Source organism: Serratia sp. FDAARGOS_506 (assembly GCF_003812745.1).
In the GTDB taxonomy this organism is placed as follows: Bacteria; Pseudomonadota; Gammaproteobacteria; order Enterobacterales; family Enterobacteriaceae; genus Serratia.
Genome location: NZ_CP033831.1, coordinates 57,672 through 285,603, shown reverse-complemented (window position 1 = coordinate 285,603; position 227,932 = coordinate 57,672). Strand labels below are relative to the sequence as shown.

Annotated in this window: 210 protein-coding genes, 7 tRNA genes, 2 other RNA genes, 3 pseudogenes and 1 riboswitch (2 of these 223 only partly in view); of the genes and pseudogenes, 107 read left to right on the top strand and 115 right to left on the bottom strand. The window is 59.8% G+C overall.

The features are described 5' to 3' along the window. The 5 genes and pseudogenes from guaB to EGY12_RS23440 form a co-directional block, all read left to right on the top strand. Positions 1-917 carry the 3' portion of an IMP dehydrogenase gene (gene guaB / locus EGY12_RS01670; RefSeq protein ID WP_123892375.1) on the top strand. 547 nt of this gene lie to the left of the window's left edge, so only the last 917 of its 1,464 coding nucleotides appear in the window; the start codon falls outside the window, past its left edge; the stop codon is at positions 915-917. Between the two features lie 102 nt (positions 918-1,019). Next, the gene (guaA, locus tag EGY12_RS01665; protein WP_123892374.1) at positions 1,020-2,597 is read left to right on the top strand and encodes a glutamine-hydrolyzing GMP synthase; all 1,578 of its coding nucleotides are present in this window, start codon (positions 1,020-1,022) and stop codon (positions 2,595-2,597) included. Positions 2,598-3,083: 486 nt separating this feature from the next. Continuing rightward, the gene (locus tag EGY12_RS01660) at positions 3,084-4,253 is read left to right on the top strand and encodes an HNH endonuclease (RefSeq protein WP_172962889.1); all 1,170 of its coding nucleotides are present in this window, start codon (positions 3,084-3,086) and stop codon (positions 4,251-4,253) included. Positions 4,254-4,394: 141 nt separating this feature from the next. Then, positions 4,395-4,529: pseudogene (locus EGY12_RS01655) on the top strand (type II toxin-antitoxin system Phd/YefM family antitoxin); the annotation flags it as partial. A 31-nt stretch (positions 4,530-4,560) separates the two neighbouring features. Continuing rightward, a pseudogene (locus EGY12_RS23440) lies at positions 4,561-4,837 on the top strand (type II toxin-antitoxin system RelE/ParE family toxin). Between the two features lie 58 nt (positions 4,838-4,895). On the opposite strand, the gene EGY12_RS01650 reads toward EGY12_RS23440, so the two are convergent. Both EGY12_RS01650 and EGY12_RS01645 read right to left on the bottom strand, forming a co-directional pair. Then, entirely contained in the window at positions 4,896-6,677 is a 1,782-nt protein-coding gene (locus tag EGY12_RS01650) for a hybrid sensor histidine kinase/response regulator (protein ID WP_123892372.1), read from the bottom strand. Continuing rightward, entirely contained in the window at positions 6,674-7,306 is a 633-nt protein-coding gene (locus tag EGY12_RS01645; protein ID WP_123892371.1) for a response regulator transcription factor, read from the bottom strand. Before EGY12_RS01645 ends, EGY12_RS01650 begins: the two co-directional genes overlap by 4 nt. Positions 7,307-7,481: 175 nt before the next feature. Between EGY12_RS01645 and EGY12_RS01640 the strand changes: the two genes are divergently transcribed. Together EGY12_RS01640 and EGY12_RS01635 are read left to right on the top strand one after the other, a co-directional pair. Further along, positions 7,482-7,796 carry a hypothetical protein gene (locus EGY12_RS01640; RefSeq protein WP_025303891.1) on the top strand — a complete coding sequence of 105 codons (315 nt, stop codon included), beginning with the start codon at positions 7,482-7,484 and terminating at the stop codon, positions 7,794-7,796. Positions 7,797-7,990: 194 nt separating this feature from the next. Continuing rightward, a complete protein-coding gene (locus EGY12_RS01635) occupies positions 7,991-11,053 on the top strand; it encodes an autotransporter domain-containing protein (RefSeq protein ID WP_123892370.1) in 3,063 nt (1,020 codons plus the stop codon). A gap of 65 nt (positions 11,054-11,118) precedes the next feature. Here EGY12_RS01635 and EGY12_RS01630 read toward each other — a convergent pair whose 3' ends face one another. Then, positions 11,119-12,102 carry an AraC family transcriptional regulator gene (locus tag EGY12_RS01630; RefSeq protein ID WP_123892369.1) on the bottom strand — a complete coding sequence of 328 codons (984 nt, stop codon included), beginning with the start codon at positions 12,100-12,102 and terminating at the stop codon, positions 11,119-11,121. Positions 12,103-12,240: 138 nt separating this feature from the next. On the opposite strand from EGY12_RS01630, the gene EGY12_RS01625 reads away from it, so the two are divergent. Continuing rightward, entirely contained in the window at positions 12,241-13,071 is an 831-nt protein-coding gene (locus tag EGY12_RS01625) for an alpha/beta hydrolase (protein WP_123892368.1), read from the top strand. Positions 13,072-13,127: 56 nt separating this feature from the next. Here EGY12_RS01625 and rluF read toward each other — a convergent pair whose 3' ends face one another. Both rluF and EGY12_RS01615 read right to left on the bottom strand, forming a co-directional pair. After that, positions 13,128-13,997 carry a 23S rRNA pseudouridine(2604) synthase RluF gene (rluF, locus tag EGY12_RS01620; RefSeq protein WP_021504493.1) on the bottom strand — a complete coding sequence of 290 codons (870 nt, stop codon included), beginning with the start codon at positions 13,995-13,997 and terminating at the stop codon, positions 13,128-13,130. 105 nt (positions 13,998-14,102) lie between these two features. Continuing rightward, entirely contained in the window at positions 14,103-14,543 is a 441-nt protein-coding gene (locus EGY12_RS01615; protein ID WP_123892367.1) for a helix-turn-helix domain-containing protein, read from the bottom strand. A 95-nt stretch (positions 14,544-14,638) separates the two neighbouring features. Here EGY12_RS01615 and EGY12_RS01610 point away from each other — a divergent pair, with 95 nt between their 5' ends. Then, positions 14,639-15,865: an MFS transporter gene (locus tag EGY12_RS01610; protein WP_123892366.1), complete on the top strand. Its 1,227-nt coding sequence runs from the start codon at positions 14,639-14,641 to the stop codon at positions 15,863-15,865. Here the strand turns inward: EGY12_RS01610 and EGY12_RS01605 are convergent. The 4 genes from EGY12_RS01605 to EGY12_RS01590 all read right to left on the bottom strand — a co-directional run bounded on the left by EGY12_RS01605 (position 15,862) and on the right by EGY12_RS01590 (position 19,638). Further along, positions 15,862-16,287: a GNAT family N-acetyltransferase gene (locus tag EGY12_RS01605; RefSeq protein ID WP_123892365.1), complete on the bottom strand. Its 426-nt coding sequence runs from the start codon at positions 16,285-16,287 to the stop codon at positions 15,862-15,864. The genes EGY12_RS01610 and EGY12_RS01605 overlap by 4 nt on opposite strands. Before the next feature lie 70 nt (positions 16,288-16,357). Continuing rightward, the gene (locus EGY12_RS01600; RefSeq protein WP_123892364.1) at positions 16,358-18,322 is read right to left on the bottom strand and encodes an FUSC family protein; all 1,965 of its coding nucleotides are present in this window, start codon (positions 18,320-18,322) and stop codon (positions 16,358-16,360) included. A 4-nt stretch (positions 18,323-18,326) separates the two neighbouring features. Then, entirely contained in the window at positions 18,327-19,364 is a 1,038-nt protein-coding gene (gene mdtN, locus EGY12_RS01595) for a multidrug transporter subunit MdtN (RefSeq protein ID WP_123892363.1), read from the bottom strand. 10 nt (positions 19,365-19,374) lie between these two features. Then, on the bottom strand, positions 19,375-19,638 hold the full coding sequence (locus EGY12_RS01590; protein WP_123892362.1) for a YtcA family lipoprotein: 264 nt from the start codon (positions 19,636-19,638) through the stop codon (positions 19,375-19,377). A gap of 217 nt (positions 19,639-19,855) precedes the next feature. Here EGY12_RS01590 and EGY12_RS01585 point away from each other — a divergent pair, with 217 nt between their 5' ends. The 4 genes from EGY12_RS01585 to EGY12_RS01570 all read left to right on the top strand — a co-directional run bounded on the left by EGY12_RS01585 (position 19,856) and on the right by EGY12_RS01570 (position 22,828). Further along, positions 19,856-20,470, top strand: a complete 615-nt coding sequence (locus EGY12_RS01585) for a TetR/AcrR family transcriptional regulator (protein WP_099782413.1) — start codon at positions 19,856-19,858, stop codon at positions 20,468-20,470. A gap of 91 nt (positions 20,471-20,561) precedes the next feature. Beyond that, a riboswitch (TPP riboswitch) is annotated at positions 20,562-20,658 on the top strand. Positions 20,659-20,693: 35 nt separating this feature from the next. Beyond that, complete coding sequence (thiM, locus tag EGY12_RS01580) at positions 20,694-21,485, top strand: hydroxyethylthiazole kinase (protein WP_123892361.1); 792 nt, start codon at positions 20,694-20,696, stop codon at positions 21,483-21,485. Further along, positions 21,485-22,285, top strand: a complete 801-nt coding sequence (gene thiD / locus EGY12_RS01575) for a bifunctional hydroxymethylpyrimidine kinase/phosphomethylpyrimidine kinase (RefSeq protein WP_033648851.1) — start codon at positions 21,485-21,487, stop codon at positions 22,283-22,285. Before thiM ends, thiD begins: the two co-directional genes overlap by 1 nt. A gap of 84 nt (positions 22,286-22,369) precedes the next feature. Further along, complete coding sequence (locus EGY12_RS01570; RefSeq protein WP_123892360.1) at positions 22,370-22,828, top strand: inhibitor of vertebrate lysozyme family protein; 459 nt, start codon at positions 22,370-22,372, stop codon at positions 22,826-22,828. A 39-nt stretch (positions 22,829-22,867) separates the two neighbouring features. On the opposite strand, the gene gutQ is transcribed toward EGY12_RS01570, so the two are convergent. The 17 genes from gutQ to EGY12_RS01485 form a co-directional block, all read right to left on the bottom strand. Further along, entirely contained in the window at positions 22,868-23,839 is a 972-nt protein-coding gene (gene gutQ, locus EGY12_RS01565; protein WP_049270680.1) for an arabinose-5-phosphate isomerase GutQ, read from the bottom strand. Next, on the bottom strand, positions 23,832-24,605 hold the full coding sequence (locus EGY12_RS01560; RefSeq protein ID WP_089195069.1) for a DNA-binding transcriptional repressor: 774 nt from the start codon (positions 24,603-24,605) through the stop codon (positions 23,832-23,834). Before EGY12_RS01560 ends, gutQ begins: the two co-directional genes overlap by 8 nt. A gap of 83 nt (positions 24,606-24,688) precedes the next feature. Then, positions 24,689-25,045, bottom strand: a complete 357-nt coding sequence (gutM, locus tag EGY12_RS01555; RefSeq protein ID WP_123892359.1) for a transcriptional regulator GutM — start codon at positions 25,043-25,045, stop codon at positions 24,689-24,691. A 46-nt stretch (positions 25,046-25,091) separates the two neighbouring features. Then, entirely contained in the window at positions 25,092-25,871 is a 780-nt protein-coding gene (gene srlD, locus EGY12_RS01550) for a sorbitol-6-phosphate dehydrogenase (protein ID WP_123892358.1), read from the bottom strand. A gap of 10 nt (positions 25,872-25,881) precedes the next feature. Further along, positions 25,882-26,244, bottom strand: a complete 363-nt coding sequence (gene srlB / locus EGY12_RS01545) for a PTS glucitol/sorbitol transporter subunit IIA (protein ID WP_021504438.1) — start codon at positions 26,242-26,244, stop codon at positions 25,882-25,884. Between the two features lie 22 nt (positions 26,245-26,266). Continuing rightward, positions 26,267-27,247, bottom strand: a complete 981-nt coding sequence (locus EGY12_RS01540) for a PTS glucitol/sorbitol transporter subunit IIB (RefSeq protein WP_033635556.1) — start codon at positions 27,245-27,247, stop codon at positions 26,267-26,269. A 15-nt stretch (positions 27,248-27,262) separates the two neighbouring features. Beyond that, complete coding sequence (locus tag EGY12_RS01535) at positions 27,263-27,811, bottom strand: PTS glucitol/sorbitol transporter subunit IIC (protein WP_004941528.1); 549 nt, start codon at positions 27,809-27,811, stop codon at positions 27,263-27,265. A gap of 235 nt (positions 27,812-28,046) precedes the next feature. Next, positions 28,047-29,096, bottom strand: a complete 1,050-nt coding sequence (fbaB, locus tag EGY12_RS01530; protein WP_033644067.1) for a class I fructose-bisphosphate aldolase — start codon at positions 29,094-29,096, stop codon at positions 28,047-28,049. 206 nt (positions 29,097-29,302) lie between these two features. Then, positions 29,303-29,989 carry a GntR family transcriptional regulator gene (locus EGY12_RS01525; protein WP_123892357.1) on the bottom strand — a complete coding sequence of 229 codons (687 nt, stop codon included), beginning with the start codon at positions 29,987-29,989 and terminating at the stop codon, positions 29,303-29,305. Between the two features lie 98 nt (positions 29,990-30,087). After that, the gene (locus EGY12_RS01520; protein ID WP_123892356.1) at positions 30,088-31,419 is read right to left on the bottom strand and encodes an MFS transporter; all 1,332 of its coding nucleotides are present in this window, start codon (positions 31,417-31,419) and stop codon (positions 30,088-30,090) included. Next, positions 31,400-32,905 carry a mannitol dehydrogenase family protein gene (locus EGY12_RS01515; protein ID WP_123892355.1) on the bottom strand — a complete coding sequence of 502 codons (1,506 nt, stop codon included), beginning with the start codon at positions 32,903-32,905 and terminating at the stop codon, positions 31,400-31,402. The genes EGY12_RS01520 and EGY12_RS01515 overlap by 20 nt, the downstream gene beginning before the upstream one ends. 52 nt (positions 32,906-32,957) lie before the next feature. Next, positions 32,958-34,247, bottom strand: a complete 1,290-nt coding sequence (locus EGY12_RS01510; protein WP_123892354.1) for an MFS transporter — start codon at positions 34,245-34,247, stop codon at positions 32,958-32,960. Between the two features lie 91 nt (positions 34,248-34,338). Then, positions 34,339-35,355, bottom strand: a complete 1,017-nt coding sequence (locus EGY12_RS01505) for a Zn-dependent oxidoreductase (protein WP_172962951.1) — start codon at positions 35,353-35,355, stop codon at positions 34,339-34,341. 5 nt (positions 35,356-35,360) lie between these two features. Further along, positions 35,361-36,575, bottom strand: a complete 1,215-nt coding sequence (gene manD / locus EGY12_RS01500; RefSeq protein ID WP_123892352.1) for a D-mannonate dehydratase ManD — start codon at positions 36,573-36,575, stop codon at positions 35,361-35,363. Between the two features lie 167 nt (positions 36,576-36,742). Beyond that, positions 36,743-37,648: a lipid kinase YegS gene (gene yegS, locus EGY12_RS01495; protein WP_049202693.1), complete on the bottom strand. Its 906-nt coding sequence runs from the start codon at positions 37,646-37,648 to the stop codon at positions 36,743-36,745. A gap of 467 nt (positions 37,649-38,115) precedes the next feature. Next, complete coding sequence (gene yegQ / locus EGY12_RS01490) at positions 38,116-39,468, bottom strand: tRNA 5-hydroxyuridine modification protein YegQ (RefSeq protein WP_123892351.1); 1,353 nt, start codon at positions 39,466-39,468, stop codon at positions 38,116-38,118. A gap of 301 nt (positions 39,469-39,769) precedes the next feature. Beyond that, positions 39,770-40,108, bottom strand: a complete 339-nt coding sequence (locus EGY12_RS01485; RefSeq protein ID WP_123892350.1) for a YegP family protein — start codon at positions 40,106-40,108, stop codon at positions 39,770-39,772. A 337-nt stretch (positions 40,109-40,445) separates the two neighbouring features. On the opposite strand from EGY12_RS01485, the gene EGY12_RS01480 reads away from it, so the two are divergent. Together EGY12_RS01480 and EGY12_RS01475 are read left to right on the top strand one after the other, a co-directional pair. Then, positions 40,446-40,709: an antitoxin gene (locus tag EGY12_RS01480; RefSeq protein ID WP_049204860.1), complete on the top strand. Its 264-nt coding sequence runs from the start codon at positions 40,446-40,448 to the stop codon at positions 40,707-40,709. Between the two features lie 3 nt (positions 40,710-40,712). Beyond that, a complete protein-coding gene (locus EGY12_RS01475) occupies positions 40,713-41,102 on the top strand; it encodes a type II toxin-antitoxin system VapC family toxin (protein WP_123892349.1) in 390 nt (129 codons plus the stop codon). A gap of 7 nt (positions 41,103-41,109) precedes the next feature. On the opposite strand, the gene baeR is transcribed toward EGY12_RS01475, so the two are convergent. Genes baeR through EGY12_RS01445 form a run of 6 tightly spaced genes read right to left on the bottom strand, consistent with a single transcriptional unit; the run spans position 41,110 to position 52,083 of the window. After that, positions 41,110-41,826: a two-component system response regulator BaeR gene (baeR, locus tag EGY12_RS01470; RefSeq protein WP_123892348.1), complete on the bottom strand. Its 717-nt coding sequence runs from the start codon at positions 41,824-41,826 to the stop codon at positions 41,110-41,112. After that, positions 41,826-43,208, bottom strand: a complete 1,383-nt coding sequence (baeS, locus tag EGY12_RS01465) for a two-component system sensor histidine kinase BaeS (protein ID WP_049202687.1) — start codon at positions 43,206-43,208, stop codon at positions 41,826-41,828. The genes baeR and baeS overlap by 1 nt, the downstream gene beginning before the upstream one ends. Further along, positions 43,205-44,635, bottom strand: a complete 1,431-nt coding sequence (gene mdtD / locus EGY12_RS01460) for a multidrug transporter subunit MdtD (protein WP_172962888.1) — start codon at positions 44,633-44,635, stop codon at positions 43,205-43,207. Before mdtD ends, baeS begins: the two co-directional genes overlap by 4 nt. A gap of 10 nt (positions 44,636-44,645) precedes the next feature. Continuing rightward, positions 44,646-47,726 carry a multidrug efflux RND transporter permease subunit MdtC gene (gene mdtC, locus EGY12_RS01455; RefSeq protein ID WP_123892347.1) on the bottom strand — a complete coding sequence of 1,027 codons (3,081 nt, stop codon included), beginning with the start codon at positions 47,724-47,726 and terminating at the stop codon, positions 44,646-44,648. Further along, positions 47,723-50,842 (bottom strand): MdtB/MuxB family multidrug efflux RND transporter permease subunit, encoded by a 3,120-nt coding sequence (locus EGY12_RS01450; protein ID WP_123892346.1) that lies wholly within the window; start codon positions 50,840-50,842, stop codon positions 47,723-47,725. Before EGY12_RS01450 ends, mdtC begins: the two co-directional genes overlap by 4 nt. Then, positions 50,842-52,083, bottom strand: a complete 1,242-nt coding sequence (locus tag EGY12_RS01445) for an MdtA/MuxA family multidrug efflux RND transporter periplasmic adaptor subunit (protein WP_123892345.1) — start codon at positions 52,081-52,083, stop codon at positions 50,842-50,844. Before EGY12_RS01445 ends, EGY12_RS01450 begins: the two co-directional genes overlap by 1 nt. Positions 52,084-52,356: 273 nt before the next feature. On the opposite strand from EGY12_RS01445, the gene EGY12_RS01440 reads away from it, so the two are divergent. Then, entirely contained in the window at positions 52,357-53,310 is a 954-nt protein-coding gene (locus tag EGY12_RS01440) for an aldo/keto reductase (protein WP_123892344.1), read from the top strand. Positions 53,311-53,378: 68 nt separating this feature from the next. Then, entirely contained in the window at positions 53,379-53,996 is a 618-nt protein-coding gene (locus EGY12_RS01435; RefSeq protein ID WP_123892343.1) for a pyridoxamine 5'-phosphate oxidase family protein, read from the top strand. Here the strand turns inward: EGY12_RS01435 and EGY12_RS01430 are convergent. Beyond that, positions 53,993-54,559 carry a GNAT family N-acetyltransferase gene (locus EGY12_RS01430; protein ID WP_123892342.1) on the bottom strand — a complete coding sequence of 189 codons (567 nt, stop codon included), beginning with the start codon at positions 54,557-54,559 and terminating at the stop codon, positions 53,993-53,995. The genes EGY12_RS01435 and EGY12_RS01430 overlap by 4 nt on opposite strands. 51 nt (positions 54,560-54,610) lie before the next feature. Beyond that, positions 54,611-55,963 (bottom strand): molecular chaperone, encoded by a 1,353-nt coding sequence (yegD, locus tag EGY12_RS01425; RefSeq protein ID WP_123892341.1) that lies wholly within the window; start codon positions 55,961-55,963, stop codon positions 54,611-54,613. Between the two features lie 164 nt (positions 55,964-56,127). Between yegD and alkA the strand changes: the two genes are divergently transcribed. Next, a complete protein-coding gene (alkA, locus tag EGY12_RS01420) occupies positions 56,128-57,618 on the top strand; it encodes a DNA-3-methyladenine glycosylase 2 (RefSeq protein ID WP_123892340.1) in 1,491 nt (496 codons plus the stop codon). 9 nt (positions 57,619-57,627) lie between these two features. Here alkA and EGY12_RS01415 read toward each other — a convergent pair whose 3' ends face one another. From EGY12_RS01415 to ppk1, 5 genes are all read right to left on the bottom strand, one after another. Beyond that, positions 57,628-57,981 carry a DNA-binding protein gene (locus EGY12_RS01415; RefSeq protein ID WP_123892339.1) on the bottom strand — a complete coding sequence of 118 codons (354 nt, stop codon included), beginning with the start codon at positions 57,979-57,981 and terminating at the stop codon, positions 57,628-57,630. Between the two features lie 412 nt (positions 57,982-58,393). Next, positions 58,394-59,827 (bottom strand): magnesium transporter, encoded by a 1,434-nt coding sequence (gene mgtE / locus EGY12_RS01410; protein ID WP_123892338.1) that lies wholly within the window; start codon positions 59,825-59,827, stop codon positions 58,394-58,396. Between the two features lie 103 nt (positions 59,828-59,930). Continuing rightward, on the bottom strand, positions 59,931-60,113 hold the full coding sequence (locus EGY12_RS01405; RefSeq protein ID WP_004941600.1) for a YfgG family protein: 183 nt from the start codon (positions 60,111-60,113) through the stop codon (positions 59,931-59,933). 181 nt (positions 60,114-60,294) lie between these two features. Continuing rightward, positions 60,295-61,845 (bottom strand): exopolyphosphatase, encoded by a 1,551-nt coding sequence (gene ppx, locus EGY12_RS01400; protein WP_019452418.1) that lies wholly within the window; start codon positions 61,843-61,845, stop codon positions 60,295-60,297. A gap of 10 nt (positions 61,846-61,855) precedes the next feature. Next, complete coding sequence (ppk1, locus tag EGY12_RS01395; protein WP_033648827.1) at positions 61,856-63,919, bottom strand: polyphosphate kinase 1; 2,064 nt, start codon at positions 63,917-63,919, stop codon at positions 61,856-61,858. Positions 63,920-64,315: 396 nt separating this feature from the next. Here ppk1 and EGY12_RS01390 point away from each other — a divergent pair, with 396 nt between their 5' ends. Genes EGY12_RS01390 through pstB form a run of 3 tightly spaced genes read left to right on the top strand, consistent with a single transcriptional unit; the run spans position 64,316 to position 68,974 of the window. Continuing rightward, positions 64,316-66,487 carry an ABC transporter permease subunit gene (locus EGY12_RS01390; RefSeq protein WP_123892337.1) on the top strand — a complete coding sequence of 724 codons (2,172 nt, stop codon included), beginning with the start codon at positions 64,316-64,318 and terminating at the stop codon, positions 66,485-66,487. Then, a complete protein-coding gene (gene pstA / locus EGY12_RS01385; RefSeq protein WP_123892336.1) occupies positions 66,484-68,133 on the top strand; it encodes a phosphate ABC transporter permease PstA in 1,650 nt (549 codons plus the stop codon). The genes EGY12_RS01390 and pstA overlap by 4 nt, the downstream gene beginning before the upstream one ends. A 28-nt stretch (positions 68,134-68,161) precedes the next feature. Beyond that, entirely contained in the window at positions 68,162-68,974 is an 813-nt protein-coding gene (gene pstB, locus EGY12_RS01380) for a phosphate ABC transporter ATP-binding protein PstB (protein ID WP_019452422.1), read from the top strand. Between the two features lie 72 nt (positions 68,975-69,046). Here pstB and EGY12_RS01375 read toward each other — a convergent pair whose 3' ends face one another. Both EGY12_RS01375 and EGY12_RS01370 read right to left on the bottom strand, forming a co-directional pair. Further along, positions 69,047-69,538, bottom strand: coding sequence for a TIR domain-containing protein (locus EGY12_RS01375; RefSeq protein WP_123892335.1), 492 nt, complete (start codon positions 69,536-69,538; stop codon positions 69,047-69,049). Next, positions 69,535-70,989, bottom strand: coding sequence for an SIR2 family protein (locus tag EGY12_RS01370; RefSeq protein WP_123892334.1), 1,455 nt, complete (start codon positions 70,987-70,989; stop codon positions 69,535-69,537). The genes EGY12_RS01375 and EGY12_RS01370 overlap by 4 nt, the downstream gene beginning before the upstream one ends. A gap of 365 nt (positions 70,990-71,354) precedes the next feature. Between EGY12_RS01370 and EGY12_RS01365 the strand changes: the two genes are divergently transcribed. Genes EGY12_RS01365 through EGY12_RS01355 form a run of 3 tightly spaced genes read left to right on the top strand, consistent with a single transcriptional unit; the run spans position 71,355 to position 79,375 of the window. After that, positions 71,355-73,022 (top strand): ShlB/FhaC/HecB family hemolysin secretion/activation protein, encoded by a 1,668-nt coding sequence (locus EGY12_RS01365; RefSeq protein WP_123892333.1) that lies wholly within the window; start codon positions 71,355-71,357, stop codon positions 73,020-73,022. Positions 73,023-73,082: 60 nt separating this feature from the next. Continuing rightward, positions 73,083-79,007, top strand: coding sequence for a DUF637 domain-containing protein (locus EGY12_RS01360; protein WP_123892332.1), 5,925 nt, complete (start codon positions 73,083-73,085; stop codon positions 79,005-79,007). 5 nt (positions 79,008-79,012) lie between these two features. After that, the gene (locus tag EGY12_RS01355; RefSeq protein ID WP_047730111.1) at positions 79,013-79,375 is read left to right on the top strand and encodes a DUF596 domain-containing protein; all 363 of its coding nucleotides are present in this window, start codon (positions 79,013-79,015) and stop codon (positions 79,373-79,375) included. Between the two features lie 41 nt (positions 79,376-79,416). Here EGY12_RS01355 and EGY12_RS01350 read toward each other — a convergent pair whose 3' ends face one another. From EGY12_RS01350 to purM, 4 genes are all read right to left on the bottom strand, one after another. Next, on the bottom strand, positions 79,417-79,632 hold the full coding sequence (locus EGY12_RS01350) for a hypothetical protein (protein WP_123892331.1): 216 nt from the start codon (positions 79,630-79,632) through the stop codon (positions 79,417-79,419). A gap of 200 nt (positions 79,633-79,832) precedes the next feature. Beyond that, the gene (gene speG / locus EGY12_RS01345; RefSeq protein WP_004941631.1) at positions 79,833-80,384 is read right to left on the bottom strand and encodes a spermidine N1-acetyltransferase; all 552 of its coding nucleotides are present in this window, start codon (positions 80,382-80,384) and stop codon (positions 79,833-79,835) included. 113 nt (positions 80,385-80,497) lie between these two features. Continuing rightward, a complete protein-coding gene (gene purN, locus EGY12_RS01340) occupies positions 80,498-81,136 on the bottom strand; it encodes a phosphoribosylglycinamide formyltransferase (RefSeq protein ID WP_123892330.1) in 639 nt (212 codons plus the stop codon). Then, a complete protein-coding gene (gene purM / locus EGY12_RS01335; protein WP_025303843.1) occupies positions 81,136-82,173 on the bottom strand; it encodes a phosphoribosylformylglycinamidine cyclo-ligase in 1,038 nt (345 codons plus the stop codon). The genes purN and purM overlap by 1 nt, the downstream gene beginning before the upstream one ends. A gap of 255 nt (positions 82,174-82,428) precedes the next feature. Here purM and upp point away from each other — a divergent pair, with 255 nt between their 5' ends. Together upp and uraA are read left to right on the top strand one after the other, a co-directional pair. Next, complete coding sequence (gene upp, locus EGY12_RS01330) at positions 82,429-83,055, top strand: uracil phosphoribosyltransferase (protein WP_004941642.1); 627 nt, start codon at positions 82,429-82,431, stop codon at positions 83,053-83,055. Between the two features lie 207 nt (positions 83,056-83,262). Continuing rightward, positions 83,263-84,552: a uracil permease gene (gene uraA / locus EGY12_RS01325; protein WP_021504398.1), complete on the top strand. Its 1,290-nt coding sequence runs from the start codon at positions 83,263-83,265 to the stop codon at positions 84,550-84,552. 47 nt (positions 84,553-84,599) lie between these two features. On the opposite strand, the gene EGY12_RS01320 is transcribed toward uraA, so the two are convergent. Both EGY12_RS01320 and EGY12_RS01315 read right to left on the bottom strand, forming a co-directional pair. Beyond that, positions 84,600-84,848 (bottom strand): GlsB/YeaQ/YmgE family stress response membrane protein, encoded by a 249-nt coding sequence (locus tag EGY12_RS01320; protein WP_004941647.1) that lies wholly within the window; start codon positions 84,846-84,848, stop codon positions 84,600-84,602. 32 nt (positions 84,849-84,880) lie between these two features. Continuing rightward, positions 84,881-85,396: a hypothetical protein gene (locus EGY12_RS01315; RefSeq protein WP_019452428.1), complete on the bottom strand. Its 516-nt coding sequence runs from the start codon at positions 85,394-85,396 to the stop codon at positions 84,881-84,883. Positions 85,397-85,668: 272 nt separating this feature from the next. Between EGY12_RS01315 and hda the strand changes: the two genes are divergently transcribed. Further along, positions 85,669-86,370, top strand: a complete 702-nt coding sequence (gene hda / locus EGY12_RS01310; RefSeq protein ID WP_025159568.1) for a DnaA inactivator Hda — start codon at positions 85,669-85,671, stop codon at positions 86,368-86,370. A 7-nt stretch (positions 86,371-86,377) separates the two neighbouring features. Here the strand turns inward: hda and EGY12_RS01305 are convergent, their stop codons facing one another. The 4 genes from EGY12_RS01305 to EGY12_RS01290 all read right to left on the bottom strand — a co-directional run bounded on the left by EGY12_RS01305 (position 86,378) and on the right by EGY12_RS01290 (position 89,211). Further along, positions 86,378-86,923, bottom strand: a complete 546-nt coding sequence (locus EGY12_RS01305; protein ID WP_123892329.1) for an AlpA family transcriptional regulator — start codon at positions 86,921-86,923, stop codon at positions 86,378-86,380. Positions 86,924-86,936: 13 nt separating this feature from the next. Further along, the gene (locus EGY12_RS01300; protein WP_033644019.1) at positions 86,937-87,167 is read right to left on the bottom strand and encodes a hypothetical protein; all 231 of its coding nucleotides are present in this window, start codon (positions 87,165-87,167) and stop codon (positions 86,937-86,939) included. A 200-nt stretch (positions 87,168-87,367) separates the two neighbouring features. After that, entirely contained in the window at positions 87,368-87,721 is a 354-nt protein-coding gene (gene arsC / locus EGY12_RS01295) for an arsenate reductase (glutaredoxin) (protein ID WP_033648817.1), read from the bottom strand. A 20-nt stretch (positions 87,722-87,741) separates the two neighbouring features. Continuing rightward, positions 87,742-89,211: a M48 family metallopeptidase gene (locus EGY12_RS01290; RefSeq protein ID WP_110147259.1), complete on the bottom strand. Its 1,470-nt coding sequence runs from the start codon at positions 89,209-89,211 to the stop codon at positions 87,742-87,744. A gap of 340 nt (positions 89,212-89,551) precedes the next feature. Here EGY12_RS01290 and EGY12_RS01285 point away from each other — a divergent pair, with 340 nt between their 5' ends. Both EGY12_RS01285 and EGY12_RS01280 read left to right on the top strand, forming a co-directional pair. Beyond that, entirely contained in the window at positions 89,552-90,091 is a 540-nt protein-coding gene (locus EGY12_RS01285) for an Rrf2 family transcriptional regulator (RefSeq protein ID WP_123892328.1), read from the top strand. 160 nt (positions 90,092-90,251) lie between these two features. Continuing rightward, a complete protein-coding gene (locus EGY12_RS01280; protein ID WP_123892327.1) occupies positions 90,252-91,460 on the top strand; it encodes an NAD(P)/FAD-dependent oxidoreductase in 1,209 nt (402 codons plus the stop codon). Between the two features lie 34 nt (positions 91,461-91,494). Here EGY12_RS01280 and EGY12_RS01275 read toward each other — a convergent pair. Beyond that, positions 91,495-91,761: pseudogene (locus EGY12_RS01275) on the bottom strand (Lrp/AsnC ligand binding domain-containing protein); the annotation flags it as partial. 105 nt (positions 91,762-91,866) lie between these two features. Between EGY12_RS01275 and EGY12_RS01270 the strand changes: the two are divergent. Then, the gene (locus tag EGY12_RS01270) at positions 91,867-92,871 is read left to right on the top strand and encodes an acyltransferase (protein WP_123892326.1); all 1,005 of its coding nucleotides are present in this window, start codon (positions 91,867-91,869) and stop codon (positions 92,869-92,871) included. Positions 92,872-93,080: 209 nt separating this feature from the next. Here the strand turns inward: EGY12_RS01270 and EGY12_RS01265 are convergent, their stop codons facing one another. Then, positions 93,081-93,542 (bottom strand): Lrp/AsnC family transcriptional regulator, encoded by a 462-nt coding sequence (locus EGY12_RS01265; protein WP_060441168.1) that lies wholly within the window; start codon positions 93,540-93,542, stop codon positions 93,081-93,083. Positions 93,543-93,736: 194 nt separating this feature from the next. Between EGY12_RS01265 and EGY12_RS01260 the strand changes: the two genes are divergently transcribed. After that, positions 93,737-94,354, top strand: a complete 618-nt coding sequence (locus EGY12_RS01260) for a LysE family translocator (RefSeq protein ID WP_123892325.1) — start codon at positions 93,737-93,739, stop codon at positions 94,352-94,354. A 21-nt stretch (positions 94,355-94,375) separates the two neighbouring features. Here EGY12_RS01260 and EGY12_RS01255 read toward each other — a convergent pair whose 3' ends face one another. After that, complete coding sequence (locus EGY12_RS01255) at positions 94,376-94,828, bottom strand: GNAT family N-acetyltransferase (RefSeq protein WP_123892324.1); 453 nt, start codon at positions 94,826-94,828, stop codon at positions 94,376-94,378. A gap of 43 nt (positions 94,829-94,871) precedes the next feature. Continuing rightward, a complete protein-coding gene (locus EGY12_RS01250; protein WP_123892323.1) occupies positions 94,872-95,474 on the bottom strand; it encodes a helix-turn-helix transcriptional regulator in 603 nt (200 codons plus the stop codon). A 43-nt stretch (positions 95,475-95,517) separates the two neighbouring features. Between EGY12_RS01250 and EGY12_RS01245 the strand changes: the two genes are divergently transcribed. Beyond that, entirely contained in the window at positions 95,518-96,210 is a 693-nt protein-coding gene (locus EGY12_RS01245) for a B3/4 domain-containing protein (protein ID WP_123892322.1), read from the top strand. Between the two features lie 6 nt (positions 96,211-96,216). Here the strand turns inward: EGY12_RS01245 and EGY12_RS01240 are convergent, their stop codons facing one another. Further along, entirely contained in the window at positions 96,217-96,432 is a 216-nt protein-coding gene (locus tag EGY12_RS01240) for a hypothetical protein (protein ID WP_123892321.1), read from the bottom strand. 854 nt (positions 96,433-97,286) lie between these two features. On the opposite strand from EGY12_RS01240, the gene EGY12_RS01235 reads away from it, so the two are divergent. Then, a complete protein-coding gene (locus EGY12_RS01235) occupies positions 97,287-98,363 on the top strand; it encodes an AI-2E family transporter (RefSeq protein WP_004941690.1) in 1,077 nt (358 codons plus the stop codon). A 44-nt stretch (positions 98,364-98,407) separates the two neighbouring features. Here EGY12_RS01235 and bcp read toward each other — a convergent pair whose 3' ends face one another. Beyond that, a complete protein-coding gene (gene bcp, locus EGY12_RS01230; RefSeq protein ID WP_064291279.1) occupies positions 98,408-98,872 on the bottom strand; it encodes a thioredoxin-dependent thiol peroxidase in 465 nt (154 codons plus the stop codon). Between the two features lie 2 nt (positions 98,873-98,874). After that, on the bottom strand, positions 98,875-99,480 hold the full coding sequence (locus EGY12_RS01225; protein ID WP_369783268.1) for a glycine cleavage system transcriptional repressor: 606 nt from the start codon (positions 99,478-99,480) through the stop codon (positions 98,875-98,877). Between the two features lie 110 nt (positions 99,481-99,590). Between EGY12_RS01225 and dapA the strand changes: the two genes are divergently transcribed. From dapA to ypfH, 6 genes are all read left to right on the top strand, one after another. After that, on the top strand, positions 99,591-100,472 hold the full coding sequence (gene dapA, locus EGY12_RS01220; RefSeq protein WP_004941701.1) for a 4-hydroxy-tetrahydrodipicolinate synthase: 882 nt from the start codon (positions 99,591-99,593) through the stop codon (positions 100,470-100,472). A gap of 16 nt (positions 100,473-100,488) precedes the next feature. Then, positions 100,489-101,541, top strand: a complete 1,053-nt coding sequence (gene bamC / locus EGY12_RS01215; RefSeq protein ID WP_019453890.1) for an outer membrane protein assembly factor BamC — start codon at positions 100,489-100,491, stop codon at positions 101,539-101,541. A gap of 170 nt (positions 101,542-101,711) precedes the next feature. Next, positions 101,712-102,425, top strand: coding sequence for a phosphoribosylaminoimidazolesuccinocarboxamide synthase (gene purC, locus EGY12_RS01210; protein ID WP_049200504.1), 714 nt, complete (start codon positions 101,712-101,714; stop codon positions 102,423-102,425). A 209-nt stretch (positions 102,426-102,634) separates the two neighbouring features. Then, complete coding sequence (locus EGY12_RS01205) at positions 102,635-103,504, top strand: neutral zinc metallopeptidase (RefSeq protein WP_033632407.1); 870 nt, start codon at positions 102,635-102,637, stop codon at positions 103,502-103,504. A 56-nt stretch (positions 103,505-103,560) separates the two neighbouring features. Continuing rightward, positions 103,561-105,573 (top strand): tRNA(Met) cytidine acetyltransferase TmcA, encoded by a 2,013-nt coding sequence (locus EGY12_RS01200; protein ID WP_123892320.1) that lies wholly within the window; start codon positions 103,561-103,563, stop codon positions 105,571-105,573. 136 nt (positions 105,574-105,709) lie between these two features. Then, a complete protein-coding gene (ypfH, locus tag EGY12_RS01195; protein ID WP_123892319.1) occupies positions 105,710-106,399 on the top strand; it encodes an esterase in 690 nt (229 codons plus the stop codon). Between the two features lie 30 nt (positions 106,400-106,429). Here ypfH and EGY12_RS01190 read toward each other — a convergent pair whose 3' ends face one another. The 5 genes from EGY12_RS01190 to EGY12_RS01170 form a co-directional block, all read right to left on the bottom strand. Next, positions 106,430-106,615: a YpfN family protein gene (locus EGY12_RS01190; protein WP_004941720.1), complete on the bottom strand. Its 186-nt coding sequence runs from the start codon at positions 106,613-106,615 to the stop codon at positions 106,430-106,432. Between the two features lie 2 nt (positions 106,616-106,617). Continuing rightward, positions 106,618-107,292, bottom strand: a complete 675-nt coding sequence (locus EGY12_RS01185; protein ID WP_123892318.1) for a M15 family metallopeptidase — start codon at positions 107,290-107,292, stop codon at positions 106,618-106,620. Next, on the bottom strand, positions 107,289-108,416 hold the full coding sequence (gene dapE / locus EGY12_RS01180; RefSeq protein WP_123892317.1) for a succinyl-diaminopimelate desuccinylase: 1,128 nt from the start codon (positions 108,414-108,416) through the stop codon (positions 107,289-107,291). The genes EGY12_RS01185 and dapE overlap by 4 nt, the downstream gene beginning before the upstream one ends. After that, positions 108,413-108,799 (bottom strand): ArsC family reductase, encoded by a 387-nt coding sequence (locus EGY12_RS01175; RefSeq protein ID WP_038873652.1) that lies wholly within the window; start codon positions 108,797-108,799, stop codon positions 108,413-108,415. The genes dapE and EGY12_RS01175 overlap by 4 nt, the downstream gene beginning before the upstream one ends. A 255-nt stretch (positions 108,800-109,054) precedes the next feature. Next, positions 109,055-109,606: a LuxR C-terminal-related transcriptional regulator gene (locus EGY12_RS01170; protein WP_123892316.1), complete on the bottom strand. Its 552-nt coding sequence runs from the start codon at positions 109,604-109,606 to the stop codon at positions 109,055-109,057. 528 nt (positions 109,607-110,134) lie between these two features. On the opposite strand from EGY12_RS01170, the gene EGY12_RS01165 reads away from it, so the two are divergent. Continuing rightward, positions 110,135-110,560 (top strand): GNAT family N-acetyltransferase, encoded by a 426-nt coding sequence (locus tag EGY12_RS01165; protein ID WP_123892315.1) that lies wholly within the window; start codon positions 110,135-110,137, stop codon positions 110,558-110,560. Positions 110,561-110,567: 7 nt separating this feature from the next. Here the strand turns inward: EGY12_RS01165 and EGY12_RS01160 are convergent, their stop codons facing one another. Next, positions 110,568-110,999: a GNAT family N-acetyltransferase gene (locus tag EGY12_RS01160; RefSeq protein WP_123892314.1), complete on the bottom strand. Its 432-nt coding sequence runs from the start codon at positions 110,997-110,999 to the stop codon at positions 110,568-110,570. A gap of 284 nt (positions 111,000-111,283) precedes the next feature. Here EGY12_RS01160 and ypfM point away from each other — a divergent pair, with 284 nt between their 5' ends. Then, positions 111,284-111,343 (top strand): protein YpfM, encoded by a 60-nt coding sequence (gene ypfM, locus EGY12_RS23550; RefSeq protein ID WP_100396732.1) that lies wholly within the window; start codon positions 111,284-111,286, stop codon positions 111,341-111,343. A 126-nt stretch (positions 111,344-111,469) separates the two neighbouring features. Here the strand turns inward: ypfM and acrD are convergent, their stop codons facing one another. Next, positions 111,470-114,607 (bottom strand): multidrug efflux RND transporter permease AcrD, encoded by a 3,138-nt coding sequence (gene acrD / locus EGY12_RS01150; RefSeq protein ID WP_123892313.1) that lies wholly within the window; start codon positions 114,605-114,607, stop codon positions 111,470-111,472. A gap of 291 nt (positions 114,608-114,898) precedes the next feature. Between acrD and EGY12_RS01145 the strand changes: the two genes are divergently transcribed. Then, on the top strand, positions 114,899-115,177 hold the full coding sequence (locus EGY12_RS01145) for a helix-turn-helix domain-containing protein (protein ID WP_004941750.1): 279 nt from the start codon (positions 114,899-114,901) through the stop codon (positions 115,175-115,177). Positions 115,178-115,208: 31 nt separating this feature from the next. Here EGY12_RS01145 and EGY12_RS01140 read toward each other — a convergent pair whose 3' ends face one another. Then, positions 115,209-115,841: a response regulator gene (locus tag EGY12_RS01140; RefSeq protein WP_123892312.1), complete on the bottom strand. Its 633-nt coding sequence runs from the start codon at positions 115,839-115,841 to the stop codon at positions 115,209-115,211. A 161-nt stretch (positions 115,842-116,002) separates the two neighbouring features. After that, entirely contained in the window at positions 116,003-117,679 is a 1,677-nt protein-coding gene (gene narQ / locus EGY12_RS01135) for a nitrate/nitrite two-component system sensor histidine kinase NarQ (RefSeq protein ID WP_123892311.1), read from the bottom strand. Positions 117,680-117,998: 319 nt separating this feature from the next. Between narQ and nudK the strand changes: the two genes are divergently transcribed. Further along, complete coding sequence (gene nudK / locus EGY12_RS01130) at positions 117,999-118,574, top strand: GDP-mannose pyrophosphatase NudK (protein WP_019453874.1); 576 nt, start codon at positions 117,999-118,001, stop codon at positions 118,572-118,574. A gap of 50 nt (positions 118,575-118,624) precedes the next feature. On the opposite strand, the gene tkt is transcribed toward nudK, so the two are convergent. From tkt to EGY12_RS01115, 3 genes are all read right to left on the bottom strand, one after another. After that, the gene (tkt, locus tag EGY12_RS01125; RefSeq protein WP_123892310.1) at positions 118,625-120,619 is read right to left on the bottom strand and encodes a transketolase; all 1,995 of its coding nucleotides are present in this window, start codon (positions 120,617-120,619) and stop codon (positions 118,625-118,627) included. 18 nt (positions 120,620-120,637) lie between these two features. Continuing rightward, positions 120,638-121,588 (bottom strand): transaldolase, encoded by a 951-nt coding sequence (gene tal, locus EGY12_RS01120; protein WP_063988882.1) that lies wholly within the window; start codon positions 121,586-121,588, stop codon positions 120,638-120,640. A 258-nt stretch (positions 121,589-121,846) separates the two neighbouring features. Continuing rightward, positions 121,847-122,440, bottom strand: a complete 594-nt coding sequence (locus EGY12_RS01115; RefSeq protein WP_123892309.1) for a lytic polysaccharide monooxygenase — start codon at positions 122,438-122,440, stop codon at positions 121,847-121,849. Between the two features lie 404 nt (positions 122,441-122,844). Between EGY12_RS01115 and EGY12_RS01110 the strand changes: the two genes are divergently transcribed. Next, positions 122,845-123,786: a LysR family transcriptional regulator gene (locus tag EGY12_RS01110; RefSeq protein WP_123892308.1), complete on the top strand. Its 942-nt coding sequence runs from the start codon at positions 122,845-122,847 to the stop codon at positions 123,784-123,786. An 85-nt stretch (positions 123,787-123,871) separates the two neighbouring features. Here the strand turns inward: EGY12_RS01110 and EGY12_RS01105 are convergent, their stop codons facing one another. Then, positions 123,872-125,371: a glycosyl hydrolase family 18 protein gene (locus EGY12_RS01105; RefSeq protein ID WP_123892307.1), complete on the bottom strand. Its 1,500-nt coding sequence runs from the start codon at positions 125,369-125,371 to the stop codon at positions 123,872-123,874. Between the two features lie 294 nt (positions 125,372-125,665). On the opposite strand from EGY12_RS01105, the gene EGY12_RS01100 reads away from it, so the two are divergent. The 5 genes from EGY12_RS01100 to maeB all read left to right on the top strand — a co-directional run bounded on the left by EGY12_RS01100 (position 125,666) and on the right by maeB (position 129,406). Further along, positions 125,666-125,992 carry a phage holin, lambda family gene (locus EGY12_RS01100; RefSeq protein WP_033643982.1) on the top strand — a complete coding sequence of 109 codons (327 nt, stop codon included), beginning with the start codon at positions 125,666-125,668 and terminating at the stop codon, positions 125,990-125,992. Continuing rightward, complete coding sequence (locus EGY12_RS01095) at positions 125,982-126,383, top strand: M15 family metallopeptidase (protein WP_038881240.1); 402 nt, start codon at positions 125,982-125,984, stop codon at positions 126,381-126,383. The genes EGY12_RS01100 and EGY12_RS01095 overlap by 11 nt, the downstream gene beginning before the upstream one ends. Further along, complete coding sequence (locus EGY12_RS01090) at positions 126,380-126,760, top strand: DUF2570 domain-containing protein (protein WP_123892306.1); 381 nt, start codon at positions 126,380-126,382, stop codon at positions 126,758-126,760. Before EGY12_RS01095 ends, EGY12_RS01090 begins: the two co-directional genes overlap by 4 nt. Next, entirely contained in the window at positions 126,741-126,914 is a 174-nt protein-coding gene (locus tag EGY12_RS23330; RefSeq protein WP_033635476.1) for a hypothetical protein, read from the top strand. Before EGY12_RS01090 ends, EGY12_RS23330 begins: the two co-directional genes overlap by 20 nt. 212 nt (positions 126,915-127,126) lie before the next feature. Then, the gene (gene maeB / locus EGY12_RS01085) at positions 127,127-129,406 is read left to right on the top strand and encodes an NADP-dependent oxaloacetate-decarboxylating malate dehydrogenase (protein WP_033635475.1); all 2,280 of its coding nucleotides are present in this window, start codon (positions 127,127-127,129) and stop codon (positions 129,404-129,406) included. Positions 129,407-129,455: 49 nt separating this feature from the next. Here the strand turns inward: maeB and mmuM are convergent, their stop codons facing one another. Both mmuM and mmuP read right to left on the bottom strand, forming a co-directional pair. Further along, positions 129,456-130,394 carry a homocysteine S-methyltransferase gene (mmuM, locus tag EGY12_RS01080; protein WP_123892305.1) on the bottom strand — a complete coding sequence of 313 codons (939 nt, stop codon included), beginning with the start codon at positions 130,392-130,394 and terminating at the stop codon, positions 129,456-129,458. Then, a complete protein-coding gene (gene mmuP / locus EGY12_RS01075; protein ID WP_123892304.1) occupies positions 130,384-131,793 on the bottom strand; it encodes an S-methylmethionine permease in 1,410 nt (469 codons plus the stop codon). The genes mmuM and mmuP overlap by 11 nt, the downstream gene beginning before the upstream one ends. 177 nt (positions 131,794-131,970) lie before the next feature. On the opposite strand from mmuP, the gene EGY12_RS01070 reads away from it, so the two are divergent. From EGY12_RS01070 to EGY12_RS01055, 4 genes are all read left to right on the top strand, one after another. Further along, positions 131,971-132,810, top strand: coding sequence for a ChaN family lipoprotein (locus tag EGY12_RS01070; protein ID WP_123895534.1), 840 nt, complete (start codon positions 131,971-131,973; stop codon positions 132,808-132,810). A 102-nt stretch (positions 132,811-132,912) separates the two neighbouring features. After that, positions 132,913-133,710 carry an energy transducer TonB gene (locus EGY12_RS01065; protein ID WP_123892303.1) on the top strand — a complete coding sequence of 266 codons (798 nt, stop codon included), beginning with the start codon at positions 132,913-132,915 and terminating at the stop codon, positions 133,708-133,710. A gap of 54 nt (positions 133,711-133,764) precedes the next feature. Then, entirely contained in the window at positions 133,765-135,891 is a 2,127-nt protein-coding gene (locus EGY12_RS01060; RefSeq protein WP_123892302.1) for a S9 family peptidase, read from the top strand. A gap of 122 nt (positions 135,892-136,013) precedes the next feature. After that, a complete protein-coding gene (locus tag EGY12_RS01055) occupies positions 136,014-138,254 on the top strand; it encodes a TonB-dependent receptor domain-containing protein (RefSeq protein ID WP_123892301.1) in 2,241 nt (746 codons plus the stop codon). Positions 138,255-138,276: 22 nt separating this feature from the next. Here the strand turns inward: EGY12_RS01055 and EGY12_RS01050 are convergent, their stop codons facing one another. From EGY12_RS01050 to amiA, 3 genes are all read right to left on the bottom strand, one after another. After that, positions 138,277-138,735 (bottom strand): YaiI/YqxD family protein, encoded by a 459-nt coding sequence (locus EGY12_RS01050; RefSeq protein ID WP_123892300.1) that lies wholly within the window; start codon positions 138,733-138,735, stop codon positions 138,277-138,279. Continuing rightward, entirely contained in the window at positions 138,732-139,652 is a 921-nt protein-coding gene (hemF, locus tag EGY12_RS01045; RefSeq protein ID WP_123892299.1) for an oxygen-dependent coproporphyrinogen oxidase, read from the bottom strand. Before hemF ends, EGY12_RS01050 begins: the two co-directional genes overlap by 4 nt. A 65-nt stretch (positions 139,653-139,717) precedes the next feature. Next, positions 139,718-140,599: an N-acetylmuramoyl-L-alanine amidase AmiA gene (amiA, locus tag EGY12_RS01040; RefSeq protein ID WP_123892298.1), complete on the bottom strand. Its 882-nt coding sequence runs from the start codon at positions 140,597-140,599 to the stop codon at positions 139,718-139,720. A 204-nt stretch (positions 140,600-140,803) separates the two neighbouring features. Here amiA and EGY12_RS01035 point away from each other — a divergent pair, with 204 nt between their 5' ends. Beyond that, positions 140,804-141,229 (top strand): GNAT family acetyltransferase, encoded by a 426-nt coding sequence (locus EGY12_RS01035; protein ID WP_004936504.1) that lies wholly within the window; start codon positions 140,804-140,806, stop codon positions 141,227-141,229. 42 nt (positions 141,230-141,271) lie between these two features. Here the strand turns inward: EGY12_RS01035 and EGY12_RS01030 are convergent, their stop codons facing one another. Then, the gene (locus tag EGY12_RS01030) at positions 141,272-141,670 is read right to left on the bottom strand and encodes a YgiW/YdeI family stress tolerance OB fold protein (protein WP_123892297.1); all 399 of its coding nucleotides are present in this window, start codon (positions 141,668-141,670) and stop codon (positions 141,272-141,274) included. Positions 141,671-141,845: 175 nt separating this feature from the next. On the opposite strand from EGY12_RS01030, the gene EGY12_RS01025 reads away from it, so the two are divergent. From EGY12_RS01025 to EGY12_RS00980, 10 genes are all read left to right on the top strand, one after another. Continuing rightward, positions 141,846-142,304 (top strand): DUF2919 domain-containing protein, encoded by a 459-nt coding sequence (locus tag EGY12_RS01025; RefSeq protein WP_123892296.1) that lies wholly within the window; start codon positions 141,846-141,848, stop codon positions 142,302-142,304. Between the two features lie 157 nt (positions 142,305-142,461). Further along, the gene (locus EGY12_RS01020) at positions 142,462-143,049 is read left to right on the top strand and encodes an RpoE-regulated lipoprotein (protein ID WP_038881279.1); all 588 of its coding nucleotides are present in this window, start codon (positions 142,462-142,464) and stop codon (positions 143,047-143,049) included. A 182-nt stretch (positions 143,050-143,231) separates the two neighbouring features. Beyond that, entirely contained in the window at positions 143,232-144,131 is a 900-nt protein-coding gene (locus EGY12_RS01015; RefSeq protein ID WP_123892295.1) for a Dyp-type peroxidase, read from the top strand. Between the two features lie 201 nt (positions 144,132-144,332). Beyond that, a complete protein-coding gene (locus tag EGY12_RS01010) occupies positions 144,333-145,355 on the top strand; it encodes a sulfate ABC transporter substrate-binding protein (protein ID WP_123892294.1) in 1,023 nt (340 codons plus the stop codon). Continuing rightward, positions 145,356-146,195: a sulfate/thiosulfate ABC transporter permease CysT gene (gene cysT / locus EGY12_RS01005; RefSeq protein ID WP_123892293.1), complete on the top strand. Its 840-nt coding sequence runs from the start codon at positions 145,356-145,358 to the stop codon at positions 146,193-146,195. Further along, entirely contained in the window at positions 146,195-147,070 is an 876-nt protein-coding gene (cysW, locus tag EGY12_RS01000; protein WP_123892292.1) for a sulfate/thiosulfate ABC transporter permease CysW, read from the top strand. Before cysT ends, cysW begins: the two co-directional genes overlap by 1 nt. Continuing rightward, complete coding sequence (gene cysA, locus EGY12_RS00995; RefSeq protein ID WP_123892291.1) at positions 147,060-148,148, top strand: sulfate/thiosulfate ABC transporter ATP-binding protein CysA; 1,089 nt, start codon at positions 147,060-147,062, stop codon at positions 148,146-148,148. Before cysW ends, cysA begins: the two co-directional genes overlap by 11 nt. Before the next feature lie 81 nt (positions 148,149-148,229). Then, complete coding sequence (gene cysM / locus EGY12_RS00990) at positions 148,230-149,111, top strand: cysteine synthase CysM (RefSeq protein WP_123892290.1); 882 nt, start codon at positions 148,230-148,232, stop codon at positions 149,109-149,111. A gap of 238 nt (positions 149,112-149,349) precedes the next feature. After that, positions 149,350-150,030 carry a response regulator transcription factor gene (locus EGY12_RS00985; protein ID WP_038881296.1) on the top strand — a complete coding sequence of 227 codons (681 nt, stop codon included), beginning with the start codon at positions 149,350-149,352 and terminating at the stop codon, positions 150,028-150,030. Between the two features lie 6 nt (positions 150,031-150,036). Next, positions 150,037-151,359, top strand: a complete 1,323-nt coding sequence (locus EGY12_RS00980; protein WP_123892289.1) for an ATP-binding protein — start codon at positions 150,037-150,039, stop codon at positions 151,357-151,359. Positions 151,360-151,657: 298 nt separating this feature from the next. On the opposite strand, the gene crr is transcribed toward EGY12_RS00980, so the two are convergent. The 5 genes from crr to cysZ all read right to left on the bottom strand — a co-directional run bounded on the left by crr (position 151,658) and on the right by cysZ (position 156,560). Further along, positions 151,658-152,167, bottom strand: coding sequence for a PTS glucose transporter subunit IIA (gene crr, locus EGY12_RS00975; RefSeq protein ID WP_004936467.1), 510 nt, complete (start codon positions 152,165-152,167; stop codon positions 151,658-151,660). Positions 152,168-152,216: 49 nt separating this feature from the next. Further along, positions 152,217-153,944 carry a phosphoenolpyruvate-protein phosphotransferase PtsI gene (gene ptsI / locus EGY12_RS00970; protein WP_015378671.1) on the bottom strand — a complete coding sequence of 576 codons (1,728 nt, stop codon included), beginning with the start codon at positions 153,942-153,944 and terminating at the stop codon, positions 152,217-152,219. A 46-nt stretch (positions 153,945-153,990) separates the two neighbouring features. Beyond that, positions 153,991-154,248, bottom strand: coding sequence for a phosphocarrier protein Hpr (ptsH, locus tag EGY12_RS00965; protein WP_004936458.1), 258 nt, complete (start codon positions 154,246-154,248; stop codon positions 153,991-153,993). Between the two features lie 399 nt (positions 154,249-154,647). Further along, positions 154,648-155,616 carry a cysteine synthase A gene (gene cysK / locus EGY12_RS00960; protein ID WP_123892288.1) on the bottom strand — a complete coding sequence of 323 codons (969 nt, stop codon included), beginning with the start codon at positions 155,614-155,616 and terminating at the stop codon, positions 154,648-154,650. A gap of 185 nt (positions 155,617-155,801) precedes the next feature. Next, positions 155,802-156,560 carry a sulfate transporter CysZ gene (gene cysZ / locus EGY12_RS00955; RefSeq protein ID WP_123061872.1) on the bottom strand — a complete coding sequence of 253 codons (759 nt, stop codon included), beginning with the start codon at positions 156,558-156,560 and terminating at the stop codon, positions 155,802-155,804. A gap of 221 nt (positions 156,561-156,781) precedes the next feature. On the opposite strand from cysZ, the gene zipA reads away from it, so the two are divergent. The 3 genes from zipA (at position 156,782) to EGY12_RS00940 (ending at position 160,123) form a co-directional block, all read left to right on the top strand. Further along, positions 156,782-157,807: a cell division protein ZipA gene (zipA, locus tag EGY12_RS00950; protein ID WP_123892287.1), complete on the top strand. Its 1,026-nt coding sequence runs from the start codon at positions 156,782-156,784 to the stop codon at positions 157,805-157,807. A gap of 79 nt (positions 157,808-157,886) precedes the next feature. Continuing rightward, positions 157,887-159,908 (top strand): NAD-dependent DNA ligase LigA, encoded by a 2,022-nt coding sequence (ligA, locus tag EGY12_RS00945; protein ID WP_123892286.1) that lies wholly within the window; start codon positions 157,887-157,889, stop codon positions 159,906-159,908. Beyond that, positions 159,908-160,123 carry a DUF3820 family protein gene (locus tag EGY12_RS00940; protein WP_004936441.1) on the top strand — a complete coding sequence of 72 codons (216 nt, stop codon included), beginning with the start codon at positions 159,908-159,910 and terminating at the stop codon, positions 160,121-160,123. Before ligA ends, EGY12_RS00940 begins: the two co-directional genes overlap by 1 nt. A 26-nt stretch (positions 160,124-160,149) precedes the next feature. On the opposite strand, the gene EGY12_RS00935 is transcribed toward EGY12_RS00940, so the two are convergent. After that, positions 160,150-161,148 (bottom strand): bile acid:sodium symporter family protein, encoded by a 999-nt coding sequence (locus EGY12_RS00935; RefSeq protein ID WP_123892285.1) that lies wholly within the window; start codon positions 161,146-161,148, stop codon positions 160,150-160,152. Between the two features lie 96 nt (positions 161,149-161,244). Here EGY12_RS00935 and EGY12_RS00930 point away from each other — a divergent pair, with 96 nt between their 5' ends. Continuing rightward, the gene (locus EGY12_RS00930; protein WP_123892284.1) at positions 161,245-162,165 is read left to right on the top strand and encodes a LysR family transcriptional regulator; all 921 of its coding nucleotides are present in this window, start codon (positions 161,245-161,247) and stop codon (positions 162,163-162,165) included. A gap of 1 nt (position 162,166) precedes the next feature. Here the strand turns inward: EGY12_RS00930 and EGY12_RS00925 are convergent, their stop codons facing one another. Beyond that, positions 162,167-162,634, bottom strand: a complete 468-nt coding sequence (locus EGY12_RS00925; RefSeq protein ID WP_049198401.1) for a FlxA-like family protein — start codon at positions 162,632-162,634, stop codon at positions 162,167-162,169. A 52-nt stretch (positions 162,635-162,686) separates the two neighbouring features. After that, the gene (locus EGY12_RS00920) at positions 162,687-163,235 is read right to left on the bottom strand and encodes a nucleotidyltransferase family protein (protein ID WP_123892283.1); all 549 of its coding nucleotides are present in this window, start codon (positions 163,233-163,235) and stop codon (positions 162,687-162,689) included. Between the two features lie 161 nt (positions 163,236-163,396). On the opposite strand from EGY12_RS00920, the gene EGY12_RS00915 reads away from it, so the two are divergent. Both EGY12_RS00915 and eutC read left to right on the top strand, forming a co-directional pair. Continuing rightward, entirely contained in the window at positions 163,397-164,782 is a 1,386-nt protein-coding gene (locus EGY12_RS00915; RefSeq protein WP_123892282.1) for an ethanolamine ammonia-lyase subunit EutB, read from the top strand. After that, positions 164,779-165,570 (top strand): ethanolamine ammonia-lyase subunit EutC, encoded by a 792-nt coding sequence (gene eutC / locus EGY12_RS00910; protein ID WP_123892281.1) that lies wholly within the window; start codon positions 164,779-164,781, stop codon positions 165,568-165,570. Before EGY12_RS00915 ends, eutC begins: the two co-directional genes overlap by 4 nt. On the opposite strand, the gene EGY12_RS00905 is transcribed toward eutC, so the two are convergent. Then, positions 165,549-166,451: a LysR family transcriptional regulator gene (locus EGY12_RS00905; RefSeq protein ID WP_123892280.1), complete on the bottom strand. Its 903-nt coding sequence runs from the start codon at positions 166,449-166,451 to the stop codon at positions 165,549-165,551. The genes eutC and EGY12_RS00905 overlap by 22 nt on opposite strands. 450 nt (positions 166,452-166,901) lie before the next feature. On the opposite strand from EGY12_RS00905, the gene budA reads away from it, so the two are divergent. From budA to EGY12_RS00890, 3 genes are all read left to right on the top strand, one after another. After that, positions 166,902-167,681 carry an acetolactate decarboxylase gene (gene budA / locus EGY12_RS00900; protein WP_123892279.1) on the top strand — a complete coding sequence of 260 codons (780 nt, stop codon included), beginning with the start codon at positions 166,902-166,904 and terminating at the stop codon, positions 167,679-167,681. Between the two features lie 32 nt (positions 167,682-167,713). Next, positions 167,714-169,399 (top strand): acetolactate synthase AlsS, encoded by a 1,686-nt coding sequence (gene alsS / locus EGY12_RS00895; RefSeq protein ID WP_123892278.1) that lies wholly within the window; start codon positions 167,714-167,716, stop codon positions 169,397-169,399. A gap of 140 nt (positions 169,400-169,539) precedes the next feature. Next, positions 169,540-171,126, top strand: coding sequence for an ABC transporter substrate-binding protein (locus tag EGY12_RS00890; protein WP_123892277.1), 1,587 nt, complete (start codon positions 169,540-169,542; stop codon positions 171,124-171,126). A 273-nt stretch (positions 171,127-171,399) separates the two neighbouring features. Here the strand turns inward: EGY12_RS00890 and EGY12_RS00885 are convergent, their stop codons facing one another. The 10 genes from EGY12_RS00885 to EGY12_RS00840 form a co-directional block, all read right to left on the bottom strand. Further along, positions 171,400-172,206 (bottom strand): ABC transporter ATP-binding protein, encoded by an 807-nt coding sequence (locus EGY12_RS00885; RefSeq protein WP_123895533.1) that lies wholly within the window; start codon positions 172,204-172,206, stop codon positions 171,400-171,402. 17 nt (positions 172,207-172,223) lie between these two features. Continuing rightward, entirely contained in the window at positions 172,224-173,261 is a 1,038-nt protein-coding gene (gene fepG / locus EGY12_RS00880) for an iron-enterobactin ABC transporter permease (RefSeq protein WP_123892276.1), read from the bottom strand. Next, a complete protein-coding gene (fepD, locus tag EGY12_RS00875; RefSeq protein WP_123892275.1) occupies positions 173,261-174,316 on the bottom strand; it encodes a Fe(3+)-siderophore ABC transporter permease in 1,056 nt (351 codons plus the stop codon). Before fepD ends, fepG begins: the two co-directional genes overlap by 1 nt. A 214-nt stretch (positions 174,317-174,530) precedes the next feature. Next, a complete protein-coding gene (gene fepB, locus EGY12_RS00870; RefSeq protein ID WP_123892274.1) occupies positions 174,531-175,538 on the bottom strand; it encodes a Fe2+-enterobactin ABC transporter substrate-binding protein in 1,008 nt (335 codons plus the stop codon). Positions 175,539-175,742: 204 nt separating this feature from the next. Then, positions 175,743-175,866, bottom strand: a non-coding RNA gene (locus EGY12_RS00865) — RtT sRNA. A gap of 75 nt (positions 175,867-175,941) precedes the next feature. Continuing rightward, positions 175,942-176,065: non-coding RNA, RtT sRNA (locus EGY12_RS00860), on the bottom strand. A 75-nt stretch (positions 176,066-176,140) separates the two neighbouring features. Further along, positions 176,141-176,216, bottom strand: a tRNA-Lys gene (locus tag EGY12_RS00855). A 7-nt stretch (positions 176,217-176,223) separates the two neighbouring features. Then, positions 176,224-176,299: transfer RNA gene (locus EGY12_RS00850), tRNA-Val, on the bottom strand. A 38-nt stretch (positions 176,300-176,337) separates the two neighbouring features. Further along, positions 176,338-176,413: transfer RNA gene (locus EGY12_RS00845), tRNA-Val, on the bottom strand. Between the two features lie 29 nt (positions 176,414-176,442). Continuing rightward, positions 176,443-176,518, bottom strand: a tRNA-Val gene (locus EGY12_RS00840). Positions 176,519-176,812: 294 nt separating this feature from the next. On the opposite strand from EGY12_RS00840, the gene gltX reads away from it, so the two are divergent. After that, positions 176,813-178,228: a glutamate--tRNA ligase gene (gltX, locus tag EGY12_RS00835; protein WP_123892273.1), complete on the top strand. Its 1,416-nt coding sequence runs from the start codon at positions 176,813-176,815 to the stop codon at positions 178,226-178,228. A gap of 66 nt (positions 178,229-178,294) precedes the next feature. On the opposite strand, the gene EGY12_RS00830 is transcribed toward gltX, so the two are convergent. Then, positions 178,295-179,080: a formate/nitrite transporter family protein gene (locus tag EGY12_RS00830; RefSeq protein WP_047730144.1), complete on the bottom strand. Its 786-nt coding sequence runs from the start codon at positions 179,078-179,080 to the stop codon at positions 178,295-178,297. Positions 179,081-179,388: 308 nt separating this feature from the next. Between EGY12_RS00830 and EGY12_RS00825 the strand changes: the two genes are divergently transcribed. Next, positions 179,389-179,464, top strand: a tRNA-Ala gene (locus EGY12_RS00825). A 60-nt stretch (positions 179,465-179,524) separates the two neighbouring features. Next, positions 179,525-179,600 (top strand) — tRNA-Ala (locus tag EGY12_RS00820). Positions 179,601-179,718: 118 nt separating this feature from the next. Here the strand turns inward: EGY12_RS00820 and EGY12_RS00815 are convergent. Next, positions 179,719-180,906, bottom strand: coding sequence for a NupC/NupG family nucleoside CNT transporter (locus EGY12_RS00815; protein WP_004936373.1), 1,188 nt, complete (start codon positions 180,904-180,906; stop codon positions 179,719-179,721). A gap of 377 nt (positions 180,907-181,283) precedes the next feature. Between EGY12_RS00815 and EGY12_RS00810 the strand changes: the two genes are divergently transcribed. Beyond that, complete coding sequence (locus tag EGY12_RS00810; protein WP_123892272.1) at positions 181,284-182,519, top strand: Nramp family divalent metal transporter; 1,236 nt, start codon at positions 181,284-181,286, stop codon at positions 182,517-182,519. 40 nt (positions 182,520-182,559) lie between these two features. Here EGY12_RS00810 and EGY12_RS00805 read toward each other — a convergent pair whose 3' ends face one another. Next, positions 182,560-182,970, bottom strand: a complete 411-nt coding sequence (locus EGY12_RS00805) for a DUF2502 domain-containing protein (RefSeq protein ID WP_123892271.1) — start codon at positions 182,968-182,970, stop codon at positions 182,560-182,562. On the opposite strand from EGY12_RS00805, the gene EGY12_RS00800 reads away from it, so the two are divergent. Continuing rightward, on the top strand, positions 182,969-183,169 hold the full coding sequence (locus tag EGY12_RS00800; RefSeq protein WP_123892270.1) for a hypothetical protein: 201 nt from the start codon (positions 182,969-182,971) through the stop codon (positions 183,167-183,169). The two genes, EGY12_RS00805 and EGY12_RS00800, sit on opposite strands and share 2 nt — an antisense overlap. A 24-nt stretch (positions 183,170-183,193) precedes the next feature. Here EGY12_RS00800 and mgrA read toward each other — a convergent pair whose 3' ends face one another. Continuing rightward, a complete protein-coding gene (gene mgrA, locus EGY12_RS00795) occupies positions 183,194-184,183 on the bottom strand; it encodes an L-glyceraldehyde 3-phosphate reductase (RefSeq protein WP_123892269.1) in 990 nt (329 codons plus the stop codon). Positions 184,184-184,371: 188 nt separating this feature from the next. Between mgrA and EGY12_RS00790 the strand changes: the two genes are divergently transcribed. Next, positions 184,372-186,033, top strand: coding sequence for an alpha-keto acid decarboxylase family protein (locus EGY12_RS00790; RefSeq protein WP_123892268.1), 1,662 nt, complete (start codon positions 184,372-184,374; stop codon positions 186,031-186,033). Here EGY12_RS00790 and EGY12_RS00785 read toward each other — a convergent pair. Further along, positions 186,030-186,899 (bottom strand): LysR family transcriptional regulator, encoded by an 870-nt coding sequence (locus EGY12_RS00785; RefSeq protein WP_123892267.1) that lies wholly within the window; start codon positions 186,897-186,899, stop codon positions 186,030-186,032. The genes EGY12_RS00790 and EGY12_RS00785 overlap by 4 nt on opposite strands. A gap of 98 nt (positions 186,900-186,997) precedes the next feature. On the opposite strand from EGY12_RS00785, the gene EGY12_RS00780 reads away from it, so the two are divergent. Both EGY12_RS00780 and EGY12_RS00775 read left to right on the top strand, forming a co-directional pair. Then, positions 186,998-187,450 (top strand): multidrug/biocide efflux PACE transporter, encoded by a 453-nt coding sequence (locus tag EGY12_RS00780; protein ID WP_038876577.1) that lies wholly within the window; start codon positions 186,998-187,000, stop codon positions 187,448-187,450. A 66-nt stretch (positions 187,451-187,516) separates the two neighbouring features. Beyond that, entirely contained in the window at positions 187,517-188,209 is a 693-nt protein-coding gene (locus EGY12_RS00775) for an aspartate/glutamate racemase family protein (RefSeq protein WP_123895532.1), read from the top strand. Here EGY12_RS00775 and EGY12_RS00770 read toward each other — a convergent pair. After that, positions 188,206-189,453: an ion channel protein gene (locus tag EGY12_RS00770; RefSeq protein ID WP_123892266.1), complete on the bottom strand. Its 1,248-nt coding sequence runs from the start codon at positions 189,451-189,453 to the stop codon at positions 188,206-188,208. The two genes, EGY12_RS00775 and EGY12_RS00770, sit on opposite strands and share 4 nt — an antisense overlap. A gap of 310 nt (positions 189,454-189,763) precedes the next feature. On the opposite strand from EGY12_RS00770, the gene glk reads away from it, so the two are divergent. Then, positions 189,764-190,726 carry a glucokinase gene (gene glk, locus EGY12_RS00765; protein ID WP_123892265.1) on the top strand — a complete coding sequence of 321 codons (963 nt, stop codon included), beginning with the start codon at positions 189,764-189,766 and terminating at the stop codon, positions 190,724-190,726. A 69-nt stretch (positions 190,727-190,795) separates the two neighbouring features. Here glk and EGY12_RS00760 read toward each other — a convergent pair whose 3' ends face one another. Further along, the gene (locus tag EGY12_RS00760) at positions 190,796-192,025 is read right to left on the bottom strand and encodes an OFA family MFS transporter (protein WP_123892264.1); all 1,230 of its coding nucleotides are present in this window, start codon (positions 192,023-192,025) and stop codon (positions 190,796-190,798) included. 397 nt (positions 192,026-192,422) lie between these two features. Here EGY12_RS00760 and EGY12_RS00755 point away from each other — a divergent pair, with 397 nt between their 5' ends. Then, on the top strand, positions 192,423-192,755 hold the full coding sequence (locus EGY12_RS00755; RefSeq protein WP_019453817.1) for a DUF2502 domain-containing protein: 333 nt from the start codon (positions 192,423-192,425) through the stop codon (positions 192,753-192,755). Between the two features lie 4 nt (positions 192,756-192,759). Here EGY12_RS00755 and EGY12_RS00750 read toward each other — a convergent pair whose 3' ends face one another. The 3 genes from EGY12_RS00750 to EGY12_RS00740 form a co-directional block, all read right to left on the bottom strand. Beyond that, positions 192,760-193,494, bottom strand: coding sequence for a LytTR family DNA-binding domain-containing protein (locus EGY12_RS00750; protein ID WP_123892263.1), 735 nt, complete (start codon positions 193,492-193,494; stop codon positions 192,760-192,762). Next, the gene (locus EGY12_RS00745) at positions 193,491-195,182 is read right to left on the bottom strand and encodes a sensor histidine kinase (protein WP_025303750.1); all 1,692 of its coding nucleotides are present in this window, start codon (positions 195,180-195,182) and stop codon (positions 193,491-193,493) included. The genes EGY12_RS00750 and EGY12_RS00745 overlap by 4 nt, the downstream gene beginning before the upstream one ends. A 99-nt stretch (positions 195,183-195,281) precedes the next feature. Next, positions 195,282-196,526 (bottom strand): DUF1479 domain-containing protein, encoded by a 1,245-nt coding sequence (locus EGY12_RS00740; protein WP_123892262.1) that lies wholly within the window; start codon positions 196,524-196,526, stop codon positions 195,282-195,284. Between the two features lie 168 nt (positions 196,527-196,694). On the opposite strand from EGY12_RS00740, the gene EGY12_RS00735 reads away from it, so the two are divergent. The 3 genes from EGY12_RS00735 (at position 196,695) to EGY12_RS00725 (ending at position 199,219) form a co-directional block, all read left to right on the top strand. After that, positions 196,695-197,234: a GNAT family N-acetyltransferase gene (locus EGY12_RS00735; RefSeq protein ID WP_123892261.1), complete on the top strand. Its 540-nt coding sequence runs from the start codon at positions 196,695-196,697 to the stop codon at positions 197,232-197,234. A 119-nt stretch (positions 197,235-197,353) separates the two neighbouring features. Then, positions 197,354-198,583, top strand: a complete 1,230-nt coding sequence (gene alaC / locus EGY12_RS00730; RefSeq protein ID WP_016926818.1) for an alanine transaminase — start codon at positions 197,354-197,356, stop codon at positions 198,581-198,583. A gap of 111 nt (positions 198,584-198,694) precedes the next feature. Continuing rightward, positions 198,695-199,219 carry a cytochrome b gene (locus EGY12_RS00725; RefSeq protein WP_123892260.1) on the top strand — a complete coding sequence of 175 codons (525 nt, stop codon included), beginning with the start codon at positions 198,695-198,697 and terminating at the stop codon, positions 199,217-199,219. 66 nt (positions 199,220-199,285) lie between these two features. Here the strand turns inward: EGY12_RS00725 and ypdK are convergent, their stop codons facing one another. Next, on the bottom strand, positions 199,286-199,360 hold the full coding sequence (ypdK, locus tag EGY12_RS00720; protein ID WP_099782600.1) for a membrane protein YpdK: 75 nt from the start codon (positions 199,358-199,360) through the stop codon (positions 199,286-199,288). Positions 199,361-199,759: 399 nt separating this feature from the next. Here ypdK and EGY12_RS00715 point away from each other — a divergent pair, with 399 nt between their 5' ends. Continuing rightward, a complete protein-coding gene (locus EGY12_RS00715; RefSeq protein WP_123892259.1) occupies positions 199,760-200,287 on the top strand; it encodes a DUF2778 domain-containing protein in 528 nt (175 codons plus the stop codon). Between the two features lie 566 nt (positions 200,288-200,853). On the opposite strand, the gene EGY12_RS00705 is transcribed toward EGY12_RS00715, so the two are convergent. Further along, on the bottom strand, positions 200,854-201,291 hold the full coding sequence (locus EGY12_RS00705; RefSeq protein ID WP_123892257.1) for a hypothetical protein: 438 nt from the start codon (positions 201,289-201,291) through the stop codon (positions 200,854-200,856). A gap of 581 nt (positions 201,292-201,872) precedes the next feature. On the opposite strand from EGY12_RS00705, the gene pgaA reads away from it, so the two are divergent. Genes pgaA through pgaD form a run of 4 tightly spaced genes read left to right on the top strand, consistent with a single transcriptional unit; the run spans position 201,873 to position 208,114 of the window. After that, positions 201,873-204,329, top strand: a complete 2,457-nt coding sequence (gene pgaA, locus EGY12_RS00700; RefSeq protein ID WP_123892256.1) for a poly-beta-1,6 N-acetyl-D-glucosamine export porin PgaA — start codon at positions 201,873-201,875, stop codon at positions 204,327-204,329. Positions 204,330-204,339: 10 nt separating this feature from the next. Further along, complete coding sequence (gene pgaB, locus EGY12_RS00695; RefSeq protein WP_123892255.1) at positions 204,340-206,346, top strand: poly-beta-1,6-N-acetyl-D-glucosamine N-deacetylase PgaB; 2,007 nt, start codon at positions 204,340-204,342, stop codon at positions 206,344-206,346. Then, complete coding sequence (pgaC, locus tag EGY12_RS00690) at positions 206,343-207,677, top strand: poly-beta-1,6-N-acetyl-D-glucosamine synthase (protein WP_123892254.1); 1,335 nt, start codon at positions 206,343-206,345, stop codon at positions 207,675-207,677. The genes pgaB and pgaC overlap by 4 nt, the downstream gene beginning before the upstream one ends. Next, on the top strand, positions 207,674-208,114 hold the full coding sequence (pgaD, locus tag EGY12_RS00685) for a poly-beta-1,6-N-acetyl-D-glucosamine biosynthesis protein PgaD (protein WP_123892253.1): 441 nt from the start codon (positions 207,674-207,676) through the stop codon (positions 208,112-208,114). The genes pgaC and pgaD overlap by 4 nt, the downstream gene beginning before the upstream one ends. On the opposite strand, the gene EGY12_RS00680 is transcribed toward pgaD, so the two are convergent. Beyond that, positions 208,111-208,566, bottom strand: coding sequence for a DUF805 domain-containing protein (locus EGY12_RS00680; protein WP_123892252.1), 456 nt, complete (start codon positions 208,564-208,566; stop codon positions 208,111-208,113). The genes pgaD and EGY12_RS00680 overlap by 4 nt on opposite strands. A gap of 285 nt (positions 208,567-208,851) precedes the next feature. On the opposite strand from EGY12_RS00680, the gene mltB reads away from it, so the two are divergent. Next, on the top strand, positions 208,852-209,940 hold the full coding sequence (gene mltB, locus EGY12_RS00675) for a lytic murein transglycosylase B (protein ID WP_123892251.1): 1,089 nt from the start codon (positions 208,852-208,854) through the stop codon (positions 209,938-209,940). Between the two features lie 58 nt (positions 209,941-209,998). Here mltB and EGY12_RS00670 read toward each other — a convergent pair whose 3' ends face one another. Continuing rightward, positions 209,999-211,150 (bottom strand): porin, encoded by a 1,152-nt coding sequence (locus tag EGY12_RS00670; protein ID WP_123892250.1) that lies wholly within the window; start codon positions 211,148-211,150, stop codon positions 209,999-210,001. 396 nt (positions 211,151-211,546) lie between these two features. On the opposite strand from EGY12_RS00670, the gene EGY12_RS00665 reads away from it, so the two are divergent. The 3 genes from EGY12_RS00665 to EGY12_RS00655 are packed head-to-tail and all read left to right on the top strand — an operon-like array spanning position 211,547 to position 213,113. Next, positions 211,547-211,837 (top strand): hypothetical protein, encoded by a 291-nt coding sequence (locus EGY12_RS00665; protein WP_123892249.1) that lies wholly within the window; start codon positions 211,547-211,549, stop codon positions 211,835-211,837. A gap of 46 nt (positions 211,838-211,883) precedes the next feature. Then, positions 211,884-212,807, top strand: a complete 924-nt coding sequence (locus EGY12_RS00660) for a DMT family transporter (protein ID WP_123892248.1) — start codon at positions 211,884-211,886, stop codon at positions 212,805-212,807. Between the two features lie 3 nt (positions 212,808-212,810). Beyond that, a complete protein-coding gene (locus tag EGY12_RS00655; protein ID WP_123892247.1) occupies positions 212,811-213,113 on the top strand; it encodes a hypothetical protein in 303 nt (100 codons plus the stop codon). 11 nt (positions 213,114-213,124) lie between these two features. Here EGY12_RS00655 and dsdC read toward each other — a convergent pair whose 3' ends face one another. The 3 genes from dsdC to EGY12_RS00640 all read right to left on the bottom strand — a co-directional run bounded on the left by dsdC (position 213,125) and on the right by EGY12_RS00640 (position 216,408). Further along, a complete protein-coding gene (dsdC, locus tag EGY12_RS00650) occupies positions 213,125-214,054 on the bottom strand; it encodes a DNA-binding transcriptional regulator DsdC (RefSeq protein ID WP_123892246.1) in 930 nt (309 codons plus the stop codon). 471 nt (positions 214,055-214,525) lie between these two features. Next, a complete protein-coding gene (locus tag EGY12_RS00645) occupies positions 214,526-214,777 on the bottom strand; it encodes a CsbD family protein (RefSeq protein ID WP_123892245.1) in 252 nt (83 codons plus the stop codon). A gap of 134 nt (positions 214,778-214,911) precedes the next feature. Beyond that, complete coding sequence (locus tag EGY12_RS00640; protein ID WP_123892244.1) at positions 214,912-216,408, bottom strand: helix-turn-helix transcriptional regulator; 1,497 nt, start codon at positions 216,406-216,408, stop codon at positions 214,912-214,914. Positions 216,409-216,636: 228 nt separating this feature from the next. On the opposite strand from EGY12_RS00640, the gene EGY12_RS00635 reads away from it, so the two are divergent. The 4 genes from EGY12_RS00635 to EGY12_RS00620 all read left to right on the top strand — a co-directional run bounded on the left by EGY12_RS00635 (position 216,637) and on the right by EGY12_RS00620 (position 220,632). After that, positions 216,637-217,608, top strand: coding sequence for a hypothetical protein (locus EGY12_RS00635; protein ID WP_123892243.1), 972 nt, complete (start codon positions 216,637-216,639; stop codon positions 217,606-217,608). A gap of 64 nt (positions 217,609-217,672) precedes the next feature. Then, positions 217,673-217,831, top strand: coding sequence for a hypothetical protein (locus tag EGY12_RS00630; protein ID WP_230201404.1), 159 nt, complete (start codon positions 217,673-217,675; stop codon positions 217,829-217,831). Between the two features lie 705 nt (positions 217,832-218,536). After that, positions 218,537-219,337, top strand: coding sequence for a helix-turn-helix domain-containing protein (locus tag EGY12_RS00625; protein ID WP_123892242.1), 801 nt, complete (start codon positions 218,537-218,539; stop codon positions 219,335-219,337). A 20-nt stretch (positions 219,338-219,357) separates the two neighbouring features. Continuing rightward, positions 219,358-220,632 carry a lactonase family protein gene (locus EGY12_RS00620; protein WP_253722912.1) on the top strand — a complete coding sequence of 425 codons (1,275 nt, stop codon included), beginning with the start codon at positions 219,358-219,360 and terminating at the stop codon, positions 220,630-220,632. 99 nt (positions 220,633-220,731) lie between these two features. Here the strand turns inward: EGY12_RS00620 and EGY12_RS00615 are convergent. Continuing rightward, a tRNA-Arg gene (locus EGY12_RS00615) sits at positions 220,732-220,806 on the bottom strand. Between the two features lie 129 nt (positions 220,807-220,935). Further along, entirely contained in the window at positions 220,936-221,862 is a 927-nt protein-coding gene (locus EGY12_RS00610) for a formate/nitrite transporter family protein (protein ID WP_123892241.1), read from the bottom strand. A gap of 229 nt (positions 221,863-222,091) precedes the next feature. Here EGY12_RS00610 and ccmA point away from each other — a divergent pair, with 229 nt between their 5' ends. The 8 genes from ccmA to EGY12_RS00570 all read left to right on the top strand — a co-directional run. Then, positions 222,092-222,724 (top strand): cytochrome c biogenesis heme-transporting ATPase CcmA, encoded by a 633-nt coding sequence (ccmA, locus tag EGY12_RS00605; RefSeq protein WP_123895530.1) that lies wholly within the window; start codon positions 222,092-222,094, stop codon positions 222,722-222,724. Then, entirely contained in the window at positions 222,724-223,383 is a 660-nt protein-coding gene (gene ccmB, locus EGY12_RS00600; protein ID WP_025303731.1) for a heme exporter protein CcmB, read from the top strand. Before ccmA ends, ccmB begins: the two co-directional genes overlap by 1 nt. A gap of 120 nt (positions 223,384-223,503) precedes the next feature. Then, positions 223,504-224,241 (top strand): heme ABC transporter permease, encoded by a 738-nt coding sequence (locus tag EGY12_RS00595; protein WP_019453789.1) that lies wholly within the window; start codon positions 223,504-223,506, stop codon positions 224,239-224,241. Continuing rightward, complete coding sequence (gene ccmD / locus EGY12_RS00590; protein ID WP_123892240.1) at positions 224,238-224,474, top strand: heme exporter protein CcmD; 237 nt, start codon at positions 224,238-224,240, stop codon at positions 224,472-224,474. Before EGY12_RS00595 ends, ccmD begins: the two co-directional genes overlap by 4 nt. Continuing rightward, entirely contained in the window at positions 224,471-224,965 is a 495-nt protein-coding gene (ccmE, locus tag EGY12_RS00585) for a cytochrome c maturation protein CcmE (RefSeq protein ID WP_123892239.1), read from the top strand. The genes ccmD and ccmE overlap by 4 nt, the downstream gene beginning before the upstream one ends. After that, positions 224,962-226,932 (top strand): heme lyase CcmF/NrfE family subunit, encoded by a 1,971-nt coding sequence (locus EGY12_RS00580; protein ID WP_039564915.1) that lies wholly within the window; start codon positions 224,962-224,964, stop codon positions 226,930-226,932. The genes ccmE and EGY12_RS00580 overlap by 4 nt, the downstream gene beginning before the upstream one ends. Then, the gene (locus tag EGY12_RS00575; RefSeq protein ID WP_015378623.1) at positions 226,929-227,480 is read left to right on the top strand and encodes a DsbE family thiol:disulfide interchange protein; all 552 of its coding nucleotides are present in this window, start codon (positions 226,929-226,931) and stop codon (positions 227,478-227,480) included. Before EGY12_RS00580 ends, EGY12_RS00575 begins: the two co-directional genes overlap by 4 nt. Then, a protein-coding gene (locus tag EGY12_RS00570) for a cytochrome c-type biogenesis protein (protein WP_033632470.1) crosses the window boundary here: on the top strand, positions 227,477-227,932 show its 5' portion. It continues 12 nt past the right edge of the window; only the first 456 of its 468 coding nucleotides appear in the window; its start codon is at positions 227,477-227,479; its stop codon lies beyond the right edge, outside the window. Before EGY12_RS00575 ends, EGY12_RS00570 begins: the two co-directional genes overlap by 4 nt.

Genomic DNA, 227,932 nt, shown 5'->3' with positions numbered 1-227,932 from the left:
CGCTGGTGGTGGACGACAGCTTCCACCTGCTGGGCATGATCACCGTGAAAGACTTCCAGAAAGCGGAACGTAAGCCGAACGCCTGTAAAGACGAGCACGGCCGTCTGCGCGTGGGCGCGGCGGTCGGAGCCGGCGCCGGCAACGAAGAGCGCGTTGACGCGCTGGTGGCGGCAGGCGTTGACGTTCTGCTGATCGACTCCTCGCACGGCCACTCCGAAGGCGTGTTGCAGCGCATCCGCGAAACCCGCGCCAAATACCCGGATCTGCAGATTGTCGGCGGCAACGTCGCGACCGCAGCGGGCGCCAAAGCGCTGGCTGAAGCCGGCGTGAGCGCGGTGAAAGTGGGTATCGGCCCTGGCTCTATCTGCACCACCCGCATCGTGACCGGCGTGGGCGTACCGCAGATCACCGCCATCGCTGACGCTGTGGAAGCGCTGGAAGGCACCGGCATCCCGGTTATCGCCGACGGCGGCATCCGCTTCTCCGGCGACATTGCCAAAGCGATCGCCGCGGGCGCATCCTGCGTGATGGTCGGCTCCATGCTGGCGGGCACCGAAGAATCCCCGGGCGAAATCGAGCTGTATCAGGGCCGTTCGTTCAAGTCTTACCGCGGCATGGGCTCGCTGGGCGCGATGTCCAAAGGCTCCTCCGACCGTTACTTCCAGACCGATAACGCCGCCGACAAACTGGTGCCGGAAGGTATCGAAGGCCGCGTGGCCTATAAAGGCATGCTGAAAGCCATCGTGCACCAGCAGATGGGCGGCCTGCGCTCCTGCATGGGCCTGACCGGCTGCGCCACCATCGACGAACTGCGCACCAAGGCGGAGTTCGTGCGCATCAGCGGCGCCGGCATTCAGGAAAGCCACGTGCACGACGTGACCATCACCAAAGAGTCGCCGAACTACCGCATGGGCTAATGCCTTAACCTCTCCTGAGTGAGAGGCCGGGATGGGGCGCCAAGCCCCATCCCGAAAACACACATTTTCGCTCTTTTTCTCTTGTTGCTGGAATTCGCCTCAATGACACAAAATATCCATAAGCATCGCATCCTCATACTGGACTTCGGTTCGCAATACACCCAACTGGTCGCCCGCCGCGTGCGCGAAATCGGCGTTTACTGCGAACTGTGGGCCTGGGACGTTAGCGAAGAGCAGATCCGCGAATTCAACCCAAGCGGCATCATCCTGTCCGGCGGCCCGGAAAGCACCACCGAAGCCGGCAGCCCGCGCGCCCCTGACTATGTGTTCAACGCCGGCGTGCCGGTGCTGGGTGTGTGCTACGGCATGCAGACCATGGCGATGCAGCTGGGTGGCCATGTGCAGGGTTCCAACGAGCGCGAGTTCGGCTACGCGCAGGTAGAAATCGTCAAAGAGAGCGCGCTGCTGCGCGACATCGAAGACGCCATCAGCCCGGCCGGCAAACCGCTGCTGGACGTGTGGATGAGCCACGGCGACAAAGTGACCGCGATCCCGTCCGACTTCGTGACCATCGCCAGCACCGACACCTGTCCGTTCGCTATTATGGCCAACGAAGAAAAACGCTTCTACGGCGTGCAGTTCCACCCGGAAGTGACCCACACCCGTCAGGGCCAGCGCATGCTGGAGCGTTTCGTACTGGACATCTGCCAGTGTGAAGCCCTGTGGACCCCGGCAACCATCATCGAAGATGCGGTTGAGCGCATCCGCGAGCAGGTGGGTGAAGACCACGTGATCCTCGGCCTGTCCGGCGGCGTCGACTCCTCCGTCACCGCGATGCTGCTGCACCGCGCCATCGGCAAACGCCTGACCTGCGTATTCGTCGACAACGGCCTGCTGCGCCTAAACGAAGCCAAGCAGGTAATGGAAATGTTCGGCGACCACTTCGGCCTGAACATCGTGCACGTCGAGGCGGAAAACCGCTTCCTGACCGCGCTGGCGGGCGTGGACGAGCCGGAAGCCAAGCGTAAAATCATCGGCCGCGTGTTCGTTGAAGTGTTCGACGAAGAAGCCTGCAAGCAAGAGCAGGTGAAATGGCTGGCGCAGGGCACCATCTACCCGGACGTGATCGAATCCGCCGCTTCCGCCACCGGCAAAGCGCACGTGATCAAGTCGCACCACAACGTGGGCGGCCTGCCGAAAGAGATGAAGCTGGGCCTGGTCGAGCCGCTGAAAGAGCTGTTCAAAGACGAAGTGCGCAAGATCGGTCTGGAGCTGGGCCTGCCGTACGACATGCTGTATCGCCACCCGTTCCCGGGCCCAGGTCTGGGCGTGCGCGTGCTGGGCGAAGTGAAGAAAGAGTACTGCGATCTGCTGCGCCGCGCCGACGCCATCTTCATCGAAGAGCTGCACAAAGCCGACCTGTACAACAAAGTCAGCCAGGCGTTCACCGTGTTCCTGCCGGTGCGTTCGGTCGGCGTGATGGGCGACGGCCGCAAATACGACTGGGTGGTCTCCCTGCGTGCGGTAGAAACCATCGACTTCATGACCGCGCACTGGGCGCACCTGCCGTATGACTTCCTCGGCCGCGTCTCCAACCGCATCATCAACGAAGTAAACGGCATCTCCCGCGTAGTGTACGACATCAGCGGCAAGCCGCCAGCGACGATTGAGTGGGAGTAATCCTGCTTTGATGTAGTAACGATAAAACGAAGCCCGCTATTGCGGGCTTTTTCATACTTGCTTAGTTCTCATTTTAGCAATTTGTTGAATCGCCAAGTACTCCATTTTTAAGGTATGGTTGGTGGTATGATTTGAACCTATTTCTATGCTTGGGGTCTGGCACCATATCGCCATGAGCAAGCAGTTCATAGTACGAGTAGGTCAAGCCACTGAGGCATATTTTATATCTATGGTTAATTTGGAGATGAACCGAGTATTACGCTCCGGTGGTCGCTTGGGGCTACGAGAGGAATCTCCTAGTCAAATATAGCCTCTCACAAACAACAAATTTACAGTTCGGAGAATGGCAATTTAGGTTTCTAGCGCATTGATTCATATGCTGATGCACTCACCCACAATGAGCAATGCCATTTACCTCCGACCCGTGGAAGACAGATCAGTACGTCACCTCTATGTAGTATGCAAAACTCCGAGGAAAAATTATTTATGGCTAAGCCTGGCTTTGTCTGTTTGTATTGCGGGCTTAATAAGCCTAAGAGTGAAGAAAGCCTTGAGCATGCGATCCCACAATTCATGGGTGGCGAGTTTGCTCCGCAACAATATATGCTTCGTAATGTCTGCAAGCAGTGCAATAACCGGCTTGGGTTGTTCGTTGATGCTTCCTACGCAAAATCATGGTTTGTGACGAATGGCCTGAGCATTGCTGCACATCGGTTATACACGAGCTTGATCGATCAACCGATACCCTTGGTCTGCATTGGCCAGAGCAAGTTTGCCGGGCTAGTTCTTGACGAGGGGCAAGTTGCCGAGCATTGGGTTGGCCCATCGGGGGAGACGATCATCTGGCTTCGTACGGATGACAAGCGACTCCATGGTTATTCAGGGGGGAATCCTATCGACAAGAAAAAGAAGCCATCGACAGCATATCTATTCCTGACGAGTCAAGACCCTACCCGCTGGGAAATCGGTATTGCCAGTTTCTTGGAAATGTTCAGATCCACCAAAGTCCGGAAAATCCTTTGTGCGAGAGTAGTTGAATCCGGTGAGAGACTGCTTCCTGGTTTCGATGCTTGGTCGATAGATGATGAGTCAAATATTAGCGTTGTCATGGCTGCCCTTAAATCAGGAAGCGTTAGGGGGCAAATTGATGTACATGTACATTTTGATCAGCGCTTCCTTGCAAAGCTGGCAATGGGGGTGGGTTGCTCACTGTTTGGCGAGTTATATCTGGATACTGATATGGCGAAAGAGGCACGCAAGACCTGCTGGCCGAAGGATGGGGAGTCTGGACAGACACGCGGTAGCACGACTTTGAGAGCGCCAGAGAATCCATTGTTTTCTAAATTCATTGGTTACCGAGGGGCTGTCGTGTTTACCGTGGTGAACACGGGCACCTCTTATACGCTGAGTGGCACTATTGATCAGGCTATTCCGTTTGTTGTGGAACTGGCTCCATCGACTTTATCTAGCCCATTCATTAACTGCGAAGAGGGTTACGCATTGGTGTTGTTTCCGTCGCTTGGTAAAACCATAGAGATGACGTTGGTTGAACTGATAGCCCATTCTTCTGGTGTAAAAAAACACCCAGAGCTGGTGGCGATCGATTCACGTATTGAGAAATCCGTCGAGTTTTGGAGCCAACTTGCTTCTCTGTGACGTATTACTGCCTGTTTTTTAATGGGAGAAAGTAAGCCATGAGTAAAGCAGGGCATTGTTTGTGGTCTAAATATGGCCTATGTTCAGACCTTGGGATGATTGATAGCGCCTGGGGATACGATGAAAGTAGAGACCATCAACTACGTTATAGAATCCTATGAGCAGCAGCAGGAACGAGAGAACGCCATTGCTTTGCTGAAATTGCTGACGCTGTCAGAGAAAGATAAAGCGGAAGGGTGTGTGTTCTCGAAGGAACAGCTGTTGGATGGGTTTTAAGCATTACAGTGCGCAACATTAAGGGATTGCAATGGAACCGCCGGTGACATTTGAGTACACGCTTACGGTAAAGCACTGCATCGACACAATAGCGGGTTTCCTTTGAGCCACGCCCGGTTATCGCAGACATCCTCACTCAATTTGAGAGCATCGTTGGCCCGTTCCCGCAGGGATGCCAGATTTGCCCTGAGCTGCTCAAAATCGGCTGTGCAAAGTACCGGGAGTTTAATCACGCTGAAGGTTACCGGGTTTTGTATTCCGTAGACGGAAGGTTGGTAACAGCACATGCGATTTTGTCACACCGGTAGGATACCCAGCAGCTGCTGTTTAAGCGACTGATCATGGCCTGATAGCCCTCAATATGCGCTAGCCCGCCCCCCACTGCGTCAGCAGCGCGTGCAGCCTGGCCGGCTCCAGCGGTTTACGCAGCACCAGATAGCCTTCCTGCTCGGCCTCTTGCAATATCTGCGAGTTGAACTCGCCGCTGACCATCGCGCCGCTCACATCCGGCAGGCGTTCGAACAGCGCTTTCAGGATGTCGAAACCGCTCTCGCCGGAACGCAGGCGCTGGTCGCACAGCACGGCGAATGGCGTAAAACCGTCGTCGATAATGGCGAAGGCCTCCTCGGCAGAGGCCGCGCAGCGCACGGTGATGCCCCAGGTGCTCATCAGGCTCTCCCAGGCGGAGGTCACCAAGGGATCGTCATCCACCACCAGGCAGGCGCCGCGCAGCGGCGCATAGCGGATGGGCGTGGCGGTATTGTCGTAGGCGGCCGCGGTTTCGGGCGCTTTGTCTTCGCCGATGTATTGCGTGAAGCGCATCCAGAAGCGCGAGCCTTTGCCTTCGACGGAGTGCATGCCGTACTTCACCTTCATCAGCTTGGCGCAGCGCGCCACCACCGCCAGCCCCAGCCCGTGGCCGGCGCTGTCGATTTTCCACGCCAGTTCGGGGCGGTAGTAAGGGGAGAAGATTTTGCTTTTCTCTTCGTCGGCGATGCCCACGCCGGTGTCCCACACTTCCACCAGGCACTCGGCGCCGCGCGGGCGGATAGCGATCAACACGCCGCCCTGTTGCGTGTAGCGCAGGGCGTTTTGGATCAGGTTAATCAGCGATTGCCGCACCAGCAGCGGATCGCCCATCACGCTGATGCGCCGTTTGGGCCGCCAGGTGCGCAGCGCCAGGGCGCGGCTGTTGGCCTCTTCGCGGAAGAGGGTGATCACCGAGTCGAGTAGGGCGCCGATATCCACATGGGTGGCGGCGGTGCGCACGTTGCCGGATTCGATCTTGCTGAGATCGAGCAATGAATTGAACATCAAATGCACCGAACGCACGCTCTGCTGCAGATCCAGCAGCTGCGGCGTCAGGCTGTCGTCGCGGTTTTTGTGGATGATGGCTTCGATCAGAAAGCCCATGGCGTGCACCGGCTGGCGCAGATCGTGGCTGGCGGTGGTCAGGAACTGGTTCTTGTCCAGCAGCGCCTGTTCCGCCTCCTCTTTAGCTTGGCGGAACTGTTCCGCCAGGCGCGAGCTTTGTTCCTCGAGCAACGCCTGCTGGATAAAGAACGTATGCGAGGTTAAGGCGTGGCGGTAAATGGCGAAGCCGTACAGCAAGTTCAGCATCAGCACGATGAACATCACGTCTTCCAACCGGCAGATGATGCCGAGGTTCAGCAGCCCCCAGGAAGCGAAGAAAAAGCGGGTAAAGGTGCTGATAACCGGCGTCAGATGCGTTGCGTTGGCGGCGACGATCGCGGCGATGCTGATGTTGAGCAGCAGAAAAAAGTCAAAGTTATGGGTCTGCGGCGTAATTAAATAGAGTGATGAGATCCCCAACCCGTGAATAAACGCCACCTTATTAATGCGCGGCAACCAGCGGCGCAGTACGGCGTCTTCATCATTTTCTTTGGCCTCATGCAGGTAGCGGCGGTGCCATATTCGGATTGCCACGGCGCATAGCAGGTAAACGATGATCCAGGTAATGGTTGGGCCGAGTTCATCACCCAGCAAATAAATCCAGATGGCGAACGGGATGCCGACGAAAGGCACGGCGGTGAAACTGAATACCAACCGCATGAAGGTGTTGTCCAGCAGGCGGATCTGCGCGCGTGGGGAGATGCCATCATTTTGTAAATGCTGGAAAAACCTCATGACGACGGATCCCGTTTGCCGTGCAACAGCGTGATGGCTTCCACCCGGCTGTTGACGCCGATCTTTTTCAAGATATTGCTGATATGCTCTTTCACGGTCGGCTCGGAAATAGACAGTTGCGTCGCGATTCTTTTATTTGGCAGGCCGCGCAACATCATGGTTAATACATCGATTTGTCTCGGCGTTAAATTGAATTTTTTTAAATGGTTATGGCTGCTTTTAATAGCGAGTTCATTTCCCTTCGGGAACCACTCTTGATTATTATTTAACGCAAAAACCGCCTTGGCGAATAATTCAGGTGGTTCGTTTTTTAATACGAACCCGTGTCCGCCGGCATTGTGCACTTTCTGCCAGATATCGTTATTCTCGTCGCCGCTGACCACTAAAATCCGCACCTGGGGATACCGTTGTTTTACTTCTTTGAGTAATATCAATGCCGTGCCGGAGGAGAGCCAGAAATCGATCACCAGTAATCGCGGCGGGCCATTTTCCCTAATATGACGGTGGCAATTCTCTTCATTGGTCACTACATGCGCCTGTTTGAATCGGCAATGCGTGCTGAGAAAATTAGCAATGCCGCTCGCTACCAATGGATGGTCATCAACGACCAACGCATAATCCTGCCCCAAAGGATTCTCCTTTCGCCTTCATAGTTCAGATAGGTCTGATGAATTATTAACAACCCTCCCTACTTTAGGAGGGTTTTTTCGTTTAGGAAAGGGAAATATATTATTCGAGGATTTGGATAAGAGAAAACATAAAGCCAATCTATAATTTTAACTGATTGGTTATAAAGGATAATTTATGAAGAAACCACTTATCGCTTTAACCGTGACGATGATGATAGCCGGTTGTTCCACCCTGAAAACCGATCAGGCCATTCCATTACTGCAGGCGGAAACCGCCAAAATGCTGGGCCTGGGCTCGTCGGACGAAATTACCGTGACTAACGTCAATGGCGCGCAGCCGGATGCGCTGGGCGGCCAAAAACTTTCATATCGCGCCACCACGGAAAAGGGCCGTATTTTCGATTGCTCGTCGTTGATGATGCCGGGGATTTTAGGTTCGTCGCCGTCGCTGAGCGCGCCAACCTGTACGCCAGTGGTCACGCATAAATAATTCGCTTTGGGGCGGTATTACCGCTTCCTGGTTTTCCATCGTCGGAGCGTCAGCGCCGGGGGGCAATAAGCTTTTGCTTCGACGATCAATAAACCGGCGTGCGCGAAATAACGCCTCACACCTCCTCTAGCGCAGTGAGTTTACCCATAACAATAAATTTCGCGCCATCACGCCAACGAGTACGGAGATAGCCCGTGAATGACAAGACATCGCACCCTTTAGCGGTTAAAACACCGCTTTCCAAACTTTACCTCGCTCTATTTTCCGCGCCGCTGTTGATGCTGGCGCCCGCCGATATCGCTCGCGCAGACGATGCCATTTTTGACGGCGACTCAAAAATTACCGAATCATTGGCCTACACCGGGGACGTTTACGTCGGCCGTAATCAAAGCGGCAACCTGCTGATCGAGAATGGCAAGATCAGCGCCTATAACATCAATATCGGCCGGATGTTCAACGGCCAAATTCATGACAGCCTGGTCACGGTTCGCGGGCCGAACGCTGAGCTGAACGCGGTGAACGATCAGTCCGTGCTGCGCGGCGGCCTGAATCTGGGGCGGGGCACCCTGCGGGTTGAAGACGGCGCGCTGGCCAGCGCGAAAGAGATCGTGGTCGGCACCACGCGCGGCTATGACAGCCACCTGATCGCCACCGGCGCCGGTTCTCGCGTCACCAGCAATTTTCTCAGCGTCGGCACCGACTTAGGGGCGCGATCCACGCTGGCGATTGAAGACGGCGCGGTGTTGAATACCGCCTTTGACGCGCGCATCGGCAATGGCAGCGGGCCGGGCGAGACCGATACGCTGAGCCCGAAAGCCACGGTCACCGGGGCCAATTCCCAATGGAACGTCGGCCGTGCGCTCACGCTTTACGGCGATCTGGACGTGCTGAACGGCGGCGCGGTCAACGTCGGTAATATTCAGGTGGCGGGCGTCTCCGGCGCGCGTAAAACCGCCGAGCTGACGATCGCCGGCAGCGGCTCGCGCGTGACCAGCGGCAGCAGCGTCAACGTCGGCGATTACGGCAATGGCGTGTTGGCGGTCATGGACGGCGGGACATTCTCCGCCGGCGGCAACGAAGTGGTGCTGGGCAAGACCGGCTCCGGCTCGAATCGCGGCGCGCTGATTATCGGCAGCCGCGGCAATATGGACACCGGCACCGGGTTGACCGAGCCGACGCTCGGCGCGGCGGGCGCCGCAGGCACTATCGATGCCCAGACGGCGATCGCCCTGCGGGGCGGGCTGTTCGGCAGCTATGTGTACTTTAACCATACCGACGGCAATTACGTCTTCAGCAACAAGATGAGCGGCGAAGGTGAGGTGATCAACACCGCCGGGCACACGACGCTGAACGGCGATCTCACTGAGCTGCAGGCGAACGTCACGGCGCGCGGCGGCAAGCTCATCATCGCCAGCGACATCAACACCCAGAAAGAAGACGATATCTTCGAGATCCAAACTCTGAGCGCCGAAAACGGCGGCACGCTGATCCTCAACGCGACGGCGGGTTCCGACGTCAATAACGGGCAGGGCTACAGCAGCGCCGCGTCGATCAAAGCCGGCGGCACGCTGGGCGGCAACGGCACGCTGGGCCAGACCGAGATCCAGTCTGGCGGCCATATCTCTCCCGGCGACGGCAACATCGGCACGCTGACGCTGAAACGCTACCTGAATTTTATCGGCGAATCCTTCTATGACGTCGATATCGCCGGTGACGGCCGCAGCGACCAGCTGCTGGTGGCGGGCAAAACCACCATCAGCGATCGGGCCAAGGTGCAGGTTACGGCGCTGGATCCGCAAACCAGCTATAAAACCGGCCAAAGCTACCGCATTCTGACCTCGGACGGCGGTATTGACGGCCAGTTCGCGGCGGCGGTCTCCAAGTCTGCCTTCCTCGATGTGGCATTGAATCACAGCGCCAACGCCGTGGATCTGACCATCGCGCAGAAAGACACGGGCGGTGAAAATCCAGGGGGCGAAAACCCGGGTGGGGAAAACCCAGGGGGCGAGAATCCAGGCGGCGAAAACCCGGGTGGGGAAAACCCAGGGGGCGAGAATCCAGGGGGCGAGAACCCGGGTGGGGAAAACCCAGGCGGTGAAAATCCGGGGGGCGAGAACCCAGGCAGCGGCAAGCCGGGCATTTTCCAAACGGTGGCCGAGAGCGGCAACCAGTGGAATACCGCCGGTGCGCTCTCGACGTTGGTGCAGAGCGGCCCTTCGCTGGCGCTGTACAACTCGCTGCTGCTGCTGAGTGCGCCGGAAGCGCGCGAGGCGTTCAATCAGCTGTCCGGCGAAGTCTATCCGTCGATGCAGTCTAACCTGATCGCCGGCAGCACCCAGTTGTTCAACGTGCTGAACCAGCGCATGCTGCGCCTGTTCGACAACGACAGCCTGCCGATACCGCCGTTGGCGATGTCGCTGGTGCAACCGGCGCAGGCGCAAAACAGCGGCGTATGGGGGCAGACCTTCAGTTCCTGGGGCAGAAACAGCGGCAACGGTAACGTGGGCAAGCTGGATGGCAACACCACCGGCTTCCTGTTAGGGGCGGATCGCAAGCTGGCGGACCATAACGTGCGCATCGGCGGCTATTTCGGTTACAGCCGCGGCGACTACGACGTCGACAGCCGCCGTTCCAAGGCAGATACCGATAACTACCACCTCGGCCTGTATGCGGCGGGGCAGCAGGATGCGTTCTCGCTGCGCGGCGCGCTGGGTTACACCTGGCACAAGATTGAAGGCAAGCGCAACGTCGATTTCAGCGGTTTCTCGGATCGGCTGAAGTCGGACTACGACGCCAACTCGCTGCTGGCGTTCACCGAGGCGGGTTACCGTTTCGGCCAGCCGGAAATGAACGTCGAACCGTTCATTAACCTGAGCTACATCCGTCTGCATACCGACAGCTTCCAGGAGTCGGGTGGCGCGGCGGCGCTGAGCGTGCGCAATGAAACGATGAACACCTTCTACTCCACGCTCGGGGTGCGCGGCGTGACCGAGCTGCCGAAGAACGTCAGCCTTTACGGCTCGCTCGGCTGGCAGCACGCCTACGGCGATAAGAACACCTCATCGCGCATGGCCTTTGCCGGCAGCGACGCGTTCGTTACGCAGGGCCAGGCCGTGGATGACAACGTGATGGTGGGCGATATCGGCGTGAGCGTGAAACTGTCGCGCGCCGCGACGCTGGATGTCGGCTATCAGGGGCAATTCGGCGCCGATACCCGCGTTAATTCGGTCAACGCCAACCTGCGCTGGTCGTTCTGATTTTTCCTCTAGACTTCTCTGGTACCGACTGGCCCGCTTGATGCGGGCCTTTTTTGTGGTGAGGGCTAAATAGCCGCCAGCTTGCGCCATTGCATCGGTGAGAGCTCGTAACGGCCACGAAACGCGCGACTGAACGCCGCTTCGGAGGTATAGCCGACCCGGTTGGCGATTTGCGCTACCGAAGCGCGGCTGTAACGCAGCAGCTCTGCGGCGCGATCCAGCCGCCAACTGGTGAGATAACTGAGCGGCGCCTGCCCGACAATGCGCTGGAAACGCTTGGCAAAGGCCGAACGCGACAGATTGGCCAGCGCGGCAAGTTCCGGCACGTTCCAGGCGCGACTGGGCTCGGCGTGAATAGCGCTCATGGCGGGGCTGATGCGCGAGTCTATCGCACCGGAAAGCCAGCCGTGCCCGGCTTCGCCTTCCGTCGCCCAGGTGCGCAGCAGTTGCACGAAGATCACGTCGAGCAGGCGCGAGATCATGGCGGCGGCGCCCGCACGTGGAGTGAGCGCCTCGTCGAGTATGAAACGGCAGCTCAGCTCCAGCCACTCGAACGGCCGTTCGCGCAGGCCTTTCAGGATCAAGACCGGCGGCAGCACCGACAGCAGGCGCTGCGACAGCATGCCGTCAAAGCCGAAATCACCACACAGCCAAGTGGTTTCGCCGTGGCCGAGCGTCAGGCTCTCGCGGTGATAGTGGCTGTGCACCAGCGCCGTCAGATTGTGCGTCGGGCGGCCTGGTCGGTCGGCAATCGTGTGGGCGTGACCGTGAATCAGCATCACTAAATCGCCCTGCGAAGCGTGGTATATCCGAGCATCGCCCTCAGCCTCAATGACCACGTTGCCGCTTCTGATGATGTGCAGCCGGTGCTTGCCGGCGGGGAAGCGCCAGCCGAACGGCGCCGATGCCGCGCAGGTGAACACCGTATTGCCGCGCACGCGAATCAGTTCCAGCACTTCAGAGAAGGCGTCGCGCTTGAAGGAGAAGGGTTCTGCCTCATCCTCTTTATACGGCGGCGTTTCAGCAAAGAACTCCGGCTTTTGGGTCATGTTGCGCGCCTGTGTCGCTTCTATAATTTGTACATCATCTCTACAGAATATCGCCGAAGTCAAAGGCTATTCGAGGAGACAGCAGCGTTCCACCGTAGGGTGAGGCGCTTCCGTTAACGATGGCATGGGGTAATCATTATGGCGCCAGCAGCGCAGACCGACACGGTAGTTTTAATTCACGGGCTCTGGATGACGCCGCTGTCGTGGGAGCATTGGGTCACTCACTACGAGCAGCGGGGTATGAGGGTGATCACGCCTGGCTATCCGGGCATTGAACCCGGCGTTGCCGGCGTTGAGGCGCTGCGCCGCGATCCTTCGCCGTTGGTGAACCTGGGCGTGCGTGAAGTGTACGAACACCTGGCGGCGGTGATCGGCGCACTCGGCGGTAAACCGATCATCATGGGGCACTCGTTCGGTGGCGCGTTTGTGCAGCTGCTGCTGGATGGCGGCTTCGGCTCCGCGGGCGTCTCTATCGACGGTGCGGCGGTGAAAGGGGTGAAGGCGCTGCCGTTCAGCGAAATCAAAGCCACCTTCCCGGTGCTGCGCAACCCGGCTAACCTGCATCGCGCCGTGCCGATTAGCGAGAAGGAATTTCACTACGCTTTTACCAACAACCTGAGCCTGGAAGCGTCTAAAGCGGTGTACGATCGCTACTCGGTACCGGTATCGGGGCGCATGCTGTTCCAGGGAGGATTGGCCAACTTTACGCCGGATGCGGCGACCACCTACAACTTCGCCAACGGCGAGCGCGCACCGCTGCTGTTTATCGCCGGCGGCAACGATCATATTTTGCCGCCGGCGGTGCAGCGTGAGAACTACGAGAAAAACGCCAAGGGCTCGCAGGCCATCAGCGCTTACAAGCTGTTCCCCGGCCGCAGCCACTATACCTGTGGCGAACAGGGCTGGGAGGCGGTGGCCGATTTCGCGCTCGACTGGGCGCAGGCGCCGGTGGCGGGTAGCCTGGACTGATTTCCACGATAAAAAAGCCCGCGCAAAGGCCGGGCTTGGCGAAGGCGAAAAGGGCGTTAACGCCCTTTTTTCTTGCGCCCTGGCTGGGTAAAGCGCTTGCGGCCGGCCGGCGCAGCGGCTTTGTCGGCGCTTTTGGGGCCGCCGGCGCTCGGTTTTTTCGCCGCGGCGGATTTGGCAGGGGCCTTCTTCGCCGGCTTGGCCTCGGACGAGGAGCCTTCAATCAGTTTGAACAGCTCGATCAGTTCGTCATCGGTCAGATCGCGCCATTCGCCCAGCGGCAAGCCTTTCAGGCTGACGTTCATGATGCGCGTGCGTTCCAGCTTGGTGACCTCGTAGCCGAAGTGTTCGCACATGCGGCGGATCTGGCGATTCAGCCCCTGCACCAGCGTGATGCGGAACACGAAAGGTGCCTCTTTCTTCACCTTGCACTTTTTGGTCACCGTGCCCAGCATCGGCACGCCGGCGCCCATGCCGCGAATAAACTCGTCGGTCACCGGCTTGTTGACCGTCACCAGATACTCTTTCTCGTGATTGTTGCCGGCGCGCAGGATCTTGTTGACCAGATCACCGTGGTTGGTCAGAAAGATCAGCCCCTGTGAATCCTTGTCCAAACGGCCGATCGGGAAGATGCGTTTGCTGTGGTTGACGAAGTCGGCGATGTTGTCGCGCTCGCCGTCTTCGGTGGTGGTGACGATGCCGACCGGCTTGTTCAGCGCGATCAGCACCAGATCTTCTTCATTGCGCGGTTCGATCAACTGACCGTTAACCTTCACCACATCCCCGGCAAATACCTGAGCGCCAACGGTGGCGCGTTTACCGTTGATGAAAACGTTGCCCTGTTCGATGTATCGATCGGCGTCGCGGCGTGAGCAGATACCGCTCTCGCTAATGTATTTGTTCAAACGAATGGATGAGTTAGTCAGCATGGGATCTCCGTAAAACGCGGACTATACATTACCCGCAGGGGATTGCGGAAGCTGTTCGAGAATAGATGCAATAGCGGAAGGTAACGCAGGCCTTATTGAGACGCTTCATACTTTCACCACCCGGGTATTCAGCGGGGTGAGCGTCTGCCCGGCGCTGCCGATCGGCGTCAGGCGCGGGATGGGGCGGCCGCTGTCGCTTTCCACCAGCGTTGAGTGCGCTTCTCCCTCGGCGAACAGATGATCTTCCCCCCACTGGCGCAGGCCGACGATCACCGGAAACAGCGCGCGGCCTTTCTCGGTCAGCACATATTCCTGATAGGCGCTGCCGTCTGCGGCGGGCACGATCTCCAACACGCCGTGCGTCACCAGCGCGCGCAGCCGGGTGGCAAGGATGTTCTTCGCCATCCCCAGCCCTTTTTGAAATTCGCTGAAGCGGGTGACGCCGTCGAAGGCGTCGCGCACGATCAGCAGCGACCACCAGTCGCCAATCACATCCAGCGTGCGTGCCACCGGGCACGGCGCGTCTTCCAGACTTTTACGTTTCACGACGGTTATCTCCAGCTGCATATTCTGGTTGCATTATAAAACCTCCGCACCTAAAGTTCATTGGGTTTAATAATGAAACCAAATTGAGGTGTGCAATGAGCGACAAACTGCTGGATCCCCCCTGTGCGGTGCTGGGGCGCCTGCCGGCCCCCTTGGTGCTGCTGTTGGCCGCCGCCAGCGCCTTCAGCGTGGCCAACGTTTACTATGCGCAGCCGCTGCTGGACGCCATCGCCCATGATTTTTCCATCAGCCTGGCGGCGGTCGGCATGGTGATCAGCGTGACTCAGTTGGGGTGCGCGCTGGCGCTGCTGTTGGTAGTGCCGCTGGGGGATCGGCTGAACCGGCATCGGTTGCTGGCGGGGCAACAGCTGGGGCTGATCGGCGCGCTGCTATTGGTGGGCTGGGCGCACAGCGCGCCCTGGCTGCTGGCGGGGATGTTGCTGGTAGGCTTATTGGGCACCGCCATGACGCAGGGGCTGATCGCTTACGCCGCAGCCCTGGCGGCGCCGCAGGAGCGCGGGCGGGTGGTTGGTGCGGCGCAGGGCGGAGTGGTACTGGGATTGCTGCTGGCGCGCACCCTGTCCGGCGCGCTGGCGGACGTCGGCGGCTGGCGCACGGTGTATTTCTTCTCTGCCGGGGTGACGCTGGTATTGCTGCCGATCTTGTCGCGCCTGCTGCCTGCGCCGCGCACCGCTCCCAGTACGCTGAGCTATCCCGCGCTGCTGCGTTCGATGCTGAGCCTGTTGCTGCATGACCGCACGCTGCAAATTCGCGGCATGTTGGCGCTGCTGATGTTCGGCGCTTTCAGCCTCTTTTGGAGTTCGCTGGTGTTGCCGCTGAGCCAGGCGCCGTTCAACTTCACCCATGCCGCGGTGGGGGCGTTCGGCCTGGTCGGCGCGGTGGGCGCACTGGCGGCGGTGCGCGCCGGGCATCTGGCGGATCGCGGGCTGGGGCAGGCGGCCAGCGGCGCGTGTCTGCTGCTGTTGACGCTGGCCTGGCTGCCGCTCGGTTTGCTCGGCAGCGGCCTGGTTTGGCTGGTGGCGGGCATCGTGCTGCTGGATCTGGCGGGCCAGGCGATCCACGTGCTGAACCAGAGCATGATCTTCCGCGCACACCCGCAGTCACATAGCCGGCTGGTGGGCTGCTACATGCTGTTTTACGCCGTCGGCAGCGGGCTGGGCGCCTTTGCCGGCACCCATATGTACGCCTGGGCGGGGTGGAGCGGCGTCTGCTGGCTGGGGGCGGGCGTCAGCCTGAGCGCGCTGCTGTTTTGGCGGCTGACGCTGCGCGGGATGCCGGAGACTGCAGGTGCCGAGGGCTAAGGGGCCGTCGAATGCATCAGGTAATAATCTTCTTCGCCGTCGTTGCCGGTAGAGATAATACGCCAACCGTGTTTGCGGTAGAACGTCAGCGCCTTTTCATTCTTCATCAGGCATTTCAGCGAGCCGGTGGCGGTGAAGGTGGCTTGCGCCGCCTGCAGCAGCGCACTGCCGACGCCGCGCGGCGGCTGATGGGGATCGACATACAGGTTATGAATGAAGTTGTCTTCGCGGTAGACGGAGACGAATCCCAGCAGCACGCCGCCGTCTTCCGCCACCCAAATCGCTTCGCCCAGCGTCGCGCCGTCGAAATCTTCCAACTGATAGTTTGAGGTATCGCGCCAGCCGAACGCCGCCTTGCGCGATGCCAGGTACAGCGTGCGCAGGAAGGGGCGATCGGTCTCTTGGTAGGGTCTTATCTGCATGGCATCTCCCGGTGGTTTGTGCTCACTATAGCGCATTGCGCCGGGCGTGCACGGCCACAAACGGAAAATGCTAGGCGTCACCCCAGGCGGGCAGGCGATTGACCCCGTCGCTCAGCTCCTGAGCCAGGTGGCGCACGGTGTCGGCGTGCAGGGCAGCCAGCGGTGGATGAAAGTCGGGCGCCCGCAGCGCTTGCGGCGCGCTGGCAAGCTGCGCCGCATACTCGGCGAGAACGCGCCCGCCCTGGCGTTGCACCTCGAGCAGCGCCGCGCGTTCCTGCACGGACAGCGCCGCCCCGCTGCCTGTCAGATAGGTGTTGAGCTTTTCACTGGTCAGCAACAGGCTGCGCGTCTGGTTAAAGATCAGTTGGATATGCCGGGTGAAGCTTTCATGGTTATCATCCGCCAACTGCCAGGTCGGCTCCAGCGTCACCCGGGCCACCACCGCTTCGCAGCCCTCGATCTTTTGCCAGATGCCGATGGCGTTTGTGTTCTCGCCGCCGAGGAAGCGCGCCAGCTCCCGCAGCACGGTGGCAACCTGCTGCCGCAGCGACTCCCCTTCGTATTCCGGCCACAGCGTGGCGTGAATGAAGGTGGCGAACCCTACCCCCAGCACGATGCCGATCAGGCGATCGCGGATCTCGGTCAGCTCGGTGACCGGGCCGAAGCTTTCCAGCAGCGCCAGGGAAAAGGTGAACAGGATCTGTACCCCTGCATAGCTTATCTTCTCGGAGCCGGCGGCGATCCAGGCGGACAGGGCGATCACCGGCAGCGTCAGCAGCAGCAAGCCGACGAGGCTATCGAGGTGAGGCATGATCCATACTACCGAGATCAGCGCCAGCAGGCTGCCGATCGCCGCGCCGCCGAGACGCAGCCGCGCCCGCCGCTGCGTGGCACCGAGGCTGGGCTGCGCCACGATCAGGCAGCTCAGCATGATGGTATGAATGCCGGACCAATCGACGGCGGTATAAAACACGTAGGCCACCAGCACGGTCAGCAGCGTTTTCAACGAAAACTGGATGTAAACCGGGTTGGTCAGGGCATCGGGGGTAAAGAAGGGCACTTTCGGCGGTGGGGCGGCCTGCAGAGCGTCGGCGTAGTCGCTACGGTTGGCGTAGACCTGCAGGAGGCCGGCCATTTCATTGAGCGGCGCCGGCACCTGCGGATCGTCGCTGTCGGCGATCGCGACGGAAAATCGCAGCGCGCTGTCGTGGCTTATCGCCGTTTGCAGCGCGCGGCAGGCGGCGTCTATCTCTTGCGCCAATTTACGCGCGGCTGCGCCGAAAACAGGCGGCAGCTGGTAGGCCAGGATATTGAGCTGCAACACCAGGGTGATCAGCGCCAGATAACCGGGCTCGTTGGCGCGGCAGCGATCGCTGCGCATCACTGAAAAGCGCAGCAGTTTATGCAGCTCGGTGGCGTGCTGCGAGATGGCGCTCAGATCGCGCGTCTCGTCGCCTTGGGCCAACATAGCGCGAGTTTCATCCAACACCGCGATCATCCGGCTTTTCAACTGCTTCAGCGGTTCAGCCGGCAGCAGCAGGGTATTGACGATCAGGGTGAGCAAGATGGCGTAGTTGATCGCCACCCAGACCCACAACACCAGCCGTATCACCACTTCCGCCTGCGGGGTGAGATCGACAAAGCTTTGCGTGTAGATCACCACCAGCGCCATCAGGAAGAACAGCACCCCGACCTTGGTCACCCGCATCAGGAACACGCTGAGGAAAAACAGCGCGCTGGAGAGCAGGATGCGCAGCATCGGGTAGTCGTAGGTAAACTTCAGCACCAGGATGGCGGCGCCGATCGCCAGCGTGGAGCTGACGAAGAACAGAATGCCGATCGCGCGGGTGATCACGATATTGGACTGCGTGATAAAGAAGACAGCAATCAGCGACAGCGCCAGCCACGGCACCTGCAGCGTCTGCGAGATCACGATGGCGATCGCGCTGGAGAGCAGGGCGCGGATCACCAGGTTGATGCGGCTGTCAGAAGGGCGCAGCTCGTCGATCAGTTGAGGCAGCCAACCGCGAGACATCGTTTTACTCTTCATGGCGCAGGTTCAGCTTCGCCACCGCCGAAGCGCCCACGCGGAACAGCGCCGGGTTGGGGGCTTCTACTGCGATCTTGACCGGGAAGCGCTGCGAAACGTGCACCCAGTTGATATTGCGCGACACGTTGGGCAGGCCGCCCAGCACGGTGCCACCGTCGTCGGGCTGCACGCCGTAACTGATCGATTCCACCTTGCCGCTGAATGTCTGGCCGGCGTCGCTCATCAGATACAGCGTGGCCGGCACGCCGGGATGCACGCCTTTCAGGTCGGTTTCGCGGAAGTTGGCGATCACGTACCAGCGGCGGGTGTCGATCAGGGTGAACACCGGTTTGGCGCTGGAGGCATATTGGCCGACGGTGGTTTTCAGGGAGGCGATGCGGCCGTCGAACGGCGCTCTCACCTCGGTGAATTCCAGGTTCAGTTTGGCGATGGCGATGTCGGCCTGCACTTCGGCGCGCTGCGCGACCAGGGCCTCGACGCCGCTGACGGCGGCTTCCGCCTGTTTCGCCTGCAGCAACGCGGCCTGCAGCTCCGCCTGCGCCGAGCGCTGGGAGGTGCGGGCGGTTTCCACTTCTTCCGCCGAAACGTAGTTCTTGCCGAGCAGTTTCTGCCGGCGGTTAAGGGTGTCGGTCGCCTGCGCCACCAGCGCCTGCGAGCGTTTGACGATGGCGTTCATCGATTCGGCGTTGTACTGCTGCGCGTTGACTGAGCGCTGCGTCAGCTTGATCTGCTCATTCAGCGTGATCAGGCGCGCCTCGCTTGCCGCCAGCGCATCCAGATAAGGGCGTGGATCGATGCGGAACAGCAGATCGCCTTGCCGCACTTCCTGATTGTCGCGGATTGGCATCTCGATGATGCGGCCGTTCACCTCCGGCACCACGTCGATGGTGTCGGCATAGGCGTAGGCATCGTCGGTAGTGGGGGCGTTTTCCACCCGCCAGACGACGACGGCGGCCACGATGAACGTCAACGCCAGGATGGCAAGCACCAGCAGTCTGCGCTTGTTGGAGGTTTGTGGTTGGGTCATGGCGTCAGTCTCAGTGGGGGAAAACCAGTAACCAGATCAGCATGGCGATCAGCGCGGTCAGCGCCGGATACGTCAGCAGCTGCGGCGCCAGCCAGGCGCGTTTTTCCGGGGTGCGCAGCAGCAGGTGGATCGCCACCATGCCCGCCACGCCGCCGCATAGGCAAAACAGCCAGTCGGGGAACGAAGCGCCGAACACCACTATCGACGGTGCCGGCGAGCACCCGGTGAGCAACAGCGCGGTCAGGCAGAAGATAAGCAGTTTTTTGTCGGGCATAGGGCGTTCTCTGGCGATTGGCTTGGGCGACGGGCCGAATGAAATGACTCTTTTTCAGTGAGTGAGGTCACTGTTTGTCTTCCCCACGCTTGCATCAGGGTAAACTAGAATAAATACTCTACTCCAAACTAGAGGAATTAATCTAGTTTTTTGTATCGTCCTGCCTTCGCGGCGGCAAATGGGTATAATGCGTTGATGACAGCGGGCAGAAACGAATATGCAAATCGACGAACACATCACCGGGCGAGAGCCGCAGCAGGAAAGAGGGCGGCAACGCGTACAAACCATTCTGGATTCGGCGGCGGCGATCGTGGCCCAGGACGGGCTGGCGGCGCTCAGCATGCAGCGGCTCGCCAAGCACGCCAAAACCTCCATCGGCTCGATGTATCACTTCTTTCCCGATCGCCACGCGGTGATCAAAGCGCTGGCGGATCGGCATACCGAGTCGGTCGAGGCGCTGATCCGCGACATGGCGTTGGCCAGTGACGACGAGTGGCGGCGCCTCTCCGCTGAAGCGGTGATCCAGCGGCTGTTTTCACCCTATGCGCAGTACCTGCGCGAGCACACCGACTACCTGCCGGTGATGCGGGAAATGAACCTGCCGGACGAAAAATCCAGCTTCCTGGCGCTGATCGCCCGCGTGCTGCAGCTGCGCCGCCCCGAGACCGCCGAAGCGGAGATCCTGCAGCAAACCCGGCTGTTGCAAAGCCTGGTGGCCGGTACGCTGCACCATATCTTCAAGACAGCGCCGCAGAGCGTGGCGTTCACGCTGGCGGAGCTGCCCGGCGTGCTGAGCCTGTATCTGGCGGGAAAAGAGGGAAGCACCGCTTAGGTGCGAGCCGATTTATTCGCTTGTTTGTCCGCGCCGCCGCTGGCATGATCCCCTGCAGGGATTAACGCAACGTTGATCACAACCTATTGATTTTCATGACTCGGGGTGCCCTTCTGCGTGAAGGCTGAGAAATACCCGTATTACCTGATCTGGATAATGCCAGCGTAGGGAAGTCACGGCCGCCCAGCCGGCGCCGCCTTCTTGAACGCCGGTTGGGAGGAATATGATCGCTCGACCTGATGCACTACCCGGCGCGCGCGCCGCGGCCTGTCTGACCCAATTCCAACAGCGGCCTCCGCTGATCCACTGCCTGACCAACGAAGTGGTGCAATCGCTGACCGCCAACGTGCTATTGGCGCTCGGCGCCTCCCCGGCGATGGTGGTGGAGCCGCAAGAGGCGGCGCAGTTCAGCGCGCTGGCCGATGGCCTGCTGATCAACGTCGGTACCCTCAATGCGCTGCGCGCCGAATCGATGCGGGCGGCGGTGGCCGCCGCCAATCAGGCCGGCAAGCCCTGGACGCTGGATCCGGTGGCGGTCGGCGCGCTCTCCTACCGCACCGCCTTTGCTAAACAGCTGCTGGACGAGAAACCGGCGGCGATACGCGGCAATGCCTCGGAAATCATGGCGCTCAGCGGGTTGCTGGCCAGCGGCCGCGGGGTGGACAGCGGCGACGATTCGCTGGTGGCATTGCCCGCCGCCCGTGAGCTGGCGCAGCGCAGCGGCGCGGTGGTGGCGGTCACCGGCGCGGTGGATTACGTCACCGACGGCCAACGCGATTGGGCGATCGAAGGCGGTTCCCCGCTGATGACGCGGGTGGTGGGCACCGGCTGCGCGCTGTCGGCGGTAGTGGCGGCGTTTTGCGCCCTACCGGGCGACCGCCTGGACAACGTGGCGACCGCCTGCCGGGTGATGTCCCACTGCGGCGGCCTCGCGGCCAGACAGGCCGGAGGGCCGGGCAGTTTTACGCCGGCGTTCCTCGACGCCCTGTATCAGCTGCGCGGGGAGGATCTGTGATGAAACGCATTAACGCGCTGACCATTGCTGGCACCGATCCCAGCGGCGGCGCCGGCATTCAGGCTGATTTGAAGGCCTTCTCGGCGCTCGGCGCCTACGGCACTTCGGTGATCACCGCGCTGGTGGCGCAGAATACCCGCGGCGTGCAGTCGGTGTATTACATCGATCCGGCGTTCGTCGCCGCGCAGCTGGACTCGGTGTTCAGCGATGTGCGCATCGACAGCGTCAAGATCGGCATGTTGGCCAACGCCGACATCGTGCAGGCGGTGGCCGAACGGCTGCGCCATTACCGGCCGGAATTCGTGGTGCTGGACACCGTGATGCTGGCGAAAAGCGGCGATCCGTTGCTGGCGCCGGAGGCGGTGGCGTCTATTCGGCGCGAGCTGTTGCCGCTGGTGTCGATCATTACGCCGAACCTGCCGGAAGCGGCGGCGCTGCTGGCGTGCGCGCCGGCGGAAGATGAAGCGCAGATGCGCGAGCAGGGGCGGGCGCTGCTGGCGATGGGCTGCCGGGCGGTGCTGATGAAGGGTGGCCACCTGAGCGAAAGCGAGAGCCCGGATTGGCTGTTTACCGCAGAAGGCGAGCAGCGCTTTACCGCGCCGCGCGTCGCCACCCGCCACACCCATGGCACCGGTTGCACGCTCTCGGCCGCGCTGGCGGCGCTGCGCCCGCGTCATGCCGACTGGGCGGCTACGGTGGCCGCCGCCAAGGACTACCTGCAACAAGCGCTGCAACAGGCGGACACGCTGGAGGTGGGGCACGGCATCGGGCCGGTGCACCACTTTCACGCCTGGTGGTGAGTCAACTTTTTGCCGCAACCGTGGTCTGACTAGTTCAGGCCCGGTTTGACGGGCGAAACCTGATTTAACCTAGGGAGAAGGACTATGACGGGACACCAGGCGCTGCGTTGCGCCCTCTTCGGCGCACTGCTCAGCTTCAGCGCGGGCAGCTTTGCCCAGCAGATCGTCACCACATCGGATTTGATTCAGCAGCCGGGGTACCAGGCCAGTTGGCAAAACATGGTGAAAGGCCAGGCGCGGATGCCGGGCTGGGCGCGCAAGGGCGTCGGCACCTCTACGCCGGCGCAGAATCTGCGTTGGAAGGGCAAAGAGTATCAGGTCGGCAACCTGTGCAAGCCGCACGACTGCGGCAACAACTTTTTGATCGTGGCGTTCAGCGCGGACAAATCCCAGGCCTGGGGCGTGCGAGTGGAAGTGGAAGATCGGCCGGAAGCCGTCGATCATCCGAAGAAATACGCCAAGTACCAGTGGCTCGGCAAGCCGGATGAAGACATGAAGGCGCTGCTGAAGCAGCAGTTCGAGAACAATCCCGACTGGAAATGATCTGACCGGGGGCGCCGGTGATGGCGCCCCCGACGTTGATCAGCCGATACCGGCCTGATGCAGATCGTGCAGATTGAGCGCCCCCACCAGCACGCCGTCCATATCGACCACCGGGGCCGCGCTGATGTGCTGTTCGTGCAGCGCTTCCAGCGCCTCGCCGGCGCGCCACTGCTCCGGCAGCCGATAGCCGGGGCGGGTGATCGCCGGGCTGAGCGGATCCTGCAGGCTGTTGCCCTTCACCAGCCAGCGGCGCAGGTCGCCGTCGGTAAACACCCCCACCACCCGCTGCTGCGCGTCGCAGACCGCTACTAACCCGAGCCCGGTGCGGCTCAGCTCCAGCATCGCTTCCATCACGTTGGCGCTTTCGCTCACGCGCGGCAGGCGATCGCCGGTGCGCATCAGGTGATGCACGCGGTTCAGCAGGCGCGCCCCCAGGCTGCCGCCCGGATGCGAGCGGGCGAAGTCTTCCGCGTTGAAACCGCGCTGGCGCATCAGCGCCATCGCCAGGGCATCACCCATCATCAGGGTGTTGACCGCGCTGGAGGTCGGCGCCAGCCCCATCGGGCAGGCTTCGCGCTCGACGCCGATATCCAGCACGCAGGCCGCGGCCTGCGCCAAAGGCGACTCTTTGCCGCCGGTGATGGCGATCACCGGAATGCCGTTCTCCGCCAGCAGCGGCAGGATCAGATCCAGCTCTTTGGCGCGGCCGGAGTAGGAGATGAACACCACCACGTCGTCGGCGCCGATCATACCGAGATCGCCGTGCAGCGCTTCCGCCGGATGCACGAAGAACGACGGCGTGCCGGTGCTGGCCAGCGACGCGGCGATCTTCTTGCCGATATGGCCGGATTTGCCGATGCCGGAAATCACCGCTTTGCCACGGCAGTTCAGCAGCAGTTCGCAGGCGCAGACGAAGTTGTCGTCCAGGCGCGCCAGCAGGCGTTGCGCTTCGGTCAGCTCGATCTCCAGCGTTTCGCGGGCGAAGGCGAGCAGGGCGTTGGCGTTACTCATCGGGGTCTCCTACCAGAAGGATATTGATGCCTTTCGCCTGCAGGGCGGCGAGGTAATCGGGGTTGATGTCTCGGTCGGTGATCAGCGTGTCGACAGCGCTGAGTTCGCACACCACGTTCGGGCTCTTGCGGCCGAATTTCGAGGAGTCTACCAACAGAATAATGCGGCCGGCGGCTTCGCACATCGCTTTGCTGACGTTGTGCACTTCGTTGAAGGTGGTTACGCCGGCGTTGAGATCGACGCCGTCCGCGCCGATAAACAGTTTGTCGAAGCTGAACTGCTGAAACGCCGATTCGGCCAGGCTGCCGTGGAACGAGGCCGATTTTTTGCGGTAGGTGCCGCCGGGCATCAGGATGGTCTGATCGTTGTCCAGTTCCACCAGCGCGTTGACGATGGTCAGGCTGTTGGTCATCACCGTGATGTTATTGAACTGCGCCAGATGCGGCACCATTTGCAGCACCGTGCTGCCGGCGTCGAAGATCAGCGAGTCGCCGTCGGCGATCAGCGCCACGGCGGCGCTGGCGATACGGCGTTTTTTCTCGGTGTTGATATGGGTTTTACGGTCGATCGGCTGATCGCCGTCGTCGCGGCTGAGCACCACGCCGCCGTAGGTGCGGATCACCTCGCCTTCTTCTTCCAGCAGGGTGAGATCCTTGCGGATGGTGGTGCCGGTAGTGGAGAAATGCTCGGCCAGGGCGTCCACTGCCGTTTTGCCATGCCGCTGCAGATATTCAAGGATAGCGGCCTGCCGCTGCTTTGGTTTCATCGCGATTCCCGTTCACAAGAGTTGGGCATTTCCCCTCGCTGAATAATTCACTATGAAAGGTAATGTCTTTTAATGTGAAAATATCACGATTTGGGTTCAATCGCTAACGATAGTGCAGACTGGCATGCGCGATCCTCGGGGAAGATCACATCCGGGCGTAAATCCCGCTGATGCATACCGTGCAATCGAGGCAGCGGGCGGGGCCGGGCGAAAATGGTCAGGCCGCGCAGCAACAGGCTGCCGCACACCCGCCGATCGGCGTCGAAGGCCAGCGCCAGCACCACTCGCGGGCGGAAACGGCCGCCGGAACGGCCGACGCCGACGGCGCCCAGCCGGCACAGGCCATCGAAGGCGTGGTTGAAGCGCTGCAGTTGCCACCAGCCGAAGGCGATTTGCAGCAGCCAGGCCAGCAGTGCGAAGGCGATCAGAGCTTGAGTCATGGGGTTCTCCTTAGGCCCCCTTCCGTGGAAGGGGGCGTCGATGGCGTCAGAACATCACCTGGCCGCCGGTGATGTTGATCGATTGGCCGGTGCAGTAAGAGGCCTTGTCGCTGGCGTAGAACAGCAGGGTGTTCAGCACATCCTGGTAGTCGCAGCCGCGCTTGAGCGGCACTTTGTCGATGTAGTACTGCTCCACCTGGTCCGGTGTGATGCCCAGTTTTTGCGCGTACTGCGGCAGCAGCGACTGGAACATCGGCGACTTCAGCAGGTTGCCGAGCATCAGCGAATGCACGGTAATGCCGTACTCCGCCAGATCGAGCGCCAGCGACTGCGTCAGCCCCACGCCGCCGAACTTGGCGGCGCTGTAGCCGGAGTTGTGCTTGCTGCCGACCTTGCCGGACTTGGAGTTGATCTGAATGATGCGCCCGGCGATGCTGTCGCGGATCATCAGGCGTGAGAACTCGCGGGCGCAGAGGAAATAACCCACCAGGTTCACCTGCAGCGAGCGATCGAAGTCGCCCAGCGGGAAATCGGTGATCGGCGCCGCCTTGGCGATGCCGGCGCTGTACACCAGCAGGTTGGCCTGGCCGAATGCCCGGTCAACCGCCGCCGCCAGCGCGATCACGCTCTGTTCGTCGGTGGCGTCGGCCTGAAAACCACAGGCGCTGCCTGCGCCAAACGCTTCGTTGATCTGCTGTGCCACCTGATTGGCGTTGTCGGCGTTCAGATCGGCCACCGCCACCCGATAACCGGCCTGGGCCAGCCCGTGGGACAAAAAGGCGCCTAACGTTTGGCCGCCGCCAATCACTACAGCTACTTCAGACATGGTCTACTCCTTATGCGATAAATGACAGCGTGCTGCCCAACGGGATATCGGTCGGCGTCGGGCCGGAAACGTGGATCGAGCCGGGGAATTCGGCTTCGGCTTCGCCGTCGAAGCGTACGGTGATGTGGCCCAGCTCACGCAGATTCTGCGTGGCGACGCTGCCGACGGCGGTGATGGCGTAGCGCCGCTGCGCCAGCTCCATCACGCCGCCGACCTGCAGCTCACCGGCGGTCGCGCCGTGGCGGTGGATGAAGCAGAATTCTTCGATATCCGCCGGCGCGCCTTCACGGAAGGTGATCAGCATGTTGTCCAGCAACGCGTCGCGGGCGCAGCCACCGATCTGCGTGATGGTGGTGTGAAAAATGGTGTGCATAAACGTCTCCCTGGAAATCAGCTTATTGATAAATGAAGGCCGAGGCGGCCCAGGCGATCAACACCGTCGGCGCGCCGGTCAGGAAGCGGCCGACCAGCACCGAGGGCACGCCGACTCGCACGGTGTCCTGCTTGGCTTCCGCCAGCGACAGGCCGACCGGAATGAAGTCGCAGGCAGCCTGCGCGTTGATGGCGAACAGCGCAGGCAGCGCCAGCTGCGGCGGAATATGGCCGAGGCCGATCTGCACCCCGACCAGCACGCCGATCACCTGGGCGATGACCGCGCCGGGGCCGAGGAACGGCGACAGCAGCGGGAATGAGCAGATCAGCGCCAGCGTCACCAGGCCGATCGGGCTGTTGGCGAGCGGCGTCAGGCCGTGAGCGATAAAGTCCCCGAGGCCGGAGGCCATGATGATGCCGATCAAGGCCGAGACGAACGCCATAAACGGCAGGATGGTCTTCAGCACGGTGTCGATGGTGTCGCGCCCGGCCTGGAAGAACACCGCCACCACCGATCCCATGCCCATGCCGACCTTCGCCAGTAGCCCGTCGCTTTGCTCGGTGATCTTCTTGCTGGTGTCGTAGTCGCGCGCCTTGGGGGGCGCTGCAACGGTGGCGGCAGGTTGGCTATCTGCCGCTTCGATTCGGCTGATGTTGTGGTCGCGCACGCCGGAGACATAGATGTCTTCGAGGATAAACTGCGCCAGTGGGCCGGACTGGCCGGTGGCGTGGATGTTGACCGTCGGAATACGGCGTTTCGGGTACAGGCCGCAGCGCAGGGTGCCGCCGCAGTCGATCACCGCCACGCCGATCTCTTCCGCCGGCGGCTCGCCCTCTTTGAAACCGTCGACGGCCGGCCAGCCGGTCAATTCGCTGAGGCGATCGACGATCGAAGGCCGGGTGCCGGCGGTGATGTACACCACTTTCTTGCCGGGCTCTATCGGCAGCTCCAGGGGGCCACCCCAGCCGCTGGCGCCTTTTTCAATACGGATATAAGCACTCATGCTGCACTCCACGAATTAAAGTTGCACCTGGCGATCCAGACGGATGCCCATCTTGCGTTCGAACAGGCTGGTGGTCAGATCGGTGACCCAGCCGCGGAAGAAGTTGGTGAACAGCCCCACCAGGAAATAGCTCACCGCCAGCGGGCCGAGCGGCAGGCCGAGGGTGGTCAGGCCGCTGGCGATGCCGAGGTAAACGAACAGTTCGCCGGGATTGATGTGCGGAAACAGGCCGTTCATCGAGTGGCAGCTGTAGGAGGCCGCCGCGTAGTAGCTCGGCTTGTATTTCTCCGGCATGAAGCGCCCCAGGCTGAGGGTCATCGGGTTGCAGAAGACAAAGGTGCCGATCAGCGGCAGCAGCAGATAACGCGAGACGGGGTTGCCCGCGCAGCGCTGCGCCAATCGTTCGATACGTTCCTGGCCAACAAATTTGATCAGCGCGTTCATGATAACCAACAGGCTGATCAACAAAGGTAAAATGCCGGTCACCATGCCGACAAACACTTCACCGCCTTTCTGAAACAGGCCGATAAACCACTCGGCGCCGTGGGTGATTAGCTCAATCATTATGTTCTCCTGTAATGGACTGATATGGCCTGGAGCGAACGGCGGCTCTGTCGCCATGGGCCTTACAGTAGTCACTTTGGTGGGCTATTTGTTTTAAATAGATCACAATTTGAAAGATAAATATTTTATTTTGAAAGTTTGAAATGAAAGAAAGAGAAGGTCTGTGGCATGAGGGGGAGAAAGCGGGCACAAAAAAGCCCGGCTAGCCGGGCTTGAGGACAGGTGGTCCGTCACATCAGGCGATGGTGACCTTCTTGTCCAGGTAGGCGTCTTGCACGGCGTTGATCAACGCCACGCCGTCTTTCATCGATTTCTTGAACGCCTTGCGCCCCAGGATCAGGCCCATGCCGCCGGCGCGTTTGTTGATCACCGCGGTGCGCACCGACTCCTGCAGGTCGTTCTCACCGGCGGCGCCGCCGGAGTTGATCAGCCCGGCGCGGCCCATGTAGCAGTTGGCCAGCTGGTAGCGCACCAGATCGATCGGGTGATCGGTGGTCAGCTTGGTGTAGACGCGATCGTCGGTATAGCCGAATTTCACCGCGCGGTAGCCGCCGTTGTTTTCCGCCATTTTCTGTTTGACGATGTCGGCGCCGATGGTGGCGGCGATGTGGTTGGCCTGGCCGGTCAGATCGGCGCTGGAGTGGTAGTCCACGCCGTCCTTGTTGAACGCCGGGTTGCGCAGATAGGCCCACAACACGGTGACCATGCCCAGCTCATGCGCACGCTCGAAGGCGATCGAGATCTCTTCGATCTGGCGGCGCGACTGCTCGGAGCCGAAGTAAATGGTGGCGCCGACCGCCACCGCGCCCATGTTGAACGCCTGCTCGACGCTGGCATACAGGGTCTGGTCGTACTGGGTCGGGTAGCTCAGCGTTTCGTTGTGGTTGAGTTTGACCAGGAACGGGATCTTGTGCGCGTAGCGGCGCGATACCGACGCCAGCACGCCGTAAGTGGAGGCGACGCAGTTACAGCCGGCTTCAATCGCCAGCTCGACGATGTTCTTCGGATCGAAATACAGCGGGTTGGCGGCGAACGAGGCGGCGGCGGAGTGCTCGATGCCCTGATCGACCGGCAGGATCGACAGGTAGCCGGTGCCGGCCAGGCGGCCGTGGTTGAACAGGGTTTGCATCGAACGCAGTACGCTGTTGGGACGGTTGTTATCGATCATTACGCGGTCGACGAAGTCGGCGCCCGGCAGGTAGAGATTCTCGGCGGGGATAGTGGTACAGCGGTGTTGCAGCAGATCTTCCGCTTCCTTTCCTAGCAACTGCACAATATCAGTCATGATTCACTCCCGATTAAGCTTCTTCATACACCGGCAATGCAAGGGTTTTTGACCACCGGCGAAGTAAAAAAGCGGTGATTGAAGCTGTAAAGCGATACTACCGAACTTGATCCGGCAAGGACAAACAATAGATGCGATTGAGAGGAAATGCCATTTGCGAGGCCAAATACGCGGGGACGATCGCCCCCGGCGCGCTAAGCGATTGATTATTCGATCTCGAACCACTCGGTGTTCTGCAGGGCGATCGGGGTGATGGAGTAGATCATCTCCTCCAGGTGTTCATGGATGGCGCGCTCCGCCGCTGCGGCATCGCGCGCTTTCAGCGCCTCAAAGATGCGGTAGTGCTGTTTGATCAGGTTCTCCGGCGGTGAGACTTCGCTCAGGCTGAGGAAGCGCACCCGATCCATGGTGGCCTTGATGGTTTCGATGGTCTCCCACGCCAATGGGCAGTCGGCAAACTGGGTCAGCAGCTGGTGGAATTCGTCGTCCAGCGCCAGAAACTCGCGCGTTTGCCCGTTCTGTGCCGCCAGCGCCTGACGGTGCAGGTTGTGCTCCAGCGTCATCAACTGCTCCGGGGTGGCGCGCTCGGCCGCACGGCGCACGATGGCGCATTCTACCGCCTGACGAATAAAGCGCCCGTCGGCCACGCGCTTGGCGGAGATTTTCATCACGAAAGTGCCGCGCTGCGGCAGGATCTGCACCAGGCCGGCCTCCGCCAGCTTGATAAAGGCCTCACGCACCGGCTGGCGCGAAACGCAAAAGCGCGTGGAAATCTCTTTCTCGGACAGCAGGGTGCCGGGGGGGATGGTGCAGTCGACGATATCCTTGCGCAGGAAGCGATAGATCTGTTGGTTGACCGGGACGTTGTTAGTGAGACTGTACGTTTCAGACATGGCGACAATCAGGCATCTGGCTGGAATTCGAATGCCACCATACTAGCAGATTATTGGTTGGGGGCGGGTGGATAAATCCACCCGCCGGGTAGGGTAACTCAGTGATGCCAATCCTGATATTCCTGCTTGCGCCGCCCTGGTGCGGTTTCCGGCATCAGACTCAGGCCGATGGCCGATACCACGCCCAGCACCATCATGTAACCCGCCAGCCCGTAGTAGTGGCCGCCGGTCACCTGCAGGATCTTCACCGCCAGCAGCCCGAGAATGCCGCTGCCGATCAGCGAGCCGATCTGCCAGATCAGCGCGATGCCGCTGCAGCGCACGCGAGTGGGGAACAGCTCCGGGAAGTAGGAAGCCTGCGGTGCATAGCACATGCTGTGACCGAAGGTCAGCACCACGATCATGGCGATCTGCGTCACCCAGAAATTATCGAGGTTGATCGCCATAAAGAACGGCACGATGCACACCACCTGCAGCAGCGCGCCGGCGATGTACACCGGTTTGCGCCCCAGCCGATCGGAGAGGCGGCCCATCAGCGGAATGGCGAAAATCTCCAGCAGCACCGCCACGATCATCGCCTCCAGCAGGGTGGTTTCGTTGAGGTGATTGGCCTTACCGTAGGCCAGCACGATCACGGTGAACATGGCGAAGGCGCAGGCTTCAATCAGCTTGGCGCACACCCCTTTGCCGATAAGGCCGGGGTAGCGACGGGCTACTTCCACCACCGGCCGGCTCTCCACCGCCTTGGTGGCGCGGATCTGGGTAAACACCGGCGACTCGTCGATCTTCAGGCGAATAAACAGCCCGACCAGCACCAGCAACAGGCTGAGCAGGAACGGAATGCGCCAGCCCCAGTCCAGCATCTGCGCCGGCGACAGCACGGCGGTCAGCAGCGCGAACAGCCCGGACGGCAGCAGGAAACCGGCGGGCGCGCCGATCTGCACCCAGCTGGCGTAGAAGCCGCGCTGCGGCGGCGGCGCGTATTCGGCGGTCATCAGCACCGCGCCGGCCTGCTCGCCGCCGACGCCGAAGCCCTGCAGCACGCGGATAAAGATCAGCGCGAGCGGCGCCCAGACGCCGATCTGCTCATAGGTGGGCAGCAGGCCGATGCAGAAGGTGCCGAGACCGACGATCAGAATCGTGATCACCAGCGCCTTCTTGCGGCCGACCTTGTCGCCGATGTGGCCGAACACGATGCCGCCCAGCGGACGCGCCAGGAAACCGACCGCGTAGGTGGCGAAGGCCGCCAGCGTGCTGATCAGCGGATCGGCGCTGGGGAAAAACAGCTGGCCGAAGAACAGCACCGCGGCGGTGCCGTAGGCGAAGAAATCGTAGTATTCGGCGGCGGTGCCGATGGCCGAAGCGCTGGCGACGCGCCGCAGCAGCGGTTGATTGCCGGTATTGACGGCATTATGCGTGGTGACGGTCATCGGAAACCTCCCGGTCGGTAAGCGGCAGAGCGGCGACGGCGGCTTTGGCCCCCAGGCTCAGCAGTTGATGATAAGCGTGGCTGACGGCGCGGACGAAGTCAGGCGAGTTGGGCAGATCCTGGCCGAAGACGCTGTCGAGCTGCAGCAGCGCCAAAACGCGGGGCCGGCCTTCCTCGCTGCCGGCGACCAACGCGGCGATGGGGGCGCGCAGCGGATCGCTGATGTCGATCGGCGCGCCTTGCTCATCGCGGCCACCGACGTAACGCATCCAGCCGGCGACGCCCAGCGCCAGGCAGTCGAAGCGGCTGCCGCGCGCCAGATGCCAGCGGATCGCGTCCAGCAGCCGCTGCGGCAGTTTCTGCGTGCCGTCCATGGCGATCTGCGCGTTGCGGTGCTTCAGCGCGCGGTTGCGGAAACGCCGCAGCAGAGAATCGGCATACTGCGCCAAATCGACGTTCGGCACCTGCAGGGTTGGCGCCTGTTCCGCCAGCATCAGGTGACGGGCGGCGCGGACAAAATCCGCGTCCTGCATGCAGTCGCTGACGTGCTGATAACCGGCCAGATAGCCGAGATAGGCGAGGAACGAATGGCTGCCGTTCAGCATGCGCAGCTTCATCTCCTCAAACGGCAGCACGTCGCTCACCAGTTCGGCGCCGACCTTTTCCCAGGCCGGTCGCCCCTGGGGAAAGCGATCCTCAATAACCCACTGGCTGAACGGCTCGCAGGCCACGCCGACCTCATCCTCGACGCCCCCCAACCAGGCAAGCAGCTGCCCGCGGGCTTCCTGCGTCATCGCCGGCACGATGCGATCCACCATGGTGGAAGGGAAGGCGACCTCTTGACGCACCCAGTCGGCCAGCGCCGGATCCTGCCGCTGCGCCAGGTCGATCAGCACCTGGCGCGTGACCCGACCGTTGGCCGGCATGTTGTCGCAGGACATCACGGCGAACGGCGGTAGCCCGCGTTCGCGGCGCAGGCGCAGCGCCGCCAGCAGCAACCCGGGCGCCGACTGCGGCTGTGCCGGGTAGGCGATATCATGCGCGATTGCCGGGTGTTCTGCCATCAGCCGGCCGCTGGCGGGCTGGTGGCAATAGCCTTTTTCGCTGATGGTCAGCGAGACGATGGCGATCTCAGGCTGCGTCAGGGCCGCCAGCACCGCCGCCAGCCCGTCGGTTTGCAGGTGCAGCGCCTGGCGCACCACGCCGATAACCCGGCCCCGCCAGCCGTCGTCATCCATCTCCGCCACCGAGAACAGCAGGTCCTGTTGCCGTAGGTCGGCGATCTTTTGCCGGCCGTGCTGCATGCTGATTTCGCAGTAGCCCCAGTCGCTGCCGTGCTCGCTGGCCAGCCTGTCGGCGTACATCGCCTGGTGCGCGCGGTGAAACGCGCCGAAGCCGATATGCACCATGCGCGGTTTCACGCGCTCACGTGCGTAGCCGGGCCGAATAATGGCGGCCGGCAGCACGCTGTAGTCGGAAAGTCTCATGTTCAATGTCCCTGGAGAGGTAAGCAAAGGGGCGAAGCCGCCCCGCCTGGCGTTATGGTTTTAAGATTTGCACGCCCGCCGTTGCGCGCGGCGCCTTGATCACCAGCAGCACCAGCAGCGCGCCCAGCGCGGCGACGCCGCCCGCCAGCATAAAGGCGCTGTCGAATTTGCCGGTGTTCTGCACGATGTAGCCGGTGACGATCGGCCCGATGATGCCGGAGACGCTGCCGATCAAATGAATGAACCCGCTGGCGCCGCCGACCCGGGATTTATGCACCACGTCCTGGATGATCGCCCAGTAGAGGGCGCCGGTGATGTAGAGGAAGAAGATCGACACCGACATCAGCATCACCGCCGGCACCACGCTGCTGACGGTGCCCGCCAACGCCACGCACACCGCCGCCGCCAGCAGGCTGGTGACCAGCACGATCTTGCGCGACAGCAGCAATTTGCCGGTGATGTTGAAGATTTTGTCGGAAATATAACCGCCGAGCGCCAGCCCGACGAAGCCGACGATCCACGGGATCATGGTGGTCAGGCTCATCTCCTTGATGTTCAGGTTGTGTGCCTGAACCAGATATGAGGGGAACCAGCTCAGGAAGAAGAACAGAATGTAGTTGTAGCAGAAGAAAGCGAAGGCGGTGACCAGAATGATCGGCTGTTTCAGGTAGTAGCCCAACCCGTGCGCGGCCTCGCTCAGCGCGCTTTCCTCGCCGAGGTTTTCCTGTTTCAGCCGCGCGATCAGCGCCCGTTCTTCGGCGCTGACGCGCTGGCTTTTCACCGGGTTATCCGCCACTACGAAGAACCACACCAGCATCCAGACGATGCCGATGGCGCAGATGATCATAAACGCCGGCCGCCAGCCGAACGCCAGCGCCAGATAGCCGACGATCGGCCCGGCCACCGCGCCGCCCAAAGGGGAACCGGCGCTGAGCAGGCCCATGGCGGTCGCCGCCTGCTTCTTCGGGAACCAGCCGTTGATCATCTTGTTGGCCGAGGCGCAGATCGGCCCTTCGGCCATGCCGAACAGGACGCGCAGGATCAGCATCGAGTAAAAACCGGTGGCGACCGCCGTCATGCCGCAGAAGATGGACCACAGGCCGACCGCCACGCCCAGCACCAGCGTCGGGCCGAAACGGTCGACCGCCAGACCGCCGACGAAGTTGAAGATGGCGTAGCCGAAGAAGAAACTGCCGAAGATCAGACCGAACTGTTCGGCGTTCAGCATCAGATCCTGTTCGATCATCGGCACGGTGATCGACAGCGCCACGCGATCGAGGTAGTTGATCATGTAGACCATGAACAGCAGGAACACGATGGTCCAACGCAGGTTTTTAAACATAAAGCACTCCACTGGGTGTCGTTTTAATCGTGATGCTTCGTTGTTTGCACGGGCGGCGGGGGCCGCCCACTGTTCCGATGCTGCCTTGGCGTTATTCGAACTGCAGCAGCACTTTGCAGCAGGTGCGCTGATCCCGCTCGAACATCTGTATTGCCCGTTCGACGTCGTCGGCGGGCACGCAGTGGGTGAGCAGCCGCTGCGGGTCTAGCTTGCCGTCCGCCATCCAGCCGATCACCTGCGGGAAGCGCGCGCTGTTCAGGCGCGAGGAGAAGATCGACAACTCCTTGCTGGTGATGCTCTGCTGGTTCAGGGTGCAGGCGTCGCTGGAAAAGCCCATGATGCCGATGCGCGCCGCCGGCGAGGCCAGATTGATCGCCTCCGGTAAAATGGCGGGGTGGCAGGCGGCGTCGACGATCAGCGTCGGCTGAACGCCGCGCTGCTGCAGCGCCTGCGGCAATGCGGCCTCGGCGTTGTTGAACACTTTGTCGGCACCGTTGGCGCGTGCCATGTCCAGCCGCTCGGCGATGCGATCGACGACCCACACCTGCTTGACGCCGTACACGCCTTTCAGCGTCTGGATCACCGTGAGCCCCATCGGCCCGGCGCCGTAGATCAGCGCGATGTCGTCAGGGCGCGGTTGCAGGTGGGCGGTGATGTTGGCGGCGATGCTGAAGGGTTCGATCATCGCGGCGTGGCGATCGCTGATGGCGGGCGGAACCGGATAGGCGTTGCGCGCCGGTACGCAGGCGTAGTCGCTGAAGCCGCCGTCGCGGTGCACGCCGATCACCTGCAGCGAGGTGCAGACGTTGGGGCGGCCGACCGAACAGGGATAGCAGTGGCCGCAGCTCACCACCGGATCTACCGCAACGCGTTCGCCGAGGCGCGTCGGATCGACGCCTTTGCCCAGCGCATCGATCAGGCCGAAGAACTCGTGGCCGATCACCCGCGGATAGCGGGCGAACGGGTTATGGCCATGATAGATATGGACGTCGGAGCCGCAGATGCCGGCGAATTTCACCTTGACCCGCACCTCGCCGGCCGCCGGCTGCGGCAGCGCGCGCGTCTGCAGCGCCAGGTGCCCGGGTTGTTCGATCACAACGCTGCGCATGGTGGTTACCAGTTCCATAGGGTGCCATCCTCCAGACGTGCGACCGGCAGGTAGGCCGGTTCATATGGGTAACGGGCCGCCAGCTTCTCATCGAACTCGATGCCGATGCCCGGCTTGTCGCCCGGATGCATATAGCCGTCGTCGAACGTCCAGCTGTGCGGGAACACCTCGAGCATCTGCTCGGAATAGCCCATGTATTCCTGCACGCCGAAGTTCGGCACCCACAGATCGAAATGCAGCGCCGCCGCCATGCAGATCGGCGACAGATCGGAAGGGCCGTGGGAGCCGGTGCGCACCTGATACAGTGAGGCGAAGTCGGCGATGCGCCGCATGCCGGTAATGCCGCCCGCGTGCGTCAGGGTGGTGCGGATGTAGTCGATAAGCTGCTCTTCAATCAGCTGTTTGCAGTCCCAGATGCTGTTGAACACTTCGCCGACGGCGATCGGTGTGACGGTATGCTGGCGGATCAGGCGGAAACAGGCCTGATTTTCCGCCGGCGTCGGATCTTCCATCCAGAACAGGCGATACGGTTCGGCGCTTTTGCCGAAGCGCGCCGCTTCGATCGGCGTCAGGCGGTGGTGCATGTCGTGCAGCAGGTGCTCGTTGAAGCCGAACTTGTTGCGCACCGCGTCGAACAGTTTGGGGGTGAAATCGAGGTATTTTTCCGTCGACCACAGCTGTTCTTCCGGCCAGTCGCCCTTGGTGGCCGGCTCATAGGCCTGGCCTTTGCCTTTGGCCATGCCGTAGGTGGTTTTCATGCCCGGCACGCCGCATTGGACGCGGATCGCCTTGAAGCCTTGCTCTTTATGCTTGGCGTAGTCGTCGAGCACCTCGTCGATCGAGTGGCCGGTGGTGTGGCAATACACCATCACCCCCGAACGCGACGCGCCGCCCAGCAGCTGGTACAGCGGCATGTTGGCGGCCTTGGCCTTGATGTCCCACAGCGCCATGTCGACGGCGGAAATGGCCGACATGGTCACTGGGCCGCGCCGCCAGTAAGCGCCTTTGTAGAAGAATTGCCAGAGGTCTTCGATCCGCTGCGCGTCGCGGCCGATCAACTGCGGGCAGAGGTGATCTTTCAGGTAAGAGGCCACCGACAGTTCACGCCCGTTCAGCGTGGCGTCACCGAGGCCGATGATGCCGTCATCGGTGGTGATCTTCAGCGTGACAAAGTTGCGCCCCGGGCAGGTGACGAACACCTCGGCGTTGACGATTTTCATAACCTTCACATCCTGTAGCTGCGGAGAGATAGCGCGAAAATACGCCATGAACTAACTACCATACAAGTATGAGTTGACGAATTTGCCGGAGAGGATCACATTTGATCGCGAGCGAAAGCGGGTAAACGGGGGGAAGATGCGGGGCGCAGCGGCTGCGCCCAACAAGGTCAGCCCAGCAGGGCGCAGTTAGGCGGCAGGCGGCATTCGATGGCCTGCGGCAACACTTCGATGCGGAAATGACGGCCTTTGAGCGGCTCGCCGTCGAGGTTGAAAGTCATCTCATGCGGTGCGTCGATCTCGAGCCACGGCAGCGCCGCGCTGAGGATGCTGTTGCTCTCTTCGTCGTTGAACAGGGCGGCGACCAGCGCCGGCAGCAGTTCATCGGCGATCAGCAGGCGCAGTTGCAGCAGGCCGTCATTGATCAGCGCGCTGGGGCACAGCTCCTGGCCGCCGCCGGCCTGTTTGCCGTTGCCGATGCCGATCACCAGCGCGTCGCCGGCCCAGCGGAAGTCCGGCCCGCGAATTTCACAGCGGTCGGCCTGTAGCGTATCCATGCGCAGCAAGCCGTGCACGAAGTAGGACACGCCGCCCAACGCCGCCTTCAGCTTCTCCGGCGTTTCGGTGGTGATGCGGGTGCCGAAGCCGCCGGTGGCCATATTGATGAAGTAGCGCTCGCCGTTGACCTTGGCCAGATCGATCGGCACCGAGCGGCCCTTGATCGCCAGCTGTAGCGCCTGTTCCGGCGACGGGGGAATATTGCAGGCCATGGCGAAATCGTTGGCGGTACCGAGCGGCAGGATGCCCAGCACCGGCCGGTTGTGCGCCGGCAGTTGCACCAGCGCGGCGGCCACTTCGTTGATGGTGCCGTCACCGCCGCCGGCGACGACGGTGCCGACGCCGAGCTGTGCGGCTTCCGCGACATAGCGCGCGGCGTCGCCGTGTTCCCAGGTGACGCGCACGTGCAGCGTGATGCGTTCTGCGCGCAGGCGTTTGACCGCCTGACGCAGCTCTTCGTTACCGGCGCCTTTGCCGTTGAGAATAAGCAGGGCGGGCGCATGTGAGTGTTGAGGCATTGCCGATCTCCTCCGGCGGAAAATCATGAATGCCTCAAGATAAACCAGCTGCCGCCACCAGGCCATCAGAATATTCAGCTAATTCCGCTTATTTCCCGGCGTTCAGTGAATATGAAGCAATGCGAATTTATCTGAATTTTACGCGGAAATAAGCCAGGTGTTAAAAGTGAGAGGATTAATCGCTATAGAGTTATTTATATATCGAAGCGACGTTATTATTATTATTAAAACGGATAACGGGAAAATGTTATGGAAATAGGCACGGTGAAGAAAATAAACGTACCCCATAAAGAAAAAGCCAGCCCAAGGGAGATTGGGCCGGCTAAGGAGGTGGTTCCTAGTATTGCTATGCAAATATTTTCGTTGTTCGTTTTAAGCAGCGTGATAGTAACCAAGCTGCACGCACATTGATGTGATCCAATTCTAATATTTGCTAAAAATCGCCGCCGAATGACGGCGATTCGTTTTTATGCGCCGGCGCTATTTTCTTCCGCCAAATTGCGGATCAGCAAAGCATAATTGAGATCGATATCCGGCGGGATCGGCAAATAAACGATATGGCCGTTGCCCGGCGCCACCTCAATCGGCTCCCCTTTCTTATTTTGCATGCTTTCGAGGGTGAAGACCACGTTGCCACCCGGCGTCATCATTTCGACGCTGTCGCCGAGCGCGAACTTATTCTTCACGTCGACTTCCGCCCAGCCATCACTGCGCACGCCGGTGAATTCGCCGACGAACTGCTGGCGCTCGGAGAGCGAGGAACCATATTCGTAATTCTGCTGCGCTTCGTGCACGTGGCGGCGCAGAAAGCCTTCGGTGTAGCCGCGGTGCGCCAGGCCTTCCAGCGTGGTGAGCAGGGTCGGATCGAACGGTTTTCCGGCGGCCGCGTCGTCGATGGCGCGGCGGTAGACCTGGGCGGTGCGGGCGCAGTAGTAGAAGGACTTGGTGCGGCCTTCGATCTTCAGGGAATGCACGCCGAGCTGCGTCAAACGCTCCACGTGCTGGATGGCGCGCAGATCCTTGGAGTTCATGATATAGGTGCCGTGTTCGTCTTCGAAGGCGCTCATATATTCGCCTGGTTTTTGTGCTTCAGACAGCATGAACACCTTGTCGGTCGGCGCGCCGATGCCCAGCGTCGGCTCGACGGTCTGCACCGGGATCGGTTCGTGCAGGTGCACGATATTGCCGGTGTCGTCCTCTTTGCCTTCCTCCGCCTTGTACTGCCAACGGCAGGCGTTGGTGCAGGTGCCCTGGTTAGGATCGCGCTTGTTGATGTAGCCGGACAGCAGGCAGCGGCCGGAGTAGGCCATGCACAGCGCGCCGTGGACGAAGATTTCCAGCTCCATGTCCGGCACTTCGGCGCGGATCTCGGCGATCTCTTCCAGCGACAGCTCGCGCGAGAGGATCACGCGGGTCAGGCCCATTTGCTTCCAGAACTTCACCGTCGCCCAGTTAACGGCATTAGCCTGCACCGACAGGTGGATGTCCATCTGCGGGAAGGCTTCGCGCACCATCATGATAAGGCCGGGATCGGACATGATCAGCGCATCCGGGCCCATATCGATAACCGGCTTCAGATCGCGCAGGAAGGTTTTCAACTTGGCGTTGTGCGGGGCGATGTTCACCACCACGTAGAATTTTTTGCCCAGCGCATGGGCTTCGTTGATGCCCTGCGCCAGATTCTCGTGGTTGAATTCGTTGTTGCGCACCCGCAGGCTGTAGCGCGGCTGGCCGGCGTAAACCGCATCGGCGCCATAGGCGAAGGCGTAACGCATGTTTTTCAGCGTTCCGGCCGGGGAGAGAAGTTCCGGTGTAAACATAGTGTGTCTCGGTCTGATTTCAGGTCAGTATACCTCTGTCTTTCGAACTGCAGCGTTGTTGGTTGCATTCGCTCACTCCAGTCACTTGGTTGACCAAGCTCCTGGAGACTCACGAACTTGCCGCCTAGCTGCCGTATGAAAGCCAGTGGGTATATCGCGCCCCAGATGGCGCAGTAAAAGCGGGGGATTGTAGCCGCAGCGCGGCAAGAAATCAGCAGTTAACCGGATTTATTCAAGGGAGATTGATCCCGGTCAAACGGAAAACGCGCGATGGCGGCCACCGCGCGGGCGACACGGGGGATCAGGCGCTCAAATCGCGGATATCGGTGGTCGGGCCGTTTTTCATCACCGACTGGATACCGTTTTTGGCCGCGCTTTCGGAGCTGTACATTTCGCTGACGCCGATCACCTGATGGTTCTTGGCCTTCAGCACAAAATAGGGCTGATTGCTGGTGCTGTGCTTCAGTTCAAACTGCGCTTCGTGCGGCGAATTGGTCTGCACCGAGGCGATGCCGTTCTCCGCCGACGCTTTGCTGGCGTACATCTCGCTGGCCAGAATAATCTCGCCGTTACTGGCTTTCAGGTTGAAGTGGTACTGTCCGTTCTTTGCTTTTTTCAGCTCGTAATGACCGATTGCCATGGTTCTTCTCCTGTAGGTTCCGATTCGTGATGTAAGTGTAGCCAATCGCTTGAAAATCGGCGGCTAAACCTCACAGCAGCTTAGTCTAAAAAATGCGCAGTTTTCTTGCGCCGGCGCGGAGTTTTCATCCGAGAAGCCCGCTGCCGCACGGGAAGCTAAGGGAAGGCGCGGTGATTGCGCAGTGCGCCGCATAATGACAATTACGTGGTTTCATCGAGCAGCATTGCGCGTTACCGTTTGCCCGCTACGTAAAGGTGAGTGAAAAGTGAGCGATAGATCTTGGCATCGACGCGCTGCAGGCATATGCTTTGGCCTATGCCTGCTGTGGAGTGTTGAGATGGAAAGAATCGCAAAGCTGTTTAAAAACGGTAGAAATCAGGCGGTGAGGTTACCGGTGGAATTTGAATTTGATACGGATCGTGTGTATATCCGTCGCGATCGGGAGGGAAACGTGATTTTATCCAAATATCCGGCAAAGCCGGACAGCTGGGCACCGCTGCTGAGCATTATCGCCCAAACGCCAGTGCCGCAAGAGTTTCTTGGCGCGGAAGATCGTCAGCAAGGGGTTGCAGAGCGCGATCCTTTCTCAGAGGAAGAGTAGGCGATGTACATGTTTGATACCAATACCGTCAGCCACCTGTTTCGGCAGCATCCGCAGGTGCTAAGCATCATGGAAAAGCTTCCGCCTTCTGCCGTGTGCATTTCCAGCGTCACGGAGGCGGAACTGCTTTACGGTGTCGCTAAGCGGCGGAACAAGGCGTTGCAAAGCATGGTCGAGGCCTTTCTTGCCGCGGTGACGGTCTATGCATGGGATAGCGAGGCCGCCCGCTGCTACGGTGAAATGCGCGCGAACATGGAGAAAAAGGGCAAAATCATGGGCGCGCTGGATCAACTGATCGCCGCTCACGCGCAGAGCCGTGGTGCGACGCTGGTGACCAACGATCGCGCATTCGCCATGGTGCCCGGGTTGGCGGTTGAAGACTGGACGCGCTGATTTCCCCCTAAACTCCATTCACCAGCCGGCAGGCCTCGGCTTCCCAGCGGTAGCCCACGCCGTATACCGAGCGGATAAAGGATTTTTCCCCGTCGATCAGCTCCAGCTTGCGGCGCAGGTTTTTGATGTGGCTGTCGATGGTACGGTCGGTGACCACCCGGTAGTCGTCATACAGGTTGTTCAGCAGCTGCTCGCGTGAAAACACGTTGCCCGGCTGGCTGGCCAGCGTTTTCAGCAGGCGGAACTCCGCCGGCGTCAGATCCAGCAACTGCCCCTGATAGCTGGCCTGGAAACGCGGCTCATCGATGTGCAGCAGGTCATCTTCCCGCGCGCTCTCCTGCGGCCGATAGCTGCGGCGCAGAATGGTTTTCACCCGCGCCACCACTTCGCGCGGGCTGTAGGGTTTGCAGATGTAATCGTCGGCGCCGATCTCCAGCCCCAGCAGGCGATCGATCTCTTCGATTTTCGCCGTCACCATCACGATAGGCACGTCGCTGAAGCGGCGCAGCTCGCGGCACACCGTGAGGCCGTCGGCGCCCGGCAACATCAGGTCGAGCAAAATCAGCGCCGGCGGATGCTGGTGCACGGTTGGCACCACTTCGTTGCCGTTGGTCAGCCAGCGGGTGGCGTAACCCGCCGCCTGCAGATAGTCCACCAGCAGCTGGCCCAGCTTGGGTTCATCTTCAACAATCATGATCTGCACGGGGGGATTCTGAATGTCCATCAGGGCGCCTTATTTTTTATCGGGGTAGCAAATTCTACTGTAATGCGCACGCCGCCTAAAGGCGAATGCTCGGCGCGGATTTTCCCGTCGTGGGCTTCCACGATGTTGTGGCAGATCGCCAGCCCCAGCCCGGAACCGCCGCTGGCGCGGTTGCGTGAACCTTCCGCCCGGTAGAAACGTTCGAAAATACGCGTCAGCTGCTGATCGCTGATGCCCGGCGCGCTGTCCTGCCAGTAGAGGAACAGCCGCCCCGGCTGCAGCTCGGCGCTGATTTCCAGGCGGCCGCCGGCGTCGGTGTAGCGCAGGCTATTTTCCAGCAGGTTATTGAACAGCTGATTCAAACGATCGGGATCGCCAAACAGTGGCGCCTGGGCCGGCAGATGGGTGACGATCTCCAGCCCTTTGGCGCGGAAGCGTTCGCGGAAGGCGGCGACGGCGATCTGCAGCAGGTGCACACAGTCCACCGACGATTTGCGATAGGCCAACGCGCCGAGATCGGAAAGTGACAGCTGGTGCAGATCGTCGACCAATTTGGTCAGGGTAGACACCTCGGCCTGCAGTGAACTGAGCGACGCCGGCGTCGGCTGGCGCACGCCGTCCTGCAGCGCCTCCAGCTCGCCGCGCAGCACCGCCAGCGGCGTGCGCAACTCGTGCGATACGTCGGCCATAAAGGCGCGGCGCATCTGTTCGTTTTTCTCCAGCGAGGTGGCCAACTGGTTGAAGTCGTGCGCCAGCCTGCCCAGTTCATCCTGGCTGCTGACCGCCACGCGGGTGGTGAAATCGCCCGCCGCCAGGCGGTGGGTGCCCGCCACCAGGCGTTTGACCGGGGCCAGCATGCCGCGCGACAGCAGCCAGGTCACCGCCGCTGCCAGCAGGGTGGAGAGCGCGACGATAATCCAGCTGGTGCGCCGCTGCTGGCGATCGAAGTTGATGTCGGTATTGCGCGTCAGGCGCTCGACTGGGGTGGTGATCACCCAGCCGACGATCTCGTTGTTGTAGCGGATCGGATGGCGCGGGCCCTCTTTCGGCACCGGCCCGGAGTGGCCCACCAGGCGGTTGAACTGGCTGTCCACCACCCAAAACTGAGTGCGCCAGCCCTTGGGCGGCAGGTTGTGGCTGCTGTCGCTGTTCTGTTCGAACGAGCGCATGATCTGGTAGATCACCTGATCGTTGTTGCGCAGGAACACCCAGTTGCCGTGGTGGCTGTACTGTTCCTCCAGCGCTTCGCTCAGCATGTTGATGCGTTGCTCGTTGCTGTGCTTGATGTAGTCGATAAAGCCGCGTTCAAAGCTGACGCGCACCCCCCAATGCATGGTGATCAACACCAGCATACAGGTAGCGAAAATGGCCAGGAACAGTTTCCCGGTAATGCCTATCTTCATTGCAACCTCGTTGAGCCGGTACCCGGCTCTTTGGTCAGCGTGCGGTTGGGCGTGCTATCGGCCGGCACGCGCGCGAAGGCCAGCGCGGGCAGGGCAATAATCAACGCCATGCAGCAGTAGCTGTAAATAAATGCGTTGTGGATGGCCGGGCTGTCGGCCACCACTTGATGATGGGCGAAGCTGCCGATCAAGATGCCGGCGACGCTGACGCCAAGGCTCATCGAGAGCTGCATGACCATCGACAATAGGCTGTTGCCGCTGCTGGCCAGCCGATCCGGCAGGTCTTTCAGCGTCAGGGTGTTCATCGCCGAAAAGCGCAGCGAGTTGACCATCCCCTGGAAGAACAGCACTACCGGCAGTAGCCACAGCCAGCCGAGCATCGCCGCCAGCAGGAAGCTCAGGCTGACCAGCGCCAGCAGCAGCGTGGCGGCCACCAGCACGTTGCGGTAGCCGAAGCGGTTGACCACCTGCACCACGATACGTTTCATGCCCATGCTGCCGATGATCATCGGGATCATCATCAGCCCGGCGTGGAACGGTGTGAAACCCATGCCCACCTGCAGGAACAGCGGCGTCATGAACGGCAGCATGCCGCTGCCGATGCGCCCCAGCAGGCTGGCCAGCAGCCCGATCTTGTAGGTTGGGGTGCGCAGCAGCCGCAGCGAGAACAGCGCGCGGCTATTGCCGTAGGCATGCCAAACATACCCCAACAGCGCCGCCACGCCCAGCGCCACCAGGCCGGCGATAGCGCTGCCGGACAGCCCCATGCCCTTGTGGCCGTCGAGCGCCAGCGTCAGCGACGCCATGCCGATCGCCAGCAGGATAAAGCCGCTGAGATCGAAGCGGCGGGTCTGCATTTGGTAGTTGGGCATCAGCAGCAGCGTGGCGATGGCGCCTACGATGCCCACCGGAATGTTGATCAGGAAAATCCAGTGCCAGCTGGCGTATTGTACCAAAAAGCCACCCAGTGCCGGCCCCATCAGCGGGCCGATCTGGCCCGGCAGCGTCACGAAAGTCATCGCCGCCATGTACTGCTCCCGCGGCACGATCTTCATCACCGTCAGGCGGCCGACCGGCACCATCATCGCGCCGCCGATGCCCTGAAGCACGCGCGAGGCGATCAGTTCGTTCAGGGTTGCCGAGCGGGCGCAGAGGAGGGAGCCGAGGGTGAACAGCACGATGGCGCTGAAAAACACCCGCTGTACGCCGACCTTGTCCGCCAGCCAGCCGCTGGCCGGCAGCGTCACCGCCACCGTCAGCACATAGGAGACGATCACCGACTGCATGCGCAGCGGGTTCTCCCCCAGGCTGGCGGCCATCGAGGGTAGGGCGGTGTTGACAATAGTTGTATCCAGCGTCTGCATAAAGAAGCCGAATGCCACTATCCAGAGTTGCCAGCGTACCGTGGCGGCGTGTTTCATCAGCATCGGTCGGCCATTAGTGTGGCAGCGGGGCCAGTTGCTTGTTGCGGCGGAACTTCGCCTGCAGCCGGTCGAAGTAAAGATAGACCACCGGCGTGGTGTACAGCGTCAGCAGTTGGCTCATCACCAGACCGCCGGCGATGGTGATGCCGAGCGGCTGGCGCAGCTCCGCGCCGTCGCCGCTGGTCAGCACCAGCGGCAGCGCGCCGAACAACGCCGCCAGCGTGGTCATCATGATCGGCCGGAAACGCAGCAGGCTAGCCTGGAAAATCGCCTCGCGGGCGTTGATGCCGCCGTTGCGCTGCGCCTCGAGCGCGAAGTCGACCATCATAATGGCATTTTTCTTCACGATGCCGATCAGCAGCATGATGCCGATCAGCGCGATCAGGCTGAACGGCGCGCCGAACAGCTCGAGCGCCAGCAGCGCGCCCACGCCGGCGGAAGGCAGCGTGGAGAGGATGGTCAGCGGATGGATATAGCTCTCGTACAGCACGCCGAGCACGATGTACACCGTAGCGATCGCCGCCAGGATCAGGATCACCTGCGATTTCAGGGTGTCCTGGAATACCTGGGCGGTGCCGGCGAAGGCGCCGCGCACCGCAGGTGGTACGCCAAGCTGGGTCATGGCGCGGGTGACGGCGTCGGTGGCGTCGCTCAGGCTGGCGCCGAGCGGCAGGTTGAACGAGATGGTGGAGGCGGCGGACAGCCCCTGATGGTTGACCGCCAGCGGCGTATTGGCCGGCTGCCAGTGCGCGAAGTAGGAGAGCGGTATCGCCTTGCCCTCGCTGTTGATGATGAACATTTTGTCCAGCGAACTTACGTCCTGGGTGTAGGGTGGCGCCACTTCCATCACCACTTTGTATTGGTTGAGCGGCTGATAGATGGTCGAGATCTGCCGCTGGCCGAAGGCGTTGTTCAACAGGCTGTTGGCGTCGGACACCGAGATGCCGAGGCGCGACATGGTGTCGCGATCGTAAATCAGATCCATCTCCGAGCCTTTATCCTGCTGATCCGAGTTGACGTCCGCCAGCTCCGGCAGGGCGGCCAGCGCGGTGCGGATTTTCGGTTCCCAGGTGCGCAGGGCGCTCAAATCGTCCGACAGCAGCGTGTACTGGTAGCTGGCGTTGGCCTGCCGGCCGCCGACGCGGATATCCTGCACCGCCATCAGGAACAGACTGGCGCCGGGCTCTTTTGCCAGTTTGGTGCGCAGGCGGGCGATCACCTGCTGCGCGCTGTCCTTACGTTCGGACAGTGGTTTGAGCGAGATGAACATCGAGCCGCTGTTGGTGCGCGAACCGCCGGTAAAGCCCGTGACGTTATCCACCGCCGGATCGTCGCGCACGATGGTCATGAAATCCTGCAGCTTCTGGCGCATAGCCTGGAACGAAATGCTCTGATCGGCCTGAATCGCCCCCATTAGACGGCCGGTATCCTGTTCCGGGAAGAAGGTTTTCGGAATGCTGATATACAGCCAGACGTTCAGCGCCACCGTTGCCAGCAGGATCGCCAGCACCCAGCGGGCATGGTCGAGCACCCAGTGCAGCGAGCGGCCGTAGCCCTGCTGCAGTTTCAGCAGCAGCTTGCCGAAGCCACGCACGCGCTGCTGCGCGCGTTCCGTTTGCGGGCGCAGCAGGTAGGCGCACATCATCGGCGTGAGCGTCAGCGAGATGAGCAGCGACAGCCCGATAGACACCGACAGGGTAACGGCGAACTCGCGGAACAGACGCCCCGGCAGCCCCTCCATCAGCAGCAGCGGAATGAATACCGCCACCAGCGACATGCTCATCGAAAGCACGGTAAAGCCGACCTCGCGTATCCCTTGCAGCGCCGCCTGCAGCGGCTTGATGCCGGCTTCCACGTGGCGGGAAATGTTTTCCAGCACCACGATGGCGTCGTCCACCACGAAGCCGGTGGCGATGGTCAGCGCCATCAGCGACAGATTGTTGAGGCTGAAACCGCACAGATACATGGCGGCGAAGGTGCCGATCAACGACACCGGCACCGCGACGGCGGGGATCAGCGTGGCGCGGCCGGAGCGCAGGAAGGCGAACACCACCAGGATCACCAGCGCGATGGCGATGACCAGCGATTGCTCCACTTCCGCCAGCGAGGCGCGAATGGTCGGCGAGCGATCCTGCGCGATGTTCAGCTTGATCGAGGCCGGAATGCTGGCCTGCAGATCGGGCAGCTCGGCGCGGATGCGATCGACGGTGGCGATGATGTTGGCGTCCGGCGAGCGGCTGACCACCAGCAGGATCGCCGGTTGGGCGTTGGTCATCCCGGCGTTGCGCACGTCCTGTACCGAGTCGATGACGTTGGCGACGTCGCTCAGCCGGACGGCGGAGCCGTTGTTGTAATGCACGATCAGCGGCTTGTAGCCCTCGGCCTTCTTGATCTGGTCGTTGCTCTGGATCTGCCAGCGCTTGTCCTGGCTTTCGGTCGAGCCGAGCGGCGTGCGCAGGTTGGCGCTGCTGATGGCCTGGCACACGCTGTCCAGCGATACGCCTTGGTTAAACAGCGCGGAAGGATTTAGCTCCACCCGCACCGCAGGCAGCGAGCTGCCGCCGACGGTGACGTCGCCGACGCCCTCGGTCTGGGCGATTTTCTGCGCCAGCTGGGTAGAAGCGAAGTCGTAAAGTTGCCCCTGGCTGTAGGTGTCGGAGGTGAGCGTCAGGATCATGATCGGCGCGTCCGACGGGTTCATCTGCCGATAGGTCGGGCGGCTCGGCATGCCGGAGGGCAGCAAGCTTTGCGCGGCATTGATCGCCGCCTGCACGTCGCGCGCCGCACCGTTGATGTCGCGGCTGAGATCGAACTGCAGGACCACGCGGGTGCTACCGAGCGAGCTCATCGAGGTCATTTCGTTAACCCCGGCGATGCGGCTGAGTGCGCGCTCCAGCGGGGTGGCGACCGAGGTCGCCATGGTTTCCGGATCGGCACCGGGCAAGGAGGCGGAGACCGAAATCACCGGGTAATCCACCTGCGGCAGCGGCGCGACGGGCAGCAGGCTGAAGCCCAGCGCGCCCGCCAGCGCGATCGCCAGCGTCAGCAGGGTGGTGGCCACCGGCCGGAAGATAAACAGCGAGAAGAATTTCACGGTGTCTCCCGCGCTTCTTCTTTGGCGTGGGTGTTGCGCGCCAGTTTATCGAACAGCAGGTAAATCACCGGGGTGGTGAACAACGTCAGGATCTGGCTCATGATCAGGCCGCCGACCATGCAGATGCCGAGCGGCCGGCGCAGCTCCGCACCGACGCCGGTGCTGAGCATCAGCGGCAGCGCGCCGAGCAGGGCGGCCAGCGTGGTCATCAGGATCGGCCTAAAACGCAGCAGGCAGGCCTGATAGATGGCGTCATAGGGCTTCATGCCCTGCTCGCGTTCGGCGGCCAGGGCGAAGTCGATCATCATGATGGCGTTTTTCTTCACGATGCCGATCAGCAGGATAATACCGATGATGGCGATCACGTCCAGCTCGCTTCCGGCCAGCATCAGCGCCAGCAGCGCGCCGACCCCGGCAGTCGGCAGGGTGGAGAGGATGGTGACCGGATGGATGAAGCTTTCATACAGCACGCCCAGCACGATATACATCGCCACCACCGCCGCCAGGATCAGCCACAGCGTGCTGCCGAGCGCCGCCTGGAAGGCCAGGGTCGCGCCCTGGAATTTTGTGGTGATGTCTTTCGGCATCGCCAGAGTCTTCTCGACCTGGGTAATGGCGTTGACCGCTTCTTCCAGCGAGTAGCCCTCCGCCACGTTGAAGGAGACGGTGGTCGCCGGGAACTGATCGAGGTGGTTGATCGCCAGCGGCCCGTTGCGCTGTTCGATTTTGGCGATGGTATTTAGCGGCACCACGGCGCCGCTGCTGCTGGTCAGCCGGATGTCGTTCAACGCCGCCAGCCCCGGCGTCGCTTGTACGTCATGCTCCAGTACCACCCGGTACTGGTTGGCCTGGGTATAGATAGTGGAGATCAGGCGCTGGCCGAAGGCGTTGTACAGCGCGCTGTCCACATCGCTCATCTGAATGCCGAGGCGCGACGCTGAGTCGCGATCGACGTTGATATAAGCCTCCAGCCCCTGATCCTGCCAGTCGCTGCTGACGTCCTGCAGTTCGGGCGTTTGCCGCAGTTCGTCGATCAGCTGCGGCACCCATTGGCTGAGCTGCTCGAGGGACATCGCCTGCAGGGTGAACTGGTACTGCGTGCGGCTGACCTGGGTGTCGATGGTCAGATCCTGCACCGGTTGCAGATAGAGTTTCAGGCCGGGCAGTGACGCCGCCTTCTCCTGCATCCGGTCGATGATGGTCTGCAGGCTGTCGCTGCGTTCGCTTAGCGACTTCAGGTTGATCTGGAGCCGGCCGCTGTTGAGGGCGGCGTTGGTGCCGTCGACGCCGATAAACGAGGTCAGGCTCTCTACCGCCGGATCTTGCAGCACCTGTGCGGCGACCTGCTGTTGCAGCACCGCCATTTTGCTGAACGACACCGACTGCGGCGCTTCCAGCGTGCCCTGGATCAGGCCGTTGTCCTGAATCGGGAAGAAGCCTTTGGGGATGAACAGGTAGAGCAGCACGGTGACGGCCAGGGTGCTCAACGCCACGCACAGCGTCAGCCACTGGTGGGCGAGCACGACTTTCAGCCAGCGGCCGTAGCCGGCGATCACGCGTTCGAAGAAACGCTCGGAAGCGGCGGAGAAACGGTTCTGCTTGCGCAACGACTCATGATTCAACAGGCGGGCGCACATCATCGGCGTCAGCGTCAGCGACACCACGGCGGAGATCAGAATCGCCACCGCCAGCGTTACGGCGAACTCGCGGAACAGGCGGCCGACGATGTCGCCCATGAACAGCAGCGGGATCAGCACCGCCACCAGCGAGAAGGTCAGCGAGATGATGGTGAAGCCGATTTCGCCGGCCCCTTTCAGCGCGGCGTCGAGCGGTTTTTCGCCTTTCTCGATGTAGCGCGAGATGTTCTCGATCACCACGATGGCGTCGTCCACCACGAAGCCGGTGGCGATGGTCAGCGCCATCAGCGTCAGGTTGTTGATGGAGAAACCGAGGAAGTACATGGCGGCGAAGGTGCCGACCAGCGACAGCGGCACCGCCACGCTGGGGATAATGGTCGCCGGCACGTTGCGCAGGAACACGTAAATCACCATCACCACCAGCGCGATCGCCAGCAGCAGCTCGAACTGCACGTCGCTGACCGAGGCGCGAATGGTGGTGGTGCGATCGGTCAGCACTTTGACGTCGACCGACTTGGGCAGGCTTTTAATCAGCGTCGGCAGCATTTCGCGAATGCTGTCGGCGGTGGTGATGACGTTGACGCCGGGCTGGCGCTGAATGTTCAGCACGATCGCCGGCTGCTTGTTGGCCCAGGCCGCCAGCCGGGTGTTTTCCGCACCCTGTTCGACGGTGGCGATGTCCTGCAGGCGGATCGGCGCGCCGTTTTTGTAGGCGACGATCAGCCGCCGGTACTCCTCGGCGGATTTCATCTGATCGTTAGCGGACAGGGTGACCGAGCGGGTCGGGCCGTCCAGGCTGCCTTTGGCGGAGTTGACGTTGGCGGCCGTGATGGCGGTGCGCACGGTTTCGCTGTCGAGCCCGTTGGCCGCCATGGCCGGCGCGTTGAGCTTCACGCGTACCGCCGGGCGCTGGCCGCCGGAAAGGGTAACCAGACCGACGCCGGTCACCTGGGAAATTTTTTGCGCCACGCGGGTTTCCACCATGTCTTCCACCTGGGTCATAGGCATGGCGGTGGAGGTGACGGCCAGCGTCAGGATCGGCGGATCGGCGGGGTTAACCTTGCTGTAAATCGGCGGATAGGGCAGATCGGTCGGCAGCAGGTTGGTGGCGGAGTTGATCGCCGCCTGTACCTCCTGCTCGGCAATATCCAGCGACAGCGCCAGCTGGAATTGCAGGGTGATCACCGAGGCGCCGCCGGAGTTCTGCGACATCATCTGCTTGAGGCCGGACATCTGGCCGAACTGGCGCTCCAACGGCGCGGTAATGGCAGAGGTCACTACGTCCGGGCTGGCGCCGGGGTACAGCGTCACCACCTGAATGGTCGGGTAATCCACTTCCGGCAGGGCGGAAACCGGCAGCGCGCGGTAACCGATAATCCCCGCCAGCAGGATCGCCACCATCAACAGCGTGGTGGCGACCGGGCGCAGAATAAACAGGCGGGACGGGCCGCCGCCGGGGTTCGGCGTCATCACCTGCATCAGGCTTTCTCCCGCTTGGCGTGCGGCGTGGCATTGCCGCCGGCCGCCGGGGTCTGCGGCGTCACCACCTCGACCTTCATGCCCTCCGTCAGTTGGTCGATGCCGTCGGTCACCACGCGTTGCCCGGCGTTCAGGCCGCTGGCGATCACCACGCTCTGGCTGTCTTCAATGCCGACGGTGACCAGGCGTTTGCTGACCTTGTTTTCGTCATCCATCGTCCAGACAAAGTTGCCTTCGTTACCCATTTGCACGGCGGCGGTCGGCACCACGATGGCGTTTTGCAGCGTGGCGACTTTCAGCCGCGCATTGACGAACTGATTGGGGAACAGCGCGTCGTCCTGGTTGGCGTACTGCGCCTTCAGCTTGATGGTGCCAGTGGTGGTGTCTATCTGGTTATCCAGGCTGAGCAGGTTGCCCTGCGCCAGCAGGGTCTTGTTGGTGCGCCCCCAGGCTTCGACGCTGACCGGCCCGGCCTTTTGCGCCTTCATGATGTCGCTGATGGTGCTTTCCGGCAGCGTGAACACCACGTCGATCGGGTGCGTTTGCGTGATCACTACGATGGCGGTGGAGCCGCTGGTGATGTAGTTGCCCATATCGACCTGTTTGAGGCCCACGCGGCCGGAGATCGGGGCGATGATTTTGCTGTAGGTCAGCTGCAGTTGAGCGCTGTCCACCGCACCCTGATCGGCCTTGATTGCCCCTTCGGTCTGCTGCACCAGCGAGGCCTGTGTGTCCAGCTCCTGGCGAGAGACCAGGTTGGTTTTCACCAGCTGCTGGTAGCGGGCCAGATCGCGCCGGGCGTTGGCCAGCGTCGCCTGATCCTTCGCCAACTGCCCCTGAGCCTGCGTCAGCTGCACCTGGAATGGTCGAGGATCGATTTCCGCCAGCAGATCGCCGGCTTTCACCTGCTGCCCTTCGGTGAAGTGCAGGGCCATCAGTTGGCCGTCAACCCGGCTGGTGACGGTAACGGTATTGGCGGCGGTGACGGTGCCCAACCCAATCAGATAGCTCGGCACGGATTGCTGCGTGGCCGTGGCCACCTGAACCGGCGACAGACTGCCGCGGCGTTTGCCGCCGGCGGCCGCTCCTTTGGCACCGCCGGCAGGGCGGGCTGCCGCCTGTGTTTCAGCGGCCGGCGGCGCGGCGTTGAAATGACGCCAAATCAGCACGGCGACAATGGCCACGATGGCGGCAACCAGCAGGCGCAACATCAGGGAACGGCGTTGGGGTTTTGCATTCATGGCGGCGAAAATTCTCTCCAGAGGACAACCGTGCGGGCACGCATTGCCACAAAAGTGACATTCCTTACAGAATACTAGTTTAGCCAGCCAAAGCGGCATAAAAATGAAGGAAATAAGGAGGAACCGTCAGCATTTTCCGAATAAGTTAACGATTGTTGCCTACTCTGTTTATAAGCGTTGGGTTTTACCTTATAGCCAATGCGTTTTAACGACTTTCTGTATTTGGCGCTAATAATTAACGAGAAAATTATTTAACCCATGGAGCCTCCCTCAATGAGCAAGAAACAACTGGGCCGTTCGGGCATTCAGGTGCCGGCGTTAACCTTCGGCGGCAACGTGTTCGGCTGGACGGCGGATCAAGCGACCTCTTTCAGCCTGTTGGATGCGCTGGTGGACAATCAGCTCAACTTTATCGACACCGCCGACGTCTATTCCAGCTGGGCGCCGGGTAACCGGGGCGGTGAATCGGAAACCGTCATCGGCGAATGGCTGAAAAAGAGTGGCAAGCGCGACCAGGTGATCATCGCCACCAAGGTGGGCAAACCGATGGGCGAAGGCAAACAGGGGCTGTCGCCGCGCTATATTCAGCAGGCGGTGGAAGACTCGCTGCGCCGCCTGCAAACTGACTATATCGATCTTTACCAGTCGCATGACGACGATCGCGATACGCCGTTGGAAGAGACGCTGGCGGCGTTCGATGCGTTGATCAAGGCCGGTAAGGTGCGGGCGATCGGCGCCTCCAACTATCAGGCGGATCGCCTGGAAGAAGCGCTGCGGGTGAGTGAAAGCAACGGGCTGGCGCGTTACGAAACCCTGCAGCCGGAATATAACCTGTATGCGCGCGAAGGTTATGAAGCTGAGCTGGAAGGCGTGGCGCAGCGCCATGGGCTCGGGGTGATCAACTTCTTCGCGCTGGCCAGCGGCTTCCTGACCGGCAAATACCGCAGCAAAGAGGATGAGGGCAAAAGCCAGCGTGGCGATCGCATCGTCGAACGCTACCTTAACCCGCGCGGCTTCCGCATTCTGGCGGCGTTGGATCAGGTGGCGAGCAAGCACGGCACCTCCCCGGCGCAGGTCTCGCTGGCCTGGCTGATTGCGCGTCCGAGCATCACCGCGCCGATCGTCAGCGCCACCTCGTTGCCGCAGCTGGATGAGTTGGTCAGCGCCACCCGCCTGACGCTGGATGCGGACGACATTCAGGCGCTGAACCACGCCAGCGCCGGGTAAGGCGCGTTACCCGGCAGCGATTTTGCTCTATGCTGAAGGGGTCAACATGGCCCATTCAGGAAACCGCAATGTCTGGTGATACCATCAACGATCTCGCGACGCTGGAACAGCTGTACGGCAAACCCGGCGCCCCCTCGGTTTTTAAAGAAGTCAGCTATATCCATCCGGCGTACCGCCCGTTTATCGAGGCGGCGCCGTTTGCCGCCTTGTCGACAGTTGGGCCGGATGGCATGGATGTTTCCCCGCGCGGCGATCCGGCCGGTTTCATTCATATCGAAGACGAGAAAACCCTGCTGTTGCCGGATCGACGCGGCAATAATCGCATCGACAGCCTGCGCAATATCCTGCACGACAATCGGGTGGCGCTGCTGCTGCTGATCCCCGGCATCGGCGAAACGCTGCGGATTAACGGACGGGCGGAGATCGTGGTGGCGCCGGCGGTGTTGCAGCGCTTCGCCCACCGCAACCAGCTGCCGCGTTCAGTACTGCGCATTCGGGTAGAGGCGGTGTTTTTCCAGTGCAGCCGGGCGGTCTTGCGCTCGGGACTCTGGGAAGAGGGCAGCCGTCTCGAACGTTCGGCGCTGCCCAGCCCGGGCCATATTTTGGCTGCGGTGAGCCAAACGCGCTTCGACGGTGAAGAGTACGACCGCGAGCTGCCGCAGCGGCTGAAAGATACGCTGTATTAATCGCCGTGACGTTCGCGCCACGCTTGTCGGTTCAGCCGGTACAAGACGTGCTTTTGCAGCGGATGGCCCGCCGGTAGACGCGGGTGCAGGAAGGTTTCGCCGTCAAACTGCATGCCGATGCGTTCCATCACCCGGCGTGACGGCTGGTTGCTTTCGGCGGTGAAGGACACCACTTCCGGCAAGTACAGCGTGTTGAAGGCGCACGCCAGCGCAGCGCGTGCCGCTTCAGCGGCGTAGCCGTTGCCCCAGTGGGCCGCCGCCAGCCGCCAACCGATCTCCACGCAGGGGGAGCAAGGCAGATCGTCGCCCGGCCGCGCCAGCCCGACAAAACCGATAAAGGGTGCGCCGTCTTTCACTTCCACCGCCCATAGCCCCCAGCCGTGCTGTTGCATGAAGGCGCGAATGCGTTCGGCCTGCGCGCGGCTTTCCTCGGCCGTCATCGGCGCCGGGAAATAGCGCATCACCTGCGGATCGGCGTTGAGCGCGGCGAAGGCCGGCAGATCGTCGTCGTGCCAGGGGCGCAGCCGCAGCCTGGCGCTGTCGAGGGTAAGGATGGTTGACATGATGCATAGCCTCCAATGAGCAAGGGCGCGGCGAGCCGCACCCTTGGGCCGTCAACGGAACAGCGTTTGCGCCCAGCGCGCCAGCCCGGCGGTGACCGAGCCGAAGTCGTTGCCGCCGACGATCGGAATGCCCGGCAGCTGCTGTTGCAGCGCGGCGCGCAGCAGCGGCGAACGCGCGCTGCCGCCGGTCAGGTAGATCACCTGCGGCGCGGTCTGGCTGCTGGCCAGCGCGGCGCTGACCTGCTCCTGAATGCGCATCAACGGCTGCGAGATGGCGTCGGCGAGCTGATCCTGGCTGATGCTTTCTGCCAGATCGGCCTGCACGAAGCTGAGTGGTGCGCTGATGGCGGATTGGCCGGACAGGGCTATCTTACTCTCTTCGGCCGCGCGCACCAGCCGGTAGCTTAGGCGCTGTTGGTACACTTTCAGCAGGCGTTTGACCTTTTCCGGCTCCGCCGCGTCGAGGATCAAATCGCGCAGCACGCGGCCGTTGGCGGCGCTGTAGAAGTCGTTTTGCGCCGGCACGTCGTTGGTCGCCACCGCGTTCCAGTAAGGCAGCGCCGGCAGGGCGATGCCTTTCCCGGTTTCACCACCCAGACCGAACAGCGGCATCAGCTGTTTGAAGGCCAACATGATGTCCAGATCGTTACCGCCGACCCGGCAGCCACTGTGGCCCAGCAGGCTCTGCTGGCGATCGGCGCGGTCGCGCCACTGCGGCCCCATCAGCAGCACCGAGCAGTCGGTGGTGCCGCCGCCGATGTCCACGACCAGCACGGTTTGCTCTTCGCTCAGCGTCGCTTCGAAGTCCAGCCCCGCCGCCACCGGCTCGAACTGGAATTCAATCTCTTTGAAACCGGCGCGTTCGGCGGCGCGCTGCAAAATGCCCTGCGCCTGCCGGTTGGCTTCGTCGCCGCCGATGCCCTGGAAGTTGATCGGCCGGCCGATCACCGCCTGATCGATACCGGTTTGCAGTACGTTTTCCGCCTGGCGTTTGATGTGGAACATCATGGCGCACACCAGGTCTTCGAACAGCGCGATCTGCTGCGGCTTCAGGCCGTTGGCGCCGAGGAAGGACTTCGGCGAGCGCACGAAGTACACCTCTTCCGGATCTTCCATGTAGTGCGCCAGCGCCTGCAGGCCGAACAGCACGCTGTCGCCGTTGACCGGAATGTCTTCTTCGCGGTTGTAACTGATGGCGCGGCGCAGCAACTGCTGGTTTTCTTCGCTACCGGTCGGTACCTGCCAGTGGCGGTGCAGGCACTCGCTCACCGCTTCGCGGGTCGGCGCGCATAGCATCGAAGGCAGATACGGCTCGTTGTTTTCCAGCGTCAGCAGCTCGGGGCCGTGGTCGCGCATCACCGCGACGGAACAGTTGGCTGTCCCGTAGTCGAATCCAATAAACATCTCTTTTTTGTCCCCATGCCAATGAAGGGGGGCGACTTTACCCGAGACGGGGCCGGTGGGCAATGCGCCGATGCGCGAGTGTCGAAAAATTTAGCGGGCGCGGCACCGGCATGCTTAACTTAATGTCCGAATTCCGCACGTCAGCGCGCCAACCGAGCCCCATAATGCAGAAAAAACCGAACCCGAGCGTTGCCATGAATACCCAACAGCAAGCGTTGTACGACGCGCTGCGCGCGCGTGACCGCAAATTCGACGGCCGCTTTTTCGTCGGCGTCTCCTCCACCGGCATTTATTGCCGCCCGGTGTGCAGCGCCCGCACGCCGAAGCTGGAAAATTGCACCTTCTATCCGAGCGCGGCGGCGGCCGAGCTGGCGGGCTTTCGCCCCTGTCTTAAATGCCGGCCGGAACTGGCGCCCGGCCTGGCGCTGATCGATCTGGGCAACCGCTATGCGCAGGTGGCGGTGCAGCTCATCGAGCAGGGCTATCTGTCCGAACACAGCTGCGAAGCGCTGGCGGCGCGGCTCGGCATTTCCGATCGCCACCTGCGGCGTATCTTCGCCGAACAGTTTGGCGCTTCGCCGATCGATTATGCACAGTCGCACCGGTTGCTGCAGGCCAAACGCCTGTTGGCGGATACCGACCTGCCGCTCAGCGAGGTGGCGTTCGCCGCCGGTTTCGGCAGCCTGCGGCGTTTCAACGAGCTGTTCAAGGCGCGCTATCGCCTGATTCCGTCGGCGCTGCGCAGCGGCGGTGCGCGCGGTGAACGGGCCGCCGCCAGCGGCCTGGTGTTCCACCTGGGCTATCGGCCGCCCTATGACTGGGATCGCATGCTGAACTTCTTGCAGGCGCGCGCCGTGCAGGGCGTAGAGCGGGTCGAGGGCCGCCGCTATCTGCGTTCGATCTCAGTCAGCCAGGGCGGTACGGAGTATTGTGGCTGGCTCAGCGTGCAGCCGGAAGAAGCGCGCAACCGGGTCAGGATAGAGATCGCGCCGGCGCTCAGTCTGGTGACGACGGAGGTGCTGCGCCGCGTACGCTTGCTGTTCGATTTGGACGCCGCGCCGGATCGCATCAATGAGGCGCTGGGTTCGCTGGCGGCCGATGCGCCGGGGCTGCGCTTGCCGGGCTGCGTAAACAGCTTCGAGCAGGCGGCGCGCGCGGTGTTGGGGCAACTGGTCAGCGTTAAGATGGCCGCGACCTTCGCCGGGCGGATGGCTGAACGTTGGGGGGAACCGCTGGCGGCACCGCACGAAGGCATCACCCACGTTTTTCCTGCCGCCGAACGGGTGGCGCGGTTGCAACCTGAAGAACTGCGCCCGCTCGGGGTACAGCTGAAGCGTGCGGCGGCGTTGATCGAGATCGCCCGCGCATTGGGAGAAGGGCGGCTGCAGCTCGACAACGTGCTGGATATCGAACAGGGCATCAAGACGCTAACCGCGCTGCCGGGCATCGGCAGCTGGACCGCCAGCTATATCGCGATGCGCGCCTGGTCTTGGCCGGACGTGTTTCTGGCCGGCGACTACCTGATCAAACAGCGTTTCCCCGGCATGACGCCGCGCCAGATTGAACGCTATGCCGAACGTTGGCGCCCGTGGCGTTCTTACGCCACGCTGCACCTGTGGCACAACGGCGGTTGGGCGCCGGAAGGGGAGGATTGAGCATTCGGGCTAGCGGGGAGCGTCGATCAGCTGCAGCAGGCGGCTCATGCCTTCGCGCATCAGGAACGTCAGCAGCTTTTCCCGCTCGGTCGGCGTCAGGTGGTAGTAATATTCGATCCAGATCCGCACCGGATCCTGGCGTTTGACGTCGTAGTCCGGATGGTCGGCCTCGCGCAAGGCCGACAGGCTGCGCGCGCCGAACGGCAGACTGTCGATATGGTATTCCAGCGCTTTACCCTGCACGCCACTGCGGCGGCGGCTGACCCAGCCTTCGCGCCGGGCCATCAGATTGACCCCTTGCGGGGTCGAGGGCAACCCCGCTTTACCCATCAGTTCCCTGGCGGAAAACCATTTCTTTTCCATAGTCCCTTATCCCTGAGCTATCACATGTCTAGGAAAATCAACGGATATGTCGATGTCCGCATGGGAGCTTCATCTTACTTAATCGTTTAAGCTTCAGGTGTTATTTATATCACTAATCTCGTATTGGTTAACATAATGTGAACGACAAGACGTGCGGCGCCCCGGTGAGCGTCTTTTGGAAGTACTCGTGATGTTTTAGGTCGATAAAAGCGAGATGCCGCATGTGGCTCAGGCACCTCGACCGAGCCAGGGGCCGAAGGCGCGGCCCCTCCCATTGCCGTTCATTGTAGTAACCGAGAAATTCTGGGCATTTACGGCAATTTATCCTGCGCGTCACGTACAGAGACTGGATAAAAAAAATGCCAGTCAGGCTTAAGTGACCAGCATTAGGCGGGGGCCTGCTTTTGGCGTATTACAGCAGGAACAGGGTGGCGAGGCCGAGGAAGATGAAGAAGCCGCCGGTGTCGGTCAACGCGGTAATGAGCACGCTTGAGCCGACCGCCGGATCGCGCCCCAGTTTGAGCATGGTCATCGGGATCACCACGCCCATCAGCGCCGCCAGCAGCAGGTTGAGGAGCATGGCCAGCGTCATCACGCCGCCCATCGCCGCGTCGCCGTACAGCAGCCAGGTGATCACGCCCATGATGCCGCCCCACACCACGCCGTTGATGATGGCCACCCCCAGCTCTCTGAGCATCAGGCGCGAGATGTTGCCGACTTCGATCTGGTGCAGCGCCAGCGCGCGCACGATCATGGTGATGGTCTGGTTGCCGGTGTTGCCGCCGATGCCGGCGACGATCGGCATCAGCGCCGCCAGCGCCACCAGTTGGGAAATGGTATGTTCGAACAGGCCGATCACTCGCGAAGCGACGAACGCGGTGCAGAGGTTGATCGCCAGCCAGGCCCAGCGGGTCTTGACCGCTTTGCTGACCGGGGCGAATACGTCTTCTTCCGGGCTCAAACCGCCCATGCGGCGCAGGTTGGTGTCGCTCTCTTCGTTGACGGCGTCGACGATCTCTTCGATGGTCAGGCGGCCCATCAGCTTGCCCTTGGCGTCAACCACCGGGGCGCTGATCAGGTCGTAACGTTCGAAGGCGCCGGCCGCTTCATCGGCCTTGTCTTCAGGCTGAAAGGTAGCGGGATCGCTGTCCATCACTTCGCGCACCGGGATTTCCGGATCGTTCAGCAGGACTGCGGTCAGCGGCAGCTCGCCCAGCAGGGTGTTTTTGCGGTCGGTGACGAACAGTTTATCGGTGGCGTCGGGAATGGTTTTGCGCATGCGCAAAAAGCGGTGCACCGCGCCGAGCGTGACGTCCGGCCGCACCGTCACCAGTTCGAAGTCCATCATCCAGCCGACGCTGTCTTTGGCGTACTGGCTCATCTCGCGCACCTGGGCACGCTGCTCCGGCTCCAGCGAGGTCAGCAAGCGGCCCATCAGGTTACGCGGCAGGTATTGCGCCAGATAGGCTTGTTCGTCAACGTCCAGCGTTTTGATCGCCTTGAGCAGGTCTTTGTCGCTCATTTCCTCGATCAGGCTGTCCCAGACCGGCTCGGCAACCTCCACCAGCGTCTGGCCGCGCTTGTTGTTGCCCACCAGCCGCCACAGCGCCATACGTTCGTCCTGCGGCAGCGCTTCCAGCAGGTCCGCCAGGTCGGCGGCGTGCATATCGTCCAACAGGCCGGTGATTTCCGCCGTCTGGTTCAGCAGTTCGCTTTGGCTGAGGGTGTGTTCATCCCCTGGCCGGCCGAGAATGCCGTCGACCAATTCCTTATTGTTCAACAGCAGTGTGAGAATGCGCTGGCGGTGTTCAGCGACTTTTTTGACGTTATGGGTTGCGGCTGACATGGTGTTCCTTAACGGGCGCTCGGCGTTCCTGACGCAGGCTCATTAAAAGATAGAGCATAGCGAGTGCCGGAGTCATTTTTATGAAACGGACGGGGCGCGGCGGTTATTCAGAGGAGGCGTCCTGTTGCGGCGCGCTGACTTCGGCGGCGTTTTGCGCAGCGGCCTGCTTTTTTTCCTGATGATGAGGCACTGCCACCACGGCGGCGTACAGCAGTCGGCCGACTAAAATGATAAAGCTGATAAACAACACTATCTTCGTCATCTGTCCGGTGGTTTTCTTGCGCATATATCACCCGGTATGCCGGTGTCCTGTGTTATTCGCTCGAGAATTTGTAACCGGATTTTAGGCGCTGATGACAAAAGTTGTCCATTTTTTTCCGGGGCACGGCATGGCGCATTAGGGTTTCGTTTAGGTTGACGGGGCGAGGGCGGAAAGAAAAACCCCCTGTCTGGCAGGGGGCGGGGGATCAGGCGGAGCGCTGTTCGTCTTGCGAGCCTTCTTCGTCGATCAGCAGCTTCCAGCCGACGACGTCGTTCCAGTAGGCCTGCTCGCGTTCGAAATCGAGCTGCACCAGGTTGTTCTGCGCCAGGTAGCCGGCCGGGAAGCGCAGCGTCCAGTGGTTGTCGTCGGTGGTCAGGCGCAGCGTTTCCGGCGTGGTAGTCGACTGACGCTGGTTGTTGAGCAGGGTGCTCAGACGCAGCAGCTGGATCAGCGGCAGGTAGTGTTTCTTCTTGAACAGGTTGAGGCGCGGCAGCTCTTCCAGCTTGATCGCCTTACGGTGGAAGCGCACCAGAGCCGCCAGCAGCAGTTGCTGTTCTTGGTTGAAGCCAGGCAGGTTGGAGTTTTGCAGAATGTAGGCCGAATGGCGGTGCATGCCGCTGTGGTTGATGCTCAGCCCCACTTCGTGCAGCATGGCGGCCCATTTCAGCAGGGCCTCCAGCTGCGGGTGAGCCAGCTTGGTGTTTTGCGCCATCCACTGCGAGTAGAGCAGCTCGGTGGTTTCCAGCACCCGTTTGGCCTGTTCGCGGTCGATGTTGTAGTGATCGGCCAGGCTCTTGGCGGTGCGGCTGCGGATGTCCTGGTGGCGGAAACGGCCTTCCATTTCATACAGCACGCCTTCGCGCAGCGCGCCGTCGGACAGGCGCAGATCGCGTATCGCCAGCGCGTCGAACACGCCGCACAGAATAGCTAGCCCCGGCACGAACACCGATTGGCGATCTTCCGACAGGCCCGGCAGGCTCAACGAGCTGAAGCTTTTGAACTGCAGCACCTGCTCGGCGAGCATTTCCAGGCGTTCCAGAGTGATCAGACCGTCTTTTTCCCCCATCGCCACCAGCACTTCATGGGCGGCCTTGATGGTGCCCGAGGCGCCCAGCGCATACTGCCAGCCCTGAATGCGGTACTGCCAGGCCAGCGTTTCCAGCTTCTGCGCCGCCGCCAGCCGCGCGCGGCGGAAGTTGTTTTTGCTGATCTCGCCGCCCGGGAAGAACAGCTGGGCGAAGCTGACGCAGCCCATGCGGCGGCTTTCCGCCAGCAGCGGCTCGAAGTCTTCGCCGATCACCAGCTCGGTGGAGCCGCCGCCGATGTCGATCACCAGCTTGCGGCCTTTCTCCGGCTGAGTGTGCTCCACGCCCATGAAGATCAGACGCGCTTCTTCCTGACCGGCGATGATTTCGATCGGGTAGGGGATCACTTTGGCGGCGCGCTTGAGGAACACTTCGGCGTTCACCGCCTGACGCAGGGTGTGAGTCCCGACGATGGTGACGTTATCCGCCGGGAAGCCCTGCAGCCGTTCGGCAAACAGGGCCAGGCAGGCCAGGCCGCGTTCTATCGCCTCTTCACTGAGTACGTTGTTGCTGTCCAATCCGTCGGCGAGATGCACCCGCTGTTTTAAACGGCCCAATACCTGTAAGGCGCCGTTGACGACGCGGGCGATCACCATGTGGAAACTGTTCGACCCGAGGTCGATGGCGGCGATTTCCTGCGGTTTGTTCGTTGCAGTGTTTTTTAGCGGCATAGTTGCTGGCCTACTGTCCTGGTTGTTCCAGAGCTTTTAAATACTCGTAAATAGCCACCTGGGCACGCACTTTGCGGCGGTTGCCGCGCGGCACGTACTGGTTGCTCAGTTCTTTATCCACATAACGGGCCTTGACCGTATCGCTGAACAGGATCTCCAGGATGTCCAGAACGCGCTGTTTCAGCGCCGGATCCAGCAGCGATACCGCCACTTCGATACGGTAATCTATGTTACGGGTCATCCAGTCGGCGGAGGACAGATACACCCGTTTGTCACCTTTATTGTCGAAAACGTAAACCCGATCGTGTTCCAAAAAGCGATCGACGATGCTGATCACCTGAATATTGTCGCTGATCCCCGGCAGGTTGGGAATCAGGGAACACATGCCCCGCACCAGCAGGCGGATCTTCACGCCGGCGCCGGACGCGGTATATAACCGATCTACCAGCCCTTTATCCACCAGATTATTAATTTTCAACATAATGCCGGCCTGTTCCCCGGCCTGGGCGTTGGCGATTTCGTTGTCGATCAGCTCATACAGCTTCAGGCGCGAGTTCTGCGGCGACACCATCAGGTTGTCGAAGGTGACCGGCCGGTAGGGGTTCTCGATAAAGTTGAATACCCGGCGCACCTCGTTGGTGATGCGTGAGTCGGCGGTCAACAGCGAATAGTCGGTGTAGATGCGCGCGGTTTTTTCGTTAAAGTTGCCGGTACCGATATGAGCATAGCGCACAATTTCATCGCCTTCACGGCGCGAAATCAGGAACAGTTTGGCGTGGATTTTCAGGCCCGGTGCGGAGAAGATCACGTGCACGCCGGCTTCGGTCAGGCGTTTCGCCCAGTGAATGTTGGCCTCTTCGTCGAAGCGCGCCTGCAGCTCGACCACCACCGTAACTTTCTTGCCGTTGTGCGCGGCGTGGATCATCGATTCGATGATGCGCGAATCTTTCGCCACCCGGTAGATGTTGATCTTGATAGCCAACACGCTCGGATCGAACGACGCCTGGCGCAGCAGCTCCAGCACGTGCTCGAAGGTGTGGTACGGGTAGTAGAGCAGCACGTCTTTTTCGCGAATGGCGTCGAAGCCGTTGCGGAAACCGTCGAACCAGATGTGGCGCAGGCGCGGCAGCGGCTTGTTGACCAGGTTGGCCTTGCCGACGTTCGGGAAACTGATGAAATCCTTGAAGTTGTGGTAGCGGCCGCCGGCGATCACCGAATCGTAGTTGGAGATGCCCAGCTTGCCGCGCAGCAGTTCCACCATTTCGTTCGGCATGTCGCGCTGATACACGAAGCGCACCGGCTCGGCGGTCAGGCGCTGTTTCAGGCTGGAGGACATCAGTTCCAGCAGGCTGGATTCCATTTCGGTGACCAGATCGTACTCCGCGTCGCGGGTCATTTTCATCGAGTAGGCGTTGAGCGCGTCGTAGTCGAAGAAGCCCTTGAAGATATCGTCCAGGCAGTAGCGCAGAATGTTGTCCAGCAGGATCATCGGCTTACGGCGGCGCGGCGCTTCCGGCGGCAGATTGACGAAGCGCGGCACCTTGTCGGAGGGGATCTCCAGCAGCGCATAGTCGATGCGCGCGCCGCGGATGATCTCCACCGCCAGGTAGGTGTAATCGTCTTTCAGGAACTGCACCAGGTTGGTGTCGTGGTTGATCAGGATCGGCGTGATGTGCTGGCGCAGATGCTGTTTGAAATATTGCCGCAGCCAGATTTGCTGGTTCTCGGACACCTGGCGTTCGTTGATCAGGAAGATCTGATTGCGCGCCATTTCCAGCAGCAGATCGTTGTACAGGCCGTCGAACTCCTGATCGGTTTTCAGCACCTTGGCCTGGATCTTTTTCAGCAGGTGGCGCGAGGCGCCGGCGGAGCCTTGTTCTTCGCTGATCAGGATGCGCCGTTTGAGATCGGCGAAGCGGACTTTATAGAACTCGTCGAGGTTGTTGGAGTAAATGCCCAGAAAACGCATACGTTCAATCAGGGGATTGCTCTTATCTGCGGCTTCCTGCAACACGCGTTCATTAAAGGATAACCAGCTTAGTTCTTTTTCGATGTAGAGCTTTTCCTGACCCATTGCCACTCCAGTTCAAATTTAGAATAGGATCCGGGACGCAGCGCCCGGATGCCGCTCTAGTGTCCTTCATCATTATTGCGAGAGATTGACAGGAAAGTCCAACATATCCATTGCGTTGGCGCGCGGCGTTTTTCGGCGGCAATAAATTTTCGCCGATGCAGGGCACACGGTGATGGAATGAACAGCATTAAATTACGGTTTGCAGGCTTATTTTTGGCGATATCAAGCGTATCTGCGTTCATTTTTCAGCAATATATCAACGCCATATTGTCTGTTTGCAGTGTAAAAAACCTGGGTTAGTGCGGGTAACTTTGTCATGCAAACGTCATAAAACTGACATAAGATGCCCGGTTATCTTACGGCGCAAGCCCGATTACATCAGCGACAGCGAGACACATGACACAGACGACGGCCAATCAACATCCCCGAGATCGCATGCGCGGGCGCATCGACCGCGGCGTGCAGGCGGCAGTAACCGCCAGCGGGCTGATGGTGCTGATGACGTTGATGCTGATCTTCGTCTATTTGCTGTTTGCAGTGCTGCCGCTGTTCAAACCGGCCTCGCTCGGCCAGGCGCAGCCGTTGCCGATTGCGGTGTCGGCCCCGGCGCTGGCGCTGGGCATGGACGTGCAGCAGCGTGTCGGTTACCGCATCGATGCGCAGGGCGCGGGGCAGTTTTATCGCCTGACGCCGGCACCGAGCGGCCAGACTCAGGCACCGCTGGCGCAGCAGACGCTGCTGGCTAAACCGGCGCTGCTCGCGCAGGCCGCCGGAGAGCGCGATCTGTTTGCGCTGGCGCAGGCCGACGGCCGGTTGGTGGTGGCGCGCGCGGATTTCGCGGCGGCGGAAAACGGCCGGCCGCAGTGGCTGTTCCCGCTCGGGCAGCAGCCATTGGCGCTGGATCCGCAACGTAAACCGCTGAAGCTGCTGTCGCTGGCGGATGTGCATCGCGGGCAATATCTGCTGGCCGGGGTGACCGACGATCGGCGCCTGGTGTTCGGCCGTTTCAGCCCTGAGCGGCCGCCGCAGTTCAGCGAAAGCCCGCTGGAGCACGATGCAGAGCAACTGGTGCTGACGCCGGATGGCCGCCAGCTTTATCTGTTGACCGGCAATCGGCTGACGCGTTATGAGATCGACGGCGCGCAGCTGCAGCTGCGTGAAACGCGCACTTTGGGCGAGCATGCCCCGTATCAGATGACGGCGCTCCCCGGCGGCAGCGCGCTGCTGGTCAAGGGCGCCGACGGCAATCTGCGCGAGTGGTTCGAGGTGGAAAAAGAGCAGCGCTGGCGCCTGACGCCGGTGCAACATTTCGACCACGGCGCCGACGGGCAAGAGCTGACGGTGGCCGAGCCTTACCGCCGGGTATTTGCTACCCTGCGGCCTGATGGCGGTTTCTCGTTATTCTCCACCATTCAACCGCAGCCGCTGCTGAATACCCGTTTGGGGGCGGAGGTGCAGCAGATGGCGTTCGCGCCGCGCGGCGATGGCCTGCTGCTGGAGAACGCACAGGGCTGGCAGCGCTATGCGCTCGACAACCCGTATCCGGACGTTACCTGGCGTTCGCTGTGGGGCAAGGTGTGGTATGAGAACTACCCGCAGCCGGCCTACGTCTGGCAGTCCACCTCCGGCGAAGACAGTTACCAACCCAAATTCAGCCTGATGCCGGTGATCTTCGGCACCTTCAAGGCGGCGGCTTACGCGATGCTGTTCGCCATTCCCCTGGCGCTGGCCGGCGCCATCTATACCGCTTACTTTATGACGCCGGGGTTGCGGCGGGTGATCAAACCGTCTATCGAAGTGATGGGCGCGCTGCCGACGGTGGTGATCGGGCTGGTGGCCGGCATTTGGCTGGCGCCGATCATCGAGCAGTATCTGTTGGCGGTGCTGGCATTGCCGCTGCTGCTGGCGGCGGCGGTGCTGCTGTGCGGCGCGTTGACCCATCGCTTTATGCCACGCTGCCGGCCGGGGGTCGATCTGCTGTTGCTGTTGCCGCTGCTGGCGTTGACGGTGTGGCTGGCGCTCAGCCTGGGGCCGCGGCTGGAGGTGGCGCTGTTCGGTGAGCCGCTGCATTTCTGGCTGGGGGGTAATTACGACCAGCGCAATGCGCTGGTAGTGGGCGTGGCGATGGGCTTCGCGCTGGTGCCGATCATCTTCTCGCTGGCGGAGGACGCGCTGTTCAGCGTGCCGGCCACCCTGAGCCAAGGTTCTTTGGCGCTGGGCGCTACCCAGTGGCAGACGGTGATCAAGGTGGTGCTACCTTCCGCCAGCGCCGGTATATTCTCCGCGCTGATGATCGGTTTTGGCCGCGCGGTGGGGGAAACCATGATCGTGCTGATGGCCACCGGCAACACCCCGATTATCGACGGCAGCCTGTTCCAGGGGCTGCGGGCGCTGGCGGCCAATATCGCCATTGAAATGCCGGAGGCGGTCTCCGGTAGCAGCCATTACCGCGTGCTGTTCCTGACCGCGTTGGTGCTGTTTGTCTTCACCTTCGTGTTCAACACGCTGGCGGAGGCGGTGCGCCTGCGGCTGCGCAAGCGTTACACGCCGAATCAGGAGGCGCCATGAAGAACTGGGTGAAGAGCGGGTCGCCGTGGATATGGCTGACCGCCGGTTCGGTGGCCGTCAGCCTGTTGGCGCTGATCGGCATTCTGTTGCTGCTGGCCGGGCAGGGGATGCGCTATTTCTGGCCGAGTCCGGTTTATCAGTTTGAGCTGAATCAGAACGGCGCCGGGCCGGTGACGGTGATCGGCGAGCTGTATCAGCAGCAAAGCATTTCCCGCCGCCAACTGACGGAAGCGGGCGTGACGCCGCCGGGCGAGGCGCAAAGCGTCGAGCGCTATCTTATCAAGGTTGGCAACCGCGAGCGCGAAGGGCAGGATTTCCGCACGCTGCTGGCCAGCGACATCCGCAACCAAAGCACGCCGCGCAGCCTGCTGGTGCTGGAGCGCGACAGCCACGGTACCGCTTACGGCTATCTGGCGGGGCTGCTGGAGGATGGGCAACCGCTGACCGGCCGCAATCTGGGGCAGGCGTTGCAGCAGCGGCTGCCGCAAATTGCTGCGCTCTCGCGCCAGGCGCACGATATTCAATTCCGCGATATGGCACGCATCAATCAGCAATTTGACGCGCTGCGACTGCGGGAAAAGCGCCTGCAGCGCGACGATAAGCTGGACGCCCGCGCGCAGGATGCCATCAAGGCCGAGCGGCTGGAGATGCAGCGGCAATACCAGCTGCTGTCCGAACGCCTGGCGGGGCTGAACCGCGATCGCCAGCGCGATGCGCTGCTGCTGCGCGACATGCATGGCCAGACGTTGACCATTCCGCTCAGCCAGGTGCGCGATGCCTGGTACCCGAACGCCATGAACACTACCGAAAAGCTGGCGCACTGGGGCGAGCAGGTGAAGAAGTTCCTCACCGACAGCCCGCGCGAAGCAAATACCGAAGGCGGGGTGTTCCCGGCCATTTTCGGCACGGTGTTGATGGTGATCCTGATGTCGATCGTGGTGATGCCGTTTGGCGTGATCGCGGCGGTATATCTGCACGAGTATGCCGGCAACAATCTGTTGACGCGTGTGATCCGCATTGCGGTGGTCAATCTGGCCGGCGTACCCTCGATCGTCTACGGCGTCTTCGGCCTCGGCTTTTTCGTTTATATGATAGGCGGCACGCTCGATCAGCTGTTCTATCCTGAATCCCTGCCTAACCCCACCTTCGGCACGCCCGGCGTGCTGTGGGCGGCGCTGACGCTGGCGTTGCTGACGCTGCCGGTGGTGATCGTCGCCACCGAGGAAGGGCTGTCGCGCATTCCCACCTCGCTGCGGCAGGGCTCGATGGCGCTGGGCGCCAGCCGGGCCGAGACGCTGTGGCGCATCGTGCTGCCGATGGCGGCGCCGGCGATGATGACCGGCCTGATTCTGGCGGTGGCGCGCGCCGCCGGGGAGACCGCGCCGCTGATGCTGGTGGGGGTAGTGAAATCGGTGCCGGTGCTGCCGGTAGACGAGATTTTCCCGTATCTGCACCTGGAGCGGAAGTTTATGCATTTGAGCTTCCAGATCTACGATATGGCATTCCAGAGCCCGAGCGTAGAGGCGGCGCGGCCGCTGGTGTTCGCCACCGCCTTCCTGCTGGTGACGATCGTGGTGAGTTTGAATCTGGCGGCGATGGGTATCCGCCATTCGTTGAGGGAGCGGTACCGAGCATGGTCGCAGTAACAATGACGCTATTTTTGGGGAGTGCGTAATGGGTTTGATGACGCCAGGCAGTTTGCCCCGGCTGGATGTCCAGCATCTCGACGATGAACAGACCGCGCTGGCGGTCAACGGCCTGAACCTGTTTTATGGCGACAAACAGGTGCTGCACGATATTTCTCTGCGCATTCCGAAACACCGGGTGACGGCCTTGATAGGCCCTTCGGGCTGCGGTAAATCGACGCTGCTGCGCTGTTTCAACCGCATGAACGATCTGGTGGACAACTGCCGCATCGAGGGCGATCTGCAGCTGAACGGCGCGGCGATCTCCGGCGCGCAGATCGACGTGGCGGCGCTGCGGCGGCGGGTGGGCATGGTGTTCCAGCGGCCGAACCCGTTCCCGAAATCGATCTATGAAAACGTGGTGTACGGCCTGCGGTTGCAGGGCGTGCGCGACCGGCGTTTGCTGGACGAGGCGGTGGAGCGTTCGCTACGCGCCGCCGCGCTGTGGCATGAGGTGAAGGACCGGCTGCGCGAAAATGCGTTCCGCTTGTCCAGCGGCCAGCAGCAGCGCCTGGTGATCGCGCGCGCCATCGCCATCGAGCCGGAGGTGTTGCTGCTCGACGAGCCGACCTCGGCGCTGGATCCGATCTCCACGCTGACCATCGAAGAGCTGATTTCCGCGCTGAAACAGCGTTACAGCGTGGTGCTGGTGACGCATAACATGCAGCAGGCAGCGCGCGTATCCGATTACACCGCGTTTATTCATCAGGGGCGATTGGTGGAATACAACGACACCGACGCCATCTTCACCTCGCCGCGCCAGCGCCGCACCGAAGACTATATTACCGGGCGGTATGGGTGAGGGCGTTAGCGGCTATGAACAAACGAAAGGCTGCACAACCATGCAGCCTTTCGTCTATTAGTATTAGGGGCGTCAGTAATTTTTACGAATGCGGATCGCTTCTTCTACCCATTCAGACAGATTTTCTTTGATGTGGTTATAGACATTGGTGCTGGTCGAATAAGGCGGATCATAGGCTTTGGCGATTGTGGAAAGCTTTGTGTCACCCAGCCTGATGTGATCCAACGGGTTGTTGCCTTTCGTGGTTTGATGGCCGCCGCTGTCTTTCAAATTGTGGATATATACCACCAGCACGCCCATGCCTTTCTTCCAGGCCTCACAGATTTCGAAATTAATCCATTTGCGATTAGCGGTATCTTTACCGGCGAGAATCACGGCGCAGCTACGATTGTCCAACTGGTCTTTGATCCAGGCGGCGATGGCACCGTCACCGCCTTTTTTAACTTCCTCCCAATCGTTATCCGTGGCTGGCCGATTACCTTCCAGCGAGCCCATTTCGCGTACCTGAGAAGCGCGCCAGTTGTCTGGCTCATAATGGAAACTGTAAAAACATTTTCTGGTCATCGGGGGTTATCCTTAGTAATGATATCGATAAGCGCCAACAGGCATTTTTTCTTCTCCGCCAGGCTGCCCGGTTCGTTAAGCTGAGCCAGCAGATTCATGGCGGCGGGGTGGCGGTGGTAGAGGGTTTCTTTCATCTCCTCCTTGATTTTTCGGTAGATCTCGGCGGATGCGCTGCCGGTACAGCCGATAGGAATGCAGACGCAGCCTTGTTCCGTGGCGATCTGGAACTCTTTCAATAAACCGTCGGCCAGCACGTATTCGCCCTCGGCGTTGCGTTTGTTGCCGAACAAAAAGATGGCGATGCCGCTGAGCGAAATCATGTTCTGGCGGTATTCCCGCCAAAGCTCTGGCAGCGCTATGCCCCCGCTGGCGAATTGGGGGAACGGACGCAACACCAACTGGCTTTCGCTGATTTTTCCCTGGCTGTCGTAAATGGCTTCCAATGCGCCGTTGATCACCGCCGTGCCTACGCCCCAGCCGAAACCGTTGACGATGCGGTACTGTTTGCGGATAAGCAGGCGCGCCAGACGATGTATGAACTGGATGGACTCTTCACGGGCATAAGGGTGGTAGTTGTCGGCGCTGCCGGAGATAAACACCGTGCTTTTCTTGAACTGTGTTTCGATGGCATACAGCAGGTCGGTGATTTGCCGATAGTCATCCACCAACAGCGTTTGAATGCCGTAACGGCGCAGATCGTTGATCATTAAGCCTTGTTTGCGGCTGTTGTAGTCACAGGACGCTTGGTCTTCACTGCCGCTGTCGCCGAGCTGAACGCGCCGCATAATGCAGTAGTGGTTTCTTTTCCCTTCGGCATACTGTGCATAGAGGCGACTCAACACATACTGCAGATTGGGATCTTCGAAGCTGAAACCGATAAACAGAAACGTTTTAGCGGTCAGCTCCGCCATCAGCATGTTGATAAAGGGAAGGTGTGTACGGGAGTAAGTTTCGTATTGTTCGCGGGTGATAATCGCCTGGTTGGGATTTCGATAGTCACCATGCATTTTATATAAGACAACATCACGTTTGTGAATGTTATTGGTCAGGCTTTCCGGTGTGGTTTTAACGTCGCAAACGCGGTTGTAACGAGCGTAAGTTTTTTCAATCAGGTCGTCGTAGTTGGTGGTCCAAAGTGACGCTATCGGTAATCTGGCGATAATCCGGTGGTTTTCTGTTTCTTCCGCCTGTTCAGCGAACTCTGTAATTATTTTTTGATTTATCTTATGTCTGTTGCCTTTTTCATTGAGGTGATACTGCGCCAGGGAAATAAGATCGCTCTCTTTTTCGATATCCAGCCCCAGTTCATAAGCGATATCGCCGATAAGCTCTTTCCAGCTAACGAAACCGGCGGGGATAGACAGCCCGGCGCCGGCGAACAGTGCGGCGCTGCCAGCTTTAATATCATTAACGTAATCACGAATAAACAGTTCTATATCACGGTTAAACATGAGGCTATCCCCGATATTTTTTCTTTATTGGTTGGTTAATAACTATGTTTTTTATGAATTAATTATGCAAATAGAACTAACAATATAAAATGGTGACTTAACTTTGTAAACTCTGCTTGTTTGTTTTTGTCGATATTGAGCGTGTTGTTTTTATATTGAATTTATTTGTTTTTATTATTCGTTTTTTTAATTTTAATATTAATTAATGCACTCTGTGTAATAAGCTGCAGTAGCTGTGGTATATGCGCATTTTTCCGCGTTGTGATTCAGATCAAACAAAAATAATTCTCACTATCATTGATTGGCGGCATAAAATGTATATACTTCGCTAAGATATGTAAGTTAACGTAAATGGATGTATTTAAATGTGTGCATGGAAGCCGAGGATTTGGCCTGTGCTTTTGGCGTTTTGTAGCTCGGCGTGGTGCGCGGAAATCACCAGCCCTGCCGATCGCGACAGCATTACCCAACAGCAGAAAACGTTGCTGGAACAGGCTCAGCAACAGCGCGAGGCGTTGCAGAATAACGTTGAATTACCGGCGTTACCGCTGCCTGTGCCGGCCGCCGCAGGAGCGGTTTGCCAGCCGGTGCGGCAGATTGTTTTTGAGGGCGCCGAGCATCTTTCCTGGTCGGTGAAAGAAAGTCTGGCACGCCCGTATCAGGGGCGCTGTCTGACGCTGGAGCACATCAACCGCCTGGTGCGCGAAACCACCAATGCTTATTTGCAACGCGGCTATGTCACCTCACAGGCCTGGCTGCAGCAGCAGGATATTTCCCGCGGTGTGTTGACCGTCAGCGCCAGCGAAGGGCGAATCGAGTCCATCACGCAAAACGGTGAGCAGACGCCGGCGTTGAAGATGGCGTTCCCCGGTCTGGTTGGTGGCGTATTGAATCTGCGCGATATCGAGCAGGGCATGGAGCAGCTCAACCGCCTGCCGTCGCAACAGGTGACTATCGATATCCAACCTGGCGAGCAACCCGGCTTTTCCAACGTGGTTTTGCTGCGTGGCGCCACGCGCGCGCCGGGTTCTTTTTCTTTCGGCGCGGATAACAGCGGCCAGAAAAGCACCGGCACCGGGCAGATGAACGCCGCCTTCTCGCTGGATAATCCGCTGCGTCTCGCCGATCAATGGTCGCTTTCCGCAGCGCGCAATAACGATTTCAGCCCGCATCATCGCAGCCGCAGCCTGAACGGCAGCGTCACCTTACCCTATGGCTATTGGTTGTTCAGCTACCAGTATGCCTGGAACGATTTTTTCCAGCAGGTGCCGTTCAACGGTACCGCTTACCGCTATCAGGGCAATAACCAGACCCAGCGTTTGGGCGCCAACCGCACGTTGCTGCGGGATGGCAAACGTAAGCTGGCTGTGGATATCGGGCTGGCGCGGCGCACCACGGAAAATAAGCTGGCGGGGGAACGGTTGAACGTCAGCAGCCCAACGCTCAGCATCGCCAGCCTAGGCCTAAATTACAGCGCGGTCGCGGGCGGCGGCTATATGACGCTGAACCCAACGATAAGCCGTGGGCTGCGCATGCTGGGCGCCACCGTCGACGATCCTGAGCGCAACGGGGCGCCGCGCAGCGAGTTCCGTAAGCTTGGTCTCAGCGCCAGCTATTTCTATCCGCTCGCACCCTCCCTCTACTACCTGACCTCGGCCTACGGGCAAACCAGCGCAGACAACCTGTATGCCGGAGAACGCATTTCCATCGGCGGGCAATACTCGGTGCGTGGCTTTAAAGAGCAGTACCTGACCGGCAATCGCGGCGCTTATTGGCGCAATGAACTCAACTGGCAATGGCAGACCTTGCCGGGACTGGGGGAACTTTCTTTGACCGGCGCGTTAGACGCCGGCTGGCTGCAGGGACGCGCCGGGCAGATCGACGGCGGCAACGTCGCCGGCGCGGCGCTGGGCGCCACGTTAAGCGGCCGTTGGTTCAATCAGGCGATCACCGTCGGTAAGCCGCTGACACACCCAGACAGCCTGCAACCGGATCGTTGGGTGGCCTACTGGCAAGCCACCGTCACGTTATAACGCCAGCACACAGCAGGAGCGCCTCGGCGTTCAAAACAACATCCTTTCGAAGGAATGAATATGGATAAGCTCAACCCTCCGTTGGCGCGCGGCGCCAGCTATTTGCTGATCTACCTGACGGCTTTCCAGCCGTTGCACCCGGCGTTTGCTGCCGGTATCACCGCCGCCAATGGCAATACGCAGGTGGTTATCAAGCCGGGGAACGTACCGGTGGTGAATATAGCCACGCCGAACGGTGCGGGCATCTCCCACAACACCTATAAAGATTTCAACGTTGGGCCACAGGGCGCCGTATTGAATAACGCCACGCACGGCGGCAAAACGCAACTGGGCGTGGAGATCTACAGCGCGCAGGGCAACACCTACCTGAAGGGAAAACCGGCGGAGTTGATCATCAATGAGGTGATCGGCGGCAGTCGTTCCGAGCTGCAGGGCAAGCTCGAGGTATTCGGCAACAAGGCCAACGTGATGATCGCCAACCCGAATGGCATCACCTGCGACGGCTGCGGCTTTATCAATGCGCCGGGCGTGACGTTAACCACCGGCAAACCGCAGTTCGACAAGCAGGGCGCGCTGGAAGCGCTGGAGGTGAAAAAAGGCGGTGTCACCATCGGCGATAAAGGGCTGGACGGCAGCGGCGCCGACTACGTCGATATCATCAGCCGCGCCACTGAGTTGAACGGCAAAATCAATGCGCAAAACCTGTCGCTGACCCAGGGCGCCAACCGCATCAGCTTCAAGGACGGCAGCATCAAACCGATCGCCGGTGAAGGCGCTAAACCCCAACTGGCCGTGGATACCAAAGTGCTGGGGGGCATGTACGCCAACAAAATCCGCCTGGTGGCCAATGAGGATGGAGTAGGGGTGAACCTGAAAGACCTCACCAGCAAACAGCGAGATATTACGCTGAGCGTGAACGGGATGATTGAGTTGGGCAATACACACGCCGCGACAGACTTGAACGCCAGCGCCAGAGAAATTCATATCTCATCAGGCGTTAAGGTGCGTGGCGAACGTGACGTGACGCTGGCTGCCGATACGCTCAACAATAACGGTAACGTGACGGCGCACCGCGATATGCGAGTGTTTGCCGATACGGTACGCAATGTGGCATTACGTGATGGTGACAACACCGCATTGCATAGCAACAATAATCTCTGGATCCAGAAAGACGCTCAGGGGAATAAATCCAAACAGATAGAAAATCGCTCCGCGCGCATTCAGACCAACAGTGGCGATTTGGTGATACGGACTGAGCAGCTCAATAACGTGCGGCAGACATTCGCGATTTCTGAAAAAATAGAGCCTGTTGATCAAGAAGGAATGCGATTATTTGGCAGCGTATTCAATGCGTATAAAAACGGAGATATAAAAAACCGACAAGATCTTTATAAAGAAGACATGTCGAAGTGGGAGAAATGGCTACTACCTTGTACGACAGCATATGAGTGTACTTATGCAAACCGGCATTCATCTACTTGGATACTTGATGAGCGAATTCGAACCCACGTTATATCTAACTCTTCCCCTGCCATTATTGTGTCTGGCAAAAATAGCTACATTAATGCTGGCTCATTGTGGAATGATGCCAGCCAATTGAAGGCTAAGGGAGATATGATCCTTACAGGTAACGCCTTCAGCTCCATCAATCATGCCTTTGGCACAAAAGAACGCTTCAACAAATTTAAACCCGATACGGAAGCCTACCTGCAATATGAGAAACTGGGATGGCCTTACCCACCATTAAGTTATGCCAATACCGGAGATCGAGCTTACCGTTGGACTTATGACAATAGAACTGAGGGGGGTATTGTCGCTGATGGCAATCTGACGGCGGACTTCAAGAGTCAGATCGACATCAGAACGGTAACGCCCAATGAAGGCCAACTCAACGACATTAATACTGCCGGGCGTCCAGAAGCCATCAGGGCAAAGAATGTGCTCCTGCATGCGGCTAACATCGTCAATACCGATGCCATCAACGCGACAGGCAATATCACCGCTATCGCAGAAGATCGCATCGTACTGGGGCAAGGTATCCTGTCTGCCGGCAAAGAGCTGAATTTAAGTGCCGTTAATACTATCGATGTATGGCAAAGCGAACTGAAAGGGCAAGACATCGCGCTTACCGCGCGTACCGGTGAGATAAAAGTTCACACCAGCGAAAAGCCTAATTACTACCATCAGGATGGTGTGCGTTGGCTGGGCAGTCTGCAGGCCTCTCGTGACCTGACGCTGACGGCGGGCAGCACCATTACGTTGCTCAATACGCTGCTGGCGCCACAAAGTCGTAACATCAGCATAACTGCTTCCGGTAGCATCTCTCTCATCAAAAATGATGCCGTTCTGATGCGCGATCGCCCCGGTGAATATCTGCCTTCAGACAAGCAGCAACACTACTTCAATGGCCTGCTGAACACTGGAAAACTGAATGCCACTGGCTCGGTCTCACTCAATAGTGGCGGTTATCTGGCGCTGCGCGGTGTCAATATCAATGCTGGCAAGGATGTGACGCTGCTGGCCGGGCATAATGCCGACCTCAACTACCGGGCGCTGGGTGGTAACTATGGGCATCTTTTTGCAACTTCACGTACCCCTGAACTCGGCAGCAAGATACACGCCGGCGGCAATTTACTGATTAACTCAGCCCGCGACATCGGCACACAGGGCGGCGCGCTCTCCGCCAACGGCAATATCACGCTGCTGGCCGGGCAGAATCTATGGTTATCGAATGTCGCCTATTCCGCTATCGATGCCGCCAATGACAACAACAAAGACGATCGCCATGTGGTCACTACCCTCAGCGCCGGGAAAAACCTGACCGCGGCGGCGAATAACCAACTGCTGACTTACGGCGCCAAGCTGACTTCCGGCGCCAACATGGCGCTGACCTCCGGTGGCGACATGCGCTTTGAGGCGGTGCAGAACCACACCTACCGCGAGGGCGGCAACGAGTTCACCGAAACCCGTACCCAGCAAGGTACCGAGCTGAATGCCGGTGGCCTGATGACGGTGATTTCCGGCGGCAGCATTCTGTTCCAGGCGACCAAGCTGGTGGTTAAAGGGTTGGGAGCGAACTGGAAACCGCCGGTAGCGGTGACGGATTGGGGCAGCCGCATCGCCGTTGCCGAGCAGCAACTTCAAAATGCGCAGCAGCGCATTAATCAGGCGCAGCAGGATAAGAGTCGCGCTGAACAAGCGAAGCACGGTAAAAGCAATGAGTTAACTACGCTGCAGCGTGACATTAACTCGCTAAAACAAAGACAAGCGGAGGTAATCAAGAAATCTCAAGAGTTTACAGCCAAGCACGGCAAGCTAATGGAAATAAACGACTGGGGTTTATGGCAACAAAGTGCTGCCATCGCAGCCGAAGGTATCGGCATTACCCATGATTTATTGGAAAAGGAGAAACGAGCGAATGCGCTCCCCAATGAAATCAATGCCGAACAATCCGCCCTCAATGATGCACAACAGCGCCTCTCTCAGGCCACACAAGACCGCGATGGCGCACAATCACGTCTGGCAACCGCCCGCAATGAGGCGACAAGTAAAGGGGCAGACGAGGCCAAACAAAAAGCTCAGGTCGACGCCCACAACCAGGCTGAAGCCATGCGCGCCGGCAATATGGATATCGCCGCCAAGGGCGGCTATCTCTACGCTCAGGCGATGGAAGAGTCCAGCCACTACGAGAAAAAGGAAACCAAGCGCAAATGGTGGGGCAAGAAAACCGAGGTTAAACAGACCCGCCATGACGTGACCAACAAGGTCACCGAGTTTACCGCCGCTGGCAATATCACGCTGATGAGCCGCGACGACAGCACCTATGAAGCCAGTAAAATCGCCGCAGGGCAAAATGCGCGCCTGACCAGCACGCATGGTCAGGTTAACTTCCGCGCGGTGAAAAACACCTCTTTCGAACAGACCGTCAGCAATTCGAAAGGCTTCTTTATCAAGCAGGCCAACAAAGGGTACGAAGACAATAAGTGGGTACTGCCGAGCATTCATACCGGTGGCGCCTTGATCGTAGAGGCTGCCAAGGGCGTCAGCGCCGATGTGAAGGTGAAAAACGGCCAGGCGCTGCAAAGCGCCATCGACGCCCTGGGCAATACGCCGGGCACCACCTGGGTCAAAGATCTGAATAAGCGCAACGACGTGCAGTGGAGCAAGGTCAAAGACGCTTACGACAGCTGGGATTACAAGAGCCAGCACCTGAACCCGGCAGTGGCGGCGGTGATCGCCATTGCGGCCGCGGCGGTGACCGCAGGCAGTTCACTGGCGGCCACGGCGGCCTCCAGCGTTTCCGGCGCCGTGGGCGGCGGGGCGGTAACCAGCGGCGCGGTCACGGCCGGGATGTCTTCGCTGGCCTCCCAGGCGGCGGTCGCGCTGGTGGAAAACCAAGGCAACCTGTCGAAAACCCTGCAGGCGCTGGGCAGCAATGAAAACGTCAGGGCGACCGCCACTGCGATGGCGATCGGCGGCGCGCTCAACGGCTTTGACAGCGCGATGGGCTGGAGCAAGGATGCGGCAGGCAAACCGCTTAACCCAAACAACGTCAAACTGCCGCAGCTGAGCAACGGCGACTGGAGCAAGGTGGCGCAGCGGGTGGCCGGGCAATCCGTCATCAGCTCCAGCCTGAATACCGCCATCAACGGCGGCAGCTTCAAGGACAACCTGACCAATGCGCTGCTGGCGAACATCGGCAGCCAGGTTCAGGCCGAGGGCGCCAACCTGATTGGGGATAACGGCGACGTTCTGGGTGCGGCCGGGAAGTCTGTCAGCCATGCGGTTGTGGCAGGCATCGCTGCGGAAATCGGGCGCGGCGACGGTAAAGGGGCTGCTGCCGGGGCGCTGGCAGCGGAGCTGGCCGGCGTCGTGATGCAGAGCACGCTGTTCGAACCGGCCAATCTCAACGAAAAGGAACGCCAGCTCTACCGTTTGCAGGAAGCGCTAAACGGCAATGAAGTAAAAGAGCAAACGGCACGAGTGATCGGGGCTTTGACCGGGGCGTTGACAACGCATACGCCGGAAGGCGCCTACAGTGCTGCGGACAGTGCGCAGTCGGTTTATCGCTACAACATGACCGAACATATGTTGATGCAGTATGCGCTGGATAATCAGAAAGACATTTTGGCCGCTGATAAAGGTGATGTTGCTGCGGCAAAACGTGTTGTGGCTCGCCGAGAAGCTGCCGCAATAGTGGCGACCGTAGGTGGCGGCGGTCTGGTACTTACTGCGGGGGGAATGACGCTGGTGGGAGCTGCGCCAGAATTGGTTCTGGCGGCACGATTGGCAATTGCCGGTTGCAAAACTAACCCCGCGCTTTGTCTGAACCAGGCCGGTATTTATGCGGCAGACATTGTGGCACCAGAGGCGATTATTGGTACTGGCGCCGTAACCACCGGCAGCACATTGATTTTGGGTAAGACCGAAGACAGCGTGAGGAAGTTGAGCCGACAGCTGGTGAACGCTTCCGATGAACTATACAAAACAAAAACGTTCAACACTCAGCCGGTTGCCGATTTTATCAAAGGAGAAACGGTAGCCGGGGCGAATTTGTCGACTAAAACGGCAGATTATTTGCGGGAAATACAGAAGGTTAACACTAACCAGTTGGTTAAGGTGTTTGACCCGAAACAGAACGAAAGTAAGCTGAACGTGTTTGGTCAGCAGTTTGAGCAGGTTCTGGGCGAAGGTGGAAGCAATAAATATGGAACAACCAAGGTTTTTGCGACAGGAAAACTGTCAAGACAAGAAATCATCGACTACGCTCAGTCGCTAGCTGGAACGGTACCATTGGAAGAGAAGAAAACTCCGAAAGGCATGGTTTACTTTGCAAAAAAAGATGGAATGGTTATCAATCTTAGAGATTTTTCCAAAAGTGAAGATAGCACAAAGGCTCGATGGACGATTGAAATTATAAAAAATGAACAACTCAATAATCTACAGGGAAAAGTTAAAAAACCTATTGAAATTAAATTTAGGTAACTCATATGAAAATTACAGCTGAGGAATTTCTCGAATACAAGAATGCCTTAGAAGGTCATTCGATGAATGCAATCTGGCATGTGACACTACCAGAGTGTTATGGCGAGGAACCAAGTTTTAGTCAAAGAAAATCATTTTTCTTTCAACTATTACAGATGCTACTTGAAGATGGGAAAATTAGGTTGGCTTCTCATGGTAAGTATCTTCGAGGCAGCACTAGTGAGCAAATATCGCTATTTAAACATGTTTTCCCCAAAAATCAGGAGGAAATGGATGCCGATGCCTTCGACGGATTCTGGTTTCTGACAGAGGAATGCCCCGGCGGCATCGTCTGGATCCATGATAGCGGCTATGAAGATTGGACCTGACTTATACATAGAAACGGCTCTTCGGAGCCGTTTCTGTTTTTTTAACGTTCCCGCCCCGAAACCCGCAACACCAGCCCCACCAGCAGCAACGCACCGCCCGAGGCATAGAGCGGGAACCAGCGCGTCCACCAGAGCGGGGAAAACAGCGGGGCGCTATTGGGATCTGCAGGCGCGTAGCCGCTATAGGTATTCAGACCGGCGGCGATGGCGAGCATCGCCAGGCCGATAAAAAGCATCAGGTTTGAGACGGTTGTCATGGCATTTTTCCTTTGTAGAGGCAGAGGGAACTCTTACTATCAATATGAATTATTGTTCGATTAATTATCTCGGCTGAATATTATTTATTTCCGCATTCATCAGGCTATTTCCTGACGATAAAATAGCATCCATTAATACTAGTCGCTTATTCCCAATAAAAAACCCGCTTTCGCGGGTTTTCTCTTTTTTTTGCTAAGCGTCACTTCACCAGCGGCTTATCATTAGGCGTTTTGAACTTCGCCAGGTATTGCGGCTGGAAGATACACATGCGCAGCACGGTGCGGTATTCGCCGTTGACGAAAAACTCGTCGATCAGCTCGCCTTCCACGTTGAAGCCCAGCTTGCTGTAGATGTGGATCGCCTTCGGGTTCTCCTTGTCGACGATCAGGTACAGCTTGTACAGGTTCAGCACCGAGAAACCGTAGTCCATCGCCAGACGGGCGGCGGTGCTGGCGTAGCCTTTGCCCTGGTGGGCGGGATCGATGATGATCTGGAACTCAGCACGGCGGTGGATGTGATCGATCTCCACCAGTTCCACTAGGCCGACCTTGGCGCCTTCGTGCTCGATGATAAAGCGGCGCTCGCTCTGATCGTGGATGTGTTTGTCGTAGAGATCGGAAAGCTCGACAAAGGCTTCGTAGGGTTCTTCAAACCAATAGCGCATAACGCTGGCGTTGTTGTCCATCTGGTGGACGAACGACAGATCGTCCCGTTCCAATGGGCGTAACCTGACGCTGGCAGTGCTGGACATGTGGGCTCCTTTGTGCCGTGAAATTGTGCAAAGTATAACTTCACAGAATGGATGAAGGCGAAAAAAAACGGCGCCGCATGGGCGCCGTTTAGGCAAGGTTCAGGCTGCGCGCATCAGTCGGCGGCGTGACCCTGCTCAGGCAAGCGTTCGCCGTCCAGCCAGGCGGCGCCATCGCGTATTGCCAAGCGGCCGTCGACGAACCAGCTCACCACCAGTGGATAGATCGTGTGTTCCTGGGTTTGCACCCGTTCAACCACGTCATCCTCCTCGTCGTCAGCGAAAATCGGCACCTTGGCCTGCAAAATCACCGGGCCGCCGTCGAGTTGTTCGGTCACGAAGTGCACCGAAGTGCCATGCTCGCTGTCGCCGTTGTCGATGGCCTGACGGTGGGTATGCAGCCCCGGGTATTTCGGCAGCAGGGAAGGGTGAATGTTCAGCATGCGGCCAGCATAGCGCTGCACGAACTGCGGGCTGAGGATGCGCATGTAGCCGGCCAGCACCACCAGATCGGGCTGGTACTCGTCGATAGCGTCCGCCAACGCGGCGTCGAACGCCGCGCGATCGGCGTAAGCCTTGGCATCCAGCGCTTGGGCGGCGATGCCGGCCGCCTTGGCGCGCTGCAGGCCGTAAGCCTGCGCCTTGTTGCTGAACACCGCCACGATCTCGGCGGCGATGCGCCCCTGCTGGCAGGCGTCAATCAGCGCCTGGAGATTGCTCCCCTGGCCGGAGACCAACACCACGATCTTTTTCATCAGTTGATGACCACTTGTTGTTCGTCGGAAGAGGCGGTCAGTTTACCGATTTTCCACGCTTTTTCACCTGCTGCGGTCAACAGCGCGATGGCCGCTTCCACTTCGGCTTCCGGCAGGGCGATGACCATGCCTACGCCGCAGTTGAAGGTGCGGTACATTTCATGACGGCTGACGTTACCGGCCTGCTGCAGCCAGGTGAACACCGCCGGCCATTGCCAGCTGGCTTCGTCGATCACCGCCTGCATGCCTTCCGGCAGCACGCGTGGAATGTTTTCCCAGAAGCCGCCGCCGGTGAGGTGAGCGATGGCGTGTACGTCCGCCTTCTCGATCAGCTCCAGCACGGACTTCACGTAAATCTTGGTCGGCGCCAGCAGGTGGTCGGCCAGCGGCTTGCCTTCCAGCTGAGTGGCGGTCGGATCGGTGTTGCTCACTTCCAGGATTTTGCGCACCAGCGAGTAGCCGTTGGAGTGCGGGCCGGAAGCGCCCAGGGCGATCAGCGCGTCGCCGGACTGCACTTTGCTGCCGTCGATGATCTCGGATTTTTCGACCACGCCGACGCAGAAACCGGCCACGTCGTAGTCTTCGCCGTGGTACATGCCCGGCATTTCAGCGGTTTCGCCGCCCACCAGCGCACAGCCGGACTGTTTGCAGCCTTCGGCGATGCCGGTGATCACGCTGGCTGCGGTGTCCACATCCAGCTTGCCGGTGGCGTAGTAATCGAGGAAGAACAGCGGCTCGGCGCCCTGAACCACCAGATCGTTGACGCACATCGCCACCAGATCGATGCCGATGGTGTCGTGGCGTTTCAAATCCATCGCCAGACGCAGCTTGGTGCCCACGCCGTCGGTACCGGAAACCAGCACCGGCTCGCGGTATTTCTGCGGCAACGCACACAGGGCGCCAAACCCGCCCAGACCGCCCATCACTTCCGGGCGACGGGTCTGTTTAACTACACCTTTGATGCGGTCTACCAATGCGTTGCCTGCATCGATATCGACACCTGCGTCTTTATAGCTGAGAGAGGTTTTGTCGGTCACTGCGCGATTCCCCACGACGGTTTGCGGTTTGAAAACTGTGCTTCCGATGTTGATTCCGGAATAAGGCGCGGCAATTCTAACAGCGCAGGCAAACGTTTGCGAGCGGCTTGTGAACCGGCTCCGCTTTTTCGTCATCTATACTGATATTCAAACTTTTGTTGATCCCGATCGGGCTATTGTGGGTGGCGCGGCAAAAAAAAGGAGGTATAATCCCGCGATTTTTTTGGCCGCAACCACCTTAATAGGAGAAAAATGATGAAGATCGTTGAGGTGAAACACCCGCTGGTAAAACACAAGCTTGGCCTGATGCGCGAAAATGACATCAGCACCAAACGCTTCCGTGAGCTGGCCTCAGAAGTGGGTAGTTTACTGACCTATGAAGCGACCGCCGATCTGGAGACGGAAAAAGTCACCATCGAAGGCTGGTGCGGGCCAGTTGAAGTGGATCAGATCAAAGGGAAAAAGATTACCGTAGTGCCTATTCTGCGCGCTGGCCTGGGCATGATGGAAGGGGTGCTGGAGCACGTGCCGAGCGCGCGCATCAGCGTGGTGGGCGTTTACCGCGACGAAGAAACCCTGGAGCCTGTGCCTTACTTCCAGAAGCTGGTTTCCAACATCGAAGAGCGCATGGCGTTGGTCGTCGACCCGATGCTGGCCACCGGCGGTTCGATGATCGCCACTATCGATCTGCTGAAGAAAGCCGGCTGCCACAGCATCAAGGTGCTGGTCCTGGTGGCGGCGCCGGAAGGCATCGCCGCGCTGGAGAAAGCGCACCCGGACGTTGAGCTGTACACCGCCTCCATCGATCAGTGCCTGAACGACAAGGGCTACATCGTGCCTGGCCTGGGCGATGCGGGCGACAAGATATTTGGTACCAAGTAAACATTTGAGCCGACTTAACGAGTCGGCTTTTTTATGCTCTTCGTCTTTCAAGCTACAGCGTTGTTGGCTGCAGGCAATAACCCCAGTCACTTATTTGATATAAGCTCCTGGGGATTATTGCCTTGGCCGCCTGGCTGTAACTTGAAATCCATTGAGCATAGACAATTCAGCTTGCATAACGATTAATGACTCAGAGGAAAAGCACACATGACCCGTCGCGCCATCGGCGTCAGCGAGCGCCCGCCGCTGCTCCAGACCATTCCGCTCAGCTTCCAGCACCTGTTCGCCATGTTCGGCGCCACCGTGCTGGTGCCTATCCTGTTCAAGATCAACCCGGCGACCGTGTTGCTGTTCAACGGCATCGGCACGCTGCTGTATCTGTTCATCTGTAAAGGCAAGATCCCGGCCTACCTCGGTTCCAGCTTCGCGTTTATCTCGCCGGTGCTGCTGCTGTTGCCGCTTGGTTATGAAGTGGCGTTAGGCGGTTTCATCATGTGCGGCGTGCTGTTCTGCCTGGTGGCGCTGATCGTGAAAAAAGCCGGCACCGGCTGGCTGGACGTGATGTTCCCGCCGGCGGCGATGGGGGCGATCGTTGCCGTTATCGGCCTGGAGCTGGCGGGCGTAGCGGCCAACATGGCGGGGCTGCTGCCGGCGGAAGGCACCAGCGCCGACTCGACCACCATCACCATTTCGCTGGTGACATTGGCGGTTACGGTGCTCGGTTCGGTGCTGTTCCGCGGTTTCCTGGCGATTATCCCGATCCTGATCGGCGTGCTGGTGGGCTATGCGCTGTCGTTCTTCATGGGCGTGGTAGATTTGACTCCGATCCGCGAGGCGCACTGGTTCGCGCTGCCGACCTTCTACACTCCGCGCTTTGAGTGGTTCGCCATCTTCACCATTCTGCCGGCGGCGCTGGTGGTGATCGCCGAGCACGTCGGCCACCTGGTGGTGACCGCCAACATCGTGAAAAAAGACCTGATCCGCGATCCGGGCCTGCATCGCTCAATGTTCGCCAACGGCATTTCGACGGTGTTTTCCGGCTTCTTCGGTTCCACGCCGAACACCACCTACGGCGAGAACATCGGCGTGATGGCCATCACCAAGGTCTACAGCACCTGGGTGATCGGCGGCGCGGCAGTACTGGCTATCCTGTTGTCCTGCATCGGCAAGCTGGCGGCGGCGATCCAGGCGGTGCCGGTGCCGGTGATGGGCGGCGTTTCCCTGCTGCTGTATGGCGTGATCGGCGCCTCGGGCATTCGCGTGCTGATCGAGTCCAAAGTGGATTACAACAAGGCACAAAACCTGATTTTGACCTCGGTGATCCTGATCATCGGCGTGAGCGGCGCCAAGGTGCATATCGGCGCGGCGGAGCTGAAAGGCATGGCGCTGGCGACCATCGTCGGTATCGGCCTGAGCCTGCTGTTCAAGGTCATCAGCCTGTTCCGCAAGGAAGAAGAGGTGCTTGACGCGCCGGACGAACCGGCGGAGCAGAAATAACGAAAAGGGCAGCCCAGGGGCTGCCCTTTTGACTTAGGGTACTCGCATCAGCTGCGAATTTTGCGGTATACGAACAGCACCACGATGGCGCCGATAACCGCTACCACGAAGCTACCGAAGTTGAAGCCGTCAACCTTGCCGTAGCCGAAGAAGGTGCTGATATAGCCGCCGACCACGGCACCGACGATCCCCAGCACAACGGTCAGGATAAAACCGCCGCCGTCTTTGCCGGGCATGATCCACTTAGCCAAAATACCGGCGATTAGGCCGAAGATAATCCAGGAAATAATCCCCATTTACTGCTCCTCTCTTGGTGGCTGAGTATGGCTTACTGCTGGGTGGCCGGCTGCGTATTGCCGTTCACCGCCGCATCGGTCTCTTGTTTCAACTCTTGCGCTTTGTTTTCGGCGCTGTTCTTGATGGCTTCGGTCTTCGCCTTGGCCTGTTCGGTCAGATCGTTAGCGCCATTGATGGCGTCGTTTTTGATGGCCTTGGCCTGATCCACCAACTGCTGGCTTTGTTTACCGGCATCATCCTTGATCGCGGCGGCCTTGGCCTTGGCGTCGTTGGTGATGGCATCGGCCTGCTTGGCGGCTTCATCTTTAATCGCTGAGGCTTTGTCCTTCAGCTGGTCTGCCTGCGTGGCGGCCTCTTTTTTGATTTCATCCGCCGTCGCTTTCGCTTTGTCCGTCAGATCGTCCGCTTTTTTCTGGGCGGCATCTTTCATCTGCTCGGCGCTGTCTTTGGCTTTATCCAGGTTGGCATCAACCTTGGAAGAGTCATCACAGCCGGCAACCAACAACCCGATAAAGGAGGCTAACAGCACTTTATTCCATACTTTCATCGTCTATATCCTTGCAGAAACCTTGTTGATGGTGATTGCGTTTTGCCTAACTATACTAGGTCAGGTTTTACTTAAATTACAAATTTAACCTGCGTAGGCATGGAGTTAGGGTTTGATATCAGATTATTCTTGCCGGTGAGGAGGCCGCAATCGATTAAACGGCGCTAAGGCATTGTTCACTATTGCGGCATAAGATCCTGCCGGTTCAACAGCGCCCGTTTTCTGTGTTAAACTGCACGCGTTTTTCTGCCAGTTTTGGTTGAGGTGCTTCTCTGAATACGCCGGCACAGCTTTCACTGCCACTTTATCTTCCCGATGATGAAACTTTCGCCAGTTTTTATCCGGGTGAGAACCCATCCCTATTAGCCGCGATCCAATCCGCCGTCCGTCAGGAACATGGCAGCTATATCTATTTTTGGTCGCGTGAAGGCGGCGGGCGCAGCCATCTACTGCATGCGGCCTGCGCCGAGCTTTCGCAGAAGGGGGAAGCGGTGGGCTATGTGCCGCTCGACAAACGCGCTTACTTCGTGCCTGAAGTGTTGGACGGCATGGAGCAGCTGGCGCTGGTCTGCATCGACAATATCGAATGCATCGCCGGCGACGAAGAGTGGGAGATGGCGATCTTCAACCTCTACAACCGCATCCTGGAGACCGGCCGCACCCGCTTGTTCATCACCGGGGATCGTCCGCCGCGTCAGCTCAACCTGCGTTTACCGGATCTGGCTTCGCGCCTGGACTGGGGGCAGATCTACAAGCTGCAGCCGCTGTCGGACGAAGAGAAACTGCTGGCGCTGCAGCTGCGCGGCAAACTGCGCGGCTTCGAGCTGCCGGAAGACGTGGGCCGCTTCCTGTTGAAACGGTTGGATCGCGAGATGCGCACGCTGTTTATGACCCTCGATCAGCTCGATCGCGCCTCGATCACCGCGCAGCGCAAGCTGACTATCCCGTTCGTTAAAGAGATCCTGGGGCTGTAGCGAGCCATCAAGTCTGTTTTTCCGCGTGCTCCAGCAGGGAACAGTAGTGCTCAACCTGCTGGCGTTGCCGATCGCTTCGCAGTTGCAAAGCGAGATTGATATGTTCCAGACACTGTGCATTGTCTGCAAGCCGTGGGTCGATTTTCCCCTGCTGTGCCAACCAGGCCGCCACGTCAGCCCAGCGCCACAGCGGTGAGGCGCCGCCGAGCCGTTGAATGGGGGAAGGGAAGCCGCCGGCGCCGCGAGTCCCGTCTTTTAGCATGGCGATCGCCTGACGCGACAGTTCAGTGAGCTCGGCAATATCGCTTAATCCCACCAGACTGGAGTCCACCGATATCACCTTGGCGCCGATATTTGCGGATTCAATATCGCTGATGGCGCTGCAAATCGCGTGGGCAAAATTATCGCTTTCTCGATCAAACTCGAGATAGACGGCTTTACCGTAGAAACAGATCAGCGCGTCATCGCATCCCGCCGTATACAGCGCATCTTCCAGCCCGGCGGTATCGGCCGTGACCCCGCCCAGCGTCAATGCGAAATGATAGAGCGTCATGGTGATTCTCCGGTTATTTTTTCTGCGACAGCGCCAGGCAGTGATCGACTTTGCGCCGAATCTGTTTGGCATGTACCTCTGGGTTTTTTGGCGTGCTCCAGATGCTCATCATATGTTCTTGGTGCCCGGCAAAGGCGCAATGTAACCGACCAAATGCGTGCCCCTTGCTGGGCCGAAAATGCCAACCCTGAGAAAGGGCGTAAGCTAATGCCGCCTGAATGTGCTTGTCTGGGTGTTTTTTCATCGCTCGTCCAGTGATGCGATCAGGGTAGGTGGGGTGTTGACGATTGTCAACGGCTGTTTCACCGAGAGATTTGGCGTTTGCGCAGCATAGCAGGGGAAGAAGACTGTGATGATGAAAAGTATTTATATAACAACCAATTAAAAATAGCCCTGTTCAGGGCTATTAGTATTTTGCGGTTCAATAAGAGGCTTGCCGGACGATTACAAAATCTCCAGCACCTGCTCCGGCGGCCGGCCGATACGCGCCTTGCTGCCTTTCACCACGATCGGGCGTTCGATCAGTTTCGGATTCGCGGTCATCGCCGCCAGCAGCTGTTCTTCGCTCAGGCTGTCGTCCGCCAGCTTCAATTCCTTGTACAGATCTTCTTTTTTGCGCATCAGATCGCGCGCCGATGTGAAGCCCAACTCCTTCAACAGCTTTTTCAGCTCATCGGCCGACGGGGGCGTTTCAAGATACAGCACCACTTTGGGATCGACCCCGTGCTGCTCCAGCAGCGCCAGGGTTTCACGGCTCTTGGAGCAGCGCGGGTTGTGGTAAATCGTGACGTTTTTCATGGCGTTCATTCCTTGTTGAATCAGCTGCGCTGGTATTGGCGGAAGCGCTGTTGCAGTTGGCGCAGTTGGTCGATGCGCGCATCGTAGCGCGCCTGTTTCAGGCTGCCGAGTTTCTGCAGCGAGCTGGCATTGCTGAGCAGGCCGATGGCCTGATCGAGCCGGCCGGTCAGCGCCAGGCTTTCGGCGCGGGCCGACAGCTCTTCATCGCGCAGCCCCTGGGCGGCACTGGCCTGCGCCAGCAGATCCCACCCGTTCGGATCGTCCGGATGGGCAAAGGTGTAGCGGTTCAGGATCTTCGAAGCCTGCGCCGGCTGGTTGCCTTCGACATAGGCGTTGGCCAGGTTGAGCTGCAGCACCGGGTTGTTGTTCTGGGCCGCGTTGGCCGCCTGCAGGCGGGCGATGGCCTGTGGCGCGCGTTTCTGGCCAAGATCGATGTCGGTCATCAGGTCGATCAGCCAGACGTTTTTCGCATCCTGCGCCAGCATCGGCTGAATGATGTTGCGCGCATCGTCATATTTTTTCGCTTCATAGAACAGGATGGCGCGGCCATATTTGGCGGCCGCCTGTTCGCGCACGTTGCCTTTGCTGAGTGAGCCGAGCAGCTCTTCGTTCAGGCCGTAGCCTTCCGAGCTATACATGCCCAGTGCGCGCACTTTGGCCATCAGATAGTCCTGTGAAGACTGTACGATGTGTTTCGGCATCTGGTTGGCGCGGTTGCGCGCGTCGGAGAGGCGGCTGTCCGGCAACGGGTGAGTCAGCAGCATTTCCGGCGGTTTGGAGGCGTAGCGCGACTGATCCGAGAGTTTTTGCAGGAAGTCGGGCATCGCTTCCGGATCGAAACCGGCGCGCTGCAGTACCTGAATGCCGATACGGTCGGCTTCCTGTTCGTTCGATTGGGTAAAGCTGATCATGCCCTGCTGGGTGCCGGCCATGGTGCCGCTCAGCGCCGCCATGCCCATGGTCGGGTTGGCCATCGCCAGCAGGATGGAACCGAGTGCGCCCACCCAGGTCAGCGGGGCGTTGCGTTGTTGATCTTCCATCGCGCGCGCCAGATGGCGCTGGGTGACGTGCGAGATTTCGTGCGCCAGCACCGAAGCCAGCTGGCTTTCGTTGTCGCTGACGCGGAATAGCGCGGAGTGCAGCACCACGTTGCCGCCGAAGAAAGCGAAGGCGTTGATCTCGTCGTTACGCACCAGATAGAAATGGAACGGCGTACGCACCGAATAGGCGCTGGCCACCAGCCGATTGCCCAACTGGTTGATGTACTGGCTCAGCAGCGGATCGTTGATCAGCGGGGCGCTGGCGCGCAGTTGGCGCACGTAGAAATCGCCCATCGCCAGCTCTTGTCCGATGCTCAGGGTGCCGCCGGCGGAGGTGCCCATGTCCGGCAACTGGTCCTGGCTTTCCGCCTGTGCTGGTGCCAGGGCGGTGGCGTTCAGCGTGCCGAGCAGCAGCACCGCTAACGCGGTTTTGGTCAACCGGTTGGTCATAGTCAGGCGTTTCCCTTAAATAATCATTTCTAAGACGTCAGCAGCAGACAAGAGTTCTTTATTCCCACGATGCAATCCGCGTGAAAGTGCTGCGGTTCATAAACCGCGGCGGCGGCACCCATCACATCATAGTCAGCCGCAGGCGACAAGGAAACGTTAGCCGGGCGCGAATCGGGCAAAAAAGTTTTATTTTTCATTTTGAAGAGCGCTTTCTGCGTCGCTTGCGGCATGCATTGCCAACAAAACGCGGACAAAGTTGATCTGTGTTTTATTGACAAGGTAAACGCAGACTCATATAGTCTGTGTTATTGAAGATTCATAGACGGTTGAAAAAGGACATATGGCGTATATCACAACCAGCGTTGAATATGGCATCCACTGCCTGCTGTGGCTGGTCGGCGATAACCAGCGCGCGCTCAGCAGCCGCGAACTCGCCGAGCTGCAGGGCATCTCCCCCAGCTTTCTGGCCAAGATTTTCCCCAAGCTGGAAAAGGCGGGGATCGTCGCCGCCAGCGAAGGAGTGCGCGGCGGCTACCGCCTGGCCCGCCCGGCGGACGAGATCAGCTTTTTGGCGATCATTGACGCCATCGAAGGGCACAAGCCGCTGTTCGATTGCCAGGAGGTGCGCGGGCGCTGCGCGGTGTTTGATGACTCCCCACCGGACTGGGCGGTCTCCGGCAAATGCGCTATCCATGCGGTAATGCTGCAGGCGGAGAAGGCGATGCGCGACGCGCTGGCGGCGCAGACCCTCGGCGCCGTCGCGGCCCGCTTTGGCCGCAAGGCGCCGCAGGGCTTCTTCGGTGAGGTCAACCTCTGGCTTGACGAGCGCATGACGGAGCGCACCGCGCGCAGCGGCAAAACGGCGCGCACCAAAACCTAAGCCCTACCTTTTCTTAAAGCCAGACACACTTTTTCCCGCCTCTTCGGAAGGGGCGGGCGGGCCTTCTGCACCCTGCTACGGGAGCGGAACGGCATCGTTCATCCGAAAAAACTGCGGGCAGCTTTATCGCCCGGTTAACCCTGTATGAAGGAGTCATCCCATGACGCAGAAAATAGTGATTGCCGGTTCCGGTTTTGCCGGTTTTTGGGCCGCCGTGTCCGCCATGCGCGCCATTACCCTCGCCGGTAAGCAGGACGATATCGAGGTGCTCATGGTCTCGCCGACGCCAACGGTTACCATCCGGCCGCGCTTGTATGAAGCGGTGCTGGAAAACATGAACCCAGACATTTCCGCACAGCTCGCCGCGGTCGGCGCGCGGCACCTGGCCGGGACGGTAGAGCGCCTCGATGCCGCCGCCAAGACGCTCACTGTGGTGCAGGCGACGGGGGAGTCCCTTGAATTGGCCTACGATCGTCTGGTGTGGGCCACCGGCAGTCGGCTTTCCGTGCCTGCGGTACCGGGCTTTGCCGAATACGGTTTCAACGTCGATACGCTGGAAAGCGCGCAGCGTTTGGATGCCCATATCAAAGCGCTGGCGGCCAAACCGTCGACGCCGGCGCGTAACACCGCCGTGGTGGTGGGAGCGGGGCTGACCGGGTTGGAGAGTGCGGCGGAGATGCCGCAGCGGCTGCGGGATGTGCTGGGCAAAGACGAGAACGTGCGTGTAGTGATCGTCGATACCGCGCCGGAAGTGGGCGCCGGGATGGGTGCGGAGCCGGGGGCGGTGATACGCCAGGCGCTGGCGGAATGCGGCGTGGAAGCGCGAGCCGGCCTGCGCGTCTCGGCTATCGACGCTGAGGGGGTGATGCTGTCGAACGGTGAGCGCATCGCCGCCAACACGGTGATCCTGGCGGCGGGCGTGCGGGCGCATCCGCTGACCGAGCAGATCCCCGGCGAGCGCGACGGCAACGGCCGGGTGATCGGCGACGCCTTCCTGCGCGCGCCGGCGGCGGCGGGCATTTTCGTGACCGGCGATACGGTGAAGGCGGCGACCGACGAGCTCGGTAATCACAACCTGATGACCTGCCAGCATGCGATGAGCCTTGGCCGCGTGGCCGGCCACAATGCGGCGGCGGAGCTGGCGGGGTTGCCGACGCACCCGTACAGCCAGCCGAAGTATGTGACCTGCCTGGACCTGGGGCCCTGGGGTGCACTGTATACCGAAGGCTGGGAGCGCCAGGTACGCTTTACCCGTCAGGAAGGCAAAAAGATTAAACAGGAGATCAACACGCAGTGGATTTACCCACCGGCGGCGGATCGCGAGGCGCTGTTCGCCGTCGCCAATCCGGATTTCGTGATTGTGCCTTAAGGAAGTCAAAACGGGAGCGGTCACGCTCCCGTTGTCATTTGCCCAGTGGCAGGAATGAGCGCTCCGGCACCACGGTTTTCATCACCAGCGTGGAGCTCAGGCGCTGCACGCCCGGCAGAGCGGAGAGTTTCTCGTCGTAAAGCTGTTGAAAGGCGGGCAGATCGCGGGCGATCACGTGCAACAGGTAGTCGGGATCGCCAAACAGCCGCTGCGCCTGCACCACCTGTGGAATGTCCATCATGGCGTTTTCGAAGGTTTCAACGGCGCGGCGATCGCCTTCGCGCATGGTGACGAACAAGAGACATCCGTGTATTCATATGTTGCTTGGACATACAAAAAAGTTTATTGGTTTTTTGTTTATGAGTTATAGTTTACTTTTTGTTACCTATGCGTCTTTGAGGGTATAATGCGGGAAAACCTTAATCAAATACAATGGCTGCGGGGAATTGCTGCAGTTGTTGTCATTTTTACCCATATCATGGGAAAAGCTTACTCAACAGGGTGGTCGGGGGTCGCTTTTGAGAGAGGCGGTATTGGTGTTGACATATTCTTCATTATTTCAGGCTTCATAATGATGTATGTTTGTGATGGAAAACCGCAAACCTCGGTGAAATTTATAAAGAATAGAGCATTGAGGATATTGCCACTTCATTATTTAATTATTGTTCCCTTACTGTTGGTATATTCAGTTAAACCGGGGCTGATAAACAGTACATTTAGCGGGACATATATTATAGAGTCTGTCTTTCTAATACCTGTTAAAATTGGGAGCTATCAATATCTAAACCCAGTTGTGTGGACCTTATGTTATGAAATGATGTTTTATATAATATTCTCTTTGTTCTTGTCGTTTAATGACATCAGGAAAACTGCATTCTGCACTGTCGTTGTTATCTTATCTCTGGTTATTGTCGGCTTTATATATAGTGGTGATTCACCTCTGGTGTTAGGTATTACCAACAGTATATCTGTTGAGTTTTGTATGGGGATGATGCTCTATCTGCTTTATAAAAACGAAAAGTTGAAAGTCAATCCATACGTAATGATTGGGGCTGCTATTGTCCTTTATTTTGTCTTCGATAAAACTTCGCTTCCACGATTTGTTATTTGTGGTTTGCCCTCAGCCGTTCTCTTTGTTGGTTTTATAAATTTAAAAAACAAGTTCATACGTCCTCTCAATGTTTTAGGGGATATTTCTTACGAGATTTATATTTCCCACATATTGGTTGTGACTGCTGTGTATATGGTTCTTAACACTATTGGTATTCATAGTCTAGCGATTTACATTGCCGCTTGTGTCACGGCTATTATCTTTGTGGGGCTGGCTTTGCATTACGGCTATACCAATAAGATAAATGGTTTTGTACGGAGGAGAAGAGTTGCAACTAATAAATTGAATGATAACGCATGATAGTTTAACTCATATTGCTTTTTTATCTTTTTGTGGTCACATAAATTATGTGACCACGCCTTTTCCTATTTCACGCGCAATTGCTTTTGAGTGAAGTATGATTTTATACCATTAAAATTGTTTTTTATGTGCAACATTTAAAGCGATATTATTCTTGGATAACCTCAACGCTCCCTTAAATTACGATGTGAGCAAGATCTTTCTTGTCTTTATTGGCCCAATGGCAGGAATGAGCGCTCCGGCACCACAGTTTTCATCACCAGCGTGGAGCTCAGGCGCTGCACGCCCGGCAGAGCGGAGAGTTTCTCGTCGTAAAGCTGTTGAAAGGCGGGCAGATCGCGGGCGATCACGTGCAACAGGTAGTCGGGATCGCCAAACAGCCGCTGCGCCTGCACCACCTGTGGAATGTCCATCATGGCGTTTTCGAAGGTTTCAACGGCGCGGCGATCGCCTTCGCGCATGGTGACGAACACCAGGGCGGAAAAGTTATAGCCCAGGCTGCCAGGATCGAGCTGGGCTCGGTAACCCCTGATCACCCCGGACTCCTCTAACGCTCGCACCCGGCGGTGGCAGGGGGACACGCTCAAACCGATCCGTTCGGCCAGCTCGGTCACGGACAATCGCCCGTCGGCCTGCAGTTCAGCAAGAATCTTGCGATCAATCTTATCCATTTGGAAAAATTTCCCCGCTTATGCCGATTTTAGGCAAGTAATTGAAAGCACATTTTAACGCCTTGAGGATATTCTTGCCATCTGTCGAACGGTTTTGACGGCCGCCGCGGCAGGCGGAGGCCGTTTTTCTTCCACGAGGAAAGCGCAATGGTTCTTTGTTCGGTGTGGCGCGGCGCGTTTGAGAGGGGGCCGGCATGACGCTCGCCCTGTTTGCCGCTTTTTGGGCGGTGTCGATTTTGTTGGTGATTACCCCGGGTATGGATTGGGCCTATGTGATCTCGGCGGGCATTCGCGGCCGGGTGGTGGTGCCCGCCGTTGCCGGCTTGCTGTTTGGCCATTTGTTGATGATTGCGATCGTCGTGGCGGGCGTCGGCGCGCTGTTGGTCGGCAATCCGCTGGCGCTGACGGCGCTTACCTTGCTGGGGGCGGCTTACCTATTGTGGATCGGTTTCAATATGCTGTTGCACCCGCCGGTGCCAGGCGCCGGTGAAGATCAGCGTTCCGATTCGTGGCTGCGCTGGGCCGGCAAGGGCGTGTGCGTCAGCGGGCTGAACCCCAAGGTGTTTCTGCTGTTTCTGGCGCTGCTGCCGCAGTTTACCGACGCTCGGGCCGAATGGTCGGTGCCGGTGCAGATGCTGGCGTTGGGCGTTGTGCATTTGATCAGCTGCGGCCTGGTGTACCTGCTGGTGGGATTCGGTTCGCAGTCGGTGCTGCGCACGCGCCCGCAGGCCGCGAAGGTCGTGGGGCGCATCTCCGGCGCGGCGATGATCGTCATCGCCCTCGGGCTGCTGGCCGAGCAGGCGCTGAAATAGCGCCTGGCCAGCGCAAACACCTTACCGTCGGTAGATGTCCGGGCGGGCGATCTGCCAAACAAAATCGGGGCAGTTGATGGCGGTATAGCCCACTTTTTCGTAGAGCCAGGGGGCGGTGCTGGTGACCAGCATGATTCGCCGCAGCGTCGCCATCAGTGGATGGGCCTGGCAGCATTCCGCCAGCCACAGGCCCAACCCGCCTTTTTGATGCGTCTCCAGCACGTAAACGTCGCACAGATAGCCGAAGGTGGCGTAATCGGTGACCAGCCGGGCGAAACCAATTTGTCTGGTGCCGTGATACAAACCGAAGCACAGGCTGTGGGAGAGGGACTGGCGAACGGTCTCTTTATCAATGCCCTCCGCCCATGACGAACGGGTCAGAAACGCATGAATGGCGTCAAGATCCAGCAGGGCGGGCTCGGTGCTGACGAGATAGTCAGCACGCCGCCACTCCCGTGGGGCAGGGATTGTCATGAGGGTTCTTCTCCTGTGCAAGCGTTAAGATTTGGGCCGCCGTTCAGGCGTGCAGTTCGGCGACCGTCATGGTGAAAATCAGCGTGTCTTCGCCCTCGTTGGCGTAACGGTGAGGGCCGTCCGTTCTGGCGACCGCCGAACAGCCTGGCGTAATCCTGAGCTCGGTTTGTTCGACGGCAAGGCTCAAGACGCCTTGTTCAACGTGCAACAGCTCGAAGGTGCCCGCCGGATGGCCGCCCGATGCATAGGCTTCCCCCGGCGCCATTTTCCAGCGCCACAGTTCTATCATGTTCGGGCCACGGGTGCCAGCCAGCAAGCGGGCCGAGCCGCCGCGATCGCCATGCCACAGCGTGGGAATGTCTTGGCTTTCAATCAGGTAGGCGGCGGGTGCGCGGGTCACGTTGACGATGTCCGCCACCGACAGGCCCAGCGCCGCCGCGAGTTTGCACAGGATGGCGATGCTGGGATTGGCGCTGCCTTTCTCGATCTCTACCAGCATGCCCTTGCTGACGCCCGCCCGGCGCGACAATTCGTCCAGCGACAGCTTTTGGTTTTTTCGCTGCTGTTTGATGCGGCGCGACACCGCTTCGCTGACGGTTTGCACGTCGGCGCCGAACTCGGTCGGTCTGTTGACTTTTTCGCTCATCGGTCAATATCATGGAATAAAATGGTCAATATAGGATTATTCAATGATTTTAGTCGATCCGTCAATCGATCCGGCCGTCGCTGTGCTGGCGCCCGGTTTCCGGGCGTTAAGCATTACCGTGGCCGCGGCTCCCATAACCAACCCGGACGTGGGGGCGCTGGCGTTAGCGCAGGCCTGTCGCGCCCTCGGCGAGGAGGACGTGCCCTGGGCAGAGGCGCATCTTTCGGCCTGGCGCGATGTTTTCATGCAGTTTGGTGCCAAGCCCAAGCGTACGTCCTGTTCCGCCGACGCCTTGCGCAAGCGCGCGCTGCGCGATGGCTCGATGCCCAGCATCGATCCGGTGGTCGATCTCTACAACGCCGTCAGCATTCGTTATGCGGTGCCGGTGGGGGGCGAGAATATCGCGGCTTATGTCGGTGAGCCGCGGCTGATCGTCGCGGATGGCAGCGAGCTGTTTGATACTGTCAAGGAGGGAGTGGTGATCCATGAATCGCCGGAGGCGGGGGAGGTGGTCTGGCGCGACGATCGCGGCGTGACCTGCCGCCGCTGGAACTGGCGTCAGGGCGTCAGAACCCGGTTGAGCGCCGAGGCCGAACGGATGTGGTTCATCCTGGAGAGCCTGCCGGCAATGCCGTTGGCGGCGCTGCACGCGGCGGGCGATGAATTGATTGCCGGTTTACGGCAAATGATGCCCGGCGTCACGGTAGAGCAACGGCTCATCGGCTGCGCCTCGTAACAGGCGTCAGCACTGGCGGCGGACCAAACCGGTGATCAGATCCAGCGCGTCGTCCGCCGCCGCGACTTCGCTCTCGCTGAGCGCCTGTCGCTCGATAAAACTCTCGATGGCTTCCAGCAGGGAGCAAACGCTGATTTCATCTCCTAACTTCACGACTTCGCAGACGCCACGGCCAATTGCCAGGCATATCGCTTCATCAAATTCAAACGGCTTGTTGTTCATCTTTCCCCCTACGGCGTTTGGGATTATGACGGCTATGCTACCGGTTTTTGTCCGACGTCTGTCTGACGAAAATCCCATTTCTTTTCGTTGATGGCAGCGGGCATACGATCGCGTGTATTGGGGAAATTCTGATTTCCTTACGGCAGTCAGATTTCCCTTGTGACCACCGTGGCGGCGCGGTATTGTCGCCAAATGACGACAATACCGCCTCATTGTCCGCATAAAAAATTTATGACGTTATCATCCCTTCATCCCGCTGCCGTGCGGGATTTTTTTATGAGGTTTATCTCAAAGTGCGGATAACCTCGACGCGATCGCTTGCCATGTTATGGGAATAATCCTAGCTTGAAATAGTCATTTAGGGTTAGCAATCCCTCATGACCTCCTTGTAATACTTGCTGCACCAGAAGGTTTCCTCCCCCGCTTAGGCGGGGGTTTTTAATGGTGTGCATCGGCAAAGTCCGTCAACGTAGAACCGACAGAGTTCGTGACGATATTCACTTTAAGCATCAAGGGACGGGACAATGAAAAATGATTTGGCGGCGGCGATCGCGATCGGCTGTGTACTGTTGTTCGCACTGGCGGTCGGTTCACCCCTCTCCATCAGCAGCACGCTGTAATCTTCTGCGGCCCCGTCCGGGGCCGTTCACCTGGTCTGACGCAGCATCTGCGGATTTTTGCGCCGATCGCTCGCCGGCGCGATAAATTCAGCCAAATCGCTGTTGATGTATGGCGAACTTTGAGTACTCTGAGTGCGTTGCACACCCCACGTGCGCCCGTTCTATCTATGCTTTAATCAGGCCCATCACAGGAATCGCCATGCCCGCCCGCCAAATCTCGAGGAGCCCGCTCTGATGCTGGAGATGTTATTACAGTGGTACCGCCGCCGCTTCACCGATCCGCAGGCTATCGCGCTGCTGGTGATCCTGGTCGCCGGCTTCCTCATTCTCTATTTTCTGCACGGCATTCTGACCCCGTTGCTGGTCGCCATCGTGCTGGCGTATCTGCTGGAGTGGCCGACCGCGCGCCTGCAGCGCATCGGCTGTTCGCGCACCTGGGCGGCGAGCATCATGCTGTTGGTGTTTGCGGGCGTCGCCATGCTGCTGGTGTTCGTCGTCGCGCCGACCGCCTGGCAGCAAGGCATCAATTTGATGAGCGATCTGCCGGGCATGCTCAATCAGTTCTATAACTTTGCCGCGACGTTGCCGAAGCGTTACCCGGCGCTGGTGGATGCCGGCATCATCGACATGATGGCGGAAAACCTGCGCAGCCGGCTGTCCGGCATGGGCGAATCGGTGGTGAAATTCTCGTTGGCGTCGCTGGTCGGTCTGTTGACGCTGGCCATCTACCTGATCCTGGTGCCGATGATGATGTTCTTCCTGTTGAAGGACAAAGAGCAGCTGTTAAACGCGGTGCGCCGCGTGCTGCCGCGCAATCGCGGCCTGGCGGGGCAGGTTTGGAACGAGATGAATCAGCAGATCACCAATTACATCCGCGGCAAGGTGCTGGAGATGGTGATTGTCGGCGTGGCGACCTACCTGGTGTTCGCCGTGTTGGACATGCGCTACTCGCTGCTGCTGGCGGTGCTGGTGGGCTTCTCGGTATTGATCCCCTACATCGGTGCGGTGCTGGTCACCATACCGGTAGTGGTGGTGGCGCTGTTCCAGTGGGGCGTCGGCGCCGATTTCTGGACGCTGATCGTCGCCTATCTGGTGGTGCAGGGGCTGGACGGCAACCTGCTGGTGCCTATTTTGTTCTCCGAAGCGGTCAACCTGCATCCGCTGGTGATTATCCTGTCGGTGATCGTATTCGGCGGGATGTGGGGTTTTTGGGGCGTGTTTTTCGCCATACCGCTGGCGACGTTGGTGAAGGCGGTGATCCATGCCTGGCCGGATGAACTGCGGGTCGAGGTGGAAGACAAGGCCGACTGACAGGAAAGAAAAGAAGCGCAGCAGGCCGCTGCGCTTCGTGAGAATTACTGCTGCAGGTAGCTCAGAACGATGTCGTGGTGATTGGTGGTTTTGAAATCATCAAACACTTTTTCAATCTTGCCTTTGGCGTCGATCAGGAAACTGATGCGGTGAATACCGTCGTAGGTCTTGCCCATGAAGGTTTTCTCGCCCCACACGCCAAACTGTTGCGACACCTGATGATCTTCATCAGACAACAGCGTGAAGTTGAGCAGCTCCTTTTCGGCGAAGCGCGACAGTTTTTCCGGTTTGTCGGTGCTGATGCCCAGCACTTCGACGCCGACCTTTTTCAATTCGTCCATGTTGTCCCGCAGGCCGCAGGCTTGCACGGTGCAGCCCGGCGTCATCGCCTTCGGATAGAAATAGACCAATACTCGCTGTCCCTGGAAGTCGGCCAAATTAATTTCCTCACCGTCCTGGTCAGGCAAACTAAATTTCGGCGCTGTGTCACCGGCTTTCAATGGGCTCATCACTACTCTCCATCTTTCTCGTCATGCTGTGGATAGTTCACCACGCTAATACTGCCTTGCGCGTTCAATTCTGTACATAGGCGATGGAAGGCTTGCTCAATATTTGAGGCGTCCCGATCGCCGGAGCTGTGGGCGGTGATTTGGATATACAGCTGTGGCGGCAGGTCGCCGTCCGCCGGCTGCGTGCGCGAAACCAGTTCGGCGATATTCATCTGGCTGGAGTCGAACAGATCGGTAAAGCGTTCGATGATGTGCGGCGAGTCCTTCACTTCCACCTGCACCCACACCGTGGCCGGCATCGGCGGCCTTTCATGCGAGTTTGTGCGCTTCATCACGATCAGCAGATCCAGCTCCGCGCCTTTTTGCGGCAGGGTGGATTCGATCAGGGTAATGGCGTTCCAGCTGCCGGACAGCAGCATGATGAACGTGAATTCCTCCCCCAGCATGGCCAGACGGCTATCTTCGATATTGCATCCGCAACTACTGACGTGGCGGGTGATGGTATTGACGATTCCGGGGCGGTCGGCGCCGAGCGCGGTAATCACGAGATAGTGTTCGTCTGACTGAGGCAAAATAGCGCTTCCTGTCGTGCTTAATGGGGTTACCATGGTAAACATAAAAAAAACCGCCTGCCAAGCGCTTACAACGCGGTTGTGCGCTTGCTTTTGGATAGGCAGCAAAAGTACCATGAGTGACCTGTGTGTGGAGGGGACGGCCAATGTTTACGGGAAGTATTGTTGCACTGGTTACGCCGATGGACGACAAAGGTGCTGTCGATCGCGCGAGCCTAAAAAAATTGATCGATTATCATGTAGCCAGTGGCACCGCGGCGATCGTTTCCGTAGGGACCACCGGCGAGTCCGCAACGCTTGCCCATGACGAGCACGTTGACGTGGTGCTGCAGACGCTGGAGCTGGCCGACGGCCGCATCCCGGTGATCGCCGGCACCGGCGCCAACGCCACCGCCGAAGCCATCGCGCTCACCACCCGCTTCGCCAATACCGGCGTCGTGGGCTGCCTGACGGTGACGCCGTACTACAATAAGCCGACGCAGGAAGGGCTGTACCAGCACTTCAAGGCGATCGCCGAGAGCACCGAGCTGCCGCAGATCCTGTATAACGTGCCTTCGCGCACCGGCTGCGACATGCTGCCGCCGACCATCGCTCGGCTGGCGAAAATCAAGAATATTGTTGCTGTAAAAGAAGCGACGGGGAACTTAAGTCGCGTTAGTCAGATCCAAGTGCTGGTTGACGATGAAGACTTCATTTTGCTGAGCGGCGACGACGCCAGCGGGCTGGACTTCATGCAACTGGGCGGCAAAGGGGTGATTTCCGTGACGGCCAACGTGGCCGCGCGCGAGATGGCGGAACTTTGCGCGCTGGCGGCGCAGGGCAAGTTTGCCGAAGCGCGCCGCTTAAATCAGCGCTTGATGCCGTTGCATCAGGATCTATTTGTAGAAGCAAACCCAATTCCGGTGAAGTGGGCCTGTAAGGCGTTGGGATTGATGGCAACCGATACGCTGCGTCTGCCGATGACGCCGTTGAGCGAAGCCGCCCGCCCGGTGGTGGAGCGCGCGCTGAAAAGCGTCGGTTTGCTGTAACTCTAAGGGAAATTTGATGGCTTATTCATTGCAAAAGTCGACGGTAGCAAAAGTAGTGGGCATCTCATTGGTGATGATGCTGGCAGCCTGCAGCAGCGATCAGCGCTACAAGCGTCAGGTCAGCGGCGATGAGGCTTACCTCGACGCGGCTCCGCTCAAGGCGCTGAACGCGCCGTCCGGCATGATCCTGCCGGTCCAGAGCGGCAACTATGACGTTCCCGCCACGACGCTGCAAGGCAACGTCGGCAAGCAACTGGACATTCGTCCGCCGGTGCAGCCGTTGGCGCTGCTGAGCGGTTCACGCGCGCAGTACGCCGGCGACAGCGGCACGCTGTTGCTGGAAAACAGCCCGCAGAACCAGAATCTGTGGTCGCGCGTGGTCAGCCTGCTGCAGGCGAAGAACATCGCGATTGCTTCCCGCCAGGACGCCGGTCAGACCCTGACCACCGACTGGGTGAAGTGGAACCGTCTGGACGAAGACAACCAGTACGAAGGCCGCTATCAGATCAGCGTGCAGCAGCAGGGCTACCAGCAGGCGCTGGTGGTGAAAAGCGTTGGTCTGCAGCAGCAGGGCAAGACCGAGCAGGTGACTGACCAGTCTGAGATTCAGCGCTACAACGGCATGATGATCAACACCCTGATCGAAGGCCTGGACAAGCAGGACAACCTGGCGAGCAGCCAGACGGCCAGCCGCTTCGGCGCGCTGGACGTGCAGAGTGGCGCCGATGACACCGGCCTGCCGATGCTGGTGGTGCGCGGCCCGTATACCGTGGTGTGGGATCGCCTGCCGGCGGCGCTCGAAAAACTGGGGATGAAAGTGGGTGACCGCAGCCGTCCGCAGGGCACCGTCGCCGTGACCTACAAGTCCCTGAGCAGCAGCGATTGGGATGCGTTGGGCGTCAAGGATCCTGAACTGGCGGAAGGCGATTACAAACTGCAGGTCGGCGATCTCAACAACCGCACCAGCCTGCAATTTATCGATCCGAAAGGCAAACCGCTGACCCAGTCGAAAAACGACGCACTGGTGGCGGCATTCCAGTCTGCCTTCAGTAAAACCAGCGTTAAATAACCAAAAAGGGGCTTCGGCCCCTTTTTGTTTTGTCTATACGGTATCGTTTGCGTCGCAGGTTTGGCACAATAGTGTCCGGCACGCCAAAGAATTCATTAGGTCAATTCTATACCCCCTAATTTCGGGCCGCGCTCGGGAGACAACGGGGATACATTACTGGAGTAAGTAAGATGCAAAAGCTAGCTGAGCTGTATCGCGGAAAGGCAAAAACCGTTTACACCACCGAGAATCCCGATCTGTTGGTGTTGGAGTTCCGCAACGATACGTCAGCACTGGATGGTCAGCGCATTGAGCAGTTCGATCGCAAAGGCATGGTGAACAACAAGTTCAACCATTTCATCATGAGCAAACTGGAAGAAGCCGGCATCCCGACCCAGATGGAGCGTCTGCTGTCCGACAATGAAGTGCTGGTGAAGAAGCTGGACATGGTGCCGGTGGAGTGCGTGATCCGTAACCGCGCTGCCGGTTCGCTGGTGAAGCGTCTGGGCATCGAAGAAGGCCTGGTGCTGAACCCGCCGCTGTTCGATCTGTTCCTGAAAAACGACGCCATGCACGATCCGATGGTTAACGAATCCTACTGCGAAACCTTCGGCTGGGTGAGCAAAGAACATCTGGCGCGCATGCGCGAGCTGAGCTACCGCGCCAATGACGTGTTGACCAAGCTGTTCGACGACGCCGGTCTGATCCTGGTCGACTTCAAGCTGGAGTTCGGCCTGTTCAACGGCGAAGTGGTGCTGGGTGATGAGTTCTCGCCAGACGGCAGCCGCCTGTGGGACAAAAACACCCTGGACAAGATGGATAAAGACCGTTTCCGTCAAAGCCTGGGCGGCCTGATCGAAGCCTATGAAGAAGTGGCGCGCCGCATCGGCGTGAAGCTCGACTAAGCGTTGGCACCGCCATTCGGGGCGATCCGGCCGGATCGTCCCGCTATTCTGCATTTTTCCAGAAAATTTCTACATTTCCTCCGCGGCAGACCATTTATAATGATGGATGCGAGATGACTAAAACCTATCCCACTCAGGCTTGAAGCTGCCTATGCGCTTACGATCGCGGCGCAACTTCAACGAGCAGGGGAAATATCTGGAGTATATTTATGCGTTGGCAAGGGCGTCGGGAAAGTGACAATGTTGAGGATCGTCGCGGGCAGTCTTCAGGTTTGGGCGGCGGTGGTGGCGGTTTCCGCGTGCCGGTGGGCGGCAAGGGCGGCATCGTCATTTTGGTGGTGGTGCTGGTGGCCGGCTATTACGGCATCGATCTGTCGCCGCTATTGAACGGCGGTAACGTCGCACCGCAGGGTCAACAGCAGAGCGCCAACATCAGTCCGAAAGACGATGAGCTGGCCAAATTCACTTCGGTGGTACTGGCCTCAACCGAGGATAACTGGAAAGAGATTTTCCAGCGCATGGGCAAAACCTATCAACCGCCGAAGCTGGTGATGTACCGTGGCGTCACGCGGACCAGCTGCGGCACCGGCCAGGCGGCGATGGGGCCGTTCTACTGCCCGGGTGACAGAACGGTGTATATCGATCTGTCTTTCTATCAGGACATGAAAACCAAGCTGGGCGCCGGCGGTGATTTCGCCCAGGCCTATGTGGTGGCGCACGAAGTTGGCCACCACGTGCAGAACCTGCTGGGCATCGAGCCCAAGGTTCGCCAGATGCAGCAGGGCGCCAGCCAGGCGGAAGTGAACCGTCTGTCGGTGAAAATGGAGCTGCAGGCGGACTGCTTCGCCGGCGTGTGGGGCAAATACGCCGAGAAGCAGCAGATGCTGGAAGAGGGTGACCTGCAGGCGGCGCTGAACGCCGCTCAGGCGATTGGCGACGATCGGTTGCAGCAGCAGAGCCAGGGCCGCGTCGTGCCGGACAGCTTCACCCACGGTACCTCGCAACAGCGCTACACCTGGTTTAAACAGGGCTTCGACAGCGGCGATCCTAATACCTGCAACACCTTCGCATCCCGTTAACGCCTCAAGTGCCGGAGCCTGACTCCGGCATTTTTTTCGGATTGAGATACAGCCTTATGTTACAGGCAGCGCAACAACTCATGCGGCGTCAGGGCATCCGGCGCCTGCTGGTGCTCAGCGGTGAGCCCGACTGGTGCCGCGAACAGGCGCAGCGGCTGGCGGCGACGTTGCCCGGCGACTGGCCGTGGGTGGGGGAAAATCCGCCGCCCGGCCAGACGGCGTTGGCGAGTGGCGCGGTGCGCCAATTGCTGGGGCAGGAGCGGCTGCACGCGGTGTTCGACGCCGGTCAGTCGCTGGACGTGGAGGCATTGGCGGCGCTGTGCGGCGCATTGCGTGCCGGTAGCTGGCTGCTGTTGCTGACGCCGCCCTGGCGGCAATGGCCTCAGCAGCCGGACGGCGACAGCCTGCGCTGGAGCGATTGCCCGCAGCCAATTACCACCCCGCATTTCATCCACCATCTGCAGCGGCATCTGGCCGACGACCGTGAAGTGACGATTTGGCGGCAGGATGAGCCCCTGACGCTGGCCGCGCTGCCGGCGCGTGAGGATTGGCAACCGCCGGATGGCCGGCCGACCGATGAACAGCAGGCGATCCTGACGGCGCTGCTGCAGGCCGAATCCGGCGTGTGGGTACTGACCGCCGCCCGCGGCCGCGGCAAATCGACGCTGGCCGGTATGCTGGTGGCGCAGTCGCCGCTGAGCTGTTGGATAACCGGGCCGAGCCGCGCCGCCACCGAGGTGGCCGGGGAATGGGCGCGGGGGCGCGCGCAGTTTTGGGCGCCCGATGCCTTGCTTGCGCAGTGCCGGGAGGGTGACGTCAGCAACGTGGGTTGGCTGCTGGTGGATGAAGCGGCGGCGATCCCCGCGCCGCTGTTGCAGCAGCTGATCGGCTACTTCCCACGTGTGCTGCTGACCACCACGGTGCAGGGGTATGAGGGCACCGGCCGCGGTTTTCTGCTGAAGTTTTGCGCCGGGCTGCCGTCCTATCAGGCATTGAGTCTGCAACAGCCAATGCGCTGGGCGCAGGGCGATGCGTTGGAACGGATAACGGACAATGCGTTGTTGTTCAACGAGCTGCCCGCCTGGCCGGCGGATGGCCAGGCGATCGATTACAGCCAGGCGGAGCAGCGTGAACTGTGCGCCGAACCGCAGCGGCTGGCGCGTTTCTATGCTCTGCTGAGCAGCGCGCATTACCGCACCTCGCCGCTGGATTTGCGCAGGCTGATGGATGCGCCCGGCATGCACTTCGGGCTGGCGCAGGCCGGGCAGGAGGTGGTCGGCGCCGTGTGGTTGGTGGACGAAGGCGGTTTGAGCGCCGAGTTGGCGCACGATGTGTGGGCCGGCCGCCGCCGGCCGCGCGGCAACCTGGTGGCGCAGTCGTTGGCGGCGCATGGCGGCCAGTGGTGGGCGCCGACGCTGCGGTCACGGCGTATTACCCGCATCGCGACGCTGCCGGCGTTGCGGCGGCAGGGTATTGCACGTCAGCTGGTCGAGCGGCAACGCCGCCAGGCGCAGGGGCTGGATTTTCTGTCGGTCAGTTTCGGCTATACCGAGCCGCTGTGGCGCTTTTGGCAATCCTGCGGTTTCGAGCTGGTGCGCATCGGCAGCAAGCCGGAGGCCAGCAGCGGCTGTTATACCGCGATGGCTATCTTGCCTTTGAGCGAACAAGGTGAGGCGCTGCGACACGCGGCACACAAGCATCTGGCGCGCGATTGGCCCTGGCTGCGGCAGCGTATTGAGCTCGCGCTGGCGATCCCGGGCGACGACGGCGACACATCGCTGAGTGAAGAGGATTGGCGCGAGCTGGCCGGGTTCGCTTTCGCCCATCGGCCGCTTGAGGCCAGCCTGGGGGCATTGCAACGTTTGCTGCTGGCCAGCAATCTGCCGCTGCCCGCGCTGCGTGGTCATTTGCAGCGGCGGCAATCCCCTGCGGCCTGCGTGGAGCAGGCGGGCGTCAGCGGCCAGAGAGCCTTGCTGCGCCAGTGGCGGCACGAAACGGCGCAGGCGTTGGAACAGCTGAATGCGCAGCACTGCCGCTACTGGCGTGACTGGGCGCAGTCATTGCAATAAGCAGTCATTGCAATAAATTGAATAACTCGCTCAATAAAACCCGATTTTCCCAATTTCTCAACGGCGTATAGTCACTGTCAGCGGTGAGGCGGCGACTGTCGCCGTACCAGGTTGGGTTACTATTAAGGAGTCATCGATGAAACATGAGCATTTCGTTGTCCAAAGCCCGGCATCCCCGGCGGCGCAGCTGATCTTGCTGTTTCACGGTGTCGGCGATAACCCGGTAGCGATGGGGGAGATCGGCAGCTACTTTGCCAAGGACTTTCCTCAGGCGCAGGTGGTGAGCATCGGTGGCCCCGCAGCGTTCGGCAACGGCGGTGGGCGCCAGTGGTTTTCGGTGCAGGACGTGACCGAAGAGAACCGCGCGGCCCGCATCGCAGACGTGATGCCGCAGTTTGTGGCCGTGGTGCGCCATTGGCAGCAGCTGAGCGGCGTGGGCTATGCCGGCACGGCGCTGGTGGGGTTCTCGCAGGGGGCGATCATGGCGCTTGAGGCGCTAAAAGCAGAATCCCGGCTGGCCGGTCGCGTGGTCGCGTTCAGCGGGCGTTTCGCCCAACTGCCTGAGCAGGCTTTCGGCGACAGCGTGGTGCATTTGATCCACGGGGAAGAGGACGCGGTGATCGCGGTGCAACACGCGCACGCGGCGGCAGAAGCGCTACGGGCCGGCGGCGCCGATTTCACGCTGGATGTGGAGGAAAACGTCGGGCATGCGATCAACCAGGGCATGATGAACGCTGCGTTGGAAAGGCTGCATTATTATGTGCCGCAGCGCTACTGGGACGAGGCATTGTCCGGCAAGCGCGGCGAGCTGATCGCCTTCCGTTGAAAATTCAGGGCGCCGATGAGCGCCCTGATGTCATTTCTTTTTCGGCCAGTCGTCTTCGTCATCCCACTGGGCGTTGTTGTCGCGGTGCGGCGGTATCTCCGGCTTGTTGGCCAGATAGCTTTTAACGTCGACGCGGCGCAGTTCCTTGATGCCGCTGACGACCATTCCCACCAGAACCAGCAGGATAATCCACCAGTAATCAGCTAACCATTGCATAGCTACTCCTTTCCTTCACTGCGTATAAAACGCGAAAAAATCGATGGCAGATGGCGTTCGAGCCATTCGGCACCGGCGACCTCCTTATCTTGCCAGGCCGCCAGCAGCAGCGCCGGGGTCAGCAAATGTTCGGCCTCTTGCGCCAGCGGCCGGTAGCTCAGATGCCACGGCTCTACCGCCACGCCACCGCTGTCTTCGGTAAAGGGGCGATAGAAACCGAACTCGGCCATATGCGCCGTCAGCCACTGATTGAGCGGCGCAAAGTAACCGCCTTCTTCGTATTCCCACGGCTCCAGCTGCAGCTTTTGCCCTTCCGGCAGCAGCGACGGGTCGTACACGTCTAAATCGCTGCCCCAGTGATGGCGGCTGGCGCCCGGCAGGGCCGACCAGCGCAGGATCGCCTCGCAGCGCTCGGCGGCGGACAGCGGCGCGACGTCGATCGGGCGGCTGTCCTTATCTAATACTGGCCGCTGGCCGCAGAATTTGCCATTCCAGATAGCCAACTGCCGGTCGAAATCGCGGAAGGTACTGGCGGGCTGGAGATCGAATCCCGCCTCACGCGCCGCCTGCTGCATCGCCAGGAAGGCGTTGGCCGCCTGCGGTTGCAGCCGGTGGTTCCCGCTCAGCGGCGCCAGGTGTTCAGTTGAGCGGCCGGTGAGCATTTCTGCGTTGATCATGCGACCAATTGCTCCATGATGCGTTGATACATGCGGCTCAGCAGCTGCAGATCCGCGGCGTTGACACATTCGTTGACCTTGTGGATGGTGGCGTTGACCGGCCCCAGTTCCACCACCTGCGCGCCCATCTGCGCGATGAAGCGGCCGTCGGAGGTACCGCCGGTGGTCAGCAGCTGCGGCGTCAATTCAGAATAGTGCTCGACGGCGTTGACCACCGCATCCACCAGCGCGCCGCGCGAGGTGAGGAACGGTTGACCGGACAACCGCCACTCGATGCTGTAATTCAACTGGTGGCGTTCCAGCAGCTCTTCCACGCGCTGCTTGATCATCGAGTCGGTCAGTTCGGTGCTGAAGCGGAAGTTGAACTGCACGTAAAGATCGCCCGGGATCACGTTGTTGCTACCGGTACCGGCCTGCACGTTGGCGATCTGCATACTGGTCGGCGGGAAAAACTCGTTGCCGCGATCCCATTCGATCGCCACCAGTTCATTCAGCGCCGGCATGGCGCGGTGCACCGGGTTGTCCGCCAGGTGCGGATAGGCGACGTGCCCCTGCACGCCGTGAATGTGCAGGTTGGCGGTGATGGAGCCGCGTCGGCCGTTTTTCACCACGTCGCCGACGCGCTCGGTGCTGGACGGCTCGCCGACCAGGCAGTAATCCAGGCGCTCATTGCGCGCCATCAGCGTTTCGACCACTTTAACCGTGCCGTGGGTGGCGCTGGCCTCTTCATCTGAGGTGATCAAAAAAGCCAGGCGGCCCTGGTGATTCGGGTTGGCGGCGACAAAGCGTTCTGCGGCCACCACCATTGCGGCCAACGAGCCTTTCATGTCTGCCGCGCCACGGCCATACAGCATGCCGTCGCGGATCGTCGGTTCAAACGGCGGGTTGTCCCAGCGTTTTTCATCTCCGGTTGGTACTACGTCGGTATGCCCGGCAAACGCCAGGGTTTGCCCTTCGCCGCGCCAGGCCCAAAAGTTCTGGGTATCTTCGAAGTCCATCGCTTCGACGGTGAAACCGATCGCCTGCAGGCGATCGATCATCAGCTGCTGACAGCCCTCGTCACTCGGGCTGAGGGAAGGGCGTTTAATCAGCTGCTGGGCCAGTTCGATAACCGGGCAAGTCATACGGCGACCTCGGCGATAAATTGCTGGTAAGCGTCGGCGTTGAAACCGAGCAGGGCGTGGCCGTTGCCGTCGTCCAGCAGCGGGCGTTTGATGATCGCCGGCTGCGCCAGCATCAGCGCGATGGCGGCGTCAGCGTTATCGCAGGCGTTGCGTTGCGCTTCATCCAGTTTACGCCAGGTGGTGCCGCGAGTATTGAGCAGCGGTTCCCAACCCAGTTGCGCGATGAAACCGCGCAGCTGCTGTTCGGTCAGGCCGTCGGCGCGGTAGTCGTGAAAATGATAGGCCACGCCCTGATCTTCCAGCCAGCGGCGGGCTTTTTTGATGGTGTCGCAGTTTTTGATGCCGTACATCGTCAGCGTTGTCTGTTGCGGTTTGTTTGCCATGGCGTAAAGCTACCTGTCTCGTCGAGTCGATACTGAGCGGCGGGCGCGATCTTTGGCCTCTCGCCGCCCGGCGATAGCAGAGATAATGCCAGTAAAGCGGCGGCGAGATCCAGACAACGATGTGGGCGAGGTGCGATTGGGTGCCAGAGAGAGGGGGGAGGCAACGTGGCGGAGCGGCGGCCTTCGCCGGCGGTGCTCTCGAAGAGAGGCCGGCGAATGCGTTCAGCCGCAAAGGCGAATCTGAAGAAGAGGGCGTTACTCTTTATTTATTCTTATGTTTAAACGATCGGTTAAACAGCGCACGCGGGTAATGTGCAATAGCGGCTTTATCCGGCTGGCGCCGAGTTTTTTCATGATTCGTGACTTGTAATGATTGGCGGTTTTATTTCTGATATTCATGGCACTACTGATGTCGGTCAGCGATTTCCCCGTCGACCATTCCGAGAGGAAAAGCGACTCGCGCTGGGAGAGTTGCGGTGGCTCGGTATAATGATTGTAACGCTTATAGAGATCGTCGATAAGGCGGCTGAAACGGCTCAATGATATAAGGTTTGATAATATAATGGTCTTGCTGTCGACAATCACCATTTCATGCGGGCAGTCGGTGATAATGACTATTTTGTAGGTATTGGGGTTAGCATATTCAACGCGATAACGCGCTTCAAAATTGGCGATGGTGACATCGATAAAGCAGACTCTTTTGCGGCTAAAACCGGCCGGTGCGCGTTTTTCCGCCCAGGTTTGCTTAATAAGTTGTCGGATGCCGACAGTGGTATAGGCACACTCGCTGAAAATATCAATTTCCATTTTATTATAGTCCTTTGCTTTCTATTTCCCGGTGAGGATTGATATCTTAAAACATAAAAAAAGAAATAATATAAATAATTTCATGTTGAACTTATCTTGCGCCGCAAGCCAATGAGCGGTAGCTGGGCGCGAGTTTCGCGGGGGAGACATATACTAGCATGATTTATAACGAGTAAAATTTTTTTTAACCGACGGCCTAAGCAATGTGAGATCGATAAAATAGAAATCCTCTATTAATACCGTGGTTATTAAAAGGAATTAACATAGTTTGTAGCTATTAAATTTTTCAGTTCGATCGTTTTTGTCGATCGTTTGTTGGCATTTTTTGGGGCTAATGGATTAATTATTAAGATATTTCTTAGTTTTATTACGTTTGGCGGCTTTATTTCAATCGATGATAGAACCGGTTATGAAGCGGTGTGGAAAATAGCGTGAAAATTGATGTAAAGATAAATATAAACAAAGAAAATGCGATGTTTTGAGCTACAAACAGCGCATAAATTTGGGTGATTGATACGGAGAGCTAGCGTGAAAGAATGTCATATCGAAATTTCCGATCGGGTAACACCGGAAATAACGTCCTGTATCGCGGAAGGGTTGGACCGTTTTAATGATGAACATATCGGCTATGGCGATCGTCAGACGCTGGCGGTGGTGGTAAAAGATCCCGACAGCGGGGAAGTTCTGGGGGGAATTACCGGGCGCTCATCACTAGGGCTGCTGTTTCTCGATCTTTTTTATTTGCCGAAAGCGCTGCGCGGCGCGGGGTTGGGCAGCGAGCTGTTGCGCCGCTTTGAGCAAGAGGGGCGCAGACGCGGTTGCCTTTCCGCCGTGTTGTACACCATCAGCTTTCAGGCGCCGGACTTTTATCAGCGGCATGGCTGGCAGCGTATGGGGGAGGTGCCTTGCTTGCCGCCAGGAACCAGCCGCGTCTTTATGAGCAAAACCTTGTGATGTGCGATTAACGCACGTAGCCTCCCTGTTGCAGGCGCAGCAGTGAGGCACCGTCCGCATACACCATGCCGGTGGTTAAATCGTGAAAGCCATACTTTTTATAAAAGGCCAGTTTTTCCGGTACGGAATAGATGAAAATCTTGCCAAGCGGCGCCAAATCTTGCATCACCCGATCCATCAACCTGCGCCCCAATCCCTGCCCCTGATAATGCGGATCGATCGCCACATCGGCCAGGTAGGCGACCGAGGTCAGATCGCTGATGGCATGTGCGGTCGCTATCAGCTCATCGCCGATAAACCCCCAATAGCAAAACTGACTGTGTTGGTAAACGTGTTGCAACGTGTGCGGATCGCGTTTGCCCAGCCCGGCAGACTCGAGCAACTCACACAGCCGCTGCCAGTCGATGTCGCGGCGTTTCAGATCGGTGATAATTTCCATCGTCTTCCTCTAACCAACAAGATTGAGATCGGCGGCATAGTGCCGAATGGCGCGCTGATAGCCACGGATGTCGGCGCTCCATTGGCGCATTTTTATACCTTTTACACGCTACCGTGGAGAAATTGATATCACAAGGGAATAGCGGTACTGAACATTGATCAGATAAATACGAAAATGTGCGCTAACTCCGGTTTCCTGGCCCGGCATCGTTCCCATTCTCCTTCACATGGTCAAAAAACAGGCGTAGAATCCGCTTCGTCAAATAATTGAGGTTGTAAAGTATTATGGTTGATCGTGAATTAGGAAACTGGAAAGACTTCATTGATGAGATGTTGGGCAACTGACACAGCGTTGAAGCAGATGGCAAGGTTGAGTCATTGGAAAGTCACTGAAACACCTTGGGAACGAGATTATCGTTCGAAATAAAGCAGCATCGGTTCACCCGACGCTGCTTTTTTATGCCCTGTCAATCACTCCCCGGCGGCCGTCGTATTGCCTGCAGGATGCGCTTTGCCCGGGAAACGGCGCCGTACCAGCACGAAGAACAGCGGTACGAAGAAAATAGCCAGCAGGGTGGCGGAGATCATGCCGCCCATTACCCCGGTGCCGACCGCATGTTGGCTGCCGGAACCGGCCCCGCTGCTGGTGGCCATCGGCAGCACGCCGAAGATAAACGCCAACGAGGTCATCAGGATCGGCCGCAGACGCATGCGTGACGCATCGAGCGTTGCCGACATCAGATCCTGTCCCTTATGGTTCAACTCATTGGCGAACTCGACGATCAGAATGGCGTTTTTCGCCGACAGCCCAATGATGGTCAACAGGCCGACCTGGAAATAGACGTCGTTCTCCAGGCCGCGCATCCAGGTGGCGGCGACCGCGCCGATGACCCCCAGCGGCACCACCAGCATCACCGAGAACGGAATCGACCAGCTCTCATACAGCGCCGCCAGGCACAGGAACACCACCAGCAGCGAGATGGCATACAGCGCCGGTGCCTGCGAGCCGGACAGCCGTTCCTGATAGGACATCGCGGTCCATTCCAGGCCAAAGCCGGTCGGCAGTTGGCTGACCAGTTTCTCCATTTCTGCCATGGCGGTGCCGGTGCTGACGCCGTTGGCCGCCTCGCCGACGATCTCCAGCGCCGAGCTGCCGTTATAGCGTTCCAGCCGTGGCGAACCGTACTCCCAATGTGAGCTGGCGAAAGCCGAGAACGGTACCATGCCACCCGTGCTGTTGCGTACATACCATTTGTTGATGTCATCCGGCAGCATGCGGAACGGCGCCGCGGCCTGCACATAGACTTTTTTCACCCGACCACGGTCGACGAAGTCGTTGACGTAGGTCGAGCCCCAGGCGGTGGAGAGGGTATTGTTGATGTCGTCGATCGACACGCCCAGCGCCTGAGCCTTGCGCTGATCGATATCGATTTGCAGCTGTGGGCTGTCGTCCAGGCCGTTGTGGCGCACGCGCGACAGCAGCGGATTTTGCCCGGCCAGCTGCAGCAGTTGATCGCGCGCCGCCATCAGCTTGGCGTGGCCGAGCCCGGCGTGGTCTTCCAACTCCATATCGAAGCCGGAGGAGTTGCCGAGGCCGGTGATCGCCGGCGGGCTGCTGGCGATCACCCGCGCTTCGTTGATCTTGCTGAACGCCTGAGTAGCGCGATCGATGATGTCGAACGAACTGTTGGCGCCCGAGGTGCGCAGATCCCAGTCTTTCAGCCGGACGAACAGGCGCGCCACGTTTTGGCCGTTGCCGCCCGGGCCGGAACCGATGATGGCGAACACCGACACCACATCCTGTTTCTCTTCGGTCAGGAAGTACTGCTCGACCTTTTCCACCACTTTAGAGGTTTGCTGCAGGGTCGAGCCCGCCGGCAGCTGCACCTGCACGGTGAAGATGCCGCGGTCTTCCTGCGGCAGGAACGAGGTCGGCAGCTTGATGAACAGCAGCGCCATTCCGCCGAGCAACAGAAGATAAATCACCATGTAGCGGCCGCTGGCGTGCAGGATGCGCCCCACGCCGCGCTCATAGCGTTCGGCGTTGCGGTTGAACATGCGGTTGAACCAGCCGAAGAATCCGCGTTTGCCTTGATGGTGCCCTTTGGCGATCGGTTTGAGCAGCGTGGCGCACAGGGCCGGGGTCAGGATCATTGCCACCAGCACCGACAGCACCATGGCGGAGACGATGGTGATGGAGAACTGGCGATAGATGGCACCGGTGGTGCCGCCGAAGAACGCCATCGGCACGAACACCGCCGACAGCACCAGGGCGATGCCGACCAGCGCGCTCTGGATCTGCCCCATGGATTTGCGCGTGGCCTCACGCGGTGGCAGCCCTTCCTCACTCATCACGCGTTCGACATTTTCCACCACCACGATGGCGTCATCCACCAGCAGACCGATCGCCAGCACCATGGCGAACATGGTGAGGGTGTTGATACTGAAGCCGCAGGCGGAAAGGATGGCGAAGGTGCCCATCAGCACCACCGGCACGGCGATGGTGGGGATCAACGTGGCGCGGAAGTTCTGCAGAAACAGGTACATCACCAGGAACACCAGCAGGATGGCTTCCAGCAGCGTTTTCACCACGTCTTTGATCGAGGCTTTGACGAACGGGGTGGTTTCATAGGCCACTTTGGCCTCCAGCCCATGCGGGAAGTATTGCGACAGCTCGGCGATCTTGTCCTTCACCAGCTGGTCGGTCTGCAGTTCGTTGGCGCCGGAGGCCAGCTTGATGTTCATGCCCGCGGCCTGCATGCCGTTGTAACGGCTGAGGTAGTTGTAGTTTTCGCCGCCCAGTTCGACGGTGGCGACGTTGCCCAGCGTCACCAGCGAGCCGTCCTGATTGACCCGCAGGGTGATCTGACGGAACTGTTCCGGCGTCTGGAGCTGCGATTGAGCGTTGATGGTGGCGTTCAGCGCCTGCTTGTCGACCGACGGGGTGCCGCCCAGCTGGCCGACCGCCACTTGGGCGTTCTGCGACTGAATGGCCTTGACCACGTCTTGGGTCGTGAGCTGGTAGCTGTTGAGCTTGTTGGGATCGAGCCAGATGCGCATGGCGTATTGCGAGCCGTATACGTCCATGCTGCCGACGCCGTTGATGCGGCTGAGCGGGTCCTGCAGGTTGGAGACGATGTAATCGGCGATGTCCTGCTTGTCCATGCTGTTGTCGGTGGAGACGAACGCCACCATCATCAGCGTGGTGTCGCCGGATTTCGAGACCGTAACCCCCTGGTTCTGCACCGCCTGCGGCAGGCGTTTAATCGCTGCTTGCAGCTGGTTTTGCACCTGCTGCATCGCCTCGTTGGGATCGGTGCCGGCTTCGAACGTCAGCGTGACGGTCGCTTGGCCGGTATTGGTGCTCTGCGACGACATATACATCATGTTGTCGAGGCCGGTCATATTCTGTTCAATGATCTGTGTGACGGTGTTTTCCAGCGTTTGCGCCGAAGCACCTGGGTAAGTTGCGCTGATGCGCACGTTCGGCGGCGCCAAATTCGGGTATTGTTCTACCGGTAAAGAAAAAATCGCCAACGCTCCGGTCAGGCAAAGAATAATTGCCAGCACCCAGGCGAAAATCGGGCGATCAATAAAAAAATTGGCCATGCAGCGCGAACCTCGTTATGACTTGTTCTATCTTTAAAACGCATCAGAATTATGCATTTCAGCGGCAGGGAAGGATTCCGGCGCTATTGCACTTTACTCGGGATAGTCGAGGAAAGCGTGGAGAAAAAAAGGAGATAGTGTAAATAACGGTAGCGGAAAACGGCGTGGGTGCACTGGCGCCGGCAATTGTACGCTATTAAGACATTTTTATTACTATCAAAGGCCTTGCGTATTTCTTTGCCGCAGGGAACCGGAAAGTAAAAACTGGACTCACCTTAGCAGGAGCTTGGCATGGGAATTAACCCGGTATTTGCCCGTCGGCTTTATTTGTGCTGGCTGATCAGCCACAGTGAACGGCCGAACGTGCCGCGATTGATGGCGCTGACCGGTTGGCCGCGCCGCACGTTGCAGGATGTGCTGAAGGCGCTGCCCGGCATGGGCGTAGAGCTGCAGTTCGTGCAGCAAGGCGTGCGCAACAACGACGGTTTCTATCAGTTGGAAAGCTGGGGGCCGTTCAACAAGAGCTGGGTGCACCAGCATCATCAGGCGTTGCTCAGCGCCATCGAGTAAGCAGCCCCGGCGCATCGGCCGGGGCGGGCGATTATTGGCTTTTGTGCTCCAGGTACATCACCGTCGCCGCCACGCGAGAACGCACGTCCAGCTTGCGCAGTATGTTGCGGATGTGCACCTTCACGGTTTCTTCAGAGATATGCAACTGCGCCGCCACCTGTTTGTTGGACAGGCCGCGCGCCACCTCTTGCAAAACGTCCAGCTCGCGTTCGGTCAAGGCGGCGAAGGGATCGCGTTGCTCGCCGCGCGCCAGCAAATAGTCGGCCATGGCGTCGCTGATCACGTTTTGCCCCTCTGCGGCGGTACTGATGTGTTCCAGCAGCTGCTCCGGTTCGCTGTCTTTCAGCAGATAGCCGTCGGCGCCGGCGTCGATCAGCGCATACAGATCGCTGCGCGCGTCGGAAACCGTCAGCACGATGATGCGCGCGTCCACGCCTTCGTCGCGCAGAGCCCGCAGCGTATCCAGCCCGGACATGCCCTTCATGTTCAGATCCAACAAGATCACGTCCGGCGTGTGCTGCAATGCCAGCGCAACCGCCTCACTGCCGTTGCCGGCCTCTGCCACTACGCCAAATCGCGCATCCAGTCCCAGCAGTTGTTTGATGCCGCGCCGCATCAACGGATGATCGTCAACGATCATGACTCGGTATTGCTTCATCACCATGAAATATGCTCCCTGTAGCAAATAAAGCCACTCAAACGCGCCCTGGGGCGTGCTTCACAGTGGGACTGTCTCTTCAAAAATAGCGGCAATCTGCGCCGCAAACCTCCCCGGGCGGCCTTCTGCCCGGCGACAACCGTAACGTAGAGTGAACAACCGCCAGTTCAGGGCGGGAATGTCAGGCAGACGGCCGTGCCGCCGCCGCTTCTGCGCCGGATGTGCAGCGTTCCTCCCAGTCGCGCTGCGCGTTCGCTCATGATGGTCAAGCCGTAATGCCCCTCCGGTTCCTCCAGACTGGCAATGCCGCAACCGTCGTCGATAATGCTGAATACGTTGTCGCCTGCGGCGTTGACTTCACAATGCAGGGTTATTTCGTTCGCCCCGGCGTGCTTGACGGCATTGAGCACCGCCTCGCGCACGATCTGCAGTGCGTGCACCTGCTGCTGGGCGTTGAGCGCCTGTGAGGGCAGCCGACAGTGTAACTGAATCCGCGCGGTGGTTAGAGCCTTTAATGGCTGCAACAGCTGCTCCAGCGCGGCGTTCAGGTCCGCCTCCTGAATATTGAGACGGAAGGTGGCCAGTAATTCTCTCAGCTGGCGATAGGCATCGGCCAGCGCACGATCGAAATCGTCGATAATCGCCTGCGCCGCCGGCATGTCGGCGGCGCGCCTGAGCAGCGTCAGCTGAATGCGCAGAAACGACAGCGCCTGCGCCAGAGAATCGTGCAGCTCGCGGGCAATGGTCGCGCGCTCTTCCATCAACAGCAAATATTGGTGCTGCTTTTGCGCCCGGTTGAAGTAAACGCCGCGGCCCAGCATATTGGCCAGGCTCTGCATCAGATGAGGATGCGGCGGGTGTGCCTCGGGCTGCCAACGCAGCTCGCCCAGCGGTTTGTCGCTCTGGGTGATCGGCAGTGCGCTCCAGGTTTGCGCCGGCGCCGGTTCTCCTTCATTCAGTTGCCACTGGCCATGATCGTCCGTCACGTTCAGCCGGATGCAGCGCAGCCGTTCGCTTTGGCGCACGATGCGCAGCACATTTTCGAACGCCTGCTGATCGATCTGGCGCACGCTCAGCGCCTGCGAACAGCGATACAGCACTTCCAGCGTTTCGTTGGCCTGCTGCAGGCGCTGGGTTTTTTCCTGCACTTTCAGCTCCAGCGATTGATAGAGCCGGGCCAGTTCGTCCGACATGGCGCTGAAGGTTTGCGAGAGCACGCCGAGCTCGTTCGGCAGCGCCACGTCCAACTGCGGGTGGCGAAAGTCGCGCTGTTGCACGCGCTGGCTGGCGTCGACCAGATGCTGCAGCGGCGTGACTACCTGACGGCGCATAAAACGAATGCAGAACAGCACCAGACCGATGATGGCGGCGTAGCCCAGCACGCTGACGGCGGCCACCAGGGTGAGCTTCAACTCGGAATAACGCTGCAGAGCGGAAACGAAATGATCGACGTGGTTGACGTAACCGGCAACCTCCGCCCGATAGGCGGCCGCCTGCCCGTCGCGAATCTGCCGTTCCATCCTTTGCCATGCCCGTTGCAGCGCCAGATAGTGGTTTTGCACCTCGCTCGGTACGTAAAACCGCGCCAGCTTTTGCAGCGCCGGCGCATGTAACGATTGCCGGTACTGCTGCAGGTGCAGCTCCAGCTCCGGGCTCCGTTGATCGAGATCGAAGGCCAGTCGGTAGCTTTGCATGCGCAGCGAACCGGCGATATTGATCGCTTCGGCATCGCTTTGGCTGCCGGCGACGGTGGTTAACGCCAACCCGGTGGCGAGCACCGACAGTATCACGATGCCGAACAGCGCTCTGGCCAGGCTGCCGGTCACGGAACGTTTAACAAGCAATCACGGATCCTTTTCTCTCGGGTGAGGCGCTTCGCCAGTTTCATTCGAAAGCAAAACTATAACTTTTGCAACTAAAATGCACCGCGATTTGTATCAAGTTGTCAACAAAACGGGAACAATTGTCGTTGTGTAATCAAATGAATAGCGAAATGCCCGCCGATGTTCAGCGGCAGGCTAATTTCCGCTGACGATTTGCCTTTGGGGGGCGCTTCGTTCTGGTTCGCCCGGTGGGGGCGTGTGATTTTTGTTGCAAATCGTCTGCCGCGGCGCGGCGTAATCGCGGTATGATCTTCAGGTTGCAACTCAAGGGAAAAGGGTCATGTCGTCGAAAATTGAGAATGTGAAGAAAGAGCTGTTGTCGGACAACTGGTATGTACTGCACAAGTACACGTTCGATCTGAAACGCAAAAACGGCGGTTCGGTGCAACAGATGCGCGAGGTCTACGATCGCGGCAACGGCGCCACCATTTTGCTGTACAACCGTGCCAAGGGCACGGTGGTGCTGACCAACCAGTTCCGCATGCCGACCTATGTCAACGGCAACGAGAGCGGCATGCTGCTGGAGGCCTGCGCCGGCCTGTTGGACGCCGATTCGCCGGAGCAGTGCGCGCGCCGCGAAGCGGTGGAAGAGACCGGTTTTCAGGTGGGCGAGGTCAAGAAAATCTTCGAAGCCTACATGTCGCCGGGCGGCGTGACCGAGATCGTGCACTTCTTCATCGCCGAATACCATGACGATGAGCGGCGCGCGGCCGGCGGCGGCATTGAAGATGAAGATATCGAAGTGATCGAACTGCCGTTCAGTGAAGCGGTGGCGATGATCGCCGATGGCCGCATTAAAGACGGCAAAACCATCATGCTGCTGCAGTATTTGCAGATTCATCGGGTGATGGAATAAAAAAAGCCGGTCGCAATGACCGGCTTTTTTATCGGCTGACGCCAGGCGGCTTACTTCAGCAGCGCCTGTGCCTTCGCCACCACGTTGTCCACGGTGAAGCCGAACTCGGCGAACAGCTGCTCCGCCGGCGCCGACTCACCGAAGGTGGTCATCCCCACGATGGCGCCGTTCAGGCCCACGTACTTGTACCAGTAGTCCGCGATACCCGCTTCCACCGCCACGCGCGCCGTTACCGCCGCCGGCAACACCGACTCGCGGTACGCCGCATCCTGCTTGTCGAACGCGTCGGTCGACGGCATCGACACCACGCGCACCTTGCGGCCCGCCGCGGTCAGCTTGTCCGCCGCTTCCACCGTGATGCCCACTTCGGAGCCGGTGGCAATCAGGATGACCTCCGGCGTGCCCGCGCAGTCTTTCAGCACGTAGCCGCCGCGGTACACGTTCGCCAGCTGCTCCGCGGTGCGCGGCTGCTGGGTCAGGTTCTGGCGCGAGAACACCAGCGTGGTCGGGCCGTCGTTGCGCTCGATGCCGTACTGCCACGCCACCGCCGACTCCACCTGGTCGCACGGACGCCAGGTGCTCATGTTCGGGGTCACGCGCAGGCTCGCCAGCTGCTCCACCGGCTGGTGGGTCGGGCCGTCTTCGCCCAGACCGATGGAGTCGTGGGTGTAGACGAACACGTTGCGCAGCTTCATCAGCGCCGCCATGCGCACCGCGTTGCGGGCGTATTCCACGAACATCAGGAAGGTCGCCGAGTACGGCAGGAAGCCGCCGTGCAGCGCGATGCCGTTGGTGATGGCGGTCATGCCGAACTCGCGCACGCCGTAATGAATGTAGTTGCCCGCCGGGTCAACGTTCAGCGCTTTCGAGCCGGGCCACATGGTCAGGTTGCTCGGCGCCAGGTCGGCAGAGCCGCCCAGGAACTCCGGCAGCACCTTGCCGAACGCTTCCAGCGCGTTCTGCGATGCCTTGCGGCTGGCGATGTTGGCCGGGTTGGCCTGCAGTTTTTCCACGAACGCCTTGGCGTCGGCTTTCCAGTCGGCCGGCAGCTCGCCGTTCATGCGGCGCTTGAACTCGGCGGCCAGTTCCGGGAAGGCCTTGGCGTAGGCGGCAAACTTGTCGTTCCAGGCCGCTTCCTTGGCTTGACCGGCTTCCTTGGCGTCCCACTGGGCGTAGATGTCCTGCGGGATTTCAAAGGCGGCGTATTTCCAGCCCAGCGCTTCGCGGGTGGCGGCCACTTCGGCGGCGCCCAGCGCGGCACCGTGCACGTCATGGGTGCCGGCCTTGTTCGGCGAACCGAAGCCGATAACGGTTTTGCACATCAGCAGCGACGGCTTGTCGGTCACCTTGCGGGCTTCTTCAATCGCCGCCTTGATGGCGTCCGGGTTGTGGCCGTCGACGTTGCGCACCACGTGCCAGCCATAGGCTTCGAAACGCAGGGCGGTGTCGTCGGTGAACCAGCCGTCGACGTGGCCGTCGATGGAGATGCCGTTGTCATCGTAGAAAGCGGTCAGCTTGCCGAGCTTGAGGGTACCGGCCAGAGAGCAGACTTCGTGCGAGATGCCTTCCATCATGCAGCCGTCGCCCATGAAGGCGTAGGTGTGGTGGTCGACGATGTCGTGGCCAGGGCGGTTGAACTGCGCCGCCAGGGTGCGTTCGGCGATGGCGAAGCCGACGGCGTTGGCGATGCCCTGGCCCAGCGGGCCGGTGGTGGTTTCAACGCCTGGGGTGTAGCCGTACTCCGGGTGGCCTGGGGTCTTGGAGTGCAGCTGACGGAAGTTTTCCAGCTCGCGCATCGGCAGGTCGTAACCGGTGAGGTGCAGGAGGCTGTAAATCAACATGGAGCCGTGGCCGTTGGAGAGCACGAAACGGTCGCGGTCAGCCCAGTGCGGGTTAGTCGGGTTGTGGTTGAGGTAATCACGCCACAGGACTTCGGCGATGTCCGCCATGCCCATAGGGGCACCCGGGTGGCCGGAATTTGCTTTTTGTACGGCGTCCATGCTGAGTGCGCGGATGGCGTTGGCAAGCTCTTTACGAGAAGACATAACGAAACTCCAGTGCGGTTACAGTTGAGCAGCCAACATGTCTTCCAGCTTCTGCTGGTCGACGGCGAACAGGCGAATGCCTTCGGCGAGTTTTTCCACCGCCATGGCGTCCTGGTTGTGCAGCCAGCGGAACTCCGCTTCGGCCAGCGGGGCCGGTTGGTGGAAGCCCTCGGTAGACGGGGTCAGCTTGCGCTCGACCGGCTGGTCGCTGTTTTTCAGCTGTTCCAAAAGGTTCGGCGCGATGGTTAGGCGATCGCAGCCGGCCAGCGCCAGGATCTGCTCAACCTTACGGAAGCTGGCGCCCATAATCACCGTCTGGTAACGATGACGCTTGTAGTACTCATAGATGGTACGCACCGACTTCACGCCCGGATCCTGATCGGCATCGTAGTCGGCGGCAGGCTGTTTGGCTTGGTACCAGTCATAGATACGGCCGACGAACGGCGAGATCAGATACACGCCGGCTTCGGCGCAGGCGCGGGCCTGAGCGAAGGAGAACAGCAGCGTCAGGTTGGTGTTGATGCCTTCTTTTTCCAGCTCTTCAGCGGCTTTGATGCCTTCCCAGGTGGAAGCCAGTTTGATCAGGATGCGCGATTTGTCGATGCCTTGTTCTTGATACATGGCGATCAGCTTGCGCGCTTTGGCGACGCACATGCCGCGATCGAACGACAGGCGGGCGTCCACTTCGGTGGAGATGCGGCCCGGCACGCTTTTGAGGATCTCGACGCCGATATTGACCGCCAGCTTATCGCTGGCGTTGATCAGCTGGGTTTCCTTGCTGCCGCCCTGGCGACGGGCATATTCCAGCGCTTCGGTGATCAGCGCCTTGTACTGCGGCAGCGCGGCGGCTTTCAGGATCAGCGAAGGGTTGGTGGTGGCATCCTGGGGTTCGAATTGGCGGATGGATTCGATATCGCCGCTGTCGGCAACCACCGTGGTCAGCTGCTTGAGTGCGTCTAACTGATTCATTAATAAGCTCCTTGACCAAGCTCAACGTAGGGAAATGAGAACCTTTTTCATCATAGGGGGAACACACTGCATCATCGAGTCGGGAATGAAAATGCGCTTTTTCTGATTGTTGCGATGGATAATAACAATGAATGCCGAATAAACCCAGGCGGAGCGCGGCTTGCAGCGGGGGAGGTGAAGGGGGCGGTAGAGCGAGAGGCAAAAAAAAGAAGGGTTCAGCGCCAGGCTGAACCCTCAACGATCTCCTCATTTGGCCGATTATTTGCTCAGGTTGACGTCGATAGCCTGATAGAAGGCGTTGGCGGTGTCGGCTATATCCCACACGGCAAGGATCACGTGCGAACCGCTGCGATCTGCAGGTATGTTGCACTGGTGGGTAACCTGTGCGGCAGGGATGGCGCCGCCGTCGTTGAACTGGCAGAACGGCGTCAGCTCAAAGGAAGCGCGGGTCAGCGGCTGAGACGCGTCCCAGTTCGGCTTGGTGATGAAATAGCGCCAGCTGGTGGTGCTGTGACGCGCGGTCAGCTTCCAGGTAAAGGCGTTTGGGCCGGTTTTCAGGTTGAGCTTGTTCCAGCGCGTCGGCGTTTGCTGATCCAGTTCGAAGAAGGTGGACTTGTCGGCGCTGGCGATGTGGCCGTCAACCGGGCCGGCCTGCGGGAAGCCTTTCAGGCCTTCGACGCTCTGCGGTTCATACTGCACGCTGCCGCACTGGGTGTTGAGCTGCAGTTTGCACTGATAGGCACGGCTGGCCGGGGATTCGACATAACCGTGGGCATTTGCCTGTTGTGAAACGCCGAACATGGCCGCGCTCAGCAGGCCCAAAGAGAGCAGGGTACGGGAAGTTTTGTTCATAAGTCACTCCTGACTGAAATTATGTTGTAAGTTGAGCGTATTTCACCGACAAAATGAAAGGCTAATAACGCAATTGGAAATAACCCTTTTTGTCGGCTTGTTTTATTTTTATCATTCTGGGTGTGCAGCAGAACGGAATGTTTTAGCGGCTATTAACGAAAAATATTATGATGACGATCTTTGATCGTTAGGTTGAATTTATTTAGCTGTCACAGTGTAAAAGCACGGCGCTATGATGAAATTTATCTCAGGTAGTGATGAATAATATTTAAGATAGCGCTCTCATTTATGAAGTATATTGCTTGTTGCCTTGAGCACTCTTGTTCTATTTGATCGTTTTTTGTGCGCCACCACCTTGGGAATTTAGTGTCATTTTTCTTATTTTATTTTAAAGAGGAATTTGTATGACTAGATTATCCCTGGACGCGATTAAAATAATCAGCACCATCAAGAATACTGGCTCTTTCTCTATGGCGGCTGAGGCGCTGCATAAAACGCCTTCGGCGATCTCTTATCGAGTTTCCAATATTGAAAGTAAACTTTGCGTGAAACTTTTTCATCGCAATGGCCCCATGATTACCCTGACGGATGAAGGGGAGTTTCTCCTGCAGGAAGGCGGCTGGATATTAAATGCGGTGCAGGATCTGGAAAGCCGGGTCAGAAACATTCCCAAGCTGGATAATAATATCCGCCTGGCAGTGGACACCTTCTTCCCTCTGGAAACCCTGACGCAGGATATTCGCGACTATATTCAGCACTGCCCGAACGCCAATATCTCGGTGCAGCGGGAAGCGCTGAACGGCACCTGGGATGCACTGAAGAACAATCGGGCGGATCTGATCATCGCCATCGGCCAAATCCCCGACAGCGTACAGGCCAAAACCCTGATGCTCGGCAAACTCAACTTTGTGCTGTGCGTGTCGCCTTCGCACCCGTTCGCGGCGCAGAGAAAGCCGGTGTGCAAAAAGCAGCGCTTGAACGACATCGTGGTGGTGATCGCCGACAGCAGCCATGAGCTGCCCAAACGCAATCACGGCACGTTGCCTTTGCAGCGTCAGCTGGTGGTGTGCGACGTGGAAAGTAACCTGGCGCTGCTCAAACGCGGCATCGGCCACGCTTTTCTGCCGCCGGCGCTGATTGAAAAGGAACTGGCCAGCGGCGAACTGGTGACGGTGCCGGTGGAGATGCAAAAGGGTGACGAAATGATTTGGCTGGCGTGGCATCCGGCCAGCAAGGGCGCCGGGTTTAGCTGGTGGCATGAGCGGCTGACGCGCAAAAGCGATGTTTACAGCCTGATGGGCCGGGAAGTGGTGCGGGATGGCGGTTATCCTTGGTGCCACAACTGAAGGAATAGAGACGAAGGGACGCGAAAATCAAACGGTTAACTCAATGAAAACCCCGCAGCGTTCGGCTACGGGGTTTTTTTATGGCTTACGCCACGCGGCCTACCTTCAGCCAGGCGCTGTCGGAGCCGGGCGCCGAGGTGATATAGCCCCACTTGGTCTGCCAGACGTAACCCTGATAGGACACCAGCGCGCTCTGCGCGTAAATGGTGCCCGGCACGTAGGCCGGTGCCGTCATGATCGGCAGGTTGCCGGGGCCGACGCCGGTGTAGCGCAGGCCGGTGCCCATATCCAGCTGGCTGTCGTCGTAGTCTGCGGCGTTGAAATAGCGGTCCAGCGCGGCCAGCAGATCGCCGTTGCGGTTGTCTTGCCCCAGATGCCAGAACATCACGCCGCCCAGCTGCTGCTGCTTGATGTACTTCGCTTTGTATTTGAAGCTTTCGGCATCGTCATAGGTGACGAACAGCCCGTTCTGCGCATGATACAGGTAAGGGGTTTTGGTCTTGTCGTTCCACAATCGCTGGTAGCCGTAGTTGCCCTGCAGCATCTGCTCCAACTGGCGATAGGAGGCGATGCGCGGATCTTTGTCGCGCACGCACTCTTCGCAGCCCACCAGCCAGTAGTCGGTGCTCGGATACGGATCTTCGCCCGGCGTGCTGTGGCTGCTGTACTGGCCGCCGTTGCTGCCGCTGACGCCTTTGAAGGCGCGGCCGTAGAAGGGGACGCCCATCACGATCTTGGTGCTCGGCACGCCTTCCATCATCAGGTGTTGCTGCACCGCGGCGTCGACCGTCAGGCTGAACGGGCTGGGGAAGGCGCGGGTCAGCTCTTCCCAGCTCCAGCCCAGATTGGCTTCACGCAGCGCATTGTAGAAGGTCGGCCCGGCCGCGTCGCCGAACAGCGCCGCCTGGTGGTTGGTGATCTTCTCCCAGGGGCCGGCCAGATCGTAGGTCATCAGGTTGATGTAATCGAGCGGCGCGACGATCTGCGCCAGCTTGCTGTAATAGCGCGACAGGAAGAAGGCGCCGCCGGCGCCGGCTATGGTCAACTGATACGGCAGCGCCTGGCGGCCGTCGGCGACGGTTTGCTGGTTCAGCAGGGTGCGGATCTCTTGCAGCGCGGCGATGAAACCCTCCACTTCTGAGGCTTGCGGGTACTCCCAGTCGATGTCCACGCCGTCGAAGCCGTAATCCTTCATGATACGCACGCAGGATTGGGCAAACTTGGTGCGCGATGCCGGGGTTTTCACCGCGTTGACGTAGTTGGCGTGCGACACGCCCAGATCGTTGGAGTAGTACCAGCCGCCGATGGAGAACATGATGCGCAGGCTGGGGTTGTGCGCTTTGAGCGCGGTCAGGCGATTGACCACATCGCGCGCCTTGGCGTCGTTGGTGGCCGGATCCCAGGCGCATTCCAGGTTGCTGTTGATATCCAGGAACGAGAAGTTGATGTGCGTCAGCTGTTTGGCTTTGGCCGGCGTAATGTTGGAAACCGGGAACGGCACGACGGAGGTATCGGACTCGGTGTAATTATTGATTTGGTTGGTTGGAATAAAATAATACCCAATAACGGCTTTGCGTGTGGACATGGCATTTCTCCAGAGTGGGTGTTTTTATGATGGGGAACTATTTCCCGCAGTCATTAATGTTTATTTTTGGTGAAAACAAAAGTCGAAATAAATCACAATAATAATGAATTTTTGTTCACTGCCGCATGCATTGGTGTTTATGTGTTGTGCCAGCGTTCAGCATGAATGAATTCGACCATAGGAGCTGTATTTATTCATTTGATTTGTCATAGCATCCTTAACTAGATTCTGATTATCCGATGTCCCGCCGGCCGTGATTGGCATTTAATTAAAAAATAAAAAAGGAGATGAGCTATGTCCAGCATAGAGCCTGACGCTGTTGGCTTAATAGTCCAGCGAGTATGTGAATATCTTCAGCCGGTATTAAACGCCATTTTGGCCGGCGTAATGGCGCTATTGCACGGCGCCTACCGCAACGTGGGTATTCGGCGACGTTTATTGAATGCGGCGATGTGCGCGTTATTGGCCTGGACGGTGCGCGATGCGCTGGCGTTGATGGGGCTGGAATTAAATTGGGCGAATTTAGCCAGCGTGCTGATTGGCTTTATGGGGGCGGATTACATCAACGCCTTAATTAAGAAATTCATTGGCAAAAAAACGGGGTTTAAAAATGTTAAATGACATCGAAGATATTCGTTTTACCGCCCGAAGCGAAGAGAACTTGCGCGGCGTACACCCGGATCTGGTGCGCGTCATTCGTTTGGCGCTGCGTTATTCGCTGGTGCCGTTCTCCGTCAGCGAGGGGCTGCGTAGCATGGCGCGCCAGCGGGAAATGGTACGCGCCGGCAGCAGCCAGACATTGCGCAGCCGCCACCTGACCGGCCACGCGGTGGACGTGGTGGCGATGCCGGCGGGCGTGGTCTCCTGGGAGTGGGATTACTATGCGCAGATTGCGGTGGCGGTGCGGCGTGCGGCGCGTGAATGCGGGGTTAACGTCGAATGGGGCGGCGAGTGGAAAACCCTCAAGGATGGCCCGCATTTCCAGCTGGCGTTCCGGGATTATCCGGCATGAGCGGCTGGCTGCCAAAACTGATGCAGGGCGGGTTGCTGCTGCTGTTGCTTGCGGCCATCTGCCTCGGCGGCTACAGCTCGCTGCTGTCGCACCAGTTGGCGTCCGCGCAGCAACAGGCGGCAGAGCTGCAGAAAAGCCTGGCGCAGCAGGCCGGGCTGATCGCCACCCTGCAGACCCAGGATGCGCAAAACCGTGCGCTGATGGCGGCGCAGCAGCGGCAGGAACAGCGGCTGCGCCAACAACACGAGGCTTATCAGAGGAAATACCGTGAAGCGATTAAAAACGATCCCTGCGCCGCTCAGCCTCTGCCTGGTGCTGTGCTTGAGCTCCTGCTCCCGGCCGCCGGCGCCGCAGGCCGTGCCGCTGTTGCCCCCTGAGTCGGTATTTGCGCCCTGCGAGCAACCGCAGCTGCAGGGGGAGACCTGGGGCGATGCGGTAAGCTATACCCTGGCGTTACAAACCTCGTTACACATTTGCGCCGGCCAGGTGGAGACGCTCAATGCCTGGCGCGCCACGTTGCCGCCACGCTGACGGCGGCGCTTCTCAGACTCGTCTCGCGATCCTTTTTTTACTTTTAAAACGGTCTTTCGGCCAAGGTTATGGCCCGCTTCAAAGTTTGTGATGTTTCTCTCACTATACTTCAAGGCTGCGCCCTGTCATTGTACTTGGGCGCCATGGCCCACGGCAGGGCGCAGCCTCAAAGCCTTACCTCAACATAAAAGCAAAAAACAAAGGAATCCATAATGGACGAACAGCTCAAACAGAGTGCCCTTGATTTCCATCAGTTTCCTGTCCCAGGGAAGATCCAGGTTTCCCCCACCAAACCGTTGGCGACCCAGCGCGATCTGGCATTGGCCTATTCGCCGGGCGTCGCCGCGCCTTGCCTCGAGATCGCCGAAGATCCGTTGGCGGCGTACAAATACACCGCGCGCGGCAACCTGGTGGCGGTGATTTCCAACGGCACGGCGGTACTGGGTCTGGGCAATATCGGCGCGTTGGCCGGTAAGCCGGTGATGGAAGGCAAGGGCGTTTTGTTCAAGAAGTTTTCCGGTATTGATGTGTTTGATATCGAAGTGGATGAGCATAACCCTGACAAATTAATCGACATTATCGCCGCGCTGGAACCGACCTTCGGCGGCATCAACCTGGAAGACATCAAGGCGCCGGAGTGTTTCTACATCGAACAGAAACTGCGCGAGCGCATGAAGATCCCGGTGTTCCACGATGACCAGCACGGCACGGCGATCATCACCACTGCGGCAGTGCTCAACGGCCTGCGCGTGGTGAAGAAGAATATCTCCGACGTGCGCCTGGTGGTGTCCGGTGCCGGCGCGGCCTCCATCGCCTGCCTGAACCTGCTGGTGGCGCTGGGGCTGCGGCAACAGAACATCACCGTTTGCGACTCCAAGGGCGTCATCTATAAAGGCCGCGACGCCAATATGGAGCAGACCAAAGCCGCCTACGCCATCGAGGATAACGGCCAGCGCACGCTGGGCGACGCCATCCCGAACGCCGACATCTTCCTCGGCTGCTCCGGCCCGGGCGTCCTGACGCAGGATATGGTGAAAACCATGGCGCGCGATCCGCTGATCATGGCGCTGGCCAACCCGGAACCGGAAATTCTGCCGCCGCTGGCCAAAGCGGTGCGCCCGGACGCCATCATCTGCACCGGCCGTTCCGATTACCCGAACCAGGTGAACAACGTCCTGTGCTTCCCGTTCATCTTCCGCGGCGCACTGGACGTGGGCGCCACCACCATCAACGAAGAGATGAAGCTGGCCTGCGTGCATGCCATCGCCGATCTGGCGCTGGCGGAGCAGAGCGACGTGGTGGCTTCCGCCTATGACGACCAGGATCTCTCCTTCGGGCCGGAATACATCATTCCGAAACCGTTCGATCCGCGTCTGATCGTCAAGATCGCGCCGGCGGTTGCCAAGGCGGCGATGGATTCCGGCGTGGCGACGCGCCCGATTGAAGACTTTGACGCCTACGTCGAGAAGCTGGCGGAGTTCGTCTACAAAACCAACCTGTTCATGAAGCCGATCTTCTCGCAGGCGCGCAAAGAGGTGAAGCGGGTGGTGCTGGCGGAAGGCGAGGAAGAGCGCGTACTGCACGCCACGCAGGAGCTGGTGTCGCAGGGGCTGGCTTTCCCGATCCTGGTCGGCCGCCCGAGCGTGATCGAGATGCGCCTGAAAAAGCTGGGCCTGCAGCTGACGCCGGGCAAGGATTTCGAAGTGGTGAACAACGAGTCGGATCCGCGCTTTAACGAATACTGGGGCGAGTACTACCAGATCATGAAGCGTCGCGGCGTTTCGCAGGAACAGGCGCGCCGCGCGGTGATCGGCAACCCGACGCTGATCGCCGCCATCATGCTGCACCGCGGCGAAGCGGATGCGATGATCTGCGGCACCATCGGCAGCTACCATGAGCATTACGACGTGGTGAAGAACGTGTTCGGCTTCCGTGAAGGCGCGCACGTCGCCGGCGCGATGAACGCGCTGCTGCTGCCGAGCGGCAACACCTTTATCGCCGACACCTACGTCAACGACGATCCGACGCCGGAGCAGCTGGCGGAGATCACCCTGATGGCGGCGGAAACCGTGCGCCGCTTCGGCATCGAGCCGAAGGTGGCGCTACTGTCTCACTCCAGCTTCGGCTCTTCCGACTGCCCGGCGGCGCGCAAGATGCGCAAAACGCTGGAATTGGTGAACGAGCTGGCGCCGGAGCTGGAGATCGACGGCGAAATGCACGGTGACGCCGCGTTGGTGGAAAGCATCCGTCACGATCTGATGCCGGACAGCCCGCTGAAAGGCTCGGCCAACCTGCTGATCATGCCGAACATGGAAGCGGCGCGCATCAGCTACAACCTGCTGCGCGTCTCCTGCTCGGAAGGGGTGACCGTCGGGCCGGTGCTGATGGGGGTCGCCAAGCCGGTGCACATCCTGACGCCGATCGCCTCGGTGCGCCGCATCGTCAACATGGTGGCGTTGGCGGTGGTGGAAGCCCAAACCCAGCCGCTGTAAGCCCGGGTTGAGTGACTGGCCCCCTGCGCCGCTGGCGCCGGGGGCTTTTTTATGCCTTGCAGCGCGCAGCGATGGCGCGAATATCCTGCGGGGTGGTGCGGCAACAGCCGCCGATCAATTGCGCGCCGAGCGTGCGCCACTCCGTCGCCTGATCGGCCAGGCTGCCGTGCTCGCCGCCGCAGGCGTGCCAGGTTTTGCTCACCGCATCGTAGTGCTCGCCGGAGTTCGGGTAGACCAGCAGCGGTTTATCTGCCAGCGCGCCCAGCTGGCGCAGCGCCGGGGCGACCTGGTCCAACGCGATGCAGTTGATGCCGACGGCCAATACCTGCGGGTTGCCGCGCAGCGCGGACAGGACCTCCGGCAGTGGCGTGCCGTCGCTGAGGTGTTGGCTGTCGCGCAGGGTGAAGGCGAACCAGGCGCCGAGCGTCGGGAATTCCTGCAGCAGCGCCAGCAGTGCCTGAAGTTCGGCGAACGACGGCAGCGTTTCGCAGGCCAGCAGATCGACGCCGGCGGCGGCCAGCGCCGCGATGCGCGGGCGGTGGAAAGCAATCATGTCATCCTGCGCCAGCCGGTAGTCACCGCGGTATTCCGAGCCGTCGGCCAGATAGGCGCCGTACGGGCCCACCGAACCGGCGATCAGCAGCGGCGTGGCCTGCGGGTGCGCGGCCAAATAATCGCGGCGCGCGCGTTGCGCCAGCTGCACGCTTTTGGCGATCAGCGCCAGCGATTGATCCTGATCCAGACCGCGGCGCAAGAAGCCCTGCGGCGTAGCCTGATAGCTGGCGGTAATGGCGCATTGGGCGCCGGCGTTGAAATAATCGAGATGCACCTGATAGATAAGCTCGGGATTTTCAATCAGCACCTTGGCCGACCACAGCGGATCGGTCAGATCGCAGCCGCGCGCTTCCAGCTCGGTGGCCAGTGCGCCGTCCAGGATCAGCGTGGGCTGTCCGGCCAGCAGGCGGGCGACGGGGTTGTTAACCGACATGTTGTTCTCCCAAAGCGTTTTTTTGCCCGGCGCGCCGGGTCAGGAAATAGGTGAGGTAGCACAGGGCGACGAACGGCAGCCCGCAGTAGAGCGCAATGCGCTGCTCCGGATCGAACGCCAGCCCGATGCAGGCCAGCAGGCACAGCGCAAAGCCGAGGATTGGCGTCAGTGGGTAGCCGGGCGCGCGATATTTCAGGCCGCTTATCGGCTGGCCGCTGCGCAGGTAGGCGCGGCGGAAAGCAAAGTGGGCCGCGCAGATGCTCAGCCACACCGCCACCACCGCAAAACCGGAGATCGCCGACAGGGCGACAAACACCGTATCCGGCGCGATCACGCTGGTCAGCAATGCCAGCACGCCGCCGAGCATGCTGAAGGTCAGGGCGTTGATCGGGATGCCGCGCGCATTGACGCGCGCAAAGTAGGCCGGCAGGGTGCGCTGGTGGGCCAGCGACCAGAGCATGCGCCCTGAGGCGTACAAGCCGGAGTTGGCCGCCGACAGGATGGCGGTCAGGATCACGAAGTTGAAGATATCGGCGGCGTAAGGCACGCCGATGCGTTCAAACACCAGCACGAACGGGCTTTTGACGATCCCCGCCTGATCCATCGGGATCAACGCCGCCAGCACGAAGACCGTGCCGATAAAGAACAGCATCAGACGGATCACCGTGGTGCGGATCGCCAGCGGCACGACTTTTTCCGGGTTCTCGGTTTCACCGGCGGCGATGCCGATCAGCTCCGTGCCGGAGAAGGCGAAGTTCACCGCCACCATGGTCATCAGGATCGGCAGCGTGCCGTGTGGCAGCCAGCCGGAAGCGGTCAGGTTATGCAGGAACGGCGCCGGGGTGCCGTCTTTCATCGGCAGCAGGCCGAACATGGCGGCACCGCCCAGAATGATAAACGCCAGAATGGTCACCACTTTGATCAGCGAAAACCAGAATTCGCTTTCGGCGAAAAAGCGCGTGGTCACCACGTTGAGCAGGAAAATGGCCGCGCAGAAGATCAGGCACCACAGCCACACCGGCGATTGCGGGAACCAGTACTGCATGCAGAATCCGGCGGCGGTCAGGCTGGAACCGAGCGCCACCGTCCAGGTGAGCCAATACAGCCAGGCGACAGCATAGCCGGTAGCCGGCCCCAGATAGCGCGAAGCATAGACGTGAAAAGCGCCGGTTTCCGGCATCGCCACCGACAGCTCGCCCAGGCACAGCATCACCAGATATACCACCAGCGCGCCGATCAGGTAGGCCAGCAGCGTGCCGAGCGCCCCGGTGGTGGAGATGATGTAGCCGGTGTTGAAAAACAGCCCGGTGCCGATCACGCCGCCCAGCGACAGCATCACCAGGTGCCGGGCCTTCATGCTGCGTTTGAACTGTCCTGCGGCGGGTGCCGATGGTTGCATAATAATCTATCCGTATAGACGTCTAAATATCTGAATGGCTATTGGTTATACCCGCAATGCTTTTTCAACGCAATGCGCAGCCGGCGATCGGTGCGTAAAAAAATCGTTAAGTCGGATCTATATGCAAATGATAATTATTATCTATAATGTCGCCATTTTCGATAATGGGCCAACATGATGAGATACCTGATTTTATTGGCGGCGTTGGCGCTCGGCGCCTGCAGCCAAACGCCGGTGAAAGCGCCGGCCAATGACGTCGCGAGTTTGGGGAGCATCACCGATCTGCACAGCGGCGCGACCCTGACGCCGGAGCAGCTGTTGACGCGATTGGCGCAGCAGCCGCGGGTGATCCTGGGAGAGAAGCATGACAATCCTTACCACCATCAAATTGAGCAATGGCTGGTGCAGCAGCTGCCGCTGCGGCGGCCGCAGGGCAGCGTGCTGATGGAGATGATCAACCCGAACCAACAGGCGCAGGTCGACAAGGTCAAACGGTGGTTGCAGAGCGATCCCACGGTGCGTGACGGCCGCGTAGCGGAGCTGATCGCCTGGCAGCCGGGCTGGAAGTGGGAGCTGTATGGCGGGGTGACGATGGCGGCGATGCGTGCGCCTTACCCGCTGTGGTCGGCCAACCTGGATCGCAGCGAGATTACGGCGTTCTATCAGCAGCCGCAGTTCCCGGTGGGGCAGCTATCGGCGCAGCCGGCGGTGCGCAAGGCGCTGGAAGAGACCATCCGTACTTCGCACGGCGGCAATATTGAGGCCGATCAGCTGCGCGCGATGCTGGCGATCCAGCAGCAGCGCGACCGGCGCATGGCGGAACGCCTGCTGGCGGCGCCTACGCCCGCGCTGTTGATCGCCGGTGGCTATCACGCCGCCAAATCGGTGGGGGTGCCGCTGCACGTGCGGGATCTGCAACCGGCGGCGGCGCCGACGGTGCTGATGCTGGCGGAGCAGGGCGTACAGGTCGATGCGAACACCGCAGACTACTTGTGGATCACACCATCAGTGAAATGAATGCGTTAAGACAGTGAAAAGGGGTGTTAATTTTAGTTGCAAATGATTATCATTAGTAAATGTGATCTATAATCATTCGCAATTAAGCAAGCTAATGCCCCTATGTTAAGTCAGTCTTACTCCCTTCCGGCCTTTGAACTGCCGCAGCCGCGCTGGGCGCGCGGCCTGCTGCTCGCCCTGGCGGCGCACGCAGCGTTGGTGCTGCTGTTTTACTGGCCGCAGACGGCGCTGGAACCGGTGGTACTGCCACCGCCGGCGGTGATGATGAGCTGGGCGGCGCAGATTGAAGCGCCGGAAAGCAAGCCGCTGCCGCTGGGCGTGCAGCAGGCGGAATCCGCCGCGGCGCAGCCTGCGGAGCAGCAGCAACAACCGGATCTGCCCAAGCTGGCGCGCGCCGAGAAAGCGAAAATCGTGACGGCGGAGAAGAAGCGCGCCGAACACCGCCCCCCGCAAAAGTCGCAGCCGAAGCCGCAGGAACAGGCCAAAGAGACGCGCAATGCCGCCGCGTCCAGCGCCGCCGCGCCGCAGGCGCAGACGCTCTCCCATCAGACCGCCGCACCGATCAACAGCGACGCCAACAGCAACGCGCAGGCCAAACTGTCGTGGGAGAGCCTGGTTAAAGGCAAACTGAACCGCATCAAGGATTACCCTTTGGATGCCCGCAGCCGCCGGCGCAGCGGCATGCCGCAGGTCAGCTTCAGCGTCGACGCGCAGGGGCAGGTGTCGAACGTTACGCTGCAGGTGCGTTCCGGCACTGCGTCGCTGGATCGGGAAGCGGTGGCGGTGGTGTCACGCGCCCAGCCGTTGCCGCCGCCGCCGCCGGAGATGCTGCAGCAGGGGGCCGTCAAGGTGACGATGCCGATCGATTTCAATCTGGCGGAGCTGAACGCCCGCCGTTAATGCCCGCAGGCGCCGCATCGCCGTCGTGCGCCTCTTCAAACTTCGTGAGGGATTATGAATCCGCTGTTATTCACCCCGCGCCGCCGCATTGCGGCCGCGCTCTGGCTTTCTTTAGGCATCGCCGGCGCCGCGCTGGCGCAACCGCAGCCGCCGTTGGCGGAACGCGCGCCGAAAGCGTTGATGGCGCACGGCGAGACGCGTACCGACGACTACTACTGGCTGCGCGACGACAGCCGGAAAGAGCAGAAGGTGCTGGACTACCTGAAGGCGGAGAACCGCTACACCGAGCAGATGATGGCGCCGTACCAGAAATTGCGCGCCACGCTGTATCAGGAGATGCTGGGCCGTATGAATCCTGACGATCGTTCGGTGCCGTATCAGCTCAACGGCTATCGCTATCAGGAAAGCTACGCCGCCGGTAAAGATTTCGCGCTGTATCAACGCCAGGCGCTCACCGCCAACGCGCCGTGGCAAACCTTACTGGACGCCAATCAGCGTGCGGCCGGCCACGCCTATTATCGCCTGGGGGGGATGGACGTCAGCCAGGACAACCGCCGCCTGGCGGTGGCCGAAGATCTGCAGGGCCGCCGACAATACCGCATCTCCCTGCGCGAGTTAGGCAGCGAACGCTGGTCGCCGGAAACGCTGGAAAACACCTCCGGCAACATGGTGTGGGCCAACGACAACCAAACTCTGTTCTACGTGCGTAACCACCCGCAAACGCTGTTGCCATACCAGGTCTACCGTCATCAGTACGGTACGCCGACGGCGGAAGATAAGCTGGTGTACCAGGAAAACGATCCGGCGTTCTACCTCAGCCTCGGCCGCTCGTCCTCGCGTGATTACCTGATTCTGACCATCAGCGGCAACACGACCTCCGAAGTGCGCCTGCTCGACGCCAACCAGCCGCAGCGCGAGCCGCAGCTGTTCGCCGCTCGGCAGAACGGCCGCGAGTATTATCTCGATCACTACCGCGGCGAGTTTTATCTGCGTTCCAACCATCAGGATCCGAACTTTGGCCTGTACCGCACGGCGGCGGCGGGTAAACCGTGGCAGACGCTGATCGCGCCGCAGGCGCAGCACGAGGTGGAGAGCTTCAGCTTGTTCCGCGACTGGCTGGTGGTGCAGGAGCGCGCCAACGGGCTGGTGCAGCTGCGGCAAATCAGCTGGGACGGCAAAACCGAGCGTGCCATCCCGTTCGACGACGCCAGTTACATGGCCTGGCTGGGCTATAACCCCGAGCCGGACAGCGATCGGTTGCGCTATGGCTATTCGGCGATGACTACGCCGACTCGCACCTATGAGTGGGATCTGAACAAGGGCGAGCGCACCCTGCTGAAGCAGCAGGAAGTGAAAGGTGTCGATCCGAGCCTGTACCACAGCGAACGCATCTGGGTCACGGCGCGCGACGGCGTGAAGGTGCCGGTCTCGCTGGTGTACCGCACATCGCTGTTCAAAAACGGGCATAACCCGCTGCTGGTGTACGGCTACGGCGCTTACGGCATGAGCATGGATCCGGCGTTCAGCGCCAACCGTATCAGCCTGCTGGATCGCGGCTTCGTCTATGCGCTGATTCACGTGCGCGGCGGCGGCGAGCTGGGACAGCGCTGGTACAAACAGGGCAAGCTGACGCACAAACCGAACAGTTTCAACGATTTCATCGACGCCACCCAGGCGCTGATCAAAGACGGCTACGGCCAACCGGGGCGCATCTACGCCATGGGCGGCAGCGCCGGCGGTTTGCTGATGGGGGCGGTGATCAATCAGGCGCCGCAGCTGTACAACGCGGTAGTGGCGCAGGTGCCGTTCGTCGACGTGGTGACCACCATGCTGGACGACAGCATTCCACTCACCACCGGCGAATACGAGGAGTGGGGCAACCCGCACCAGCCGGCCGCCTATGCGCTGATGAAATCCTACAGCCCATACGACAACGTGCGTAAGCAGCGTTACCCGAACCTGCTGGTTACCAGCGGCTTGTACGACTCGCAGGTGCAGTATTGGGAGCCGGCCAAATGGGTGGCGAAGCTGCGGCGCTTCAAGCAGGGCGATTCGCTGCTGTTGCTCTCCACCGACATGACCGCCGGCCACGGCGGCAAATCGGGCCGTCTGGCGCGGCTGGAAAACGGCGCGCTGGAGTACGCCTTTATTCTGGCAGCGGATCGGCAGGCGCAGAAATAACCTTCAGCGCCGCGGCATGCTGCGGCGCAATAAAACAATAACAACCTTTTACCGCGCGTTTCGGCGGTTTTTTTGCTGGGCATTGTCGGCCATCAAACCTTATTGGCTATTTCTGGGGATATATGAAAATCAAAATGATAGCGAGCCTGATCGGCGCGGGACTGGCGCTGTACGGGCCGGCTGCGGCCGCGCAGGAACAGGCGGAAAATAATAAAGGCAGCGTGGCGTTCAGCCCGCTCAACGTCTCGGCCGCCGACGGCGGCAAAAGCAGCGAAAAAGACGCGTTGGCGAGGCCGGGCGCGTTCAGCTCGCGCGACGAGAACCAAAATCTGGAGTCGGTGGACAGCATTCTGCGCAGCATGCCGGGCACCTATACCCAGATCGACCCCGGCCAGGGATCGGTCAGCGTCAATATTCGCGGGCTGAGCGGCTTCGGCCGGGTCAACACCATGGTCGACGGCATCACGCAAAACTACTACGGCAACTCCCCGAGCGATGCAGCGCACGGCGGCATGCCCACCAGCCAGTTCGGGGCGCTGATCGATCCTAACTTTATCGTCGGCGTCGATGTGGCGCGCGGCAACGCCACCGGTTCCGACGGGGTGAATGCCTTGGCGGGCAGCGCCAATTTCCGCACCATCGGCGTGGATGACGTGGTGTTTTCCGATAACCCGTTCGGCGTACGCACCAAGTTCTCGGTGGGCAATAACGGCATCGGCCGCAGCGGCATGATCGCCGTGGGTGCCAAAACTGCCGCCTTTGCCGACGGCGGCAGCCTGGGGGCGATGGCGGCGATCAGCGGCAGCTCCATCACCTCTAACTACAAAAACGGCGCCGGTTTCGACAGCGAGATGTTCAACGTCGATAAAACCTACCGCCAGAACCCGAAATCCCAGCTGTTCAAAGTGGACATCAAGCCGGATGCCTTCAACAGCATCGAACTGTCGGCGCGCAGCTACCAGAATAAAATCACCCGCCGCCACATCGACAGCGACGATTTTTACCTCAAATACCACTACGCGCCGTTCTCGGAACTGATCGATTTCAAATTGACCGCCAGCACCAGCCGCGGTGAGCAGAAGTTCATGTCCAACAACATGGCGGGGTTCAGCGACAGCACGGCGAAAAACATTTCCGATGCGCTGGATATCAACAACACCAGCCGTTTCAGCCTGCGGGATATTGATTTCGCCTTCAGCTACGGCGGCAAGCTGGTGCGCAACGAGTATAAGAAAAAGGCATCCGGGCTGGTGACGGATCAGGATCAGGCGGAAAGCATGCCGGTGGGCATTGCCGGCAAACAAGATATCTCCAGCCTGTACAGTGGGTTGCAGGCCAACTACGGCATCTGGCAGGGAAATTTCGACCTGAACTACACCGCTTATCGCCTCTCCGGCTACAAGCCGGCCTGTGATGAGCGCGTAGAGTGCTTCCCTCAGGGCGCCGGCACTATCAACCGCAACGAACACGGCTTCAACCCGTCGGTCATGCTGTCGGCGCAGGTGACGCCGTGGCTGCAGCCGTTCGTCAGCTACAGCAAGTCGATGCGCGGGCCGAATATCCAGGAAGTGTTCTTCGCCAACAGCGGCGGCCAGTCGATGAACCCGTTCCTGAAGGGTGAAAAAGCGGAGACCTGGCAGGGCGGATTCAACGCCAATGCCCACGATCTGTTGTTCAAGCAGGACAGCTTCCAACTGAAAGCGGTCTATTTCGAAACCAAGATCAAAAACTACATATCCAGCCAAACCTACCTGGTGTGTAAAAACCGTCAGAAGTGCAACCGTTCGCAGGCGACGCAGGAAGAGTGGGATAACGCGGACATCAACGTCAGCATGACCATGTACAGCAATGCTCCCGATCCGGTCAAAACGCGCGGGGTGGAGCTTGAAGCGCTGTACGACGCCGGTTTCGCCTTCACCAAACTGTCGTTAAGCAAGGAGCATACCTCCCAGCCGACCAACCAGGCCAGCAACGTATTCGGTGCGGGCGATATCAGTGAACTGCCGGAATTCTACTTCACGCTGGACAGCGGGGTGCGCCTGCTGGACGAAAAACTGACGCTGGGCGGGGTGGTGAAATACACCGGCAAGTCGGTGCGTCTGTCGCCGGACTCTGATTACGATGAGAATGAGCAGTTGCTGAAGGAGCCGGCGCCGCATATTCCGACCATTATCGATCTGTACGGCACCTATCAGGTGAATCGCAATCTGCTGCTGAAGCTCAGCGTGCAAAACCTGATGGACAGAGACTATTCGGACGCTCTGAACAAGATGAACTCGCTGCCGTCGCAGTCGCAGTATGAGACGCCGACCAACACCGCCCGTGGGCGCACTTATATCTTCGGCGGGGAGGTGCGCTTCTAACCCGCAGCAGAGCAGGGCGCAGTCACTGCGCCCGTTTCGCCTGCAGCAGCCATTTGTCCAGCTCGTTGGCGAACTGCTGGCGGTCGCGCTGGTTCAGGGCGTTCGGGCCACCGGTCTGGATGCCGCTGGCGCGCAGGGTATCCATAAAATCGCGCATGTTGAGGCGCTCACGGATGGTGTCCGGCGTATAGCGTTCGCCGCGCGGGTTTAGCGCCACTGCGCCTTTCTCTATCACCTCCGCCGCCAGCGGAATGTCGGCGGTGATCACCAGATCGCCCGCTTCGCAGCGGCGCACGATCTCGTTATCGGCCACGTCAAAGCCGGCCGCTACCTGCAGCGAGCGGATGTACTTCGACGGTGGCGTGCGCAGCGGCTGGTTCGCCACCAGCGTTACGGTGATGGCGGTACGATCGGCGGCGCGGAACAGCACCTCTTTGATCACGTTCGGACAAGCGTCCGCATCGACCCAAATCTGCTTCATTTCGGCTCCTGCAGCCAATCGCGCACCGGCAGGAAGTCGCGCGCCAGCGCCGCTTCCGGGCTGTCAGCGCCCGGCTGGTAGTTATATTCCCAACGCACCAGCGGCGGCATCGACATCAGGATGGACTCGGTGCGCCCGCCGGTTTGCAGCCCGAACAGCGTGCCGCGATCCCACACCAGGTTGAACTCCACGTAGCGGCCGCGGCGATACAGCTGGAACTGGCGCTCGCGCTCGCCCCAGGTCAAGGCCTTGCGCTTTTCGACGATCGGCAGATAGGCGTCGAGGAAGCCCTGACCTACCGCCCGGGTGAAGGCGAAGCAATGGTCAAAGTCCGGGGTATTCAGATCGTCATAGAACAGGCCGCCGATGCCGCGCGCTTCGTTGCGGTGCTTGATGAAAAAGTAATCGTCGCACCACTGCTTGTATTTCGGATAAACCTCGTCGCCGAACGGCGCGCACAGCTCGGCCGCGGTGCGGTGCCAGTGCACGGCATCCTCTTTGAAGCCGTAGAACGGCGTCAGATCAAAGCCGCCGCCGAACCACCACACCGGCGCTTCGCCCGGTTTTTCGGCGATGAAGAAACGCACGTTGGCGTGGCTGGTGGGCACGTAGGGGCTGAGCGGGTGGATAACCAATGAGACGCCCATCGCCTGGAAGCTGCGCCCGGCCAGTTCCGGACGGTGCGCGGTGGCCGACGCCGGCAGGGTGGCGCCGGAGACGTGCGAGAAGTTGACCCCCGCCTGTTCAAACACCGCGCCGTTGGTCAGCACGCGGCTGCGGCCACCGCCGCCTTCTTCACGCGTCCATTGGTCTTCGGTGAACACGGCGCCGCCGTCGGCCTGGGCGAGCTGCGCGCAGATGTGATCCTGCAGCGCCAGCAGGAAGGATTTTACTTCAGCGATGTTAGGTAAACTCATGCGGGGTCTTTATAGCGTCTGGCTGAACAAGGCGCTGAGTATACTCTTATTCGCCGTCCGCGGCATCAGCGGGGTTTGCGCTGGTGGGCGTCGAAGTAGTCGAAGAAGTTAACGATGCCGTCCGCGATGGCGCGGGCAATCTTCTCGCGAAACGCGGTGGTGCCCAGCAGCCGCTCTTCGTTTGGGTTGGTGATGAACGAGGTTTCCACCAGCACCGAGGGAATGGACGGCGATTTCAACACTGCAAATGCCGCCTGTTCGGTGCTGTCGCTGTGCAGGTGGTGTACCGGGCGAATTTGGCCGAGCACGTGGCGGCCGAGCGTCAGGCTGTTGTTGATGGTGTCGGTTTGCACCAGATCGAACAGCACCTGCTGCAGGTAGTTGTCCTGATCCTTGTACTTGCCGCCCGCCACGTCGTCGGCGGCGTTTTCACGGTTGGACAGGTAGCGCGCCATGGCGCTGCTGGCGCCGCGGTTGGAGAGGGCGAACACCGAAGCGCCGGAGGCCGATGGGCTGGTGAAGCCGTCGGCGTGAATCGAAATGAACAGGTCGGCCTGGTGTTGGTGGGCGATCTCCACCCGTTGGAACAGCGGAATGAATTCGTCTTCTTCGCGCGTCAGGCGCGCCTCGACGTGGTCGTGCTCATGCAGAAAACGGCGCACGTGGTTGGCGATTTCCAGCACGATGTGTTTTTCCTGCGAGCCTTCGTGGCCGACCGCGCCGGAGTCGATGCCGCCGTGGCCGGGATCGATCATCACCAGCTTTTTGGCACCGGCCGGTTTCGCCGCCGGCTTGCTGTGCTGATTGCGCAGCAGGCCTTCCGCCTTGGCGCTTTGGTTTTTCACGCCGAACAGCGCCATCGCCAGGCCGGAAAGCAAAAGTTGGCGTCGCGTCGGGGAAACGGCAAGCGGCTTAAAATTGAGGAATTGTTTACCCTGCTTTTTCATTACGCAACGCTCCGTCGACGATTCTATTTCGCGACGTTATATCGTATTGATAATCATTAATCGACCCGATAACTATTTCCATTTATTACGCCTGTTACCGGCGATTTCTGGGCAAATAGCGCAGTAAATCGCAGTTTGATATTGCGTAAGTGAATAATCACGCGATAATCAGATAAACACCTTAATTAACAGCGGCCAACATCGATGGAAATTCGCGTATTTCGACAAGACGACTTTGAAGAGGTCATTACCCTGTGGGAGCGCTGCGATCTGCTGCGGCCCTGGAACGATCCGGAAATGGACATCGAGCGCAAGCTGAACCACGACCCGGAGCTATTCCTGGTGGCGGAAGTCGGCGGCGAAGTGGTCGGTTCGGTGATGGGCGGTTATGACGGCCACCGCGGCTCGGCGTATTACCTCGGGGTGCATCCCGACTATCGCGGGCGCGGCATCGCCAATGCGTTGATCAATCGTCTGGAGAAGAAGTTGATCGCCCGCGGCTGCCCGAAGATCCAGATTATGGTGCGCGAAGACAACGACACGGTGGTCGAGATGTACGAGAAGCTCGGCTACGAGATCCAGGGCATCACCAGCCTGGGCAAGCGGCTGATCGAAGATCAGGAATATTGATCGAGCGGCGGGCGGCGGTGTTGCGCCGCCCGCCGCAGTGCATTACGGCAGCTTTTTGACGGTTTTCACGTCCACTTCGACGCTGCTCCAGTCTTTATCCACTTTACCTTCCAACTGCACCTTGTCTTTCGGCGTAACGGTTTGGCCGTTCCAGCGCTTGCGGTCGATCTCGACCGTCAGGGTGCCGGTGGCGTCGCGGAAGGTATAGGTGTCGTCGCCGATACGCTGTTCGATGTTGCCCTGCAGCATCACCCACGTGTCGTCGCTCATCGATTTCACCTTGTCCACGGTGGTCAGCGCTGCGCTGGGGCCGGAGAAACCGCCCTGTGGAGCAGGTTGCGTTTGGGCCGGCGGCGCGGCCGGATCGAGGAATCCGCCTTGTTGCGCCAGTACCGGTGCGCTGCACAGCGCGATCAGAGCGGCCAGAGTCAGTTTTTTCATGTTGTGCTTCCTTATCGTTATCGAAAATCACATCCCGCTGATATCGGGTTGCTTGCTCAGTGATAAGGATTAAAACACGCCGATCTTAAGAGCTTCTTAAGCCGACGCATTGAAATTCCCGCCGCCGGCGCCCATCTGTAGCCATAGTCTTTATTCTGTTGGCAAGGAACGATCGTTGAAGCCATTCTCACCCCGGTTTTCCCCGGATGATTACGACCAGCACGGCGCGCTGCGGCTGCCGCTGGGATTTTGGGCCGTACTGATTCTGCAGGCGCGCACCTGGCTGCTGTTCGTGATGGCCGGCGCTTCGCGTGAGCAGGGCGAAAGCTTGCTGGCGCTGTTTTATCCGGATACCCAGCGCTTTTGGTACGGCATACTGCTCGGCCTGCCGGCGGCGCTGGCGTTTTTGCTGAGCGGCCGCCGCCACCAATGGCCGCGGCTGTGGCGCGGCTGGCGCTGGGGGCTGGTTGTCTCCGTGCTGGCGTCCCTCGGCGGCTCGCTGTTCAGCCTGTGGCGCCAGGACGGCGATGCGCCGGGGCTGGCGTTGGCGCTGCTCGATGCGCTGGCGCTGAGCTATCTGCTGTTGAATGCGCGCCTGAAAGCCTGCTTTTTGCCGGCGGATCACGCCGACTAATTGCCGAGAAGTGCGGCACTTTTCGCATTTTCCGCACTCCAAGCTGGCAACCGTTGGCGTAGTGCGGGCCGTTGTGAGAGGCTGGCACGCAGCAAAACGCCGAGTGCGGCGGGGGGAGGGTTACCGCCCCGTGCCATTGATGTTTAAGGAGCTAGAGATGAATATTCGCCCCCTGTTGTTAGGGCTTCCGCTGTTACTGACCGGCTGTTCGAGCATGTCCAATTTCTCTTGGTCCAGCCTGTCGCCGTTCAACTGGTTCGGCAGCAGCCTGGAGGTCGGCGCCAAGGGCGTCGGCAAGCTCAACGCCGGCACGCCGATGTCGGAGAGCGCCATCAACGACGGGCTGGACGGCAACTACCGCCTGCGCGGCGGTATGGCGACCAGCAACGGCCAGATCGTCTCTTATTACCAGGCGCTGTCCGGCGACGAAGTGAAGCTGGTGATCACCGGCGAACCGAAAGGGCACGTGCAGCGGGTAGACGTGATGGATCAGAAAGTGGCGACGGAGTGGGGCAACAAGCTCGGCACGCCGTTTGGCGATATGTACAGCAAGGCGTTCGGTTCCTGTAAACCGGGCAGCGGCGAAGACGCCGGCAAAGTGGAGTGCGTGGCGGAGCAGAGCAAGTACGTCACCTACATCTTCAGCGGCAAGTGGGCCGGGGCGCAGGATATCATCCCGCCGGATGACACCCTGAAAAGCTGGACGGTCAGCAAAATCATCTGGCACGCCAAGCCGCAGCAGTAACATGTTCAACGGGCGCCGGTTCACGGCGCCTGCCTTTTCAAGCCATTACCCCTATTTTCTTTGCGCTGCTGCAAGGCAATCGCCCGCGCTTGCGGTATGATAGCGCGCGTTTGTAACAGGGAACCCGCGCGTCAACCGCCATACCTTACCTGTTGCCGGATTCTGGTATTGAGGATAACAACATGACACAGGTTCAGAGTGGCATTCTGCTGGAGCACTGCCGTTTCGCCATTTTTATGGAAGCCACCGTGCAGGGCGAATTCGCCGACTTGCGCCAGGGCTGCAAACAGTTTTGTCAGACATTGAGCGAGCTGCAGCAGCAGTTTCCCGATGCGCGCCTCGGCGCGGTGATCGCTTTCGGCTATGACGTTTGGCACGATCTTTCCAACGGTCAGGGCGCGAAAGAGTTGAAGCCGTTTACGCCGCTCGGCAAAGGGCTGGCACCGGCCACCCAGCGCGATATGCTGATCCACATCCAGTCGCTGCGTCACGACGTCAACTTCACGCTGGCGCAGGCGGCACTGGCGGCGTTCGGCAACGTCATCAAGATTGAAGAAGAAACCCATGGTTTCCGCTGGGTGGAAGAGCGCGATCTGAGCGGTTTCATCGACGGCACCGAAAACCCGCAGGGCGAGCAGCGTCCGGCAGTGGCGACGATCGCCGAAGGCGAAGAGGATGCAGGCGGCAGCTACGTGCTGGTGCAACGCTACGAGCACAACCTGCGCCAGTGGCAGCGCTTTACCACCGAACAGCAGGAGCAGATCATCGGCCGCACCAAGCACGACAGCGAAGAGCTGCCTGCCGATCAGCGCCCGGATACCTCGCACGTCAGCCGCGTCGATCTGAAAGAGAACGGCAAAGGCCTGAAAATTCTGCGCCAAAGCCTGCCTTACGGCACTGCCAGCGGCAAACACGGCCTGTTCTTCATCGCCTATTGCGCGCGCCTGCACAACATTGAGCAGCAGCTGCTGAGCATGTTCGGCGATCTGGACGGCAAACGCGACGCGATGCTGCGTTTCAGCCGTGCGGTTACCGGCAGCTACTACTTTGCGCCATCGCTGACGCGCCTGCTGTCACTTTGACGCCGTTGCCGAAGCCGGCGCGCCCGGCTTCGGTCTGTTTTCCCGCCCCGAAAACGCCGCGCGCTCCCTGCCTTATAGCGTTTGATGCTTGTAAATCACTAAACGGTATATAAAAGCGTTACAGCTCCGCACCGAGTTATAAATACACTGGTCGTCAATAAGGCGAAAGCCTGAAGGAATGACTCAGTGATAAGGTGCAGAATGAAACAAAACCGGGTTAAAAATCTCGTGCTGAAAGGTTGGCTGGCGGCTGCGCTGTTGGCGAGCGGCGCCGCGTCGGCGGCGGAATTGCTGAACAGCTCTTATGACGTTTCCCGTGAATTGTTCGTCGCGCTGAATCCCGGCTTTGAACAGCAGTGGAATCAACAGCATCCGAACGACAAGCTGACCATCAAACAATCGCACGCCGGTTCTTCCAAGCAGGCGCTGGCGATCCTGCAGGGCCTGCGCGCTGACGTGGTGACGTACAACCAGGTCACCGACGTGCAGATTCTGCACGATCGTGGGCAGCTGATCCCGGCGGACTGGCAGGCGCGCCTGCCGAACAACAGCTCGCCGTTCTACTCCACCATGGCGTTTCTGGTGCGCAAGGACAACCCGAAGGGGATCCACACCTGGAACGATTTGGTGCGCGACGACGTGAAGCTGGTATTCCCGAACCCGAAAACCTCCGGCAACGGCCGTTACACCTATCTGGCCGCCTGGGGCGCCGCCAATCAGGCCGACGGCAACGATCCGGCCAAGACCCGCGCCTTCATGACCCGCTTCCTGAAAAACGTGCTGGTGTTCGATACCGGCGGCCGCGGCGCGACCACCACCTTCGTCGAGCGCGGCTTGGGCGACGTGCTGATCAGCTTCGAGTCCGAAGTGAACAACATCCGCAAGCAGTACGGTGAGGACAAGTACGAAGTGATCGTGCCGCCGGTCGATATTCTGGCGGAGTTCCCGGTGGCCTGGGTCGACAAAAACGTGGCGCGCAACGGCACCGAACAGGCGGCCAAAGCCTATCTGAACTATCTCTACAGCCCGGCGGCGCAGCAGGTGATCACCAGCTTCTACTACCGCGTGTATGACCAGAAAGCGATGGCGGCGGCGAAGGGACAATTCCCGGACACCCAACTGTTCCGCGTGGAAGATCAGTTCGGCGGCTGGCCGCAGGTGATGAAAACCCACTTCGCCACCGGTGGCGAGCTGGATCAGCTGTTAGCGGCAGGGCGTAAGTAAATGTTGGCATTGTCGTCCAGTAAGCGGGTGCTGCCCGGTTTTGGCCTCAGCCTTGGCAGCAGCCTGTTTTATACCTGTTTGATCCTGCTGCTGCCGCTCACCGCGTTGGTGATGCAGCTGGCGCAGATGAGCCTGGCGCAATACTGGGAAGTGATTTCCAACCCGCAGGTGGTGGTGGCGTATAAAGTGACGCTGCTGGCGGCCGGCGTCGCCAGCCTGTTCAACGCGGTGTTCGGCATGCTGATGGCCTGGATCCTGACGCGCTACCGTTTTCCCGGCCGTTCGCTGCTGGATGGCCTGATCGATCTGCCGTTCGCGCTGCCGACCGCGGTGGCCGGCCTGACGCTGGCGGGGCTGTTTTCCACCACCGGCTGGTACGGTCAGTGGCTGGCGCACTTCGATATCAAGGTCACCTTCACTTGGCTGGGGATCGCGGTAGCAATGGCGTTCACCAGCCTGCCGTTTGTGGTGCGCACCGTGCAGCCGGTTCTGGAAGAGCTGGGGCCGGAATACGAAGAGGCGGCCGAGACGCTGGGCGCTACGCGCTGGCAGAGTTTCCGCCGCGTGGTGTTGCCCGAGGTGGCGCCGGCATTGCTGGCCGGCACCGCCATCTCCTTTACCCGCAGCCTGGGCGAGTTCGGCGCGGTGATTTTCATCGCCGGCAACATCGCCTGGAAGACGGAAGTGACCTCGCTGATGATTTTCGTGCGTTTGCAGGAGTTCGATTACCCGGCGGCCAGCGCCATCGCCTCGGTGATCCTGGCGGCGTCGCTGCTGCTGCTGTTCAGCATTAACGTATTGCAAAGCCGCTTCGGCAGACGTTTGGGAGGAGGACACTGATGGCCGATGTTTCCGCCTTCAACGGCGCCGAGCGCCCGCGCGTCAACTGGGGCAAGTGGACGCTGATCGCCATCGGCGCGCTGTTCTCGGTGCTGCTGCTGGTGGTGCCGATGATGTCGATTTTCGCCGAGGCCTTTTCCAACGGGTTCGGCGCGATGTGGAGCAATTTGCTCGATCCGGACATGCTGCACGCCATTTGGCTGACGGTCCTGATCGCGCTGATCACCGTGCCGTTCAACCTGGTGTTCGGCACGTTGCTGGCGTGGCTGGTGACGCGCTTCACCTTCCCCGGCCGTCAGCTGCTGTTGACGCTGATCGATATCCCGTTCGCCGTTTCACCGGTGGTGGCGGGGCTGATTTATCTGCTGTTTTACGGCAGCAACGGCCTGCTGGGCGGCTGGCTGGATGCGCATAACATCCAGATCATGTTCTCCTGGCCGGGCATGGTGCTGGTGACCATTTTCGTCACTTGCCCCTTCGTGGTGCGCGAGCTGGTGCCGATGATGCTCAGCCAGGGCAGCCAGGAAGACGAGGCCGCCATTCTGCTGGGGGCGTCCGGCTGGCAAATGTTCCGCCGCGTGACGCTGCCCAACATTCGCTGGGCGCTGCTGTACGGCGTGGTGCTGACCAACGCCCGCGCCATCGGCGAGTTTGGCGCGGTGTCGGTGGTGTCCGGCTCGATTCGCGGCGAAACCTACAGCCTGCCGCTGCAGGTCGAGCTGTTGCAGCAGGATTACAACACCGTCGGCTCCTTTACCGCCGCCGCCCTGTTGACCCTGATGGCGATCGTTACCCTATTTTTGAAGAGCGCGCTGCAGTGGCGTCTGGAACGTCAAAACGCGCGTCTCGAGCGGGAGGAAAATCATGAGCATTGAGATTAACGGCATCAACAAGTACTTCGGTCGCACCAAGGTATTGAACGATATCTCGCTCGATATTGCTTCCGGCGAGATGGTGGCGCTGCTCGGGCCGTCCGGTTCCGGCAAGACCACGTTGCTGCGCATCATCGCCGGGCTGGAAAGCCAGAGCGGCGGCAAGCTGGGCTTCCACGGCACCGACGTCAGCCATATGCACGCGCGCGACAGACGTGTAGGCTTCGTATTTCAACACTATGCGCTGTTCCGCCACATGACGGTGTTCGACAACATCGCCTTTGGCCTGACCGTGCTGCCGCGCCGCGAGCGACCGAACGCCGCGGCGATCAAACAGAAAGTCACCCGGCTGCTGGAGATGGTGCAGCTGGGCCACCTGGCCAACCGCTATCCGTCGCAGCTGTCCGGCGGCCAGAAACAGCGTGTGGCGTTGGCGCGTGCCCTGGCGGTGGAACCGCAAATTCTGCTGCTGGACGAACCGTTCGGCGCGTTGGATGCGCAGGTGCGTAAAGAGCTGCGCCGCTGGCTGCGCCAACTGCATGAAGAGCTGAAGTTCACCAGCGTGTTCGTCACCCACGATCAGGAAGAGGCGATGGAAGTGGCCGACCGCATCGTGGTGATGAGCCAGGGCAATATCGAGCAGGTTGGCTCGCCGGAAGAGATCATGCGCGAACCGGCCAGCCGCTTCGTGCTGGAATTCATGGGGGAAGTGAACCGCCTGAACGGCGAAATTCGCGGCTCTCAGCTGTTCGTCGGCGCGCACCAGTGGCCGCTGTCGTTCCAGCCGATGCACCAGGGCAGCGTCGATCTGTTCCTGCGCCCGTGGGAAATGGAAGTGGCGACCGAAAGCAGCGAGCGTTGCCCGCTGCCGGTGCAGGTGCTGGAAGTTAGCCCGCGTGGCCACTTCTGGCAGCTGACGGTACAGCCGATCGGCTGGCATCAGGAACCGATAAGCATAGTGCTGCCGGAAGGCAACGCCACGCCGGTGCGCGGCGGCCGTTATTACGTCGGCAGCCTCAATGCGCGCCTGTATGCCGGCGATCAACTGCTGCAACCTGTTGCGTTAGCCAAAAGCGCCTGATAGGTTTTAGCTGCCCTTTTATTCAAGGCAACCCCCGGGTTGCCTTTTTACTTTACGCACACCAACACACAGGCAAAGATCGTGACAACGCTCGAACAATGCATCGGGAACACCCCGCTGGTACAACTGCAACGGCTGGCCGCTCAGGCGGGCAGCGAGGTATGGGTCAAACTGGAAGGCAATAACCCGGCGGGATCGGTGAAGGATCGCGCCGCGTTGGCGATGATCCAGCAGGCGGAGCTGCGCGGCGAGATCAAGCCCGGCGACGTGCTGATCGAGGCCACCAGCGGCAACACCGGCATTGCGCTGGCGATGATCGCTGCATTGAAAGGCTATACGCTAAAGCTGCTGATGCCGGAGAACATGAGCCTGGAGCGGCAGGCGGCGATGCGCGCCTACGGCGCCGAGCTGATCCTGGTCAGCCGTGAACAGGGGATGGAAGGCGCGCGCGATCTGGCGCTGGAGATGCAGCGCCAGGGGCAGGGCAAGGTGCTGGATCAGTTCAACAATCTCGATAATCCCTATGCCCACTTCACCACCACCGGCCCGGAGATCTGGCAGCAGACCGAAGGGCGCATCACGCACTTCGTTTCCAGCATGGGCACCACCGGCACCATTACCGGCGTGGGCGGTTATCTGAAGAGTCAGAACCCGCAGGTGCAGATCATCGGCCTGCAGCCGGCGGAAGGCAGCAGCATTCCCGGTATTCGCCGTTGGGCGCCCGCTTACCTGCCGGGCATTTTCCGCCCGGAGCTGGTGGATCAGGTGCTGGATATCGAGCAGCGCGATGCCGAGCAGACCATGCGCCAGCTGGCGCAGCGTGAAGGCATCTTCTGCGGCGTCAGCTCCGGCGGCGCGGTGGCCGGCGCCCTGCGCGTCGCGGCGGCTAATCCCGGCAGCGTCGTGGTGGCGATCGTCTGTGACCGCGGTGACCGTTACCTCTCCACCGGCGTGTTCGACTGAATATGCCCTCCCGGCGGCGCGCTCCGCCGGGAAAGCCCTTCCCATCCCCTTTTGCCTGACGGCATAGCCGCCCCGCCTGCCTGTGCGCCAATACCCTGACAGAATTAGATAAATCGCGCGACAGCAGCCACAATAACGGTGGCGAGACGCGAACCGCAATGTGTAAGGATTGAGTAAAACCGGCTGCGGGCCGGCGGAATTGGCGGGAAAATAACGAAAATCGGTGAAGGAGCAAGGCATGAAAATTTTACTGGTCGACGATGACCTGGAGCTTGGCACCATGCTGAGCGAATACCTGACGGGCGAAGGCTTCGACGCCACGCTGGTGCTGACCGGCAAAGCGGGGGTTGAGGGCGCGCTGTCGGGCGACTATACCGCGATGATCCTCGATATCATGCTGCCGGACATGAGCGGCATCGACGTGCTGCGCGACGTGCGTAAAAAGAGCCGGCTGCCGATCATCATGCTGACCGCCAAAGGCGACAACATCGATCGGGTGATTGGCCTGGAGATGGGCGCCGACGATTACATGCCCAAACCGTGCTACCCGCGCGAATTGGTGGCGCGTCTGCGCGCGGTGCTGCGCCGTTTCGAAGAGCGGCCGCAAGAGGCGGATGACGAAGCCGCCATCAGCTTCGGTGAGCTGACGCTGAACCCTTCAACCCGCAGCAGCGAATGGCGCGGTAAGGCGTTTGATCTGACCGCTTCGGAATTCAATCTGCTGGAGCTGTTGTTGCGCGCGCCGGATCGCGTGGTGTCGAAGGATGAATTGTCCGAGAAGGGGCTGGGGCGCCCGCGCGAGGCCTATGATCGCAGCGTGGACGTGCATATCAGCAATATCCGCCAGAAGCTGAGTGCGCTGGCCGGCAATACGCTGAGCATCGAGACGGTGCGCAGCATCGGCTATCGCATTCGGTAACCAGACATGCGCGGAAGACTGTTCTGGAAAATTTTGCTCGGCTTTTGGCTGACCTTCCTCATCATGACGCAGGCGCTGTGGGTAGCGTTTTCTTTGTATGGCGACCGCTATGTGCCGCCGGAGAATGCCATGGCGCGGCGGGTTATCGGCCTGCAGCTGACCTCGGCCGCTACCCAGTTGCGCAGCGGCGGCATGCCGGCGCTGGAAGCCCTGATGCGCGACTGGCCCGAGGACGACAGGCGTTTGCTATCCGTGACGGCGATGACCCAACCGCCGCCGCCCGCGCCGGAAGAACCGGTATTTGAAGGGCGGCGGATGCCGAAAGAGATCTCTGCCTGGGTGCAGACCGGCGAAGGGCAGGGATATTGGCTGAGTTACAACGTGCGCGGACTGCGGGAAGAGTATCGCCCGGAGCGACGCTCCCACTTCTTCAACATTCCTGCGCCGATGCTGTGGGTCGGCGGACTGGGCGGTTTGCTGTTCAGCGCCGTGCTGGCCTGGAATCTGACCCGGCCGATGCGTCAGCTGCGCGGCGGACTGGATCGGGTGGCGCAGGGCGATTTGTCGGTGCGGCTGTTCCCCAATATGCGCCGCCGCCATGACGAGCTGTCCGACGTGGCGCGCGATTTCGACACCATGGCCGAGCGCTTGGAGCTGCTGGTCAGCGCCCGCGAGCAGCTGTTGCACGACGTTTCGCACGAGCTGCGTTCGCCGCTGGCGCGACTGCAGCTGGCGATCGGCCTGGCGCGGCAGAATGCCGGCAACGTCGAAACTTCGCTCAAGCGCATCGAACATGAGTCGGGGCGGTTGGACAAAATGATCGGCGAGCTGCTGGCGCTGTCGCGCGCCGAACACAGCAGCCTGCCGGACGAGGAGTATTTCGATCTGTACGGCCTGGTGGATGCGGTGGTGAGCGATGCACGTTACGAGGCGCAGGTGCCTGGCGTGGATATCGTGCTGCAGGCCGAGTCGGACGTGGAGTACACCGTCAAGGGCAATGCGGAGCTGATGCGGCGAGCGGTGGACAATATCGTGCGCAATGCGCTGCGCTTTTCCAGCCACGGCCAACGGGTGACGGTGGCGTTGACGCGCGTCGATAACCTGTTCCAGATCGCGGTCAGCGATCAGGGGCCGGGAGTCGAGGAGGCGAAGCTGTCGAGCATCTTCGATCCGTTCGTGCGCGTGAAGTCGGCGCTGTCGGGCAAGGGTTACGGCCTGGGGCTGGCGATCACCCGCAAGGTGGTGCTGGCACACGGCGGCCAGGTTGAGGCGCGCAACGGCGATAAAGAGGGGCTTGTCATTACCCTGCGCATCCCGCGCTGGCAATAATAGACTATCTTACTTGCCATTTTGAACTAGGGCAGTGCTCGCCTTCGTCACGTACTACGTGTACGTGACGAAGGTTGCGCGCTGTCCATGTTCAAACTGCCTGCGCCGATAACGTCTATTATCCGCGGTATACCCAAAGGATTTCGAATTGCAGCTAGGCGGCAAGCGGGGGAATCCCCGGGAGCTTACTCCGGTAAGTGACCGGGGTGAGCAAGTGCGGCCAATAACGCTGCGGTTCAAAAGACGAAGGGGATAAAAAAACGGCGCCGAGGGCGCCGTTTTTCTTGCTCATTCGCGATTACTTCTTGATGCGGATGATCGGGGTTTCGCCAACGGTCACGCTGCCGGACAGTTTGATCAGCTCTTTGATCTCGTCCATGTTGGAGATAACGACCGGCGTCAGGGTAGACTTGGCTTTCTCTTCCAGCAGTGGCAGGTTGAACTCGATAACCACATCACCTTTCTTGACGCGCTGGCCTTCTTCGGCGATGCGTTTGAAGCCTTCGCCTTTCAGTTCTACGGTATCGATGCCGAAGTGGACGAACAGCTCAATGCCGCTGTCGGATTCGATAGAGAATGCATGGTTGGTTTCGAAAATCTTACCGATGGTGCCGTCAACCGGAGCAACCATTTTGTTGCCGGCCGGTTTGATGGCGATACCGTCGCCAACGATTTTTTCAGCGAACACTACGTCCGGCACATCTTCGATATTGACGATTTCGCCAGAAAGGGGAGCGACGATCTCGATAGTGCCCGTGTCTTTCTTGTCATCAGAAACCAGAGATTTCAGTTTATCGAACAAACCCATGATCTTCTCCTAAGCATTAAATTGGGCGGCGTTCCAGTGTCGTGGAAGTTTAGCAGAGCGTTTTTTCTTCGATGAATTTATTGACGCAATTCATCAGGTCTTGTGCCGTTGGCTGTGCCAAGGCCTGCGCTGCCAACGCCTTCACATCTTCGAAATTCGTGTTGCGAATAATTTTCTTGATGCGCGGGATTGAAATCGCACTCATGCTGAACTCATCCAGCCCCATGCCCAATAACAACAGTGTAGCACGCTCATCGCCAGCCAGTTCGCCGCACATGCCGGTCCACTTGCCTTCCGCGTGAGATGCATCAATAACCTGTTTGATCAGGCCAAGCACTGATGGGGACATCGGGTTATAGAGATGAGAAATCAGCTCGTTGCCGCGATCTACCGCCAGAGTATACTGGGTTAGATCGTTTGTCCCAATACTAAAGAAGTCGACTTCTTTCGCCAGGTGGTGAGCGATGACCGCCGCAGCCGGTGTTTCCACCATCACGCCCACTTCGATGCTCTCGTCAAACGCCTTGCCTTCTTCGCGCAGCTGCGCCTTCAGCGTCTCGATTTCACCTTTCAGATCGCGCACTTCTTCCACGGAGATGATCATCGGGAACATGATGCGCAGTTTGCCGAACGCCGAGGCGCGCAGGATGGCGCGCAGCTGGGCGTGCAGGATTTCGCGGCGGTCCATCGCGATGCGGATGGCACGCCAGCCGAGGAACGGGTTCTCTTCCTTCGGCAGGTTCATGTACGGCAGGTCTTTGTCGCCGCCAATGTCCATGGTGCGGACGATCACGGCCTGCGAGCCCATGGCTTCCGCCACGGCTTTATAAGCCTGGAACTGCTCGTCTTCGGTCGGCAGCGAGTCGCGGTCCATGAACAGGAATTCGGTACGATACAGGCCGACGCCTTCCGCGCCGTTGCGCTCTGCACCCGCGACGTCGCGCACGGTGCCGATGTTGGCGCAGACTTCAACCTGATGGCCGTCCAGCGTAATCGCCGGCAGGTCCTTCAGCTTGGCCAGATCGTTTTTCTCGGTGATGTATTGGTTCTGGGCGGCTTTCAGCTGATCGATAACGTCAGCGGTCGGGTTAACGTAAATTTTGTTGTTAACCGCATCCAGAATCAGGTAATCGTCGTTTTTCACCTGCTTGGTCACGTCGCTGGTACCGACGATCGCCGGCAGCTCCAGGGAGCGCGCCATGATAGAGGTGTGGGAAGTCCGGCCGCCGAGATCGGTAATGAAGCCCAGCACTTTGTCCAGGTTCAGCTGTGCGGTCTCGGACGGGGTCAGATCGGTGGCCACCAGGATCACTTCGTCCTGAATGGAGCCCAGATCGACGATCGGCATGCCCAGGATGTTCTGCAGCAGGCGCTTACCGATGTCGCGCACGTCGGCGGCGCGTTCTTTCAGGTATTCGTCGTCCAGCTCTTCCAGCGCTTTCGCCTGACCTTCGATCACGGTGTAGGCGGCGGCGTCTGCGGAGGCCAGATCGTCTTTGATTAGGGCTATGATTTCCTGCTCAAGCTCTTCGTCTTCCAGCAACATGATGTGGCCTTCGAAGATAGCTTCCTTCTCTTCGCCGAAGGTTTCGCCAGCTTTGGTCTTGATCGCTTCCAGCTGTTCGGACGCTTTTGCGCGGCCGGCCAGAAAACGCGAGACTTCCTGCTCTACTTGATCAGCAGAGATTTTCTTCCGGTTGATGACGATGTCGTCTTCTTTCAGCAAGAGAGCCTTACCAAAAGCGATGCCCGGTGATACTAAAATGCCTGAAATCATAACCCTACCTTACTCTTGACTGGTGTTAACTAAAAAGACGGGCCGATTACTCAAGCTCTGCCATCAGTTTTACCAAGTGCTCAACGGCTTTCTGCTCGTCTTCACCTTCAGCGGAGATGGTCACTACGGTCCCTTGAGTCAGCCCCAGAGTTTGCAGTTTGAACAGGCTTTTGGCGCTGGCGCTTTTGCCGTTGGAGGTTACGGTGATGTCAGACGTGAAGCCTTTGGCTTCTTTAACGAACTGAGCGGCAGGGCGAGTATGCAGACCATTCGGAGCGGTAATAGTAACTTCTTGCTGGAACATTGATGTTTCCCCAACTTATTGGATTAATGTTGTGGAGCTAAAGTTTAGCCCAGGGGCCTGACTTTAGCTTGTCTGGTTATAGCGCCTGACTATGGACAGGGGCGAACGTTGATGCAACAGAAAACGACGCGTTAGGCACTTCAGATCAAAAAACTCGGCTTTTGACGTCGTTCCAATCCGCTCCCCATTATGCCCGATTCGACGCGTCGGCGACAGATGAGTAAATCGATTCAGCCTTGACCGGGCTCGGGGGGTGATTAATTTTGCGCATCGAAATAATGCACCGTTAAATACTAAAGCCGACGGGCAAAAGCAATCTTGGACTGCTATAAAGTTTGATCCAGTCCACAAAAAAGCACCCCGCAGGGTGCTTTTTTAGCGATTTGTGCAGTGGCAGAATTACTGCTGCAATTCCTGCTCGGTGAACAGATCGGCAAACAGCGCGGTGCTCAGGTAACGTTCGCCGGAAGAGGGCAGGATCACCACGATGGTTTTGTCGGCGAACGCCGGTTCTTCGGCCAGTTTCACCGCCGCCGCGACCGCCGCGCCGGAGGAGATGCCCGCCAGGATGCCTTCTTCATCCATCAGACGGCGCGCCATGCTGATGGCTTCGTCGTTGGAGACTTTCTCGACGCGATCCACCAGATCAAGATCGAGGTTGCCCGGAATGAAGCCGGCGCCGATGCCCTGGATCTTGTGCGGGCCCGGTTTCAGTTCTTCACCGGCCAGCGCCTGGCTGATGACCGGTGAGTCGGTCGGCTCGACCGCCACGGTGGTGATAGCCTTGCCTTGGGTGTTCTTGATGTAGCGGCTGACGCCGGTCAGCGTGCCGCCGGTGCCGACGCCGGAGATAAACACGTCGACTTCACCGTCGGTGTCTTCCCAGATTTCCGGGCCGGTGGTTTTTTCATGGATCGCCGGGTTGGCCGGGTTGCTGAACTGTTGCAGGATCAGGTAACGGTTCGGGTCGGTGGCGACGATTTCTTCCGCTTTGGCGATGGCGCCTTTCATGCCTTTCGCCCCTTCGGTCAGCACCAGATTGGCGCCCAGCGCCTTGAGCAGCTTGCGGCGCTCGATGCTCATGGTTTCCGGCATGGTCAGCGTCAGCTTGTAACCGCGTGCGGCGGCCACGAAGGCCAGCGCGATGCCGGTGTTGCCGCTGGTCGGTTCCACCAGCTCTTTGCCGGCGGTCAGCACGCCGCGTTGTTCCGCATCCCAAATCATATTGGCACCGATGCGGCATTTGACGCTGAAGCTCGGGTTGCGTGATTCAACCTTGGCCAAAATGCGTCCGTTGCCGATACGGTTCAGACGAACCAGCGGCGTATGGCCGATTGTTAATGAGTTGTCTTCATATATCTTGCTCATAGCCCGTCCTTTAACTCTATGAAAATGTGGGGAACATCGAAAGCATACGCTAACAGTACCGGCAGGGAAGTAAAGAATTGGTATATCTATATGTTATTAGGAAATAAGTTTTAAGCACAATGATAAGGGCGCGAAATGCGCGCCCTGTCGAAAATTCCCGCGCTATCGGCGGTAAAAAACGGCGGTTATCGGACGAATTGCGAGCGGTAGCGATCGACCCACATCGCGGTGGCACCGCAGACGGCGACCGGCAGGATAACCAGATTGAGGATCGGGATCATGGTGAACAGGCTGACCAACGCGCCGAACTGCAGGTTGTCGGTTTTGTGTTGGCGCAGGGCGCGCCGCATGTCGGCAAAGCTCACCTTGTGGTTGTCGAACGGGTAGTCGCAATACTGGATCGCCAGCATCCAGGCGCTGAACAGGAACCACAGCACCGGCGCCACCGTCTGGCCGATGCCGGGCACGAAGTAGAGCGCCAGCAGCAACAGCGCGCGCGGCAGGTAATACATCAGCTTGCGCCATTCGCGCGCCATGATGCGCGGCAAATCTTTGGCGATGCCGAGCAGGCCGGTATCCGGCAGCGGTTTGCCGGTCAGGCTACCTTCGAGCTGCTCGGCCAGCAGGCCGCAGAACGGCGCGGCGATCAGGTTGGTGATGGTGCTGAACAGATAGCTGAACACCAGCAGCACCGAAATGACCGCCAGCGGCCACAGCAGGTAGCTCAACCATTGCAGCCAGTCGGGAACGTGGCTCATCATCGCCGGGATCCAGTCGCCGAGCCGGCTGAACAGCCACCAGAAAGCGGACCCCATCAGCAGCACGTTGACCAGCAACGGCAGGACCACATAACGTTTAATCCCCGGGCGCGAAATCAGGCGCCAGCCCTCGGCGAAATAGTGAATGCCGCTGGTTGAACGGGAAGGGGGCTGCGTATAGGACATATCTTAAGTTATCTCGTTGTCTGAACAGGCATCATTATCATATAGGGATGATTTTCCACTGGCTAGGGTAGGGTTGGCTGAAAAACCAGCAGAAAAAGGCAGTATAATCATCTTTATTGGCATAAAGTTCAGCACGGACTTGCACTTGTGTGCGCGGGCAAATAGAGTTAAAGAGTGAATGTTTGCCGCGGTGGCAATGTATTGGAACAACAGAGATAGCAATGATGCAGGATTTGCGTCTGATATTAATCGTTGTTGGCGCGATCGCCATAATAGCGCTGTTATTGCACGGTCTGTGGACCAGTCGCAAAGAACGGTCAGCGCTCTTCCGCGATCGCCCAGCCAAACGTTCCCAAAAGGAACGTGAACAAACTCCGATCGACGATCTCGAAGAAGGCGTCGGTGAAGTGCGCGTACGCGCTGCTCACCCGCAAGACGAGCCGTCATTCGGCCATTTCGATGCCGCACGCGAAGAACCCGTGGTCGCGCCGAAGCCCGCTCCGGCGGCTGCGCCTGCGCCCCGCGCTGTTCAGCCGGCTGCTCATCAGACGCCGCCCCCGCTGTCTCAGCGGCCGGAGTATGATGACATCCTGTTGAACAACTACGCGCCGGACGAAGAACAGGCCGAACCGCAGCAACCGCAACCGGCCGCGCGCCGTGAGCCGCGCGTCGACGATCTGCCGCATGAACATGAGGCACCGCAGGTGGCGGAACCGGCATTCCACGCCGAGCCGGCCCCTGTGCAGCCTGCGCCGGAAGTGAAGCCGCCGCAGGAACCTGCGCCGCAGCCACAACAGCCGGCGGCTGCGCCAATTCCGGCCAAGCTGAAAGAGACCGTGCTGGTGCTGCACGTCGCGGCCCATCAGGGCGGCGTAATCGGCGGCGAAGTGCTGCTGCAGAGTGTGTTGCAGGCGGGCTTCCAGTTTGGCGAGATGGGCATCTTCCATCGCCATATCAGCCCAGCCGGCAGCGGCCCGGTGCTGTTCAGCCTGGCGAACATGGTCAAGCCGGGATCGTTCGATCCTGACATGATGTCCGACTTCTCCACGCCGGGCGTGTCGATGTTCATGATGGTGCCGTCTTACGGCGACGCCAATCAGAACTTCAAGCTGATGCTGCAGTCAGCACAGCGTATCGCCGACGACGTGGGCGGCGTGGTGCTGGACGACGAGCGCCGCATGATGACGCCGCAGAAGCTGGAAACCTACAAAGCGCGTATCCGTGAAGTGTTGGAAAACAACGCCTGACCGGGTTGCCGCGCGCACTGAACATCCGTAACAACCAAGCCCCCGCTAGCCGGGGGTTTTTTATCTTTGATGGTGAGCCATGGAATCGATAATCCAACAAATCAATCAACTACGAGCCACACTGCGCCATCATGAATACCAGTATCATGTGCTGGATGCGCCGGAAGTGCCGGATGCGGAATACGACCGCCTGATGCGCGAGTTGCGCGAGCTGGAGAGCGCGCATCCGGAATTGGTCACCGCCGATTCGCCGACCCAGCGCGTAGGTGCGGCGCCGCTGGCGGCGTTCGACCAGGTGCGTCACGAAGTGCCGATGCTGTCGCTGGACAACGTGTTCGACGAAGAGAGCTTCCTGGCGTTTTACAAGCGCGTGCAGGATAGGCTCAAGAGCAGCGATCCGCTGACTTTCTGCTGCGAACTGAAGCTGGACGGCTTGGCGGTCAGCCTGCTGTACGAAGACGGCGAGCTGGTACGCGCGGCCACGCGCGGCGACGGCACCACCGGCGAGAACATCACCTCCAACGTGCGCACTATTCGCGCCATCCCGCTGCGCCTGACCGGCGACAACATCCCGCGCCGCCTGGAAGTGCGCGGCGAAGTGTTTATGCCGCAGGCCGGTTTTGAACAGATGAACGAAGAAGCCCGGCGCAAAGACGGCAAGGTATTCGCCAACCCACGCAACGCCGCCGCCGGCTCGCTGCGCCAGCTCGATCCGCGCATTACCGCCAAACGCCCGCTGACCTTCTTCTGTTACGGCGTCGGGCTGTTGGAAGGCGGCGAGCTGCCGCGCAGCCACTTTGAACGCCTGATGCAGTTCAAGGCCTGGGGTCTGCCGGTCAGCGATCGCGCCCAACGCCGCACCGGCAGCGAGGAAGTGCTGGCGTTTTATCGCCAGGTTGAGCAGGACCGCGCGCAGCTCGGTTTCGACATCGACGGCGTGGTGATCAAGATTGACGATATCGATCTGCAGGAAACGCTGGGCTTCGTGGCGCGTGCGCCGCGCTGGGCGACGGCGTTCAAATTCCCGGCGCAGGAGCAGATCACCGTGGTGCGTGAAGTGGAGTTTCAGGTTGGCCGCACCGGCGCGATTACGCCGGTGGCGCGCCTTGAGCCGGTGCTGGTGGCCGGGGTGACCGTCAGCAACGCCACTTTGCACAACGCCGATGAAATTGAGCGTCTGGGGCTGCGCATTGGCGATACGGTGATCGTGCGCCGCGCCGGCGACGTGATCCCGCAGGTGGTGGGGGTGCTGGAAGACCGCCGGCCGCAGGATGCGCGCGAAGTGGTGTTCCCGCTGCACTGTCCGGTGTGCGGCTCCGACGTTGAGCGCGTGGAAGGCGAAGCGGTAGCGCGCTGCACCGGTGGTCTTATCTGCGGCGCGCAGCGCAAAGAGGCGTTGAAGCACTTCGTTTCCCGCCGCGCGCTGGACGTTGAAGGTATGGGCGACAAGATCATCGAGCAGCTGGTGGACAAAGAGTACGTGAAGAACCCGGCCGATCTGTTCCGCTTGTCCGCCGGCATTCTGACTGGTCTGGATCGTATGGGGCCGAAATCGGCGCAGAATCTGGTCAATGCGCTGGAGAAATCCAAACAGACCACCTTCGCTCGCTTCCTGTATGCGCTCGGCATCCGCGAGGTCGGCGAGGCGACCGCCGCCAACCTGGCGACGCATTTCGGATCGCTCGAGAAGCTGTTCGCCGCCGACATCGAGGCGCTGAAAGAGGTGCAGGACGTCGGCGAGGTGGTGGCCAAACACACCCGCAACTTCCTTGATGAAGCGCTCAATCAGCAGGTGATCAACGAACTGGTGGGCGCCGAGATCGGCATCCACTGGCCGGCGCCGGTGGTAGTGGCCGCGGAAGAAATAGACAGCCCGTTCGCCGGCAAAACCGTGGTGCTGACCGGTTCGCTGAGCCAGCTGTCGCGCGATGAGGCCAAAGATCGCCTGACGGCGCTGGGCGCCAAGGTCAGCGGCAGCGTGTCGAAGAAAACCGACCTGGTGATCGCCGGCGAAGCGGCCGGTTCCAAGCTGGCGAAGGCGCAGGAGCTGGGCATCGCCGTGATCGACGAAGCGGAGATGATCCGCCTGCTGGGTGACTGATGGAAAAGGAAAACCTGCTGGAGATCGCCAATACCGTGATGCCATTCGGCAAGTACCAGGGGCGGGTGCTGATCGATCTGCCCGAAGAGTACCTGCTGTGGTTCGCTCGCAAGGGCGAATTCCCCAAAGGCAAGCTCGGCATGCTGATGGAGATGACGCTGGCGATTAAAATCGAAGGGCTTGACCACCTGGTCAAGCCGCTGAAAAAAAGCTGAAATGACGGGCCTTGGCCCGTCTTTTTTTACCCGCGCGACGCCTGCGTGTTGGCGTTGGGCACCGCCTGGTGCGCCCGCTGCTTGCGCTGATACCTTTTCGCCAATACCGCGCAGGTCATCAGCTGCACCTGATGGAATACCATCAGCGGCAGCACCATGACCCCCACCGTCGCCGCCGGGAACAGGATATTGGCCATCGGAATGCCGTTCGCCAGGCTTTTCTTCGAACCGCAGAACACGATGGTGATCTCGTCCGCCTTGCTGAATCCCAGCCAGCGCGCCATGTAGGTGTTCACCACCAGCACGATCGTCAGCAGCACGATGCTACCGCCGACGATAAACGCCAGCGAACCGATCCCCACCTGATGCCAGATACCGTGCGTGACCGCCTCGCTGAAGGCGGCGTACACCACCAGCAGAATCGAGGTCTGGTCGGTTTTGCCGATCAGCGGGCGATGGCGCTCGATCCAGCCGCCGATCAGCGGCCGCAGCAGGTGGCCGGCGACGAACGGCACCAGCAGCTGCAGCACGATCGAGCCCACCTGCCGCAGGCTGCCGGTCTCGCCGTGCACGTTCATCAGCAGACCGACCAACAGCGGCGACACGAAGATCCCCAGCAGGCTGGAGGCGGAGGCGCTGCACACCGCCGCCGCCACGTTGCCGCCCGCCAGGGAGGTGAAGGCGATGGCCGACTGCACGGTGGCGGGCAGGATGCACAGGTAGATGAAACCGGCGTACAGCTCGGGGCTGACGTCGATCGGCGCCCACCAGGCGAACAGCATCCCCAGCGCCGGAAAAATGATGAAGGTGCTGAACATCACCCACAGATGCAGCCGCCAGTTATTGCTGCCGGCCAGGATGGCCTCGCGCGACAGCTTGGCGCCGTGCATGAAGAACAGCAGGGCGATGGCGGCGATGGTCAGGGCGTTGAGCCAGCCGACGAACTCGCCGCGCGCCGGCAGAAACGACGCCAGCAGCACGGTGGCGATCAGCGTCAGGGTAAAACGATCGGGCAGGAATCTCATGGCGATGCGCTCGGGTAGAAAATCGATGGGGCTATTCTCCCGCGTGGGCATATAATAATTAAATTGATTTATTTAATTCATATATGAAAAAAACGCATGAATTACTCACTCAAACAGCTGCGGGTGTTCGTCGCTATCGCCCGCCACCGCAGTTTCAGCCGCGCCGGCGAGGCGATCGGTCTGACGCAATCGGCGGTCAGCCACAGCGTGAAGGAGCTGGAGGCGGAGGTCGGCGTGCGCCTGCTGGATCGCACCACGCGTGAAGTGGTGTTGACCGACGCCGGTCTGCGGCTGGCCAACCGGGTCGAACGGCTGCTGGACGAGCTGCAGGCCGCTTTGCTGGATGCACGTAGCTTTGGCGTACAGCGCAGCGGCACGGTGCGGGTGGCGACGAGCCAGACCATTTCCGCCCATCTGATGCCGCAGTGCATCGCCGCAGGCGAGCGCGAATACCCGGAGATCCGCATCATGCTGCGCGATCAGGCGCAGCAGCAGGTGCTGCACAGCGTGCGCAACGCCGAGGTGGATTTCGGCATCGTGGTCGATCCGGTGCAGGCGGTGGATCTGGAGTGTGAAGCGGTGCTGCATGAACCGTTCCTGCTGCTGTGCCGCGACGATCACCCGTTTGCTGCGCAGCAAGAGGTGCGCTGGTCGGCGTTAAGCGGCTGCCGTCTGGTGTTGCAGGATTATGCGTCGGGTAGCCGACCGCTGATCGACAGCGCGCTGAAGCAGCAGGGCGTCGAGGCGCAAGTGGTGCAGGAAATCGGCCATCCGGCCACGCTGTTCCCGATGGTGGCGGAGGGGATTGGCATCAGCATCTTCCCGGCGTTGGCGCTGCCGTTGCCGGAAGGGGGGCGGCTGCGGGTGCGGCGGCTGGTGCCGGAGATCAACCGCGCGCTGATGTTGGTGCGGCGCAAGAACCGCTCGCTGACGCCGGCGGCGGAGGCCATCTGGCAGGTTGCGCGTCAGCAGGCGGCGCGGCTGCAGCAGCGCCGGCAGGAAAACGCGGAATATTGACTCAAATATAGACGTCCACCGCGTTGAGCGGCGTCGGGCGGTTCACGCCATCACCGGCTTGCGCCGCGGCTTTCTTCATCTGCTCCTGCTGCTGCTTTTCCATTTCTTCTTTTTGGATGCGCGCGATCTCGGCCTGTAACATCTTGATCTGCGCTTCGATCAGCTGTTTCTGCTTTTCGATCTCTTTGGGATCGGCGCTGGAGTCTTTCAGCTCCACCAGTTTTTGCTGCAGAGCCTGAATCTGCCGGTTCAGCGCCTTGATGCGCACCGAGGCGCGGCTTTCGTTGAGGTTAGCCGGTTCGTCATTGCCGTTGGCGCGTTCGTTTTTCTCCATCTTGCCGCCTTGCGGCTGGTTGTTGACCGGTTTGGCCATCAGCAATTCGCCCTGATGGCCCGGCGCGCTGAAGACGTTGCTGACGCCCGGGACGGTATTTTTGATCGGTACGATCATGGTGATGGTGGTCGACATGGATGCTCTCCCTGAGTCTGGATATCGCTGTTCAGGGTATCGGCAGCGGCGGTTAAATCTTTACCTGCCGCAGGTGCGGCCAGCGCTGCAGCCAGCCTTTGTCGAGCACGCGCTGGGCATAGGCCGCGCGATCGCCGTTTTTCTCGTTGAAGGTGATCGTGTCGTTGAACAGCGCCGCCAGCCCGAAGGGGGCCACCAGCGTGATGCTGTCGTCGGCGTTCAGGCGCGCGCCGATCGCCGTTTCCACTTCGGTCCAGAAGCTGATCGCCTCTTCGCTGTCGCGGTAAGGCGCCCGGCCGCCGCGCAGATGCATGCGCGCTTGATTCTTGACCGACCACGGCTGCGGCAGCCATTGGTGCAGCCGCGCCTCCAGCATGCGATCGCGCTCGGCGTCCGCACGCTCCGCATCGAAGTGGATCACGTCGATATCGTTGAGTGGCGTGGCGTCCACATAGCCGTGGCGCCGATCCCACACCAGATTGCGTACGAAGCCGGCGCCGAGGCACCAGTCATTCAGGCCGAGCCGGCGCACGGTGCGCAGGGCGGCCATGCGAGCGTCATCTTGTTGCAGCCAGTCGATAATGTGCCGTTGCGGATCCATCACCCCTCCTTTTTTTTCGCGGCTACTGTAACCCGAAGCGGCGGCGGGTGAAATGGGGGAAAGCGCGATGGCAGCGATCGCGCGCAAAATAATTTCCTTTTTCCACTGACTACACTTGGTGCAGGGCTTTTATCTCGTCACTCAGGGCAAGGGAGGGGGCTATGTATCAGGCAACGGTGGGCCAACGCGGCTATCGCTTTGGTGACCTGCGTCAGCTGATGGCGAAGGCTTCGCCGGCGCGTTCAGGTGATTATCTGGCGGAGGTGGCGGCGCAAAGCGCCGAAGAGCGCATGGCGGCGCGCATCGCGCTGGCGGACTTGCCGCTCAAGGCGTTCCTGCAGCAGGCGCTGGTGCCGTACGAGCAGGATGAGGTGACGCGCCTGATTATCGACGGCCACGATGCCGCCGCCTTTGAACCCATCTCGCACCTCACGGTCGGCGATTTTCGCGACTGGTTGCTGAGCGAGCAGGCGGACAGCGCCATGCTGGCGCGGGTGGCGGCCGGCATAACGCCGGAGATGGCAGCGGCGGTGAGCAAGATCATGCGCAATCAGGATCTGATCCTGGTGGCGAAGAAGTGCCGGGTGGTGACGCGGTTTCGCAATACGATTGGCCTGCCGGGCCACCTCAGCGTGCGGCTGCAGCCCAATCATCCGACCGACAGCCTGCAGGGCATCGCCGCCAGCATGCTGGACGGCCTGTTGTACGGCAGCGGCGATGCGGTGGTCGGCATCAATCCGGCCAGCGACAGCCTGCCGTTGTTGGAAAAGCTTAACTACATGCTGGACGACGTGATCCAGCGCTTTGCCATTCCTACCCAATCCTGCGTGCTGACTCACGTGACCAACACGCTGCGGCTGATGGATCGTGGCGCGCCGGTGGATCTGGTGTTCCAGTCGATCGCCGGTACTGAAGCGGCCAATCGCGGTTTCGGTATCAGCCTGGCGCTGCTGGCGGAAGCGCAGCAGGCAGCGCTGAGCCTAAGGCGCGGCACGCTGGGCGACAACGTGATGTATTTTGAAACCGGGCAGGGCAGTTGCCTGTCGGCCAACGCCCATCACGGTATCGATCAGCAGACCTGCGAGGCGCGTGCTTATGCGGTGGCGCGCCATTTCTCGCCGCTGCTGATCAATACCGTGGTGGGGTTTATCGGCCCCGAATACCTGTATGACGGCAAGCAAATTATCCGTGCCGGACTGGAAGACCACTTCTGCGGCAAGCTGCTCGGCCTGCCGCTGGGCTGCGACGTCTGCTACACCAACCATGCCGAAGCCGATCAGGACGACATGGACACACTGCTGACGCTGTTGGCCACCGCCGGGCTGACGTTCCTGATCGGCGTGCCGGGCGCGGACGACATCATGCTCAACTACCAAAGCACGTCGTTCCATGACGCGCTCTATATCCGCGAGCTGCTGGGGCTGAAGCACGCGCCGGAGTTCGCCGCCTGGCTGGCGGCGATGAACATTACCGATGAGCGTGGGCGGCTGCGCGACGCCGCCGCCAATCATCCGCTGTTGCTGGCATTGCAGGGAGAGCGCACATGAGCAAACCGGTTCACGCCAACAGCTGGGACGCGCTGCGTGCCTTTACCGATGCGCGCATCGCGTTGGGGCGCACCGGCGCCAGCCTGCCGACCGACGAGCTGCTGCGCTTCGGCCTGGCTCATGCCCAGGCGCGCGACGCGGTGCATCAACCTTTCGACAGCGAGCGGCTGGCGGCGGATCTGCGCGATGCCGGTTGGCCCACGCTGGCGGTACACAGCCAGGCCGCCGACCGCGCCGCCTATTTGCGCCGTCCGGATCTGGGGCGGCGATTGGCGTCGGACAGCCGCAGCTTGCTGCTCGGTTCGCCATCGCGCCGCGTCGATCTGCTGCTGATAGTGGCGGACGGCCTCTCCTCCAAGGCGGTGCACCGCCAGGCGCTACCGCTGTTGCAGGCGTTGCGTCCCTATCTCGATACACTGGGGCTGACCGTTGCACCGGTGGTGTTGGCACATCAGGCGCGGGTGGCGCTGGGGGATGAGATCGGCGAATGTCTGCTGGCTCAGGCGGTGGCGGTGCTGATCGGCGAACGACCGGGGCTGTCGTCGCCGGACAGCCTGGGCGTCTATTTGACCTGGGGGCCGAGCGCGAGCAGAACGGACGCCGAGCGCAACTGTATCTCCAACGTCCGTCCCGAGGGGCTGGATTACCCGCAGGCGGCGTTCCGCCTGGCCTGGCTGCTGGAGCAGGCGTTCCAGCGCCGGCTGAGCGGCATCGAATTGAAGGACGAGAGCGACAACCCGGCACTGTACGGCCGAGTGACGCCGCTTTACCCCCAGCTGGGCGGCTGACCGATGGTTTGCTGCAGCAGGGTGGTGAAGGCCGCCAGCCGGGCGGATACCTTCGCCGTCGGGCGCAGCAGATAGATGCCTTGCTGCTCATGGCGCGGATCTTCCAGCATTTGCACCAGTTGCCCATGCTGCACGTCCGGCCCCACCACCCAGTTGGGCAGGAAGGCGATGCCGAGCCCGAGCAGCGCGGCCTGGCGCTGTGCGGTGAAGTCGTCGCAGCGCAGCGCCATGGTGCAGCGGCTCATCAGCGCCGCGTCGAGGATCTGCGCCCAGCAGGCCGGCTGCTGCTTGTGGTAGCGGGCGATCAGCCGATGCTGCGGCAGCGCTTCCAAATCGGCCGGCAGGCCATTGCGGGCGACGTAGGCGGGGCTGGCGCACATCACCCAGCGTTGGGTGGCGATACGGCTGGCATACAGCGAACTGTCCTTCTGCTCGCCGATGCGAATGGCGGCGTCGAGCCGTTCCTGCGTCGGATCGGTCAGGCGTTCGGTCAGATCGAGATCGACAGACAGCTGCGGATAGCGTTCCGCCAGCGTCGGCAGCAGCGGCAGCACATAGGTTTTGCCGAAGGTCGGCAGGCAGCTGATGCGCAGCGTGCCCTGCGGCGTTTCGTTCAGCGCGCTCAGCTCGGCGCGAAGGCCGGTAATGTCCGTCATCAGCGCGGCGGCGCGCGTCAGCAACAGCTCACCGGCGTCGGTCAGCAGCAGGCCACGGGTGGATCGCACGAACAGCGCGGCGCCGAGCGCGCTTTCCAATGCGTCGATGTGGCGCACCAGTGAGGAGGGCACCATGCCCAGCCGGCGCGCGGCGGCGGAAAAGCTGCCCAGGCGGGCGACGTCGAGAAAGATCGGCAGATGTTCAACATAACGGGCGTCATTCATTTTTGCATTATATGCAAAAGCGTTTCTTATGAATACCCGCTTCTCTGCCGACGGCGCGGCGGCTACTCTGGCTGCGGGTTGGCGACGGGCTTCAACGCCGTCCCATCCCGGCCGTATAGAGAGAAAACGTATAAACCTCGCGGCGCTTAGCACCAAATAGCAGATGTTTTTCCCAGGCTGCGCGAGCCGTCTGCGGAGTTGATTGTCGCTCCAACACCAGATTAACCGTTCAATTTGATAACCGGTTCAGTCTCAATGATTAGTAAGCCTTTACTTTATCTCATTCTGATCTGATACCTGGTTATCGGCCGGCCAGCCGTGCCGGTTTTTTTGTCGCCTTAGGCTGAATCGTTCCAACTGATGAACGCGGCTTGGGGGGCATCTTGGCTCACGCCGGTGGGTCTTTTGAACGCGCGGAACCGCGATCCCGCACTGGTGGAGGAGTTAGTCATGAACGAAAAACACGGGTGTTCCTGTGCGCGCCATTTGGCGCAGGGTTTTGCCAGGCAGTCGATCAACGCTGGGGAGGGCGAAATCTATCAAATCTCGCTGATGAGCGCGCTCATCGACGGGGTTTACGAAGGAGAGACCACCATTGCCGAATTGCTCAAGCACGGCGATTTCGGCCTCGGTACCTTCAATCACCTGGACGGCGAACTGATCGCTTTCGACCAGGAAATACACCAGCTGCGCGCCGACGGCAGCGCCCGGCCGGCCGGCCTGCAACAGAAAACCCCCTTCGCCGTCGTCACCTTTTTCCACCCCAGCGTCAGTCAGCAGTTCGACCGGCCGATCACCAAGGCGCAGCTGCATCAGTGCATCGACGAGCAGGTCGCCTCGCCGAATCTGTTTTGCGCGGTGCGGGTCGACGGCGAGTTCAGCCACGTGGAAACCCGTACCGTGCCGCGTCAGGAGCGGCCCTATCGCCCGATGCTGGAGGCGATAGAAGAGCAGCCGACCTTCTCGTTCCATCAGCGGCGCGGCACGCTGGTCGGCTTCCGCTCGCCGGATTACATGCAGGGCATCGGCGTGGCCGGCTATCACGAACACTTCGTTACCGACGACCGCAGCGGCGGTGGCCACGTGCTGGACTACCAGCTCGATCATGGTCGCCTGCAGTTTGGCGTCATCACGCGTCTCAATCTTCAGTTACCGCATGATGCGGATTTCTTGCGCGCCAACCTCTGCCCAGAGGATTTGGATCGCGCGATTCGTTCCGCCGAGGGCTAACCCCGGCGATCGTTTTCTTAGGAGGTGGAACCATGGCACAGGAAAAAACAGGCAATGACTGGCAATGCGGCGCCGATTTGGTGGTGAAAAATCTGGAAGCGCAGGGCGTCAAACACGTTTTCGGCATTCCGGGCGCCAAGATCGACCGAGTGTTCGACTCGCTGGAAGACGCGCCGTCGATTGAAACGGTTGTAGTGCGGCATGAGGCCAACGCGGCCTTTATGGCGGCGGCGGTCGGCCGCTTGACCGGTAAGGCCGGGGTGGCGCTGGTCACCTCCGGGCCGGGTAGCTCCAACCTGATCACCGGGCTGGCCACCGCCACTTCGGAAGGGGACGCGGTGGTGGCCTTCGGCGGGGCGGTGAAGCGCGCTGATAGCCTGAAGCAGACGCACCAGAGCATGGATACTGTCAGCATGTTCCGGCCGGTGACCAAGTATTGCGCCGAAGTGCATGCCGGTTCGGCGATTTCCGAGGTGATCGCCAACGCCTTTCGCCGCGCCGAGTTTGGTCGACCGGGGGCATCGTTCGTCAGCCTGCCGATGGATATCGTCAATGAACCGGTCAGTGCGCCGGTGCTGGCCGGCTGCCGCTTGCCGCGCATGGGGGCCGCGGCGGCGGACGACATTCAGGCGGCGGTGAAACTGATCCGCCAGGCCAAATGCCCGGTATTGCTGCTCGGCCTGCAGGCCAGCCGGCCAGAGAACAGCGAGGCGGTGCGCCATCTGCTGTACCGCACCCATATGCCTGTGGTCGGCACCTATCAGGCGGCGGGGGTGATCGACGTCAACCACTTCGCCCGTTTCGCCGGCCGCGTCGGCCTGTTCAACAACCAGCCGGCCGATCAGCTGCTGCAGAAGGCCGACCTGGTGGTGAGCGTCGGCTATGATCCGATCGAATACGATCCCTGCATGTGGAACAGCCACGGGCGGCTGAAACTGGTGCACATCGACGTGCTGCCGGCGGATATCGATACCTGCTATCGGCCGGACGTCGAGCTGGTGGGCAACATCAGCGCCACGCTGAACATGATGACCGAAATGTTCTCTGAGGCGGTCTGCGTGCCGTCGGAGGTGGAGCTGATCCTCACCGATCTCGGCCGCCAGCGCACTGAACTGGCGGAGCGTGCCGCCCGCCGCGGCGGCATGCCGATCCACCCGCTGCGCATCGTCAAGGAGCTGCAGGACATCGTCAGCGACGATGTAACCCTGTGCGTGGACATGGGCAGTTTCCATATCTGGATCGCCCGCTACCTGTACAGCTTCCGCGCCCGCCAGCTGTTGATCTCCAACGGCCAGCAAACCATGGGGGTGGCGCTGCCGTGGGCCATCGGCGCGGCGCTGGTGCGCCCCGGCGACAAAGTGGTGTCTATCTCCGGCGACGGCGGGTTCATGCAGTCGAGCATGGAGCTGGAGACCGCGGTGCGGCTGAAAAACAACATTGTGCACGTCATCTGGGTCGATAACGCCTACAACATGGTGGAGATGCAGGAAGTGAACAAATACCAGCGCAAATCCGGCGTGGAGTTTGGGCCGATTGACTTCAAGGCCTACGCGGAATCCTGCGGCGCGGTCGGTTTCGCCGTGCAGTCGGTGGACGATCTGCGGCCGATGCTGCGTAAGGCGATGGCGATCCAGGGGCCGGTGGTGGTGGCCATTCCGGTCGACTACGCCGACAACTATAAGCTGATGGCGCAGATGAACTTCAGCCAGATGATTTAATTTCATCATCGCGCGGTTTCACCGGGGCAGGCCGCTTGCGCGCCTGCCCGTTTTTATGTGCGGAATTTGTCCTTTACATCGCTAACTGCATGATTTATTGCTATCCGTTGGGCTGTTTTTTCACCACTGGGGATAGCGCAATGAAAAGAAAAGCAATAACGATCGGGTTGCTGGCGTTGGCGATAGCCGGCGGCGCGCGGGCCAATACGCTGGTCTACTGTTCCGAAGGCTCGCCGGAAGGCTTCAACCCGCAGCTGTTCACCTCCGGCACCACGGTGGACGCCAGTTCGGCGGCGATCTACAACCGGTTGGTGGATTTCAAACCCGGCACCGTTGAGCTGCAACCCAGCCTGGCGGAAAGCTGGGAGGTGAGCGAAGACGGCAAGCGTTATACCTTCCACCTGCGCAAGGGCGTGGCATTCCAGAGCAATAAATATTTCACGCCCACCCGCGATTTCAACGCCGATGACGTCATCTTCTCGTTCATGCGGCAGAAGGACGCCAACAACCCGTACCACAAGGTCTCCAACGGCGCCTACACCAATTTCGAGTCGATGGAATTCGGCACGCTGATCGATCGGATCGTCAAGGTGGACGACCACACCGTGCGCTTTGAGCTTTCCCGCGCCGAGGCGCCGTTCGTCGCCGATCTGGGCATGTACTTCGCCACCATTTTTTCGGCGGAATATGCCGACGCGATGCTGAAGGCCGGCACGCCGGAGCGAGTGGACAACGATCCGATCGGCACCGGTCCGTTCCAACTGGTGCAGTACCAGAAGGACGCGAAAATCCTCTACAAGGCGTTCGATCGTTACTGGGAAGGCAAACCCAAGATCGACCGGCTGGTGTTTTCGATCACGCCGGATGCGACGGTGCGTTACGCCAAGCTGCAAAAGAACGAGTGCCAGGTGATGCCGTTCCCCAACCCGGCGGATCTGGCGCGCATGCGGCAGGACGGCAACATTCAGGTGATGGAAAAATCCGGCTTGAATATCGGCTTCCTGGCGTTCAACACCCAGAAGAAACCGTTGGATAACGTCAAGGTACGCCAGGCGTTAGCGCTGGCGGTCAACAAACCGGCGATCATCGATGCGGTGTTCCACGGCGCCGGCCAGCCGGCCAAGAATCTGCTGCCGCCGACCCAATGGGGCAGCAACGCGCAGCTTGAAGACTACCCGTATTCGCCGGAGCGGGCGAAACAGCTGTTGCAGGAAGCCGGGCTGGGGCAGGGATTCGACATCGATCTGTGGGCGATGCCGGTGCAGCGGCCCTATAACCCCAACGCCAAGCGCATGGCGGAGATGATCCAGGCCGACTGGGCGAAAATCGGTGTGCGCGCCAAAATCGTCACCTTCGAGTGGGGCGAATATTTGCAGCGGATTAAAAACGGCGAACATCAGACCGCGCTGATGGGCTGGACCACCGCCAACGGCGATCCGGACAACTTCTTCGGCCCGCTGTTCACCTGCGCTTCGCTCGGCGGCTCCAACTCGGCGAAATGGTGCTACAAACCGTTCGACCAGCTGATCCTGCAGGCGCGCGAGGAGAACGATCACGCCAAGCGGGTGGCGATGTACCAACAGGCGCAGGTGATGATGCACGATCAGATGCCGGCGCTGATGATCGCGCACTCGACCATCTTCGAACCGGTGCGCAAGGAAGTGAAAGGCTACGAAATAGACCCGTTCGGCAAACACATCTTCAAGCAGGTGTCGCTGGAGAAGTAACCAAAAGGCCGGGGTAACCCCAATGCCGCTCAGTTAAGACTGAGTGGCATTTTTTTTCCAGCCTCTGGGCGTTCTGTGCAGGGGAATTGCCGTAAATGTCCTGCATTTCTCTGTTACCGCAATGAACGGCAATTGGAGGGGCCGATGGCGCGGCCCCTGCTCGGTCGAGGTGCATGAGCCACATAGAGCATCTCACTTTTATCGACCGAAAATGTCACGAATGCCTGCATAAAAACGCTAACTGACCAGCATTACGGGGTAACCCGGCCTTTTTCATGCCTGCGGCGCGTCGCAGTGGTAGCGGCCGCGCGGGATCACCAGCGGCGTGTGGGACAGCGGATCGTCGATGATCATGCACGGCATGCCGAACACCCGCTCCACCAACTCGGCGGTGATGATCTCCGCCGGTTTCCCCTCCGCTACGATCTTGCCGTCGCGCATGGCGATGATGTGATCGGCATAGCGGCAGGCGTGGTTGAGATCGTGCAGCACTGCGATGAGAGTTTGGCCGTGCTCGCGGTTGAGCTGACGGAACAGATCCAGCAGCTCGATTTGGTGCGCGATGTCCAGATAGGTGGTCGGTTCATCCAGCAGCAGCAGCGGCGTTTGCTGTGCCAACGCCATCGCCACCCAGACGCGCTGGCGCTGCCCGCCGGACAGCTCGTCGACGCTGCGGTCCGCCAACTGGCTGACGTTGGTGGCCGCCATGGCGGCTTCCACCGCCTGTTTGTCGGCCTGCGTCCACTGTTTCAGCAGGCTCTGGTGCGGATAGCGGCCGCGCGATACCAGGTCTGCCACGGTAATGCTGTCCGGTGCGATCGAGGTTTGCGGCAGCAGGCCAAGCTCGCGCGCCAGCGCCTTGGTGGCGAAACTGCTGATGTTTTTGCCGTCCAGCATCACCTCGCCGGCGCTGGGTTTCAGCAGACGGCACAGAGCGCGCAGCAGCGTCGATTTGCCGCAGGCGTTCGGCCCGACGATCACCGTGAAGGCGCCGTCGGGGATCGCCACGCTCAGATCGTCAGCGATGATTTTATTGTCGTAGCCCAGCTTCAGGTGCGAGGCGTGCAGGCGGTGGCTCATGGCGTTATCACTTTTCATTATCTGCGGGCCTCACGGATGAGCAGCCAAATCAGGTACAGGCCGCCGATGCAGACGGTCACGACCCCGACCGGCAGTTGGATCGGCGCAAAAAGATGTTGGGACACCACGTCGGCGCCCAGCAGCAGCGTCGCGCCCATCAGCGCCGAGGACGTCAGGGTGACCGAGGATTGTCCGGCCAGGCGGCGGGCGATCTGCGGCGCCGCCAGCGCGATAAAGGAAATCGGCCCGGCGGTGGCGGTGACGGCGGCGGTGAGGGTGACGCCGAACAGCATCAGCCACAGCCGGCTGCCTTCGGCGTTCACGCCCAGCGCGCGCGCCGTGTCGTCGCCCATTTCCAGCAGCTGCAGCCGTTTGCCCATCAGCAGCGCGGCCGTGGCCGCCAGCACGATGAACGCCGTGGCGGGCTGGGCTTTCTGCCAGGTCATGCCGTTGAGCGAACCGGCCTGCCACATGGCGGCGTCCATGGCGCGCTCCAGCGAGGCGGTGATGATCAGCCAGGTATTGGTGGAGACCAGCACCGCGCTGATGGCGATGCCGACGATGATCAGCCGGAAGCCGGCGATACCTTGCCGCCAGGCGAGCAGGTAGATGGCCAGCGCGGAGAGAATGCCGCCGGCCAGCGCGCCGCCGGCGATGTAGTAGTAGCCGCCGTTGAACAGGGTGATGGCGATCAGCGCGCCGGTGTAAGCTCCCATGTTAAAGCCAATCACGTCCGGGCTGCCGAGTGGGTTGCGAATAATCGACTGGAAGATGGCGCCGCTCATGCCGAGCGAGGCGCCTAACAACAGCGCCATCGCGATGCGCGGCAAACGCCATTGGGTGACCACGGTGACCAGATTTTTCGGCGCCTCGCCGCTGAGCGCGGCAAAGACCTGTTCCAGCGAAAGCTGCAGCGTGCCGTAGCAGAGCGCGGCAACGGCCATCGCCAGGCACAAAGCCAGCAGCGAAAGATTGACCAACAGCAGGCGCAGCGGCATGCGCCAGTTAATGACGCCGTCCGGGCGGCCGATATGCAACGTGTGGGGCAGGCTCATCACAGACCCCCCAGCGTTTTCTTGCGGCGCACCAGCCAGATCAGCACCGGCGCGCCGATAAACGCCGCCACGATGGAAACTCGCAGCTCACCGGCCGCCAGCAGCCGGCCGGCCACGTCGGCGCACAGCAGTAAAATCGGCGCCAGCAGCATGGAGTAGGGCAGGATCCAGCGCTGGTCGGGGCCGACCCACCAGCGGGCGATATGCGGCACCATCAGGCCGATAAAGCTGATTGGGCCGACGGTGGCGGTCGCCGCGCCGCACAGCAGCGTGATGGCGATCACCGCGACGACCTGAGTCAGCACCACGCGCGCGCCAAGCGCGATAGCCAGATCTTCCCCCATGCCGATAGTATTCAGCGGCCGGGCGATGATCAGCGTCAGCAGGCAGCCGAGCAGAATGGCGGGGGCGGTGACCGGCAGCGTGGATAGCGTGCGGATATCCAGCGTGCCGGCCTGCCAGAAGCGCAGTTGGTCGAAGGTTTGCGGATCGATAAGCGACAGCCCGGTGGTGATGCCGAGCAACACCGCGCCGATCGCCACGCCGGCCAGCGTCAGCCGCACCGGGTTGATGCGCCCGCCCGCCAGCGTGCCGATCAGGTAAACCAGCAGGGTGGTGAGGGCGGCGCCGATGAAGGCGTAGGCCATATAGCTTTCGGTGGTGGCCGCGCCGAAAAACATAATGCCGATGACCACGGCGAAGCTGGCGCCGGCGTTGATGCCGAGCACGCCGGGATCGGCCAGCGGATTGCGCGTCAATGCCTGAATCAGCGCGCCGGCGGCGCCGAGCGCCATGCCGGCCAAGATGCCCGCCAGCGTACGAGGTACCCGGGCGTTGAGAATGATGGTGCTGTCGGAACCGCTCGCGGCGCCTTGCAGGCTGAGCCAGACGGTATGGAAGGGGATGGCTTTGGAACCCAGCATCAGGCTGGCAATGATGCACAGCAGCAACAGCGCCAAGCCGATACCGAACCCGGCGATGCGTTTGAAGCCACTGGCGTAAGCTGCGTGCGGTGCGGACGAAAGCGTCCGCTCAGTCGGAGTGGGTACGTTCACACCGGTAACTCCTGTATGATTTTTATTCTCATTGTTATTTGCGTTCATGCGGGCGCTAATAGTAGCACGAGTTTACGCCCGCATGCACCCGCCGGTTGGTGGCGCAGGTGCGTTGACGATGTTAATAACTATTGATATTTCAATTGATTGAATGTGAACGGTTGCCCTGTTTATGGCAAACGTCGGCAGGAGGCTGGCCTGCCGACGGCGTGGTTCAGGGCTTTTTGAACAGTCGTTCGATTTGGTTCAGCATGTTGGTGGCGCTGTAGTAATCGAGACGGAAAGTGTCGTTGCCGACGGCGTAGACGTGCCGCTGTTCCACCGGCTCCAGATGTTTGAGGAACGGGTTGGTCAGCACCTCTTGCACTTTACGCTCGTTGGTGGCGAACAGGATCAGCGTTTTGCCGTTCAGGCCCTCGGCCATTTTTTCGCCGGAGATTTGGATGATGTCATGGCGTTTACCCATGCTGGCATTGCCTTTGGCGCTTTCCGGCGGGATGGCCAGTTGGAAGCCGAGCTGGGTCAGCAGCTTGCCCTGGGCGGAACCCGGCGTCCACAGCATGGCCTCGCGGCCGTTGTCGGCATATACCAGCGGAGTGGTCGGCTGCGGCGGCAGCGCGATCGCCTGTTTCACTTGCTCCACGCGCTGTTCGAAACGATCCTCCGCCTGTTTGGCGCCGGCTTCATGGCCGGTGATTTCGCCGAGCTCGCTGGCCAGCTGTTGCCAGCTTTTGTCGCCATAATCGAGCACCAGCGTCGGCGCAATGGCCGACAGCTGATCGTACAGTTTCAACGCCGAATCTCCGCCGGTCGCGGCGACGACGATCAAATCCGGCGCGGCGGCGGCAACGGCTTCAGCATTGGGCTCCACTTGATACAGCCGTTCGACGTGGCGCTGTTTGGCTACCTCGCTCCACTGGGTAAAGAAGCCTTGTTTATCGGCCACCAGAGGGTTCGGGCTGGTGGCGCCGCTGGCGACCACCGGGGCGTCGATAGCCAGCAGCGTGCCGGTGATGGTGACGCTGGTGGACACGATGCGCTGCGGCGGTTTTTCCAGCGTGAACTTCCCTTTGGCGCTGTCGATGGTGCGCGGCCAACTGCTGTCGGCAGCAGGGGCGGACGGTTTCTGCCCGTCGCTCTTGTCGTCCGGGCCGCAGCCGCTGAGCAGCAGGCTGGAAGTGGCGATAAATGCAATGAACAGCTGGCGTAAGGATAGGGTCATGAGCGGGCTCTTTCTTTCCTTGAACTAAGGCGTATCAATCCGGCGGCGGATTGGCTGCGTGGTGGATGCCCGCTAATTTACCATTCAAGCCGCCAAAATGATAACCATTCGTATCTTAGCGTGTGGTGAATTGAGAGAATAAGAAGAAGGGGAAGTGAGTGCGGCAGAAACGAAAAAAGCGCCAAAAGGCGCTTTTTTCTGAATTGGTGGGTCGTGCAGGATTGATTCGGCCCGTGGCCTCACCCTGCGGGCAACGCTGCGCGTTGTCGTATCGCTGCGCGATGCTCGAACCTCTACGGTTCTTCATCCTGCACGACTCGGTAAACTATGCCTGCGAGAAGATGAAGTCAGAGTTGGGTGGCACAGAAACGAAAAAAGCGCCAAAAGGCGCTTTTCTCTGAATTGGTGGGTCGTGCAGGATTGATTCGGCCCGTGGCCTCACCCTGCGGGCAACGCTGCGCGTTGTCGTATCGCTGCGCGATGCTCGAACCTCTACGGTTCTTCATCCTGCACGACTCGGTAAACTATGCCTGCGAGAAGATGAAGTCAGAGTTGGGTGGCACAGAAACGAAAAAAGCGCCAAAAGGCGCTTTTCTCTGAATTGGTGGGTCGTGCAGGATTCGAACCTGCGACCAATTGATTAAAAGTCAACTGCTCTACCAACTGAGCTAACGACCCGCAGAAGTGGTGGGTGATGACGGGCTCGAACCGCCGACCCCCTCCGTGTAAAGGAGATGCTCTACCAACTGAGCTAATCACCCACTTCAGGACTTCCAGGTACTGCTAAACGAGAGAATGATGGTGGGTGATGACGGGCTCGAACCGCCGACCCCCTCCGTGTAAAGGAGATGCTCTACCAACTGAGCTAATCACCCTCATTCGTTCTCATTTTTACTCAACAAGATGGTGGGCGATGACGGGCTCGAACCGCCGACCCCCTCCGTGTAAAGGAGATGCTCTACCAACTGAGCTAATCGCCCCGTCTTGTTGGAGTCGCATTATAGGGATAGTTCAAAGTGAGTCAACGGTTTTTAAAATGATTTCAATCGTTCGCCGCAAATTTAGGCAGGGCGCGATAATTATCGCCAGCGGCGCCGATTCTTTGCGCAACGCTATGCGAAACTCGCCGCAAAACGCGCGAAATCGACCGGCGCAATATCGTGTCGGCGTTGAGGAATTAGCGCGTGGTGATACAATGTCGTCCACTCTTTTTTCAATTCCGAGCAATCGTCGGCAACCGCCGACACGCGTTGCGTAATAAGGCAGTGAACCCAATGAAAATCAAAACCCGTTTTGCACCGAGCCCGACCGGCTATCTTCACGTCGGCGGCGCGCGTACCGCACTTTACTCCTGGTTGTTCAGCCGCCATGCGGGCGGTGAGTTCGTTCTGCGTATCGAAGATACCGATCTGGAACGCTCCACCCAGGACGCGATCGACGCAATTATGGATGGCATGAACTGGTTGAACCTGGATTGGGATGAAGGCCCGTATTTCCAGACCAAGCGTTTCGATCGTTACAACGCGGTCATCGACGAGATGCTGGAGCAGGGCACGGCCTATAAATGCTATTGCTCCAAGGAACGTCTGGAAGCGCTGCGCGAGAAGCAGATGGAAAACGGCGAGAAGCCGCGTTACGACGGCCACTGCCGCGACAGCCAGTGCAGCCACACCGACGACGAGCCGCACGTGGTGCGCTTCCGCAACCCGCAGGAAGGCTCGGTGATCTTCGACGACAAAATTCGCGGCCCGATCGAATTCAGCAACCAGGAGCTGGACGATCTGATCATCCGCCGCACCGACGGTTCGCCAACTTATAACTTCTGCGTCGTCGTCGATGACTGGGATATGGAAATCACCCATGTGATCCGCGGCGAAGACCACATCAACAACACCCCGCGCCAGATCAACATTCTCAAAGCGCTGGGCGCGCCGGTGCCGGAATACGCGCACGTGTCGATGATCCTCGGTGACGACGGTAAAAAGCTGTCCAAGCGTCACGGCGCCGTGGGCGTTATGCAGTACCGCGAAGACGGCTATCTGCCGCAGGCGCTGCTGAACTACCTGGTGCGCCTGGGCTGGTCCCACGGCGATCAGGAGATCTTCTCCATCGACGAGATGAAAGAGTTCTTCACGCTGGAAGCGATCAACAAATCCGCCAGCGCGTTCAATACCGAGAAGCTGCAGTGGCTGAACCACCACTACATCAACCATATGCCGGCGGAAGAAGTGGCGGTGCACCTGGCATGGCACGTTGAGCAGCTCGGCCTTGAAACCCGCAACGGCCCGGAACTGAAAGACATCGTCAAGCTGCTGGGCGAGCGTTGCAAAACGCTGAAAGAGATGGCGGAGTCCTGCCGTTACTTCTACGAAGACTTCAGCGAGTTCGACGCCGACGCGGCCAAGAAGCACCTGCGCCCGGTGGCGCGTCAGCCGTTGGAAGCGGTGCGCGCCAAGCTGGCCGCCATCACCGTCTGGACGCCGGAAAACGTGCACGACGCCATTCAGGGCACGGCGGATGAGCTGGGCGTCGGCATGGGTAAAGTCGGCATGCCGCTGCGCGTTGCGGTGACCGGCGCCGGCCAGTCGCCGGGCATGGACGTGACCGTGCATGCGATCGGCCAGAAGCGTTCGCTGCAGCGCATCGACATGGCGCTGGCTTACATCGCCGAGCGCGAAGCGCAAGCCTGATTCGCTGGTACGCCATAAAAAAAAAGCCCCGTGGAGCGATCCCGGGGCTTTTTTCATGGCGGTGCGTCAGGCTTGCTCGCTAGCCGGCAGCCCCGGGCGGTAGGCGAGGAAATACATCAGCCCGACAAAGCCGGCGCCCCCCAGCGCGTTGCCGAGAAATACCGCGACGAAATTGGGCAGATACTGCTCCCAGCCCATGCCGCCGGCAAAGATGGCCGCCGGGATGATGAACATATTCGCCACCACGTGCTGGAAGCCGATGGCGACAAAAGCCATGACCGGGAACCACATGCCGATCACTTTGCCCGGCACATCCTTGCTGGCGAAGGCTAACCACACCGCCAGGCAGACCAGCCAATTGCAGCCGACGCCGGAAATGAAGGCGTGCAGGAAGTCCGCATCCACTTTGGCCTGCGCGATCGCCAGCGTCTTATGCAAGAACGCGCCTTCGGTCAGGCCCAGCAAATGGCCGAAGAAGTAGGCGACGGCCAGGCTGCCGGCCAGGTTGGCCAGGGTGACCCAAAACCAATTGCGTAGCACGGCGATGGCGGGGATTTCACGGGCAAACCAGGCCATCGGCAAGGTCATCATGTTGCCGGTCAGCAGTTCTCCACCGGCCAGAATGGTCAGGATCAAACCGATAGGAAAGACCGCGGCACCCAACAGGGCGCCGAAAGAGCCCCATTCGGCCGGCAGGGTGCCGATGACGTGAATATCCAGCAGAAAGCCGGTGGCAATAAAAGCGCCGGCGAGAAAGCCCAGAATCAACAGATTAGCGAGAGGGGCGCGGCTTTTGTTTACCCCGGCCTGAACGGCGAGGGCGGCGATTTCTTTTGGTGAATGCAAAGACATGACGGACTCGGTTTATAGTAATGAAGTTTATGGCGCGGGCAGTCTATGCCGCTCGGGAGTCCGACTCAAGCGCATTTCACTAACATTCCATTAATTAAAAATCAACGTGATATGCAGGGTCTTTTGCCATTTTGAGATGTAGCGCGCAAAATGGATGAACTCTGCACAAAGTGATGATTTTTTGGCGCCAAACATGCTGATTTGGCGGCTTTTTCAACGCTTGATTCAGGAATTCAATTTAGCCGTTGACAGCTTTGAGCGGGTTTCATATTATGCGCCCCGTTCACAGCACAAAGTGATTGTGGAACGGGGCTATAGCTCAGCTGGGAGAGCGCTTGCATGGCATGCAAGAGGTCGACGGTTCGATCCCGTCTAGCTCCACCAACCTTCTTCTCAGAAAGGTTGGGGAATACCGTAACGCCGGTCAAAGCGTACCACTTTTGTGGGGCTATAGCTCAGCTGGGAGAGCGCTTGCATGGCATGCAAGAGGTCGACGGTTCGATCCCGTCTAGCTCCACCACCATTTAAAAAGCCGACCTTAGGGTCGGCTTTTTGCTTTGCGTCATTTCATCTTCGCCGAATGCCGGCCAACAAAAAAGGCGCCCGCAGGCGCCTTGGTATCGCAGTGGGTTCGAGGCTTAGCCCAGCACCAGGCCTGCGATGGAAGCGGACAGGATGCTGACCAGCGTAGAGCCGTACACCAGCTTCAGGCCAAAGCGCGACACCACGTTGCCCTGGTGTTCGTTCAGACCCTTGATCGCGCCGGCCACGATGCCGATGGAAGAGAAGTTGGCGAAGGAGACCAGGAACACCGACAGGATCCCCAGGCTGCGCGGCGACAGTTCGGCAGACACTTTCTGCAGCTCCATCATTGCCACGAACTCGTTGGAAACCAGCTTGGTGGCCATGATGCTGCCGACCTGCAGGGCTTCGTGCTTAGGAATACCCATGATCCAGGCGAACGGATAGAAGAAGTAGCCGAGGATTTCCTGGAAGCTCAAGCCGAAGATGGCGCTGAACACACCGTTGAGCGCGGCGATCAGGGCGATGAAGCCGATCAGCATCGCGGCAACGATAATCGCTACCTTGAAACCAGCCAGGATGTATTCACCCAGCATTTCGAAGAAGCTCTGGCCTTCGTGCAGGTTGCCGAGGTGCAGCTCTTCTTCTTTATTGGTGTCGTACGGGTTGACCAGCGACAGCACGATAAAGGTGCTGAACATGTTCAAGACCAGCGCCGCCACCACGAACTTGGCGTCCAGCATGGTCATGTAAGCGCCGACGATGGACATGGAAACCGTAGACATCGCGGTCGCCGCCATGGTGTACATGCGCTTTTCCGACATCTTGCCCAGGATATCCTTGTAGGCGATGAAGTTTTCGGATTGGCCCAGGATCAGCGAGCTGACGGCGTTGAACGACTCCAGCTTGCCCATGCCGTTCACTTTCGACAGCACGGTACCGATAATGCGGATGATGAACGGCAGCACTTTGATGTACTGCAGAATACCGATCAGCGCCGAAATGAAGACGATCGGGCACAGCACCTTCAGGAAGAAGAACGCCAGGCCTTTGTCGCCCATGCCGCCGAATACGAAATCAGTCCCTTGTCCCGCAAACCCGAGCAGTTTGTCAAACAGCGCGGCAAATCCTTTTACGAAGCCCAAACCCGCTTCCGAATGCAGGAAAAAGTAGGCCAGCAGTACTTCGATAACCAGTAATTGAATAACATAGCGAATGCGGATGCTTTTGCGATCGCGGCACACCAACAGGGCCAGGATCGCCACCACCACTATCGCCAACGCAAAGTGCGCAATATGGGACATGTTTGCTCCAAATTTGAGGCAGGCTGAATTTCGGCTGTCATTTTATGTAACGCTACGTTTAAAAACGAGACTTCTATTGCAAATATGGAAAATCATAGCGGGAATTCTCCTAAAGTGTTGCGCAAAAGCATAAAAAATCAAGATGTTAAAGCAGCAATAGGAAATTCGTATTCTTGTGCTAACCTGTCTTTCAGGGGTATTGCAGCCAAAATCCCATCAGAAAAGCACGGAAATCGGCAAGCTCCGCGCTCAACCCTTCGATAAAACCGTTAATGTTGGCTATTACAGAGATAAGTTTTACCGCTCTAAATGCGCTTGATAATTATTATCATTTATATAGAGTGGAGATAAACGTAATTTCAGTAAGGGTTCAACATATGCTGAACAGTCGCGTGGTTGAAACCACCTCTGGGCGCTCCGCCAGAAAAATCAAACTCTCGCTGATGGGGCCTGCCTTCATCGCCGCTATCGGCTATATCGATCCCGGTAACTTCGCCACCAATATCCAGGCCGGCGCCTCGTTCGGCTACAGCCTGCTGTGGGTGGTGGTTTGGGCTAACGTGATGGCGATGCTGATCCAGCTTTTGTCTGCCAAGCTGGGCATCGCCACCGGGAAAAACCTGGCCGAGCATATTCGCGATCGCTTTCCGCGGCCGGCGGTGTGGGCCTATTGGGTGCAGGCGGAGATCATCGCCATGGCGACCGATCTGGCCGAGTTTATCGGCGCGGCGATCGGCTTCAAGCTGCTGCTCGGCGTTTCCCTGTTGCAGGGCGCAGTGCTGACCGGCATCGCCACCTTTTTAATCTTGATGCTGCAAAAGCGCGGGCAAAAGCCGCTGGAGCTGGTGATTGGCGGCCTGCTGCTGTTCGTCGCTGCCGCTTATATCGTCGAGCTGGCGTTCTCCCAGCCGCAGGTCGCGCCGCTGCTGAAGGGCATGGCGCTGCCCGATCTGCCTAACGGCGATGCGGTATTTCTGGCCGCCGGGGTATTGGGCGCCACCATCATGCCGCATGTGATCTACCTGCATTCGTCGCTCACCCAAATCGGCGGCGAGCACGACAAGGCGGAACGCTATGCCGCCACCAAAGTCGATGTCGCCGTGGCCATGACCATTGCCGGTTTCGTTAACCTGGCGATGATGGCCACCGCCGCCGCCGCGTTTCATTTCAGCGGCCACAGCGGCATCGCCGATCTTGACGTGGCTTACCTGACGCTGCAACCGCTGCTCGGGCAAGCCGCTGCCACCGTGTTTGGCCTGAGCCTGGTGGCCGCCGGCCTCTCCTCTACCGTGGTGGGCACGCTGGCGGGGCAGGTGGTGATGCAAGGGTTCGTGCATTTCCATATCCCGCTGTGGCTGCGGCGCGCGGTGACCATGCTGCCGTCGTTTATCGTCATCATGCTGGGGATGGATGCGACGCGCATTCTGGTGCTGAGCCAGGTGCTGCTCAGCTTCGGCATTGCGCTGGCGCTGGTGCCGCTGCTGGCTTTCACCGGCAATCGGGCGCTGATGGGGGAGATGGTCAACGGTCCAGTGGTACAAAACCTGGGCAAGCTCATCGTGCTGGTGGTGGTGGGATTGAACGGCTATCTGCTGATCGGCAGCGTGATGTAGGCAAAACAGCGCGGGCCGGCATGGTGCCGGCCCGTCGTCGTTAATCGCGGTCGTCATCGCCGTGGCGGCGCCAGCGATCGCGATCATGATCGTGGTGGTGTTTTTTCTCTTTCTTCCAGTAATGCTTGTCGCAACGGTGGTCACACTTGTAATAACGGCCATCGCGCGAGTAGTAATATTTGCGCCAATAGTCGCGGTCGCGCCAGCGATAGCCGTCCCAGTAATAGCCACGCGGGCTGCGGTCGCCGAGATAGCGGCCCTGATGGCCTTGCCACCAGTCGCGATCGCGCCAGTCGTAACCGTCCCAGTAACGGCCGCGATTGTCCTGATCGCCGATGCGCAATGAAACGCCCGGCATCAGATCGATGCTGAGCCCTTCGGCGTGAGCCTGCTGTGCGGCGGGCAGCGCCGTCGCCGCCAAGATGGCGGCCAAGAACAGAGGTTTAAACATGACTTCTCCTTTCCGCTTGCGCGGCCTGGCCGTTGATCACTTTATGAAGCGCGTTCATCAGTTTAAAAAGCGGCCTTATCGTTATTTTTGCTGCAATATCGGCATCATAGCGCCGGCGCATAGGGTTGAATCTGAGAGCAACTCTGAAAACGGCGCCGGAGGCCGAGATTTGAGATTTTTCTGGGACATCGCCGCTTAATGGAACGGCGATGTTTGTAAGCGGTTACAGTAGAATTTGCTCTATCTGCGCGAGCTCTTCTTCACTGAAATGACGATTGGCCAGCATGCCTACCGCGTCTTCTATCTGCGCATTCTTGCTGGCGCCGATCAGCACCGAAGTGACGCGATCGCCGCGCAGCACCCAGGCCAGCGCCATTTGCGACAGCTTCTGCCCGCGTTGCCGCGCCAGCGCATCGAGGCGGCGCACCTTGTCCAGCCGCTCCGCGGTCAGCTGCTCCGGCTGCAGGAAGCGGCTGCCGCTGGCGGCGCGGGAATCTTGCGGGATGCCGTGCAGGTAGCGGTCGGTCAGCAGGCCGCCCGCCAGCGGCGAGAAGGCGATCGACCCGACGCCATGCTCCGCCAGCGTCTCCAGCAGCGCCGTCTCCGGCCCGCGTTCGAACATCGAATATTTCGGCTGGTGGATCACGCATGGCGTGCCGAGCCGCTGCAGAATGTCGAACGCGTGTCGCGCGCGCTCGGCCGGGTAGTTGGACAGGCCGACATACAGCGCTTTGCCCTGGCGAACCAGCAGATCCAGCGCCGCCATGGTTTCTTCCAGCGGCGTGTCCGGATCCGGCCTGTGGTGATAAAAGACATCCACATACTCCAATCCCATGCGCTTTAGGCTCTGATCGAGGCTGGCGACCAGATACTTTTTTGAGCCCCAGTCGCCATAGGGGCCGGGCCACATGGTGTAGCCGGCTTTGGACGAGACGATCAGCTCGTCGCGCCAGGCCCGCAGATCGCCGTTGATAATGCGGCCAAAATTTTCCTCGGCGGCGCCGGGCGGTGGGCCGTAGTTGTTGGCCAGATCGAAATGGGTAATGCCGCGATCGAAGGCGCAACGGATTAGACCGCGGGCGTTGTCGTACAGCGTGGTGTCGCCGAAGTTGTGCCACAGCCCGAGTGAGACGGCGGGCAGCTTCAGCCCGCTGCGGCCGCAGCGCCGGTATTCCATATCTTGATAACGCGTAGGGGAGGCTTGGTAGGACATAGTTATCCTTATCGGCGAGAGGAGAAGTGCTTTAAGTGTATACGTTTTCACACCGCACTGGCGGGGGAGCGATCACAGCGCCGGCATGTAACGCCAGGTTGCCGATCGAGGCAGGAGCGTTTGTTCGAAATTTGAACGGCATCTTCGATACTTAATATAATCGCTTCAGTTGCAGACAGGTGATGATCATGACTCAGACCTATACGGTGGCCGACTATCTGCTCGATCGTCTGGCCCAAATCGGCATCCGTCATTTCTTCGGCGTGCCGGGGGATTACAACCTGCAATTCCTCGATCGCGTCCTCGCTCATCCACAAATCACCTGGGTAGGCTGCGCCAACGAGCTGAACGCCGCCTACGCCGCCGACGGCTACGCCCGCTGCAAACCGGCGGCGGCGTTGCTCACCACCTTTGGCGTCGGGGAGCTGAGCGCGTTGAATGGGGTGGCCGGCAGCTACGCCGAATACCTGCCGGTGATCCACGTGGTCGGCACACCGGCGCAGCGCGCTCAGCGCGCCGGTGATTTGCTGCATCATTCGCTGGGGGATGGCGACTTTACCCACTTCGCCCGGATAGCCAAAGAGGTGACCGTCGCGCAGGCCAACCTGACCGCCGACAACGCCGCCGTGGAGATAGACCGCCTGATCGGCGCCGCCTTGCTGGAGCACCGCCCGGTTTACCTGATGTTGCCCAGCGACGTTGCACAAGCGCCGTTGTCGGCCAAACCGGCGCCGCTGATGCTGCGTCAGGCCAAACTGTCGCGCAGCGCATTGCAGGCATTTATCGCTGCAGCGCGCGAAAAACTGCTGTCGGCGCGGCGGGTATCGCTGCTGGCGGACTTCCTTGCCGATCGCTTTGGCGCCGAAGCGGTGCTGGAGCAGTGGCTGCAGGAGGTCGATATCCCGCACGCTACGCTGCTGCTCGGCAAAGGCGTGCTGGATGAGAACCGAGCCGGGTTTGTCGGCACCTACTGCGGCGGCGCCAGCGATCCGGCGGTGAAACAGCTTATCGAAAACGCCGATGTGGTGATCAACGTCGGCGTGCGTTTGACCGACACCATCACTGCCGGTTTCACGCATCATTTGCCGGTGGAAAAATGTATCGACATTCAACCGTTCGAAGCCTGGGTCGGGCGGCAGCGCTTTAGCCGTATTCCGATGCGCGAGGCGGTGCAGGCGCTGCACCGTCTGAGCCTGTCGCTGGCGTCACGCTGGCCGTTGCCGCCGATCGCCCGCCCGACGCTGCCGGAAACCGATGGGGAAGGGCTGGATCAGCACGCCTTCTGGCGGCAGATACAGGATTTCCTGCGGCCCGGGGATATCGTGCTGGCCGATCAGGGCACCGCCTGTTTCGGCGCGGCGGGGCTGACGTTGCCGTATGGATGCCGCCTGATCGTGCAGGCGCTCTGGGGATCGATCGGCTATACCCTGCCGGCGACGTTCGGCGTACAGACCGCCGAACCGCAGCGGCGGGCAATATTGCTGATCGGCGACGGCGCCGCGCAACTGACCGTACAGGAACTGGGATCGATGCTGCGCGACGGGCTTAAGCCGGTGATCTTCGTGCTGAATAATCAGGGTTACACGATCGAGCGCGCCATCCACGGGCCGGAGCAAAGTTACAACGACATCGCGCGCTGGAACTGGACACAGCTGCCGCCGGCGCTGGCCGGCGAGCGGCCGGTGAAAGCGTTGCGGGTCAGCGATCCGGACGGACTGCGCCAGGCGCTGCGCGAGGTAGCGGACGACGATCGGCTGGCCTTCATCGAAGTGATGCTGCCGAAGATGGACATGCCGGAACTGCTCGATACCGTCTCACGCGCCATTCAGGCACGCAACGCCGCCGCTTAAGGCAGGGTATCGCCCAGCAGGTGCTCCAGCATCCAGAACCCCGCCGGGCCAGGCGGGGTCAGTTTGGACCAGACCGCATCCACCGAAATCAGTTTTGGCCAGCCGCGCGGCCGCAGCTGGGTGAGTTTGCCGTGGCCGTATTGTTGCACCAGCCAGTGCGGCAGTACCGCCCAACCGAACCCCTGTTCCGCCATCTCCAGCAACAGCAGATAGCTGGGCGCCGACCAGACCAGGCCACCCTGTCTGGCCGCTTCGGCGCCGGTGTAGGTATTCAGGATCAGCTGGCGAGTGCTGGACAGCTGCTCCGGCGTCGGCGCGGCGACCTGCGCCAGCGGATGCTGATGGGCGACGAACAGCCCCATTTCGGTCTGTTCAGGCAGCCGGGAGAAGGCGATATCCGGCGGATAACTTTTTTGCACCTCCACCATGCCCACATGCGCGCGGCCGCTTTGCAGCAGATCGATAACGTCGCCTTCCTCGGCGATCATCCATTCCAGCTCAATCTCCGGGTAGCGCTGTTCGAACAGCTGCATCAGCCTGTCGTGATGCTTGGGCTGGTAGGTATCGGAAAACACCATGCTCAGGCGCGGTTCAACCTCGCCCGCCAGCTGAATGCTCAGGGCATCGAGCCGTTCGCTGGCCGCGAGGATCGCCTGCACATGTCCCAGCACTTTGCGGCCGGCGGCGGTCAACACCGGCTGGCGCGCGCCGCGATCGAACAGCGTCAGCGCCAGGTCGGCTTCCAGATTGGCGATGGCGGTGCTGACGGTGGATTGGCTTTTGCGCAGCTTGCGCGCGGCAGCGGAAAACGAGCCGAGGGCGGCGGCTTCGACAAACGCATGCAGCGCTTCCGGAGAATAGTGCATAACCTATCTACTTTATCGATGGAATCTATTTTTAACCTACCCGAAAAAACGATGATAATCACCTGGCTTTCGCAACAACTGTTGAAAAAAGGTGATGTATGCAACTGCAAAACAAGTCTCTCATTGAACGTATCGTCCACGCCGTCGGTTTCGAGGCCATCGCCGTGATGGTTTGCGCCCCGCTGGGCGCGTGGCTGCTGAACCGCTCAATGGTGCAGGTCGGTGCGTTGGCGGTGATGCTCTCCACCGTCGCGATGCTGTGGAACATGGTTTACAACACGGTGTTCGACCGCCTGTGGCCGGTCGGCCGGGTGGTGCGTAACCTGAAAGTGCGTGCGCTGCACGCCGTCGGCTTTGAAGCCGGTTTTATCCTGATCGGCGTGCCGATCGCCGCCTGGATGCTGAGCATTTCCTGGGCGCAGGCATTTATGCTGGAAATCGGTTTCTTCCTGTTCTTCCTGCCGTACACCATGGCCTATAACTGGCTGTACGACACGCTGCGCCAGCGCTGGTTCGAAGCGCGCCAGCCGATCAATTCCGGCGCCAAATAAGGCGTCGTCAGCCCGGCGATTCTCAGGTAAGGTCAGAGGATCGTCGGAAATGCTGAGGAACGAATGATGAAAGTGTTGGGCTTGCTGGGTGGCATGAGCTGGGAATCCACCATTCCTTATTACCGCACCATCAACGAGCAGGTAAAGGCGCGCCTCGGCGGGCTGCACTCGGCAAAAATCGTGCTCTACAGCGTCGATTTTCAGGAGGTTGAACGCTTGCAGCACCAGGGCGATTGGGACGGCGCCGGTCGGCTGCTGGCCGCCGCCGCAGTGGCTTTGCGCGCCGCCGGCGCCGAAGCTGTCGTGATCTGCACCAACACCATGCACAAGGTGGCTGAGGCGGTCGAGCAGGCCAGCGGCCTGCCGTTGATCCACATCGCCGATGCCACGGCGCTGCAGGTGCGGGAAAAAAACATTCGCCGCGTCGGGCTGTTGGGCACGCGCTTTACCATGGAGCAGACCTTCTATCGCGGCCGCCTGCAGGAATTGCACGGCATCGACGTGGTGACGCCGGTCAGCGCCGATCGTGATATCGTCCACCGTATCATCTATGACGAACTGTGCCTGGGTAAAATTCGCGACGCCTCGCGCGACGAGTATCGCCGGATCATCAGCGATTTGGAGCAGCAGGGCGCGCAGGGGATTATTTTCGGCTGCACCGAGATAGGCTTGCTGGTGAGCGAGCGGGATGCGTCGGTGCCGGTGTTCGACACCACCGCGATCCACGCCCGCGCCGCCGCGGCGTTCGCGTTGGCCTAATCGTCGTGCGGCGGCTGCCGGCGATTCACCAGCATCAGCGGTTTGCCCGCCAGCGCCAGCCAGGCGGGCAGCATCACGATGCACAGCACCGGCAGCAGGTGCAGATCCGGCACCACCGCCACCGCCATGAACAGGCTGAGCCAGCCATCGCGCGTGACCACCAGCACCAGCCCCATGATGGCGCAGGAGACGGTGATCGCCGCCGGCACTGCGGGAACGTGCTGATGCAGCATCAGCCCCAGCGCCACGCCGACGAACACCGCCGGGAAGATACGCCCGCCGCGAAAGCCGCTGGCAGCGGCGATCACCAGCGCCGCCAGCTTGGTCAGGGTAATGGTCAACAGCGCCGGCACCGAATAGCCGTCGTCTTGCGCGAGGCGCTTCATTTCATCCAGCCCTTTGAACAGGGTAATCTCTCCACCCAGCAGCGCCAGCAGGCCCAGCACAAAGCCCCCCAGCCCTAACATCAACACCGGGTTCTTCATCGAATGGAACAGGCGGTGAACGTGCGGGAAGCACCACAGCGCCACCATGCCGAGCGCGATGGCGATCAGCGCCACGATGGCGCCGCTGAAGATGTCCGGCAGCCGCGTTACATCGTAGGCGTCGAGCTGCAGGGCGAAATTGGGCACGAAGAACATCTGGGTGGTGACCGCGCCGGCGGCGGCGGCCACCAGCGGGGCGAACAGCCGATCCCACAGCGGCGTTTCGTTATTGCCCGCCAGGGTTTGCGAGAAGATCAGCGCGGCGGCGACCGGTGTGCCGAACATCGCGCCGATGGTGCCCGCAGCCGCCAGGATGATCCAGTCCATGCGCGGCACCTTCGGCAGCAGGCGCGCACCGGCGGCCGCTACCAGCGCGATATTGATGGCGGTGATTGGGTTCTCCGGCCCCAGGCTGACGCCGCCGGCCAGGCCGACGATCAGCGCCAACCCCAGCCCCGGCAGGGCGGAGAGCGGCAGCGGCATGCCGATCAGCGATTCCGTCGCCGGATCCGGCCCGGCGTGGCCCGGCATATAGCGCACGATAAGGCCCACCGCCACGCCGGTCAGCGTCAGCATCGCGACCGGCCACCAGGGCGACTGGGCGTCCAGACTCAGCGTATTGGGCAGCGTCACCCACAGTAATTGTTGCAGCGCGGCGGCGACTTTCATCACCAACAACAGCACCAGACTGGAAGCGGAACCGATAATCAGCGCAGGCAAAGCAAAGGCCAACATGGCATTGGCGCGCGGATGCAGCATGGATAATCCCTTGTCGATGCCTCCATGCAGGGCAGGGAGTGCGGGTGGTTGGACAGTGGCCACAGCTTGCCAGACTATCGGCGAGCAGGCACGCATTGATATTGCCCGGCGTCGATGACGGTTAACAGTCGCCGGGGGGCGTTTTTTGCCGCAATTTGTTTCAAAGCGCGGCGTCGTGGGCAAGCTGAAACGTTTTTTGTGATCCGGATCGCTATTGGGGTGCAGATCCGAGGCGGGTGATTGTTGTTTTTGCAGCAGGATTTTACAGTGTGGGCAGCTTTTTATTTTTCATTTTGCGGAGACGAAATCAATGACCTATGCCCTCGTAGGTGATGTTGGCGGCACCAATGCCCGCCTGGCGTTGTGCACTGTTGCGACGGGTGAAATTACCCAGGCGAAAACCTATTCCGGCCTGGCATTCGACAGCCTGGAGGCGGTGATTCGCCAATACCTGAAAGAGTGCGATATCGAGGTGCAGGACGCCTGTATCGCGATCGCCTGCCCGGTGACCGAGGACTGGGTGGCGATGACCAACCACAGCTGGGCGTTCTCTATCAAAGAAATGAAGGCCAGCCTGGGGCTGAGTCACCTGGAGGTGATCAACGATTTCACCGCCGTATCGATGGCGATCCCAATGCTCTCGCCGGACGATGTGTTGCAGTTTGGCGGCGGCGATGCGCAACCTGGCAAACCGATCGCGGTGTACGGCGCCGGCACCGGACTGGGCGTTGCCCATCTGGTGCACGTCGATCGCCGCTGGGTCAGCCTGCCGGGTGAGGGCGGCCATGTCGATTTCGCACCGAACAGCGAAGAAGAGGACATCATTCTGGAGGTGCTGCGCGCGGAAGTGGGGCACGTTTCCGCCGAGCGCGTGCTGTCCGGGCCGGGCCTGGTCAACCTGTATCGCGCCATCGTCAAGGCGGACAACCGCCTGCCGGAGAAATGGGAACCGAAGGACATCACCGAGCGGGCGCTGGCAGACAGCTGCATCGACTGCCGCCGCGCGCTGTCGCTGTTTTGCGTGATCATGGGGCGCTTCGGCGGCAATCTGGCGCTGAATTTGGGCACCTTCGGCGGCGTGTACATCGCCGGCGGCATCGTGCCGCGCTTTATGGAGTTCTTCAAAGCCTCGGGCTTCCGTGCCGCCTTCGAAGACAAGGGGCGCTTCCGCGACTATGTGCGTGAAATTCCGGTGTTCATGATAACGCACGGCCAGCCGGGCCTGCTGGGGGCCGGCGCACACCTGCGCCAGACGCTGGGCATGCATCTGTAAACCCAGCGGCAGGGCGATAAAAAAGGGGCGCAACCCACAGGTTGCGCCCCTTGTCGTTTTCGCGGGGTATCAGGCTTTGGCCAGCTCCGCCGTCTGGGCGGTTTCTGCCGTTTCCGCTTCCACCGCCTTCGGCGCTTTGATGAACAGTGTAATCAGCAGAGAGGCGGCGGACAGAACGCCAATCACCATGAAGGTGGCGTGGAAGCCGCCGAAGTATTTGGCGACGAATGAACCGGCCAGCGCGCCCAGGCCGAAGCCCTGGTAAATGATGCCGTAGTTCTTGCTGTGGTTCTTCAGGCCGAAGAAGTCGCCGACAATCGCCGGGAACACGGTGATGTTGCCGCCGAAGCAGAAGGCCACCGCGCCGACGCAGATAAAGAACAGCGTGTGGTTCAGGGTCATGAAGCTCAGTGCGACAATCGCCAGCACGGTAACCAGCATGGTGAAGCTGATGACGCGCATACGGCCCACTTTATCGGACAGGGTGCCCAGGATGATGCGGCCGGCGGTGTTGAAGATGGCGACGGCAGACACGGTGTTGGCGGCGGTGGCCAAATCCATCCCGGCCAGTTGAACGCCCATGTCTTTCACGATGCCGATGAGGTACAGACCGCTCATGCAGGCAGCGAAGAAGATGGTGAACAGCAGATAGGCTTCTTTGGTGGCCAGCATCTGGCGCACGCTGAAGTCGTTGCCCAGGCCGTTGGCGCCTTGCTGCGCGGTGTTGGTCGCCAGCACCGGCTCTTTCAGCAGCAGGGAACCGACGACGATCAGGCCCATCACGATGGCGCCCCAGTAGAAGAAGGCGCCGGAAACGCCGACGTCGGCGATCAGGGCGGCGTTGACGTATTTGAACAGCAGGCTGCCGCTGCCGAAGGCGCCGACGGAGATACCGGAAATGAGGCCTTTGTTGGCCGGGAACCATTTAATCAGGTTGGACAGGGTGGAGATGTAGGCGATGCCGACCGCAAAACCCACCACCACGCCGGCCAGCAGGTAGATCATGTCGAGTGAGCTGACGTGAGCGCTGGCGATAAGGCCCAGGCCGACCAGAATGCCGGAACACAGCGTCAGGTTGCGGATGCCGAAGCGCTCTTGCAGCTTGCCGGCGAACAGGGTGGCGAAGGCCAGGAAGAAGCTGGTGATGGAGAAGGTGGTGGCGACGTCCGCCAGTCCCCAGTGGAACTTGTCGACCAGCGGCTGGTTGAACAGGCTCCAGGTGTAGATGGTGCCCAGGCCCATCTGACAGATGATGGTGCCGAGAACGATTAAGCTGCGATTTGCCGGTTTGGTGTTCATGGCCGGTCTCCTTCCTGTGTGTGCGTTGCCGGGCGTGAGCCGCTGGCTGAAATTTGCGGGGTGAATCTGTGTTCCCGCGGTATGGGCTTATTATATGGCCGGCCCCCCCGGCGGGCGGCGGATCGGGAATGAGTTGCACGGCGGAAGGAATGAAATGCATGTTATGCGGCGTGAGTTGCCGTTTTTGCACCGAAAAGCGCGTGAAATGCCGTGGGGGACACGTGATCTACATCAAAGATATCAACGATTTATTGTTAACTGCCGGTGAATGATTGTGGTGAAATTGTGAAGGATGCGTCTGAAAGGCGTAAATCGGCCTTGCACCTATAGAGCGGCGATGAGCGCGGGACTATGTTATCTGCGATCGGACGAGGTCCGCTCTGCAGGAGTCCATGAAATGAAAAAAACGCTGTTGTTATTGGCCGCGCTGCTGGCGCTGCCGTTGGCGAGCCAGGCCGACGTGTCCATCGGCGTGAACGTGCCGGGCCTGTCGTTGCATATCGGCGATCGCGACAATCGCGGCCACTACTGGGACGGCTATCGCTGGCGCGATCCGCGCTGGTGGGCCGATCACCACCGGTATGAACGCCCGCGCGGGTACTATTATGGCCCGCCGCCACGCGTGATTTACTACGGGCCGCCGCCGCGCGACTGGCGCGACCGGCCGCATTACCGCATGCCACCGCCACCGCCGCCCGGCTATTACTACCGTCCGGGCCCGCGCTGGTAAGCGATTACAGGCGCATCAGCTGGCGAAACTCTTTCACCTTGCTGCGGCTGACCGGTACTTCAAATTCAAGATCGCTCAGCCGCAGAATGTAGGTATTGTTGAACCAGGGCACGATCTCGCGGATCTTCGACAGGTTAACGCAGTAAGAGCGGTGGCAGCGGAAAAAATGTTCTTCCGGCAGCCGGCCGTAAAACTCGGTGATATTCATCGGCATCACGAACTCTTCCCGGCGGGTATAGACCCGCGTCACCTTTTCATCGGCGGCGGCGTAATAGATGTCGTTGATGTCGGTAACGATGATCCGCTCGTCTTTGATCAGGTTGATGCTGTGGCTACCGCGATTCGGTGCGCTGGTCGGCTCCGTCGCGCCGGCGGGGCGCTGGTGCAGCGCCTCCAGCTTTTGCAGCATGGTGACGATGCGCGCCTCGTGATAGGGCTTGAGGATGTAGTCGAACGCCTCGATTTCGAACGCTTCCACCGCGTGCTCTTTATAGGCGGTGATGAACACGATCGACGGGCGGTGCGCGAACTTGCTGATGTTTTGCGCCAGCAGCACGCCGTCCAGCGACGGGATGTTGATGTCGAGGAAAATGGCGTCGACCTGGTGGGTTTGCAGGTATTTCAGAACGTCGAGACCGTCCTCGAAGGTGGCGACGATATCGATATTGCTGTGCTTCTTGATCAGGTAACTGAGTTCTTCCTGCGCGAGGAATTCGTCTTCCACGATGATGGCTTTCATGAGGCCTCCCCGACCGGCGGCGCGCTCGGTTCCTGATGCAGCTTGCCGCCGTTTTTGCTGATGTAGAACGCGATTTCGGTGCCTGGCTCCAGGCGGCGGATATGCAGCCCTTCACCGTACAGCAGCGACACGCGGTGGTGCACGTTGAGCAGGCCGATATTGTGGCCCGGCATCTCGTTGCGCGCCACCCGGTCGATGGTTTCCTGGTTGATGCCGTGGCCGGTATCCTTCACCGAAATCTTCACCCGATCGCCCTGATCTTTCACCGCGATCACCACCACCCCTTTACCCTTGCAGGGCTGAATGCCGTGCACGATGGCGTTCTCCACCAGCGGCTGGATCAGCAGGCTGGGAATGCGCACCGAGACGTCGTCGTCGATGTCGTAAATCACCGTCAGCTTGGCGCCGAAACGCGCCTGTTCAATGGCGATATAGTCCTGAATCTGATGCAGCTCCTTGCGGATATCGATCAGTTCGTCGTTCAGTTCCAGGTTGTAGCGCAGGTAGCGCGACAGGTTAATGATCAGCTGGCGCGCGGTGTCCGGATTCAGGCGGATAGAGGAAGAGATGGCGTTCAGCGCGTTGAACAGGAAGTGCGGGTTAATCTTGCTCTGCAGCGCGCGCATTTCGGCCTTGTCCGCCATCTGGCGCAGGTGCTCGATGCGGGACACCTCCATCTGCGTGGAGATGATTTGCGACAGCCCGACCGCCATCACCTTCAGCGTGTTGGTGATTTGGTGGGCGTGGCAGTAGTAGATTTTCAGCGCGCCGGTCACTTCGCCTTTTTCCCACAGCGGCACCACCAGCTGCGAATGGATCTGCGGCGCCGCCGGGTTTTCCAGGTTGTTCTTGATGATGATTTTGCCGTGGCGAATGCTTTCGCGGGTGACGCGGCTCAGCCCTTCGCGGCCGATCGGATAGGCTTCGCGCCCGACGCCCACGTAGGCCAGCACCTGATGAGTATCGGTGATCGCTACCGCGTCAGCGCGGATGTCCTGGCGGATGATATCGCAGATGGTGGCCAGCGATTCGCTGTTGATGTTGCGGAAATAGGGCAGCGTCTTGTGGGCGATATCCAGCGCCAGCTTGGCCTGGCGCGCGGCGATCACCTCTTTTTCATCCTCGACGCTCTGCACCAGCAGCACGATCAGGCCGATGCACACCGTGCCGAGGATCATCGGCAGGGCAATCTGCGACACGATGTCCAACCCGAGCTCGGTCGGCTTGGCCCACAGCACGATCAACAGCATGGTGAGAGATTCGCACAGCATGCCGCCGACGATGCCGGCGCGCCAGCGCTGCTCTTTTTTCACCTTGAGATTGATGTAACCGGCGCTGATGCCGGCGATGATGCTGGTGATAAGACAAGGCACCGACGTGATGCCGCCGATATCGATCAGATAACGGTGCACCCCGGCGATGATGCCGGTGACGATCCCCACCCAGGGGCCGAACAGGATGCCGCCGGCCATGATGGCGATGACGCGCACGTTGACCAGCGACCCTTCGACGTTGATGCCGGAGTAGGTGCTGAACAGCGCGAACAGCGAGAAGATTGCCGTGACGATGCCGAGCTCGAGCGGCGTATGGTCTTCTTTTTGCAGCAGTTGGCGGAACAGCCGGGTGCGGGTCAGGAAAAACAGACAGATCAACATCAGCGCGGCGCGATCAAACACCGCCAACAGCATTTCAAAAAAAGGGTGCACGACGGGTTCTCGCTGCGGCCTACGGATGGCGGCAGTATACCACAGCGAAAGGGGCCCGTGGCGCGCGCCACGGGCGGGAGATCAGGCCATGCCGAGCTGCGCTTTGCCCAGCGGCGTCAGCAGGTCGGCGGTGGCGCGGCCGTCGAAATCCACCTCGAAGTCGTCGGGGGCGAAGTCCGGCGGCGTTCTGCCGTCGATAAAGCTCGGCAGCTGGCGCTGCAGATAGGCGTCGTTTTTCTCGCAGCCCGGTGCGGCGGCGATGTACATCACGTTGCTGTCGAACTCGCCGTTATGCTCGTTTTCCACCGCGTGGATCACGTCGCAGTGCCAAAAGACCGTGTCGCCCGGCTCCAGATCGGGAATAGGGGAAATTCCACTCAATAAAAGGGGATGCCACTTTTCCGAGATCGAGAGCGCACGGCCCGGTGCCGCATCGCACAAATCGTCGTCGGCGACGTCGTCCTGCAGCGCGCGCAGCAGCACATAGGCCATGGCGTTGGCGATCGGCACCAGATTCAGCGTGCCGGCGTTGGTGCGCTGCGGCGTCAGCGCCGTCCAGCCCTGGAAGGTGCGGAACATCGAGCACACTGCTGGGGAGGCAATCTCGCGCACCTCGGTGCGGCCGTCGGCGGCGAAGGGATCGTACTGCTGCCAGTCGCCGGAGAAAACGTGGCGATACACATAGCGGAAGTTTTCGTCCAGCCAGCGCTCGATGGTGCCGCTGTCGACGTGCGGCGACAGGCCCAGCGACGAGGAGTTCGGCGGGCGGCGGCGGGTGCGATCGGCGTAGGTGGCGACGCGGGTCGGATCGAAATGCTGTTTGCCGTTGCTCTCGGTGGCCCACAGGCTGTTGAGGAACACCTGCACCGCACGCATGCGCGCATCCTGCCGCGCTTCAACCTGCGGTTTTGACCAATAGATGCCGTAGATCTGCGGTTTGCTGGCGGCCAGCTTGCCGAAATAGTTGTCTTCGGCGGCGTTTTTCAACCGCTCGACGAAGTTATTGCGCTCAAGGTAGTCGCCGATTTCCCGGTTCCAGCCCTCGGCCTTGGCGCGGGGAAACACGCCGCGAATGGCGCAGGCGCCGCGCTGTTTGATCAGCGCTATCTGCTGCTCGCTGACGCGCTGCTGCAGGATATCTTCCGCGTCGATCTGCGGTACCGGATTGTGGCCGGCGGCCAGCTCGCGGCGGATCTGTTCGACCTGGCCGCGGATGTTCTCTTCCAGTGCCAGAAATACGTCGCGGTAGTTCGGCAATGCCTGGCGCAGCTGGCGTTTGACGTTAACGATCGTCTGCGGAATATCGTCGATGACTAAAGAGGCCATGGTGTTCTCCTCGTGCCGCATGAGTGACTGCGGCGAGCGGTTGTAGGGAATCGGGCAAGACGTTATGGTTTTGTGGTTTTAACGTGAATGATTATCGGCAACCAATCGGGGAAAATAAAGAGATATCTTTCATTCGTAAGTTCCTCTTTTTCGTTTTTCGGAGATTTTATGAAGCTGGTCACTGAACGTCTGAGCTTACGGTCGATAACCGCCGAGGATTGGCCGCTGTTTTTGCGCCTGTACCAAGATCCCGAAGTGATCCGTTACATCTCCGATCCGCGCAGCGAAGCGGAGATCCGCGCTCGGTTCGAGGAGCGGCTGCCGGCCTGGGACAAATACGGCGAGCAGTGGCTGTGCCTGGTGATGCGTGAGAAGCACAGCGGAGAGGCGGTGGGCATTACCGGTTTTCGCCCGCAGTGGTTGCCGTATCGGCAGGCGGAAGTGGGATACGGAAGTTTGCCTTCCGGGCAGGGTAAGGGCTATGGCAAGGAGTCGCTGCGGGCGGTGCTGGATTTTGCGGTGAACGCCTGCGGCTTTCACAAGCTGACCGCCACCGTGACCGCGGGCAATCTTGCTTCGCGCGGCCTGCTGGAATCGTGCGGCTTTCAGTTGGAAGGCACACTGCGCGACAACTACCGTCTGGCGGGGCAGTGGTGCGACGACTGGCTGTTCGGGCTGCTGGCGGCGGAGTTTCAGGGCGGCAAATAAAAATATCGCGCCGGGTATCGACAAGCTCGTCGGCGCTGCGCTATGTTCGATATTCGGTCAGTTTGCTGGCCAGCGTCGCTCGGACGGTCCGGGCGCTAACGTCTATCGAGGAATCCCCTATGGCTGATAACAGTCCACAGCGCCGTTTCACGCGCATTGAACGCCTTCCCCCCTACGTATTCAACATCACCGCCGAACTGAAGATGGCCGCACGCCGTCGCGGCGAGGATATTATCGATTTCAGCATGGGTAACCCCGATGGCCCGACGCCGCCGCACATCGTGGAAAAACTGTGCGCCGTCGCCCAGCGCGACGATACTCACGGCTACTCCACCTCGCGCGGCATTCCGCGCCTGCGCCGTGCCATTTCGCGCTGGTATGCCGATCGTTATCAGGTGGATATCGATCCGGAGAGCGAAGCCATCGTCACTATCGGTTCGAAAGAGGGGCTGGCACACCTGATGCTGGCGACCCTCGATCACGGCGATACCGTGTTGGTGCCGAATCCCAGCTATCCTATCCATATTTACGGCGCGGTGATCGCCGGCGCCCAGGTGCGTTCGGTGCCGCTGGTAGACGGCGTGGATTTCTTCGGCGAGCTGGAGCGCGCCATTCGGGAAACCATTCCTCGCCCGAAAATGATGATCCTCGGTTTCCCGTCCAACCCGACCGCGCAGTGCGTGGAGCTGGATTTCTTCGAGCGGGTGGTGGCGCTGGCCAAGCAGTATAACGTGCTGGTGATCCACGATCTGGCCTATGCCGATATCGTCTATGACGGCTGGAAAGCGCCGTCGATCATGCAGGTGCCGGGGGCGAAAGACATTGCGGTGGAGTTCTTCACCCTGTCGAAAAGCTACAACATGGCCGGCTGGCGCATCGGTTTCATGGTCGGTAACCCTGAACTGGTCAGCGCGCTGGCGCGCATCAAGAGTTATCACGACTACGGTACCTTTACGCCGCTGCAGGTGGCGGCCATCGCCGCGCTGGAAGGCGATCAGCAGTGCGTGCGCGATATCGCCGAGCAGTATCGGCAGCGCCGCAACGTGTTGGTGAAGGGGCTGCACGAGGCTGGCTGGATGGTGGAAAATCCGAAGGCGTCGATGTACGTGTGGGCGAAAATTCCCGAACCTTATGCTCACCTCGGCTCGCTGGAGTTCGCCAAACGCCTGCTGGCGGAAGCCAAGGTCTGCGTCTCGCCAGGCATCGGTTTCGGCGACTACGGCGATACCCACGTGCGCTTCGCGCTGATCGAGAACCAGGATCGTATCCGCCAGGCGGTGCGCGGCATCAAGGCGATGTTCCGCGCGGACGGGCTGTTGAAGCCGGGCAAAGCCGGCAGCGCCAAATAACCCTGTCAGGCCGGGCTTTCACCCGGCCTTATTTTTTCCATCCCAAGGTTTTCTTCATTATTTCCCCATTATGCTCAACTACGCTGAATTTTATTTTTTTGGATAGAGTGTATGAGCAACCGCTACGCGCGATCGCAAATCGTTTTACATTGGCTGACGCTGCTGATGGTGATCCTCACCTATGCGGCGATGTTGCTGAAAGATTCGGTGCCGGAAGATTGGATGCCGATGGTCAAAAATCTGCACTTTAACTTTGGGGTATCAGTATTCGCCTTGATGCTGATTCGGCTGGCGGTGCGTTCTTTCCACGCAACGCCGCCGACCACGCCACCGCTGGAGGAATGGCAGGAGATAGGCGCCAAGATCTTCCATTGGCTGCTGTACGTGGTCTTCCTGATGTTGCCGTTGCTGGGCATGTTGACACTGGCCTACGGCGGGAAATCGTGGTCTTTGCTGGGCTGGCCGGTGCCACAGTGGGTGACGCCGGATCCGGTGATGCGCAAGCTGGTCAAAACGGTTCATGAGACGCTGGCAAACATCGGCTATTTTATCATTGGGGCGCATGCGCTGGCGGCGCTGTATCATCACTACCTGCGTAAGGACGACACCCTGCGGCGCATGATGCCGGGCAAATGAGCATAAGCAGAAACGACAAAGGGACGCTTGCGCGTCCCTTTGGCTGTGTTCCTGGTCAGGCTGCTGTCAGGCAACCATCAACATGAAGGTGCCAACCCAGGCAACCAGCATGAATGACACGCCCATCAAAAAATATTTCACTGAACAACTCCTGTCTGGAGTCCTCGCCAGCAATGATCCCGATTGTTGTGCTGAGTATTTTATGGGCAACCTGCTTGTCGGGCGGGTTCTTCCAAGCGAAAGAACAACGGCCTCGAGCGCGGGTTGTCCGGTTGTCGCGCCTCATGCTCCGTGAGGTAAAATCCGAACCGCGACAGGATCGGCGCTAATGTACTCTCAATACCGGTCTGATTTCAATACTGTGTTTTTGATCACAATTTTTGACTGTTTTTTGCACAGCATGGACTGTTTTATAACGCTTTTTAAGTCGGGATAGGCCAACTTTCTGACCCACGATAGCCGCAGGTATTCTTTTTCGGTAGATGATTTTTGGGTTAGTGTGAATTTTATACTAATGAACGGTAAAAAGGAGTTTTACCTATGCCGCTACATGGAGAGTTTATCGTTAATGATGCTCAGTTCTCCCCTTTACTCATATACGGTGTTGGCACTTTTCTGGCTTACTCGGGCAATGGAATATATCGTAACCAAGCCGGTTGCGTGGCTGTTCCTGACAATGGCCCAATCCCTCAGGGCCGTTATCACATCGTCAACAGGCTAACGGGCGGCTGGAAAGGAATGTTGAGAACCGATCTTCATGATTTCTATTCGTGGCCGACATCGACACCGGTTATCAAATATGAGTGGTTTGCCCTCTATCGTGAAGATGGGAAAATCGACGACTATACATGGGTCAATGGGGTAAAACGGGGAAATTTCCGTTTGCATCCATCAGGTCCTTTAGGTATTTCTTTGGGCTGTATTACATTGCAGCATCGGACTGACTTTTTAGCTATTCGTCAGGCATTAGTCTCTACCCGGCCAGTCAGGTTAGTTAACGGCCTGATGTCTTATGGAACGATTGAGGTCATTCTTAATGGAAAGCAGACGTGTCCCAATAGGGATTAAACTTCTGATAGGGGCTGGCATTTATATACTGACATTTTTGCTTGCGAGGCCTTCAGACCCCTCGACTCAGGGGGAGCGTGCATTTTGGATAAAAGCAGCAAACTTGTTCGGTGAACGCGATATTGAGGGGTTTGTAGGTATAGCGCTACTTATCGGTTGCTTGGTTATTACGCTTATAGTCAGCCCGGTAATCATTCGTGTTATTGAAAGAAGGCTTAAGGTTAATTGATAACTAACTGATATTAAATAGTATTTTTATGTTGGGTCTTTAGGCCTACACGGGGTTTTGTTTTATCGCCCATGGCTGATATCACTCAGTCATGGGCTACGTTAAGCGTTAGGTATTGCAATGTAGTGGCGGGCGCTCAAGCGACGGCGTTGATGCCGGTCACCAAAATGGCCCAAAAAACGAGACAAGACAGCAGAATAACGGCCCAGATATGACGGCGACTCCACTCCATTTTTAGCCTTCGTTGTTGCGACAGGTGATTAGGTAACGATCATATCGGCGCACAATGGGGAAAATTTAGCCCCATCGGATAATATTTCGCTTACTTGCCGCTAACTTATTGGCAAACTTCGCTTATTGTCACGCGCACTTCGTAGCCCAGCAGATACAGCGCCTGCTCCAACGCTTCAACCTTCGAGGCGTAGCCGATATCCAGCAACCGCTCCATTTGCCCACCATTGAATCCCAGCTTGCGCGCCAGCTCCGCTTTGCCGGTGTTTTTGCGCAGCATGGCATTGTGCAGTTCGATCTTCAGCGCCACCAGCACCGGCAGGTGTACCCTCAGGTCATCGGTTTGCAGAGGGGAAGGGGCAGGCAGGGGCAACCCTTCGTCCATCGCGGCGGCGATGGCGGCCAGCAGGCTTTCCTGTGCTTCCAGCTCAATGTCTTCGCGTTTATAGCAGGCGGCTTGCCATTCGGGGAAGTCGTGAAAACCGATCTGCCAGGCGTCGCTGTCGCTATCGAAGGTGTAATGGGCGGGGTAGTGGCTGAACATGGCGATCCCTGATTGAAACCTGAATGAGGCGCTATTGTGACGGCATGCCCGGGAGATAGCCAGCATGAACATGACCGCGTAGTGATTTAAATCTGATGACATAATTATTAGCAGGCAAATTTAATTCCTTTGTGAGCAATATTCTTATTATTTTTTCCAAGAAAACAGATTATTTAATTAGGCGTTTGGATTAATATCCCTGTTGACTGGTGATAATGAGAATTATAATCAAATATCACGCCGGTTTTTATACAATTTCACACGGAAGGGTGAAGATAAGAATATTGGTTAAGTAAAACAATTATGTGGTTGATTTATAATATTTTAATTTTTGTTATTTCACTTGTTAACAGTTGTGAAATTCCATTTTCAGGCAGATATCACCTGGCTGCGGTATTCATCGGCAGATTTATAAAATACTCTTTTTAGGCAAAGGCGCATTCGATTCTATTTAAGCGAGCGCCAGACAGAAATATTCATTACTCCATGCTTATTACCCGACGGCCTTAGCCGACTTTTCGGGTGCCTGCTCGCATTTGCACTCTGCCAGGACAGCAGCTCACGGATTAAAGGAATACCTCGTGCCTAAAGTTAACTCGCGTTCATTACGCTTTACCGAACGCCACGCCACCAAATATGCGGCGTCATTGCTTTTTCTCGGTTTATCCCTGCCGGCCGCTGCGCTGGCGGATGAACGCTATGACGCGCTGATCCGTCAGGCCAGGTCGGGCGATACCGCACCGGTGCTGACGTATTTATCGCAGCGGCGCGCTCAGGAGGGATTGAGCCTGCAGCAGCGATCCGATTATATCCAGGTGGCCGGTTGGGCCGGCCACGACGAAGAGGTTGTCGCGCTTTGGCGTGCCGACGGCGCCGCGCTGCAGCGGGATAGCGCCAGTCTGGCGACGGCGGCCCGCGCCTATCGCAACCTGAAGCAGTGGCAACCATCGCTGCGCCTGTGGCGTGCGGCGTTGCAGCTCGCTCCCGCCGACGGCGGTCTGCAGCGTGGCTATGTGATGACGCTGGCGGATGCCGGGCAGGATGTGCAGGCGCAAACGGAAGCGGCAAAAGCGGAGAAGCTGCTGGAGCCGGCGACGTGGTATCTGACGCGCGCCTATGTGGACCAGGCCGCCGGCCGCAGCTGGGCGGCGCTGGAAAACGCCACCCATGCCCGTGCGCTGGCGCCGTCCGACACCGGTATTCAGGCTTATTACGTGACGCTGCTGGCGGCGAACCGGGTCGCGGGTCCGGCGCTGCGTGAAAGCCAGGGGCTGGCGTTGTCGCCCGCGCAGCAGCGCCGCCTGCAGGCGGATGAAGCCGCCGAACTGGTGCGACTGTCGTTTATCGATTCTCGCGGCGAACAAGAACGCTTCGTCATCGCCGATCGCGGGCTGGCGCGCTATGACCAACTGTTGACGCAGTGGCGGCCGCTGCCGGAGGCGCAGGACAGCTACCAACAGGCGCGTATCGATCGCCTGGGCGCGCTGCTGGCGCGTTATCGAATGGCCGATGTGGTAAGCGAGTATCAAACCTTGCAGGCGGAAGGGCGCACGATGCCGGATTATGCCCAACGCTGGGCGGCGTCCGCCTACCTCTACCTGCAGCAGCCTGATAAGGCGCAGGCTATTTTCAGCCGTCTGAACGCCGCCGCCCCGAAGGCGGTGACCGCCGAGGATGAAACCGATCTGTTTTACGCACAGGCGGAGGACGAACGCATCGATCAGGCAGCGTTGCTGGCGCAGCGCGTCAGCCAGCGCTACCCCTACGCGACCCGCCTGTATCAATTGCCGACGCTGGCCTACAACGATGACTGGCTGGTCGGCCAATCGCTGCTGGCGCAGTCGTGGGTATATCAACGCGATCTGGGCGCGGCCGAACGGCAACTGACCCATCTGGCGCGCACGGCGCCGGGCAATCAGGGATTGCGCATCTCATTGGCCAGCGTTTATTTAGCGCGCGGTTGGCCGCGCCGCGCCGAGGAGGAGTTGAAGCAGGTGGAAGGGCTGGAACCGCGTAGCCTGCCGTTGGAGATCCAGCAGGGCTATGTCGCGCAGGAATTGCAGGAGTGGCGGCAGCTCGATTTGCTGGCTGACGATGTCATCCAACGCGCGCCGGAAAGCGTCGCCGCTCAGCAGCTCGAGCGTTCGCGCCGCATTCACCATATGTCTGAACTGCGCATCAGCGGCAATCAGGGCATCGATTCAGACGGGCCGGTCAGCGGCAGCCACGATTTTGGCATTCACGCCGCGCTCTATTCACCGCCGATCGACGACAACTGGCGGCTGTTCACCGGCTGGGGATTCAACACCGGCCAGTTCGACGAGGGCAAGGGCATCAACCGCGATCTCAGCGCCGGCGCCGAGTGGCGCTCGCGCGATCTGTGGCTGGAAGCCGAGGTGGCCAACCGCAACTACGGCCATGGCAATGAGCTCGGCCTGCGCCTCTCTTCCTGGTATGACCTGGATGACCAATGGCGTCTCGGCGGTTCGGTGGCGCGGCTGTCGGCCGAGACACCGCTGCGCGCATTGACCAATGGCATCAGCGCCAACGGCGGCAACCTGTGGCTGCGTTGGCAGCAGAACGAAAGCCGCGAGCTGCGCGCCAGCGTGGCGCCTTCGCACTTCTCGGACGGCAACAACCGGCTGGAATACGGCCTGGAAGGGCGGCAGCGGTTGCTCGCCGGCGGCCGTTATCGGCTGGACATGAACCTGACGTTGTCCGGCAGCCGCAACAGCCAGGAGAACGTGCCGTATTACAACCCTAAGCGTGACTTCACGCTGCTGCCGTCGTTAACGCTCGATCATACCCTGTATCGCCATTATCAAACCGAGTGGAGCCAGCAGTTCCAGGCCGGCGCCGGCAGCTATTGGCAGCGGGACTATGCGCGCAAGCCGATCACCCAACTGGGTTACGGCCAGCGCGTCAGCTGGAACGGCGTGTTGGACGCCGGCGCGATGCTGCAGTTTGAGAAGCATCCTTACGACGGCAAACGCGAGCGGAACATCGGCGTGACGTTTGATCTGAATTATCGTTTTTAAAGGAATAATCATGCTTATTCGATCCTCGCTTTTCGTGCTGGTCGCGTTGCTGACCACTGCCTGCAGCCAGGCGGACGTGCCACGTTTCACGCCACCGGCGGAGCGCCCCGTGGGGCCGATGGAACGCCCGTGGCCGGCCAACCGTTACGTGGTGCTGGCGTATCACGACGTGGAAGACGGCGCGGCGGACCAGCGTTACATGTCGGTGCGCACCAGCGCGCTCAACGAACAGTTCGCCTGGCTGAAGCAAAACGGCTACCAGCCGGTGTCGGTCGAGCAGATCCTGCAGGCGCAAAACGGCGGTCCGGCGTTGCCGAACAAAGCGGTGTTGCTGACCTTCGACGATGGCTACCGCAGCTTCTACAGCCGGGTCTTCCCGCTGCTGAAGGCCTACAACTGGCCGGCGGTGCTGGCGCCGGTCGGCGTCTGGCTGGATGCGCCGGCCGATAAGCCGGTCGATTTCGGCGGCCTGATGACGCCGCGCGATCGCTTCCTCACCTGGCAGCAGGTGCGGGAAGTGTCGGACTCTGGGCTGGTGGAGATCGGTGCGCACACCTACGCTTCGCATTACGGCGGCATTGCCAACCCGCAGGGCAATACCGAACCGGCGGTCGCCAATCGACTGTATGACGCCAAACAGGGCCGCTACGAGAGCGAGGCGGAATATCGCCAACGCATCGAGAAGGACGTGGCGTTGATCACCCGGCGCATCACCGCCACCACCGGTAAGGCGCCGCGCGTGTGGGTCTGGCCGTACGGCGCGGCCGGCGGCGTGGCGCTGGACATCGCGCGCAAGCACGGTTACCGCATGGCGCTGACGCTGGAGAACGGGCTGGGAGATGTCAACGCACCTGAAAACGTGCCGCGCATGCTGGTGGCCGGCAACCCGTCGCTGACGAGCTTCGCCCAGCAGCTGACGCAGATACAGAACCGGCAGATCATGCGGGTGGCACACGTCGATCTCGACTATCTCTACGATCCCGATCCACAGCAGCAGGCCAAAAACCTCGACAAGCTGATCCAGCGCATCTACGACCTGCGCATCAATACCGTTTTCCTGCAGGCGTTCGCCGATCCAAAAGGCGACGGCAACGTGCGCGAGCTCTATTTCCCCAACCGCTGGCTGCCGATGAAGGCCGACCTGTTCAACCGGGTATCCTGGCAGCTCACCTCGCGCACCGGCGTGGCCGTGTATGCCTGGATGCCGGTGCTGGCGTTCGAGCTGGGATCTGACGTGCCGCGCGTACAGCGCCTCGATCCGCAAAGCGGGCAGCTGTCGGTAGACGACAAGCAGTACCGCCGCCTGTCGCCGTTCAGCCCGGTGGCGCGCCAGCGCATCGGTGAGATCTACGAGGATCTGGCGGCCCACGCCACCTTCAAAGGGATCCTGTTCCACGACGATGCCCTGCTGTCGGACTTCGAAGACGCCGGCCCCGATGCCGTGGCGGCTTACCGTCAGGCCGGCTTCGCGGATTCGGTGGCGGCGATACGCCAGGATCCGCAGGCGATGGCGCGCTGGACGCGCTTCAAGAGCCGTGCGCTGATCGAGTTTACCCAGTCGCTGACCGAGCGAGTGCGGGCGATCCGTGGCCCGCAGGTGCAAACCGCGCGCAACATCTATGCGATGCCGGTGCTCGATCCCGCCAGCGAAGCCTGGTTCGGCCAGAACCTGGCGGATTTCCTGCAGGCCTACGACTGGGTAGCGCCGATGGCGATGCCGCTGATGGAAAACGTGCCGCGCGCCGACAGCGGCCGTTGGCTGGATCAACTGGTGGGCAAAGTGGCCGCTTACCCCGGCGCGCTCGATAAAACGGTGTTTGAGTTACAGGCCGTAGACTGGCGCAAGGAGCGCCGGATCAGCCTGGATGACGGTCAACTGCTGGCCGAATGGATGCGTCGCCTGCAGCGCAATGGCGCTCAGAGCTTTGGTTATTACCCCGACAACTTCCTCGACGATCGGCCTAAGCTGGATGCCGTTCGCCCGGTGTTGTCCTCAGCCTGGTTCCCACTGCCATGACCGATCGTTTAATTGCCTTATTTATCCTGTGTCTGGTGTTGAGCGTGCCTTTCGGCATCGTCCTGCTGTTTACCGGCGAAGTGCTGCTCAACTTTGTGTTCTTCTGGCCGCTGTTCATGTCCGGCATCTGGATCGCCGGCGGCATCTATTTCTGGCTGCACCGCGAGCGCCACTGGCGTTGGAGCCCGGATATGCCCGCGCCGGAGCTGCCGGGCAATCCGTCGATCAGCGTGCTGATCCCCTGTTTTAACGAAGGGTTGAACGCGCGTGAGACCATTTCGGCGGCGATGGCGCAGCGCTATGAAAATATCGAAGTGATTGCCATCAACGACGGCTCCAGCGATGACACCGCCGAGGTGCTGGACCAGTTGACGTTGGAGTTCCCCCGTCTGCGGGTGATCCATCTGGCGCAAAATCAGGGCAAAGCGATCGCGCTGCAGGCGGGCGCGGCGGCGGCGCGCAGCGAGTATCTGGTATGCATCGACGGCGATGCGCTGCTGGATCGCGATGCGGCGGCCTATTTGGTGGCACCGCTGTTGGCCAACCCAAACGTCGGCGCGGTAACCGGCAACCCGCGCATCCGCACGCGCTCCACGCTGATCGGCCGCATCCAGGTCGGCGAGTTTTCGTCGATCATCGGCCTTATCAAGCGCACGCAGCGCGTCTATGGCCGCCTGTTCACCATTTCCGGCGTGGTGGCCGCATTTCGTAAGCAAGCGCTTACCGATGTCGGCTACTGGAGCCAGGACATGATCACCGAAGACATCGACATCAGCTGGAAGTTGCAGCTGAAGCACTGGGCTATCTTCTTCGAACCGCGGGCACTGTGCTGGATCCTGATGCCTGAGACCCTGCGCGGGCTGTGGAAGCAGCGCCTGCGCTGGGCACAGGGCGGCGCCGAGGTGTTTTTAAAGAACCTGCGCAACCTGTGGGCCTGGGAGCACCGGCATATGTGGCTGCTGTTTGCCGAGTATTGCCTCTCTACGTTGTGGGCGTTCACTTACCTGGTCAGCGTGCTGATTTTCCTGGTCGGGCTGGTGGTGCCGCTGCCGGAGGGCATCCGCATTCACTCGTTGCTGACGCCGGCGTTTACCGGCCTGGTGCTGGGCGTGGTGTGCTTGCTGCAGTTCACCGTCAGCCTGCTGCTGGAGAAGCGCTATGAGAAGGGCTTCGGCCGCTCGCTGTTCTGGATAATCTGGTATCCGCTGGTGTATTGGCTGCTCAGCCTGCTGACCACGCTGGTGGCGTTTTCCAAAGTGATGTTGAAAGCTCGGCGCGGGCGTGCGCGCTGGATCAGCCCCGACCGGGGCATTGGGAGGATCAAAGAATGACGGACGTCCTGATTTATTCGGAACGCGGTCTGCTGCCGCGGGTGGTCGATGGCTTGCTGACGCTTTTCGCCTGGTGCGGCTTTCTTTATCTGTTCAGCCGCGGCCTGATGTCGGTGATGGATCAGCACGGCGTGGGGTCCGCCCTGTCGCTGCTGGAGGTGATCTCGCTGTATATCATGGTGGCGTTGTTCAATGCCGTCACCCTGATCGCCTGGGCCAAATACAACCAGCATTTCTCCCGCCGCAGAGCGGCCGACCGCTGGCGGAAGCAGCAACAGAACACCCACATCGGCTATATCACGCCTGAGCTGACCCGGCAGCTGCGGCGTTTGCCGATCGCCGTGGTATCCCATAACAGCGGCGGCGGCATCAGCCAGGTCAGCGGCAGGCTGACGGCGGCAGAACCGGCGGCGAACAAGGTGGTGCAACTGCGTTAGTCGTCAGCGTTGCCGTCCGGTTTGCGGCGCAGCCCGTCGGGCGGCAACAGCAGGGCGCAGATCATGCCGGCCAGACTGAACAGCGGCAGCCAGCGCGCCACCGGGCCGGGGGAGTAGTTGTTGAGCACCGAGCAAACATAGCACGCCACGGCCAGCGCCCAACCGGGCAGGCCGATATCGTTGAACCGAAACGCGGTTTTGGCCATGAACCATGTCACCAGGCCGAAACAGACCAGCGCCCAAACCATAATGCACAGCAGATACAGCAACACCGAGACAAACTCGGCGATATCGCTGTGCGCATGGGCGCGAAAATGGTTTTTATCCAGATAGGTCGACAGAAACGACAGCAGCACGATGCCGATGGCAAAAATCACCAGCGAGAAAATAAAGGCTTTACGCGAGACGCGCCCACGGTAGAGCGCTTGGGCGAGTTGTCCGAGAGATTCCATAACGGTCCATTGTCGTGATAATTGGCCACCTGGCAGCGCCTGGATGGCAAGCAGTCGGGCATTTTATCGGGGCAAAAGGGGGCGTCAAGGTGATAATTTTTCTCATTTAGTCGCGGTTGAAATTCCGTGCTGCCACAGCGGGCGCCTCTCCATCGTGCAAAACCTCACAATTTGGCACGTTTGGCCACCTGACGCGGCAATTGGCGGCATAATCCTGTTTGTTCGCGCCGAACAATGCATTAACATAACTCCCACTTATCTCTTGCATGGCTATATGGATATCCGATGCGTCACCTGGTTGCGCTTTTACCGCTGATTACCTTGCTTGCTGCCTGTAGCAGCACGCCGAAACCCAGTACCACCGCTACGCCGCAGGGCACCCCGGTAAAGGGCGGCTTTTTGCTGAGCCCGTCGCACAGCGGCGCGCCGCTGGGTGGTGATTTCGCCAATAACCCGAATACCGCACGCTTTATCGATAAAATGGTGCAGGAACACGGCTTTGATCGACAGCAGCTGCACGACGTGCTGGCACAGGCGCGGCGTCTGGATTCGGTGCTGCGGCTGATGGACAGGCAGGCGCCGACGCCGTCTACCCAGGGGCCTACCGGGCCGAACGGCTCCTGGCTGCGTTACCGCAACAAATTCATCACGCCGGATAACGTGCAGAACGGCGTGGTATTCTGGAATCAATATCAGGATGCGCTGCAGCGTGCCTGGCAGGTGTACGGCGTGCCGCCGGAGATCATCGTGGGGATTATCGGCGTGGAGACCCGCTGGGGCCGCGTAATGGGTAAAACCCGCATTATCGATGCGTTGGCGACGCTGGCCTTTGACTACCCGCGCCGTGCCGATTACTTCGCCGGCGAGCTGGAGACTTTCCTGCTGATGTCGCGCACCGAAGGCGACGATCCCCTCGAGTTGCGCGGCTCCTTCGCCGGCGCGATGGGCTATGGTCAGTTCATGCCTTCTTCCTTCAAGAGCTATGCGGTCGACTTCAACGGCGATGGCCATATCAACCTGTGGGATCCGGTCGATGCCATCGGCAGCGTGGCCAATTACTTCAAGGCGCACGGTTGGTCTAAAGGCGAGCCGGTCGCCATTCAGGCCAACGGCCAGGCGCCGGGGCTGGAAAACGGCTTCAAGACCCGTTATTCGGTCGCCGCGCTGGCGGAAGCCGGCCTGAGCCCGCAGGGTTCGCTCGGTGATAACCAGGAAGCCAGCCTGCTGCGGCTCGATGTCGGCACCGGCTACCAGTATTGGTACGGCCTGCCGAACTTCTACGTCATCACCCGCTATAACCACAGCACCCATTACGCCATGGCGGTATGGCAGCTGGGCGAAGCGGTAGGGCGTTCGGCGCGCGGCGGTTTCTGACGCGCTGTGCCCATAACGAAAAAGGCCGCTTGCGCGGCCTTTTTTACGTTCTGAGCAATCAGAAATCGTAGCGCAGACGCACCACGGTCATATCGCCGAGGTTGTCGGTGCTCGATGTCAGCACATGCTCTACGTCAACGCGGAAACCGTAGTCGAACTGCACGGTAACCCCGAGGCCGTTGTCGATACGCTGGTAGTTGCGGCCGGTGACGTATTCCAGACGGTCACCCATAAAGTACGGCATCACCGATTTCACCGCGTATTGGCCAACCGGCACGGTATAACCGGCCAGGTATTCGATACCCCACGCATCGCCGGCGAAGTAATTGTTGATGTCAGCTTTCTTGGTGGTCAGGAAATCGTGGTAGTAGCCACCGCCAAAGGTCAGCGTCCAGTTGTCCGGTTTCCAGCTAAGGGCGGTACCGACGATATTCTGATCGTAGCTCTTGCTGCCGCTGGTGGACGGGTTGCGCATTTCGGCGCGGGTGTAGTTCCAGGCGGTGCCCCAGGTCAGATCCTGGGTAATGTGGTAATCCACGCCCAGTGAACCGCCGCCTTTGCGCTTATAGCGCAGGCCGTTGCCCGGCAGGTAGTCGCTGTCGCTGAACAAGTACGACGCATAAACGTCCGCATCGCCGAAGCGATTCTTGTATTTCAGCATTTTGCGTGAACGGTAAGAGCCGTCGTAGTCGCCGTTGATGCCGTTGCCCGGCGCCTGGGCCAGCATGTCATAGTCCCAGATATCGGTCTTGGCGCCCACCACATCATAGTAAACGCTGTTCTGCTGACCGAAGGTCATCTGGCCCCAGGTGTTACTTTTCAGGCCGGTGTACAGCATGCGGCGGCTGGTGTTTCTCGCGCCGTCGGCATAGTGATGATCCCAGTCAAACAGCGCAGGAATGTTCACGCCCAGCTCGTAGTAGCTGATCCAGCTGATGTCGTCGAACAGGTAGTAGTCCGCCGCGAAACGGAAGCGGGTGCCGCCGTCGAAGCCGTTACGCTTGTAGGAGCCCTTGTCGCCGTCGCCCGTCATGTTGTTGAACTGCGGACGGATGCTGCCGCCAACGGTAAAGTTCAGTCGGCTGAGCGGATCGCCGGCCTGTGGATCCTGCTTCAGCAGGGTGATTTCCGCCTGAGCGGCGAACGACGCGCTGCCGATCGCCAGACCCAGCGCCACCGCTTGAGTCAATACGCGCAATTTCATTGCCATGTGTTATCCCTGTTTTATGTATGACCGTCCCCATCAGCGCCGCCATGCCGATGTTTTGCGCAGAACGCTGTGTTTTTGCGCATTTTGACGGTTTTTTTGGTGTTTTAGCGGCGGGCGGCATTTGTAACATAAACAGTGGCATAAAGAATTACTTTTCTTGCTAATTATTGGCCGGTTTTTGACCATTTCGTGCGGTGAAAAGGGGCGCTGTTCATGCCTTTGATTCGGATGAATTCATTTAACGCCAAGGTTTATATTTTTCATTTGTCAGTCACCGGTACCAGCCTGTAATTTCAGCCTTGCAAGAGATAATTAGTTTTAGCCTGTCACCGGCATATTAACGTCAGCCTTTGCCTGCGTAATCGGCCGGCATGAATAAGCGATTGGGAGGTCGCCATGAGAAACCTGTTAATGTTGTTAGTGGGACTGTTTTCACTGCCGGCGTTGGCGGCAGAATCGCACGTTTGTCATTCACAAGCTTATGATTATGCAGAAGTTAGCAAGCTAAGGTTATCTGATGACACTCTGTTCACCTGCCGCGGCGTGGGGCGTCTGACGATCCCCGAATTAGCGCGTAAAGGATGGAAGGTGATTCATCTGGCGCAGCAAACGGAATATACCGACTCTGTCGATAGCGATGGTGAGGTTATTAAGCTTTATCAGGAAATCGTGGTTTATAAAGAATAACGCGACGGTTGACCGTTATTATTCTCACGGCGGCGAGAACCCTATTATGAATGCGAGAATCGGAATCGACGGCAGGGCTGCCGCCGCGATGGTGATGCTATGCGCCATCTGGGGGATGCAGCAGGTGGCGATCAAGGCTGCGGAGCCGGACGTGTCGGCGGGGCTGCAGATTGCTATTCGCTCGGGTCTTGCCGCGCTGGCGGTTTACCTGCTGGCGCGCCGCCGCGGCGAGCGCTTCATCTGGGATCGCGCTACGCTGTGCGCCGGTTTGAGCGTGGGGGCATTGTTCGCGCTGGAGTTCTTTTTTGTCTCCGCAGGGCTGTGCTACACCAGCGCCTCGCATATGGCGGTGTTTTTGTACACCGCACCGCTGTTTTCCGCCCTTGGCCTGCATTTTCTCCTTCCTCAGGAGCGTCTGTCGCTGGTGCAGTGGCTGGGCATGCTCATCGCTTTTGGCGGCGTGGTGCTGGCCATATTGGGCATGGCCGTGGAAAGCGGCGGGGCCGATCGGCTGAAAGGCGATATTTACGGCCTGCTGGCGGGGATCGCCTGGGGAGCTTCTACCCTGATGATCCGCACCACGCGCCTGGCGGATTGCCCGGCCAAACAGACGCTGCTGTGCCAGTTGATGGGCGCCTGTGTGCTGTTGTCGTTGCCGGCGCTGGCGACGGGAAGCCTGCATTTCACCTTAAGTCCGGTGGCCTGGTACAGCCTGCTGTTTCAGACGGTGGTGGTATCGTTTTTCAGCTACCTGATCTGGTTTTCGCTGCTGCGCCGTTATCAGGCTTCCTCGCTGGGCATCCTCACCTTTATGACGCCGGTATTCGGCATCCTGGCAGGAGGCGTTATTCTCGGCGAACCGCTGCAAATTGCGTTTGTATTGGGTGCTCTGCTGATCGTGCTGGGGTTAATCGTGGTGAGTTGCTCATACCTTATTTATTGTGAACGAAGGGTGGCACCAAAAATATAAATTATGGATGTTGATGTACAGAACTACCAAATAAGCTGCGAGAGTCAATTCATTATTCGGCTGCAAATATCCCGTTATGCGTGGGGCGTGCCGTTGATTACGCTCATCGATAACGGTGATTTTACTGTGATACGAAGCCGAGGCTGGTCGAGGTTGGCTAATGGGATGCAATTGGAGGTTTATTATTTTGCCAATAATTCCCTGCTTACCTGGGATAAAAACCGCAAATATATCTCTTATTCAAAGGGCGGCCGGCTCTACGCCTGCGCGCTGCATTTTTCTTATTCCCCTAAAATAGAGCGCTAACCCTCTGGCCATCAGACCAGAGGGGTGATTTTCATGATCCACTGCTTAAACGCGAGGATTTTTGGCCACTGCCGCTCGGAGATGGTCGAGGTAAAATAGCAGTGCTCGCAGGGCACGGTCATATCGGTGAAAGGAATGATCAGTTCGCCGCTTTTGATCCAGTCCTGCACCAGATTGAGCCGCCCCATGGCGACGCCAAGGTGCCGCGTGGCGGCCAACACCGCGAGATCGGAGCGGTCGAACTCCATGCTTTTACTGTCGGTATCCAGCCCCAGCGCAAAGTGTTGCGACCAGGTTTGCCATTCGTCTTCGCCGGAGTTGTAGCGATCGTGCAGCAGCGTGCAATGGGCCAGGTTTTCCGGCGCATCGTACAGGCTATGCGCGGCGGCGTACTGCGGCGTGCAGATCGGTACCATCGATTCCTGCATAAAGGCCTCGTCCAGATGCCGTCCGGAAGGCAGTTTGCCGAAGTACATCGCCAAGTCAACGCCGCGGTTGGCCAGGTTGATGATCTCCTGTCCGGTCAAAATGTTGAGGTGAATGGTGGGGTGCTGGTCGATAAATTCGCCGATGCGCGGCAGCAGCAGGCATTGCACCAGGGAGGGATGCGAATAGAGGGTCAACGTCCCCGTCAGCTCGCGATTTTTGATGTCCAGAATTTCCTGATTCAGCGTGTTGAAGGAGCTGTTGAGCGCCCATTGCATGCGCTCGCCCTCCGGCGTCAGGGTAATTCTGCGATGAAAACGCTGGAATAGCAGAAAACCTAACTCTTTCTCGAGCAAATTAATGCGGTGGCTTACGGCGCTGGGGGTGATCGACAATTCTTGCGCCGCCAGCGAAAAAGATAAATGGCGTGCGACGCATTCGAAAGTATGCAGCCGGGAAAATTGATAACTGGTCAGCGGGGTGGCCCGTTGTGAATGTTTTCTACTGGGGAACATGCTATTTCTCCGTGCGCATAATACGCCAATGTTAACATCTAATGGAGAGAGGGATAAACCCAGATTGACCGATAGAGTCGGTTTTTAAACTGGCGATTTTAACTATGTTGAGGGTAAACCGATGGTGCGTATAAAAACCGGAAATAACAGCCGGTGAACGCTTTGATGGAGAGGGCGATGATAATCGGGAATAGGGCGAATATAATAAAATGGCGGGTTGTTAAACGGCGAGTAAAGGCGGTATGCGACAACCTGAATGATAAAAGCCCGTATTTAATAAGGGATATAACGGCTTAACCATAATAATCCGCCGTTGTGACGACGCGGAGTACCCGTTAATTATCATTGCCGGCGAATAAATCGATAAGACCGCATGTTCGCTACGTTTGCTCTTTGACCTGGAGAACCGCGCCCGGTGGTTATCCTCCGGGCGCGGCATTCAGGGAAAAGCGGTTTGCCCGTCGGCGCGCATCAACGGCGGCGCAGCAGCAGGCCGGTCAACAGGCCTGCGCCGGCAATGAGGGCTAATGCGGCGAGGGGGTTTTTCTTCATCATGCTGCCGGCGCAGCTCAGGGCGTCGCCGTATTTCTCTTGCAGCGCGCCTGCTGCATAGCGCGTGGCGCCTTCGGCCTGCAAACGTTCGTTTCCTGTGACGTCGCCCGCTATTTCCTGCGCTTTGCCCGCCACTTTTTCCATCATGCCATTAGCTTTTTCGCTGTTCATTATGATGTGCTCCTAAGGTTCGATCCGTTTGGCTTCCGCACAGGGCGAAAGCCTGCATTTGCACCTCCATGTTATGCGCTTCACTTTGCGCCTATAAGGGGCGTTTGCATCGGAGCGGATAGTGCATTTGCAGGTTACTTGCCGTTCCTGGAGGCTGGCCCGCCGGTAAACAGCCCGCGCTCTCTGGCCCAGACGATGGCTTCGCTGCGGCTATGCACGCCAAGTTTGGAATAGACCGTCGCGACATGATTGCGAATGGTGTTGAGCGCCAGATTGAGACGCGCCGCGATTTTCTTGTCCGGCAGCCCCTCGCAAATCAATTCCAGCACATCGCGTTCACGCGGCGTGAGGTCGCTGGCATTAAATCCGGTCTGATCGGGCCGGTTGATGCTTTTTACGTTGGCCAGTTTTTCGATCAAGGTTTGGCTGAACCAGGAGGCGTCCTGCATCACTTCTTCGATGGCGCTCACCAGCTCCAGCTCCGAGCGTTTGCGTTCGGTAATGTCCATGAGCACCAGCAGATAGCAGGGCGCATTGTGAATGCTGACGGCATCCGCCGAGGCCACGCAGTCGATCAACTCGCTTCCTTTCTTGCGCACCCGGACGTCCAGCCCTTCGACGTTGCCGCTTTTTTCCAGTGCGGCAAACAAACGGCGGTTCGCCTCGGGATCGTCAATAAACTGGATCTCATCGACCGTCTTGCCGATCAAGGATTCGGCATCGTACTCGGTGGTGCGGGTAAAGGCTTCGTTGACGTCCAGCACGCGCCGCTCGTGCGCCGTACACAACAACGTCGGCACCGGGCTCAGGCGAAATGCCTTGGCGAACCGCTCTTCACTTTCCCGCAGCGCCGATTCCGCCTGGCGCCGGGGTTCGAGATCGGTAAAAGTGAACAGCATGCAGTCGTCTTCATTGATATCGAGCGGTTGGCCGGCAACCACCACCAGCTTGCTTCCGCCACCGGGCAGTTTTAGCTCGGCTTCCATCTGCGGAATGGTGGCGCCTTCCCCCAGGCGCTGAACCGCCAACTCTTTGTGCTCAGCCTGTTCCAAAACGTCGAGTTCGTAGACCGAGCGCCCCATGACCTGTTCACGCTGGTAACCGGTCATATCGAGGAACCCCTGATTGACCTTGACGTAACGCAGGTCGCTTAGCCGACATATGACCGCCGGCGCCGGATTGGCGTTGAAGGTTTTTTCAAAGCGCTGTTCGGCGCTGGCCCACTCCGTCGCGTCGCTCAGGATCAGTGCCAGCAGCTCCGGCTGCCCCTGCGCATCGGTGATAATCAGGCTCCGCAGGCGGTGCACCCAGAAGCTGTCCGGATCGTCGACCTGCCGAACTTCCACCACTACATCGGTGAAGGTCTCGCCATCGGCAACCCGGTTCAGCGGGTACTGTTCCAGCGCCAACGGGTGGTTATTGCGATAGCGCAGGGCAAAACGCGCCGCGTACTCGTCGGCATTGGCCCCCAGGGCTTTCTGGTGACTCACGCCATGCATGGCCAACGCGGCCTCGTTGGCCCAGAGAAGCGTTTGATCGGTATCCGTCAGGATCACGCCGTCGGACAAGCCGGAGATGATTTGCTGCAGGTGGCCGCGCTGGGTTTCGCTGGCCAGGACGGATGGGTTCATGTGCTCTCCGCTAGACAGAAGGGGGGGCGGCCTTTGACGGGGCCGCGGGTTACGCTACTCGCTGAGCAGCTTAGTGCATAACGTGCGTATTCGCAGGGTGTGAATGCACTAGTCATTCTGGCGCAAATGAACCGGGACGGCCGACGACGCCGCGCGGCAGACTGAATTTGTCTGCGCGGTTATCCGCCGTGTGTGCAATCACTTGTCCAGAAAATATAAGGAACAACGATGACCACTGTCTATGAATCAAATCGCTTTGCGTTTCAGGTGTCATGGGGCTCGATATTGGCCGGGAGTGCCGTGGCGCTGGTGACTTATCTGATCTTCAGCGTGCTGGGTACGGCTATCGGTGCCCAGGCTGTGGATATGATGCAAAAGGGCAACCCGCTGAGCGGCTTTGGCACCGGCACCGGGATCTGGCTGCTGGTTTCAACGCTGGCATCGCTGGCCGCAGGCGCGTTTTTCGCCGGTCGCACCGCACCGAATCGCGGTGGCTTGCACGGCCTGCTGAGCTGGGCGATCACCACCTTGTTGACCACCTGGCTGATGGTTTCATTGGCGAGTGGCGTGGTGGGGCTGGCGGGCAGCGCGGTGGGCAAAGGGCTTTCGTTGGCGGGCAACGGCCTGGCGGCGGCAGCGCCAAACGTGGGCGAAGGCCTCAAAAAACAGCTGGATAAAAAGGGCATCGGCCTTGACTGGGGAAGCCTGGAAAACCAATTGAACGCTACGCTCAAGCAGACCGGCAAGCCGGAACTGGATCCGGCCCGGTTGGAACAGAAGGCCGATAGGGCGACCGCCGACGGCAAGCAGTCGGCCATGGACGCCGCTGCCGATCCGGCGCGGGCCGCCTCCGAGCTTAAGCAGTGGTTCGAACGCGTCAAGCAGTCCGGTGAGCCGACGTTGAGCGCGGCCGATAAGGATGCGCTGGTGAATATCGTTGCGGCGCGCACCGGCAAGAGCCGTGATGAAGCGAGCCAAATCGTCGATAACTACGCTCAGGCTTACCAGCAAGCGGTGCAGAAAGTGGAAAAACTCAAGGCTGAGGCCGAGCAGAAAGCGCGTGAAGCGGCAGATGAAGCGGCCAAACAGCTGTCGCGCGCTGCGTGGGGCTCGCTGTTGGTGCTGCTGTTGGGCGCCGCGTTGAGCGCCGGCGTAGGGCGGATTGCCGAATCAACCCGTCGCACCCTCGCGGTCAGTTGAGATGAAAAAAAACCTGTCGTGCATCTCACTGAATTATCGAAAAGTAGCGGGAGCCTCTGCTCCCGTGCTCGTCATCGATTTTTGCAACGAGAACAACGAGCGCTATACCCTGCGCTACAACCTGCCGCCGGATACCCCGGAACGCACCGAGCGGCGGGTGTCGTTGCTGCTGTATCTATTGCGTAAGCACAGATCTGCAGAGATCGACAATCTGGCTGATTGATCTGCCCGTTGAATAAAAAGCCCAGCCTTAGAGGCTGGGCTTTTTACTGGGCAATCAGGCTATTCTGGCAGCAAAATACGGTGCGAATCGGCTCGGTGTTTTTGCGGTAGAGGGCTGGTGGTTCACGGTGGGCGGAGTAATGCCCCCAATTGGCGTGGAGGGTAAAATAGGGCATCGAGCAAGATGTGTTAAAATATCGGTTTTTCTCAGTGCAGAAAAAGAGATAAAAGAAACTCTCTATTAGGAACTGTGATTATCTGGCTCGATGTTAAGAAAATGAACCTATCTCTATCTTCTTTTCAGCCACTGCTCATGTTTTTACTCATTAGCTTCAGTAATTTTTATCAATCGTTCTGGTTATAAAAAGCATTTTAATTTTCAATGATGAAATTCCTATTTGGTTCTGCAGTTGGGGCGTAAAAAACACTTTAAGATAAAATAATTAACATAAAGTGTGATTCTTCCGGGTATGGCAAGTGCATCTTTAATGGATGCATTTTGCATGCCGCATTTTTTATTCGCGGATTTTTCGCAAGCGCATTTATATAACATGATCATTTTCAGTTATTTATATGATGACTTTTCCTATGCCGTGAAAATTGAATCGGCAGGGTGGTTTTTTTAGGATTTATCTTAATGACTTAATTTGTCGGCTTAACGATTTTAATGAAAAGGACACGGTTTTTATAAAAGCAAGGAGCGCCCATGGATTATAGAAAAGATATTCTTTTACAAGTGTTAGAGTATATGGAGAAAAATATTATAGAGGGGCTTTCTGTCGAGAAGGTTTCAATTATCTCTGGCTATTCTAAATGGCATTTGCAACGTTTGTTTAAACATTATTTCGGCGTGACGCTCGGGACTTATATCAGGAATAGAAAATTGAGCCGTTCCGCTGTCTTGTTGAAGCAACATCAAGGAAATATATTAGATGTTGCCCTAGCATCCGGATTTGCTTCTCAACAGTGCTACACGCGGGCATTCAAGCGTTTTTTTGGCGAAACGCCCAACCATTTTAGAAACAGCCGTGGATGGGATTTTTCCACCCAGATTCCACCGTATGGCAGCGACAAGAAACCCTATTTTTATCATACGGTCATGCCGGATGACATCGAGATGTTAAAACAGTACAAGGCATTGATTTTCCACTCTGTTAGGAAGTACAGAAATCCCAGCGATATTGCGCAGACTAATGATAGATGGCTAAGCAATAATAGGGGGGCTTATAGTACGGAAAAAAACCGAGGGGGAAAGAGGCATTCCAGTAGCAAGGAACAAGAGGTATTCCATTCCATTTTTAACTTCTATATACCTATGGGTAAATATATTGTTATTCCCTTTATGGGGGAGCTGCCTGAGTATATTGATTTTTTTGAGAGCATCTATGATGCCCATCTGCCGGCCATTAATGTCAAGATGAGAGAAAGCTTTTTCATCGAATTATACAGGAAGGAACATTTAAACGGTAAAGTTATCAATGTCGACATACTTATTCCTGTGGCGTAGTAATGAAGAAAGGAGATGTCATGGGTATGGCAAATCACTCTGATACGCTTAATAAGCGGTATTATGATCTCTTTATGCTACCTTTAACGTTGTCTGTATCTGGCATAGGCATTGTTGCTGGTTTAGGGATGCTGGCCATTCAATTAGCGCTGGCATTAACGCTCTTCATGTTTTCAGGAAATGCGATGGCAAATAATCGTGAGCATCATCAGATAGCATTAGTCGGTACTTGGACTCATATTCCTGATGTGCCGTCTGAGCAGAAACCGATACGTCCCAGCGAAGGGATCTATCGTCTGACGGTCAATGGCGACGGCACATTAACGTTGCTCGATGCCATTAAAATGCAAAGCCCGTCGTGGATCTTAAAATCTCGCGATGGCCGTTTTGCCTATGTCACCAATGAAGAGGATGCGGGAACGGTGACCGCATTGGCAATAGACAAAGAGAGCGGCGTGCGGGTGCTGAATACGGTGAACAGTGCAGGCCGGCAGCCGACGCATGCCACCCTCAGTCCGGATGACAAATTTCTGTTTGTCGCCAACTATTCCGTCGCCAAAGGCGGCGCGGGCGTGACGGCATTGCCGATTCGCAGCGACGGCAAACTGGGTGAACGCGTGCAGCATTACCCGTTTATACCCGGCTCTGGCATCGTACAGGGGCGCCAGGAAAGTGGGCATGCGCACTCAACCACCTTTAGCCGCGATGGCCAATACCTGTACGCGGCGGATCTCGGCGACGACAAGTTGCATGCCTATCGTTATTGCCCGGATAGCGCGCAGCCGTTGCAGGCGGATACTTCGCGCGATGTCGCTTTTGCGCCAGGCGCCGGCCCAAGGCACATGGTGTTTTCGCCGGAAGGTGAATATGCCTATGTCATCACCGAAATGGCGGGCGAGATCGAGGTGTTTGCCGTCAGCGACAATCGGTTGACTCTGCGAGGGAAAGTGAAACTGAATGGCGGGCACGATTCGGCGAATGCTAAAAGCGGCGGGGCCATTATCCTTAGCCCGAGCGGCAGATATCTTATTGCCACCAATCGCGGTACTGATAACCACCTGCTGGTATTAAAAATAGGCAAGGACGGTCTGCCAGGGGAACCGACACGCTATCAGGCCGGCGGCATTGAACCGCGTGCGCTCGCGTTCGATGCCGGCGGCCGCCATCTCTATGTGACGAATGTATTCACCAATAGCGTGACGCTGTTCGATTTCGATGATGAAAAGGGCGAATTGCAGGCCAGAGGGCAGGCGGCGACGATTCCTACTCCGACGGATATTAAGTTTTTTAATTAATGCCAATTATGTTGTCGCGTGCTGGGATAAAGCAGATCTAAATGAGAAATTTGCAGAAAGATTTGTGGCACTAATGCGGAATGGCTTGATAAGAAAGAATGGTGTCCCCGACTGGAATCGAACCAGTAACTAGCCCTTAGGAGGGGCTTGTTATATCCGTTTAACTACGGGGACGCTGCGGGCCGGCAACCGACGCTGCCGGGGCATTATACCTTTTTTTACCCGCAGAATAAGCGCTTAGCGGCGCGTTTGCTCAATACCTCGCCATTTCACGCCGAAATTTCCTCGGCTAACCGACCGCGATCACGGTTTTTCCCCGCCGTGGCGCCGCTTTTCCTCTTGCCGACGCGCGGCCTGATTTTTGGTGCTCAAATCGTTGCGGATCTGCGCGTGGCTTATCAGCGCAAAGATAAACGTGCCGCCGATGATGTTGCCCGCCAGCGTCGGCAGGGCAAACGGGTAGATGAATTCTTGCCATCCAATCGCGCCGTTGAACACCAGATACAGGATTTCGACCGAACCGACCACGATATGGGTCAAATCGCAAATCGCCACCAGGTAGGTCATCAGCACGATCACCCAGATTTTCGCCGCGCCGGCGGTTGGAAACATCCACACCATGGTGGCGATGATCCAGCCGGCCAGGATGCCGTTGGCGAACATTTCTCCCGGCGTATGGTGCATCACCTCTTCGCCGAGAGTGATGAAGGCGCCGCGAGTCTCGGCGTCGAACAGCGGCATATGGGTAAACGCCAGCGCCGCCAGCCCGGTGCCGATCAGATTGCCGAGCAGCACCACGCCCCACAAGCGCAGCAGGATCAGCAGGTTGCGCGGCGTGGGTTTATGCATGATTGGCAATACCGCCGTGACGGTATTTTCGGTAAACAACTGCTGGCGTGCCATGATGACAATGATGAAACCGAAGGTGTAGCCGAGGTTCTCGATGAAAAAGCGGCTGGGATCGTCCGGCAGGCGGGCGTGGAAAATGCCTTTTGCCGCCAGCGAGGCGCCCATCGACAGCCCGGCGGCGATCGCCGACCACAGCAGTGCCAGCCCGTCGCGCTCCAGCTCTTTTTCGCCTTCCATCCGGATCTGTTCATGCACCGCCGCCGCACGCGACGGCAGATTTTCTTCCCTGACTTCGATTTCGCGCTTGCCCTGTTCCTGCTCCTCGCTCTCTACCTGCATTGTCTCATCCGGCTCGTGCTTCTGGCGTTGCTGTTCGCTCATGCTGTCGCTCCTGCTCAATAAGGGTGAGTTCACGCCATTAAGCGTAGTTGCCCGGCCTAAATGCGGCGAAATACAGAAAAAGGTAACAAGAGTTAAAATCCGCCGATTTTTTCCACGCATTCTTGATCCTGCTCGCCATATTGGCCCGTTGGCGCGCCCGCTGCGGGCTGCGTGCGGGGAAAGGCTTATGCTATGATTCGCTATCCCAAAGAAAAATATGAGTTCCCCGATGCTGGAAGCCAAAAGTCTGAGTTGCGTGCGCGATGAGCGCATCCTGTTTAGCGAGCTAAGCTTTTCAGTTCAGCCGGGCGATATCATTCAGGTAGAAGGGCCGAACGGCGCGGGCAAGACCAGTCTGCTGCGTATTCTCGCCGGCCTGGCGCGGCCGGACGGTGGCGAGGTGTGCTGGCACGGGCGCAACACGCTGCGCGATCGTGCGAGTTACCAGCAAGATTTGCTGTTTATCGGCCATCAGCCCGGCATCAAAGCCGTATTGACGCCCTTCGAGAATCTGCAGTTTTATCAGGCGGTGCGCGGTGCAACCGATCGTCCGGCCATCTGGCGAGCGCTGGAGCAGGTGGGGCTGGTGGGTTACGAAGATCTGCCGGTGGCGCAACTTTCTGCCGGGCAGCAGCGGCGCGTGGCGCTGGCGCGGCTGTGGCTCAGCGCGGCGCCGCTGTGGATCCTCGATGAACCGCTAACGGCGATCGACAAACAGGGCGTGACCGAGCTGATTAGCCTTTTTGAACAACATGCGCAGCGGGGCGGTATGGTATTGTTGACCACCCATCAGGATTTGGCCGGCGTCAGCCAAACGGTGGGCAAAATTCGTTTGGCGGAACACGACGTGGGGAGTTTGTGATGTTTTTGACTCTGGTGCGTCGGGAACTGAAGATTGCCTGCCGCAAAGGTTCGGAGATCGTCAACCCGCTGTGGTTTTTCTTGATTGTGATCACCCTGTTCCCGCTGGGGATTGGCCCGGAGCCGCAGCTGCTGGCGCGCATTGCGCCGGGCATCGTGTGGGTGGCGGCGTTGCTGGCCTCGCTGCTGTCGCTGGAGCGGCTGTTTCGCGACGACTTTCTCGACGGTTCGCTGGAGCAGCTGTTGCTGCTGCCGACGCCGCTGCCGATGACGGTGCTGGGCAAAGTGTGTGCTCACTGGGTCGTGACGGGGCTGCCGTTGCTGATCCTGTCGCCGCTGGTGGCGCTGCTGCTGTCGCTCGATATGCAGACCTGGCTGGCTGTGGCGGGTACGCTGCTGCTCGGCACGCCGACGTTGAGTCTGATCGGCGCTATCGGCGTGGGGCTGACCGTCGGTCTGCGCAAAGGGGGCGTGCTGCTCAGCCTGCTGGTGCTGCCGCTGTATATCCCGGTGTTGATCTTCGCCACCGGCGCGATCGACGCCGCTTCGATGGGCATGCCGATCGACGGTTATCTGGCGATACTGGGTGCGATGCTGGCGGGCAGCGTGACATTGGCACCGTTTGCCACTGCGGCGGCGCTGCGAGTGAGCGTGCACTAGCTAACGTATTGAATGAACAGACGGGGCAAGGCCGCCAAGAGCGTACCCCGCAGAAGATTTTCGCCGTTTCGATCGCTCGGGGCGGCCGACGCATAAAAATTACAGTGAGCACTGACGACAATGTGGAAATGGTTACATCAACTGGCGCGGCCTGAGCGGCTGTATCACGTCTGCGGCCGCTTTATCCCCTGGCTGGGGCTGGCGGCGGCGGTCTGCCTGCTGCTCGGCTGGGCATGGGGCTTTGGTTTCGCGCCGAAGGATTATCAGCAGGGCGACAGCTTCCGCATCATTTATATTCACGTGCCGGCAGCCATGTGGTCGATGGGCATCTACGCCTCGATGGCGGTGGCGGCGTTTATCGGCCTGGTGTGGCAGATGAAAATGTCCGATACCGTAGTGGCGGCGATGGCGCCGATCGGCGCGGTGTTCACCTTTATCGCGCTGGTGACCGGCTCCGCCTGGGGCAAGCCGATGTGGGGTACCTGGTGGGTGTGGGACGCGCGTCTGACCTCCGAGCTGGTGCTGCTGTTTCTTTATATGGGCGTCATCGCGCTGTACAACGCCTTTGAAGACCGCCGCCTGGCGGGCCGCGCCGCTGGCATTCTGGTGCTGGTGGGCGTGGTGAATATCCCTATCATCCATTTTTCGGTCGAATGGTGGAATACGCTGCATCAGGGCTCGACCAATATGCAGCAGTCCATCGCGCCAAGCATGCGCACCCCGCTGCGCTGGGCGATCCTCGGTTACCTGCTGCTGTTTGTCACGCTGACGTTGATGCGCCTGCGCAATCTGATCCTGTTTCAGGAGCGCCAGCGCCCATGGGTCGCCGGGCTGGTGAATAAGGAGCGTCAGTCATGAATGCCGCGTTCGATTCCTGGTCGGCGTTTTTCGCCATGGGCGGTTACGCTTTCTATGTCTGGCTGGCGGTCGCCGCCACGCTGGTTTCGCTGTTGGGGCTGGTGGTGCACACCGTCTGGCAACGTCGGCAATTGCTCGCCGAGATCGGCCGCCGTCAGGCGCGCGAGCGGCGCATTCGCCATGCGCAGCAGTCAAAACAAACATCCGCCGCACCGCGGGAGAAATCATTGTGAATCCACGTCGTAAAAGCCGCCTTTATCTGGCGATCGTTGTGCTGATCGGTATCGCCCTGACCGCGACTCTGATGCTGTACGCGCTGCGCTCCAACATCGATCTGTTCTATACCCCGGGTGAAATCCTGCAAGGCAAGGGCGAAAATCATGAGAAGCCCGAGGTCGGCCAGCGGCTGCGCATCGGCGGCATGGTCATGCCCGGCTCGGTGAAACGCGATCCCAATACGCTGCAGGTCAGCTTCAAGATTTACGACGCGCGCGGCGCGATCGGCGTGACCTACACCGGCATTCTGCCGGACCTGTTCCGCGAAGGGCAGGGCGTGGTGGCGCAGGGCGTGCTGGGCGAGGGCAACGTGGTCAATGCACGCGAAGTGCTGGCCAAACACGATGAAAAATACACGCCGCCGGAAGTGGCCGACGCGATGAAAGAGAACCACAAAGGCCCGGCGGAAGCGTATAACGCGCCGCAGGTGGAGGGCGCCAAGTCATGATGCCGGAACTGGGCAGTTTTCTGCTGTGCCTGGCGCTGGCGATCGCGCTGCTGCTGAGCATTTACCCGCAGTGGGGCGCGGCGCGGCAAGACAGCCGCATGATGGCGGTCGCCCGCCCGCTGACCTACGGCATGTTCGCCGCGATTGCACTGGCGTTCCTGTGCCTGGTGCATGCCTTCGTGGTCAACGATTTTACCGTCGCCTACGTGGCCACCAACTCCAATACGCAACTGCCGGTGTATTACCGCATCGCCGCCACCTGGGGGGCGCATGAAGGTTCGCTGCTGCTGTGGGTGCTGCTACTGAGCTGCTGGTCGCTGGCGGTGGCGTTGTGCAGCCGGGCGATGCCGCAGGACGCGGTGGCGCGAGTGCTGTCGGTGATGGGGATGATCACCGCCGGTTTCCTGCTGTTCATCATCATGACTTCCAACCCGTTCACCCGTACGCTGCCGAATTTCCCGATCGACGGCAGCGATCTCAACCCGCTGTTGCAGGATATCGGCCTGATCTTCCACCCGCCGCTGCTGTATATGGGCTATGTCGGCTTCTCGGTCGCCTTTGCGTTCGCCATCGCCTCGCTGATGGCCGGCCGGCTCGACACCGCCTGGGCGCGCTGGTCACGCCCGTGGACCACCGCTGCCTGGGTATTCCTCACGCTGGGCATCGTGCTCGGCTCGGCCTGGGCCTACTATGAGCTGGGCTGGGGCGGCTGGTGGTTCTGGGATCCGGTGGAAAACGCCTCCTTTATGCCGTGGTTGGCCGGCACCGCGCTGATGCATTCGCTGGCGGTGACCGAAAAACGCGGCACCTTCAAAGCCTGGACGGTGTTGTTGGCGATCACCGCTTTCTCGCTGTGCCTGTTGGGCACCTTCCTGGTGCGCTCCGGCGTGCTGGTCTCGGTGCACTCCTTCGCCTCCGATCCGGCGCGCGGCATGTTTATCCTCGCCTACCTGGTGATCGTGATCGGTGGTTCGCTGCTGCTGTACGCGGTCAAGGGCGGCCAGGTGCGCAGCCGAGTGCAGCACGAGACCTTCTCGCGTGAGACCTTCCTGCTGGGCAATAACGTGTTGCTGATCGCCGCCATGCTGGTGGTGCTGTTGGGCACGCTGCTGCCGCTGGTGCACAAGCAGCTGGGGCTGGGCAGCATCTCGATCGGTGAGCCGTTCTTCAACACCATGTTCACCTGGTTGATGGCGCCGTTGGCGCTGCTGCTGGGGATCGGGCCTCTGGTGCGCTGGCGCCGCGATGAGCCGAGCAAGCTGTGGCGGCGCCTCGGCGTGGCGCTGTTGGCGACGCTGGTGCTGTCAATCCTGCTGCCGTGGCTGCTGCAGGACAGCATCGCCGGCATGACGGTGGTGGGCCTGATCATGGCGCTGTGGGTGATCATCCTGACGCTGATGGAGCTGCATGAGCGCGCGACCCACCGGCACGGTTTCTGGCGCGGCCTGCGCCAGCTGTCCCGCAGCCACTGGGGCATGGTGCTCGGCCACCTCGGCGTGGCGGTGACGGTGATCGGCATCGCCTTCAGCCAGAACTACAGCGTGGAGCGCGACGTGCGGATGAAGGCCGGCGACAGCGTGGATATTCACAACTATCACTTCGTGTTCCGCGACGTGCACGACATTCGCGGCCCGAATTATAGCGGCGGTGTCGGTATCATCGACGTCACGCGCAACGGCAAGCCGGAGGCGACGCTGCACGCGGAGAAACGCTACTACAGCGTGGCGCGCAGCATGATGACCGAGGCGGCGATCGACGGCGGTTTCAGCCGCGATCTGTACGCGGCGCTGGGCGAGGAGCTGGAAGATGGCTCCTGGGCGGTACGCCTGTATTACAAACCCTTCGTGCGCTGGATTTGGTTCGGCGGCGTCTTTATGGCGATCGGCGGCCTGCTGTGCATCCTCGACCCGCGTTACCGCATGAGCAAAAAACTCAAGCGCGAAGGCAAGCTGGAGGCGCAACCATGAAGCGTAAGCTGCTGTTTATCCCGTTGGTACTCTTTCTGCTGCTGGTGGCGGCGCTGATGGTGCAACTGACGCGCAACGCCGGCGGTGAGGATCCGACCATGCTGGAGTCGGCGCTGATCGGCAAACCGGTGCCGACCTTCAGGCTGGAATCGCTGGATCAGCCCGGCAAAACCTACGATCAGGCGGTACTGCGCGACGGCAAGCCGATATTGCTCAACGTCTGGGCCACCTGGTGCCCGACCTGCCGCGCGGAACACCAGTATCTCAATACGCTGGCGGCGCGCGGCGTGCGGGTGGTCGGTCTGAACTACAAAGACGATCGCGCCAAGGCGGTGACCTGGCTGAATTCTCTCGGCAATCCCTATGCCCTCAGCCTGTACGACGGCGATGGCATGCTGGGGTTGGATCTTGGGGTCTACGGCGCGCCTGAGACCTTCCTTATCGATGGTCAGGGGATTATTCGCTATCGCCACGCCGGCGACATGAATGAGCGCGTCTGGCAGCAGGAAGTGCTGCCGCTGTATAAAAAGTACGGGGGTGAGGCATGAGGCTGATTGTCCTGCTGTGCGCCGCGCTGCTGAGCTGGAGCGCCGCCGCGGCGATCGATACCTATCGCTTCAACTCCGTCGAACAGGAGCAACAGTATCGCGAGTTGACCGAACAGCTGCGCTGCCCGAAATGCCAAAATAACAGCATTGCCGATTCCAATGCCATCATCGCCGCCGACATGCGCACCAAGGTGTACGAGCTGATGATGCAGGGGCAAAGCAAGCAGCAGATCATCGATTACATGGTGGCGCGCTACGGCAATTTCGTCACCTATGAACCGCCGGTAACGCCGGCGACACTGATCTTGTGGATCGGCCCGCTGTTGTTCGTGCTGATCGGCGGAGCGGTGGTGATCCTGCGCACCCGTCGCCGGCCCGACGCGGCGGTGGACGATGAATTCTCCGAACGGGAACGGCAGCGCCTGGCGGCGCTGTTGCAAGAGACTGACAGG

Coding starts and splice junctions, on each gene's coding strand:
- EGY12_RS01640 (WP_025303891.1), top strand. CDS start 7,482: ATGAAGAAACCACTTATCGCTTTAACCGTGACGATGATGATAGCCGGT.
- alaC (WP_016926818.1), top strand. CDS start 197,354: ATGGCTGATAACAGTCCACAGCGCCGTTTCACGCGCATTGAACGCCTT.
- ligA (WP_123892286.1), top strand. CDS start 157,887: ATGGAATCGATAATCCAACAAATCAATCAACTACGAGCCACACTGCGC.
- EGY12_RS01510 (WP_123892354.1), bottom strand. CDS start 34,247: ATGTTTAAAAACCTGCGTTGGACCATCGTGTTCCTGCTGTTCATGGTC.
- EGY12_RS01320 (WP_004941647.1), bottom strand. CDS start 84,848: ATGGGGATTATTTCCTGGATTATCTTCGGCCTAATCGCCGGTATTTTG.
- EGY12_RS01280 (WP_123892327.1), top strand. CDS start 90,252: ATGACGCAGAAAATAGTGATTGCCGGTTCCGGTTTTGCCGGTTTTTGG.
- EGY12_RS01010 (WP_123892294.1), top strand. CDS start 144,333: ATGAAACAAAACCGGGTTAAAAATCTCGTGCTGAAAGGTTGGCTGGCG.
- yegQ (WP_123892351.1), bottom strand. CDS start 39,468: ATGTTTACACCGGAACTTCTCTCCCCGGCCGGAACGCTGAAAAACATG.
- ptsI (WP_015378671.1), bottom strand. CDS start 153,944: ATGATTTCAGGCATTTTAGTATCACCGGGCATCGCTTTTGGTAAGGCT.
- EGY12_RS01110 (WP_123892308.1), top strand. CDS start 122,845: ATGACTAGATTATCCCTGGACGCGATTAAAATAATCAGCACCATCAAG.
- EGY12_RS00915 (WP_123892282.1), top strand. CDS start 163,397: ATGTATCAGGCAACGGTGGGCCAACGCGGCTATCGCTTTGGTGACCTG.
- uraA (WP_021504398.1), top strand. CDS start 83,263: ATGACCCGTCGCGCCATCGGCGTCAGCGAGCGCCCGCCGCTGCTCCAG.
- EGY12_RS00665 (WP_123892249.1), top strand. CDS start 211,547: ATGAGAAACCTGTTAATGTTGTTAGTGGGACTGTTTTCACTGCCGGCG.
- fepB (WP_123892274.1), bottom strand. CDS start 175,538: ATGACCCTATCCTTACGCCAGCTGTTCATTGCATTTATCGCCACTTCC.
- pgaC (WP_123892254.1), top strand. CDS start 206,343: ATGACCGATCGTTTAATTGCCTTATTTATCCTGTGTCTGGTGTTGAGC.
- EGY12_RS01525 (WP_123892357.1), bottom strand. CDS start 29,989: ATGTCTGAAACGTACAGTCTCACTAACAACGTCCCGGTCAACCAACAG.
- EGY12_RS00920 (WP_123892283.1), bottom strand. CDS start 163,235: ATGGATCCGCAACGGCACATTATCGACTGGCTGCAACAAGATGACGCT.
- EGY12_RS01305 (WP_123892329.1), bottom strand. CDS start 86,923: ATGACGCTCTATCATTTCGCATTGACGCTGGGCGGGGTCACGGCCGAT.
- EGY12_RS00810 (WP_123892272.1), top strand. CDS start 181,284: ATGCTGAACAGTCGCGTGGTTGAAACCACCTCTGGGCGCTCCGCCAGA.
- EGY12_RS01610 (WP_123892366.1), top strand. CDS start 14,639: ATGAGCGACAAACTGCTGGATCCCCCCTGTGCGGTGCTGGGGCGCCTG.
- hemF (WP_123892299.1), bottom strand. CDS start 139,652: ATGAGTTTACCTAACATCGCTGAAGTAAAATCCTTCCTGCTGGCGCTG.
- EGY12_RS00770 (WP_123892266.1), bottom strand. CDS start 189,453: ATGCTGCATCCGCGCGCCAATGCCATGTTGGCCTTTGCTTTGCCTGCG.
- EGY12_RS01255 (WP_123892324.1), bottom strand. CDS start 94,828: ATGACAATCCCTGCCCCACGGGAGTGGCGGCGTGCTGACTATCTCGTC.
- EGY12_RS01225 (WP_369783268.1), bottom strand. CDS start 99,480: ATGGTAACCCCATTAAGCACGACAGGAAGCGCTATTTTGCCTCAGTCA.
- EGY12_RS00805 (WP_123892271.1), bottom strand. CDS start 182,970: ATGTTTAAACCTCTGTTCTTGGCCGCCATCTTGGCGGCGACGGCGCTG.
- EGY12_RS01300 (WP_033644019.1), bottom strand. CDS start 87,167: ATGAAAAAACACCCAGACAAGCACATTCAGGCGGCATTAGCTTACGCC.
- EGY12_RS01235 (WP_004941690.1), top strand. CDS start 97,287: ATGCTGGAGATGTTATTACAGTGGTACCGCCGCCGCTTCACCGATCCG.
- ypfH (WP_123892319.1), top strand. CDS start 105,710: ATGAAACATGAGCATTTCGTTGTCCAAAGCCCGGCATCCCCGGCGGCG.
- eutC (WP_123892281.1), top strand. CDS start 164,779: ATGAGCAAACCGGTTCACGCCAACAGCTGGGACGCGCTGCGTGCCTTT.
- EGY12_RS01020 (WP_038881279.1), top strand. CDS start 142,462: ATGAATATTCGCCCCCTGTTGTTAGGGCTTCCGCTGTTACTGACCGGC.
- mgtE (WP_123892338.1), bottom strand. CDS start 59,827: ATGTCAGCCGCAACCCATAACGTCAAAAAAGTCGCTGAACACCGCCAG.
- EGY12_RS01570 (WP_123892360.1), top strand. CDS start 22,370: ATGACGGGACACCAGGCGCTGCGTTGCGCCCTCTTCGGCGCACTGCTC.
- baeR (WP_123892348.1), bottom strand. CDS start 41,826: ATGGACATTCAGAATCCCCCCGTGCAGATCATGATTGTTGAAGATGAA.
- EGY12_RS01285 (WP_123892328.1), top strand. CDS start 89,552: ATGGCGTATATCACAACCAGCGTTGAATATGGCATCCACTGCCTGCTG.
- mltB (WP_123892251.1), top strand. CDS start 208,852: ATGCGTCACCTGGTTGCGCTTTTACCGCTGATTACCTTGCTTGCTGCC.
- dapE (WP_123892317.1), bottom strand. CDS start 108,416: ATGACTTGCCCGGTTATCGAACTGGCCCAGCAGCTGATTAAACGCCCT.
- EGY12_RS01070 (WP_123895534.1), top strand. CDS start 131,971: ATGAGATACCTGATTTTATTGGCGGCGTTGGCGCTCGGCGCCTGCAGC.
- EGY12_RS01140 (WP_123892312.1), bottom strand. CDS start 115,841: ATGGTGATGAAGCAATACCGAGTCATGATCGTTGACGATCATCCGTTG.
- mgrA (WP_123892269.1), bottom strand. CDS start 184,183: ATGTCCTACCAAGCCTCCCCTACGCGTTATCAAGATATGGAATACCGG.
- EGY12_RS00755 (WP_019453817.1), top strand. CDS start 192,423: ATGAAAAAAACGCTGTTGTTATTGGCCGCGCTGCTGGCGCTGCCGTTG.
- ccmB (WP_025303731.1), top strand. CDS start 222,724: ATGTTTTTGACTCTGGTGCGTCGGGAACTGAAGATTGCCTGCCGCAAA.
- EGY12_RS01190 (WP_004941720.1), bottom strand. CDS start 106,615: ATGCAATGGTTAGCTGATTACTGGTGGATTATCCTGCTGGTTCTGGTG.
- EGY12_RS01535 (WP_004941528.1), bottom strand. CDS start 27,811: ATGATTGAGCTAATCACCCACGGCGCCGAGTGGTTTATCGGCCTGTTT.
- EGY12_RS01560 (WP_089195069.1), bottom strand. CDS start 24,605: ATGAAACCAAAGCAGCGGCAGGCCGCTATCCTTGAATATCTGCAGCGG.
- nudK (WP_019453874.1), top strand. CDS start 117,999: ATGTCGTCGAAAATTGAGAATGTGAAGAAAGAGCTGTTGTCGGACAAC.
- alkA (WP_123892340.1), top strand. CDS start 56,128: ATGCAGAAAAAACCGAACCCGAGCGTTGCCATGAATACCCAACAGCAA.
- mdtN (WP_123892363.1), bottom strand. CDS start 19,364: ATGACCCAACCACAAACCTCCAACAAGCGCAGACTGCTGGTGCTTGCC.
- dapA (WP_004941701.1), top strand. CDS start 99,591: ATGTTTACGGGAAGTATTGTTGCACTGGTTACGCCGATGGACGACAAA.
- EGY12_RS00890 (WP_123892277.1), top strand. CDS start 169,540: ATGAAAAGAAAAGCAATAACGATCGGGTTGCTGGCGTTGGCGATAGCC.
- pstA (WP_123892336.1), top strand. CDS start 66,484: ATGAAGAACTGGGTGAAGAGCGGGTCGCCGTGGATATGGCTGACCGCC.
- EGY12_RS00800 (WP_123892270.1), top strand. CDS start 182,969: ATGACTTCTCCTTTCCGCTTGCGCGGCCTGGCCGTTGATCACTTTATG.
- EGY12_RS00620 (WP_253722912.1), top strand. CDS start 219,358: ATGGGTATGGCAAATCACTCTGATACGCTTAATAAGCGGTATTATGAT.
- EGY12_RS01060 (WP_123892302.1), top strand. CDS start 133,765: ATGAATCCGCTGTTATTCACCCCGCGCCGCCGCATTGCGGCCGCGCTC.
- EGY12_RS01160 (WP_123892314.1), bottom strand. CDS start 110,999: ATGGAAATTATCACCGATCTGAAACGCCGCGACATCGACTGGCAGCGG.
- EGY12_RS01585 (WP_099782413.1), top strand. CDS start 19,856: ATGCAAATCGACGAACACATCACCGGGCGAGAGCCGCAGCAGGAAAGA.
- EGY12_RS01205 (WP_033632407.1), top strand. CDS start 102,635: ATGCGTTGGCAAGGGCGTCGGGAAAGTGACAATGTTGAGGATCGTCGC.
- EGY12_RS01415 (WP_123892339.1), bottom strand. CDS start 57,981: ATGGAAAAGAAATGGTTTTCCGCCAGGGAACTGATGGGTAAAGCGGGG.
- EGY12_RS01600 (WP_123892364.1), bottom strand. CDS start 18,322: ATGTCTCGCGGTTGGCTGCCTCAACTGATCGACGAGCTGCGCCCTTCT.
- EGY12_RS00980 (WP_123892289.1), top strand. CDS start 150,037: ATGCGCGGAAGACTGTTCTGGAAAATTTTGCTCGGCTTTTGGCTGACC.
- EGY12_RS01480 (WP_049204860.1), top strand. CDS start 40,446: ATGGAAAGAATCGCAAAGCTGTTTAAAAACGGTAGAAATCAGGCGGTG.
- EGY12_RS01185 (WP_123892318.1), bottom strand. CDS start 107,292: ATGATCAACGCAGAAATGCTCACCGGCCGCTCAACTGAACACCTGGCG.
- EGY12_RS01450 (WP_123892346.1), bottom strand. CDS start 50,842: ATGCAGGTGATGACGCCGAACCCCGGCGGCGGCCCGTCCCGCCTGTTT.
- srlB (WP_021504438.1), bottom strand. CDS start 26,244: ATGCACACCATTTTTCACACCACCATCACGCAGATCGGTGGCTGCGCC.
- EGY12_RS01355 (WP_047730111.1), top strand. CDS start 79,013: ATGAAAATTACAGCTGAGGAATTTCTCGAATACAAGAATGCCTTAGAA.
- manD (WP_123892352.1), bottom strand. CDS start 36,575: ATGAAAATCGTCAACGCCGAGGTGTTCGTCACCTGCCCGGGGCGCAAC.
- arsC (WP_033648817.1), bottom strand. CDS start 87,721: ATGAAAAACGTCACGATTTACCACAACCCGCGCTGCTCCAAGAGCCGT.
- yegS (WP_049202693.1), bottom strand. CDS start 37,648: ATGCCTCAACACTCACATGCGCCCGCCCTGCTTATTCTCAACGGCAAA.
- EGY12_RS01485 (WP_123892350.1), bottom strand. CDS start 40,108: ATGGCAATCGGTCATTACGAGCTGAAAAAAGCAAAGAACGGACAGTAC.
- EGY12_RS00660 (WP_123892248.1), top strand. CDS start 211,884: ATGAATGCGAGAATCGGAATCGACGGCAGGGCTGCCGCCGCGATGGTG.
- EGY12_RS01145 (WP_004941750.1), top strand. CDS start 114,899: ATGGGAATTAACCCGGTATTTGCCCGTCGGCTTTATTTGTGCTGGCTG.
- EGY12_RS01175 (WP_038873652.1), bottom strand. CDS start 108,799: ATGGCAAACAAACCGCAACAGACAACGCTGACGATGTACGGCATCAAA.
- EGY12_RS01360 (WP_123892332.1), top strand. CDS start 73,083: ATGGATAAGCTCAACCCTCCGTTGGCGCGCGGCGCCAGCTATTTGCTG.
- EGY12_RS00670 (WP_123892250.1), bottom strand. CDS start 211,150: ATGGCAATGAAATTGCGCGTATTGACTCAAGCGGTGGCGCTGGGTCTG.
- EGY12_RS00815 (WP_004936373.1), bottom strand. CDS start 180,906: ATGTCCCATATTGCGCACTTTGCGTTGGCGATAGTGGTGGTGGCGATC.
- EGY12_RS00640 (WP_123892244.1), bottom strand. CDS start 216,408: ATGAACCCATCCGTCCTGGCCAGCGAAACCCAGCGCGGCCACCTGCAG.
- crr (WP_004936467.1), bottom strand. CDS start 152,167: ATGGGTTTGTTCGATAAACTGAAATCTCTGGTTTCTGATGACAAGAAA.
- bamC (WP_019453890.1), top strand. CDS start 100,489: ATGGCTTATTCATTGCAAAAGTCGACGGTAGCAAAAGTAGTGGGCATC.
- EGY12_RS00905 (WP_123892280.1), bottom strand. CDS start 166,451: ATGAATGACGCCCGTTATGTTGAACATCTGCCGATCTTTCTCGACGTC.
- EGY12_RS00575 (WP_015378623.1), top strand. CDS start 226,929: ATGAAGCGTAAGCTGCTGTTTATCCCGTTGGTACTCTTTCTGCTGCTG.
- EGY12_RS00635 (WP_123892243.1), top strand. CDS start 216,637: ATGACCACTGTCTATGAATCAAATCGCTTTGCGTTTCAGGTGTCATGG.
- EGY12_RS01240 (WP_123892321.1), bottom strand. CDS start 96,432: ATGAACAACAAGCCGTTTGAATTTGATGAAGCGATATGCCTGGCAATT.
- EGY12_RS01475 (WP_123892349.1), top strand. CDS start 40,713: ATGTACATGTTTGATACCAATACCGTCAGCCACCTGTTTCGGCAGCAT.
- EGY12_RS01440 (WP_123892344.1), top strand. CDS start 52,357: ATGAGCAAGAAACAACTGGGCCGTTCGGGCATTCAGGTGCCGGCGTTA.
- EGY12_RS01115 (WP_123892309.1), bottom strand. CDS start 122,440: ATGAACAAAACTTCCCGTACCCTGCTCTCTTTGGGCCTGCTGAGCGCG.
- srlD (WP_123892358.1), bottom strand. CDS start 25,871: ATGTCTGAAGTAGCTGTAGTGATTGGCGGCGGCCAAACGTTAGGCGCC.
- EGY12_RS01290 (WP_110147259.1), bottom strand. CDS start 89,211: ATGACCAACCGGTTGACCAAAACCGCGTTAGCGGTGCTGCTGCTCGGC.
- EGY12_RS00935 (WP_123892285.1), bottom strand. CDS start 161,148: ATGAGATTCCTGCCCGATCGTTTTACCCTGACGCTGATCGCCACCGTG.
- cysA (WP_123892291.1), top strand. CDS start 147,060: ATGAGCATTGAGATTAACGGCATCAACAAGTACTTCGGTCGCACCAAG.
- EGY12_RS00830 (WP_047730144.1), bottom strand. CDS start 179,080: ATGTCTTTGCATTCACCAAAAGAAATCGCCGCCCTCGCCGTTCAGGCC.
- EGY12_RS00595 (WP_019453789.1), top strand. CDS start 223,504: ATGTGGAAATGGTTACATCAACTGGCGCGGCCTGAGCGGCTGTATCAC.
- EGY12_RS00625 (WP_123892242.1), top strand. CDS start 218,537: ATGGATTATAGAAAAGATATTCTTTTACAAGTGTTAGAGTATATGGAG.
- EGY12_RS01090 (WP_123892306.1), top strand. CDS start 126,380: ATGAGCGGCTGGCTGCCAAAACTGATGCAGGGCGGGTTGCTGCTGCTG.
- cysT (WP_123892293.1), top strand. CDS start 145,356: ATGTTGGCATTGTCGTCCAGTAAGCGGGTGCTGCCCGGTTTTGGCCTC.
- EGY12_RS00775 (WP_123895532.1), top strand. CDS start 187,517: ATGAAAGTGTTGGGCTTGCTGGGTGGCATGAGCTGGGAATCCACCATT.
- EGY12_RS01540 (WP_033635556.1), bottom strand. CDS start 27,247: ATGAGTGCTTATATCCGTATTGAAAAAGGCGCCAGCGGCTGGGGTGGC.
- mmuM (WP_123892305.1), bottom strand. CDS start 130,394: ATGTCGGTTAACAACCCCGTCGCCCGCCTGCTGGCCGGACAGCCCACG.
- EGY12_RS00750 (WP_123892263.1), bottom strand. CDS start 193,494: ATGAAAGCCATCATCGTGGAAGACGAATTCCTCGCGCAGGAAGAACTC.
- cysZ (WP_123061872.1), bottom strand. CDS start 156,560: ATGTCCTATACGCAGCCCCCTTCCCGTTCAACCAGCGGCATTCACTAT.
- EGY12_RS00985 (WP_038881296.1), top strand. CDS start 149,350: ATGAAAATTTTACTGGTCGACGATGACCTGGAGCTTGGCACCATGCTG.
- pgaB (WP_123892255.1), top strand. CDS start 204,340: ATGCTTATTCGATCCTCGCTTTTCGTGCTGGTCGCGTTGCTGACCACT.
- glk (WP_123892265.1), top strand. CDS start 189,764: ATGACCTATGCCCTCGTAGGTGATGTTGGCGGCACCAATGCCCGCCTG.
- EGY12_RS01270 (WP_123892326.1), top strand. CDS start 91,867: ATGCGGGAAAACCTTAATCAAATACAATGGCTGCGGGGAATTGCTGCA.
- EGY12_RS00680 (WP_123892252.1), bottom strand. CDS start 208,566: ATGGAATCTCTCGGACAACTCGCCCAAGCGCTCTACCGTGGGCGCGTC.
- EGY12_RS01630 (WP_123892369.1), bottom strand. CDS start 12,102: ATGACCCAAAAGCCGGAGTTCTTTGCTGAAACGCCGCCGTATAAAGAG.
- EGY12_RS01445 (WP_123892345.1), bottom strand. CDS start 52,083: ATGAATGCAAAACCCCAACGCCGTTCCCTGATGTTGCGCCTGCTGGTT.
- mdtD (WP_172962888.1), bottom strand. CDS start 44,635: ATGCTGATGAAACACGCCGCCACGGTACGCTGGCAACTCTGGATAGTG.
- cysK (WP_123892288.1), bottom strand. CDS start 155,616: ATGAGCAAGATATATGAAGACAACTCATTAACAATCGGCCATACGCCG.
- EGY12_RS01505 (WP_172962951.1), bottom strand. CDS start 35,355: ATGCGCAGCGTTGTGATCGAACAACCCGGGCACCTGGCGCTGCAGACG.
- yegD (WP_123892341.1), bottom strand. CDS start 55,963: ATGTTTATTGGATTCGACTACGGGACAGCCAACTGTTCCGTCGCGGTG.
- thiD (WP_033648851.1), top strand. CDS start 21,485: ATGAAACGCATTAACGCGCTGACCATTGCTGGCACCGATCCCAGCGGC.
- upp (WP_004941642.1), top strand. CDS start 82,429: ATGAAGATCGTTGAGGTGAAACACCCGCTGGTAAAACACAAGCTTGGC.
- EGY12_RS00760 (WP_123892264.1), bottom strand. CDS start 192,025: ATGAACACCAAACCGGCAAATCGCAGCTTAATCGTTCTCGGCACCATC.
- ccmA (WP_123895530.1), top strand. CDS start 222,092: ATGCTGGAAGCCAAAAGTCTGAGTTGCGTGCGCGATGAGCGCATCCTG.
- EGY12_RS01430 (WP_123892342.1), bottom strand. CDS start 54,559: ATGTCAACCATCCTTACCCTCGACAGCGCCAGGCTGCGGCTGCGCCCC.
- EGY12_RS01405 (WP_004941600.1), bottom strand. CDS start 60,113: ATGCGCAAGAAAACCACCGGACAGATGACGAAGATAGTGTTGTTTATC.
- EGY12_RS01250 (WP_123892323.1), bottom strand. CDS start 95,474: ATGAGCGAAAAAGTCAACAGACCGACCGAGTTCGGCGCCGACGTGCAA.
- EGY12_RS01100 (WP_033643982.1), top strand. CDS start 125,666: ATGTCCAGCATAGAGCCTGACGCTGTTGGCTTAATAGTCCAGCGAGTA.
- gltX (WP_123892273.1), top strand. CDS start 176,813: ATGAAAATCAAAACCCGTTTTGCACCGAGCCCGACCGGCTATCTTCAC.
- rluF (WP_021504493.1), bottom strand. CDS start 13,997: ATGCTGACTAACTCATCCATTCGTTTGAACAAATACATTAGCGAGAGC.
- budA (WP_123892279.1), top strand. CDS start 166,902: ATGAACGAAAAACACGGGTGTTCCTGTGCGCGCCATTTGGCGCAGGGT.
- pgaD (WP_123892253.1), top strand. CDS start 207,674: ATGACGGACGTCCTGATTTATTCGGAACGCGGTCTGCTGCCGCGGGTG.
- EGY12_RS01625 (WP_123892368.1), top strand. CDS start 12,241: ATGGCGCCAGCAGCGCAGACCGACACGGTAGTTTTAATTCACGGGCTC.
- EGY12_RS00745 (WP_025303750.1), bottom strand. CDS start 195,182: ATGCTGTTGGCGGTGTTTGATCGCGCCGCGCTGATGTTGATCTGTCTG.
- EGY12_RS01375 (WP_123892335.1), bottom strand. CDS start 69,538: ATGACCAGAAAATGTTTTTACAGTTTCCATTATGAGCCAGACAACTGG.
- EGY12_RS01370 (WP_123892334.1), bottom strand. CDS start 70,989: ATGTTTAACCGTGATATAGAACTGTTTATTCGTGATTACGTTAATGAT.
- EGY12_RS00610 (WP_123892241.1), bottom strand. CDS start 221,862: ATGAGCGAACAGCAACGCCAGAAGCACGAGCCGGATGAGACAATGCAG.
- mmuP (WP_123892304.1), bottom strand. CDS start 131,793: ATGCAACCATCGGCACCCGCCGCAGGACAGTTCAAACGCAGCATGAAG.
- tal (WP_063988882.1), bottom strand. CDS start 121,588: ATGAATCAGTTAGACGCACTCAAGCAGCTGACCACGGTGGTTGCCGAC.
- EGY12_RS01050 (WP_123892300.1), bottom strand. CDS start 138,735: ATGAAGCAGATTTGGGTCGATGCGGACGCTTGTCCGAACGTGATCAAA.
- EGY12_RS01030 (WP_123892297.1), bottom strand. CDS start 141,670: ATGAAAAAACTGACTCTGGCCGCTCTGATCGCGCTGTGCAGCGCACCG.
- EGY12_RS00645 (WP_123892245.1), bottom strand. CDS start 214,777: ATGAACAGCGAAAAAGCTAATGGCATGATGGAAAAAGTGGCGGGCAAA.
- purN (WP_123892330.1), bottom strand. CDS start 81,136: ATGAAAAAGATCGTGGTGTTGGTCTCCGGCCAGGGGAGCAATCTCCAG.
- ccmD (WP_123892240.1), top strand. CDS start 224,238: ATGAATGCCGCGTTCGATTCCTGGTCGGCGTTTTTCGCCATGGGCGGT.
- EGY12_RS00735 (WP_123892261.1), top strand. CDS start 196,695: ATGAAGCTGGTCACTGAACGTCTGAGCTTACGGTCGATAACCGCCGAG.
- purC (WP_049200504.1), top strand. CDS start 101,712: ATGCAAAAGCTAGCTGAGCTGTATCGCGGAAAGGCAAAAACCGTTTAC.
- EGY12_RS01170 (WP_123892316.1), bottom strand. CDS start 109,606: ATGGAAATTGATATTTTCAGCGAGTGTGCCTATACCACTGTCGGCATC.
- gutQ (WP_049270680.1), bottom strand. CDS start 23,839: ATGAGTAACGCCAACGCCCTGCTCGCCTTCGCCCGCGAAACGCTGGAG.
- EGY12_RS01265 (WP_060441168.1), bottom strand. CDS start 93,542: ATGGATAAGATTGATCGCAAGATTCTTGCTGAACTGCAGGCCGACGGG.
- EGY12_RS01200 (WP_123892320.1), top strand. CDS start 103,561: ATGTTACAGGCAGCGCAACAACTCATGCGGCGTCAGGGCATCCGGCGC.
- baeS (WP_049202687.1), bottom strand. CDS start 43,208: ATGAAGATAGGCATTACCGGGAAACTGTTCCTGGCCATTTTCGCTACC.
- maeB (WP_033635475.1), top strand. CDS start 127,127: ATGGACGAACAGCTCAAACAGAGTGCCCTTGATTTCCATCAGTTTCCT.
- pstB (WP_019452422.1), top strand. CDS start 68,162: ATGGGTTTGATGACGCCAGGCAGTTTGCCCCGGCTGGATGTCCAGCAT.
- thiM (WP_123892361.1), top strand. CDS start 20,694: ATGATCGCTCGACCTGATGCACTACCCGGCGCGCGCGCCGCGGCCTGT.
- EGY12_RS01660 (WP_172962889.1), top strand. CDS start 3,084: ATGGCTAAGCCTGGCTTTGTCTGTTTGTATTGCGGGCTTAATAAGCCT.
- EGY12_RS01605 (WP_123892365.1), bottom strand. CDS start 16,287: ATGCAGATAAGACCCTACCAAGAGACCGATCGCCCCTTCCTGCGCACG.
- speG (WP_004941631.1), bottom strand. CDS start 80,384: ATGTCCAGCACTGCCAGCGTCAGGTTACGCCCATTGGAACGGGACGAT.
- EGY12_RS01055 (WP_123892301.1), top strand. CDS start 136,014: ATGAAAATCAAAATGATAGCGAGCCTGATCGGCGCGGGACTGGCGCTG.
- EGY12_RS00655 (WP_123892247.1), top strand. CDS start 212,811: ATGGATGTTGATGTACAGAACTACCAAATAAGCTGCGAGAGTCAATTC.
- EGY12_RS01590 (WP_123892362.1), bottom strand. CDS start 19,638: ATGCCCGACAAAAAACTGCTTATCTTCTGCCTGACCGCGCTGTTGCTC.
- EGY12_RS01095 (WP_038881240.1), top strand. CDS start 125,982: ATGTTAAATGACATCGAAGATATTCGTTTTACCGCCCGAAGCGAAGAG.
- ptsH (WP_004936458.1), bottom strand. CDS start 154,248: ATGTTCCAGCAAGAAGTTACTATTACCGCTCCGAATGGTCTGCATACT.
- gutM (WP_123892359.1), bottom strand. CDS start 25,045: ATGACTCAAGCTCTGATCGCCTTCGCACTGCTGGCCTGGCTGCTGCAA.
- guaA (WP_123892374.1), top strand. CDS start 1,020: ATGACACAAAATATCCATAAGCATCGCATCCTCATACTGGACTTCGGT.
- cysW (WP_123892292.1), top strand. CDS start 146,195: ATGGCCGATGTTTCCGCCTTCAACGGCGCCGAGCGCCCGCGCGTCAAC.
- EGY12_RS01245 (WP_123892322.1), top strand. CDS start 95,518: ATGATTTTAGTCGATCCGTCAATCGATCCGGCCGTCGCTGTGCTGGCG.
- bcp (WP_064291279.1), bottom strand. CDS start 98,872: ATGAGCCCATTGAAAGCCGGTGACACAGCGCCGAAATTTAGTTTGCCT.
- EGY12_RS00790 (WP_123892268.1), top strand. CDS start 184,372: ATGACTCAGACCTATACGGTGGCCGACTATCTGCTCGATCGTCTGGCC.
- EGY12_RS00740 (WP_123892262.1), bottom strand. CDS start 196,526: ATGGCCTCTTTAGTCATCGACGATATTCCGCAGACGATCGTTAACGTC.
- tkt (WP_123892310.1), bottom strand. CDS start 120,619: ATGTCTTCTCGTAAAGAGCTTGCCAACGCCATCCGCGCACTCAGCATG.
- EGY12_RS00705 (WP_123892257.1), bottom strand. CDS start 201,291: ATGTTCAGCCACTACCCCGCCCATTACACCTTCGATAGCGACAGCGAC.
- EGY12_RS00930 (WP_123892284.1), top strand. CDS start 161,245: ATGAATTACTCACTCAAACAGCTGCGGGTGTTCGTCGCTATCGCCCGC.
- EGY12_RS01315 (WP_019452428.1), bottom strand. CDS start 85,396: ATGAAAGTATGGAATAAAGTGCTGTTAGCCTCCTTTATCGGGTTGTTG.
- EGY12_RS01520 (WP_123892356.1), bottom strand. CDS start 31,419: ATGACCGTCACCACGCATAATGCCGTCAATACCGGCAATCAACCGCTG.
- EGY12_RS01015 (WP_123892295.1), top strand. CDS start 143,232: ATGACACAGGTTCAGAGTGGCATTCTGCTGGAGCACTGCCGTTTCGCC.
- ppk1 (WP_033648827.1), bottom strand. CDS start 63,919: ATGGGTCAGGAAAAGCTCTACATCGAAAAAGAACTAAGCTGGTTATCC.
- EGY12_RS00580 (WP_039564915.1), top strand. CDS start 224,962: ATGATGCCGGAACTGGGCAGTTTTCTGCTGTGCCTGGCGCTGGCGATC.
- EGY12_RS01350 (WP_123892331.1), bottom strand. CDS start 79,632: ATGACAACCGTCTCAAACCTGATGCTTTTTATCGGCCTGGCGATGCTC.
- ppx (WP_019452418.1), bottom strand. CDS start 61,845: ATGCCGCTAAAAAACACTGCAACGAACAAACCGCAGGAAATCGCCGCC.
- EGY12_RS01035 (WP_004936504.1), top strand. CDS start 140,804: ATGGAAATTCGCGTATTTCGACAAGACGACTTTGAAGAGGTCATTACC.
- EGY12_RS00925 (WP_049198401.1), bottom strand. CDS start 162,634: ATGTCGACCACCATCACCATGATCGTACCGATCAAAAATACCGTCCCG.
- zipA (WP_123892287.1), top strand. CDS start 156,782: ATGATGCAGGATTTGCGTCTGATATTAATCGTTGTTGGCGCGATCGCC.
- EGY12_RS01065 (WP_123892303.1), top strand. CDS start 132,913: ATGTTAAGTCAGTCTTACTCCCTTCCGGCCTTTGAACTGCCGCAGCCG.
- fbaB (WP_033644067.1), bottom strand. CDS start 29,096: ATGACTGATATTGTGCAGTTGCTAGGAAAGGAAGCGGAAGATCTGCTG.
- EGY12_RS01365 (WP_123892333.1), top strand. CDS start 71,355: ATGTGTGCATGGAAGCCGAGGATTTGGCCTGTGCTTTTGGCGTTTTGT.
- alsS (WP_123892278.1), top strand. CDS start 167,714: ATGGCACAGGAAAAAACAGGCAATGACTGGCAATGCGGCGCCGATTTG.
- amiA (WP_123892298.1), bottom strand. CDS start 140,599: ATGAAAAAGCAGGGTAAACAATTCCTCAATTTTAAGCCGCTTGCCGTT.
- EGY12_RS01650 (WP_123892372.1), bottom strand. CDS start 6,677: ATGAGGTTTTTCCAGCATTTACAAAATGATGGCATCTCCCCACGCGCG.
- EGY12_RS00725 (WP_123892260.1), top strand. CDS start 198,695: ATGAGCAACCGCTACGCGCGATCGCAAATCGTTTTACATTGGCTGACG.
- dsdC (WP_123892246.1), bottom strand. CDS start 214,054: ATGTTCCCCAGTAGAAAACATTCACAACGGGCCACCCCGCTGACCAGT.
- EGY12_RS00780 (WP_038876577.1), top strand. CDS start 186,998: ATGCAACTGCAAAACAAGTCTCTCATTGAACGTATCGTCCACGCCGTC.
- EGY12_RS00885 (WP_123895533.1), bottom strand. CDS start 172,206: ATGAGCCACCGCCTGCACGCCTCGCACCTGAAGCTGGGCTACGACAAT.
- EGY12_RS01105 (WP_123892307.1), bottom strand. CDS start 125,371: ATGTCCACACGCAAAGCCGTTATTGGGTATTATTTTATTCCAACCAAC.
- fepG (WP_123892276.1), bottom strand. CDS start 173,261: ATGAGCCTGCCCCACACGTTGCATATCGGCCGCCCGGACGGCGTCATT.
- EGY12_RS00785 (WP_123892267.1), bottom strand. CDS start 186,899: ATGCACTATTCTCCGGAAGCGCTGCATGCGTTTGTCGAAGCCGCCGCC.
- EGY12_RS01390 (WP_123892337.1), top strand. CDS start 64,316: ATGACACAGACGACGGCCAATCAACATCCCCGAGATCGCATGCGCGGG.
- EGY12_RS01515 (WP_123892355.1), bottom strand. CDS start 32,905: ATGAGACTTTCCGACTACAGCGTGCTGCCGGCCGCCATTATTCGGCCC.
- EGY12_RS01435 (WP_123892343.1), top strand. CDS start 53,379: ATGTCTGGTGATACCATCAACGATCTCGCGACGCTGGAACAGCTGTAC.
- EGY12_RS00940 (WP_004936441.1), top strand. CDS start 159,908: ATGGAAAAGGAAAACCTGCTGGAGATCGCCAATACCGTGATGCCATTC.
- EGY12_RS01260 (WP_123892325.1), top strand. CDS start 93,737: ATGACGCTCGCCCTGTTTGCCGCTTTTTGGGCGGTGTCGATTTTGTTG.
- EGY12_RS00715 (WP_123892259.1), top strand. CDS start 199,760: ATGCCGCTACATGGAGAGTTTATCGTTAATGATGCTCAGTTCTCCCCT.
- acrD (WP_123892313.1), bottom strand. CDS start 114,607: ATGGCCAATTTTTTTATTGATCGCCCGATTTTCGCCTGGGTGCTGGCA.